The following is a 225,579-nucleotide window of genomic DNA, read 5'->3' as shown; positions in this document are numbered from 1 at the left end:
CTCAACCCAGTGGAATTTTGCAAGTGTACTCAACGGGTAGTGCTGTGCGTCGCGCTTTTGTGGGGCCCAAGGTTCCGAACGGGTAAAGATTGCGCGCAATACCGCTTTGGTCTGCTGGATCATCATCACGGGGGCATAGGCCACTGATAACAGCACCTCTGTGACAAAGGCCGTCAGAAAGGCACCATGCCCTCCAAAGATCCGCGTTGCCGCTGGGGTTGCGGCGATCATCGCGGCGGCGGTGAATTTCGGGGTCAGCAACATGGCATACATGATGAACAGAAAGACGGCTGAATCGATATGGCTCATGGCAGGGGGCCAATCGGGGAAGAACGGGTTTGCCTCGTTGAAATAGCGCACTACATTGGTTTCCGCATCCTTGCCCAACAAGGCCCAGATCACCAGCAGCAGGAACCACGCTGGCGACAGAAGATAGCTGACCGCGCCGTGAAACAGATGGAAACGAGATACGGGATGCAGCCCGCGCGTTGCCAGAAGGCGCAAGTGTTGCAGGTTGCCGCGACACCAGCGGCGGTCGCGCAGGGTATAGTCGATCAGGGTACCGGGGGTCTCTTCAAAGCTGCCGGTGACGCGGGGCAGTAAGCGCACGCGCCATCCCGCACGGCGCAGCAATCCGGCCTCGACAAAATCATGGCTCAGGATCAGATCATCGCGCCCGCCTGAGGTCAGATGCGGCAGCCCCGCGCTTTCGGCAAAGGCACGGGTGCGGATGATGGCGTTATGGCCCCAGTAGTTGCCCTCGGAACGTGACCAAAGCGCCAACCCTTCAGCCAGCAACCAGCCATAGGCGATATTGGAGAACTGCTGCAGGCGGGCGAACAGGGTCTCTGCACCGATCAACATGGGGAAGGTCTGGATCAGCCCGGTATCAGGTGCAATCGACAGCTCAGAGGCCAGCCGGTCAATGGCACGTCCGGTCATCAGGCTGTCAGCGTCAAGCACCAGCATCCCTTCGTAAGCCGCTCCCCAACCGGTGATCCAATCCACCAGATTGCCGACTTTCTTGTCGGTGTTACTGGCGCGGCGCCGGTAGTGCACAGGGTAGGGCGCGGTTTTGCGCAGCCGTTCAAACGCCTGTTGCTCCTGCGCGGCAATCATTTCGTCACGGGTGTCTGACAGGATAAACAAAGTGTAGCGATGTGCGGTTTTACGTGCTGCCAGATCGTCCAACATGGCGGCGGCATTGCCGAATACATCCCAGGGCACCTCGTTATAGACAGGCACCAGCAAGGCCACGTCAATCGGGGCGACATCGGTGGGCGCACGGGTATCAGCCGCCTCGCGGGCAAGGATGCCGGCAATCGCTACGCCGACAGTGCTGACTGATAGGGTGACCCATACAAAGGTTGCACCGATCATCATCAGCAGAGCCCATTCCAGCCCCGTCATACCCATGCCCGCCAGCCAGCTGTACATACCATACATCAGACAGGCCGTGGCAATCAGCGCAGGGATAAACACGGCAATGCGCCAGGGGGTGGCCCGTTTTTCGTGACAGTCACTGCGGCAGGCTGGCGCGGTGGCAAAGTCCTGTATCTGCATCTGAAGCGGTGCAGCGGGCGGCATTCCGGGATGGTCGGCAAGGGGGCGGGTCATGTTGCGGTCCACCGGTAAAGCCAGACCTCGCTGAGCGGTTCACTGTTCAGGCGCAACTGGGCGCGAAACTCGACCAGGCTTGCGTCCTGCGGGTGGAAGGTAAAGGCAAGCCGGGGCCCGCCGGTTTCCGGGTTTCGCTGAAGGATGCCGGGGGTCACAGTGCCTGTATTACTGCGCAGAATGATCTCGATCTCATCAAGGTTCTGTGGCACGCGGGCCGATCCGGCAAAGTCGATGGCGACGATCTGCCCGCCTTCCGGGCGTCCGCCGATGGCGGTGTTCAATACTTTGACCGGAATATCAGCGGTTGCCGGTACAGGGTCCGCGCCCCAGTGTAATGTGTAGCTCATGGCGTGTTCGCTGCCCGCCTTGATGGGTGTGGCAGGGCGCCAATAGCTGACAATATTATCATAGATTTCAAGGTCTGCCGGGATTTCCACAAGGGTCACCGCGCCTTGCCCCCAATCCTCGCCGGGTGTGATCCAGACGGCAGGTCGGTTGTGATAAAGCGCTTCCAGATCATTGAAATCGCTGAATTTCCGCTTGCGCTGGCAAAGACCAAAACCGCGTGGATTATTGTCGCTAAAGGCGCTGACCTGAAGGCTGGTCGGGTTGGAAAGCGGGCGCCACAGGACCTCGCCGCCGCCATTGTGGATCAGTAAGCCGTCACTGTCGTGCACGGCGGGTCGAAAATCCGAGAACCGCTGGCGCATTGTGTCATCAAACAGGAACATTGAAGTCAGCGGCGCGATGCCGATATGTTCCAGTTCGGTGCGGGCGAAAACCGTTGCGGTGATCTTCATCTCCAGAACCGTGCCATGGGTGATGTCAAACCGGTAGGCCCCGGTGCATGAGGGGCTGTCGAGCAAGGCGTGCAGGGTGATCATGTCACTGCCGGCCGCTGGGCGCTCCATCCAGAAGGCGGTGAAATCGGGAAACTCCTCGCCCATGGGATCGCCGGTTTTCAGCGCCAGCCCGCGCGCCGACAGACCGTAGATTTCACCGGTTCCGATGCCACGGAAATAGCTGGCCCCCTGAAACACGGCATATTCCTGAAAGATGCCGGATTTCTCCAGCTCTGCCCGCAGGCGCAGGCCAGAATAGCCAAGTGTGTCGTCAATTTCGACATCGGGAAAGCTGTCGGTGGTGTCAAAGACATCCAAGTCAAAGCCAAGCGGGCGGCTGGTGCCATCTTCGACGAGGTTCAGTGCGACTGCCTGAGGGAAGTAGAGACCGGGGGGGAATACATCGACCCTTTGCGGGGCGTCGGTGTTTTCCCACAGGGCATTGCGCGCATCGAACCAGATTTTGCGGTAGTCATCATATGAAAGGTTGCGCCAGCTTTCCGGGATTTGCGGGCGGGGTGTGTAGGGGTGGGCGGCCATGGCTCGTGCTCGTCTGGTGACGGTTTGCGCGTCAAACGGTGTGGCCTCTGCCCCAAGGCGCAGCCCCGGTTCCTCAGCCCATGCAGAGGCTGGCACAACGGTGAGGGCCGCCAGAGACTTCAAGACATCGCGGCGGATCATGCGCTTGCCTTCACGCGCCAGGGTTGGGATTTGAACCATCCGGCACCATAGGCCACACCGATCAGCACGGCGAAGCCAAACAGATTGACCAGCAAGGTTACGGTGACGCTGCGCCCCGCAACATCCATCATAAAGCCCATCAGACGGGCGGTGAACATGCTGGTGATAAAGACTGCAAGGCTTTGTTGCCCAACCTTGAGGATGACTTTCAGCGCGATGTCCCAGATACGGGCAAGGGCGCTGCTGCCCGACGCCAAGAGGTTACCGCCCTTATCCCCGGCCAGAACCCAGAAGAGATAGGCGAGAGACAGGAAATGCACATAGCGCAGAATACCGAAATCGCTTTTGTCAAACAGGGCACCATAGGTGCTGCGCCATGTGCGGGCCCAATCCAGATCAAATTCACGTACACCGATGTTGGACAGGGGTACATTGGCGATTACCAGAACGGCCGCAAGCGCGAGCAAAGCGGGTGTGACTGGTGGCTTGGGTAACCAGCCGCGCATGAAGGCAAAACCGGTGAAGAAAATCAATTGCCACCCGAAGGGATTGAAGAACCAAGCGCGATCGCTCCAGGGTTCTGCGGGGAATTCAAGGTGATACGCGCCAAGGTTAAGGCTTTGCATAAGGGCGGTTTGCGCCATCAGCCAGACCCCGATGACAAAGACGGCGACCAATCTCAGGTCGATGCGTGACAGGGCCATGACCAGCGGCATCATCAACAGAACAATCATATACATCGGCAGGATGTCGAAATAATTCGGCACATAGCGCAGGGTCATAAAGCTGAGCAGGATATTCGGGTTTTCCCATTTGTCGCTTTCGACAAAGATCATCCAGAGGTTCAACTGGCCCCAATAGTTGCGCCCGGTTATGTCCAGATCGGTCAGGTAAACCGTCAGCGCCAGCGTGGCAAAGAACAGGCAGACATGGGCCCAATAGACCTGCCAGACGCGGAACAACACGCGGGCAGTGCCCAGCACCCAGCCGGCGCGGTCAAACCCGCCACCAAAGGCGATGGCGCTTGCCATGCCGGAACAGAACACGAAGATCTCTGTAGCATCGGAAAAACCCCAGCGCGCGGGAATCCATGAGGTCAGGAAATTGCCGGGGGTATGGGCGATCAGGATGATGAACATCGCCAGACCGCGAAAGAAATCCAGCCGTAAATCGCGCACCCGCGGCGTAGATTTTGCCACCGCAGCAGCGGCAGGTGAAGGGATAGAAGTGACGTCAGCGAGGGTCATCTGGCAGCGATATCCGAACCTATTGCGCGGGAATGCGCCGCGCATGTGAAAGTTGATCAAAGCGGGTAGCGGCAAACCGGTCTTCATGGCCTGCGCGCAGAGCAAGCCGTTCTTGCAACACCTGCTCTGCTGCGTCGAAATGACCCGCCCGCAGACCTGCGTCAATGGTCATTCGCTCGAAGACATCGCGTTGCGCATGACTTCCGCCGATGGTCTGCATTTTTCGGCGGGCATCTGCCAATTGGGTAAAGGCATCGCTGTATCGCCCTTCGGCAAAGGCGTTGAGACCAGCCAATGCGGCCAGTCCCGGGTCCGCCACCCGCTGTGCCATATCGCCGTTTTTACGGGCGTCACGGGCAAAGCGGGCAGTCATCGCCGCCGCAGCCTCGCCTTTGGCGGCACCGGCAAGCGCCAATTGATAATGTAAATCAGCAAAGACCAGGCAACCGTCGTCGATGCGATTTTCAGCAAAGACGGCAAGTTCGTCCCAGCGGTTACCGGTATCGACACCCTCCAGCTCCAACCGCAGCAGCAACGATGTGGCGTTGGAGATGTCGCGGTAATCGTCGGTTTTATCGGCACGGATCTGGCTGTCATAAAGACCAAGGGCGACATCAAGCTCCCCTCTGTCCATGTGCAACAATGCCTTGTGCCACCAGACGTGATAGCGGAAATTGTTGGATCCGTCCCATGCGGATTTGTGGTTTTCGATCAGGGTGATACCTGCATTTGCCTCGGCACGCATGTCATGCACATGGGCCACCGCATGCAGCCCCCATGCATCATCCGGCGCATAGGTCAGCCCCGCACGTCCAGCCAGTTCCGCCGCTGCATATGCGCCGGTTTCCTCGAGCGTGAATGCATGACACCCCATCAGATAGCCGCCCAAAGGATGATCCGGTCCATGGGCCGGCAGAACCCGCTCAACAGAGCGGCGCATGCCCTTAGCATCCCCAAGGATAAAACGGATGGCATGGCTGGCCTTGGCCGTCAGCGTGTCTTGGGGAAGGTCGTCAAGTATCCGCTCAAGGGCGGCGATTGCGCCCGTGGGGCTGTCTGCCAGCCATTGGTCCAGCGCTGAAAGCCAGCCTGCCTCGCGGCTGCTCAACGCTGTCTCGGCGCGGGCGGCATGGGCTGCGGTGCGGGCGTCCTCGGCCACTTGCCACATTTCTGCCCGCCCCATCATCAGCGAAAACAACCCGCGCGCGGCATGGGCCATGGCGCATTGCGGTTCGGCCTCGATCACCGCACCAAGGTGCAAGGGCGTGGCAGGTTTGTGGGCCAGAAAGGCGCGGATCATGGCGTTCCAGCTGTCAAGGGCCGGTTGGGTTTGCAAGGTGACGGGTGCGTTGCAAATGTCATGGTTCATGGGCGCAGGCCTTTCAGGAACGATCAATGTCCGGCCAAATCTACGCGGGTTTGCACCCTCAAAGAATGGGAATGGTTGGAGTCACACGCCAACGTGAAGCGGGTTCCCGGTTTCGTGAGCGATTGTGTCAATACATGTCGAAACCACGGATAATCCGGCGAATTTCTGCGGAATATGCTCTGCTCAGCCTGTGTTAATCACAATTTCCCAGGCTGTCCGGTCCCCATGTTTCAAGAACCTCTGCGGTGTCTTGCCCAAATCGGGGTGGGGCGCGGTCGTAAGCCACGGGGGTTGCTGAAAGTTTCAACGGATTCCCCAGTAGGCGCAGCTGCCCCTTGTCGACATCCGGGCGTGGGAGGTGAACAACCGCACTGCGTGCCTGTGCCTGTTCTGATGTCAGGGCTTCGCCGATGGTGTTGATCGGCCCGCAGGGCACAGAAACGCTGCGCAAGCGGGTCAACAGATCCTGCTTGCTCAGCGCTTGCATGGCAGGGCGTATCGCGTCCATCAAGGCGGCGCGGTTTTCGATACGACCAAGGTTGGTGGTAAATCGTGGATCCGCAGCGGTGTCGGCCAGCCCCAATGCGTCACAATAACGTGCGAATTGTGCGTCATTGCCCACTGCCAGCAAGATATGCCCGTCACTGCATTCAAAGGCGTCATAGGGCACAATATTGGGGTGTGCATTGCCGCGCCGTTCCGGCAGTTGGCCAGAGGTCAGGAAATTGGTGCCCTCGTTGATCAGCCAAGCCATTGAGGAATCTACCAGCGACAGATCGATATGCTGGCCTTCACCGGTCTGATCGCGGTGGCGCAGGGCGGCCAGCACGCCAATGGTCGCATACATGCCGCACATCACATCCGAAATGCCCACGCCAACCTTCATTGGCGGACCTTCAGGATCGCCGGTGATCGACATGATGCCGCCAAACCCTTGGGCCATCAGATCATATCCCGGCTGGCTGCGGTTCGGGCCGGTCTGGCCATAACCGGAGATAGAGCAATACACGAGGGCAGGGTGGGTCTTGAGCAGGGTTTCATGATCCAGCCCATACTTCTTTAGCCCGTCGGGTTTGAAATTCTCGACGACGATATCGGCGCGGGCGGCAAGATGGCGCAGGATGCGTTGCCCCTCAGAGGTGGCGATATCAACCGCGACAGAGCGTTTGTTGCGGTTGGCGGCCATGAAATAGGCAGACAGATCAGAGGGGGTGCCGTCCGTATTGCGGGCGTAGTTCGGTCCCCAGCCACGGGTGTCATCACCACCGGTCTTTGGGTTTTCGACTTTGATCACCGTCGCGCCCAGATCACCCAGCATTTGCGTGCAGGTAGGACCGGCCAGAATCCGGCTGAGATCCAGAACAAACAGCCCATCCAAGGCCCCTTTAGATGCGGCCATCATAGGCTCCTTGGTCGATGATTGCGGCGATGACGGTGAACGTTTCGGCTGCCATCGCCGTGGTCAAAGCGGTTTTGAGCGCGTTGCGGCTGCGCACGGTGACACCGGCCCCACCAAAGGCCACGCCCATGGCGGCAAAGTTGTGCTGCGCGAAATCAACGCCGGTATTTTTCAGCTGGCGTTCACGTTGTTTCTTTTCGATCAAAGCAAGCGAGGCATCGACAAAGACGACAAAAATAGGGGCGATCTCCAGTTCTGCGGCTGTGGCCAATTCGCCCGCAACCATCAGAAAGCCCGCATCACCGGAAAAGGAGACGACCGGGCGGTCGGGCGTGGCAATCTTGGCCCCGATTGCCATCGGCACAGCACAGCCCATGGTGCAGAGTGCCGAGGATTGCATCAAGGCGCGCGGGGCATAACATTCCCACATTTGTGACAAGAGGATGCGATGCGCCCCACTGTCAACAGAGGCGATGGTATCGCGCGGCAAAACCTTGCGGCAGGTGTCGATCACGGCAGCGGGCCCCCAGTCGTCATCGCGGGGGAAGCTGGTATTCAACGCTTGTTTTAGTTTGTAAATTTCGCCTTCATCCCATGTCTTCTGTACATCAAGCCCGTCGCTAAGGGCCTGCAATGTGGCGGCGCAATCGGTGACAAAGTTCAGGGTTGCCTGATGCATGTAGTGGTGGTTGGGGACGGCGGAAATATCAATGACGTTCTGGCGGGTTGAATCCCAGACATCGCGCCAACCGGGACGCATTTCAATCGGGTCATAGCCGACACAAAGGATCAGATCGGCGGCCTGCACGAAGGGCAGAAGTTGCGTATCCGCCAGCGGCGACAGGCCGGCGCCCCCCAAAGACAGGGCGTGATCTTCGGGCAGGATCCCCTTGGCCTTATAGGTGGTGATCACGGGAATGCTGTGATCTTCGGCGAATTCGATGACAGCGGTCTGCGCCTGTTGGTTCAGAACATCCACACCGACAATCATCACCGGACGTTGCGCATTTTCCAGCCAGTCCCGTGCGGTAGCAAGATCGGCACCACTGGGTGCAGCGGGGGATGCTTTCGGGCGCGGCACCGGCGCGGTTTGCGGCACCGCAGCTTCTGCAACCGAGATCGGCACGTCGATATGTACCGGCCCCATCCGCCCCTCGGTGGCGATGGCAACGGCCTTATCTGCAATGGTATGGGCCGCACCGGCATTCAGGCGGAAGCTGGCCTTGGTCACGGGAGCGAAAACCGCCTGATGGTCGATCACCTGATGGGTGTAGCGCTGGGCCTCATCTGCATCCATGCAACCCGAAATCACAATCAGTGGCACCTGATCCTGCAGGGCATTGGCAACGGTGTTCACCCCGTTCAACGTGCCTGGCCCAATGGTGCCGACCAGAATCGCCGGGGCGTGGTCGCGGTGATGCACTGCCTCGGCCATGAAACCAGCAGCGTTTTCATGTTTGGCAAGGATAAACCGGATGCTCGCCGCCTGAAGCGCATCAATCACGGTCAAAACTTCACCGCCGGGCATGCCAAAGGCGGTGCGGCACCCCGCAGCATAAAGGCGGCGGGCAAGGGCGTCAGCGGCGCGGATGGTATCGGGCATGGTCAGGCCTTTTCAACTGGGTGCCCTTGGTGAACCACGCCTTGATATGTTGTGCAATTCAAACTGTCGTCGGAATTGTTGCAACAGGGGACAGCGGTATCACACTGCTCCCCCAACAAAGGCAGCTGTTACCGGCGACGGTCGCGCCGTGACGACATTGGCTGGAAAGCCACGCCGACATGGGCCTCGCAATAAGGTTTGCCCTGTTTCACAGGCAACCCGCAGAACCAGAAATCTTCAGTGGCCGGATCGCCGACGGGCCATTTGCAGGTCCGCTCGGTCAATTCCATCAGGCCGATTTTCTTGGCCTTTTTTTCAACTTCGTTGACCTTGGCCAATGCCTCTGGCGAGATTTCATTGGCAGATGGTTGTGGCGGCAGGGGCTGACCTGCCGGAATGATCTGTTTGCGCGCAGGCAGCGTCGATTTCGGCGGCGCGGCGGCTACCGTCTGCATGATCACCGGCTCTTTTGTTTCGGCTTTGGCCTTGGGCTTTGCCTCGGCTCTGGGGGCCGGTTTGGCCTTGGGTTTTGCGTCGGGCTTGGCCGCGGTGCCGGTTGTGGCGCGGTTGGACAGGCCCAAACGATGCACCTTGCCGATCACAGCATTGCGCGTCACGCCGCCAAGCTCCTTGGCGATCTGGCTTGCCGACTGGCCTTCGCCCCACATTTTCTTCAGCGTTTCAACGCGCTCATCGGTCCAGGACATTGCAAGTCTCTCTTATCAAAAAGCGGTCCCGCCAAGAGGACCGCCTAAGCAAATTCAAGTCCCTATACTAAACCTTCAGCGGGCACGTGCAAGGGACGATCCGTTATTGCTTTGCAGCTACCTTGGCAGCCTGGCGTTTCAACTGCGCCTCGCGCAGCAGCAGGACGACCGCCCCGGCGATGATAGTGGCAGCCCCCAGATATGTCACGCTGTCAGGTATCACATTGTAAAACAACACATCGTAAAGCGCGGCGAAGATCAATGTGCCATAGCTGAACGGCGCGACAAAGCTGGCTTCTGCGCGGGCCATGGCGTTTACGAAAAAGCTCTGCGCGGTGGCTATACAGAGGCCAAGGGTGATCAGCAGCCCCCATTGCGCAGCCGTTGGGGGCTGCCAGAATGCGAGGACTGCGATGCTGGCAATGCACAGGCCCAATCCGTTGTTGAACAGCAAAATTTGGAAAAGGTTTTCGCGCCCGGCGAGTTTTTTGATGAAAATCAGCTCAAGCCCCATGATCGCCGCCGCTGCCAGGGCCAGCAAAGCCGCAGGATCAAAACTGGCGGGCGTGGGGCGCAACAGGATCAAGGCCCCGGCAAATGCGAGGGCGGCAGCCGACCAACGGATGCGGCCCACGTTTTCCCCCAGCAAGGGGATTGCAAGGATCATCGCGAACACCGGGTTGAGAAAGGTAATCGCAGTGGCATCGGCCAGTGGAATATAGGCGACAGAGGCGAACATCAGCGTCACACCGGCCCAGCCACAGCTGGTCCGTGCCAGATGCAGACCCCAGTGCGGGCGGGCAAACTGCGGGCGCAGCAGCGTGGCGGCCATGCTCAACCCGATGAAAGCAAACAGAAATCGCCCGTGGCTGATCTGCAAGGCATGCAGTGGCGTGCCGAAACTGTCACTGCCGAGGGCCTTGGCAATCAACATTGTGGCGGCAATAAATGCCGTTGCGGTCGTGATCAGTGTGGCTGCGGTGGTATTGCTTTGAGCTTTGGCGAGATACATGGACAAGCTATGCGCCCATAAGAAAGACACGGCAAGAGTGTAAAAAGGGGCTATGCAAAAACACGGGCGCACAGTATCAACCCGCCATGATCACACGCAAACACATATTGCTTCGACGACGCCAAGGCTAATCCCCCTGTCTGACGTGGCCTGCATGCCGCAGGTCTGATCCCGGTGCCTTGCACCATCCTCAAACCCACTTGACCCGACACGCCGCCCATGGCCTTTTGCCCCTTTATGGCAAAGCGTTAAAGCGGCCTCTTATAAGGATGATCCAGATGATCTCTTCCGTTCTGCCGACCTATTCCCGTGCCCCGCTGAGCTTTGTCTCCGGCGCAGGCACATGGCTTGTGGAAGCGGACGGGCGACGTTTTCTGGACCTTGGGGCCGGTATCGCGGTGAATGCACTGGGGCATGCTCATCCGGCGCTGGTCGAGGCCCTGACCACGCAGGCAGGGCAACTTTGGCATACGTCGAACCTGTACCAGATCCCGCAGCAACAGGCGCTGGCCGACCGGCTGGTCGAACATACTTTTGCCGACACGGTATTCTTCACCAATTCCGGTACCGAAGCCTGCGAACTGGCGGTGAAGATGGCGCGCAAGTATTTCTACGACAAGGACCAGCCCGAACGGGTTGAGATCATCACCTTCGACGGATCTTTCCATGGCCGTTCGGCCGCAGGCATCGCAGCGGCGGGGTCCGAGAAGATGACCAAAGGTTTTGGACCGCTGTTGGGTGGCTTCACGCATCTGTCTTTTGGCGATCATGATGCGTTAACCGCAGCCATCACGGATAAAACCTGTGCGATTATGGTCGAACCAGTGCAAGGCGAGGGCGGCATCCGCCCATTGTCTGACGCTTGCCTGAAAGGCATGCGCGACCTTTGCGATGAACATGGCATCCTGCTGATCCTTGATGAGGTGCAATGTGGCGTGGGCCGTACCGGCAAGCTGTTTGCCCATGAATGGGCCGGTGTGACGCCGGATATCATGATGGTTGCCAAAGGTATCGGTGGCGGCTTCCCTCTTGGAGCAGTGCTGGCGACGGAAAATGCCGCCTCCGGCATGACCGCGGGCACCCATGGGTCCACCTATGGCGGCAACCCCCTGGGCTGTGCCGTTGGCTGTGCGGTGATGGATATCGTAAGCGATCCGGCCTTTCTGGCAGAGGTGAACCGCAAGGCCAGCCTGATGCGCCAGAAACTCGAAGGGCTGGTCGCTGGCCACCCCGATATCTTCGAAGGCGTTCGTGGCTCCGGCCTGATGCTGGGCCTGAAATGTAAGGTGGCACCGGGCGATGTGGTCACCGCAGGCTATGCTCATGAGGTGATCACCGTTCCTGCCGCTGATAATGTGGTGCGCTTGCTGCCACCGCTGACCATCACGGATGAAGAAATCACTGAGGCCGTCACCCGTCTGGATGCCGCCGCAGCAAAGCTCGCTTCTTCCTGACTCTTTTTGGCCCTAAATCCAGTCCGCACTCTCCACCGGGTGCCACATTCCAATTGAAAAGCACGTAATGACCCATTTTCTTGACATTCACACGACCCCCGAAACCGACCTGCGCGGGATCATCGACTCCGCCATCACCATAAAGAACGCGCGCCATGGCCGCCCCAAGGGCGCACCGGACGATGATCAGCCGCTAAAAGACCATATGGTCGCACTGATCTTTGAAAAACCTTCCACCCGTACCCGTGTCAGCTTTGACGTGGGGGTGCGCCAGATGGGGGGGCAGACCATGGTGCTGTCAGGGGCAGACATGCAACTTGGCCATGGGGAAACCATCGCGGATACCGCCCGCGTGTTGTCGCGCTATGTCGATCTGATCATGATCCGCACCTTTGAGGAACAGACTTTGCTGGATATGGCCGAATATGCCAGCGTGCCGGTGATCAACGGGCTGACCAACCGCAGCCACCCGTGCCAGATCATGGCGGATATCATGACCTTTGAGGAACATAACGGCCCGATCAAAGGCAAGAAGGTGGTCTGGTCCGGTGACGGCAACAATGTTTTTGCCAGCTTTGCTCATGCGGCCAAACAATTCGATTTCGAACTGGTCTTTACCGGCCCGACACCGCTGGACCCTGAACCTGCGTTGCAGGGGCTTTATACAACCGAGCGTAACCCCGACATCGCGGTGCAGGGCGCTGATCTGGTGGTCACTGACACATGGGTGTCGATGCATGATCCGCAATCGGCCCGCGAGCGGCGCCACAACCAGCTGCGCGGTTATCAGGTAAACGAGGCGCTGATGGCCAAAGCCAAGCCGGACGCGCTGTTCATGCATTGCCTGCCTGCCCATCGCGAGGACGAGGCAACAAGCGCAGTGATGGATGGCCCCAATTCGGTAATCTTTGACGAGGCCGAAAACCGTCTTCATGCGCAAAAAGCCGTTATGCGCTACTGCCTTGGAAAATAGCGATCCGCATATCGTTGTTGCGGGTGCGGGCTCTATCGGATGTTTTGTCGGCGGGCTGTTGGCTGCGGCGGGGCGCAATGTCACGCTGTTGGCGCGCCCGCGCATTGCGGCAGAAGTGCGTGCGCATGGGTTGACGTTGACCGATCTGGACGGGATGGCGGTTCAGGTCAACGCGGATGCAATTGGCATCAGTACGGATGCAGCCATTCTGGCCCGCGCAGACCTTGTGCTGGTGAGCGTGAAATCACGTGATACCGATGCCATGGGCAGTTTGATCAACACCCATACAGCGCGTGGCGCGCCGGTGATCAGCTTGCAAAACGGCGTGTTCAACGGGGCGGACCTTCGCCGCCTGTTGCCTGCACGGGATGTGCGGGCGGGCATGGTGCCGTTTAATGTCGTGCCCATGGGGCAGGGCTGTTACCACCGCGCTGTAGAGGGGGATATCGTGATCGAAGCGGGGGCGGGTGATCTGGCCAGTGTTCTGACTGTGCCCCATCTTGCCTGCCTTGAAAGCCGCGAAATTGAGAACGTGCAATGGGGCAAGTTCTTGATGAACCTCAACAATGCCCTGAACGCGCTGAGCGGCCTGCCGATTAAAGTGCAGTTGAAAGACCGCAACTGGCGCAGACTGATGGCGGATCAATGGGCCGAGGCCTTACGCGTGATCCAGCGCCATGGCATCCGGCCTGCCTCCTCCACGCCGGTCTCTGTCTCGTTGATCCCTTGGGTGTTGCGCCTGCCGACGGGGCTGTTTACCCGTGTGGCAGCGGCGATGCTGAAGATTGACCCGCAGGCCCGGACGTCGATGTCCTATGATCTGATGGAGGGGCGACCCACAGAGATTGACGCACTTCAGGGAGTGGTGGTCGAGATGGGACAGGCGCTGGGTATAGCGACACCAATCAATGCCATGGTGATGGATGTGATGCGCACGGCGGAACTGGCAGGCGAAGGTCTGCCCAATCTGTCAGCGCGGGCCTTGCGGCGTGAGTTGCAGGCCGGTGGGGCGGCCGCGCAGCCGTCAAATGGCGCGTAAAATTGCTTTTAAATCAGGCTCATCGACCAGTTCCGCGGCTTCAGCCGGGCTGAACCATTCCCGCGTCCGCTGATCCACTTCGGGATAGGTTTTTTGCAAGTCCCGCACGCGGGTCAGATAAACCTGCGCCTCGACAGGCACGGTATCGCCCGAAGATAACCCTTTGGCATATTCGAAAAAACCCATCGGTTCTTCTTCGATGTCCGCCTTGCTGACGCCCGCTTCTTCCCAGGCTTCGATCAAGGCGGCCTCGTGATCGTCCTTGCCTTTCATCGGCCACCCCTTGGGCACGATCCAGCGACCGGTGTCACGGCTCGTGATCAACAAAACCTGCCGACCAACCTTGGTTTCTTTGTAGCACAGCGCAGCCACCTGCAATCGCTTCGCACGCTGCGGTTTTCTCTTGGTGGGCTTGGTTTGCCTGTGCTTCGGGACGCCGCTCATCTGACCTCTGGTGATCACTTATTTATTTTTATCAGTTGCTTATATAGCTGTTCTTGATTCGTTTTTCAAGGAGAGGGCAAAAGGCAGCTTTCCGCCCTTGTACTGCCCGCGCTCTGGAAGCAGTTTAAAGACCAACGGCCAAAGCCACAGGAGCGGGTAATTCATGACAAGATCAACAGGCGGCGCGGACATTGGTGTCTATGGGTTGGGGACCATGGGATCGGCTCTGGCGATGAACCTTGCAGACAAGGGGTTTCGGGTTGCTGTCTCGAACCGCGAGGCGGATTGGATCGCGGATTTCCTGACCGAAGCCGAGCCGTTGGCCGAACAGATGGTGGGTGAAGCTGATCTGGCGGCTTTTGTCAGCGCCATCGCCCGCCCGCGCAGTATCCTGTTTATGATCCCCTCTGGCGCACCAATGGATTCGATGATTGCCGCGATCACACCTTTTCTGGAGGAAGGGGATACGTTGATCGACGGCGGCAACGCCGATTTCAACGATACGCGTCGACGTTCCCAAGCCTTTGAGGGCACAGGGTTTCACTTTGTCGGTATGGGCGTCTCTGGCGGGGAAGAGGGCGCGCGGCACGGCCCGTCGATGATGGTGGGTGGCACGGCCCATTCATGGACCGCCTTGCGCCCGATGGTCGAGGCGATTGCCGCCAGATTTCAGGGGGAACCCTGCGTTGATCACCTTGGGCCGGATGGCGCGGGGCATTTTGTAAAAACCGTGCATAACGGTATCGAATACGCAGATATGCAAATGATCGCAGAGGTTTACGGGTTGCTGCGCGATGCGGGCGAGCAAGAGGCGGGCGCAATCGGGGCGCTGTTTGAAAGCTGGCAGGCAGGGCCGCTTAGTTCCTATCTGATCGAGGTGTCTGCGGCAGCCCTACAGACGGTTGATGCGCAAACGGGTCAGCCCATTGTCGATGTTATTCTGGATCAGGCAGGACAAAAGGGCACCGGCCGCTGGACCTTGATCGAGGCGCTTAAGATGGGGCAATCGGCCAGCACCATCGAGGCGGCGGTAGGCGCGCGGGGCTGGTCATCGGAAAAGCCACTGCGGGTTGCGGCGGAGCCATTGTTGCCGTCAGGAACGGTCGGGACTGATTTGCCAAGCGCGGATGATCTGGAGCGGGCATTGCTTGCGGGGCGTATCCTTGGTCATGCGCAGGGGTTCCGCATCTTGTCTGCCGCATCGGAGGAGTTTGCATGGTCTCTGGATCTGGCAAGAATATCAGAGATTTGGCGGGCGGGTTGCATCATCCGCTCCAGCCTGCTGGATGATCTGGCAGAGGCGTTTCGGGGTGATCTGCCGATGGGGCAGCTGATCCTTGCGCCCAGGATTATTGCCCTGCTGGAAACCTGCATTCCCAGCCTGCGCCGAGTTGTGGCGGTGGGGGCATCCACGGGCGTGGCATTGCCGGCCCTGTCAGCGGCATTAGCGTGGTATGACAGCATCCGGCGCGGGCGCGGATCCGCAAATATGATTCAGGCGCAGCGGGATTTCTTTGGTGCACATGGATTTGCGCGGGTTGATGCGGAGGGCAAGCATCACGGCGATTGGCCAGCCCTCACGTAAACGGGTCATGCTCATAGGTGACATGCGCGAGATACAGACCGTGCGGCGGGCTGACCGGGCCACAGGCGGCGCGGTCTTTGGCCTCTAGCGCCTTCTTCAGATCCTGCGGTGTCCAGGTCCCCGCGCCAACCCGTTCAAGTGAGCCGACAAAACTGCGCACCTGATTGTGCAGGAAGGAGCGCGCGCGCACGTCGAAATGATATTCGGTGCCCCATGGCGTTTCGACCCGCTCAATATCCAACCGGTCCAGCGTTTTCACAGGGGTTTTTGCCTGACAGATGGTGGAGCGGAAGGTGGTAAAGTCATGCTGCCCCAACAGAAGCCCGGCAGCTTCCTGCATCGCGTCAAGGTTCAGCGGGCCCTTGACCTGCCAGACCAGCCCGGCCTGTAGGGTTGCGGGGGGACGGCGGGACAGGATGCGAAAGTGATAGCGCCGCTCAAGCGCCGAGAATCTGGCGTGAAAAGCTTCTGTTACCGGCACACAATCAACAATCGCAACCGGGTGGGGTTTGCAATGGTAATTCAGCGCCTCCCACAGGCGGAAGGGTTCCCATTCCTGCTCCAGATCACAATGCGCCACTTGCCCCATGGCATGCACCCCCTTGTCGGTGCGCCCTGCGGCGGTAATTGTATGTTCGCCTTTTTGCAGTTTGGACAGGGCGGCCTCGATCACACCCTGAACGGAGGCATGATCCTTCTGGCGTTGCCACCCGACAAAAGGCGCGCCGTTGTATTCGATTTTCAGGGCATAACGGTGCATGATCCGCGCTCTACCCTGCGCCATGGCTTCTGGCAATCCCTCGGGTGCGCCCCTATGTTACCCGTTGAGACAACAGAAGGCGGAAACGGGTTTGGTCATTACACGCATTGCCGATGGCATCTGGCGTCAGATTGAAGCGGTGCAGGACGCGGTGTCGGAAACGCTGTTCGAACCGGTGATCCGCTTGGGTGTGACGGGGCTGGCGCGCTCTGGCAAGACGGTTTTTATCACGTCACTGGTGGCCAACCTTCTGGATCGCGGGCGGATGCCGGGGCTGTTGGCCGCCGCTGAGGGGCGGGTCGAGGCGGCGTTTTTGCAGCCACAACCCAATGATACGTTGCCGCGGTTTGAATATGAGAAACATCTGGCGGTGCTGACCGGACAAACCCCGCATTGGCCTGACAGCACCCGCGCTATTTCCGAGCTGCGCCTGTCGTTGAAGGTACGGCCCAACGGATTGCTTTCGGGGCTGCAGGGGCCGCGGACGGTGCATCTGGATATTGTGGATTATCCCGGCGAATGGCTGCTGGATCTGGGGCTGATGGAGCTGTCTTTCGAGGAGTGGTCCAAGGCCACATTGGCGCGCATCAAGACCCGCGATTCCGCCCGTGACTTCATGGCCTTGGCAGGGGGTGTTGATCCAACGCTTAAACATGACGAAACCCTTGCCCAAGACCTTGCACAGCGTTTTGCCGCGTATTTGAGTGCGGCGCGGCTAGCTGGCTATTCCGATTGTACACCGGGGCGGTTTCTGCTGCCCGGTGATCTGGCCGGATCACCGGTGCTGACCTTTGCCCCGATCCCAACAGATGGCGCGTCAAAACGGGGCAGTTTGCACCGCGAAATGGGGCGGCGTTTTGAGGCCTATAAGTCCCGCGTGGTGCAGCCGTTCTTTCGCGACCACTTTGCCCGGATCGACCGGCAGGTGGTTTTGGTTGATGCGCTGGGTGCCATCCATCAGGGGCCGCAAGCGGTCGAGGATCTGCGCCATGCCATGGGCGAAACCCTGAGTGCTTTCCGTCCCGGAAAAAACGGGTTCCTGTTTAATCTGCTGGGGGGCAAACGGGTTGAAAAGATCCTGTTTGCAGCGACCAAGGCAGATCATTTGCACCACACGCAACACGCCAAATTAAGCGCAATTATGGAGGCGCTGACCCGCGAGGCGCGTGATCGCGCCCAATATGCCGGTGCGGGCACCGCGGCAATGGCGATCGCTTCCCTGCGGGCCACAACTGAGGCGGTGATGGAACATGATGGCACCCCGTTGAATTTGGTGCGCGGCACCTTGCTGGACACTGGCAAGGAGGCGGCTTTTTATCCCGGTGATCTGCCGGCGGACCCTGCGCATTTGCTGAACCCGGCGCGGGCAGGGGCGCAGAAATGGCTGGATCAGGATTATCAGGTGATGCGCTTTGCGCCCGCACCGCTGACGCTGAAACCGGGGGACGGGCCGCCGCATATCCGGCTGGACCGCGCCGCAGAGTTTTTGATTGGGGACCGGTTGTGACGGCACTGCGAGCGGCACGTTCAACAGATGCGGGCAAGGTCGGCGCGATCCTGACGGAATTTGTGGCGACAACCGACTGGATGCCGCAGTTGCACTCCGGGGCAGAAGACATTGCACACGCCGGTCAGTTGATCACCCGAGGTTGGGTGACCGTGGCAGAGGTTGAGGGTGATGTTATCGGGTTTGCGGCTTGCGATGGCGAAGATCTGGATGCGCTTTATGTGGCACGCTCACAGCGCGGACAGGGGGTAGGCACAGCCTTGCTGCATCACCTGCAGAAAGAGCGGGCGGTGCTGAAGCTCTGGACGTTTCAGGCAAATCTCGCAGCGCAGAATTTTTATTTGAAACACGGCTTTGTTGAACAAGAGCGCACGGATGGGGCCAGCACTGACGAAGGCCTGCCGGATATCCGGTTTCAATGGCATAAAGGGAGCCTGTAATGGCAAAAGGTCCGGTACTTTTTGATCTTGAGGAAGATACGGCCCCGCGCCCGCAAGTGGCGGTGGCCCCCCCTGTGCCCGATCTGGTGACTGCCGTTCCACAGGGGCAGGCGATGCAGATGGCGGCCAGCCTGGCGGTGCGCAAACCCTCGCTGCTGGTGCGTCTGTTCTGGTGGCTGGCCAGCATTCTGATCGGGGCCATGGTATCGATTGCGGCCTGGACATTTGTTGTCGATCTGATGGCGCGGTATCCGCTGTTGGGGCTGGTGATGTCGGTGTTGCTGGGGGCCTTTGTTCTGGTGTTAACGCTGCTGGGGGTGCGCGAAATGGCCGCGTTTGGTCGGTTGTCGCGGCTGGATGGGCTGCGCCACGATGCGGCAGAGGCGCTGGCACAGGTGGATTTGACCGCGGCCCGCAAGGTCACAGACAGGCTTGTCACCCTATATAAAGGGCGCGAGGAGACACGTTGGGGGCGGGACAGGCTGGCAGGGTTGTGCGGCGATCAGATGGATGCAGAGGGGCTTCTTGCCTTGGTGGAGGCGGAGCTGCTGGTGCCACTGGACAAGGCGGCCAGTCGCGAGGTGGAGGCAGCGGCGCGGCAGGTGGCGACAGTGACGGCGCTGGTGCCTTTGGCGCTGGCGGATGTGGCGGCGGCATTGACCGCGAACCTGCGGATGATCCGGCGGGTGGCCGAGGTTTATGGCGGGCGCTCGGGCTTTTTTGGGTCCTGGCGGCTGACCCGTGCGGTGTTGAGCCATATGGTGGCAACAGGTGCGGTGGCCGTGGGGGATGATTTGCTGGAGCCAGTGTTGGGGGGGACGATTCTGGGCAAGCTGTCGCGCCGCTTTGGGGAAGGGCTGGTGAATGGTGCCCTGACCGCGCGGGTCGGCGTGGCCGCGATGGAAGTTTGCCGCCCTCTACCATTCGGGGAAGGTAAACGACCAAAGGTGCGCGGCATCGTGAAAAACGCATTAAGCGGTTTGTTCAGCAAAGGGTGACCCAAAGGTGCAGGCAAGCCTGCATTCTATTTTTGAGGGGCTCCGCCCCATCGGCCAAAGGCCGATTCCCCGCAGCATTTACGGCCAAAAAGAGGAGGGCTTGTCGGGCTGTTGGTGGCTGCGTATAAGCGGCGCATGGCTTGGCATTTGTTGACCCACATTCGAATTATATCCCCGGCGCTCTGAGTTGATGAGACGCCGGGTAAAGGTGCTTGAGTTGATCGCATCGCCCTTATTTCAGGTTTTGACCTGACCCTTTTCACTATTATCCGAAGGACGCCTGACATGTGCGCCGATACGCCTGAAAACCTTGACTATAAATCCACGCTGAACCTGCCCAAGACTGATTTCCCGATGCGGGCAGGGCTGCCGAAACGCGAACCAGATTGGCTGGCACGTTGGGAAAAGATCGGGGTTTATGACCGTCTGCGCGAGAAACAGAACCGTGCGCCCTTTACACTTCATGACGGGCCTCCTTACGCCAACGGGCATCTGCACATTGGTCATGCGCTGAACAAGACGATCAAGGACATGATTGTGCGCAGCCATCAGATGATGGGGCGTGATGCGCGCTATATCCCGGGTTGGGATTGCCATGGTTTGCCGATTGAATGGAAGATCGAAGAGCAATACCGCAAGAAGGGCCGCGACAAGGACGAGGTGCCGATCAACGAATTCCGCGCGGAGTGCCGTGCCTTTGCCGCTGGCTGGGTCGATGTGCAGCGCGAGGAATTCAAACGGCTGGGCGTGCAGGGCAACTGGGCTGATCCGTATCTGACGATGGATTTCCATGCGGAGCGGGTGATTGCCGAGGAGTTCATGAAATTCCTGATGAACGGGACTTTGTATCAGGGATCCAAGCCCGTGATGTGGTCACCGGTAGAGCAGACGGCGCTGGCCGAGGCTGAGGTGGAGTATCACGACAAGGAGAGTTTCACGATCTGGGTGAAGTTTGATGTTGTTGGTGGCGGGGACCTTGAGAGCGCGCAGGTTGTCATCTGGACCACGACACCTTGGACCATTCCGTCAAACAAGGCCGTGGTTCACGGGGCCGGGATTTCCTACGGGTTATATGAGGTGACGGGGACGCCCGAGGAATGTTGGGCTTCCGTTGGGGATAAATTCCTGCTGGCGGACAACCTGGCTGCGGATGTTCTGGGCCGTGCCCGTCTTGAGGACGGCATGTGGACGCGGGTCCGCGATGTGACGGCGGATGAATTGGTCGGTCTGTCGCTCAAGCATCCTTTGGCAGGCACCGAAGGCAGCAATGGCGAGTGGGACGACCTGCGTGACTTCCGCGCGGCTGAGTTTGTTACCGACACCGAGGGCACGGGGTTTGTCCATTGTGCGCCAAGCCATGGTTTGGAGGAATATGACCTTTACCGTGATCTGGGCATGCTGGAACAGATGATCACCTATAACGTGAACCCTGATGGGCGTTACCGCGACGATTTGCCGTTCTTTGGTGGCAAGGCGATCCTCAAGCCGAACGGCAAGGAGGGCAATGCGAACGCCGCCGTGATCGACAAGCTGGTCGAGGTCGGTGGCCTGCTGACCCGCGGCAAGATCAAGCATAGCTATCCGCATTCCTGGCGCTCCAAGGCACCTGTGATCTATCGCAACACACCACAGTGGTTTGCGGCGATCGACAAGACTGTGGGTGACGGGCAGGATATGCATGGCACCACGATCCGCGCGCGTGCGCTGACCGAGATCGACAATGTAAACTGGACGCCGAAATCAGGGCGCAACCGATTGCACGCCATGATGGAGGCGCGACCCGACTGGGTGTTGAGCCGCCAGCGCGCATGGGGTGTGCCGCTGACCTGTTTCACGCGCAAAGGCGTGTTGCCGACGGATGAAGGGTTCCTGCTGCGCAATGCGGAAGTGAACGCCCGTATCGTCGAGGCATTTGAGGCCGAAGGTGCGGATGTCTGGTATGAGGAGGGCGCGAAAGAGCGGTTCCTGAGCGGTATCGTTGATCCGGCGGAATACGAGCAGGTCATGGATATTCTCGATGTCTGGTTTGATTCCGGTTCAACCCATGCGTTTACCCTGCGCGACCGCGAGGACGGCACCGAGGACGGTATCGCAGATGTCTATATGGAAGGCACTGACCAGCATCGCGGCTGGTTCCATTCGTCGCTGTTGCAATCGGTTGGCACCACCGGCCGTGCGCCTTACCGCAATGTGGTGACGCATGGGTTTACGCTGGATGCGAAGGGCATGAAGATGTCCAAATCCATCGGCAATACCATCGTGCCCGAGAAGATCATCCAGCAATATGGCGCGGATATCCTGCGGCTCTGGGTGGCGCAGACCGATTATACGCAGGATCAGCGGATTGGTGATGAGATCCTGAAAGGGGTGGCGGACAGCTATCGCCGCTTGCGCAATACCATGCGGTATATGCTGGGCTCGCTGAGTGATTTCACTGAGGCGGATCGGGTTGATCCAAAAGACATGCCGGAGCTGGAACGGCTGGTGCTGCACCGTTTGGCCGAGCTGGATAAGGTTGTGCGCGACGGTTATGCCAAGTTCGACTTTCAGGGTGTGTTTCAGGCGGTGTTTACCTTTGCCACCGTTGATCTGTCGGCCTTCTATTTCGATATTCGCAAGGATGCGCTGTATTGTGATGGCGATACAGAACGCCGGCGCGCGGCGCGCACTGTGCTGGACATCCTGTTCCACCGCCTGACAACTTGGCTGGCCCCTGTGCTGGTGTTTACCATGGAGGAAGTCTGGCTGGAGCGGTTCCCGGGTGAGGACAGCTCTGTCCATCTGACGGATATTCCCGAAACACCTAGTGATTGGTTGAACCCTGAGCTGGCGGCGAAATGGGCCAAGGTCCGTGCGGCGCGGCGGGTCGTGACCGCCGCACTTGAGGTACAGCGAGTCAACAAAGTGATTGGTGCGTCATTGGAAGCGGCCCCAACCGTTTATGTGACGGATGCGGATCAGCGTGCGGCATTGGAAAGCGTGTCCTTTGAGGATGTCAGCATTACCTCTGATGTGACGATCAGTGGGGATGCGGCACCGGCCGACGCTTTTGTGATGCCCGAGGTTGAAGGGGTCGCGGTGGTCTTTGCCAAGGCGGAAGGCGGCAAATGTGCGCGCTGCTGGAAAGTGTTGCCAGATGTGGGCAGCCACAGCCATGCAGGTGTCTGCGGGCGCTGTGATGCGGCGGTGTCTGCATAAATCCATGGCGGGGTGAACCCCGCCAACGGGATACGCAAGTTTCGGATTGTGACCCTGCGCTGAGAGGTGCAGGGTCTTTTTATGTTGAAACGTACTGTAGAAACGCCCTTTGGCGACCTTACCCTTGTCGAGGAAGAGGGGGCCATTACTGCACTGGAATGGACCCGGGTGGCGCATCTTGACCGCTCTGATCTGTTGGATGAGGGGGCGAGACAGCTTGCTGCCTATGCCAGTGGAACGCGCGAGGTGTTTGATTTGCCATTGCGCGTGCATGGATCACAGCTTCAGCAAGAGGTCTGTCGCGTGATGGCGGACATTCCCTTTGGCTATACCCGTACTTACGGCGAAATTGCCAAGGAACTTGGTGTGCCCGCGCAATCGGTTGGGCAGGCCTGTGGCGGCAATCCGATTCCGGTGATCATCCCCTGCCACCGTGTGATGGGGGCCAAGGGGCTGACCGGGTTTTCTGGACGTGGCGGGGTGGAAACCAAGGTGGCCTTACTGCGCCATGAAGGGGCGGCGGGGTTGCTTATCTAGTCTTTCGGCTCTGTCAGCTGTTGGACCGCGCCCGCAACGCAAAGGTAGATCGAGGTCAAGACCAGCCCGAAATGCGCCCAGCTTTCAGGGTGGAAATCGACCCATGCGGCCCAGCCAGCGAAAAACACCCAAGCCAGCGCCATTGGCAGGGTGACGATGCGCCAGCGTTCTGTGCGAACGGGGTGCACAAATTTAACCGGCAGAAACATGGTGACGGAGAGGATCGTCACGATGATCAAACAAACCCACCAAGGTGGCGAGAGGGCAAACAGCACCAGCACCAGCATGTTAAAGCATCCCGGAAAGCCCCAGAATGAATTATCTTTTGTTTTCATGCGTGTATCGCAAAAGTACATGGCCGAGGCAAAAGTGACGATAATGATCATCACCCAGCCACTCCACCCGTCCATCAGGCCGGATTTGAACAGGGCGAAGGCGGGGATGAATACATAGGTCAGATAGTCGATGATCAGATCCAATAACACACCGTCAAATTGCGGCGCATTGGTTTTGACGTCATATCTGCGAGCCAGCGGGCCATCGATACCATCCACGAAAAAGGCCACCACCAGCCAAAGGAACATCATGTCCCATTTGCCATCAACAGCTGCCAACATGGCCAGCATGGCAAAAACCGCGCCTGTAGCTGTGAAAAGATGGACGAGAAGGGCGCGTGTCTGGATGCTCATGATGCGAACTTCGCAAATCTGGAAGGGGGATGGAAGAGGGAATGGGCAGGCGGAACGGCAAAGCGGGTTTACCTTCTGGTCCGGCGGCAGATTGACGGACTTTAGGGAAGAAGCTACCATTTTAGGTATTAAGTCGGACCTTTTTTAACCATTTCTTGCCTTAACTACCTGATTTTTTATATTTTTGGGAGATTTTTATGCCCCTACCCGTCGCTGCCGTTGCCGCTATTGGTGCAATTGGACTGGTTGCAGATGTCTTGTCCATTTACTCGTTTTTTGGTTCATCCGAGGATGATGATGCGCGAGAGGCGGATCTCAATCAGTTGAAATCGGATCTGTCGAACCTGCAAAACCTGCCGGGGATCGTCATCAATGTCAGTATTGCCGAGTCATTAGGGCAGGCCGATACTGCCTTGGACAACCTCGCACTTTACCGGACGACCGAGGACGCCACCGCGCGGAGTGTTTTGGCGAATAATGCCATCCTGTCGGCGCAGGGTGCGCTGAACGACATCAAATCCCAGGTCGGGGTAACCTATGAAGCCGCACCGATGGAATCTTTGTCATATGCTTTCGGTGCGCTGCATTATGCCATCGCGGTGCGTATGATGGTGGCCAATGCCGTGCAGGATGGCCCGCTGGGTGGAACCGGCCTGCATCTGTCTGTCAAGGAAGCCGCGGAATTTCTGCATAGCGTTTTCGACCCCGGCAACGATATCATCGGCGAAATGGCCCTGAGGATCGGTTCTTCTATTTCGGCCGAATACGATCAAAGTTTCTTTGGGGGCAGCGTTGATGTTGTTGTTTCAAGTTCGCTGACCGGAGACCGTGACACATTCACCATCGAACGTGACAGCGGCTTTCGGGATACATTCCCTTTCCTGCCGTACCGCGAGTCGGACGCAAGTTTCGCCGCCCGCGTGAATGAGGCCGCGCAGGAGGCCTATGATGACATGTATAACGATATCTACGCAGATCTGGGGCTTCAGGATTATCTGAATACTGCCGGTGATGTGAATGCATGGCTTGCGCAGAATGAAGCCAATGTTTCCGATATTTACGAACAGGTCGGCAGCAACGCCGAAAATGACATCGGCAGCGGTACAAGCAAGGCGGATTATTTCACCGGTCTGGGGGGCGACGATGAATTCTTTGGTGCCAATGGGCCAGATGCGTTAAGCGGCGGTTCCGGTAATGACATTCTGCGGGGCGGGGCGTTACAGGATATGCTGCGTGGCGGCATGGGCAATGACATGCTGTTCGGTAACGAAGCTTACGGGGATCCAGTGGATGGCGACACCGCCCGTTTTTCAGGTCTTTCGACCGAATATACTGTCACGGGCGGGCAGACCTATGCGGTAGTGTCCGGGCCTGACGGGGCCAAGGACAAGCTGTTCAATATTGAATTCCTGCGCTTTGACGACGCAGTTATTGCTTTGGGTGAGGGTTCTGCCCTTGATGCTGCGGGGGATCCAGGGGATTTCGATATCTCTGAACGTGTGGCACTCCTGTATGAGGCGGCATTGGACCGCAACGGGCAGATTGATCTGCCAGGGCTGAATTTCTATATTGATGTGACAGCGCGCGACGGGTTGAGCGACGAATTTCTTGCGGCCGACCTGATGAGAAGCCCTGAATTTTCCGAAAAGTTCGGGGATGTGGATACCCTGAGCAATGATGAATTTCTGGAGCGCATCTATCTCAACGTTCTGGACCGCGAAAGTGATGTGGCAGGGCGTCAGTTCTATCTGGATCTGCTGGATGACGGGACCATCACGCGGGCATTGGCGCTGGCGGATATTGCGATCAGCCCAGAGAACACCAGCGGATCAACGCAGGTCCTGCAAAGCCTGTTCGAAAGTTCGGGTGGTGACTGGCGTTTCTATGATGACAGTTTGGCGATCGTTTAAGAATCCTGACCCGCTACGGCTTGACCCCTCTGGCGATTCCCACTAAAGCCCAGAAACAAGTTTCAGGGTCGCCCCGCGGCCCCTTTTATGTGTTGCGTCCAAAAAGGGTGCCACACCACTAAAACAAAAGGATGAACCCATGTCGCGCGTTTGCGAATTGACCGGAAAAGGCCCGATGACGGGCAACAACGTAAGCCACGCGAACAACAAGACGCGTCGCCGCTTTTTGCCGAACCTGAACCAGACAACCTTGCAGTCCGAAGCACTGGGTCGTTCGTTCAAGCTGCGTATCTCGGCACATGCCCTGCGTTCTGTTGATCACCGTGGCGGTCTGGACAAGTTCCTGGCCAAGGCAAAAGACACAGATCTGTCCGCCAACGCGTTGAAGATCAAGAAAGCGATCGGCAAGTCCTCCGCAGAGGCAGACGCGCTGACCTAAGCTGCGCCTGACATGCCAAGTTATTTGCAACCCCGGACATTTGATGTCCGGGGTTGCGTCGTTTTGTCTATCGTATCTTTGCGGGCCATTGGGTAAATCGGGCATATGACTCGTGTGATCCTTTCTTTCCTGCTGGCCTTCCTGCTGGCCCTGACGTCCCAGTCGATGGCGGCGGCACGTGGGGCTGCTGCTGCAACAGGGCAGATGGTGATCTGTACCGGTTCTGGCACGATGACAGTCTATACCGATGCCGGGGGAGAGCCGACAACGGCCCCGCATCTCTGCCCTGATTGTATGGCAGGGGTCGTATTTGCCCCCTTGCGCGTGGTTGTCAAAGCGCCAACGCGCTATGTTCCCGTTGAATTGCCGACATTGGCCGCCATGCAGGTCTTGGCCGCAGATGCGCGGCTTGGGCCCCCCGTGCGCGCGCCTCCTTTGAGTGTCTGAACTTCTCTTCCAAATTCAGATAATCAAGGACAATCAGATGAAATTCTCGACAGTTTTCGCGGCTGGCATTGCCGCCTCTATCCTCAGCGCCACGGCTCTTTTTGCGGGTGATATCACCATTGAAGACGCCTATGCGCGCAGCTCTACTCCGACATCCAAAACCGGCGCAGCATTTTTGATGCTGAAGAATGCTGGCGATGCTGACGACCGATTGGTCGCAGCTTCCAGTGATGTGGCCAAACGGGTGGAGCTGCATACCCACAAAGACGCCGGCAACGGTGTGATGCAAATGGTCGAGATCGAGGGCGGCATTGTTGTCCCGGCGGGCGGCATGCACATGCTCAAACGTGGTGGTGATCATATCATGTTTATGGGACTGACAGGACCATTGGAGCAGGATCAGGAAGTTGCGGTGACCCTGACATTTGAAAAGGCAGGCGAGGTCGAGGTTCTGATCCCAGTGGATCATGAACGCAAGGCAGATCACGGTGCGATGAAGCACGATCACAGCAACTAATACATTTCGACGAAAACCTGAGACACAGAGCATCGCTCAGCGCGTTGAAATCTCTGAGTTCAGGCAGCTTTAGGTGACTAAAGTTCTTCGCGAAATGCTATTAGATCAAAGAGGGTGGGCGTTTCGCCCGCCCTCACTTTGCAAGGATTTCCGCGACCCATTCTGTGACGGTTTGCGAGGCCGGGCCGATGCGGTGTTCGGCAAACTGATTGCCCACCGCAGAAGGTTCCAGATTGAATTCAATGGTATGGGCACCGGCATGGCGGGCCTCGGCCACAAATCCGGCGGCGGGATAGACATTGCCCGATGTGCCTATGGCGACAAAGATATCTGCCTGCGCGATGTGACCCACCAGTACATCCATGTCATAGGGCATTTCCCCAAACCAAACGATATCAGGCCGCGCAGCAGGGGCGTTGCAGGAGGGGCAGGCGTCACCGGCGGCCATGACCATCGGCGCAGGCCAGCGGTGATCACATGACGCACAAAGCGCGCCCTTGAGGTGTCCATGCATGTGATAAAGGGTCTGTGTCCCGCCACGCTCGTGCAGGTCATCGACGTTCTGCGTGATCACTACAACCTCGCCGTCATGTTCTGCCTCAAGCTGGGCAAGCGCGCGATGGGCGGCGTTTGGGGTAACCTCTGCGGCCTGTGCCCGGCGGGCGTTGTAGAAATTTACCACCAGTTCGGGATCGCGCATGAACCCTTCGGGCGTGGCCACGTCCTCGACCCGGTGTTGCGCCCACAAACCGTCTTCGGCGCGAAAGGTTTCGATACCGCTTTCGGCGGAAATGCCTGCGCCGGTCAGGATCACGATTTTGCGCATAACTGGGGTCCTTTGATTGGATCGCGGTGAGGCCGTCTGATCTGTGTGAAACGAACCACAGCGCGGGTCAAGGCGGCTTGCGATTGTCGTAAAACCCCCGCAGTGTCGCGCCATTGCAGGAGAGCCGAATATGAAGATCGCAACCGCCGCCTATCCGCTTGATATACTCACGTCTTGGGCCCAATACGAAGACAAGCTGGCCAAATGGGTCGGACAGGCCGCAGGGCAGGGGGCAGAGCTGCTGGTGTTCCCCGAATATGGTGCGATGGAGCTTGCGACCTTGGACGGCATGGATGTGGCGGGTGATTTGGAAAAATCGATGTTTGCCGTATCGGACAGGCTGGCGGATGCAGATGCTGTGCATGTAAGGCTGGCGGCGGAATACGACGTGCATATCGTCGCGGCCTCCGCACCTGCTGCCACAGAAACACGCCCGGTCAACCGCGCACGGCTGATCACCCCCACGGGGCAGATTGGTGTGCAGGACAAACAGATTATGACCCGGTTTGAGGAAGAAGTCTGGGATGTGGTGCCGGGCAACCCGTTACAGATGTTTGATACCACTCTGGGCAAGATAGGCATCCTGATCTGTTATGACAGCGAGTTTCCGCTATTGGGCCGGGCGCTGACCGATTGTGATGTGATCTGTGTGCCCAGTGTCACCGAAACCCTGGCCGGTTATTGGCGGGTGCGCATCGGGTCCATGGCGCGGGCTTTGGAGAACCAGTGCATCACTGCGATGTCATCTGTCGTTGGGGCGGCGGATTGGTCAGAGGCGCTTGGCAATTCCTTTGGGGCCGGGGGGATCTATTGCCCGCCGGATCGCGGATTTCCAGATACTGGTGTGCTTGCGGCGGGCGTGTTGAACGATCCAGTCTGGACCTTTGCTGAAGTTGATCTGGCACAGGTGGCTGAGGTGCGCCGCGATGGCATCGTGTTGAACCGCAAACACTGGGACCACCAAATCGGACGGGAGGCGCCAGCAGCAGGGGTCAGGCTGCGCTAAACGCATCAAATTTACGCAAAGCGGATGAAACAAAACTGCTTAATGCGTTGAAATACTTGATTTCAGGCCAGTTTAAGTGATTCAAACCCTTTCAAAGGCGCTAAACCCCTTGAAAAACGGTGCAGAAGCGCTCATTTAGTCGCGTGGCCCCGACATTGGGGTGAATCATTTAGGAGAGACCATGGCCAAGGAAGATACGCTCGAATTTCCCGGTGTTGTGAAGGAACTCTTGCCTAACGCGACGTTTCGGGTCGAGCTGGAAAACGGCCATGAGATCATCGCGCATACGGCAGGTAAGATGCGCAAGAACCGCATCCGTGTTCTGGCTGGCGATAAAGTACAGGTCGAAATGACCCCATACGATCTGACCAAAGGCCGGATCAACTACCGCTTTAAGTAACCTTATAGGGCTGCGCGGGCTTTGCGCATCGTGTGCAACCATGCAGTTCATTTTGGGATCAGGCTCCCCGCGCCGTTTGGAACTCCTCGCCCAGATGGGCGTGGTGCCGGATGCTGTGCGCGCACCCGACATTGACGAAGACCCTTTAAAAGCAGAGCTGCCGCGCCCTTATTGCGGGCGTATGGCGCGCGAAAAGGTGGCAGCGGTTGCGGCGGATGCGGATGACATCGTGCTCTGTGCAGATACTACGGTGGCCGTGGGCCGTCGCATTCTGGGCAAACCCGCGGATGCGGCTGAAGCCGAAGCCTTCCTGCGCCTGATGTCCGGGCGACGTCACAAGGTGATCACGGCGGTTGCGGTCAAACGCGGGCCAAAGATCTGGGAACGGGACGTGCAATCTGTCGTCAAGATGAAATCCCTTTCTGACGCTGAAATCAAATCCTATCTCGCGACCGGTGACTGGCAGGGCAAGGCCGGCGGCTATGGTATTCAAGGACCTGCGGGGGCGTTGATTCCATGGATCAGCGGGTCTTTTACTGCCATCGTTGGATTGCCGCTTGCGGAAACTGCAAACCTGCTGATTGCAGCGGGATACCCCCTAACTGGAGGCACCTGAATGAAGGGTCGCACGATTATTCTGGATCATCTGGGCGAGGTAGAAGTCGCCGCTTTGATGGTGGATGGTAAACTTGACGACCTGCTGGTCGACAGCGATGCGCCACGCCCCGGCACCGTTTACCGCGCGATTGCGGACCGGCCGGTCAAAGGGCAGGGTGGGATGTTCCTGAAAACCCCTGACGGATCTGCGTTCCTGCGCCAGATTAAGGGCTTGGCACCGGGTCAGCCGATTCTCGTGCAGGTCACGGGTTTTGCCGAGCCGGGCAAGGCGATTCCGGTTACCGCCAAAGTGCTTTTCAAAAGCCGCTATGCCATTGTCACGCCGGATGCGCCGGGGCTGAACATTTCGCGCAGCATCAAGGACGAAGAGGAACGTGACCGCCTGTTGGAAATCGCCCATGACGCGATGGAGGGCACGGCCGATGGTTTGATCCTGCGTTCATCTTGCGTGGGTGCAGAGGCGGAAGAGATCGCAGACGACATCACTGCCATGCTGACGCTCGCCGCGACCGTTGTTGAAGATGCAGCGACCGAAATGGACGTGCTGATTGAAGGGGATGGCCCACATGTGCTGGCCTGGCGCGAATGGACTGCCCCTGCCGAAGTTGTAACCGAAACCGGCGGATTTGAAAGCCGGGGTGTATTGGACGCCTTGGAGGATGCGCGGGGTGCTTTGGTTGGTCTTGGCGGTGGCGCCTCTATGTATGTCGAACCGACCCGTGCCCTGATTGCGGTGGATGTGAATACCGGCAATGATGCCTCTCTTGCTGCTGGGATCAAAGCCAACATGGCCTGTGCCCGTTTGCTGGCACGTGCCCTGCGGGTGCGGGGGCTTGGCGGGCAGATTACCCTTGATCTGGCTCCGATGCCCAAGAAGGACCGTCGCGCCTTTGAACATGCTCTGAGGGCGGCGTTTCGCGGGGATGATGTTGAAACCGCGCTGGTTGGCTGGACCCCGCTTGGCCATTATGAATTGCAACGCAAAAGGGCGCGTGTTCCCTTGAGCGAGGCGCTGGCATGAGCTGCCCGATGTGCAAGGCTGCGACGGATCCAAAATACCGTCCCTTCTGTTCGGGGCGGTGCGCGGACCTTGATCTTGCCAAGTGGTTTAACGGATCCTACGCCACTCCTTCGCGTGCCCCGGAGGATGTGGAAGCCGCAATTGATGCAGCAGAAGCGGCGATGAATGCGGTTCAGAAGCCGCATTGAGAAGGTGGGTAAAATTAGAGGGCGAATAAGGCGAAAAGACGCTGGACACCCCGCGCGCAACGCCCTAGAACGCCCACACCCCACCAAAGATTTGGTGTCCCGTGCCTGGGTAGCTCAGGGGTAGAGCAGTGGATTGAAAATCCTCGTGTCGGTGGTTCGATTCCGCCCCCGGGCACCATTTAAATCAAGTAAAAACAGTAACTTGCTGGATTTCTGCATTGCAGCGAAAATCGCTGAAAACCCCAATATACCCTATCACAGTGTTAGCACAGTGCGAAAATCATCTGTTAGCACAGTACGTTGTGAGCGCCGCGCCGTGCACCTAGCACAGTTCTAGCACAGCGCGGTAGCAACGCTCCTTGCCGTGCTTATGGTGCTTTGGGAGTGATGATGCTTGGGTAAGTTGTTGGGATTGTTGGTGAAATTAATGGCTTTCTCGGGACTTCGACTTGGGGACGATTTATTTGTCAAAATGAACCAGCTTGGGTGCCAGTGTTTCGTCAATAAAGGCAACCTGCGTCTTTGGTTTGGTGCTGAAGCTTTCTATATCTTGCGGACACAACGGAAAATGGTGCACGGATGACAAGTAAGAAAACCCCTCCAATATCTGAAAATCCTTCAGCCAAAGAACTGTCTGATATGCTTCCCTTGGTGAAGGCAGCGAAAGGCATCACTGGCTTTCTTCAGAAAATCGGTTTGGACACTGAGGCGGTTGGTGGAGTTAATGATGCGGCAGAAGCAGCGTTAACTCAGTCTGATATACTGGACCTTCCTGATCGGTTTAACTCTGCGTTCGGCAGGCTTGGCTGGGTTGCTACCAATTCGATGTCCGTTGACGTCATGCGCGAAGCGATAGCACAGTTTGAAGCGGGAGATGTGCAAGGAGCTGAACAGACAGTCATGGACTGGTTTTCGGCTGACAATATTCGACTGTTTGGAATTAATCGCAGCAAAAGCTTCAACAAGGCTACCAACAGGTGGCATCAACTGAACGAGGCTTGGCAACTCACTGAAGAAGAAAGGTACTATTCCGCCGTCCCTTTGATCCTGATAATCTGTGATGGTTTCGCATCCGACGTTTTGGGAAGCAGCCCATTCGAGAAGGACGCTGATCTAACGCTGTTCGACTCAATAGTTGGACACGAAACGGCTCTTCCCTCTTTGATAGGACAGACGACGAAAGGCGTTCGGAAGTCTTCTGATGACGAAGTAGATTATCCGCTTCGCCACGGAATCCTTCATGGTCGCACTTTGGGATATGCAAACCGGAAAGTTTGCTTGAAGGCATGGATGCTTTTCATCTCATTGGTAGATTGGGCAATCGACAAACGGGAAGAGGAAGCAAGAAGAGCCAAACATGAGGGCAAAGAGGCAGACACCTGGTCCGCGTTCTTCGAGAGGCAACGAAAGCACCAAGCAGATAAAGCAGCTATGGAAACATTTCAGCCAACTGAATGGTTGAATCCTTCTGTTGACGACTTTGAAAAAGACAGCCCGGTGTTCAGTTTTTTCGAGTTCCTGCAAGCATGGCAGTCGAAAAACTATGGTCGCATGGCATCACGAGCGGTGAACCTTACTGGAATGAAGCACGGCTATTTAGCGGGACGATTGAGGAACGACGGTGAACTGATCGAATTGCTAGAATTTGATATTCAGTCTGTGAAACAAACAAGTGTGGCTCGGGCGGACGCCATCGTTGTGATGAAGGGATCGTCTTTGAAAGGTCCGGTCCAAGGAACCTATGGGATTGCTGCATTTCGCAATACCGAGACTGGCGATGTAGCTATGCCAACTGACATCGGAGATTGGCAAGTTCAACAAGGTTGCATGTTCAATTTGCTGCACCAACGCGAGATCAATTAGAAAGGGCAGGTTTAGTGGGTAACTCAGCTGTTACGGACTATGAAAAGCGATGCGCTGTGAGCAAGATAATCCAGGAAGCTTTTTTGAAACATGGTTTACCTTTGCATGATATTCGAAATGAAATCCATGTATCGGACAAAGTTGTAGTCGAACATACGTCGCAAACAGCGGGCATTTCAGAGGCTATTTTCAATCACCTTTTCCCCAAAGAACCCACTCCGGCTAGACTGTATCACTATACCGATTTGGACAGCCTCGAAGGAATTGCCTCTTCTAGCGAGTTGCGCCTCTACCCCATCAACAAAAGGCTAGACGAAGGTGGTGAACTAAGTGCTTTCGCTAAGGCTCACAATCTTTCGGGTTACCTTAATGATGATGACGGCGAAGCCTTGTACAAGGACATGTCTAAAGACCTATTTTATATCTCTCTGACTCGCCAAATTGCTAAGGACCCCAGACTTATGTGGGGCTATTTTGCTTCTGGCACAGGAGTGCGCCTCGAGCTCACTATAGACCCTAAGTGGGCCGACCTTCGCCCCATGAATTATGAGAGCGGGAACGACAAGACCTTACTGGCGACAATAAATAAAGCTCTTGTGGCCCAAGGTTACCCCCAGCTCACCCCTTGGGGGATTTCAAGGTTGGGTGCATTTTACCTTTCTTCGACTGTAAGTTTGGAAGATGAAGTACGTCTTTTGGTGAAGAGATTCGAGGGTGGCCCTGATTTGACACACTATGATGGGAGGTTTGACTACTGGCCCATTCCTATCGGTACGCCAAACAATTATTGTACCATTGATGTCACCGCGATCCATGTTGCTCCGAACGGCAAGAACGAAGAGGTAAGAAAAAGGATAGCGAACACAAATTTGGCGTCGGTTCCAGTGACTGGGCCGTAGGCCAAAGCAGGTTTGACGCTTGCCGTCGCTGTTCCGTTGTCCCGGAAAAAGTCAAACAGCACAAAAAGCCACTCTTCGGTCGCTCTCCGAACCACATCGCCATAACTGAGTTGGGCCCAACGATATGAGGTCCATATGGTGTCACTAACAGTCCAGCGCATCGCCGAGTTGAACGACAAGTTCCGACGATGTGATCCCAGCGTACCAGGGATGCGGTTCTTCACCGCTGGTATCATCGAGGTGCTCAAACGGAACAAAGTGGATGGCGATGAGATCGTTCGGATTGTCAGTGAGTTCAATGTGTTCACAGAGGACAACGACCCGCATCGGGAGCACGACTTTGGCACCTTCGAATATTTGGGCGAAACCTGCTTTTGGAAAATTGACGCCTATGACAACGACTATTCCATGGGCTCGGATGATCCAACGGACCTAAGCAAGACCCGCCGTGTGCTTACCGTTATGCTGGCAGAGGAATGGTGATGGTGGAGCCGGATCAGATGCCAAAGCCACGCTGCACTTCGTGTGGTTCCGCGGATGTCCTGCGGGATGCATATGCGTGTTGGGACGAAAATGCACAGGAATGGACGCTTCACAGCTGCTACGATGATTTCCGCTGCGAGAACTGTAATGTGCAATCCAAACGCGTAGATTTCTTGATTTGATCAAGTTCTTGCGGCCCATCATTGCTGGAAAAACTCACAGAAACTTTCGTAACGAAAATTCTGACAAGTACTTTTCCGGGAGATTTTGGCTTGCTGCCTGTGGAAGGCTTCATCGCCATTGACACACTTGGGCAGTAAAGCTTGGATGCCCTAATGCTTGAGTTTTGCGAAATCCAAGGTGACGATCCCGTTTTGGTTACATCACCGGTGGTTCGGGCTTTGGATTTTTTGGCTGAAAAGTTTGACGCGCATCCCAAAGGTATCCCGCTGACCAAATCCTTGGCTTTCAAGCGGGACTTGGTTGCTGAGGCCATAGTTGAAATCCAGTGGCCCGATTGGACTGAAGCTGAGATTTACAACGGGTACATGCCGATCAAGGTCGCAGATGAGCAGCATTTTTTGCCGTTTTGTGATCTGCATGAGCATCTCGTGAACTTGAAGCTGGTGCGACGCTTCAAAGGCCACCTGCTGCTGAGCAAAACCGGCAAAACCCTCTTCGCGGATCGCTTCCAACGGTTTCATCGGCTTGCCCAATACGTTCTGTTCGAGGATCCACATCGTTTGATGATGCGAGAACATCATGGTGTGTTTGGGAATTGGGATGTCTGGCTCAACGTGTTGGACATCGAAACCACCCACGGTGCCAGCGGCAAACACCTCACGGAAACCTTCTATGGCGTGGAAGACGAGCCCCATGATTTTGACCCACGCACCAGTAGGTTTCACACCCATGTTTTGGAGCCGCTGATCTACTGTGGTCTGCTTGATGAAAACCGTGAAAACGGGCGGAAACTCACTGAACGCGTCTACATGAAAACCAAGCTTTGGCAGAGCTACCTTCGATTGGACGACACACCGCCAATCCTGCGGGTCGTGCATTGAAGATGGGCTGGTGGAAAACTTGATTAAATCAAGTTTTTGGAACCCGCTAGACGTCCTCTTGAAGTACCTTACCCAGCTTTAACAGCAAGTTCAGCTGTCGATCATCCATCTGCGCGATCATTGAATTCACCTGCATCAGCAAGCGTTGCCGTGCATCGGTTAGGTCTTCCTCATCCACATCGAAGAACTCCCGCATGGGCAGACCCAGCACATTGGCGATGTCATAGAGCGTGGAAAAGTTGGGCGCAGTTTTGCCGCGCTCGATATTGGAAATGGTCTCGAACGCTTTGTCTATAGCTTCCGCCAGTTGAGCCTGTGTGAGCCCCTGTTGGGTACGTGCAGCTTTCACGCGCAACCCGATGTTTTGTTTCAACTGCTTACTCATATGATGATCTATAAAGCCGTGTAAAGCACTTGCCCATGTAATGTGGTTTCGTTACTTGTGAGAAATAACGGATTTACGAGCCGATTCACTGCGTGAAACATGATGTTTTGCGCCCAATGGAGCTCACCCTATTGTTGGAGATACTTATGAAACTGATCGCTTTGGTTGCACTGTTTGGGTTGTTTGGTGCTGCTGCGATGGCAGACACTGCCGAGGCAACAGTTTGTGAGGAAATCAAAAGCCCAGACCCTGCTGTGAGCCCAGATGGGTTTGGCCAAGCCGTTGGCGAACGTGGTGAGACCAATGGGGAAACCCAAGAAGGTGACGCCTATACCGGTGATCCCGCCTATGGGGATTGTGACGGTCGCTGATGCACAGATGTGTTTGTTGGGCTGTTTTACCTCTCTGTGACACGGGCCCCAGCAGGCATTCAACTGAGGGCTTGGACACCAGTTCGAGCCCTCTTTTTTCGGTGGCGGTTTTCCAATGCTGCTGGTGATCGCTCTCATCTTCGCTTTACTTGCCCTGTTGGCGTGGCACTTACTCAGCAAGGAACCCATCAAGCTGAGATACTTGGTTGGTTTGGGTGTTTTCGTCGTGGCGATCTATTGGGCCGCGCTTTGAGGCTCAGCGTGTAAGAACTCAGAGAAACTTTCGTGAGGAAAGTTTTGGTTCGTTTTTTCCTGAAGACACCCGCCATTTCAGGTTCAGCAGTGTTGGGTGCTAGCAGGAGTGGCAAGGGCCACAACGCATTGATTTCATTGATATCCAGACGCAGTTTTCTTGATCTAATCAAGTTCTTCGGTGCAACTGCCGTCATGCCAGCTGCAACTGGGCGCAATGAAGTCGCCAGTTCCATTGGGTTCTTTGATCTTCATGTGTTGGGCTTGACCTGTTGGAGCGAAGCTCATCCCAAAAGATGAAGAGGTGAAACGAAAAATCCATGCAGCTACTGCCGATGGCATGTGCCAGAGGCAAAGGGCTGCTGTGGATTTGGTAGACAGCTGCCCACGGCAGGTGTCGCCCGATAGGGCTGACCCATTGGCGTTGATGATCAAGGAGACATCTGCGCTGACGCCACAGATGTGATCCAAACCTACGCTGTTTGCTGCAGTCATCGCTGACGCTCTTCTGCCAAACAGCTGGGTTTGGCTTTGGAGCTCTTGCTTCGCGTGTTTGGCTTGGATTTCCACCGAGTAGGTGCAACAAGAATATACCTTATAATATAGCAGAAAGATGTTGCGCCTTTGGCGAAAACCCTTCCAGCATGACGGCCTGTTGCACCTGATCCGCACAGTGATCATCAGAAATTCACGCAGAAGCGTTCGTCCAAACGCATAAATAGAAGTGAGCCCAAAAGCTCGTTCCGGTGTTTTCAAATTGTCCGGTTTTCAAGTGTCATTGGGGCAATCCAGCTGGATTGCCCCATTTTTTCGCCCACAAGTTAAATGTCTCGATCCTCGCAGAGGTGTCTCCATAAATAGCTTTGACACTTAAAATGGACGTAACCCATGGGAACAAAACCTCATTTTTACACCGTTAATGCCTTCGCAGGCAGCGGCAAAACATATCAAGCACTGCGATGGGCGCTCATCGAAGCTGCCATTGATCGACGCAAAACGGTGATTGTCTTCAAATCCAAAGAATTGATCCAGCAGGCCTATGAGGATGCGCGTGCTCATGCAGAACAATTGAACCTGCAGGTGCCCATCACAGTCATTCATTCCAGCGCCAAGTTTCGGGTTCACCAGCCCATATCGGTGAACCGTCAAATCCACACTCATCTTTCAAACGCATCGCCCCAACAAGGTGAGATATTGATGATCACCGAAGCCGCTTTCTTGAACCTGCAGCATTGGCCCAAGCGGTATCAATGGACCATCATCTGCGATGAAATCCCAGATATAACCCCTTCGATGCAAGTGAACCTGCCGGAAAATCACCACCTGCTGACCCAGCATATTCATCTTCAGCAAAGCAGCGACAGATATTCGGAAATCGGGTTCAACGGGGCTGGAAAAGCCGCACTGACAGACATCGCTGAAAACCCCAGCCGAGATGACGTCAACAAAGTGCTGGCCCCATTGGCCCGACGGCTGGTGCATCCACAGTATCGTTGTTTTGTGCTCACCAAGCAGTACGAGGCGCTGATCAACCAAGAAGGGGATGCCAAACGCAGGCAGCTCGAAGTGTTTGCCCTGTTGCAGCCCAGTATCTTTGGAACCGGTTCAATCAGAAGCGCCGCTGGAGACCCAACTGTCGGCGACATCCAAGACAGTTTCAAAGATGTTATCATCATCGGCGCAGGCTTTGACATCTCTTTGATGGCCAACATTTGGCCAGGGTTGGATGTACAGTTTGAGCCCCACGCTGAACTTGGGCAGAAGCTGCGATATACCCAACACAGCTGCGGGCATCGGCTATTGATCCGCTACGTGTTTGAGCAGGATTGGTCCAAATATTTTGCGGGCTCTGTCAGTGAATTCGATAGCAGTGAGGTCGAAAATTTCGAGATTTTGCAGCAGGTATGTCAACGGCAGTTCGGTGATGAACCCTTTGCATATCTTTGTAACAATGATCGGGAGGCGGATCTAAAAACGGCATTTTCGTCGAAAGCCCTACAGTTGCCAAACGCGCCATGGGGCCTCAACGATTATCAAGGTATTCACAATGTGGGTATTTTGTCCGCGTTGAATCCCACACCTGCACATCTGGGTTTTTTGAACTTCCTGTGTCGAGATGCCGATGATGTCCGTGATGCCTTGTTCCATAGTCATGTGTACCAAGCCGTGATGCGTTGCAGTCTGCGGGATTTAAAGTCCAACGTGCCGGTGAAGGTTTTGGTGCCCGATGCAAAATCAGCGCAAGCTTTAGCCACCTATTTTCCAGGATGTCGGGTTGAGCCGCTGCAAATCCAGATCAGCAGAACTGCTCCAAAGAAAGGTGGCAGACCAAAGCTGGAAGACCCCAAACCAACCAAGCAGGTTTTGCAGGAAACGCGCAAACGGCAGCGGGCCTTGAGCAAAGAGATCAAGCGTATGGAGGCTGGTGGCGCTGTCGATCTGGCGTTGATGGAAAAATTCCAACAGGAATGCCGTTCCAACAATACCCGTTGGATGCGCCTGCAGCAGTTGGTCGCTCAAATGGAAAGCAAGCGAGGGCCTGCTGCTGGATAAATATCAGCAGCAAAAGGACAAACCCATGAGATACAACGAATATGCTGGTGATCACATCCTACGGGATGCGTTTCACCTTTACCGCCGCAACAACATCACCAAATCCCAAACCGCGTTTTCCAGACGCATCTTGGGGATGAAACCCTCCTATTACTCCTGCATGATCACGCGGAACCGACAGCCATCACGGCGCGTGTTGGAAACACTGCTCAGTGTGACCAAGACCATCATGGGCACGTTTGTTGGGAACCCCCATTTTCGCCAGCCTTATGCCGCCAATCTGAACCGCGCGTATGATCAGCTTGAGAAGCTGATTGAGCGCATTAACGTGGAGCTGAACTTTGTGGACGTGATGCAAGAGCTGGAAACAGACGCCGAAATTGCGGCTTGAACCAAATCACAAACCATTCGCTCTCTGATCCAGGTGGCGTTAACTGGTCCTGGCATGTTCCACATAAGAAGGCCCATGCCATGCAACATCTGTCCAAACTATCCCTCACAGTCACTTCTCAAAAACAGCCGGTTTCGCCGGTGGCAAAGAAGCGGCTGAACCTACTGCGCAAACTTGAGCTGCAAATCCAAGCTGCTGAAGCTGAACTTCGCGATGAAGAGTTCCTCGAGGAAATTCGCAAATGGGTGCGCGGGGAAGACGGCGAGCGGGAGCAGGTGACGGAAAAACGGCCCATTAGGAAATGGTGGTGGCAACACCATACGGGCGCTTGGATGCTTACGCTGAAGGATGGTGCGAAACCTCTGCCGCTGTTGGAGGACAAAAACAGCATCGAAATCGGTGAGATCACCAACTTGGTTGAGGTTCTGCAGACGGTTCGGTCTGCGGTTCTGGCTGGTGAACTTGATGATGCGCTGGAGCAGATGGTGAAACCCAAAGGTAAGCCAAAGACGCCCGCAGACAAACCAAAGTCCTAACTGCACATAAACACGCATGAAAGCCGCTGGTTCGCGCTAGCGGCTTTCTTATTGGGTCTATGACAGTGTGCCAACCAAGTTGGGAAGTCTGTTCTTTTCCTATTTGTTTCAATCATATGGATCACGGAAAAAGCTCTTCTTGAACTCGTCCCATTGGTGGGTTGGCTTTATGCCAAAGGCGACATCAACTACAGGCAGATCAAAATGGACCCAGTTTCAGAAGGTTACACGCTCTATCAACGCCCACCAAGTGGGCGTTACTACGTGCAGTACTCAATCAAGGGCCAGGGGCAGCAGCGGCTGTCTTTGGGCACCTCAGACCCCATTGAGGCGGAACGCCGCGCACAATCCAAATGGATCAAAGCATGTGCGCTTGCTGAGGTGGGGTTGTCCGTGAACAAAAAGCACTTTGAGAAAATCGCCGAGGAGTTCATCGCGGGCATCGAACTGGCTGTCCAACGCGGGGAGAAAGCGGAATATCACGCCAAACAGTATCCGATGATTGTCCGCCGCTACTTTGTGGAGCACTTCAAAGGCAAGCTGATGAGTGCGCTGAAAGCCGATGACATCGACGAGTACTGGGATTTCCGTAAGGAATACTGGATCACCGGCCCCGGTTCGAAGAACCCACTGATCGAATACACCCGCATCATCAAAGGAGAGAAAACGCGGGTTTTCCGGCCCGTTAAGGAAGGCTATCCATCGAAATCGACCCTGCACAAGGAAAGCCTACTGCTGCGCCAGCTGTTCGAGTTTGGTCAACGCCGTGGCTACGTCATTGAAATCCCTGAGATCCATGCGCCCAAAGACAAACGACGCAAAGACAGCAGCAGGCCTGGGTTCACTTGGGAGGAGTTCATGCATCTGAAATCCGTCTCCGAAAATCGCGTGCGTGAGTATGAATTCTCCCAAGACGATCCAACGGGCAAGAACCAGAAAACGTATCAAGATCGGCTGCGCTTGCATTGCTTCTGCATGATTGCGGCGTTCACTGGAATGCGGCCCACCGAACTGTTCAATCTCAGCTGGGGCGACATCGAAGCGAGGAAAATCCACGCGGAAAACGGCGAACTCTGCGACGTCACCGTGATGCAGGTGCGGGGTAAGGGAAAAGAACGTGAGATGGCAGCCATGCCGGAAACGCTGACATTCATAAACCTGCTCAAGTCGCTGTTCTATGTGGCCACAGGTCGGATGCCTGAGGACAGTGATCCCGTATTCTTCAACCACGAGGGCAAGCGCATTCGCAGTTTCAAAATCGGTTTGGCAAAGCTTCTGATCGCCGCTGATCTACGCGAGGCCCGCAACGGCAAACTCAGGGACAGTTTCAGTTTCCGCCATTTCTACATTACCCAGCAAATCCGCGAGGGTGTTGGGCACCATCTGTTGGGTCGCAACGTTGGGACATCAAGCAAGATGATCGACGCCTACTACAGCAAAATCAGACCAACAGATGAGATCGCGCAGCTGATCCCGGACTGGTCGAAGAAGCGGCTGTTGCAGTATCGCCGGAAGTGACGCTCTGGAAGGGAGGGCGGAAAGTCGACATTCGCTGCAAGTGCGTGGCGAATGAAGTGGCACTGCAAAAGCGGACGTGTCTCGTCCCTGACGAACCCTTTTTCTTGTTGTTCTTCCGATAGATATCGGCCGTGAGATCCAAGAGCGATCCGGTTTTCATGCAGAAATGACTGATGACCCCGGGCTGTAGGCTTGAAGGTTCCTGCCCCGTCCAAGCGTTTTTAGTGGCGAAAGCAAAATAGGTGCCGGTTTGTCGAAATAGTCGTTGCCACCAAACTAATGCTGCGTGATGTTGTGTGGAGCTAATCTACCCTAAGGGGATTGAATTTTCGTGAAGCCAATATTTACGAGGCATTTCTGTGCCTGAATTGAATTCAAACGTTGAAAACACAGACAACTCGCAATCACTTTGCGAGCTAGAGTTGTGGAAGCCACCACAGGGAACCATCGCTGAAGCAATTCCGCTGTCAATCGACTTGGATTTCGATTCCGAGATTGTTCATTTTCCCACAACTTCATTCAGTGTACGCGCAAGAAGAGCTACAATCCAGTTGCGAGTTACGGATGCGGACATAGTCCGTGGATCGAGGCTTGGTGAACATGCGCTGGATACGCAAATGACGGCCGAGGTTACTCAGAGCGTTAGACATGCTATCGAAACCGAAGTAGGTGCCGAGGGACATATTGAAGTCAATGTGAAACCCAACGTTCTTGGCCGCTTGATGGCCACAGTGTTTTGGAAGAAGCGACGCTCAAAAAAGGCAGAGCACGATCACATCATCAAATCATCATTAAGAGTGTCCCGGATCATACCTCGAACCAAGGGGAAGTGGGCTGTCGTCGAACCAGTTGAACCTCACTTACTGTCTGGCCGATTTATCGGAAGTGACGGAGACAAAGAAATTGGCCCGCTTTGTTTGCTGACAATGCATGGGATTAGCTGCCTATGCCAAATTACGGTCACGGTGACCCGGCAGGACTTAGACATTAAGGCAGCCGCCGGAGGACTGCCGGCCTCTAGAAACAAAGTTGCGGTAATTGAGGCGATGGCCAGAAGAGGCATTTCCGCAAACCAAGTCACGAATTTCGCGTTGCCCGCCAATATCGGCGATGACGATATCGTCCTCGCTCGTTCAGTCATGGGGGTCTCAATTGATGAAGACGAATGACTCGCATAGCACCGCCTTCTCTGACGTCATTGAAGCTGAAAGTGATGTTTTCTCCGAATTGGTCGAATTGTCTGGGCTGCGTCCCCAAAGTGACTTTCAGCATTCAAGACTTACAGGTGTTGATTTCGCGGGGTCAAATCTTTCGCAGTTCAACTTTGACTATGCAGACCTTCGGGGTGCTAAATGGGATAACCGAGCTTCGGACCCTCTAAGCTTGCGCTATTCCATGCGCGGCAAAGGAACCGACGAAGTTCGCGGCGACGACTTCAACGATCTTTCGGCCAAAGTTCTGTCAAAGTCACTATGGGCTGAAAGATTTTTTGCGTTTCGCTTACTGGTCGATAATTGGGGAGAAAATCCCGACACGGGTGACGTTTTGTCAAAATTACTGGCAACGAATAGTGGTACTTACCTTCCACTTTGTTCTTTGGTTTATTTTACCGCCTCGTACCTGAATGATGATGAAGCTAAGGCCTTTTGCAATGACATGGCGAATGCAGGGAGGTCGCAGGTGAACATTTTCCGGCTGAGAAAGCTGCGGCAAACTGTCAGAAACAATTTGAAGTATTTTGAAAGCGTTACTTTGAGGCAGAGGTACCCAAACGACCTTTCAGAAAAAGAGGTTAAGTCAATCAGACGTGGATTGTATGCTCTGCTAGAAGCCACGGTTCCAAATCAACTGCATGATACATGAGCGTGGTAGTTGGGCTGCTTCCCAATTTTCGCGATTTTCCCGATGACTGCGAGATAATATGACTTCCCTAAAACCAAATTTGGTTAAACGCATCCAACGGCTGCCTAAACCAACCAACGTTGCAGGTGCGATGCAGCCACTATTTGAAGCAATCAGCAATGCGATCCACTCCACCCAAGGGAAGTATCGCGAAGATGTTTCGTCAAAAGGGCGCATTTTTGTAACCGTTAATACGAACCGAAAAAAGGACGGTATTTGGGCTACGGTAGAAGACAATGGCAGAGGGTTAGACGACGACAACTGGGAAGCATTTACGACAACAGATACCGACAACAAGATAGAGATCGGTGGCAAAGGAGTCGGGCGCTTGATGTGGTTAGACTGTTTCGAAGAAATTTCTGTAAATTCGGTATTTCTGAACGAGGAAGAGCAACTCCAACGTCGTTCGTTCTGTTTTCGCCTAGCGCTTGACGATCAAATCAAAGATCACAAAGTCGAGAATGTTTTGGACGGACAAGACACGTCCTTTTATGTGAAATTCTCCGGCGTCCGAGACAATGGGTATCTCAAACGTTTTCCGGGTAGAGGAGATTACGTTTTCCAACACCTAACGTCGCATTTTTTGCCCACGTTCATTGGTGGTCGATGCCCACAAATCACAGTCGCTGTCGGAGACGACACGCGGCATTATCCTGATGCAATCTCAGAGATCGTTTACAGGAAACAGACTGAAACACCCAGTCCGACCGAAGAATATGGAGATTTGTCACTGACACTAATGGAATGTGACAAAGTTGCGAGCGCTGATCTCAAAGGCAAGCACTTCGTTCACTTCATTGCTCATGATCGTACCGTTCATTCCCAGAAAATCGATGGGAAGCTTGGGTTGGATTACTTTGGAGAGGAATCAGATCGAGTTTTTCATGCAATTGTTACTGGTCCGTTTTTGGACGAAAACGTAAACCAAGAACGCACCGCTTTTGTATTTGAGGATGCAATTATTGATCGCATCATCAATGAATTTTGTGTTCCTTACATCGATGAATTTCTTTTCGAACCGCTAGCCGAACTCAGTTCGGAACAACGTGGCAAAATCGAGCAGATCACTCGGACTTACCCTTCCGTTTCCTTCGGCGATACAGATGAACTGCAAGGGCGTGTTCCATCCGGCGAGCTCAAAGAGGACGCAATCTATGGTCACTTAGCGCGCGAACGTTTCCGAAGAGACGAGCGTCAAGCGGAAAAAATCCGAAGTGTGTTAGAGCGTCTCAAAGGTGACGACGTTGACGTTGAGACTTTTGCGGATACGATTCAAGAGGCAAGCAGGGCGATCGAGGATGCTGAACAACGGAGCTTGGCTGAATACATTGTACGCAGAAAAGTCGTTCTGGACTTCATAGATCTACTTCTGGAAAAGGTCAGAGACGATACCAAAGACAGCTCGTTCCAGCGCGAAGACGTTCTGCATTCCTTTATTTGCCCGCTTCGCGTCCAGACAATTGGTGACACTGGAAGCAAAGTCGAAGCGGCTGCTTCACATGACCTGTGGATAGTTGATGAACGGCTTACATTCGCCCAATACTTCAGCTCTGACGTAGAATTTAGTAAGCTTTCGGAGGCATTCGAAAGTGATGAGCGCCCTGATGTTCTCGTTTTTGACTACGTACATGGGCTTCGCCAAAAGGAAGACCCGTCAAAGGTTCTGTTGGTTGAGTTTAAGCGGCCGGGACGGACTAACTACCCAGAAAACGAAAATCCGCAATTCCAAGTCCAGCGGTATATTCAGCAACTACAATCGGGAAAACTGTCAGATGTTCGCGGTAGGCCGATAACGTTGAATGAGCAAACGATATTTTACTGCTTTGTCATTGCAGACAACGTCGGGAAGATGGTCGACTGGACTTATCATTGGCAAAGAACTGCTGACGGGAGAGGTCGAATTCTCAGGCCAGACGATGGGTTTAGAGGTTCGATAGAACTCATTACCTGGGACGCCTTGATCGACGACGCTAGGGCGCGAAACCAAGCATTTTTTGACAAGGCCGGGATAATCGGAAAAAGTTTCTTCGAAACATAGCGAATGAGTTCATCGACATACCATAGTTCTGTCGGAGTAATTCGACTAGCGTGATGAGCTCAATCCAAATATTTCGCGAATGGCAAAAAAGTCCACGAACTGTAAGTTCACAAGGCATCATTTTTCGCGGTTGCAGCGAATGTCCGGTCTGACGGGCCGCACCGCAACATCGGTTAAGGTTGGTCAATGTCCGTTAAGGGCCGTCACTTCCGTTCAGTCATAAACATCACGGCAAATTTGGTTCTGTTCACTGCCCCCGCCTTCTTCAAAAGAGCCCGCACATGGTTTTCCACTGTTTTTGGCGATAGTTCCATCCGTGCGGCGATCTCTTTGTCAGTGAGCCCTTCGGCAACCAAGTTGGCCACCTGGGTTTCCGTTTGAGTCAGCGATCCCCAACGATCCTCAAGCTGTTTGAGCTCGGCCAGCACTTCCTTCGGTATGAACCGACCACCAGCTGCCATCATCCGCAACGCGTGTAGCAGTGGTTCCTCGGACATCGCTTTGGGAAGCCAGCCGATGGCTCCACCATCAATCGCGGATTTCACCAGATGTGCATCGGTGCGGCCCGATAGCATACCAACGGTTTGGCCTGGAAACTGCTGTTGGATCAGCTGAAGACCTTGCAAGCCATTGGTTCTTGGCATGTCATAATCCAGCAGTACCAAATCAAACGGACCATCCGTTTCCATCTGTTCCAAGGTTTGATCTACCGAACCCACAGCCACAACGCGCACGTTCGGATCAAGCTGGCTCAGCATGTAGGCCATGGCATTGCCAAACATCAGATGGTCGTCTGCGATTAAAAGGCTTTTCATCACGCAATTTTCTTTTGTTGATCTATCCCAGCAGCTTGGCGCATTTCAGTAGCATGAGAAAGACGTTTGAATTTACCAGCCGTGATGCGGTGATTTTTGCAGGTTTGGCCCTGTTTTGGTTGGCTGCCTACAAATCCNCAGTATCCTAATTAAAGGTACAATGCCACAAATAGAGGTACAAGCAGCCATTGAAAAGTCAGGGAAAAATTAGCCTCTATTCTCTTTAATTAGGGCACAACGACACGAATTGTGGAAAAGGCGTTGATGTTACTCAAATTTGAACTTGACACCCATAAAATTAGACCTCTACGTTTATGGTGGAACGGCAGGAACAGAGGAGGCTCCCGTCATCCATGAACACAATCTGGAGGAACACCATGTCACGAATTTCATATCCGACCGACCTGCGCACGCAGGCCAGAACTTGGGCGCTCTGCCTAGCCCTGGTGGCTGGCCTTGCCGCCCCCGCCATGGCGCAGGACAAGACGTCGTTCAGAGAGCACAGCGGTGTATTGCCCGATGGTACGTCCTGGCTTATCCGTGTCCCCGCAAACTGGAACGGACGGCTGCTACGCGACCTTGATTTCGCTAGCTTCATCCATGTTCCTGGCTTCGCCCCGCGTTACGACGATCTGTTGGCGCGCGGCTATGCCTTCGCCGGTCTGGCCCGCCATCCACTGCGGCTCTGGCAGTACGATCCGCAGCGCGAGATCCTGAACCTCGAAACCGTGCAAGACACGTTCACCAAACTCGAGCGCGAGCCGGACATGGTCCTTCAGTACGGATGTTCCGGCGGCGGTCTCGACAGTCTCGCCTCTGCGGAAGTCTACCCCGACAAGATCGACGGTTCTGTCGTGCTTGCTGCGCATACCCCGGTCTGGATCATGAACAGCTTTCTTGACGGCTGGTTCGCGATGAAGACCCTGCTTGGGGCTGACTTCGAAGCACAGGGGCTGGGGCAGGCCTCAGAACTGACAGTGGTCGGGCTGCCCAATGCCGGTGCGGGCGGCGACCGCAACCTCGACGCCATCCGCGCGGCATGGAAAAGCGCGATCGAGAACGCGGGCAAGACATCCGAAGGCCGTGCCCGGCTGGCACTGGCCTTTGCACTCGGCCAGTGGTCGCCGTGGTTGGTCGAAGGCACCGACCTGCCCGACACGGCCGACACGGCAGCGATGGCCGACATGGTCCTGAAATCGGCGATGCGCATTGCCAGCAACGTTGGCGGTACCTCGCGGCTGTTGTTCGAAAACGCGGCCTCTGGCCAACAGTTGTCGAGTAACGAGAGCGTCGACTATGCCGCGTTCTACGCCAATGCAGCGCCCGCTATGAAACAGTTGGTTGAGGCGCTTTATGATGAGGCCGGGCTGGACCTTCAGGCGGACATTGCGACCATCAATGCGGAACCAAGGATCGCGGCGTCCGATTATGCGCTCGACTTTTGGGCTGCGGATGGCCGCACCACGACCGGAGAGCTCGAAGTTCCCGCCATCCGCATCCACATGTTAGGCGATTGGGCGATCCCCTACTCTCTGATGCAGGGCTACGAGGAACTTGTCGAACAGGCCGGGACCACCGACCTCTATCGTCAGGCGCTTGTTCAGGGCACCGGTCACTGCGAGTTTATGGCGGCGGAAAGCAGCGTGATCGTCGAAATCCTAGCCGATCGGGTGACGACTGGCATCTGGCCAGAGACCACCTCTGGGGCGCTGAACACAGCCGCCACCGCGCTTGAAACAGGGTCCGTTCCCCGATTCATCGACCATGGCGACTGGCGCGTCGACGCCTACAACCGCCCGTGGACGCCAGCCCAGTGACACATCGCGGGGCCGGCTTCACGGTTGGCCCCGTCCCTACCGCGTCAGGCATGGCACGGACGAGATGAGCGTCTTGGGATAGTCGTCCTTCGGTTCGTCAAGCACATTGGCCGTCGCTCCGCGCTCGACCACCTTGCCGCCGTACATGTTAATCACAGTGTCGCAGAGGTAGGGTTCCTGAAAAACCAGCTGGATGTCGCGCCGTACCGGCGGCAGACCCCGACATGCCCTCACCGAAAAGCTTCGTCGCGCCAGGAACCTCCAGCACGACGAGGACGCGGGCCAGCGTGGACTTGCTGGAGCCGATTTCAACTACACCACGACAATCCGCGCGGTTGGAAACAAAAGCTGACGCCCTGCAACGCGCGTGTCTCGGACGGTCTGGAGAACCAGCCGCAAACATTGTGGTCCTTTCAATGGAAATAATCGGTGCCACTGATGTTGGGATGGGTGATGGCTGTACCCGAAAGATGGGGATTTTTGCGACAGCACTTTTGGGGATTTTTTGATCCAGCATTTACAAAGTGGCAAGTAAGAGCGGGCGTTTATCTCGAGCGCGCGGCGGCAGGCAGCACCAAGGTGGGCAGCACCAAACTTGTCGGACAGCCGGATGACACTCAGACAGCTCCGGTCGCCCTGTTCGGGGTGCTTACGATTACGCATGATAGCCTCTGTGAAGTTGGCGACATTCGGCCCGATACTATCCGTCTTCGCATGTCGGTCGACGACACGACATTCCAAATGGAGGCTGCGATGACGACCTGATCGCAACCCGTTCCCTGCCTGATGACAGGCTCTTTAGGTTCGGCAGGGACGTGGTGTTCCGATAATGCTGTGCTCCGAACTGTTGCCGATCAAGATCGAGCACGCCTATGAGATGGGCACATCGGAATTGCATTTGAAACAGCATCATGTTGGCAGCCAATCGCGCTGACGACGGACCGAAGCATGCACCCGGGGTGATCTCAGACGAAGGCAGCGAAGATAGCAGAACGGCATAGAAAAGAAACTGTGATCAAATCCGCGGCTAGGCGGTCGGATGCCTATGTCGAAAAGCGCTTGACTGAGACGTCCCCGTTACCGAAGTCCAGAGCCTAGCCTGCGATCTTCACGGCGACTTCGTCTAAATCCCATACTTCGCCGGGGAGTGACTACCGTCGCCACAAAACGTGGCCGATCAGGGACCCGGCCTTGACGGTCCAGAGCCGTTTGGTCTCGTACGAAACGTCCACGCCCCATGCCAGCATCATTTCCTCGACCTCGCGCAGGTTCAAGTTGAACCGGGCGTGGAGCCAGACAACACAAGAATTGATCTTGGGCGGAAACCGGTGACGCTTATAACTGATGTTCTGAGTTTGCATCAGCACCAGCTACGCCGACATTGCTACACCGGCAGCCCATGGCCGATGAATGTGACAATACCCGCGACGCGCGTACAGCATAGAGAACGTCTTGTGGTGACGCCTCGGGCTGCTTGCAGGTGTGAGACCGGCCCCCCAAGCTCAGAACATTACACTTGGGAGCCAGAGCGCAATCTGAGGAAAAATCATCAGCAGCACGATCCCCAGAAGCATCGGCAAGACAAAGATGAGTGCCCCGCGTGCCGTATCCGAAAGCGACAGGTCAGGAACGACAGTGCGCAGCACGAAGAGGTTTAGACCGACCGGCGGGGTAATCGCCGCAATCTCGATCTGGATGGTGACGATAACGCCAAACCAGATCGGATCATATCCAAGGCCCACCACGGTTTCGAGGAAGATCGGCACCACGATAACCAGAATGCTCAGCGGATCGAGGAACATCCCCATGATCAAAAGAAGGATGTTGATCATCACGATGATGACCCATGGTTCGACATCCAGCCCGGTCAGGTAATTTGATACGTCCTGTGGCACGCCCAGCCGGGTCAGGACGAAGGAACTGAAAAGACCGCCGACCAGCAAGAGCATGAACATTCCTGTGGTGCGGACGGTTTTTTGTAATGCCTTCTGCATGACTCCTCCGCGCAAACGGCCCATGACAAGGGCAACCAGAACCGCCGCCGCGGCACCGAAGGCCCCGGTTTCAGAGGGTGTCGCAATGCCGACATAAAGCGAGACGATGATCATCACGGCAATCAGGATCGTTGGAATGGCTTGGGCACTTGTACTGACGCGCTCAGCAAAGCTAACCCTCTGGGTGATGCGCGGTGCGATCTCGGGTTTCATGAGGACCTGGATGATCACGGTCGCGGAAAGGAGTGCCGCCATCATCAGTCCGGGCAGAATGCCCCCCATGATGTCAACGGCAGAGCAAAATTGGACCAAAGGGCAGCGCAAAATGTTGCCACTTTGAAGGTGGCGTGATGAGTGTGCGGTCACGCGCTAGCATCCGGGCAACCGCGCTTGTCATTTAGCTGGAGGTTGCCCGGATGCTTTGGCCCGTCAGGGCCAATTGGTGCTGATTGTGGTTTAGGTTTCGCGGGCGGCCTGCCGCGCCTTGCTTTGTCCAAGGCGGTAACTTTCGCCATTCATCTCAAGGATGTTGACGTGGTGGGTCAGGCGGTCGAGCAGTGCGCCGGTCAAGCGTTCTGATCCAAAGGTCTCAGTCCATTCATCGAATGGTAGATTGCTAGTAATCAGCGTGGAGCCGCGCTCGTAACGTTGGGAGATCAGCTCGAACAACAGCTCAGCCCCGGTTTTGCTCAGCGGCACAAAGCCCAGTTCGTCGATGATCAGCAGCCTGTAACCCACCATCTGCTTTTGAAGCCGCAGGAGCCTGCGTTCATCACGCGCTTCCATCAGTTCATGGACCAGCGCTGCGGCGGTGACAAAACCAACAGCCAAGCCTTTCTGGCATGCCGACAGACCAAGGCCCAAGGCGACATGAGTCTTGCCAGTGCCTGAGGGGCCGAGTGCGATAACATTCTCACGCCGGTCAATCCATTCGCAACGCGCCAGCTCCAGCACCTGCATCTTGTTCAAAGCCGGGATCGCCTTGAACTCGAAGCTGTCCAGGCTTTTGACGGCCGGGAACTTGGCCGCCTTGATGCGTCGTTCGATCATCCGCCTTTCACGGTCGATCATTTCCAATTCGACCAAACGTGCGAGGAACTGAACATGGTCATGTCCCTCTGTGGCGCATTGGCGGGCCAGCTTGCCATATTCCCGCAGCACCGTTGGCAAGCGGAGAGATTTGAGCCGATGGTCCAGTAGAATTTGCGGCGCTTGTGTCATGCCGCTTTCCCCCGCTTCATCAGCGACATGTAGCTGGCCGCTGACGTCGTGCCAACATTGGCCTTTGGCAGATACGGATAGACATCCAGATCCAGTTTGGGTGGCCGTTTCTCGACCTGGCACAAGACAAGATGCTTGATGGCGTCAAACCCAATCGTCCCCATACGCAGCGCATTTTTGACGGCGACATTCAGGTCGGCCATCTCGAACGTTTCCAGCAACCGCAAGACCTGCACATACTCGCGCCGACCGGCCTTGATCATCCGGGCTTCCATCAGGCGGCGCAGGGTCGCAAATTCCTCTGGCAGTTCCCATGCCACCAATGGGGCAGCCTGATCCAGAGCCCCTGTCTTTTGCTCCAGCAGCGGCAGATAGTGGACAGGATCAAAGACCATGTCTTCGCGGTCCCAGCACCGGGGGTGGCGCGCAATCACATCACCACCACAGCCGATGACAACCTGATCGACATAGCCCCGGATCCAGACGTCACGGTGGCCATAGGCAACCGGCACCGAGTAATCATTGGTTTTGTAGCGCACCAGGGATTGTGCGTTCACCTGGCCGCTGGCCTGGTCACAAGCATCAAATGGAGACGCTGGCAGGTCCATCATTGCATCAAGATCGCGGGCCAGACGTTGCCCGATGTTGTCGCTATGCCCGCGCAAGACATCCGCTTGGCGCTTGCGGCATTTATCTTCCAGCCAAAGATTGAACGCCTCCCATGTCGCAAACTGAGGGATGGGCACCATGAAGTTGCGCCGTGCATATCCGACAAGACCCTCGACGGCGCCTTTATCGTTGCCCTTGCCGGGACGGCCATAACGATCATGGATGAAGTAATGTGACAGCAGCCCGCTAAACAGTTTGGTCCGCTTGCGCGATCCGTCCGGCAGGATCTTCGCAACAAGGCATCGGTCGTTGTCGTAGAGAACCGACAGCGGGACACGGCCAAAGAAGGCAAAGGCGTGGACATGGCCATCGACCCAGGCCTCGGAGACTGCTGCTGGATAGGCCCGCACAAAGCAGGCATCACTGAATGGTAGATCCAGCGCAAAGAAATGCGCCTTTTGCTCCACCCCGCCGATCACAACCATAGCTTCGCCGAAATCCGCCTGGGCGTTGCCAGGGGCGTGTGCCAACGGCACAAACATCTCCCGACTGCGCCGCCCATGTTCGCGGACATAGTTCTTTACCGTCGTGTAACCGCCTTGAAACTGGTGCTCGTCGCGCAGCCGTTCAAAGATGCGCTTGGCGGTGTGGCGCTGTTTGCGGGGACGCTTCAGATCGTCTTGCAGCCATTGATCAATGAAGCCCGTGAAACCATCGAGCTTGGGCCGCTTGATATCCGCCGTGCGCTGGTAGCCGGGCGGGACCGAGAACATCATCATCTTCTTCACGCTCGCACGCGATATCCCGAAATGGCTCGCTGCCGCACGTTCACTCATGCCCCCACGACGCGCGAGGCGCACCTTCCTGTAAAGTTCCACGCTGAAAATACCCCCGCCCTCCCTGAAAACAGAAAGGGCCAAAGTGGCAAAGTTTTACTCTGCCCGCAGCAAGACTATCCCGCCACTTCCGTGGCTCACTTTTGCACTGACGTTCTCATCTGGGTGAGACGTTGAACAAGACCGATGCAAACGATGCTGAGGGATTGGCCAAACTTGCCGAAACCGGCTTCTATAAGGCTGTTAGGGTCAAGTCGTTCGAAGCGATGCTGATCCGGTCATTGGTTGCAGCCCGCACGCAACTCCTGGCCATCACGACACAATTGACCAATCAGATCCGTGGTTTGATGAAGACTTTCGGTCTTGTCGTGCCCAAGAGCAAAGGCCGGGTGTTCATAGAAAAGGTTAACGATCTACTGGACGGACATATCGAGTTGAAAGGGATCATCTATCCGCTGCTCGAAGCTTGGCAAGCTGTCAGGGAGCGGGCGTCTACGCTCAGCCGCCAGCTCTTGTTGGCGGCGCGACAGTGCCAAAGCACGCGTTTGCTCATGACGATACCAGGCATCGGGGCGATCACAGCAGTTTCCTATGTGGCCGCTATCGAAGACCCGAGGAACTTTCCGAAGTCCCGATCTGTCGGCGCATGGCTTGGCCTCACCACACGCCGATACCAATCGGGAGAGATGGATTTTAACGGCCACATCTCTCGAAGGGGGGATCAACGATTGCGTGGGCTCCTCTACGAGGCTGCGACCTCGTTGCTTACGAGGACTCGAGCCGAAACGGTCAGTGATCTAAAAACCTGGGGGCTTCAATTGCGCGACCGCCTTGGCTTCAAGCGGGCGGCGGTCGCCGTTGCTCGCAAACTCGCCGTCATCATGCATTCCATGCTGAAGCATAAGCAGCCAGCTCGCAAGTTTAAGGCTCGGGATGACAGGTATTGATCGAGATTCCGTCGTAAAAATTGAATGTGGCCGACATCACTGTTGAGACTTGATCCTTAATCTTACAGATGCCTTCGGCCACCTGAGGCCGGTTACAGGGTAACCATGTTTTGACCAAAAGGGTACAGATCACGTCCGCAGACGAGGACGAAGCCGCGCATAGAGCTGAACACCAATTTGGTGTTCAAGTTCAACCACGATAGCAAACCTTTGGCGCAGCTCATCTGTTGCCCAGCCCCCCATACACCTGACGACAAGGTGATATTCATTGCCATAGTCCAAGGTGTCTTTGGTGAAGGTGATTGAGCCAGTTTGCAGCGTGTTGCCACCACGTTGCGTCTTGCTAGGCTTCAGATCACAATCGTATCTTGGCGGCATGTCAGGATGCGTACTTTCCTGTCCGGCATGGCTGCGGAAGAAATTTGAGATGTGATCAACAGGGCAACCGCGGATGAGTCGAAAATCCATCTTTGTGCCCAGATAGTCAGCGCGTGTTCTGCGCACCGGGGGATCATAGGCCAAAGAGATGCGGATGGTCCGCTTGCCACCGGTCTGAAATTCCACAGGAATAGGAATGCGGTAGATTGCGAACTTATCGATATCGAGTTGATCTTCGGCAAAGTAGATAACGCGATGATCATCCGAATAGACCGCTTTGACAGGATCGACCAAGCCGTTACCTACGACAGAAGCCGTTTCCAAGGCGTCCATCGCCTGAAGCCGCGTAGTCATTTCATCTGGAAAGGAAGCGGCACCTGCTAAGAGCGCGCGAACGAGATTGGCTGACGCTTCCGGGAAACGCTGCAGCAACAAGGCCGCCTTGCGTGCAAGAAGAGGGGTCGCAATCGAGGTCCCACTTGCGGACGTAAAGAGCTGCCGAACGAAGTCATGGTTGAGCGTGGTAATACCAGCTTCCGGCACAATGGGAGCCGATTGGAGCGACCGTGTGACCGCGCTAAACAGCATCGTACCGCCTAAATCAGAAAAATCGGGCTTCGTAATGCCCCCAGCTCCGGGACCGGCCCGGGTAAAGGGGGACGGCTCATTTGGGCCCGCCGTGATCGCACGCACATGTGCATCATCCCTGTGCTGTGCAGCAAGTCCGCTCCCATGAGAAAGCGAACCGACAGTCACTACGTTTGCGGCTCCTGAAGGCTCGAAAATGCGGTTGGCTTCTTCGAGAAGGTACTGAGGGTACTGAGTGACACCTTGCTCAACTACATTGCCACCACGGGGAGACCGGTTACCTGCTGACACAAACACCAGAACATCAAGCTCACGTGCAAGTTCGTCCAGTGTCATAGCCCAAGGTCCGACCCGTCCGCGCTCAAACCAAGATTTCTTGTCCCCAAGCGACAAGACAAAGATCCTGCAACCATACCGTTCGTTGAGACCCCGGAAGACCGTCCGCATTAGATTTGGCAGTGTTCGCCGGTCATAGAACTGCCCGTCGTCTGTGATAATTTTTGCGGAAACCAACCGCACTGACTTCCGAAGCTGCCCGCTTGCTATTTGGTCTCTCAGATCGCCAAAGACTGCCGCCCCACCGACTTTGGTCCCGTGACCCCAGATATCTGCTGCTGAAAGGCCTGTATCGAAAGTTTCAGATGCAATGAGGACATCTTCCAGCAGTGGATGCGCATTGATACCGCTGTCAAGCACAGCAACGATTGGCGCATCGGGTGACACTGGTTCAGCAGCGGGAAGGTCTTCAAGCGCCATTTCAACGACAGGCTGCGCCTCAAGATCTGGCTCGGGGGGGTGGTCGATTAGTGCGACCTCAGGCACAGACAATACCGGTCGCAGGGCTTGTCCTGGCGCTTGGACCCGCATGATGGTCAGGGACGGCCCCACGTAGGTGTCGAAAACCTCTCCGTTGCGGGCCTCAACAAAGGCCCCGATTTCTTCGGCCTTGCGGCGACGAGCCGGTGCACCTGCAAAGTCCCAAAGCTCAATGTCCACAAGATAGATTTCGTTGTCCTGAAAATCTGTAGCGCCGGTGAAGCCGCGCTCGAGCAGGCGGATGCCAAGCCGATCCCTTGGCTCAAGCGTGGATACGCTTTCGATCCGGTCAATAAACCCCGCAAAACTGCGGTCTTTTTGACCAGCGGGTTTTGGGCCCGCGTAAGCTGCAAGCTTTCTGCGGAATTCTGTCAGTTCCTCGGTTGAGGAAAACAGCACCAAGGTGTTATCATCGTCGCTTGAGAGCAAGCGAAGCCCAACACCTTCCCAGTCGTCCTCCATCGACATCCCATTCATCTCAACCTTGAGGATCAGGGACGGATCTACGAATTCTACCGGTCTTTGCAAGCGCTGCGTCTGGATCGCGTCGTCGACCTCAGCGCTTACCCCTGTCCCATGTCCTTGCGTTCTGCCCGGCTTGGGCGGAGGGCGACCGGTTTTGCGTCGATCAAGATTTTCTGGCAACCGAACAAGCGGCAAATGATCATACTGGGGCAAGGGTACTTACCGAGATTTAGGTGCCGAGCCGTTCAGTACGCTTTGCGCGACGTTTGGCATCATCAACGGCAATGTTGAAATGACGAAGAGACACAGTCTTAGCGCGTCCCAAAATTGAGAGCTTAATGGATTGGGTGCAAATCTTATCGAGTTCAGCGTAGGAATAGCCTTTGACCGTAGAGGCCTGTTCTGCCGGAACGAAGTCAGCTTTGACGTTTTTGAAAGCGTTGGTCAGAAACTTCCTTGTCATTCTCTCATCAGGTGCGTCAAACCAAACGACCTCATCAAACCGACGCCAGACAGCCGGGTCGAGAGATTGATCAAGGTTGGTCGCAGCCAACAAGAAACCGCTTGGTTGTATCTGATCAATGAAGAGAAGAAGACTATTCACAACGCGGCGCAACTCGCTGTGTTCCCCACCGTCGTCGCGTGACCGCGCAATCGCATCAAATTCGTCGAGAAACAGGACGCAGGGTTGACGGCGGGCAAACTCAAAAATCTTGCGAATGTTTGTGGCAGTCTCGCCAAGATAGGATGACATCAGACGATCAAGTTGCACAACAAAGAGAGGTAACCCCAGCTCATGTGCGAAGACCTCAGCACAAAGTGTCTTGCCGCAGCCAGGCGGTCCACAAAACAGAAGCTTTGAGCGCACAGGTAAACCATGCTGTTTGATCTGGTCGGATTTCCGGAATTCACGCAAAAGCCCAGTAAAAAGCCGTACGTTCTCTGTCGACATTAAGATGTCTTGCGCAGTCCGGTTTGGCTCAATGCGCTGAATAAACTCACTGGCTTCATCGGGAAAGGGGATGAGAGGGGCAAGCCCTTTGGCCGGAACGCTGTGCCCAAGATTCTCGAGCGTCTTTCTCAAGGTCCGTGCCAGGACGTTGTTTTTCTTCTTTTCTTCCTCACCGATGATCTGTTCGGCGACTGCACGAAACGCATCCTCTTGGCCATAACTGGCCAGAAGTTTTTTCATGAGTTCGCCGCGTGCCACCTGATTTTCTCCTCGTTTATGGGAAAATCTTAGCCCACACAGATACAAATGACCATAAAAACCTGACGGAATAGCTCTTACAAATGAGCCAGAATTGCGGCTGCATCAATGGCCGGATTATGCCCAAAGGTTTCAGCGTTTTCCATTGACTAAGTTTACCTTGATCTATCTGGCCCTGGATCAAATTAAACTTACTGCTCACCATTGTCTGCAACAGCCAAATCCAACTCTGGTAAGTCCCGCAGTGTCTCCAAATCGAACGTCACCAGAAACGTCTCAGTCGTGACAAATGTATGTGGCGCGCCCGCGCGTGGAGCCCTTGGTCCACTGGCAATCAGCTCCTTGAAGCGGAGCCGCGCGAGCAGATCGCGGCTCACGTCTTTGCCAAAGATGTCCTTCAGCCCTGCCCGATCAATCGGCTGATGATAGGCGATCGCGCAGAGCACGCCCATCTCCATCTCAGTGAAGGCCATCGACTGGTCGCCAAGGTCTGCCGCCGCCTTGATCACATCTGCAAACTGCGTCTTGGTCCGGAACATCCATCCTCCAGCAACCTGCGCCAGTTCATAAGGCCGACCAATCAACTCCGTCTTAATATCCTCAATCAGCATCTCAACCGAGGCCCCCTGCCCCACCACGCGTGCCAAGTCGTCATGGCCAACCGGCGTGCCACTGGCAAACAGAACCGCCTCGATCCGCCCCATCCATTCGCGCCAGCGCAGCTCTTGCGGCAGATCTTCAAGCTCACGGTCAAAGACGCCTTCGCGTCCGGCCTCCTTCGGTCTTGTGTGCTTTTGTTTGGCTTCGGAGGTTATGGCGGTGCGGGTCATCGCACAATCCCATACAGCCGGAACGTAGCCCGTCCAGTGAGCTCACGCGCGACGCCCAGTTCGACGAGCCGATCACAAAACCGGCGCGCAGCGCGATCGGTCATCGGAATGGTGCTGCCCTGGATTGTTGGTGACAGCATCATTGAAGGCCCAATCGCATCTTCAGTAAGGAACAACGCGACGGCCGCATCAGATCCTTTGGCGCGCAGCTTCGGAGCCGCGGCCTGCAGCAAAGTCGCCCGCGCTGCCAGATCGCGCGCCAAGCGGATCGTATCTTCGATAGACATCAACAGGCGCGCCTGAACTTTCAGATCCGCCCCCTGCCCTTCTTCAATCAGGTCGCGCAACATCTTTTTCGTAAGGTCTTGTGCCGTGACAGGCAGCAGTGACATCCAGTTCAATGCCCGCGCAAGGACAATATCCGAGAGCAGACAGGCGATCTGCTCCGCCCGATCATCCATTTCCAGAACCGCGCGCATCACGGCAATACATCCCGCCAACGGTCCATGGGATTTTGCGCAATCGGCACCAACCCCTATCACCCTCAAGACGTCATCGGCAAACGCCGCGCCAACCAAGCTTTGCACACCGTCGTGCCAGTCCCGCCCCGTCAATTTGAGACGCGCCGCATCTCGCCAAAACGCCAAGATATCACCATCGGGGCCGCGTGCCTCTCCGGGCGGTGCCAAGTGGTAAGCGTCGCGGATATCAGCCTCTCGGGCAAGACGGCCTTCGAGTTTAGACGTCGCCGTGGCCGCTCGTAGTGCAAGCTGGTTGGCCAGCAGTTTAAGAGGCACGCCTTGGGACGGATCGCTGACCAGTTGATTTAATACCGTGAGCGCTGCTCCAGACCGAAATGCCACAGTTTCAAGGGTTTCGGCACGTCCAGAGGTGACCCAGCCCGGCAGCTTGGGTAGAGTGTTCACGTCGTCAGAGACAGTTGCGGGCTGATAGGTCATGCCGAGACACTAACTCGCCACGGCGCTTAATTCCAGTAAATACCACTCAAACCGCCCCACCTTACAGCTCTTTGATATGTCCAATAAGTTTGCATTATCGGACTTATAAAGATACTCTCAGCAAGAGTCANCCCGCCCTCCCTGAAAACAGAAAGGGCCAAAGTGGCAAAGTTTTACTCTGCCCGCAGCAAGACTATCCCGCCACTTCCGTGGCTCACTTTTGCACTGACGTTCTCACTCATCTCTTCGCGAACTTCAGGATTGTCCGGCGGATGATCACGCCGAACAGTCTTTGGACCGACACCACCAGCCTGCACGCACGACGCTGCGAGATATCATGATTCCGCATTGCCTTGCGTGCTACAGCCCGTCGCAAATTCAGTGTCGTCAGCTCTTTCCCAGCAAATCCTTCAGCACAACGTTGTCGAGCATCGGGTCCGCCAGAAGACGCTTCAGCTTTGCGTTCTCATCCTCCAGGAATTTAAGGCGGTGAGTGTCAGACACCTCCATGCCACCATACTTAGCCTTGAACTTGTAGAACGGCGCGGGGCTCAGGCCATGCCTGCGGCACACCTCAGTCGTCGGCATCCCAGCTTCTTGCTCTTTGATCATCCCAATAATTTGGGCCTCAGTAAAGCGACTCTGTCGCATTTGCTTTCTCCCCCATAGATTGAGCAAGCTCTACATTAAAGTGAGGGAAGTTTCGGGGAGCAGGGGGGCTTGATGGTGCCTAGCTACCCCTTTGGATCGACGGATTTTCCAGGTTTTCGATACAGCAATAAAGGGCCATAGGTCACTGCAAACCCGGCAAAGGCAACAAGCCAGAGGATGCCGGAGAGGTAACTCATATGAGGCCATACAGACGCCCATAAACGGGCAAAGGCGGACCCAAATACACAAAGGTAAATCACCACAGTTGCGCGGTCTGCCAAAAGCGGCTGCCCGGTGTGCCCAAGTGTGGCGCGGGTCATGACAGCCAAAGTCATGGCAGCGATGGCCCCGGCCATCCACAGGTGCTGTGCGCCAGCTGACCCCGGATTGCCGGCCAACTGATCAAGCCCCAATGCAAAGGCACCGATGGGGATAAAGGCATAAGAGGCATGCAATACCCAGACCAGCGGCTCGCTCAACGTGTGATGGCCCTGCCAGCGCACCAGCCGTACCAGATGCAAGAGGCTGAAGAGGATAAGGGCGATTCCGGTTTGCAATGCGAAGGGTTTGAGGACCCAAAGGACCAGTATTAGCAGGCTCGACAGGAGAACCACCTTGTCAAAGCGCTGCATCGGTGGTGAGGGGCGGGCCGGGTTTTCGATGCGTGCAAGCCAGTTGCGGGTGAAAGACGGAATGATCCGCCCGCCGATCACCGAAATCATCATCACAGCCGTTGCAAGGCCAAGCCTCAGACCGATGCCTTTCGCGGCATATTCGCCTTGCAGGGCTTCCCCGTGAAATAGTCCATTGGCCAAGGCAAAGACCGCCAGCATCCCCAGTACGATCAGATTGTTCCAGTTCTTGCCTACCACGATCTCTCGCAGGATCACGCCACCCAGTACCAGCGGGAAAGCCAGGTCAACAACCGGCGTAACCAGCACGGGCAGATGAGCAGCGAAAAACACGGCAACCCGCCCAATGAACCAGAGCGCAAACAGCCCCGCCAAAGGCCATCCGACAATTGGCAATCGCCCAGTCCAGTTCGGCACGGCGGTCAGCAGAAAACCTGCCAGAACCGCCCCGAGATAGCCAAACAGAAACTCATGGGCATGCCAAGAGACAGGATCAAAACGGGTTGGCAGGTCAACCACACCGCCCAAGGCCGCCAGCCAGATCAACATCGCCAACACCAGCCAGATCGCCCCAAACAGAAAGAAGGGGCGAAACCCATAGCTGAACAGGGCAGGGCCCCGCCATGCGCGCATCTGCTGTGCGGATGTCTGTGCCACTAGCGGCCTCCGGTATCTGTGCGCAGGGTCTTAAGGACCGTTCCATCCTCAGAACAGGTGAGACGCACCTTCTGGGTCTTGTAAAAGAAGGTCAGACGCACGCGGCCCGCATCTTCGCCTTCTCCGGTTTCAAAGCGGGTTGTGATTTCCTTGGTCCGCATTTTTGACTGAACCTCGGTCGGATCCAATCCCAGCAACGGGGCAAGGTCGCGTGCGTCAACGATAGGCTGGCCGGCGTTCATCTCTATCTTCATGTCTGTGGCTTTCTGTCAGCCACATCCATCAAATGCCGGATATGGCGTGCGAAATACCATGTGGCAGGCAGTCCGATCAGACACCCAAGGCCGATGGACCATGCGGACGAGGCCACAGGGCCGCCGATCCAGCTGAAAATCAGTGACGCAAAGAAAACGTTCACTGCCGCAGCCCCAGCGCCGAAAGGATAAAGCGCGAGCGCGATACGGCCAGTCGACCATCCGGCGGGTTTCATCGTCGGGCAACCAGTTGTTGAACGGCAATCATTGCCGCAACCAAGGCAATGCAGGCCATTGCGTACCAAAACTCTGCCGTTGCGGATTGTGCCTGCGGGATCGGCCGCTCATAGGTGCTGGCAAATGTGGGTGTGGCCAAGATGACGGTCATGATGGATGCAATGATACGCATGTCAGGTCTCCTGTGTCAGAGTGCGATAGATTTCCGGCAAAGCCCGTAGCAGGCGTTCCGGGTGAGGCAGTAATGTAAACCCGCCGCGGCCAAAGATACGGGCAAACCAATCCTGCCCGTCTTCGTCGATGATAATGCCATGCAGGCTTTGTCCGGCGTTGCGGGCTTCGCGCACGGCCTTGTGGCTGTCTTCGATACCATGCTGACCCTCATAGTGGTCCAGATCATTAGGCTTGCCATCCGTCAGCACAATCAAAAGCTTGCGGGTCGACGGCTCCTTTGTCAATTGCGCACTGACATGGCGAATGGCGGCCCCCAGTCGGGTATAATGCCCCGGTTTCAGCGCGCCGATATTGGCGGTCACAGAAGGGGACATCGGCGTGTCAAAGTCCTTGCAGCGAGTCAGAAAAACCCGATCCCGCCGGAGTGACGAGAAACCCCAGATGCCCAGCCTGTCACCGGCGGCATCAATCCCGACTGCGAGGGCTGCCATGGTATCGCGCGCCACATCGATGACCGATGTATCGCCAATAGCGGCCTCGGTTGAACGGGAGGTGTCGATCAGGAAGGCAACAGAGACATCGCGATCCGTCTGTCGGGCAGCTTGCCAGATACGGTCGGACCCGCGCCCGGTTGCAACCATGTCAGCGCGCGCGCTTAGCAGCGCATCCAGATCAAATTCCTGCCCGTCAATCTGGCGCGGTTGCAGGATGCGTCGCGGGCGCAGCGCTTCGAACTGGCGACGCACCTCGCGGACGTATCTGTCATTCGGGGTGAAGCTTGATCCTTCTGGCTGGGCAGGGGCGTCAAGCACCCGACAGTGATCTGCCATATAGCTGGCGCTGCGGTGGTTCCATTCAGGATAGGTATGGGTGCCAGCCAGCGCTTCGTGATCGGCATCCGCCGGTGAGAGGTCGAGGTGCAGCCGCAGGCGGGTAGCGACCTTGCGATCCTGCTTAGACAGGGTGATCCGGTCCTGATCGTCGGCGGCCTTCTGTGCGTTCTCCTCATCGTCATCATCAACGCTGCGATTTATGTTCATCGATTCCACCCAAGACAGGATCGATTCAAACCGGTGAATGATAAAACTGTCTTTGCGGTTGTGCTGATCCTGATCCTTGCGGTCCCCCAGTTTGCGATTGCTTTGGGTTGCGGTTGGCGGTGGCGGTGCGCCCTCTGCGGCGTCTTCTTCTGTCGCGATGCCGCCTTGACCGGGGGATTCAAATCGAATCCAGATCGGCACTGGTGCGCAGGGCAGATAGCCTTTTGCAGGCACCATGTTCAGTGGAAACTCTGCTGGGCTGCCGCCAAGCTGATCACGGATGGCCTGTTCTAACACAGCCTCCTGAGGGGTGCGGCGCAGGTTTGGTCTGATGCGCGCGCAATAGGCCGCCATGGCCAGATAGCTGTCGCGCAGGCCGGGGCAGGATTGATACGCGGCATCACAGGCCGCTGCGTTTGCGCGGATATATGCACAATCGCCTGCAGGCCCCGCGTGCGGCAGATCAAGGTCTGCCACGGCGCTATGTGCGGCCAAAGCCGTCAACCAGAAATAGGCCGCACGGTTCAGCTCTGCCTTGGGAAAGACATCAATCACCGGGGGCAGCATCAGCTTTTCACCGTCAAAACGCGTTACCCATTCGCGGTCCGCGGCCGCGCCCAGCTTGCGTTTAAGAACCTGCCGGTGCGCAACCAGCGTTTCGGCCACCTCGCCCAGCTCGACTCCGGCCGCACCGCCAAGCGCCCGGAACAGTACCGAAAGGCTGGGCCTGAGTGAGGCAAGCGAAACACCTGCCTCGGGAAAGGTGACACCAGCACCGATGTCGCTGGCCATTTCGTGCCAGATGTTGCCAACGGTCTCTTCCGGCTCCATCAGGTCAAGCAGTTTCATGGCCTTACCCGTAGATTGTGCTGACAAGGTCGCGCAGCGATTGCTGCACATCGGCCTCATCACTGAGCGGCTCGATAATCGCGGCCTCAAGGGCTTGATCGACGCCCATGCCGCCGGTCATCAATGTTGCGGCATAGATCAAAAGGCGGGTGGAGACGCCTTCCTCCAGGTCCATGCCGGAAAGTTTGCGAATATGGCCCGCCAGCCGGACAAGGGGCGCAACCCGCCCCGGTTCAAGGCGGCTTTCCCTTGCTACCACGGCAATCTCTGTTTCGGCATCGGGAAAATCGAATGAGATCGACAGGAACCGCTGCCGCGTTGAGGGCTTCAGACGTTTCAGCACGTTCTGATAGCCGGGGTTATAACTGGCGACCAGCATGAATTCCTTGGGTGCGACCAGCTCTTCGCCGGTGCGGTCAATCATCAATGTGCGTCTTGTGTCGGTAAGGGGGTGCAGGACAACGGTCACATCCTTGCGCGCCTCCACCACCTCATCAAGATAGCAGATGCCGCCTTCACGCACAGCGCGGGTCAGCGGGCCATCGACCCAGACGGTCTCGCCCCCTTTAAGCAGATAGCGCCCGATCAGATCCGCGGCAGACAGATCGTCATGACAGGCTACGGTATAAAGAGGTTTGTCCAGCCGGGCCGCCATATGTTCGACAAACCGGGTTTTGCCGCAGCCGGTCGGCCCCTTCAGAAGAAGGGGCAAACCATTGTTATAAGCCGTTTCGAACAGATCACATTCGCGCCCTGTTGGATGGTAAAACGGCAGGGCAGGCGTGTTTTGCATGTTCATGGCCTATTCTCCGGGCTGTGCGGTGGCCGCGCCGGGCGCAATGATCTCGTCCTTACGGACCACCAATATGGAATAGATGAACAACAGCGCACCAATCACCACCGCTGCCCCCGCGCCAAAGCGCATCAGGTAGAAGATCGACAGGCTTTCCTGAACGTCCATGTAATAGTCACCGACGACCCGTTGCATATGGGTCTGGATGGTGCCGGCAAAGGTCAGCACGAAGGTCATAAAGGCCATGCCGCCAGTCATCAGCCAAAAGGAGGCCATGTTCAGCACCTGATTATACGGCGCACGTTGCTTCAGCATCGGCATTGCATAGGTGAAGATGGCCAGATTCAACGCCACATAGGCACCATAGAAGGAAAGGTGGCCATGTGCCGCGGTGATCTGTGTGCCGTGGCTGTAAAAGTTCACCCCATGCAAGGTGTGCAGAAACCCCCAGACGCCGGCGCCGAAAAAGGCGACAGTGCTGGACCCAAGCGACCATAGAAGCGCCGCCTTGTTGGGGTGGTTCTTGCGGCCTTTCCAGACCATGACGAAGGCAAAACTCATCATCAGGAAGAAGGGGATCACCTCGAATGTCGAGAAGATAGAACCAACCCACTGCCAATATCCGGGCAGGCCGATCCAGTAGAAATGGTGACCGGTGCCAAGGATGCCGCTGAAAAGCGCGGTGGCGACGATGACATAAAGCCATTTTTCCACCACTTCGCGGTCAACGCCGGTAAGCTTGAGCAACAGGAAGGCAAGGATCGCGGCCATCACCAATTCCCATGTCGCCTCTACCCACAGGTGGACGACAAACCACCAGTACATTTTATCAAGGGACAGGTTATCGGGGTTGATGAAGGCAAAGATCCACAGCAGGGAAAGCAGCCACAGGCCCAGCAAAAGCACATTGGTAATCGCGGTTTTCTTACCTGCCAATACGGTCATCGACACGTTCAGCAAGAAGATGAGTGCGGCAACCAGGATGCCGAATTTGACCCAAAGTGGTTGCTCCAGAAATTCGCGCCCGCCGTGAATGCCAACAAGGTAGGATCCAACAGCCCCCAGCGTGCCGATCAAGAGGATGATCAGCTGTAGGTAGGCCAGTTTTGGTGACCAGATCTCGCGTTCGGATTCTTCGGGGATCAGAAAATAGGCGGCGCCGAAGAAACCCAGCAACAGCCAGACGATCAGCGCATTTGTATGGATCATACGGATCACATTGAACGGCAGAATTTCTGAAAGAAAGTTGGGCGAAACATATATCCAGCCGGCAAGCAAACCGCCGGCCACCTGAATGCCGAACAGCGCCATTGCCGCGAGGAAGTACCAGTAGGCCACTTTTTGTGATTGATATTTCATGATTTTATCCTTTTTTGCCGCGCAACCAATCCCAAAGCCGATGTACAGCTTTGGTGTGCGCAATGCGGCTTAACCAGCGTCGTTTGGCGGCCAGCCCTGCGTATCGGTTTGGTCCGCCCAGCGAAGAAACTCTGCCAATCCGCGAATATCTTCGTCGGTAAGTTCGTAACGGGGCATCTGGCGGCGGCCTTCGATCCCACTTGGCTGGGATTCGATCCAGCCTTTGAGGATTTCAAAGGCATCCTCGGGGCTGTCCTGCACCCCCCAGCGGGTCATCACATTGCCAACTTCGGGTGCGAAATAGGCACCTTCACCATGCAAGCTGTGGCAATTGATGCAGGAGTTTTCCTCCCAGATATGCTTGCCATGAATGACCGCATCGCTCAATTCCATCCCCGCAGTAGAGGTCTCGACGACATATTTATGTGAATGGACGGTCATCGCCACAAAGACCACGACAAAAAAGATCGAGCCTCCGTAGAAGATGTTTCGCGCCCGCGATTTGGTCAGAAATTCCGCCATAGGTCGGCCTCCTTGAGTTCGGGATGCTCGACTTCTAACCACAGCACAGTCATCAAAGTTTGCGCCAGCGCAACGTTTGTATGGAATTCTGGACTAGGCTCGTCAGTTCAGGAGTTACCCATGCGACACCCCAAATTGGATGACCCCGATTTGCCGTTGGCGGATCTGATGACCCATTGGCCCAACACGGTATCGGTGTTCTTACGTCACAAAATGCTTTGCGTGGGCTGTTTGGTCAGCCCCTTTCATACAATTGTGGATGCCTGCGCAGAGTATGATCTGAACGAAAATGACTTCTTGGCAGAGCTGAGGGCCGCTGCGGGAATTTGACCGGTTTAGGCTTGGCTGATTAACACCAATGAATGTGGATCGGTCACTGTGATACGTCTGCGTTTGCTTTGAACCAATCCGCGCTTTTCCCAGGCGCTGAGCAGACGGCTGATCGTGTGCAGCGTTGTACCGGTCAGCTCTGACAGGTCTTGTCGGGTGATCGGAAAGTCGATCTCGATACCGTCAGAAGTCCTCCGCCCGGTCTGATTGATCAGGCGCAACAGCGCGTTCGCCACACGTTGTTCAACATGCTGGGTCGCCATTTCGACGATCCGGTTGTTCAACTCGCCCAGACGGGTGCCGACGGTCTTGTAGGTTTCTGTCGTGAAACTCTCGTAATCGGTGGAAAACGTCGCCCATAGACGGGTCGGCCAGCTAAGGACAATGGACTCGGTCGCGGTCATCGCTGTTGCCGGGTAGGTATCGCGACCAAGGGCACTTGCGATACCCAAAAGCTGCCCTGCAGGAATATGAAGTGCGGTCACCTGATCCCCTGTCGGGGTGATGCGGACAACCCGGACATACCCATCCAGCAACATGAAAAAGTGATCCGCGGGTGCGCCTTCCTCAAAAATCGCAACACCCTTCTCATAACGGCGCGCCGTTGCCTGATCGAGGATCATGCGAATGTCGCGCCGTTCCAGTCTGGAGAACGGCGGCAGATGGGTCAGCAGGCTTTCATCAAGCCGCGGCAGTGTTTTGCGGGGTGATACCTCATTCATAACTACGCTTGTGCCACGGTATCCGGGGCAAAGGCCACTGATTCTCATTTTTTCATCGCTAAAGAAGAACCGCGAAACAGTTTGTCCCAGCACAAAGTTTAGGGGTGTCGATGCGCTAGACAGCAGCCAACAAACAACACGATCTGAAAGGAAAAGGACGATGTTTCGCACTGTTGTAACTGGTTTCGCGCTCGCGGCTCTTATGGGCGGCGCAGCTTTTGCCGAAACTTTTGAGGTTAAAATGCTGAACAAAGGCTCTGATGGGGAGCGCATGGTTTTTGAACCGGCTTTCGTTCAGGCCGCGCCGGGCGACACCATCAAGTTTCTGGCCTCCGACAAGGGCCATAATGCCGAGGTAAACAAAGGCATGATTCCTGAGGGTGCCGAGGCTTTCAAAGGCAAGATCAACGAAGAATTCGAGGTCACCTTGGATGTCGAAGGTGTTTATGGCGTCATCTGCAAACCGCATTTCGCCATGGGCATGGTGATGACCATCGCAGTTGGGGACGTCGAAGTTCCTGCGAATTTCTTTGAAGGCCGTGTGCCGAAAAAAGCCAAACAACGTTTCGAGGCCCAATTGGGCAATCTCTAGCTCTGCCCGGCAGGCAGGGCGGACCCCCGCCTGCCGCCAGTACACCCGAAGGAGGGGAAAATGACCAAGATTATGAAGCCAGGTTCTATGAATACAAGCCGTCGTAATGTCTTGCGGGGTAGCATGCTTGCCGGTGCTGCGGCCATGACAGGTGCCGCAGCCATGGCCGCCCCGCGCGCGCCAAAGATGAACGCGATTAATGCGGCATCTTCAAAAATTTATCGGGCAAGCGATCAGAAAGCGGCGGCAAGTGATGCCACGCCGGTAGATCTGTCCGGCTATACCCGCGTCAAGCAAGAGCTTGTGGCACCTCCCTTTGCGCCCAAGCATGAGCAGGTTGCCACAGGTGGTCCGAAAATCATCGAGGTCACTCTTGAGACAACCGAAAAGCTGATGGTTGTTGATGAGGATAATGGGGCAGAGATCTGGGCCCTGACCTATAACGGCTCGGTTCCGGGACCGCTGATCATCTGTCACGAGGGGGATATGGTTGAAGTAACCATTCGCAACCCGGCAAGCAGCATGATGGAACACAACGTCGATTTCCATGCTTCAACCGGTGCCTTGGGTGGTGGTGGGCTGACCCATGTCTACCCTGGTGAGGAGGCTGTGCTGCGCTGGAAGGCGACCAAGCCCGGCTGCTTTACCTATCACTGTGCCCCCGGCGGTGACATGATCCCTTATCATGTATGCCACGGTATGAACGGTGCGGTGATGGTGCTGCCGCGCGACGGTCTGAAGGACCGCGACGGCAATGCGCTGACCTATGACTCCATCGCCTATATCGGCGAACAGGACTATTACCTGCCGCGTGACGAGAACGGTGATTATAAAACCTATGCAGTCGCGGGTGACGATTATGCCGACAGCCTTGAGGCAATGCGCGGTCTGGTTCCGACCCATCAGGTGTTCAACGGGGCAGTTGGTGCCCTTACCGGCGAAAACGCCCTGAAGGCCAAGGTCGGTGAAACAGTTCTGATGGTTCACAACTCCTGCAATGTTGACAGCCGTCCACACCTGATTGGCGGGCATGGCAACTATGTCTGGGAAACCTCCTTCACTGATCCCGCTCTTACCGGTGTAGAAACTTGGTTCGTGCGCGGCGGTTGTGCGGTGGCCGCGATGTACACCTTTGAGCAGCCGGGTGTTTACGCCTATGTGAACCACAATCTGATCATCGGTGTCATGCTGGGGGCCACTGCGCATTTCGTTGTTGAAGGCGAATGGGACAACGAACTGATGGAACAGGTTGTTGCCCCACGCAGCTTTGAAACCTGAATCAGGAGGATAGACAAATGCCTGCCGCCACATCGCGTAAAATGCCGATACTTATTGGTGTCTTGGCAAGTGTGGCGGCAGTTGTTGCCGGGATCACGTTGTTTCAGCGTGGTCCCGATGCCGCTTTTCTGCCTGAGATGGCCGCCGCTGCCGTGGTGATGCCGGATGGGCGCGCCGTCTACGTGCAGCGCCATGAGGTCACGATTGCCGAGTGGAACCGCTGCGCCGCTGATGGTGCCTGCGCCTTGACCCTGCGCGCGCGCCCCGATCAAGAGGCAGCACGGACGCCAGCCACCGGATTAAACTACGTTGATGTGCAACAATATGTTGGGTGGATCAGCAAAAAATCCCGCCATAACTTCCGTCTGCCCACCGCAGAAGAGTGGCAGGCGATGGCAGCCCCTGTGCTGAAAGAGGCACCTGATCCGCTATTCACGGATCCTTCCCTGACCTGGGCCTCCAGTTACCTCACCGAAGGGCTGACACCGCGTGCGCTTAAACCGCAAGGCAGCTTTCTGACCTCGCCCGAGGGGGTCGTCGATCTGGATGGCAGCGTGTGGGAATGGACGATGGAATGTTATGATGGCACGGCCAATGCGGCGGAGCTTGACCGCTGCCCGGCTTTCTTTGTTGGTGGCGAACATGTTGCCGCGATGTCCTATCTGATACGCGATCCTGCGCGGGGAGGCTGTGCCGTGGGCACGCCGCCGGCACATCTGGGCATGCGATTGGTGTCCGACAAGCCGGTGTAGAGGGCTGTAGTCGTTTGGGATGACAGTTTGAATGCAGCTTGGTTTTACCGGTTACATCCCAATGCAAGGTAGAAGGGTCGAAGCAGAGGCGGCATTGGGTAAGCACAATGCCATAGACGCGCGTCAGACAGTTTGGCTGGGCTTGCGACCTCCACAATCGCGCCGGGTTTCGCTGGGGGTCTCGCCAAAGCGCTGACGGTAGGCGATGGAAAACCGACCTAGGTGCATAAACCCCAGACCAAAGGCAATTTCCGCGATTTTCTGGTCAGGCTTTGCGCTTTGCAGTTCATAGCGAACAAGATCGAGGCGCAATTGCCTCAGATACTGTAACGGGCCGCAGCCAAAGTGTTTTTTGAACGACAATTGCAGGCTGCGCACGGATACACCTACGGCCTTGGCCACATCCGCAACTGTTACAGGTTCACTTGCGCTATCATGCAAGAAGTTCTGTGCCCGGCGCAGATGCCCCGGTGTCATTTCGGGTGTCGGTTTGTCAAAGAAGTGCCGCACATTGCTCGGCTGGGCCTGAACAAAGCCGGTTATCAACTCTTCCTCGATCAACATTTGCGAGACGCGATTGTTCTGACCAAACAATCCCCCCGCAGAAGCGGCGTTGACGCAGGTTGTCAGATTACGCCGCCAGTGTTGCAGGCCGGGTGTTTCGAAGGAGACCAGACTGTCAAATACGATTGGCTGTGACAGGGTAAGATCGAGGTGGCGCTCAACCATGCTATGTAAAGTGATCCGGTCAATCTGAAGCATGATTTTTTCGCATTCTTCGGTCATGCGCATCCAGGTTGGACGGGTTGGGTTCAGCATGCTTGCTGTGCCCGGTTCTGTCACCGCGCGGTCGGGGCCGTTCACAACCTCTGATTTTCCACGGATGGGCACCTGTAGCAGATAAAATGTATCGAGATGACCGGGTTCTATTTCGACATCACCCCCGTAGCGCAGATAGCCCAATCCCAGCGCACCACCCTGAACGTGGTTGAACCGGGCATCGAAACCGCCACGCGCTGACCTGCGGGCAAGGCGGTGGTCGCAAAACCGTTTGCCAACGGTTTCACGCACCTCATCTACATCGGTGCTGTTGCACAGACTGAAACCGGCCAAAGGCTCCGAAGCGGTATGGCAAAGGGGCGCATTCATCTATTTATCATGCATGATTCGCGTCAGATGACAAAACGCGCGTCATTGATCCTCATCCTTCAGGCTTAAAAGGTTTCGTTTTTCGGATAGGGCGTTTCTGCCGGTGTCGTAGCGTTAACCCATTGTAACACGCATGGGAGACATCAAATGACGCAGAAACTGGCACCAATTAACGAAGAAGCGGGCCTTAACGATGTGGTCTGGAATGTGGTTGGACAGACCTACCGGCCGCAAATCCTGACAGAGAATGTCTTCTATTGGCGCGGTGTGGCACCAGCAGATACTTTTGTGCCGCCACATATTCATCCGACACAGGATGAATGGCTGACGGTGCTTGATGGCGAACTGGAGGTCGAGTTTCCTGAAAGCGAAACCCATGTTGTGCTGAAAAAGGGCGATACGGTCTTTATGCCAAAAGGCATCGCACATGGTATTTTCAACCGTTCGGGGAAAGAGGCCAATGTTTACTTTGGCGTTGCGCCTGCCCGGAAGCTTTATGATTTGTTTGTGCAACTGGACGGGCTGACTGATCCAGAGGAACTGGTGCGCATTTCCGCCGAACATGAAGTCGATTTCCTGCCAGCGCCGCCCAATGCGTGAGACAGGAGAAACACCAATGGTAAATCGCAAGACGGTTGCTGTGATCGGGGGCGGCGTGAGCGGATTGGCCGCTGCGCGCGCCTTTGATGAACAAGGCCACAGGGTTCTGGGATATGAGCGGACCCATGACATCGGCGGTGTATGGGAGCCTTCACGCTCTTATCCCGGTGTCAGAACCCAATCGCCCAAAGATTTCTACCGCTATACGGATATGGCCATGCCCGACGATTACCCCGAATGGCCAAGCGGGCAGCAGGTCCATGCGTATTTGCATCGCTTTGCCGATAAACATGATCTGCACCGTCTTTTCTCGCTGAATACCGGGGTCAGATCTGTGGATCGCCGTGCAGATGGCGCGCCGGGCTGGCGGCTCACGCTTGAAAGTGCAGGCCGGAGTGTGGTGCAGGAGGTTGATTTTGTTGCCGTCTGTACTGGCCAGTTTTCTGACAAGAACATCATCACGCACCCCGGTCAGGATGCATTTCTGGCGCAGGGTGGGCAGGTGATCCACTCCTCCGAATATATCGACCCGACAACGGTTCAGGGCAAGCGGCTGGTTGTTCTTGGCGGGTCGAAGTCTGCCACTGATATCGCTGTAAATGCCGTGGAAAACGGGGCGAAACAGGTGACGATGGTATACCGCCATAATGTTTGGCGCATTCCCTATCACATTGGCGGGATCAACTTTAAGTGGTTGCTTTATCCACGTTTTCAGGAAGTGCAGTTTAATGGCTGGGGCCGGTCGCCGTTGCAAAAAGCCGTTGCTGCCATCGCCAAACCGTTTGTCTGGGCCAACCTCAAAGGGCTGGAAACGATGATTTCGGTGCAGGAGGGCCTGAAGAAGCACAACATGAAACCAACGGTTCCAATTGACGCGGAGGTGGGCTGTACCATTCCGCTGATGACCGAGGGGCTAATGAAATACGTGCGTGCGGGGAAAATCAAACCGGTCATCGGCACCTATGATCGCTATGAGGGGGACGAAATCGTCCTTTCCAATGGTGAACGTGTCGGGTGTGACCTGTCGGTCTTGGCTGTGGGGTGGCAGTTGGGCTTTCCATTTCTCAATCAGGACAGTCTGGACAAGCTGATTGATCGGGATGGGCTCTATAAGCTGTATCGGTTTTGCGTTAACCCGGATTTGCCTGATTTGGGTTTTGTCGGGATCGCCTCCAGCTTTGCCACCGTTTTGAATGCGGATATGATGGCGAAATGGCTGGTTCGTTTCGCGGATGGGCAATTGGCACGCCAACCCAGCGATGCGGAAATGCGTGACAACATTGAAATGATGCTGAACTGGAAACGCCACGAACGTCCGGCAGCCCAGCCCTATGGCGGGCTCTGTACGGCACCTTTCCATCTGAAGTATTTCGAGGAACTTCTGGAAGATATCGGCGCAAAGAAATGCCGTCCGGTCTATCCGCGGGCAGAGGTATATCACCAAAGCCTGCGTGCCGCCCCGGACTACCGCGCCGGCTGATCGCGGCCCCGGCCACAGGGCCGGGGCCAAAGCGAAGAGGCATATGGCAGATGTGATCAACAAGCGGGTTAAGTGCACGTGCCAACAACGCCAGAATAGCGGCAGGTTCATTGCCTAGGGTTACGATGACCGGGTGTTGCGAAGCACCTTGTAAGCCATTGTATTTATATAACTATAACCCGCGATTGGAACTTCTTCGCGTCAGGTTTGCCAAAGTGCCACCGTCGCGGCTCTGCATTTCGAAGCTGTGTTTTCACTTGTTGAAAACTTTGTTCGATATTTCTGACAAAAATACTTGGTTATTCTGTTCGAACCCGCTATCAGGCACTTACACTGACCAACACAATGGAGACCGCCATGTCGATTCCGACACCATCGCGCGGCTTCCTTGGTGCTGTTACAGCCAGCGTAATCATGATTGCGCAAGCCAGTGGAGCTCAAGCAGAAGCCCTGACTGTAACAGACATTGCCGGACGGCAAGTCACATTCGAAACACTTCCCGAAAGGATTGTTCTGGGCGAGGGGCGCATGATGTATGCCATCGCGCCGCTGGTTGATGGCAACCCATTCGAAAAGATTGTCGGCTGGAAAGACGACCTGATCAAATACGACCCTGACGCTTTCCGTAAATTCGAAAGCGTCTACCCGCAAGACACCGCACGCCAGATCAACTTTGGCAATCCTTACGCGGGTGATTTCAGCATCGAAGCGGTCCTAGAGGCCGAGACCGATCTTGTGCTGCTGGACGTTGGCAACCTGTTCAAAGCGGAAGAAACAGGTTTGATGGAGAAACTGGGGGATGCGGGGGTGAATGTCGCCTTTATTGATTTCCGCCGGAACTCAACGGAAAACACTGTGCCATCCTTGCTGCTCATGGGGCGCATTCTGGGTGAAGAGAAACGTGCCGCAGAATTCATCGACTTTTATATCGCGCAAATGCGCAAGGTGACAAATGTCGTTGATGCGATCCCGGCAGATGAACGTCCGCTGGTGGTACTGGAAAATGCTGCAGGTTGGCAAACCGACTTTTGCTGCTGGTCCTTTGGCCCCTATAACTATGGCCGGTTTGTCGAACTTGCGGGTGGGGTAAACTATGCTTCTACGCTGGCAAATGCCTATTCGGTGGATATCTCGTTGGAGGGCATTCTGGAGGCTGACCCGAAGCATATCATCGGCACCGGGGCGAACTGGGCCGAGGCGCGTCCAGAGGTGTCTTCGACATTGCTGGGATATGAAGGTGACCCAGAGGTGAACGCCCAAAAACTTCAGGCATTGGCCGATCGTCCCGGATTTGCTGATTTGCCGGCGGTAAAGAATGGTAACCTGCATTCGATCTACCACCAGTTCTACAACTCTCCCTATCATTTCATCGCGGTGCAACAGATCGCCAAATGGCTGCACCCGGATGATTTTGAGGATTTGGACGTCGAGGCAAACTTCAAAGAACTGCATGAGCGGTTCCTGCCGTTTGAAGCCTCTGGTCAATTCTGGACCAGCCTGAACTAGGCCCGTCAGGCCCGCGATCTGCCGCCCTTCGCGGGCCTGACCCCAATCTGGACTTCGAAATGACTGATCAAATGATGCAACCGGACACCGGTGCTGCAGCCCTCGTGACCGCTTACAAAAGACGCGGTTTGCGACGTGTCGCTCTGGTTGTAGCGGCTGCTGTTGCCCTGTGCAGCCTCGTAGTGCTGGACGTCATCACCGGCCCCGCCAACCTAAGTTTCCTGCGTACCGCGCAGGTAATTATCGATCCCTCTGTGGCATCCCCCAAAGAGCATGTAATCATCTGGCAATTGCGCCTGCCCATCGCGCTGATGGCGGTGGCTGTTGGTGCGATGCTTGGCGTTGCAGGGGCCGAGATGCAGACGATCCTGAACAACCCGCTTGCAGATCCTTTCACACTAGGCCTGTCGTCAGCGGCCAGCTTCGGTGCTGCGCTGGCGATTGTCCTTGGCTGGTCGATTGTACCCGGTGTAGGTGGGCTGCTTGTGACGATGAACTCCTTCGTGTTGGCGATGCTGACATCATGTTTCCTGTTCCTGTTCACCCGCTTGCGTGGGGTCAGCCCAGAGGCGATGATCCTTGTCGGTATCGCAATGTTGTTTACATTCAATGCCTTGCTCGCTTTTCTACAATATGGCGCGTCCGAAACGCAGCTGGCACAGCTGATTTTCTGGCAATTGGGCTCACTTGCCCGGGCATCCTGGATGAAAGTGGGTGTTTGCGTGGTCTGCCTGCTTGTTGTGCTGCCCTATTTCATGAGCCGCTCCTGGGCGCTTACTGCGTTACGCATGGGCGAGGAAAAGGCGGCAGCGCTGGGGGTGAATGTCTCCTTGCTGCGGATATCCGTATTGGCAGGGGTTTCGTTGCTGTCTGCGGTTGCTGTGTCCTTTGTGGGTGCCATCGCCTTTGTCGGGCTGGTCGGCCCGCATATCGCCCGGATGATTGTTGGTGAGGATCAGCGCGGCTTCCTGCCGCTGTCGGCATTATGTGGTGCGTTGATCATGTCCGGGACATCTATCGCGTCCAAGGCAATCACCCCCGGAGTTGTCTATCCGATCGGTATGATCACCTCTCTGATCGGGATCCCATTCTTTATTCTGCTGATCCTCAGCCAACGCAAAAGGCACTGGAAATGATCACATTATCCGCAAATGATCTGGGGTTCGCCTATGGCACCCATCCTGTTCTGGACGGCGCGGGGTTTGACCCTTTGCAGGCGGGAAAACTCACCGCACTGATTGGGCCAAACGCCGCTGGTAAATCCACCTTGTTCCGCCTGATTGCGGGGCTGGCAAAGCCGGGCTCTGGCACCATCATTTTGGATGGGACCGACCTTGCAATCTTATCAACACGGGAGCGTCTGAAACGTATTTGCTTTATGCCGCAGTTCTTTGCCGCAAATGCGGCGCTGACGGTGTTTGACGTGGTGATGATGGCCCACAAGCAATTGAAAGGGTGGCGGGTCTCTGAAAGCGATATGCAGGCGGTCAGTGAGGTTCTGCACCATTCTGGCATCGGGCATTTGGCCGAAGCCTATGTAAGCGATCTGTCCGGGGGGCAGTCGCAGATGGTGTCGGTGGCACAGGCGCTGATCCGCAAATCAGATGTCTATCTGTTTGATGAACCAACCTCTGCCTTGGATCTGCATCACCAGCTGGATGTGCTTTCGCGCATCAAACAGGCAATGATCACACGCCAGAGCATCGGCATCATGGCGCTACACGATCTCAACCTTGCAGCCCGCTTTGCAGATCACCTGATCTTGCTGGGGCAGGGGCGCATCCTGGCACAGGGGACACCGCAAGAGGTGCTGCGTTCGCGTGCTATTTCTGAGACATATGGGGTCGAGATCGAGATCGCGACCGGCCCGAGAGAGGATTTGATTGTCCATGCATACGCGTCGTAATTTTATTTTGTCGATGACCGCTTTGGGAACCGCTTCCGCTGCATGGGCATGTCCTGTGGTGCCGATGTCGGAAGGGAGTGTTCACAGCATCCTGATGTTGAATGCAGGCTGCGGTGACAGCAATACACCCAATGTATTCGAACCTGCGATCCTGCGGATCAGCCCCGGCGATAGCGTCACCTTTGTGCCAACGGACGCCGGACATAACGCGGCATCCAAACGTGGGATGATCCCGGAAGGGGCCAAAGCCTGGAATGGCGCGGTGGACGAGGAACTCACAGTCGAATTCACAGTGCCGGGGGTCTATGGCTACCTTTGCTTGCCGCATTATGAAATGGGGATGGTCGGTCTGATTGTCGTGGGTGACGATCTGTCAAACCTGCCTGCCGCCAAAAAGGTTCGCCACCCCGGATCTGCCCGCAAGGCGTTTCGCGCATTGTTGAAAGAGCTGGAGGTATAGGTGGAAAGCCCCGCTTGCCCGACCGAGCTGGCAGTGAGGGGCAACGCCTAGGTCTTCATTGATCAACCTTTGCTTTCCGCTTTTTCTGGCTTGGAGAGATGTGTCTGGCGGAGGAGGGGCTTCCCAGTTTCCGCCACGCCGCTTTCGCTATGAAGCGATTTGCAACCGACCTGCCCCAAAAATGGCCTCTACCTCGTGACAGGGCAGGACGCGGGCGGCGCGCTTCCCATAGGCCTGCTCAACCGATTTGCGGTTAAGCATCGGCAGGACTGAAAGCAGCCCCTTTAGGTTTTCAGGGTCCAGCACCGCAGCGGCCGCCGGACCGGGGTAAAAGCTCTCGCAGGGCAGGCCATTGGCAAGGATTGTCGCATGACGATCCAACAGCAGATGATAGTAACACAGTTGTTTTTGGCCCCGTGCATAAGAGGCGATATCGGTTTTTTCCGCTAGGTGCCCGGCTTTTGCATAGACGCTTGTGCCGTTGAGGTCGCTGAGCAGTACGCAATGTTGCTTTGACAGGAACAAGGCACGGGTGTTGCCAAGCGGTCCGGGCTTTATCCGAACCGGAACCAGTTTCTCGTTTGTGAGAAGCTCCATTGCGGTGATATTTCTATGCGCCATCCACCGCACCGTCAGCGGCCCATATTCTAGGGTGTTGACCTGATCGCCAACCTGCAATGTCTCGATGGCGCGTTCCCCGCCTGGCGTCTCGATCTGCGTGCCATCGGCGAAACACAAAACAAATGCGTCAGCTTCCCGACTGGTGTTGAGCCCGTCGAAATCACTATAGGCGACGGAGTGGAAGGTGATCGATTGAATGGCCTGTGTGCCATTATCATCAAGGAAATCGTTGTCCGCGTTCGTCGCACCGCTGAGCGGCAGCAAGAAAGCCTGACCATTGGTTGCCTGCACAACCGTGGCTGTGCCTGATCCAATGCTGCCATCCATGTAGGTGACAAAGATATTATGGTGCGTCGCACTGTCGAGCGCGTAAGTTGTGCTCCCAACGGTGAATGTTTCGCCACCCCCAAGATCATCCTCCCAAATGACCCCGTCGCCGTTACTGTCGTTCAAGGTCATTTCAACAAGCGAGTCACGGGCCGGGTTGGATGTGGACCCGAAGCTTAGCCCATCGAGGGCGCTTGCATTTTCTGCATCAGTATCGCCTTCAGTGATATCCAGGCTGACCATGGATCCGCCGCCGTCAAAACCACCGGTTTGAACAAGACCTAGGGCAATTGCTTCAATAGGCATTGGTGGCATTCTCCCGAAATACAGTGCCTTCCCTATCGGGGAGGTCTTAATTTCTGGGAAATTTTCGGTTGCTTTTTCTGGTGCATCCGGGATGTGCCCGCGCTTGACAAAGAAGATTGCAATTGGTTCTTGATTGGGCAAGGCAGGCAGATCTATTCCGCTGAACATTCTTTGAACCTTTAAGAAGGCACCAAATGAACGATCCTTCAGCCGCGCCTTTGATTTCGGCCTTACCTTTCCCGACCCTGGTTATTGGGGCAGATCAAAAGATCACCTTTGCCAACTCGTCCGCGGTTGAATTGTTGGGCGGGCAGGTCGTGAACCAGAATTTTGTCCTGGTGCTGCGACAGCCGGGCCTGATCGCGGCAATCGAAGATACTGCCGCCTCGCTGGAAAAGCGGGTTGGGCAGTTTGCGACCACCGCGGGGCGCAGTGAGGTGCGCTATGATGTGCATATCGCGCCGGCGGATGGGAATTTGGTGCTGACCTTTGAAGACACATCGGATGCTAAGGATCTTGTTTCATTCCGCCGCGACTTTGTCGCCAACGTCAGTCACGAGCTGCGCACCCCCTTGGCCTCTGTGGTCGGGTTCATCGAAACCCTGCGCGGGGCGGCAAAAGATGACCCGGCTGCGCGTGACAGGTTTCTCGACATCATGGAAGGTGAAGCGCATCGGATGGCCCATCTGGTGGATGATCTTCTGTCGCTCAGCCGGGTGGAGGAAAGCGAACGCAAACGCCCGACCACGGTGGTTGATATTGCGGTGCTGGCCAATAGCACGCTCAAACAACTTGACCCGCAGATTGCCGCAGCAAAGGCCACTGTATCTTTTGAGGATCAGGCGCAGGGCACAATGGTACTCGCGGATGAGGGCCAGCTGCGGCAGGTCATCAGCAATCTGGTTGAGAACGCCCTGCGTTATGGGGCCAAGCAGGGCAACATCACAGTTGGGGTTTACGGGCCTGCCTATGAAAGACGCTTGCGCCAGAACTGCATCCGCTTGGCGGTGCGTGATGAGGGCGAAGGCATCGCGGCGCATCACCTGCCGCGCCTTGCTGAACGATTCTACCGCGTTGATTCTCATCGCTCGCGTGAGGTTGGGGGCACGGGACTGGGTCTTGCCATCGTAAAACACATTGTCCACCGCCATCGCGGGCACCTTTTAATCGAGAGTGTCGAAGGAAAAGGCAGCACATTTACAGTTATTTTGCCAGTTTCCGATCAAAATCCACAGCTGTCATAAAACTCTTACAAAACTGTCACAAAAGCTTGTTCGAACACCGGCAAAAGCCGCAGCAGAGGCCACGTGATGCGCACGAGGTCTATGACTGGCAGACAGGAGCTTTTAGATGTCCTTCATGAAAACGACCGCCACTACATTGGCGCTGACCTTGGTTTCGACCGCGGCTTTTGCCCGTGACAACGTGCAAGTGGCGGGGTCTTCTACCGTACTGCCCTATGCGGCGATTGTTGCCGAAGCCTTTGGCGAAAACTTTGAATTCCCGACACCAGTGGTTGAATCCGGTGGCTCTTCCGCAGGCCTGAAGCGCTTCTGCGAAGGTGTTGGCGAGAACACAATTGATATCGCCAACGCGTCACGCAAAATCAAAAGCAAAGAAGTGAAAGCCTGCGCCGAAGCCGGTGTGACAAACATCATCGAAGTGCGCATCGGGTATGACGGCATTGTTTTTGCTTCCGACATCAACGGCAACAGCTTTGAATTCACACCAGCCGACTGGTATCGTGCCCTTGCTGCTGAAACACCAAAAGACGGCGCAATGGTTGCCAACACAACCGAAAGCTGGTCTGCGGTAAATCCCAACTTCCCGGATCAGCCCATTCAGGCCTTCATTCCCGGCACCAAGCACGGGACACGCGAAGTGTTTGAAGAAAAAGTGATCCTTGCCGGTTGTGAAGAATCCGGTGCGATGGCCCAGATCATGGAAATCAACGGCGGTGACGAAGACGCAGCCGAAGGCACCTGCATGGCGATCCGCACTGATGGCCGTTCGGTTGATATCGATGGCGATTATACAGAAACGCTTGCCCGCATTCAGGCGGATGACAACGGCATCGGCGTCTTTGGTCTGGCGTTTTACGAAAACAACACTGACAAATTGCAGGTCGCAACCATGTCCGGCGTTGAGCCTACAACCGAAAGCATCGCTTCCGGTGACTATCCTGTATCGCGTCCGCTGTACTTCTACATCAAGGCCGATCACATCGGTGTTGTGCCCGGCGTTAAGGAATTTGCGGAGTTCTTCGTATCTGACGACATGGCAGGCCCGGATGGTCCACTGGCAGAATATGGTCTGGTGTCCGATCCTGCGCTGGCAGATGTGCAAAATGCCGTCATGAACGAAGTGTTCATGGGTAACTGACCCACTTTGCTGAAATACCAAGCGAGGGGCCCGATGCGGCCCCTCGTTTTTTGACTTAGAAAAGGCCCAATAGCGATGTCGCTTTCACTGTCCGTGCTGCTTGCAATCGCGCTAAGTGCCACCGCATTTCTCATGGCCCCACGCCATGCTTTAAGGTTGGTCTCGGGTGACCGCCGCCAGCTTGCCTCGCTTCCCAAACAATATGGATTAAGCGCCGGATTGACGGTGTTCCTACCAGCCATGTTGATTGCATTGATCGGCGGGTTTGGCGGTTTTCCGACAGCCCCTTTACCCTATATCGTAACCGCAGTTGCGGTCTTTGGGTTGGTGGTTTCAATCTGGCAAAGCCGCCCCGATTTCATCGCCCGCAACCGCGCGGAACGGCTTATCACCCTTGTGTTGATCGCCGCCTCGGGTGTCGCGATCCTGACGACCGTCGGCATTGTCATGTCGATGCTGTTCGAAACCACAAACTTCTTCCGCGACTATGATTGGAAAGATTTCTTCTTTTCCACGGAATGGTCTCCCAATTTTCGCGGCGACAGTGCGCTGGGCATCTTGCCGCTGCTTTGGGGGACGCTTTACATCAGTTTGATTGCCTTGCTCTTCGCGGTGCCTATCGGTCTGTTTGCTGCGATTTACCTTTCTGAATACGCCAGCCCGCGCATGCGCTCCATTGCCAAACCGGCGATCGAGATCCTCGCGGGTATTCCCACCATCGTTTATGGCCTTTTTGCGCTGGTCACTGTGGGTCCGTTTCTGCGGGATTATTTCGCGGCCCCCATGGGGTTTGGTCAAAGCGCGTCTTCGGTGCTGACCGCCGGGCTGGTGATGGGGGTGATGTTGATCCCCTTTGTAAGCTCCTTGTCGGATGACATCTTTAACGCGGTACCGCAGACCATGCGCGATGGATCACTTGGGCTTGGTGCAACCAAATCCGAAACCATCCGCCAGGTGGTGATGCCTGCCGCACTTCCCGGCATCGTCGGCGCGGTGCTGCTGGCTGCGTCGCGTGCGATTGGCGAAACCATGATTGTGGTGCTGGGGGCAGGGGCCGCCGCGCGCCTGTCACTGAACCCGTTCGAGGCGATGACAACGGTGACCGTTAAAATCGTCAGCCAACTCACCGGTGATACCGATTTTGCTTCACCAGAAACCCTTGTCGCCTTTGCCCTTGGGCTGACACTGTTTGTCATCACCCTGGGGCTGAATGTCTTTGCGCTTTATATCGTGCGCAAGTATCGGGAGCAGTACGAATGAGCCATGCAACCAATTCGCTGTTGACGGTTGACGCCCGCACCCGCAAACGCAACGCCGCCGAAGCCCGCTTCAAGCTCTACGGGATCAGCGCAATTGTGATCGCCATGCTGGCGCTTGCGGTGCTGCTGACCTCGGTTCTGGGCAATGGCCTCAGCGCCTTTCGCCAGACCTATCTAACGATCAACGTGGAGCTGCCTGAGGCCAAGCTGGACAAATCCGGCGTGCGCGATCCGGCGGTCATGCGCAAGGTGACCACCATCGGCTATGCTTCGCTGCTGCGTGACGGGCTGCTGGCAACAATGCAAGAGGCGGGCATCACCACCGAAATGTCCAAAAAGGACGTGGCCAAGCTGATCTCCAAAGAGGCACCCGCCACCGTGCGCAACCATGTCCTGGCCAACCCTGATGTGATCGGCACCACCATGACGTTCGACCTATTGGCCGAAGGGCGGATTGACGGTTTTTTCAAAGGCCGCGTGACGATGGAAAGTGCAGCCCTTGACGGTAATACATCCCCCGAAGCCCTGATGCTGGCGCAAGAATTGAAAGAAGCCGGCCTGCTGGAAACCCGCCTGAACTGGGATTTCCTGATTGCGCCGGATGCCTCTGATCAGCGCCCTGAAGCGGCAGGGCTTGGTGTTGCGATCTTGGGTTCGCTTTACATGATGATTGTGGTGCTGGTGCTGGCGCTGCCCATCGGGGTTGCCTCCTCCATCTACCTTGAGGAGTTTGCACCGAAAAACCGCTGGACTGATCTGATCGAGGTGAACATCTCCAACCTCGCGGCGGTGCCATCGATTGTCTACGGCATCCTTGGCTTGGCGATTTTCATCAACTTTATGGAACTGAACCAATCCTCGCCACTGGTGGGCGGTCTGGTGCTGACGCTGATGACCCTGCCGACCATCATCATCTCGACCCGTGCCTCGCTCAAATCCGTGCCACCCTCGATCCGCGACGCTGCACTTGGCGTCGGGGCCTCGAAGATGCAGGCGGTGTTTCACCATGTTCTGCCCTTGGCTGCACCCGGTATCCTGACCGGGACAATCATCGGCCTTGCGCAGGCGCTGGGCGAAACCGCGCCACTTTTGCTGATCGGGATGGTCGCCTTTGTGCGCGAATACCCGGCAGCCTATACACCTGATGCCGGATTGTTCGGCGAAGCCTCTACCGCGCTGCCAGTCCAGATCTACAACTGGACCCAGCGTGCCGACCCGGGGTTTGTGGAACGTGCGTCAGGGGCGATCATCACCTTGCTGGTATTCCTTCTGGCAATGAACATTGTCGCAATCATGTTGCGCCGCAAATTCGAACGTCGTTGGTAGGAGATCGGACATGTTGGATCACAATCGAATGGACTTTAAAATGCATACCGAAACCACCACCAAGATCAGCGCCAAAAATGTGCAGGTCCATTATGGTGACACCCATGCCATCAAGGATGTGAACGTAGAGATACAGGACAATGCCGTCACCGCCTTTATCGGCCCTTCGGGGTGTGGCAAGTCGACGTTTCTGCGCTGTATCAACCGGATGAATGACACCATTGATATCTGCCGCGTTGCCGGTGACATCAAGATTGACGGCGAGGACATCTATGACCGCCGCGTTGATCCGGTGCAGCTGCGCGCCAAGGTGGGGATGGTGTTTCAGAAACCCAACCCGTTTCCAAAGTCGATCTATGACAATGTCGCTTATGGTCCGCGCATTCACGGCCTTGCTAACAATAAATCCGAAATGGATGATATCGTTGAACGTGCTCTGCGCCGCGGTGCCATCTGGGACGAGGTGAAAGACCGGCTGCATGCACCGGGCACGGGCCTGTCAGGCGGCCAGCAACAGCGGCTATGTATCGCCCGCGCGGTGGCCACTGAACCACAGGTTCTATTGATGGATGAACCCTGTTCGGCACTGGATCCGATTGCAACCGCACAGGTTGAAGAGCTGATCGACGATTTGAGCCAGAATTTCTGCGTGGTCATCGTCACCCATTCGATGCAACAGGCCGCGCGGGTCAGCCAGAAGACAGCCTTCTTCCACCTCGGGCATCTGGTTGAATATGGTGATACCGATAAAATATTTACCAACCCCGAAGACCCGCGCACGGAAAGCTATATTTCCGGTCGGATCGGTTAAGGAGCAACCGTCATGAAAGAACATATTTCATCCGCCTATGACCGTGATCTTGAAGGTCTGGTAATGCTGATCATGAAGATGGGCGGTCTGGTCGAGGAGGCCATCCTTGATGCCGCCAAGTCGCTGGAAACGCAAGATATTGAATTGGCCGAAACCGTGCGTCTCAAGGACAAGTCCATTGACGCGCTGGAGCTCGAAGTCAATGATGTGGCGGCAACGGTCATTGCGTTGCGGGCACCGGTGTCCAAGGATTTGCGCGTCATCCTGACCGTGCTTCGCCTTGCGGCCAGTCTTGAGCGGATCGGCGATTATGCCAAGAATATTGCAAAACGTACCTCTGCGCTGATCGACATGCCCAATTCAGCCAGCTCGAATTCTTCGCTGCGCCGGATGTCGCGCGAGGTGCAGGTGATGCTGAAAGATGTACTGGATGCCTTTGTCCGCAAAGACGCGGAAATCGCCGAGGACGTGCGCCAGCGGGATCAGGAGGTGGATCAGATGTATAACGCGCTGTTCCGCGAATTCCTGACTTTCATGATGGAAGACCCGCGCCAGATTACCGCCTGTATGCATCTGCACTTCATGGCCAAGAACATCGAACGGATGGGGGATCTGACCACTAATATGGCCGAACAGGTGATTTATCTTGTGACCGGCGAGATGCCTGAAGAAGACCGGCCAAAGTCTGACAGCACCGCCTATCTCAGCACGTTGGATTAAGGGGGCAGGCCATGCAACCACATGTTTTGATTGTCGAGGATGAACCTGCACAACGCGAAGTCCTGCGGTATAATATCGAGGCTGAAGGCTGTCGCGTGACACAGGCTGCTGATGGGGAAGAGGGGCTGATCTGCGTCAAGGAGGATCTGCCGGATGTGATTGTGCTGGATTGGATGATGCCACGGCTGTCGGGCATCGAGGTCTGCCGCCGTCTTAAGGCAAGCCCGGCCACACGTGGCATTCCGGTGATCATGTTGTCGGCTAAATCCGAAGATATCGACAAGGTGCGTGGGCTTGAGACCGGTGCCGACGACTATGTGATCAAACCCTATTCCGTTGCCGAGTTAATGGCGCGTATTCGTGGCCAGCTGCGCCGTGTACGTCCAACAACGGTTGGGGAAACCCTGTCATTTGAGGATATTGTTCTGGACGCGGAAACCCACCGGGTGACCCGTGCAGGTGATGATGTGAAACTTGGCCCGACCGAGTTTCGCCTGCTTAGCACCCTGATTGAAAAACCCGGACGTGTCTGGACGCGCGAACAATTGCTGGACCGTGTTTGGGGGCTGGATAACTACGTTGATACGCGCACGGTTGACGTGCATGTGGGGCGGCTGCGCAAGGCGCTGAGCGGAGGCAAGGGCGGTGATCTGATCCGTACCGTGCGGGGCACTGGCTATGCGTTGGGGTAGAAAGCCTGCAAGCCCCGCAACAGATGCCGGGGCTTGCATTCAACTGAACGTGCCTGCTTAGGAACCGAGGACGGTTTTCACCGCCCGTGCGGTGGCCGCGACGATGGTATCTACTTCGTCACGGGTCAGGCAGAAGGGTGGGGCAAAACCCAGCATATCCGCTTGCGGCATGGCGCGCGCGATGACCTTGTCCTGTGCCAACAAGGTGGCAGAGACCTGTGGCCCGATCTTATCTGCCGGGTCAAAGAATGTGCGACTGTCCTTGTCTTTCACAAACTCCACCGCACAAAGCAGACCCTCGCCACGCACATCCCCCACATGTGGATGATCCGCCAACGCCTCTTTCATGCTGCTGTTCAGATAGGCCCCCACGGTGCCGGCGTTGGACACCAGATCAAGCTCGTCAATCAGTTTGAGGTTGGCCACACCCGCTGCCGCGCCAATCGGATGGGCGGAATAGGTCCAGCCATGGCCGATGGGACCGTTTTCATCCGTGCCCTGTTCTAGCACCTTCCACATCCGGTCACTGATGATCGACCCGGACAGGGGCGCATAGGCAGAGGTCAGCCCCTTTGCAATGGTGATGATATCCGCCTCCAGCCCGTATTTGTCAGACCCGAACATGGTGCCCAGACGGCCAAAGCCGGTGACAACTTCATCCACGATCAGCAGGATGTCGTGCTTTTTCAGCACGGCCTGAATCGCGGGCCAGTATCCTTTGGGCGGCGGCACGATACCGCCGGTGCCCAGCACGGGTTCACCGATGAAACCGGCGATGGTGTCGGCCCCTTCACGCGCGATCAGCTCTTCCAGATCGGCAACACAGGCTGCAGTAAACTGTTCTTCAGTCTGGGACAGGTCATCGCGGCGGAAGAAATCGGGTGCCAACGTGTGTTTAACCTGATCAATCGGCAGATCGAATTTCTTGTGAAACAGCTCCAGTCCGGTCAGGGAGCCCGTCACAAGCCCCGAGCCGTGATAGCCACGCCAGCGCGAGATGATTTTTTTCTTTTCGGGGCGGCCAAGGATGTTGTTGTAATACCAGACCAATTTGATGTTGGTTTCATTGGCATCAGATCCACCAAGCCCGAAATAGACCTTGGACATATTTGCGGGGGCACGGTCCAGAATCATTTTGGAGAGGGTGATCGATGCCTCTGTGCCATGGCCCACATAGGAATGATAATAGGCCAGCTCCTGCGCTTGGGCGGCAATCGCATCGGCGATCTCCTTGCGACCATAGCCGACGTTCACACAGTAAAGCCCGGCAAAGGCGTCCAGCAATTTGTTGCCGTCGCGGTCCTCGATATGGACACCGCTGGCGGTCTTGATCACACGGGAAGGGCTTTCGCCGCGGGCGTGCTGTGCCAGATGTGTCGAAGGGTGGAAAAAGTTATCGCGGTCCCATTGATCCAGCTGGTCATTCTTTAGCATGTCTACTCCTTTGGCCCTCAGGGCGTGTTAATCTTTGTCGACGCGGTGGCCAATCACAGCCATGCAGTCACCGGATTTGATCACCCCCGGGAAGTGGCGGCTGATCAGCAGGCCGGTTGTTGTGGCTTTGTATTCCAGCGGTGGCACACCTGTGCGATCCATCGGCCAAACCCGCGCAATTACGTCACCTTTGGTCACGTCTTCGCCCAGATCGACCATCGGTTCGAACAATCCATCGTGCTGTGCAAAGACAAAGCAATCCCCGTCGGGCATGTCAATGTTGATGGTCGGATCTATCTGCATTTCGCCTTGCAAAATCCCGGCATGGATCAGCACATTGCGCAGTCCCTTTTTGGCAATCGCAATGGATTTTGCGGTGGCAGATCCACCCCCGCCCAACTCAGTTGAGACAAAGGTTTTGCCCATATCTTCAACGGCGGTGTCATACATGCCGACATTATCAATCTCCAACAGCATCACAGAATATGGGGCGTTGAAGGCTTGCATGGCCTCATAACAGGCGGCCTGCTGCACCGTATTCTCCATCACATGGGCAGCGGCAAAGGGAATGAAATCAAGCGTCTGGCCACCGGAGTGAAAATCCAGAACGATATCGGTTTGCGGCAGCAGAACCCGCTGAAAATAATCGGCAATCTTCTGTGTGACCGTCCCGTCTGGCGCGCCGGGGAATGATCGGTTCAGGTTGCCTTTGTCGATGGGAGAGGTCCGCGTGCCGGCGCGAAAGGCCGGATAATTGAAGGCAGGTACGATAATCACGCGGCCAGTGATGTCGCTGGGCTGCAAGGTCACGGTGAGTTCCTGCAGGGCCACTGGTCCCTCATATTCGTCCCCGTGATTAGCTCCTGTCAGCAATGCCGTTGGCCCCTCGCCATTTTTCACCACAGTGATCGGGATCATGATTGACCCCCAGGCACTGTCATCGCGGCTGTAGGGCAGGCGCAGAAAGCCGTGGTGGACGCCATCCGCATCCAGCGGGATTGTCGGTTCAATCGGGGAGGGTTTCATCGCTTAATCCTTTACCACCATCTTGCGCGGCACATTGGCCAAACACTCCGGCCCGTTGGTCCCGATGCGAATGCTCTCGGTGATCTCGAACCCCCAATCCTCCATCCACAGGCCGGTCATGAAATGAAAGGTCATGTTCTCTTGCAAAACGGTCTTGTCACCGGGCCGCAGCGACATGGTGCGTTCGCCCCAGTCCGGTGGGTAGCTGACGCCGATGGGGTAGCCGGTGCGGTTGTCCTTGGTGATGCCGTGTTTCTTCAGCACCTTGAAAAAGGCCAGCGCCACATCCTCGCAGGTATTGCCCGCGCGCGCCTTGTCCAGCCCGGCCTCCATGCCCTCAAGCACGGCTTTTTCCGCATCGATAAAGGTCTGCGTGGGCTTGCCCAGAAACACAGTGCGGGACAGTGGGCAGTGATAGCGTTTCACCACACCTGCGATCTCGAAAAACGTGCCCATGCCGGATTGCATCGGCCGATCATCCCAGGTCAGATGCGGGGCAGAGGCGTCAGCCCCTGATGGCAGCAGCGGCACCAGCGCCGGATAATCGCCGCCTGCGCCGATGTCGGGATCATAGCGCAGTGCAGCGTCATAGATATCTGCCACCAGATCACATTTGCGCATGCCCACTTCGACCTTTTCGACAATGCGCTCATGCATCCGGCCTACGATCTTGCCCGCTTGGCGCATCAGCGCCAGCTCTGCCTCGGATTTCACCGCGCGTTGCCAATTGACCAGGGCGGTGGCGTCCTGAAAAGTCGCATTTGGCAGATGGGTTTGTAAGGCGGCGTAGGCCGCAGCTGAAAACCAGTAATTGTCCAACTCGACGCCGGTTACACCCTTGGCCAGTCCGCGATCCGTCAGCTGGGCGGACAGGTAATCCATCGGATGCCGCTCGGTGGATTGTACATAGTGGTCAGGATAGCCGATGATATTGGCGGGCTGCATGAAACAGGTGCGCAATGCGCCGTTGGCATCCTGCCCGCGCCCAAACCAAATCGGTTCCCCCTCCAGCGGTAGAACCACACATTGATGCACATAAAACGACCACCCGTCATAACCGGTCAGCCAGTTCATATTTGACGGATCTGTCACGATCAAAAGATCGATTCCACGTTGTTGCATCTGGTGCCGTGTCCTGACGATGCGTGCGTCAAATTCGGTGCGCGAAAAATTGAGTTTGGGCGTAGGCATGAACGGCTCCGCTGGCGTCAGCGGCAAGATTCTTGCGCGCTTGATGTAACAACTGGGAATGGGTGTGTGACGGGTTTAGCGGCGCTGATGGGGGGACATCTTTTCTGTCTACGACATCTGGATGTCGTAGGTTGGTACTGGCCTTTGGAAAACGGAAGGAGTGCCTATTGGTTGCGCTGACGGGCGCGCCACCACCCAAGGATGGAATAACGTAAGGGAAGGTGTCAAATGCTCGCGTAAGTCACGATCATGCTGTAGCTCACGCGCATGCGCTTAACGGATATTGACACGATAGAGCAGCAGTTAGCTGCATTGGTCATCGAGAAGGGTGTGCCAATGGAACGTGCCCTTGGGGAGATATCAAGGGGCGATGCAAACCTGTCTGTCGACGTCGTGCTGCTTGCGGCGATATCCGTGGTCATCCATCTGGATAGTTTCACCGGCTATACAGCAGAAAATACGGTGGAAGCGTCGTTGCAACGGCATCGGGTGATTTCTGCTTTCGCGGCAGATGTTGCGTTGCTCTCGGGCAAGCCGCGGACCTGTCGTTCGTTGCAAGAGGTGTGGCGGGAAACCGGTGACCGGATGTTTATGGTCGACCGATCAGAACACTAACCTGAAACCGACAGCCTGAACTGCCGGTTTCAGGATAGAAGGGGCTGTCCTATAGGCAGGCCAGCAACAGTTTGGTGGTGTTTTCGGGGGTCATTTCAACCGGGTTGCCACCGGTGCTGGGATCCTTCAGCGCCCCGGTGACGATCCGCTCTACATCGGGGTTTTCAACCCCCAGACCTGCCAGCGTTTTGGGGATGCCAAGTGAGTCATTCAGGTTGTCCACATAATCGCAGAACCCGTCAAAGCCGCCTGCAATCCCCAGATAACTGGCGGCCTGATCCATACGTTCGATGATCGCAGGTTTATTGAATTGCAGGACGGCGGGCATGCAGACCGCATTGGTGGAACCGTGATGCGTATGATAGATCGCACCGATGGGATGGGACAAAGCATGGATCGCGCCCAGCCCCTTTTGGAATGCTGTTGCCCCCATCGCTGCCGCCGACATCATATGCGCACGCGCTTCGATGTCCGTGCCATTGGCATAGGCGCGGGGCAGGTAGTCCTTGACCAGACGCATGCCTTCCAGCGCCATGCCTTGCGACATGGGATGATAATGGGGTGAGCAGAATGCCTCGACACAATGGGCGAAGGCGTCCAGCCCGGTGCCTGCGGTAATGAAAGGCGGCATGCCAACGGTCAGTTCCGGGTCACAGATCACCACTGTGGGCAGGAATTTCGGGTGGAAGATGATCTTTTTCTCTTCGGTTTCCGAATTGGTGATGACGCTGGCGCGGCCCACCTCAGATCCGGTGCCGGCGGTTGTCGGCACGGCGACAATCGGTGCAATCGCATCGGCATCCGCACGGGTCCACCAGTCACCGATATCCTCAAAATCCCACAAGGGGCGCGTCTGACCAGCAAGGAATGCCACCAGCTTGCCCAGATCAAGGCCAGAACCACCGCCAAAGGCGATCACACCGTCATGGCCGCCTTCTTTATAGGCTTTCACACCGGCCTCGGCGTTTCTCTCGTTCGGATTCGGGTCCACATCGGCAAAGATGGCACGGCCCAGTCCTGCTGCTTCCAGCAGGTCCAGCGTGCGGGTGGTGATCTCCATAGTGGCAAGACCGCGATCGGTGATCAGCAGGGGTTTCTTGATGCCGGCAGCGGCACAGGCATCAGCGATTTCTGAAATGCGGCCAGCGCCAAAACGGATGGCGGTGGGGTAGGACCAGTTTGCAGTGATGCTCATGGGATCAGGCTTTCTTGAGGTGGTATGATTTGGGGCGTGTCAGGTTGTGATAGCCGATGACGGACAGGCCGCCACCGCGGCCGGTGTCCTTGCAGCCGGTCCAGCACAGTGCGGGGTCAAGGTAATCGGCGCGGTTCTGAAATACCGTGCCGGTCTCAATCTGATCCGCAATCGCCTCGGCGCGCGCGGTGTCGCGGGTCCAGACGGATGCGGTCAGGCCAAAGTCGCTGTCGTTCATCAGCTTGACCGCCTCGGCATCGTCTTTCACCGGCATGATTCCAACAACGGGGCCAAAGCTCTCCTCGCGCATCACACGCATGTCATGGGTCACGCCTGTCAGGATTTGCGGCATCAGATAGGCCCCGCCGTCCTGCGGGAAATTGGCCGGGTCAATATGGGCTGTGGCTCCTGCCGCGACCGCTTCGGCGGTCTGTGCCCGGACCTCATCGGCAAACCGCGCCTGCGCCATCGGGCCAAGGGTGGTTTCCGGGTCCAATGGATTGCCCAGCTTGTAGCCGTTTACTATCGCCACGGCCTTGGCGACAAATGCGTCAAAGTGTTGTTCCGCCACATAAATACGTTCAATCCCGCAGCAGCATTGCCCAGCGTTGAACATCGCACCATCAATCAGCGTATCCACCGCCGCATCGATGTCCGCATCATCACAGACATAGCCAGGGTCCTTGCCACCCAGCTCCAGTCCGATGCCGGTGAAGGTGCCCGCCGCTGCCTGTTCGATGGCCTTGCCTCCGCCGACAGAGCCGGTGAAGTTCACAAAGCCAAAGGATTTTGCGGCAATCAGATCAGAGGTCGTCTGGTGATCCAGGAATACGTTCTGAAATACATCTTCGGGAACGCCTGCCGCGTGAAAGGCCTGCGCCAGACGTTCGCCGACCAGCGGTGTTTGCGAGGCATGTTTCAACATCACCGCATTGCCCGCAATCAGGGCGGGAGCAACGGTGTTGATGGCCGTCATATAGGGGTAGTTCCAGGGCGCGATCACCAAGACAACACCATGCGGCACACGTTTGATCAGGCGGCGGAAATTGGCACTGTCCTCAATCTCGATATCGGCCAAGGCATCCTTGGCAATTTCGGCCATATAGCTGGCCCGTTCGTTGAAACCGCCAAACTCACCACCATAGCGGATCGGGCGGCCCATCTGATGCGCGATCTCTGGCACGATTTCATCGTTCATTTCGCCGATTTTGGCGACACCATCCATCACGCGGGCGATGCGTTCGTCCAGCGGCAGGGCGGCCCAGGCGCTTTGGGCGTGTTTGGCGGAGGCCACGGCGGCGCGGGCCGCGTCAGCGCTCAGGGTTTCGCGGGTCGCATAGACGGAACCGTCGATGGGGGAGGTACAGGTGATCATGGCTCAGGCCCTTTCAAAGCCGCGCGCGATTTCCCAATCGGTCACGGTGCGGTCAAATTCTTCTTGTTCCCATTCTGCATTGCGCACGTAGTGGGTCACGACATCATCGCCAAAGGCCTCTCGCAGGAATGCGGAATTACGCAGGGTCTCGGTGGCGGCGCGCAGGGTTTGTGGAATATCGGCAGCCTTGGCATCGGCATAAACGTCGCCGGTGGTGGGGGCGGCCAGTTCCATCTTGTCCTCAATACCCTTGATGCCGGCGGCCAGCATGGCAGCTTGTGCAAGATAGGGATTCAAATCCGACCCCCCGATGCGACATTCCACCCGCACGCCCTTGCTGTCGGCCCCGCAGAGGCGGAAACCGGCGGTGCGGTTGTCCACCGACCAAACAGTCTTGGTTGGTGCAAAAGTGCCTTTGGCAAAGCGTTTGTAGCTGTTCACATAGGGGGCCAGAAAGAAGGTATAATCAGGCGCATGGGCGATCAGCCCGGCCATATAGTGATCCATCAGTTCGGATTTCCCCAGATCGGCCTTCTTATCAAAGAACATCGGCTGGCCGTCCTTCCACAGTGACTGATGCACGTGGGATGAACTGCCCACACGGTCCTTGTGCCACTTGGGCAAAAAGGACGCGGCGTGGCCCTGCTGCCATGCAATTTCCTTGATGGCGTGTTTCGCGATGGAGTGGTTGTCGGCGCAATCAAGGGCGGCAGCATAGCGGATGTTCAGCTCTTCCTGACCGGCCTCGGCCTCGCCTTTGGTGTTCTCGATGGGCAGACCTGCGGCAAACAGATGATTGCGGATCGGCCGCATCACGTGCTCCTCTTTGGTGGTCTGCAAAATGTGGTAGTCTTCGTTATAACCAGAGATCGGCGTCAGGTCCTGAAAGTTGCCTTTGCGGATTTCCTCAAAACTCTTTTCGAACAGGAAGAACTCCAGCTCGGTGGCCATCATCGCGTCAAAGCCCAGCTTTTTCAGGCGTGCGATTTGTTTTTTCAACATGGCACGCGGATCATGCGGAACCGGTGCATGGGTGTGGTGGTCCAATACATCACAGAGCACCATTGCGGTGCCTTCCAGCCACGGGGTCAGCCGGATCGTGCTCAGGTCAGGGGCCATGATATAATCGCCATAGCCGCTTTCCCATGAGGTCGATGCATAGCCGTCAGGTGTTGCCATCTCCAGATCGGTGGCCAGCAGATAATTGCAGCAGTGGGTTTCCTTAAACGAGGTTTCGACAAAGTTGACCGCATGAAACCGCTTGCCGGTCAGGCGGCCTTGCATATCCACGAAACAGGCCAGCACGGTGTCGATTGACCCGTCAGCGACGCGTGATTTCAGATCGTCAAAGGACAGTTTGCCAGTCATAGGAAATACTCACATTTGGGAAAGGCGGGTAGAAAAGGTTGGGGGCGGCCTGCACCGCCCCCGGTGTTGAATTTAGCCGTAGCGGTAAGGGCGGCCCGCTTTGACCATGTCTTCGTTGTACTTTTTGAAAATGTCCACCACCCGACGTTTGACATCGGATTCAGAGGCAATTTCTTCCCAGAAATCCTGTGCCGCGGCTTCGACGGTGGCCCATTCTTCATCCGGGATCGTTGTCAGTTTCAGCTTGTCACCCTGTGTGCGCAGCTTTGCTTCACCGCCCCAATACCACCACTGACGATAGTAGTGCGACTGATCGCAGCAGACCCGGAACAGGGTTTGCAGGTCTTCCGGCAGCTCGTTCCAGCGCTCCATATTGGCAAAGAACGATCCCGCCCAGGCACCTGAAATATTGTTTGTCAGGAAGTAGTTGGTCACATCAGCCCAACCCACTGTGTAGTCTTCAGTGATGCCGGACCAAGCGATCCCGTCGAGTTCGCCAGTCTGCATGGCAACTTCGATATCTTCCCACGGCAGGTTCACAGGAACCACGCCGAACTGCGTCAGGAAGCGACCCGCGGTCGGGAAGGTGAAGATGCGCTTGCCCTTGAGGTCGGCGAGTGAGTTGATCGGATCTTTGGTGGCGAAGTGGCAGGGATCCCATGCACCGGCTGAGATATGTTTGACGCCAACCTTGGAATATTCTTCGTCCCAGATTTCGTTCAGACCATATTGATTGAACAGGACAGGCACATCCAGAGAATAGCGCGAGCCGAAGGGGAAGTAGCCGCCAAAAACCGTGACTTCTGTGGGCGAGGCCATGGAGTCATCATCGGACTGCACGGCGTCGATGGTGCCGCGCTGCATCGCTTGGAACAACTCTCCGGTTGGAACCAGCTGGTCGGCATAAAACAGTTCGATCTGCATCCGATCGCCGGCGATCTGGTTGAACATCTTGATGGCGGGTTCGATGACCTCGGCGGCCAAAGACGCGCCCGCATAGGTCTGCATGCGCCATTTGATGGTGTTTTGTGCAAGGGCTGGTGCGGCCAATGCGGCAGCGGGGGCGGCCACGGCGGCCCCTTGGATAAACTTACGTCTGGTTGTCATGTCGTATCTCCTTGTTATGAAATCGCGCCGGTTGTTCCGGCTTTCTTGGGGTTAGTTTCCGTAAACATATTCCGGCAGCCACAGGGCCAATCCCGGGAAGATCATCACGAGGCTTAGCGCGAGGATCATCACCAGCACAAAAGGGGTTACCGATCCGTAGATGTCGCGCAGGCTGATTTCCGGCGGTGCCATCGCACGCATCAGAAACAGGTTATAGCCGAAGGGCGGCGTCATATAGGCAATCTGCGTGGTGATCGTATAGAGGATACCATACCAGATCAGATCAAACCCCAGCGCGCCCACCAGCGGCACATAAAGCGGGGCCACGATGACCAGCATCGCCGTGTCATCAAGGAAGGTGCCCATGATGATAAAGCTGAGCTGCATCAGGATCAGGATCATCCATGGGGACAGGTTCAATTGCTCGGTGAACAGGGATTCAATCGCCTTTACTGCGCCCAGACCGTCAAACACCGCGCCAAAGGCAAGCGCGGCAAGGATGATCCACATAAACATACAGGTGATGCCAAGCGTGTTGCGCACCGAATTTTCAAAGACTTCGCGGGTCATACGTCCCTTAAAGACCGCTGCAAGGAAGGCGGCGATGGCCCCGATGGCAGAGCTTTCGACCAGCGAGGTCCAGCCATTCACAAAGGGCACCATCATCACCGCAAAGATGCCCAGCGGCAGCAGCCCCGCTTGCAACAGGCGCAGCTTTTCGGCCCGTGGGATGTCGCGCTCCTCAAAGGGCAGGGCGGGACCAAGTGCGGGATTTATCCGGCAGCGGATCACGATATAGATGATGAACATCGCCGCCATCATCAGTCCGGGGATGATCCCCGCCAGCCAGAGCTGCCCAACCGGCTGGCGCGCAATCATCGCATAGAGAACCAGCACCACAGAGGGTGGCACCAGAATGCCAAGGCTGGACCCCGCCTGAATAACGCCGGTGACCATGCGCTTGTCATAACCGCGCTTTAACAACTCGGGCAGGGCAATCGTGGCACCGATTGCCATACCGGCAACGGACAATCCGTTCATGGCCGAAATCAAAACCATCAGGCCGATTGTCCCAATCGCCAGCCCGCCGCGCAAGCCCCCCATCCAGACGTGGAACATCTTGTAAAGGTCATCCGCGATTTTGGATTCCGACAGCACATAGCCCATAAAAATAAACATCGGCAGGGTCAGCAGCGGATACCATTTCATCAACTTCATCGCCGCGGAGAACCCGATATCAAACCCGCCCTTGTCGCCCCAAAGCAGCAAGGCGGCGACAACCGCGATAAATCCGATGGCTCCGAACACCCGCTGGCCGGTCAGCAGCATCAGCATCATTGAGGAAAACATCAAGGTGGCGATCATCTCGTATGGCATTAGATTTCTTCGCCTTTTAAACGCAGTACGTCTTTGCAAAATTCGGACAGGCATTGCAGCAACATCAGAAAGAAGCCGACAATCATCACAACCTTGATTGGCCACATATAGGGGCGCCATGCAGAGGAAGATCGTTCAAGCCGGCCGATTTCCTCGCTGCCGGTGATGACGCCAAGGAGATAGGAAAACGGTTCGGTTTTCCAATATCCCAACCCATAGGCGGTTGAGCTGACCGCGCCATACAGCAGGACGCAGAGGTAGAAAATCAGGAAGCACACGGTCAGCAGGTCAAACCACGCCTTGCGTTGGATTGACCAGTCTCCATAAAGCAGGTCCATCCGCACATTTGATCCCATCTGGATCGAATAGGGGCCGCCAAGGATGTAATAGCCCACCATCACAAACTGCGCCATTTCAAGCGTCCAGAGGCTGGGCAGGAAAAAGGTCTTGCTGATGGAGGACCACAGTAGAATGCCCATCAGCACAAAGATGCCATACATTGCGATGCGGCCAATGCGGTGGTTCACAGCGTCCACGCCGCGGATGAAACTGCGCATCACGCTCGTCATGCTGTGGCCTTCGCGAGGGTTGCGCAGGCGTCCGTGATCCATGTTGTCAGCTGTGTGGCCATGGCGTGCTGGCTTTCGGGCGTCTCGATCAGATCGTTGCGTATTTCGATCATTACATTCGGATGGCTGCGTGAAACACCGTGTTCCAGCAAGGTATGGGTGACGCCATCCTGTGGGCCATAGGGTTCATTGCGTCGGGTGATATAGGGGCTGTGCGCCGCGCCGGTTTTTAACATGGCATCGGCCAAACGGCTGTCGCTGTCATGCAGGACGCCAATTTCAACCGTGCGCTTGGCACCGTGATAAACCGGCGTAAAACTGTGGATCGTGACCAAAACGGGGTTTGCCTTGGCCGCGACCACCTCTGCCAGCGCTGTGCGGAACGGGGTGTAATACTGTGCTGTGCGCGTTGCACGCTCTGCCTTTGACAGATTGGCATTGCCTGGAATGTCAAAGATTTCGCTTTTCGCCGGCATCGCCCCATCAGCATCAGGCGGGCGGTTGCAATCATAAACCAGTCTGGAGATACGCGAGGCGACCAATACAGCATCCATCGCCTGCGCCATGCCCTGCGCCACGGCCATTGCGCCGGGGTCCCATGCGGCATGGCTGGTCAGAGGTGCGCCAGTGAGGCCCAGATTGTCGAACTGTTCAGGAATGGTATGGCTGGCATGTTCGCAAACCAATACAATTGGTGATGCACCATCAGCATTAACCACTTCGAACACGGGTTCCGGCTTGCTTTTTAACGTCTGATTCATGCAGCCTCCTCAGGACGAAACTCTTGCCAACGAAAGATTCTGTCAACACATTTGTGAAAAATATATCACATGTTGATGCGGAATGATAAATTTATATGCAAAAAGAGGTGCCCATGTCGGAGGACATGCTGACAATTTCAGACCGGATCCAACACAAGCTGGATGATCTGACACGCGCAGAACGCCAGCTTGCCCTGTCGATACTGGAGAATTATCCCGCGTCTGGCCTGGGGACCTTATCGGCCTTGGCGAAAGATGCAGATGTGTCGGTGCCGACCGTGGCGCGGATGGTGCAGAAGCTGGGGTATAAAGGTTATCCCGAGTTTCAGGCAGAGCTGCGCGAGGAACTGCGGGCCAAAGCCAAAAGCCCGATCGCCAAACATGACACATGGGCAGAGGCCGCCCCGTCGGGCCATATGCTGAACCGGTTTACCGAGGCAGTGATTGACAACATCCGTCATACGCTGGGCCAGATTGATCCGGTGTCCTTTGATGCGGCCTGTGCGCTGGCGGGGGATGCCTCGCGCCATCTTTATATTGTCGGCGGACGGATCACCCATACGCTTGCAGAATATCTTTTCCTGCACATGCAGGTGATCCGCCCCAATCTGACCCATGTGCAATCCACCTCCAATTCATGGCCGCATTACCTGTTGAATGCGTCAGAGGGAGATGTGTTCATCATCTTCGACGTGCGTCGCTATGAGAACAACACGTTGAAATTGGCCGAGATGGCCCATGCGCGCGGTGCCAAGATTATCCTATTCACCGATCAATGGCGCAGCCCGGTGCATCAGCTGGCCGAACATAGTTTTTCAAACCGGATTGTAGTGCCTTCGGCCTGGGACTCGGCGGCGACAACCATGTTGCTGGTTGAGACCATGGTTGCGTCTGTGCAGAACCTGCATTGGGAAGGCACAAAGGAACGTATGGAAGAACTGGAAGATATGTTCGACCGTACGCGGCTGTTTCGGAAGTTTACTTGAGGTGGTTTTGTTTCAATGGCTGGTGTGAGCCCTGAATAACATGCTTGAACCAATCAATCTTCACCAAAAAGCCGTCAACTTCGCCATATGCCAATAGAACGTTTCGAGGGCGTCGTTAGGCAAAGTGGCACCATTATCAATCATGACCGAAGTCCTGATCAGCTCGGGACCAGAATTCCCAGCAAAATAAAGATTGCGGTAAAAGAAAACCATTTCTACAGATCGTTGATTTGAGGTTTCGTGGGTTGATTCAAACCCACGCAAAAGGCCAGCGCGGTAGCCAATAGAGCGTGTTTCGACACATCGTCCATTGCCTTGTATTACCAAATGCGCGCAAAAAAGCTTGCGTTCGGCAAGGTATCTCTGGGCAATAGATGTATATTTTTCAGGTGCATAAGGAGCAATGACCTCGATCATTGCATCCACATTCCCATCACACTTGAGACACTTGTACTTAATGCCTGAACTCAGAATTTCAATTTCCCAAACTCTCGCGGTTTCCATCCGTTCTAAAATCCCTGAACCGATGAGTGGACTAAAACGCCCATCGTCAGCAGATGTGGATTGCGCCAAGATAATCAGCATACAAATTGAAGTGATTTCACGAAGTCTCATCGAAGCTACTTTATGATACACCTTTGACAGAAGCCAAGGTTCTAAGACATGCTGATCCCGCGTTCACTCTACTGAGTGAACGTCACTTTGTCCGCACAGCCGACATTGAGGTTTCAAGAACGCTAATCCATCCTGACTAAAATTATCGGATGACCGCTCCGAGCCCACAACGACTGCGGTTTTGTCGTCTGACAGAGGCTACCCTGCTCGAAATACATATTCCTGATCTGTTACAGATACAGCTGGCGGGACATAGCCTTGTTCGAAAAAGTCATAGCCAACCTTAAGATTTTCCCAATACTCAAACCAAGCGGCTTCTCGTTCTTTATAAAGACGTTCTGACGTCATCTTAAAAGGAAAAGCGTGCACTGGTACATGAGCCTGTCCGGCGTTTAACGCGGCTTCAGTAATGAGATAGATTTCTTCAATTCCCTCGTTGGTCATTGCGTAACACCCGACTGAAACGCAGTCGCCATGGATCATAAGAAAGCTGCCAGTCCGGGAGTGAGCTTGATCATAGGCGTTCGGAAAGCCGAGATTGAATGACAAGTGATAGCTGCTATTCGGATTTAATGCGGCCTTATCAACCTTGTAAAATCCTTCTGGTGACTGCCGGTCACCTTCCTTGATCTTTGGCCCAAGATCACCAGAGTAGTTGCAAATCTGATAGGTCTTGAACAACTGGTAACTGCTATTCCCTTGGAGCCAAATCTCTAACAGTCGCTCTTCCTTAAAGACACGAATGAAAGCTGGTGACCCTATCTCGAGACCTGCATCAATAAGAGAAGCGCTAAGGTTTGGAAGCACGCGCTGACGCACTTCAGCAATGTCGGCAGACGATCCAACAAGTTGCGGTAGGAAGGTTTTCACCTTCGGATAGACAAAGTAGGCAGCGGCCAAAACGCATAGAGAAAAGAGAAAAACTGTCCTTTTGCGCATTATCTTTGGCCTGTTGATTTAGCTTCAAAAACCTAACGTGGAGGACATCGGATAGCAATCTGCAAGGTCCATCGTCATTTGTAACTAAGTCCGCTCTCCGGATACTCGTCAAACCGTGCTCTTTCGTTCCTTATTCCGCGTCGACATCGCCCGCGTCACCATTTGCCGCCGTACAAACGCGGCAATAAACATTGCCGTCAGGATCAGAATGATCGTCGGGGCAGGGGCGCTGTCCAGGAAAAAACTGAGATAGCTGCCCAAAAGCATCGATGCCATGCAGACCAATACCGACACCCAAAGCATGCGACCAAAGGTGCGCACCAGCAAGAATGCAATCGCCCCCGGTGCGATCAGCAGGCCAATGGCAAGGATCAGACCCACCGCAGAAAGTGTCGCCACAATTGTCAGCGAAAGCGCGGCCAACATACCGTAGTGCAGCCAATTCACCCGCAAGCCAGAGGCCTGTGCCTGCGCGGGATCAAAACTGTGCAACAACCAATCGCGCCATTTCAACACCAGCATGAGGCCAACACCCAGCGAGATGATGCCAGCGGTCCAAAGCTCGCCCGTATCCACCCCCAGCATATTGCCAAACAGGATGTGATCCAGATGTGCGTTTGTTTCAATTGCGACATACATCACGATGCCAAGGCCGAACATGCCGGAAAACACCACCCCCATCACCGTGTCCTGTTTGACCCGGCTGTTATTGGACAGATACCCCGTCGCAACGGCACAGGTCATCCCGGCGGCAAAGGCCCCGATGATCAGGGGCAGCCCAAGGATATAGGCCAGCACAATACCGGGTAGCACCGCATGGCTGACCGCATCCCCCATCAGTGCCCAGCCTTTGACCACCAGAAAACACGACAGCAAGGCCGTGGGCACCGAGACAATGATCGAAATCAGGAAAGCGTTCTGCATAAAGCCGAACCGTAACGGCAAGGTGAGTGTCTCGATATCCATCATGCCGCCTCTTGCTTTGCAGGCCTGTCCCGCAGGACCATCGCGGCCTTGCGTCTCGCCGCCAGCAGCCCATGTTTGGGGGCAAAGACAAAAGCCACAAGAAAGATCAGGGTTTGCAAGCAAACGATGACACCACCAGTGGCCCCATCAAGAAAATAACTGACATAGGCCCCGACAAAACTTGTGATGGAGCCAATGGCGACAGACAGGGCGATCAGCCGAGGGAACCGGTCACACAAGAGATAGGCCGTGGCCCCCGGTGTGACGACCAACGCGATGACCAGAAAGGCACCAACCGTTTGCATCGCGGCGACCACACAGGCCGACAGCAGCACAAAGAACACCGCTTTCAGCAGGCCGGTGCGCAGACCGATGGTGCGGGCGTGGGTTTCGTCAAAAAACGTGACCATCAGATCTTTCCATTTGGCCAGCAGAATGGCCAGCGAAACAAAGCCGATGATCGCCAGTTGCAGCGTGTCTTCCGGGGTGATGGCAAGGATGTTGCCCATGGTGATGGTCTGGATCGACACTGCCATCGGGTTTATCGAGACGATAAACAGGCCCAGCCCGAAGAAAGAGGTGAAAATTAATCCGATGATCACATCAACCTTGAGGCCAGACCGCTCGGACAGGAACAACATCGCCCCGGCGGCTAGGCCCCCCGCGATAAACGCCCCCAAGGCGAATGGCAGGCCCAGCAAATAGGCCCCCGCCACGCCCGGCACCACCGAATGGGACAGGGCATCACCGATCAGCGACCAGCCTTTCAGCATCAGATAAGCCGATAGAAACGCACAGACCCCGCCAACCAGCGCGGAAACCCACATGGCATTGACCATATAGCCATAGCTGAAGGGTTGCAGCAGGGTATCCATCATGATCCCTGATCCGAACGATGGGTCTTGTCGTCATATTGCACAAAGGGACGTTCATCATCGGTAAAGATGGTGACAGCGCGGGCATCTTCATCGTCGTGCAACGTGTCACCGCCAAGGGTGATCTGGCGCAGCACACCGCCAAAGGTCTGTTCAAGATTGTCGCGGGTAAAGGTGGTTTCGGTCAGCCCATGGGCCAGCACCGTGCCTTTGACCAGAATGGTACGGTCACAAAATTCGGGCACAGATCCAAGGTTATGCGTCGAGACCAGCATCACCCGCCCCTCATCGCGCAATTCGCGCAGTAGGGCGACAATCTGCTCTTCGGTTTTGACGTCCACCCCGGTGAAAGGCTCGTCCAGCAGGATGACCTGTCCGTCTTGCGCCAAAGCGCGGGCAAGGAAAACCCGTTTGCGTTGACCGCCGGACAACTCGCCAATCTGACGGTGGCGGAAGTCTTGCATGTTGACGCGCCTGAGCGCCTGATCAACCGCATCATGATCCGCCTGTTTGGCACGCCGGAAAAACCCCATGTGACCATAGCGGCCCATCATCACGACATCCTCGACCAGCACCGGAAAGTCCCAATCAACCTCTTCGGCCTGCGGAACATAGGCCACCAGATTTCGGGAGAGGGCGGTTTTCACATCCATGCCCAGAATGCTGATCTCGCCCTTGGCGGCAGGTACAAACCCCATGATCGTCTTGAACAAAGTTGATTTACCGGCCCCATTGATCCCCACCAACGCGGTCACCGTGCCACGTGGAATGTCAAAACTGGCGTCCCACAGGGCGGTGTGGCCGTTGCGATAGGTCACTGTGACGTCCTGTGCCCGCAGCCCCGCAGTTGCCTGCGCGGATGGTTCTGAGGGGATTTCGGTCTTTTGCAACATGGGGTTTCCTTGCAGGTCTATTTCAATGCCGCGCTCAACCCGTCGGTGACGGTTGTGCTCGTCACACGCAGCAGATCAAGATAGGTCGGCACCGGCCCGTCGGGCCCGGAAAGACTGTCCACATAAAGCGCACCACCATAGGCCGCGCCGGTTTCTCGCGCCACCTGTTCAGCGGGGGCTGTGTTGACGGTGCTTTCGCAGAACACCACCGGAATATCATTATCGCGCACCCCGTCGATCACCTTGCGTACCTGTTGCGGTGTGCCGGTCTGGTCCGCGTTCATCGGCCAGAGATAAAGCTCCTGCAGGCCCATATCACGTGCGAGATAGCTGAACGCCCCTTCGCAAGTGACCAGCCAGCGCTGATCCTGCGGGATGTCCGCAATTGCGGCCTTTAGCGGCTCCAGCGTGTCGCGCAGTTCCTGTTTGTACTGCGTGGCGTTTGCCTCATAGGTCGCGGCGTTCTCCGGGTCATTCTCTGACATGGCTTTGGCGATATTGTCTACATAGATCAGTGCGTTATCCAAGCCCATCCAGGCGTGTGGATTGGGCAGACCCTGATAGCTGCCAGACGCAATCGAGATCGGAGCAATGCCGTCCGTCAGGGTGGCGGCGGGCACGTCGGACATGTTGGAGAGAAACTGCTCAAACCACAGTTCAAGGTTCATGCCGTTCCACAGGATCAGATCGGCATCATAGGCGCGCACAATGTCTTGCGGTGTGGGTTGATAGCCGTGGATTTCGGCACCCGGTTTGGTCACAGACACAACCTCTGCTGCGTCACCCGCGACATTTGCGGCCATATCCGCCAGCACGGTAAAGGTGGTCACTACCTTCATCTTATCCTGTGCTGCGACAGCGGTTGAAAACAGCGTTGCCATCAGGCCCGTCGCAACAAAAGCAGCGCATCGGTTCTTCATTCCAGACTCCCGTCAAAACGCGTTATTGCGCCTACATGCAAATCATTCGCAACAAATGTCAAGCCTGTTGCGAATTATTCTCATTTAGCCTGTCGCCAGTTTTACAACGGGGATCTGGGAGAGGCGTATCGGGCTGTTGTTCATCCTTCAGAGGCTTGCGGTCTAGTCGGGCAGATCGGACAACCGGCCCCAGCTGATACGCTGCCAGATGCGTTCATGCAGAACATAGGTAAGTATGCCCGTGACGCAGGCAATAAATGCCATGCCTCCGGCTGCATTCAACGACCCTGTGGTGACATACCCGATGGCGACCATCATGAAAAACCCAATGACCTGCCAGGTCAAGGCTTTGACAATTGTGCGCTTTTTCAAATCCATAATGGCCTCCTTCGTTGCTCCCGCTATATCGGCAGGCGTAGGGAAGGAACCATTCAGAGAATTGTCACAATTTAACGCATATGGTGATAATATGAAACATCAGTTATTAAATCACTCGATGCTGATTTCCCAATTCCCGCCATGACAAAGGACAGTGTACCGCCCGTTCTTGACATCGGGCTTTGGCATAGGCCACCTGAGACAAACCCATTGGAGGAGATCACAATGATGAAGACCCGCGCCGCTGTCGCCGTTGCCGCTGGCAAACCGCTTGAGATCATGGAGGTCAACCTTGAGGGGCCGAAACGTGGCGAGGTTCTGGTGGAAATCAAGGCCACTGGCCTATGCCACACTGATGAATTTACCCGCTCGGGCGATGACCCGGAGGGCATCTTCCCGGCCATTCTGGGCCATGAGGGGGCAGGTGTCGTGATGGAAGTGGGCGAGGGTGTGACCACGCTGGAAGTGGGCGATCACGTGATCCCGCTTTACACGCCGGAATGCCGTGAATGCGAATATTGTCTGTCGGGCAAAACCAACCTGTGTCAGGCGATCCGCGTCACACAGGGGCGGGGCCAACTGCCTGATGGGACAACACGTTTCTCAATGCTCGATGGCACGCCAATTCATCACTACATGGGGTGTTCCACCTTTGCCAACCACACGGTTGTGCCGGAAATTGCACTGGCCAAAGTGCGTAAGGACGCGCCCTTTGACAAGATTTGCTATATCGGCTGTGGCGTTACCACAGGCATTGGCGCGGTGATCAACACAGCCAAGGTCGAGATCGGCGCGCGCTGCGTGGTCTTTGGTTTGGGCGGCATCGGGTTGAATGTGATCCAAGGGCTGCGTCTTGCCGGTGCGGATCAGGTGGTCGGCGTGGATCTGAATGACGACAAGGAAGAAACCGGCCGCTATTTTGGCATGACCGATTTTGTGAACCCCTCCAAGGTTGAGGGTGATCTGGTTGCCCATCTGGTCGAACTGACCAAAGGCGGGGCAGATTACACCTTTGACGCCACCGGCAACACACAGGTCATGCGTACTGCGCTGGAGGCGGCGCATAAGGGCTGGGGCGAAAGCATCATCATTGGTGTGGCCCCCGCAGGTGCAGAGATTTCAACCCGTCCTTTCCAGCTGGTTACTGGCCGTGTCTGGCGTGGTACCGCCTTTGGCGGGGCCAAGGGGCGCACAGATGTACCCAAGATTGTCGATTGGTATATGGACGGCAAGATCGAGATTGATCCGATGATCACCCACAAGCTGACCTTGGATGAAATCAACCACGGGTTTGACCTGATGCATCAGGGCAAATCGATCCGGGCGGTGGTGGAATTCTGATCCTGCCGACACTCTGTTTGACGTCATGACGTAATGTAGCACTTGCCCGACACTGGCGCGGCTCTAAATTGAACTGAACAGTTCAGACAGGAGCCGCGCCATGAAGCTGACCGTAAACGGAAATGAACATGAGGTGGATGTCGAGGACGACATGCCGCTTTTGTGGGTCCTGCGCGACGAATTGGGAATCACGGGGCCGAAATACGGCTGCGGCATTGCCCAATGCGGGGCCTGTACCGTGCATATGGACGGGGTCGCCGTGCGGTCCTGTCAGGTGGCGGCGGCTGATGTGGATGGCGATATCACCACCATCGAAGGGCTGGGCACACCAACGGCCCTGCACGCTGTTCAAAAAGCATGGGTCGACCATCAGGTCGCGCAATGCGGTTACTGCCAGTCCGGCCAGATCATGCAGGCGGCCTCGTTTCTGGATTTGAATCCGGAGCCTTCAGACGATCAGATTGATGCAGCGATGAGCGCAAACCTGTGCCGCTGTGGCACCTACCCACGCATCCGCGCTGCGGTCAAAACCGCGGCCAGCCGCTTGCAGGGGGCCTGAACCATGGGACGTATAAAAACCATTGCGCGGCGCAGCTTTCTGGTCGGATCTGCGGCTATCTTGGGTGGGGTGGCCTTTGGCACCTATATGTACAAACGCGAGGTCGAGAACCCGCTCGAGGCGGGGCTGGCTGATGGTGAAGTGACCTTTAATCCCTTTGTAAAGATTGACGCAAAGGGGGTGACCTTGATCACGCCACGCGCGGATGTTGGGCAGGGGGCCTATTCGGTTCAGGCGCATTTGATCGCTGCAGAGCTGGACGTTGATCTGGATCAGGTGCGGATTGATCCGGGCCCGCCTTCCGCCGCCTATTACAACGGGGTGGTGGCGGTTGAGGGTATGCCGATTGCGGCAACCTCTGAAACATTTTTGGCCCGTGCCGGGCGCGGGGCCTCTGATGTGGTGGGCAAGCTGATGGGGCTGCAACTGACGGGCGGCTCCAGCACAGTGCCTGATATGTATGACCGGTTGCGTATGGCAGGGGCGGTGGCGCGCGAGACACTGATTTCGGCGGCAGCAACCCAAACCGGGCTTGCCGTGGACCAGTTGCGGACCGAAAAGGGCGCTGTTGTGCTGCCCGATGGCACGCGGCTGGACTATGTTGATCTGGCGGCAGTGGCGGTAGAAACACCTGTGGTCGAGGATGTTGTGTTGCGGGATCCGGCTACATGGCAGAGCCTGGGGAAACCGCATCAGCGCACCGATATTCTGGCGAAGTCCACCGGTACGCAGGAATACGGTATTGATCTAAAGATGGACGCTATGGTGCATGCCACCACCCGTACGAATCCGGCCATTGGTGGCGGCATCTTGGGATTTGATGCGACAGAGGCCAAAACCATGCGCGGTGTGCAGGCGGTATTGATGATCACCGGCGGCATCGCGGTGGTTGCCGACAACACTTGGCGGGCGTTTCAGGCGGCAGATGCGGTGGCATGTGAATGGGGGCCGTCGCCCTATGTGGGGGACACAGAACAGCAGTTTGCCGCGGTGGCAGAGTCCTTCATTGAAGAGCGGCAGGACAGCCGGTTCAAGGATGAGGGCGATGTCACCGCGGCGCTGGAAACCGCCGAGACAGTGTTGGAAGCGGAATACCGCATTCCCTATCTTGCCCATGCCCCGCTTGAGCCGATGAGCGTTGTGGTCAAATTGAGTGCGGACCGGCTGGACATCTGGACCGGCACGCAAATCCCGCGCTTTGTGCAGGATGGTGCCGCTGCCCTCTCGGGGTTGGACAGCGAACAGGTGCATCTTCATGTGTTGATGTCAGGTGGCAGTTTCGGACGGCGGTTGGAAGATGATTATGTCCGGCAAGCGGTTGAGATTGCGATGCAATTGCCGGACACGCCGATCAAGATGGTCTGGACCCGTGAAGAGGACATGACTCATGATTTTCCACGCCCCCTTGCGATGTCGCGCGCACGTGGTGCAGTGGCGGATGGTGCGGTGCAGGGTTTTGACCTGTCGATTGCCGCACCTTCGGTGACGGAATCCTCGCTGGGCCGGTTGGGTCAGCCGGCGATGGGACCGGATGTGGCGATTGTGGCAGGGGCATGGGATCAACCCTTTGCCATCCCGCATTACCGTGTAACCGGGTATCGGGTGCCTGCGATGGTGCCGGTCAGCTCCTGGCGGTCGGTCGGGGCGTCCGGCAATGGTTTCCTGCACGAAAGTTTCATGGATGAGCTGTGCCATGCTGCAGGTGTTGACCCGCTGGCAGAACGGTTGCGCCTGTGCAGTGACGACCTGTCCCGTGCGGTACTGGAGGAAGTTGGCAAAATGTCCGACTGGGGCCGCGACCTTGGCCCCAAGCGCGGGCGCGGTCTGGCATTTACCCTGGCCTTTGGGGTGCCTACAGCACAGGTCGTCGAAGTGAGCGACACGCCAGACGGCATCCGCATTGATAAGGTTTTTGTAGTAGCGGAAGTGGGCCGTGTGCTGGACCCGGTGAATTTCGAGGCGCAGCTTTCCGGTGGTGTGATCTGGGGGCTGGGTCATGCGATGAATTGTGAGCTGACCTATGAGGGGGGGGTGGCGCAGCAGGATAACTTTCACGCCTTTGAGGCGATGCGTCTTTATCAGACGCCACAAATCGAGGTGCGGGGATTGGAAAACGGCGAGAAAATCAGAGGGATCGGCGAACCCGGTGTGCCACCGGCGGCACCGGCGCTTGGCAATGCGATTTTCGCGGCGACTGGCCAGAGGATCAGGGAACTGCCGTTTTCAAAATCGGTGGATTTCGCATGAGGGGGCTGCTTTTCGCGCTGCTCATCGCAGGGACTGGCGCTTCTGCGCAGACCGTGACGCGGGAAGAGGGGCTGGCGGCCTGGGACCGGATCTATGAAGTGGCCTCGCATCCGCGGTGTACCAATTGTCATGTTGGTGCGCAGGAGGCACCGATGTGGCAGGGGTTGACCTATGGTGACAGCGCGAAACACGGGATGGGTGTGAAAGCCGATGAAAGCCGGATCGGGGCCGAAAGCATGCCCTGCCGGACCTGTCATGTGACTGCCGTGGGGCGGGATATTGGCTCTCCCTCGGCACCGCAGATTGAGGAGGCCTGGCGCTTGCCGCCGGTCGAGCTGGATTGGCTGGAGGAAAGCAGTGCCAGCCTTTGTGCCCAGCTGCGCGACCCCGCGTTGAACGATGGTCACGATATTGCGCAGCTGGCGGAGCATTTGCGCAGCTCGCCTTTTGTGGCCTGGGGATTCGAGCCCGGTGCGGGGCGTTCAAAACCAGTGGGAAGTGTTGAGGAGATGGCGCGTGATGTGGAGATTTGGGGGGCGGCGGGGAGCCCTTGCCAATGAGGGGCGCTATGTGGTGAGTGCGGACAGTATATAGGGCCAAAAAGAGGGGGGTGTTGGCCCTTTGCAAGGTGTTGGCCCTTTGCAAGATAGGTTCCTTGCGGTGTTGACCGGCCTAGATTGTTACCTTGCCGCAAGCCGAGCGCGGCGGATTTGATGGAACATGCCCTTTTTGTCTTGTCCCATCAGTGTCACCGCATCGATTTCAAGTAGCGGTGGCAGGGCAGGAGTGATCATCTTTTGCGCTTGGGAAAGCACAGCCGCCTTTGACACCTGCCGCAGCGGCCCTGTCAGGGTCATGTGAAAGTGAAAATCCTCAAAGATGTAAGGGTAGCCCCAGTCCAGCATTTGCTGGTCCTGTCGCGGGCTGAGACGGGATTTGCGTCGGCGCGTGATTTCCTCGGGGGTGAGCGGGGCGCGTAGATGATCCAGTTTTCTGACCAGAGCGGAAGCCAGATTCCGCAGCGCCACAGGGTTGGCTACAGGGCGCAGGGCAAGGAAGCCATGGTCCGTGCTGAATTCCAATCGGCCAACTGTGACGGGGGTATGGTTTTGTGCAATGGCGTCAACCGCATCGAGTAAAGTTTGAAAATCCGCGGCTTCGGCCAGATGAAACGGGGCTTTCAGCGTGGCGTGAAACCCGTATTTACGCGGCCGCATGGTAAGTTTTGCCAGATCCAGGCCCGGCAGATGTGGTTGCGCCGCAGCCTGTCCGAGGGCAGAGTCCCAGCCCAGCCATGCCGCTGTCAGATCTGCAAAGGTGCCGGCGGGGGGCGTGTAGAAGATAGCGTATCTTTCAAATCTGTTTTCTTCCATGCGCCCGGTGCCCTTTACCTTTTGCTATGGGCATCAGATGCCACAAGAGCTTGCTCTTGCAAACGCCTGTCAGCGGTGCAGCGCCGGGAAGAGTACGGCCAGCGCGGGACTGACGGGGATACCGCTGCGTGACGCCTTAATCCGGTCCGGGACAGATGCAGAGCCTCTGGCAGTCTGGCCCTTGGGCGGCATTTACCCTCATCGCTTGAAAAACAAGCAGGTAGCGGGGGAACTGCTTGTTCTGTAACCTTGGGATTCCCTTTCGGACGAGAGATGCATCAGGGGCGAGAATTTCATTTGCACCGCCGCAGAATTTGATCATAATCTTCTCAAAAGCGACGGTCATTGACTGATCCATGTAGGTGACACGTCGGGGGGATATAAATTGACGACAGCGATAAGCCTGCGCGATCTGCGCAAAACCTATGCCGGAAATCCGCCTGTGAATGCCTTGGCTGGCGCGGATCTGGATATTTTCGACAACGAGTTTTTCACGCTGCTGGGGCCATCGGGGTGCGGTAAAACCACGCTGTTGCGGCTGATTGCGGGGTTTGAACACCCGACCTCGGGCAGTCTGGACATGTTTGGCAAGAGCATTCTGGACCTGCCGCCCTACAAACGCCCGATCAACACGGTGTTTCAAAGCTATGCCCTGTTTCCGCATCTGACAGTGGCACAGAATATTGCCTTCGGGCTTGAAATGTTGGGCAAACCTAAGGCCGAGATCAAGGCGACCGTTGCCGAAATGGTTGATCTGGTGCAGATGACCGAACTGGCCGACCGCCAGACCAGCCAGATTTCAGGCGGGCAGCAACAGCGGGTCGCATTGGCGCGCGCGCTGGCCCCGAAGCCACGGGTGTTGCTGCTGGATGAGCCGCTGAGCGCGCTGGACTTTAAGCTGCGTAAGGAAATGCAGCTTGAGCTGAAGCGGTTGCAGACCGAAACCGGTATTACCTTTATTTTCGTCACCCATGATCAGGAAGAGGCGCTGACCATGTCAGACCGGATTGCGGTGATGAATGCCGGCTCCATCCGCCAGATTGGAGCACCGCGTGATATTTATGATCATCCTGCCGAAAGATTTGTTGCGGATTTCATTGGGGATACCAATTTCTTGCCTGCCGAAGTGAGCAGCGTTCAGGACCAGACGGCGGTTGTGCGCCTTGCCTCGGGGCAAACCACAACTGCGCTATTGCCAGAGGGTGGCGCGCGCGCGGGGCAGGTGACCTTGGCGCTGCGTCCTGAACATGCCAGGCTGGTAGCGCCGGAAGAGGGGCTCTTGACCGGGGCCGTCGACAATATCGTCTACTTCGGCACCGACACGCATATTCACGTCAAACTGCAAGACGGCACCAGTTTTGTGCTGCGTCAGCAAAACAGTCCCGATGCGCAATTGCGTTTTGACACAGGGGATACTGCGGGCATCCGGTTTTCGCCGGATGTGGCGCAGGTGTTGAAAGACTGACGGATGGTGGACAGTTCCCTCAGCGCCGAAAAACGCGCCGCGCGCACCCGCTGGATGTTGTTGGCACCGGCACTGATTATTCTGGTCTTTGCCGCCAGCGGTCCTTTGTTGATCACAGTGATCTATTCCTTTTTGACAGCGGGGGATTACGGCGGGGTTGAATGGCAATTCTCGACTGAAGCTTGGTTTAATGTCTTTGCGCAGCGTGACATTTTTGAGGACACATTGGGCTGGTCGGATGCGCATCTCAGCATTTTCTGGCGGTCGGTGAAACTGTCGCTGATCACCACGCTGGCCTGTCTGTTTTTTGGCGTGCCGACGGCTTATTTCATTGCGACCCGCCCAAAGAAGCAACGCGATCTTTGGATGTTGTTGATCATCATCCCCTTCTGGACAAACCTGTTGATCCGCACCTTTGCCATTCTGGAATTGATCCGCAACGAGGGCACAATCAACACGATCCTGCTTTGGACCGGGGTGATCGATGCGCCGATCCAGATGCTCTACACCGAGTTTTCGATCATCCTTGGCATGGTTTACGTCTATCTGCCGCTGATGGTGTTGCCGGTTTATGCCTCGATGGAGCGGCTGGATTTCAGCCTGATCGAAGCGGGCTATGACCTTTATGCGACGCGATTCAAGGTGCTGCGCCGTGTCATCCTGCCGTTGGTCAAACCGGGGATCATTGCCGGCTCCATTCTGGTGTTCGTGCCGTCACTCGGGGCCTATGTTACCCCAAGGGTCATGGGTGGCGGCAACCAGCTGATGATTGGGAACCTCATCGAGTTACAGTTTGGACAGGGGCGCAACTGGCCCCTTGGTGCAGCGCTTTCGATGACCTTGCTGGCGATCGTGATGGTGGCGTTGATTTTTTATGTGCGCGCCGCAGGCAATGAGGAGACCCGCCATGGCTGAGCGTGGGTTCAACATTCGCAAGCAAACCGGCTTTACCCAGATTGCGATTGCCTGTTTCGTGATGCTGTATATGCCGATCATTCTGCTGGTGATCTATTCCTTCAATGCGGGAACCTCGATTGCCATCTGGGAAGGGTTTTCATGGCAGTGGTATGTTTCTGCCTGGGCCAATGAACAGGTGCAGGAAGCGACAGTGCGCTCCTTGATCGTCGCGGTTTGGGCTTCTGCCATTGCCACAACGGTGGCCGTGCTGGCGGCCCTTGCCACCACACGCACGCCAAAGTTCAAAGGCCAGACTGCGGTTTTCACCATGATCAACCAGCCGCTGATGGTGCCGGAAATCGTCACCGCTGTGGCACTGTTGATCTTCTTTGCGATGATCAAGGTGGCCACCGGATATACCGGCCTGCTGTATCTGATCATTGCCCATGCGGCCTTTTGCATTCCCTTCGCCTATCTGCCGATCCGCGCAAGGTTGCAGGGCATGGATCTCAGCCTGGAACAGGCGGCTGCGGATCTTTATGCCTCGCCCTTCCAGGTGTTCCGCCGCATCACCCTGCCACAGCTCTGGCCGGGGATTGTCGCGGGGGCGATGCTGGCCTTTGTGATCTCTCTGGATGATGTGGTGATCACCGAGTTTGTGAAATCTGCCGGTCAGGATACGCTGCCCACCTATATGCTGGGTCAGTTGCGCCGTGTGATGACGCCGGAAATCAACGCCATTTCGACTGTGCTGCTGGCCATTTCGGTCACCATGGTCATTGCCTTTACGCTGCTGACGAAAATACGAAAATAATAAACCTGGGAGACGACAATGAAAAAGACACTTACCGCTTTAACGCTGGTCCTCGCCGGCCCTGCCTTTGCCGAAGGCGAGCTGAACATCTATAACTGGGGCAATTATACCTCGCCCGAGATGATCACAAAATTCGAGGAAGAGACCGGTATCAAAGTCACCATCACCGATTATGACAGCAACGACACGGCTCTGGCCAAGATCAAGGCTGGCGGTCACGGCTTTGATATCGTTGTGCCCTCTGGCACCTATGTGCCAGTGTTTGTCGGCGAAGGGTTGTTGATGGAAAGCAACCCCAACCAGATGGAGAACTTTAAACACATGGACCCGCAATGGGTTGATGTGGAGTTTGATCCGGGCCGTAAATACACGGTGCCATGGCAGTGGGGGACGGTGGGTGTCACGGTCAACACCTCGGTCTATAGCGGCGATATCAACACCGCGGCGGTGATTTTTGATCCGCCGGAGGAGTTGAAAGGCAAGATCAACGTTGTGCCGGAAATGAACGATGTGATGGGCATGGCGATCCACTATGTCGGTGGTGATCAGTGCACGGATGATCTTGAGGTGCTGAAAAAGGTGCGTGACACCCTGACAGCGGCCAAGCCGAACTGGCTGTCGATGGACTATGGCAATATCGAAAAATACGCCAAGAATGACCTTTCCGCCGGTGTGAACTGGAACGGCGCATCTTTCCGCGCGCGCAACCAGAACCCCGACATCGCTTTCGGCTATCCGCAGGAAGGTTTCCCCGTCTGGATGGACAATGCCGCCATCCTGAGCGACGCGCAGAATGTGGAAGAGGCCAAGACGTTTCTCAACTTTGTGATGGACCCAGAGAATGCGGCGATGCTGTCGGAATTCGCGCGTTATGCGAACGGCATCAAAGGGTCAGAAGCCTTTATGCCAGAAGACATGAAAACCGCGCCTGAAGTTGTGGTGCCTGACGAGTTGAAGGGTGCGGCCTATGTGGCCAAGACCTGTCCGCCCTCTGCAACCAAGCTTTATACCGCGATCTGGACTGAACTTCAGAAGTAAACATCTGACGGCCCCTTGGGAAACCGGGGGCCGTCTTTCCGTTTGGAGAACCGCCATGGCATCTGCCCCCGATATCATCATTCACAACGGTGCATTGATCACTTTTGATCCGGATATGCCCAAGGCAGAGGCATTGGCGATCGCCGGTGGCACGATAACAGCTGTTGGCACGGATGCGGAGGTCACCGCGCTGGCCGGGCCGGATACACAGGTGATCGACGCCATGGGCGGCACGGTCATGTCCGGTTTCATCGACAGCCATGTGCATCTGTTTGGCGGTTCGGTTGAGCTGACCTGTCTGGATCTTTACGGGGTTGTCGGCCTTGAAGAAATGAGCCGCCGCATCCGTCCCTATGCAGAGGCAAATCCAGATGATGATCTGGTGTTCTGTGTGATGGCGGATTACGGCATTCTGGGCACCGGCAAAACGCCCACGCGCCACGACCTTGATCAAATTATCGCCGACCGCCCCTTGGCGCTGTTTGCACCGGATCACCATACCATCTGGGCCAATACCGCAGCTTTGGAAGCCACCGGGCTGATCGACGCGCCCGAGGTGGATGCAGGATCGATCATCGTAAAAGGCGCAGATGGCAAGGCCAATGGTGAGCTGCTGGAGCCGGGTGCCTATGGTCCGATCCTCGAGATGACCCGCCACAAGGGCCGCGAGATGTTGGGGCTGGTTACAGGGCGCGATCCTGAGCCCGCTGCAACACCGGCAGAGCGTGAGATGGACAAGGATGTGATCGAAGCTGGGCTGCGCCACTGCGCGGCACAGGGCATCACCGGGCTGCATCTGATGGATGGCAACCTCTATCAACTTGAACTGCTGAGCGAGCTTGAGGCCGAAGGCCGCCTGCATTGCCGTACCATGGTGCCTTTCCATTTCAAAGGCACTGATGAAATTGCCCGCATTGCTGCCGAAGGGGTTGCCATGCGCGACCGCTTTCAAGGGGATAAGGTCTGGTGCGGCCATATGAAAATGTTCATTGATGGGGTGATCGAAAGCGGCACCGCGCTGATGTTGCAGCCTTATCCCGGTGAGATGGGGGCCAATGACAACACTGGCGATGAGGTCTTTACCCAAGAGCATTTTGTTGCTGCCGCTGTGGAGGCTGACCGTCATGGTTTTCAAATCGCTGTGCATGCCATTGGCGATGCCGGTGTGCGGCGCACCATTGATGCCTATGAGGCCGCGCAACAGGCCAATGGCAAACGCGACGCCCGCCATCGGATCGAACACCTTGAGGTGATGCACCCAAATGACATTCCGCGATTGGCTGCTTTGGATATTGTGGCGTCAATCCAGCCGGGGCATGCACCCATCGGGCATATTTTTCCGCCTGATGGCGTTGGCAAATATCTGCACCCGCATCAGATTGCTGGGGCCTATGCCTGGCAGAACATCCGCGCCTCCGGCGCAAGGGTAATTTTCTCAACCGATTGGCCGGTGATCCCTGTGGACGTCATGCCGAATGTAAAAGCCGCCATTGCGCCGCTTGATCTGGGGCCGGAATGGACGGATCAGACGCAAAGCCTGACGGACACGCTGGCCAGCTACACGCGCGACAATGCATGGGTGGAGTTCAAAGAGGACGTCAAAGGTATGTTGAAAGCCGGTATGCAGGCAGATGTTGTGGTGATGAGCCATGATCTGCACGCGCTGGCACCCAAGGACATCACCAAGGCCCATGCGGTCAAGACGATCTGTGACGGCGTGGTCAGCCATTCCGCGGCGTGAACCGCTGGCGTTTTTCGACCTGTCGCCCTAAGTACGGACCGGCAAGAGCAATCAACCGGAGAGAATGATGGCACGTGGTGCAGGTGGAAATGACGGCGGCACGATGAGCTTTGTCCTCGGCTTGGCCATGATGATTGGCGGGGGGTATCTTTTGCTGAACGGTATTGTGGTGCGCCCCAATTTCGGGATGGGCGCGCGGGTGTTTGGCATCGGCGGTGTGGCGATTACGTCCGGGATGGTGCTTATTCCGTTCATGTTTGGCGTGGGTATGGTGTTTTACAATGCCCACAACTGGTTTGGCTGGATCTTGGCACTGGGGTCGCTACTTGCGCTGATCTTTGGCGTGATTGTAAATATGACGATCCAGATGGCCCGGATGAGCGGTTTTGATCTGATCGTTATTCTTGTGCTGCTGGTGGGGGGGATCGGATTGTTCCTGCGCTCGCTGCGCGATTTCAGTAGATAGGCTGTATTTGTAAGGATCCGCACCTTGCTGTTGCGGCTTGCGCAATAGATCGGGCCGAAAACGAAAAAGCCTCCTGTCAGGAGGCTTGATCGCAGTTGGTTGCCCGCCCTGCTGCTATGGTAACAACCGGGGCAGGCGTAATCGCATGGCTTAGGATTCATTCATCCATGAATCGACTTCCGCCTTGGCCTCTTCTTTGGTCTTGCCATAGCGCTTCTGGATCAAGCCTTCGAGCTGTTCACGCTCGCCTGCGGCTTCGTCCAGTTCGTCATCGGTAAGTTCACCCCATTTGCTGCGGGCTTTACCCTTCATGATTTTCCATTCGCCTTTAATCTGGTCCCAGTTCATAGTGCTTCTCCTCAGCAGGGTACAATTTTTGTCGTCTGGATAAACAACCAAGGCAGAAGGAAAGCGTTCCAAAAACTTCGCATGGAACCAAAACCCCACCTGTTGGTTGAGACCTTTTGATCAGGAGAAAAACATGTCATTTAAACGCGCTCTTATCGCCACCTGCCTTTCGTTGTTGCCCGTGGCGGCGACGGCCGAGCAGGTCGGCAGTGTCGATGTGGACTGGCTGGGCAATGACATCCTGATCGAGGCCTTTGCAGATCCTGAAGTGGCAGGAGTGACCTGTCATGTTGCCTATTTTGATAGAGGGGTGATTGACCGGCTGCAAAAGGGGAACTGGTTTGAAGATCCTTCCAATGCATCCGTTTCCTGTCGCCAGACGGGGCCGATTACCATTGGTGACATTGAGCGTGACGATGAAGGCGAGCGGGTGTTTTCCGAACGCCGCTCTATCGTTTTGAAATCCCTGCGTGTCACCCGGATCTTTGACGAGGCCAATCAAACGCTGATCTATATCGCCCATGCCAATGAGCTGCAAAACGGCTCTGCCAAAATGTCTATTTCTACCGTCCCTTTATTTGACCCCACCGCGGCGGCGCAAAACTAACGCCGCGGGCAGGGAACGAAGTCTGTCGCTGCCAGTTGGGGGATAGAAAGGAGACATAAGATGACAAATGCTTTGAAACCTACCCCCGAGGTCGTGAAGATCGAAACTGGCGTGAGCAACGCCAAGGCCGTCGCCAAGGAGCTGGCGAAGGTGCTTTCCGATACCTACAATCTGACCATCAAGACCCACGCGGTGCATTGGAACGTTGAAGGGCCGATGTTCTTTGCCGTGCACAACCTGACAGAGGCGCAATATGGTGATCTGTTCGACGCGGCTGATGTGATCGCAGAGCGTATTCGCGCGCTGGGTCATCTGACGGCGATGTCGCCCTCTGACCTGCTGAAAGGGTCGGTTGTGACCGACATCGAAGATGCCGCAGATGCGATCACATTGTGCAACAGTCTGGCTGAGGATCACAGCAAGGTCGCCAAACGTTTGCATGATGTGATTGAAAAGGCTGGCGAAGCCGGTGATCCGGTGACAGAGGATCTTGCGACCGCACGTGCGGCCTTCCATGAAAAAGCCGCCTGGATGCTGCGCGCCCTTGCGACCACATAACAGGTAATGCGCCCTATGTCGTTCAGTGCACGGATCAAGAAGTATAATGATGACATAAGGGCAAGTTACTGGTTTGTACCAACGGTACTTGTACTGTCCGCGATCGCGCTCTCTGCTTTAACGCTGATCGTGGACAGTCACCCGGAAATTTCCAAATTCCGACCCGACTGGATGAAAATCAACGAAAGCCCTGACGGCGCGCGCGCGATTGTATCTGTGATTGCGCAATCGGTGATCGGCGTGGCGGGTGTGATGTTTTCTATCACCATGTTGGCCGTGTCTTTTGCATCAGGGCAATTCGGGCCGCGGCTGGTCGGCAATTTCATGCGGGACCGGGGCAATCAATTTACACTCGGCATTTTGATTTCGACCTTCACCTTTGCGCTATTTGTCCTGCGCGCGATAGGGGATGAGCAGGGTGAGGTGGCCGCCTTCGTACCGCAATTTTCAATCCTGGTCACGATGGCGCTGGCCCTCGTGTCAGTTTTTATGATGATTTTTCATGTGCACCACGTGCCCGAAACGATCAGCGCTTCAAACATTGTGGCCGGTTTGGGTCAGCGATTTTCCCGTGACATCCAAAACCTGCTGAATGAGGAACCGGTGGCCGTGACCGTCTATACCTCTGAGCATCTGGACATCCATCTTCATGCCTCTGGATATATCCACAATATTGCCCAAGACAAATTGGGGAGCATCGCACAGGAAAACGGTTGGGTGATCGAGATACTGGCCGCGCCGGGTGAGTTCATGCATCCGCACCGCAGCGCCCTGCGGATCTGGGGCACAAACGTACCTGTCGGCGCAGAGATGACCAGACGCCTGTGCGAAACAGTTGCACTTGGCTTGGCGAAAACGGAAAAGCAGAACCTGATCTTTATAGCGGAACAGCTGGTGGAAATCGTTGCACGGGCAATGTCGCCCTCGGTGAATGATCCCTTTACCGCAATCAACTGTATGCAATGGATGGAAGCGGGCTTGTCTTCGATGGCGCAAGAGGACCGACAGCTGCATATATTCCGCTGTGACGCCGTGCTTGCGCAGCCCATTGGCTTTGACACGCTGTTGGCGGCGTCACTTGGCGCATGTTTGCCCTATATCAAGGATGATCCTTTGACGCGCGAAACGATGCTGGATGCCTTGGCGCGACTGTCGGCGCTGGCCACCAGCGCACACCAGGCTCCTATCGACAAGTTGGCAAAGCAGGTCAGATCAGCGGTCTGATCGGTTCCCTCTCGGGATCAAGCGCGGCAATCGTTGCCAGTTTTTCAAGGCTTGGCACAGTGAGCTGCGAATCCTTCCAGACGGCCAGACCCTTGCTGCGAAAGCTGCTGAGGATCTTGTTGGTATGCACCAGTGACAAGCCCAATGCATCTGCCAGATCCTGCTGCCGATAGGGCAGGGGGATTGAATCACCTTTGCGCAAATCAAGGGCAGAGAGATGGATATAAAGCCGGACCAAGGCCCATGCGACCCGTTCTGTGCCGGTGCGCTGGCCAAGCGAAGCAACGGTTTCACCGAGAAAATGTTCCTCGACGGCAGCGACCCATGTCAGGTCAAAGGCGCGTTGCGGTTCATGTTTGAACAGATCCCATAGTGCAGAGCGGTCAAAGACGCAGAGAACCATATCGGTGGTCGCCTCGACCGAGTGCTGCATTTCTCCCATAACTGCGGCCTGTAGCCCGATGAAATCACCGGGCATGATAAAGCTGATCACCTGCCGCTCGCCGGTTTCCAGCGTTTTATAGCGCAGCCCCATGCCGCTGAGTGCAGTAAAGACCTGAGGTGTGCTTGAGCCTTCGGACAGCAGGGGGGTGCCTGAGTCGACGGAAAGCTCACCGATCTTGAAACGCTTCATGAACGTGAGGGTTTCGGCGGAGAAATCTTTAAAAATACGTTTTGGGCGCAGCGGACATGCATCGCATGAAACGCCGTTTTTGGTGCGACCGGATTTTCGTTGAAACAATTTGGTCACCTGAAAGCTATGGGTAATTTTTAACTGGAACGGTCTTTTTGCCGTCCCTGCTCAAATCCGCGCACGAAGGACAATACCACCAGTTGAAGGGGTGAAAGGTCTTCGGCGCTGGGATTTTGGCTTGCTGTTGGGGGTGGCGGTGATGGCTTTTTCATGCCCAAGGCGGCAGCAATTGCCGCAGCTCCCAGATAGACCGCACCGATGACCGTTGCGGCAAATATCTCCGAGCGCATTTCAGAAAGTACCATCCACGCGGCGGCGGTTAAAAATGCCACGCCGATGCACCCCAGCAACGCCGCCCCGGAAAAGGCCGCGCCTTTGCGCGCAGCCCTCCCCACTTTTTGCTCAATGCCGAACATTAGCGGCGTGCCGAGATCATGCCGATTAGAAACCCAACACCTGCCGCGATCCCGATGGCGGCACCGGGGTTTGCGCGTACCGCATCTTCAGCGTCGGAGTAGGATTTGGTTGCCTTTACCTTCAGCGCGTCGGCCGCTGCGGCACCGCTCTCTGCCACTTCTTGGGCCTTGGTGGTTGCTGCGGACTTCATGATATCGCCCTGGGCTTTGCCATATTCGGCAACTGTCGCTGTCAGGGCGGCAATGTCATCGCGCAGAACGGCCATCTGCTTTGATACGTCTGTGTTCAATTCTGCAATATTATTCTTTGTTGACTGTGCCATGGTGGGCTCCTCTTCCTATGTTCAACAAAGAAACCATCCCCTGACGGAATGGTTCCAATATTTTAGTTAGTGCCCCTCGATAATCTCTGAGGAGGAAAAGAACATCGCTTGGCTGACCGCTGATCTGACCTGATCTTCGGTATAGGGTTTCGAGATCAGGAAGGCAGGTTCCGGTCGCTCCCCGGTCAGCAGCCTTTCAGGGAAGGCGGTGATAAAGATGACGGGAATGTCGCCCGCATCCGCGAGAATTTCATTCACAGCCTCGACGCCGGAAGAGCCGTCAGCAAGCTGAATGTCGGACAGGATCAGGTCGGGCCGCTTGGTCGCGGCAAGTTTTACCGCTTCTTTATGCTTGCGCGCCACACCAGTGACCTTGTGACCCAGCTCGGTCACGATTTTTTTGATATGCAGTGCGATGATCGCCTCATCTTCAATGACAAGAATATTCCCGCAGACAGATTTTTCGATTTCCTGTTCTGCAATCCGCAACAATTCCGTTGCCTCGCTCACCTCGATCTCCATGATCTCAGCGACTTCCGCGACAGAGAAATCTTCGATGGTGTTCAGCAAAAGCGCTTCACGTGTGTTTTCGGTCAGCCGTGACAGGTGCATCTGCGCCTGTGCGGTCAGCCCGGTTTCACCGTCTTGGACAGGTGCGCCCAAGCTGGACCAGATGCGGTGGAAAGCGCCGAACAGCGCAACCTTGTGGCTGGAGGCCGTCTCAAAAATAGAACGGTCTGTCAGAAAAGCCTCTAGTGTTGTAGCAGCATACCGATCACCGGTTTGCTGTGAACCCGTCAGAGCCCGCGCATAACGGCGCAGAAATGGCAGCAAATCGGCGACAATGCGAGAGAGAGGCTTGTCTGATGCGGTCTGTGTCATTCGGAGTTTCCTTGTTTTCTTCATTTTCTTTGGAACCAAACTGGACATGGTCAGTTTGGTTCCATCTAATGTGAATAATTTCTGTTTCGCGGGGTTCAGAAAGTCTATGGAGATCGGCCGGGCTATGAGCAATGATAATCAACAAGAGAACCAGCGTACAGCGTTGATAAAGGAACAGCTGCGGCGGTCTTTCGAGGAGAAGGAAAAGGAAGAGCTGCCTTCGGAGCTGATGTCCTTGATTGATAAACTGCGCGAGCAGGATGAATCTAATGGAAAATGAAATCGTCGCGGATATTGATCCGAGGGACGAGCTGGTTACGCATTTGGGCGCTTTGCGGGCCTTCGCCCTGAGCCTGTGTCGTAACGGAACTCTTGCGGATGATCTGGTGCAGGAAACTGTAATGAAAGCCTGGAAATCCATTGGCAAGTTCGAGGTAGGCACCAATATGCGTGCCTGGTTATTCACCATCCTGCGCAATACCTACTACACGACCTACACAAAGTCGCGCCGCGAGGTTGCGGATGTTGATGGCGTGTTGAGCGGTAATCTGGCGGTGAAACCCGAGCATGACGGGAAGCTTGCCTATACTGATTTTCTGGAGGCGTTTGAACAATTGCCCGACGACCAGCGCGAGGCGCTTACCTTGGTTGGTGCCTCCGGTTTCGCTTATCACGAGGCTGCCGAAATGTGTGGCGTTGCAACCGGAACGATGAAAAGCCGGGTGAACCGCGCGCGGCAAAAGCTGGTCGAATTGCTAGACCTCTCGCCCGATGACTCATTGGAATTGACGGATAGCGGCACCATGGCAGTTGTTGTCGCGGGGCAAAGTGTCCGTAAGGGCTGATCGCGTGCAGGGGGATGTGCCAGAAAAGAACCAGTTTGAAATCCTGATAACCGCTCAGGAGGCGTACCCCCGGCTGGAGGCCTTGTTTCTGGACGCAAAGGAACGGATCGACATGGGGTTTCGCCTGTTTGATCCTTCCACAAGGCTGCTGTCCGAAAGGGCGCGGGCGGTTGGGGATACCTGGACGGATCTCTTTCTGCACACCCTCAAGCGGGGGGTTTCGATTGACCTGAGCCTGTCCGATTTCGACCCCGTCATGGCCGTTGAATTGCATCGGCAGTCGTGGCGGTCGATTGCTCATTTAACCGCAATGAACGAGCTTTCCGGCACTGATGCGGGCCTGATATCGGTGCGGTGCATCTTGCATCCGGCGGAAGGTGGTATTGTTCCGCGGGTGATGTTTGCCGCCCAGACACGCAAGAAACTGAAACAGATCGCGGCGGATTTGAATGCTTCCGCTGATCCTCTGGTTGGGCTACGTTTTGCACCGGGGCTGCATAGCTACCTGGAGGTTGAAAACGGAAAGGTTTCTTTGCGGCGTGGGGCTTTGCCACGGCTTCACCCTGTTTCATTGCATCATAAGATGGCGGTGTTTGACAGCAGCATCACCTATATCGGTGGGCTTGATCTGAATGAACGCAGGGTGGATGACAGAGGGCACGACCAACCGGCCCAGGATACCTGGCATGATACGCAGGTGGTATCTAACGACCCTGCGCTTGCTCAGGACGCCGCTGATTTCCTTGCGGCACTTCCAGAGGTAATCGACCGCAAAAAAGCCTTGCGCAAAACATCCTCAGCGTTCCGCATGACCTTGTCACGGCGATGGGAGCGCTCAACGTTCAAGCTTGCCCCAGAAAATGTTTGCGACAGCCTGTTGCAGGAACACCTAAGGCAGATCGCTGCGGCAAAAGAGTTGATCTATCTGGAGACCCAGTATTTTCGGGATCGCCGTATTGTCGCGGCGCTTGTCGCTGCGGGGCGGCGTAACCCGGCACTGCGGGTGCTGGCATTGATCCCGGCGGCACCGGAAGAGGTTGCTTTTTCAGATCACGCAAGTCTGGATGCGCGCTTTGGTGAATATCTGCAAGCCCGTGGCCTTCACAAACTTCGCAAGCAGTTTGGTGACCGGTTTTTAGTGGTCAGCCCGGCGCAACCGCGTAAGCCGGATCAGCGCGATTCATCGTCCGAAAGGGCGACACTTGCAGGCGCGCCGATTGTCTATGTGCATTCCAAAGTGTCAATCTTTGATGGCAAAGTTGCAATTGTATCTTCGGCAAACCTGAACGGGCGCAGCATGAGATGGGATGCAGAGGCGGGCGTGCTACTGAGCGATCATGCACAGGTGCGCGAGCTGAGGGAAAAGGTGTTTTTCCATTGGCTGGGCGAGGTGCCGAACACGGCAGCCGACCGTGCATTTGAACAATGGAAACAGCGTGCTTTGACAAATGAATCACTGTCGCCAGAGCAACGCAAAGGGTTTGTTGTTCCTTATGCGCTTGAGCCAAACAGACAGGTGGGCACCGCTCTTCCCGGGGCACCTGAAGAGATGGTCTGAGCCGGGTTGCAACAAAACTCGGAACCAATTTTGGACGCGATGGTTCTGTTTTCAGAAACCGAAACATCAAAATCATATTGGAGACAAACCATGCTAGGTTGGGCTTTAACATTTCTCGTCGTTGCACTGATCGCCGGTGCTTTAGGCTTTGGTGGTATTGCGGGGGCGTCCGCAGGGATGGCGCAAATCATCTTTGTGCTGTTCCTGATCCTGTTCGCAATTGCAATGGTCGCTCGGGCAGTACGGGGCAAACCGCCGCTGTAAACACAACACGACGACACAGTGCAAAAAGACCTCGCGGTGCCGTGGGGTCTTTTTTTTGTGGGCAGTGGTCAAGCCCGGCATGAATGCGGTGAGGGGTCAGTCCATGGCTGAAAGGGCAGAATGCGCGCTTTCAGGTTCGGGCTATTTGTTCTCACCACTGAGGAAAGAAGTGACTATTTTCGTCACTCGCTGATGGATGCCCTCGCGTCTTTCCTTTGAGGGGCCGCAGATTGAGGCATCGCCATCTTCCTCCAGAATACTTGGCCCGGCATCCGTGCATGCTGCGAAAGCATCGACTGCCGAACTATCGGCGACCTCGACGCTTGAGATATTGCTTGCCGTGTTGGGGATTTCGTCACCGTTTCCAAGCGAAACCAGCAGGTGTTTTGTATCCGAGAGGGCGATATCCAGTACTGCCAAATACTCGGGCTCGATTGCCACAGCAGAGGTAATGCGCGGATCATGTCGCAACCCTGCCAGACCGTCCTGATTGGTTTGCGTCAGCGTAACACGCTGAGAGGCATACCAGCCACAGTCGGGCCCTGCAAAGGGGGCTTCGATATCGCATGACCGCATGTAGTGATCGACGTCGAGCTTGGCACCGGCCACGGAAAGAGCCGCGGTTGCACCCAGCGCAAAGCCGACCGCAGAAATGCTATCCTGATCGATCAGTTTGCCCCAGTTAGCATCGGACAGTATCCGATCAACCGCACGGCTGATATCCTGCGGCCGCCGCCAAACTTCGTTCACTGCGATAGATGCGCTTTCCGGGCGAGGCGCGTTGATCTCGGCGACGATAAAACCCGCCTTGGCAATGGATGAACTCAGCCAGGCACCGGAGTCAGCGGCCGACCGCAAGCCGCCATGTGACACCACAATCAGGGGAAGTGGCTCTGTTGGCAGGGGAGCTGCTGGAACAGCGGGTTCTCCCAGAAAGACGGCATTGCCGCCAATGGCCGTGGTCGCGTGCCCCTCGGACGGGTACCAGATCGACAGGGCCAGAGGGCGTTCTGCCTCAGAGAGGTCGGTAAGATCAGCAAAGCCGGCAGAAGTTTCCGCGAAGCAGGGGAAACTGCCAAGGCAAAAAGCGATAAATAGGCCGATTCTCACATCATGCCTCCATATTAGACTACAGGTTGAGGCCGGTTAGCATGGCTTCGCAGCAATGCCCGCTCGCCTTGCGCTGCCGACCTTTCTTGCGCCAAATAATACCAGCTGCGATGCCTTTGCAATCAATGCGTTTGGTGCGGGTCAGAACTGTGACCCTAGCGGCGTAAACCCTGTGAAGAATGTGGTGCGACGCCCGCTTGTTGATCCCCAAGAGGGGCCTGCAAGCCGCGAGATTTGGCACAGGATTTAATCCCTATGAAGCCACTGGTGCCCTATTGCTGACGCCAACCTGTTTTCAGTCCTCTGCATCCAGAGGGTCGATGGGGAACGATAGTTTGACCTTGAATTCCTGCCCTTCGATACCTGTATCAAGGTCACCAGACAGCTGCATCGCAAAGGCTTCCATCAGTTCAGAACCCAGACCTGTCGATTTTTCAGGGTCGGGCACCTCGGCCTGAGGGGGGATCGAGTTGGTGATCACAACTTCGGCAATATCATCTTCCAGCACCTGAAGGCTTACACAAAGGTTCTTGTTCTTGCCCTGGGCGGCACCGATGTATTTCAAGGCGTTGGTCATCGCCTCTGTCACGAACAGCGACAGTGGCACAGCTTGATCCGGCACAAGCCTGATTTCGTCGAAGTCGGTTTCCAGCTTGATCGATGCATCCCGTGCGGCGGCCATTTTGATCACCTGATTGACGATGGCATCCAGATGTTCGTCCATGCTGATGTCAGCCTGACCCGAGGTCTGATAGAGGTTCCTGTGGATCGTGGCGAGGCTGTTGACCCGGTCATGCAGGCTTTGCATGATCTGCTTCACCTCTTTTGATCGTGTCTGTCGCATTTGCATGCTCATGATCGAAGCGATGAGTTGCAGGTTGTTTTTCACCCGGTGGTGAACCTCGCGCAGCAAGACATCCTTTTGGCGCAGGGCGTCTTCGATTTTGGCCTCGTCGCGCAGAACCATATCGGTCATGCTCATATAGGTATCGGCAACATCGCGCAGTTCACGGGGCGCTGACCGAAATTCCTGATCGGTTGTGGTGTGGCGGGTTTTGGCGAATTCACGCATGGTCCGGCGCAACCTCACAACATGGCGTGTGACAAACAACGAGGTGGCGAACCATGCCACCGCAAGGCTGGCAAGCCACATCAGAGCAGGAAACAAAGCCGGGTTCTTGAGGTAGAAACTGCCACTGACATCATGATCGACGGGCCAGGTAGACAAGGCGTAGAGTTCGCCATTTACAACGGGTGCCAGCGCATAAAGTCGTTCCGTCCCATCCGCACCAAGCGCGCGGAAACTCTTGGGTTGCTCGGAAATAAACTCGCTTGGATGCAGTTGTGGCATGACAGCCTTGGCCTCTGCCAGCGAGTCGGGGGCTGTCAGCACTGTGCCAAGCGCGTTCAAGGTCAAGAAAACAGCATTGGTGGGGACGGAGGCGGATTTTTTCAGTTTTTGATGTGGGATCGACACGGCGGTGAAGCCCAGTAGGTCCCCGGTTTTATCAAAAACCGGATGTGATGCGTAAATCACCGATGTGCCGGAGATTGGCGCGTCTTGATTCACCAGAACAATCGGCTTGGGATCGGCAATCTGACCCTGTAGCTCCGGGGTGACCCCCAAATTGAACGGGGCTAGGGCGCTTGAACAAGAGACATAGCCGGTGGTGTCATAGAAACCCGCAAATGAGAACTCGGTGTTTTCCAGCGTATCACGCATCAGCTGGTTACACTCGTCAGGTTTGCCGTCGGTCATCGGTAACCATTGGCTCAGGGACTGGGCCACTGCCTTTGCCCCTTCGATGCTGATGATTTCATCCTGAACCGCGTTTAACGTCACCCCGGTCAGGGCTGCCCGTGAGCGTGCAACCGCTTCGTTCACCACGCTTTGGGATCTGACGATGGACACGATCATCAGCGGCAGCAGGGCCACCGCCAAAACGATGGCCAAGCGAATGCCCAAGCGGTCAACTCCCGCCCATAGGCTTTTCAGGGTTTGCTTCATCTATTCGGGATCCTTCGGCTACAGCCCTGTCTTTACGACATATAGGCTGCGCTCCGATCAGGGAAACCGAAAATTCATGGTTTGTATCCAAGAAGCCGCAATATATCTGCGCCTGAGAAAGGGCGCATCAAAACCGGAAAGGGGCTATTTGCCGCCGCTTCCTCTGCCGCATCCCCCAGTAAAATCACCTTGGTCTTGAGCTTGGCAAAAAGCGCAGCCAGTTCACTGGCAGCAAAATCTTCCGGGCCGAGGCTCAAGAAGGCAAATTTCCAGCCGTCGGATTGCTGTGCAACCTCGATTGCCTCGACCTCACTTCCAACTGTGACCGGCGAAATGGTGGGGAATTGTTCTTTGACCGCGCCGATCAGATCACATCGCACCAAACCGGCAACCCCCATTACCAGGAATCGGCTGTCATCAGTCGTCATTAGATCGCCCCAGATAGCCATTGAAAGGCTACACTTATCCCCTCGTGTTTGGTCTGTCTTTAATATTTGACATAGCAGGGGAACCAAATCCGCGCCGGTTGGTTAAGAATGGGCATGCAGCGTCCGGTGCGCTTGTATCTATTGGGGTGACGGTCTTGGACGATCTACGAAAAATCAAAAATCTGCTCACTCTTGTTGTGATTATTATGGGTTTTGCCGCGGTTTATGTGGCCAGGGATATGTTTTTCCCGATCATGATTGGTTTGCTGGTCGCGCTGACGTTCAGCCCGGTGGTGCGCAGCTGTGCTCGGGTCGGCATTCCCACGTCTGTGGCGGCTGTTGCGATCATATTTGGCGCGGGTATGGCCTTGAGTTTGGGTTTTTACCTGCTAAGTGGCCCGGTTTCCGAGATCGTGGCGGATGTGCCCGCCATGGGGGCAGAGTTGCGTGAAAAGCTTCGGGGGGTGCTGGCTTCGATCGAAGATGTCAAAGACGCGAGCGAGAAGGTCGAAGAACTTGCCAGTGGCAGCGACGGCGCGGCTGTGGTGACGGTCAAACAACCCGGTTTGCTGGCTTTCGCCGCAGGTAGTATTGCGAATTTTATGGGGCTCACCGCCCTTGGTTTGATCTTTGCCCTGTTTATTCTGGCCTCGGGAGACCTGTTTTATGACAAGTTGGTTGATGCCTTTCGGACGTCTTCCGACAAGCGCCGGGCAAAAAACACAGCCCGCGATATTGAGCGGCAGATTTCACGCTATTTCCTGACCATCACAATAATCAACGCAGGTCTTGGCCTATGTGTCGGATTGGCGATGTATCTTATTGGACTGCCCAATCCTATGCTCTGGGGCGGGCTGGCTTTTGCGCTGAATTTCCTGCCGTTTGTCGGCAGCCTGTTTGGTGCCGTGCTGGTTGCTGCCTTTGGTGTGCTTAGTTTCGATACGCTTGGGATGGGGCTGCTGCCGGCAGTGGTTTATGCGCTTTTGACATCAATCGAGGCGCAGTTCGTTACCCCGACGATCCTTGGCAAGCGGTTGAATATGAACACGGTTTCGGTTTTCCTGACGGTGATCATCTGGAGCTGGCTATGGAGTGTTCCGGGCGCGCTGATGGCGGTGCCGTTTCTGGTGATGCTGAAAGTCATCTGTGACAATGTGCCCAGCATGGCGGTGCTTGGCAATTTTCTGGGTGCCAAAGCCGTACCCGAAAACAACGCCTAGCGGCGCATATCCCGCTGATCCGCTGAGCGGATAAATTTTACCTGCTCTGCATCTGCTCAGTTGACGCTCATGGCGCGATCACATAGAGAAGGCATCGCTGAGCGGGCGTTGTGTAATGGTTAAGACCTCAGTTTTCCAAACTGAAGATGAGGGTTCGATTCCCTCCGCCCGCTCCAGATCTTCCTGCATGTGACATCCTCGACGCTTGACCCTGACGGCCAGCCGCGCCATCAGGCGTGCACGCAATAGAGGAAGTCCCATGGCAGTTGCGCCGTCCCCCGTGCCCAATAGCAATAAAGAGCGTGAAAAGTCGCGCCGTTTCGGTTCATTGCGGGCCTTGTTGCCGTTTCTGATGCCCTATCGATGGTTGATGCTGGCCGCTGGCGTTGCATTGGTGACAACGGCCATGGTGTCGCTGGCGATGCCGCTGGCGGTGCGCCGTGTGGTGGATAATTTCGACACTGCGGATGTGCAGCTGCTGGATCAGTATTTCATGGCCGCCCTTGCGGTTGCTGCGCTTTTAGCACTGGGCACGGCCTTGCGTTTCGCGCTGGTGACGCGGCTGGGTGAACGGGTTGTCGCGGATATTCGTATGGCGGTGTTTGACCGTGTCATCGGGATGAGCCCAGCCTTCTACGAACGCATCCTGACCGGCGAGGTGTTAAGCCGGATCACCACGGATACCACATTGATCCAATCGGTGATCGGCTCCTCCATCTCGATTGCCCTGCGCAACTTCCTGATTTTTATCGGGGGGCTGGTACTGATGTTGCTGACTTCGGCCAAGCTGGCGGGGCTGGTGTTGTTGATCGTGCCCGCGGTGGTTGTTCCGATTCTGACACTGGGACGGCGGATGCGCAAGCTAAGCCGGGAAACCCAGGACTGGATTGCGGCCTCCTCTGGCAATGCCTCTGAAAGCCTGACCGCGGTGCAGACGGTGCAAGCATTTACCCATGAGAACGCCAGCCGCGCGCAGTTCTCCAGCATCACAGAAGCCTCTTTTGACAAGGCCAAGGAACGTATCAAGATCCGCGCCTTCATGACGGTTATCGTGATCTTTCTGGTGTTTTCCGGTGTGGTTGGCGTGTTGTGGATCGGGGCGCGCGACGTGCGCGGCGGCGATATGACCGCCGGTTCACTGGTGCAGTTTGTGATCTATGCAGTGATGGTTTCGGGCGCGGTTGCGGCCCTGTCTGAAATCTGGAGCGAGCTGCAACGCGCTGCCGGGGCCACTGAACGATTGATCGAACTGTTACAGACCGATGATACCGTGCTGGACCCCGAAGCCGGCCAAAGGTTGCCCCGGCCGGTGCGCGGCGAAATTGCCTTTGAGGCGGTGGAATTCACCTATCCGGCGCGGCCGGATACGATTGCCTTGGAGGGGGTCACCCTTGATATCAAGCCGGGAGAAACCGTTGCTTTTGTTGGCCCGTCAGGTGCCGGTAAAACCACGATTATTCAGTTGCTTCTGCGGTTTTATGACCCTCAATCGGGGCGGATCACATTGGATGGTGTCGATCTGCGGGATCTTACACGGTCGGATTTTCGCGCCGCTGTTGCACTGGTCCCGCAAGATCCGGTTATCTTTGCCGCCAGCGCGGCGGAGAACATCCGTTTTGGTCGTCCCGACGCCACCGATGCGGAGGTAGAGGGCGCTGCAAAAGCGGCGGCTGCACATGAGTTCATCGCGGGGCTGCCGGATGGCTATGACAGTTATCTGGGCGAGCGCGGTGTAATGCTGTCGGGCGGGCAGAAACAGCGTATCGCGATTGCCCGCGCCATTCTGCGGGATGCGCCGGTGCTGCTGCTGGATGAAGCCACCAGCGCGCTGGACGCTGAAAGCGAACGCGCGGTGCAAGAGGCGGTGAACCTTCTGAGCCAGAATCGCACCACCCTGATTGTCGCGCACCGTCTGGCGACCGTGAAGAAGGCGGACCGGATTGTCGTGCTGGACAAGGGGCAGGTGGTGGCGACGGGTACCCATGATGAGCTGGTGGCCAAAGGCGGGCTTTACTCACGCTTGGCCAAGCTGCAATTCACCGATGGCATGCCAACCCCGTAATTCCCCCTTTTACCTGTGCCGCAAAACGGGTCATACTCCGGGCGAACACATATAAGGGGAGAACCAGAATGGGTTTGTGGAGTTTTGTTAAAGGTGCCGGCAAGAAAGTCTTTGGTGGCGATGATGATGCGGAAGTTTCCGGCGCGGCGCTGCAGGACGAGCTGAAAGACCTTGGTCTGGACGCGGAAGGTCTGGACATCACTGTAGAGGGTGATCAGGTCAAGGTCAGCGGCACAGCTGTCAGTCAGGAAATGAAGGAAAAGGTCATTCTGGCCGTGGGCAACGTTGAAGGTGTGTCCGCTGTGGATGACCAGATCAGCGGCGGCGAAGGCGAGCCGACATTCCACACTGTCGAAAAGGGTGACACCCTGTCGGCGATTGCGCAAAAAACTCTGGGCAAGGCGTCTCGTTACCCCGAGATTTTCGAGGCCAACAAGCCGATGCTGAGCCACCCGGACAAGATTTACCCCGGTCAGGTTCTGCGCATTCCAACGGCCTAGGCACCTGCCGGTGTGATGCCGGTATCGGAAAGATAAAACAGGGCGGTGGCACAGAAAGGTGCCGCCGCCCTTTTTGGTGATTAATTGAGAAATTACGCCGCGTTTTGCATCAGGCGATACTTGCGGAAAATTCGATTACGCCGCATCCTTTCCTTCATAAATAACAAAGGCCGAAAAACTGGCCGCTAAGGGAGGATAGGCGATGCCATACGCCGGGATGAAAGACCGCAATGCGATTGTCGATGAAATGCCATGGGCAGATCGTGACGTGCCCGTGACACTTTACGGACAACTCAGCGAAACCACACAAAAGTTTCCCAACCACAAAGCGATTTCCTATCAGATCCTGTCGGGTCCAAAGGACAAGGCCGAAACGTTCACATGGACGCAGCTGCATGCCAAAGTGTCCCAGACCGCGAATATGCTGCGCGGCATGGGCATCGGCCCAAAGGATGTGGTTGCCTATGTCCTGCCCAATTGTAACGAGGCGGTGCTGACCCTGTTGGGCGGGGCGGTTGCCGGGATTGCGCAGCCCATCAACCCGCTGCTTGATCCTGAACAGATCGGTTCAATCCTGCGCGAAACCGGGGCCTCTATCGTGGTGACCCTGCGGCCGTTCCCGAAGACCGATGTGGCCGAGAAAACCGCAGAGGCGGTCAAGCTGGCCCCCGGCGTACATACGGTGCTTGAGGTTGATCTGCTGCGCTACCTGACCCCGCCGAAATCGTGGATTGTGCCGTTGATCCGTCCTAAAGGCAGGGTTGAAAATCAGGCGAAGTATCTGAACTTTAACGCTGAAATGAACAAGCAACCGACCAGTCTGTCGTTTGAGGATATTCAGGAAGACCGGGTTGCCTTTTATTTCCACACCGGTGGCACAACCGGCATGCCCAAGGTGGCGCAGCACCTTTATTCTGGTGCGATCTACAATGGCTGGGTCGGGGCCAAAACCTTGCTCAGCGCGGATGACGTGATGCTTTGTCCACTGCCGCTGTTTCACGTCATGGCCTGTCAGGTGATGCTGATGGGGGCCGTGGCATCCGGCGCGCATGTGGTCTTTCCGACGCCGCAGGGCTATCGCGGGGAAGGGGTGTTCGCCAATATCTGGAAGCTGGTGGAGCGCTATAAGGTGACCTTTGTGGTGTCGGTGCCCACGGCGCTGGCGGCAACCATGCAGGTGCCGATTGATGCGGATATTTCCAGCGTAAAGACCGCCTTTTCCGGTTCGGCCCCCTTACCGCTGGAGCTGTTTCGCCGGTTTGAAAAGACCACGGGCATGACCATTGTCGAAGGCTACGGCATGACCGAAGCCACCTGTCTGGTGTCTGGTAACCCGGTGGATGGTCAAAAGAAAATCGGCTCAATCGGCATTCCGTTTCCCTATACGGACATCAAGATCGTCAAAGGCAGTGCAGAGGGCGACATCGAAGCCCGGATGGATGAGGTGGGCGAAATTTGTGTTTCGAATCCGGGCGTTTACGTTGGTAACACCTATACAGAGGCAGAGAAAAACAAGGATCTGTATTACGATGGCACCTATCTGCGCACTGGTGATTTGGGGCGTGTGGATGCGGATGGCTATCTGTGGATCACTGGCCGTTCGAAAGACCTGATCATCCGGGGGGGGCATAATATTGACCCTGCCGAAATCGAAGAGGCGCTGCTGGGTCATGACGCGGTGGCCTTTGCCGGGGCGATTGGGCAGCCGGATGTGCATTCGGGCGAATTGCCCTGCGCCTTTGTCGAACTGGTCGAGGGGGCGACGGTGACGCCGGAGGAATTGATCGCCTATTGCAAAGAGCATGTGAAAGAGCGCGCGGCACAGCCCAAGCACATCAAGATCATGGATGAGCTGCCCAAGACTGCGGTGGGTAAAATCTTTAAACCCGACCTGCGAAAGGACGCGATTACAAGGGTTTATGACCGGGCCCTTGAAGCTGCTGGCAGCGCTGCGCGGGTGGATCACGTGGTTGATGACAAGAAGCGTGGTCTGGTGGCCATGCTCGCGATGAACGGCGCCTCTGATGCGGATGTAGAGAGCGCTCTGGGCGGCTTTACCCGTCCGTGGGATCCGGTTTGAGCGGGCCCGACTATACCGCCCTGATAGACGCGGAGACCTGGGCTTATATTGCCCGGTTGGACGCAACCTATCCGCCGGATGCGGTGCAGATGAGTATTGCCGAACAACGCGCGGCATATGACGACATGTGCCGCGTCTTCCGTGTGCCACGCCCGGTTGGGGTGACGGTGGTGGATCTTCCCTTTGGCGGGGTTCCCTGCCGACACTACACATCGGGCAGCAGCGATATCACGGTGATCTATTATCACGGTGGTGGGTTTGTTGTGGGCGGGTTGGAGAGCCATGATGACATCTGTGCAGAGCTATGTGATCGCACCGGTTTTGATGTGATATCAGTGGATTACGCCCTTGCCCCGGAAGCGGTGTTTCCCCGTTGTTTCAATGATGCATGGGCGGCTTTTGAGGCCATCGCACAAGAGCGTAGTGGCGACATCCTGCTGTGCGGGGACAGCGCGGGGGGCAACCTGGCGGCAGCGGTGGCGCATCATGCGCGCGGGCGTGTGGACGGACGGATCATCGGGCAGGTGTTGATCTATCCCGGCCTTGGTGGTGACCAAAGCAAGGGGTCTTATGTCACTCACGCCAATGCGCCGCAGCTGACCATGGCAGATCTGGAATTTTACAAGACAGTGCGCACCGGCGGGGCGGATCTGCCAGAAAACGATCCGAGGCTGGCACCGCTACATGACAATGATTTCAGGGGGTTACCTCCCACAGTTGTCGTCAGCGCCGAATGTGATCCATTGGCCAGTGATGGGGAAACCTATCGCGATGCGGTGCTTGGCGCAGGGGGCAAAGCGGTGTGGTTTAATGAGCCGGGCATGGTGCATGCCTGCCTGCGCGCCCGCAATATGAGTGCGCGGGCGGCCGTGTTTTTTGACCGGGTGGTCGAGGGTGTCGCGGCCCTTGGGCGGCGCGACTGGCCCTATTGAGTTAGCTTAGAAAACTCTTGCCTTTCATGGTGTTAGCGGCTTGTGCCCCAAGCCGGTGCAGGATCGTCGGGGCCAGTTGCACTTGGTCAATTACGGTATCCGCAGGCGGGCCTTCGGCGGGGCCGAAGTAATACAGGGCGGTTTCCTGCTGCAGCGCCCCGCGCCCGCCGTGATGGCCGCGTTCGTCCTGCCCGTGATCGGCGGTGACAATGATCTCGTACCCGGCCGCCAGCCACTGCGGGATGAAGGGGGCCAGCATCTCGTCCATGACGTGACAGGCGTGGTCCATCTCCTGACTTTCGTGGAAGAACCGGTGGCCCATGCTGTCCAGAGTACAGGTGTGCAACATGCCGTAGTTCAGCCCGTGGCGCAGGCAGAGGTTGGTCAGGGTGGCAAAGAGATCAACGTCTGAGGGGGTCATCTGATTGATCAGCCCGTAACCGGTCATGGTATGGAAACGGCCATGGTTGATAGTATCGCTGTCGGGTTCATCATATTCGATATCCCTAACGTAGTCAAAGGGATGGCGGTTGAAAAATTCGGACCAGAAGGAATGGGCAACGGCCCCTGTCACGCCGCCGGCGGCGCGGGTCTGTGCAAAAACATCCTTGTGTTTCAGGCGGAAGACATTGCCGTTGCCGGTGCAGCCGTGTTCCTGCGGGGTGACGCCGGTGTGAATGGTGGCGTAGCAGGAGGCCGAGGTGGAGGGCAGGGCGGCGCGGTGTTTCCAGACACGGGCATCGCCACTGTCGACCCAGCCTTCGAGGTTGCCGAACAGGCGGCGGAAATTGCGGTAGGGCACGCCATCAAGGATGATCAGCAGTAGTTTCTTATCCATGGTGAAGCTCCGTTTTGGATGGTCTCATGTTGGCGGCGCGGGGGGGCGGGTGCAATGGTTAACGCTGGGGGACCAAAACGCCGCGAACCGGGGGTTAAAGCCTTTGTTTTATGGGGAAACACCGTGTCACCCTCTGTGCACCCCCGGTACACCTCTGATGCACCCCCCGGTGTATGTTTTTGCGGGGTTAATAGCGCGAGCGGGTTAGGGCGGCAGGGGCAATTTTTGCCCCGCCGCAGATCAGTTGCCAGCGCTTTCCATTTTGCGATGCGCAAGCACCTCTTCCAGCCAGCCGAGTTTCATCTCGGGGACAGATGACAGCAACAGGTCAGTATAGTCGTCAAAGGGGGGCGACAGTACCTGTGACTTGGGACCATAGCGCACCACCTTGCCCTGAAACATCACCGCGATGCTGTCAGAGATGGCTTTGACCGTGGCCAGATCGTGGGTGATGAACAGATATGAGACATCTTCGATCTTTTGCAGTTTGAGCAGCAGTTTCAGGATGCCATCCGCGACCAGTGGATCAAGCGCCGAGGTGACCTCGTCACAGATGATCAGCTTGGGTTTGGCAGCCAGCGCACGGGCGATGCAGACACGTTGTTTCTGCCCGCCGGAGAGTTCCGCAGGATAGCGGTCCTGAAACCCTTCGCCCAGTTCGATTTCATCCAGCAGTTCCTGAATGCGGGTCTGTTTGGCCTTGCCCCTGAGGCCGAAATAGAATTCCAGCGGGCGGCCGATGATAGTGCCCACGGTCTGGCGCGGGTTCATGGCGGTATCGGCCATCTGATAGATCATCTGCAACTCGCGCAGGTCTTCAAGGTTGCGGGTGGGCAGGTCCGGTGACAGGGTGCGCCCATCAAAGGTGATGCTGCCCTGTGAAGGGGGCAGAAGCCCGGTGATGACGCGGGCGAGGGTGGATTTACCCGAGCCGGACTCGCCGACGATGGCCAGTGTCTGGCCGGGGTGCAGATCGACATTCACATCCTTGAGCACGTCAAAGTCCGTACCGCGATAGCGGGCGGTGATGTTCTCAACGCGCAGCAGCGGATTGTCGGTTGGCGTCTTTTCCTCATGGGTGATCGACCGCACAGAGACCAGCGCCTGTGTGTATTCCTCTTGCGGGTTGTTGATGATCTGGTCGGTGGTGCCATATTCAACCATCGCGCCCTGTTGCAGGACCATGATGTGATCAGACACCTGCGCCACAACGGCCAAGTCATGGGTGATGTAAAGCGCGGCCACACCGGTGTCGCGGATCGCTTCCTTGATCGCGGCCAGCACGTCGATTTGTGTGGTCACGTCCAGCGCTGTGGTGGGTTCGTCAAAGACCACCAGATCGGGTTCGGGACAGAGCGCCAGTGCGGTCATGCAGCGTTGCAGCTGCCCGCCGGACACCTGATGCGGGTAGCGTTCGCCGATGTTTTCGGGATCGGGCAGACCCAGTTTTTCAAACAGGGTGACTGCGCGGGCCTCTGCCTCTGCCTTGGTGAATTTCTTTTGGAAGATTGCCGCTTCGGTCACCTGCTCCATGATCTTTTTGGCAGGGTTGAAGGAGGCGGCGGCGGATTGGCTGACATAGGTGACTTCCCCACCGCGCAGGCGGCGCACATCGCGGATGCCTGATTTCAGGATGTCGCGGCCATTGACGTGGACCTCGCCGCCGGTGATTTCCACACCACCACGCCCATAGGCCATGGCAGCCAGCCCGATGGTGGATTTACCCGCACCGGATTCCCCGATCAGGCCAAGAACCTTGCCGCCTTCGAGGTCGAAGTCGACACCATGCACGATTTCAATCGGGCGGGGGCGTTCGCCGGGGGGATAGACGGTGGCCCCGATTTTAAGGCCACGCACCTTGAGGAGGGGTTGGTTGGATGATGGGTCTGACATTAGCCGCGCCCTCCCTTAAGCGAGGTGGTGCGGTTCAGGATCCAGTCCGCCACAAGGTTGATCGAGATGCAGAGGATGGCGATGGCATAGGCGGGATAGAGTGCGGCCTGAATGCCATAGTTGATGCCTTCCTTGTTCTCTTTCACGATGCCGCCCCAATCCGCCAGCGGCGGCTGTACGCCAAGGCCGAGGAAAGACAGGGTCGAGATGAAAAGCACCGCAAAGATGAAGCGCAGGCCCATTTCGGCGACCAGCGGCGACAGTGCGTTTGGCAGGGTTTCGCGAAAGATGATCCAGCCGATTTTCTCGCCCCGCAGGCGGGCGGCTTCGACGTAGTCCATGACGGTGATGTCGACCGCGACCGCGCGGGCCAGCCGGTAGACGCGGGTGCTGTCCAGCAGCCCCATCAGCAGGATCAGGATGAAAGTCGTGGTCGGCATGACCGACAGAACCACCAGCGCAAAGATCAGCGAGGGGATCGACATGATCAGGTCGATGAAGCGGCTAATGACCTGATCCACCCAGCCCCCCGAGACAGCCGCGAAGAAACCAAGCACAGAGCCGAGTGTGAAGCTGAGGATGGTCGCCATGGTGGCGATAAAGATCGTGGTGCGCCCGCCATAGATCAGGCGGGTCAGCAGATCACGTCCGATGTTGTCGGTGCCCAGCAGGAACTCGCTTGAGGACGGCTCCCAGACATCGCCGACCACTTCGGCCATGCCATAGGGGGCGATGAGGGGGGCGAAGAGAGCCATCAGGAAGAACAGGCCGGTGAAGAACAGGCCAATCAGTGCGGAGAGGGGAATGTTCTTCATGACGCTTTCCAGAATGGTGGTGTGATCAGGTGCTTAAACGCAACCGAGTGTCTCCCGGCGCTTTTGCAGGGCAAAAACGCGGGGTCGCACGCGGCGCATTTTTTCGGGGAAAAATACGCCGTCTTCATTTTGGATGCCTCAACCTTGGGTTTGCCAGAATGGAAACGATGTCGGCAATCAGGTTCAGCCCGATATAGACTGCAGCAAAGATCAAACCGCAGGCCTGTACCACAGGCACATCGCGTTTGGCGACATGGTCCACAAGGTATTGCCCCATGCCGGGGTAGGCAAAGACCACTTCGACGACAACCACACCAACCACCAGATAGGCGAGGTTGATCATCACCACATTGACGATGGGGGCGATGGCATTGGGGAAGGCGTGTTTGGCAATGATACGCAGCATGCCCATGCCTTTGAGTTCAGCCGTTTCGATATAGGCCGATTGCATGACGTTCAGGATCGCCGCACGGGTCATGCGCATCATATGGGCCAGCACCACAAGGGTCAGCACCATGACAGGGATGGCGATGGCGTTCAGCTTCTGGCCCAGTGACATGCTGTCATTGATGATGGCGACGGAAGAGAACCAGCCAAGGCGGATCGAGATCCAGTAGATCAGCACGTAGCCAATCATGAATTCGGGGATCGAAATCGTGGTGAGGGTCACCGCCGAGATCAGTTTATCAGGAATGCGGTCTTTGTAACGCACGGCCAGCAGACCAAGAAAGATGGCCAGTGGCACCGAGATGACGGCCGCCCAGAAGGCCAGGAAAAGCGTGTTGCCAAGGCGGGAGCCCAGACTTTCGGCGATGTCGCGCCCGTTGGTCAAAGCGGTGCCAAGATCGCCTTGCAGGAAGCCTCCGAGCCATTGGAAATAGCGCGTCACGGGCGGGTCATTCAGGCCCAGTTCGGCACGCATGTTGGCGAGGCTTTCGGGGGTCGCAGACTGGCCAAGGATTTGCTGGGCCACGTCGCCGGGCAGCAACATTGTGCCGCCGAAAATAAGGATGGATGCTGCGAAGAGGAGCATCAGGCCCAGCGCAATGCGCTGGGCTATCAGTTTTACAATGGGGTGCATGATCCGGCCGCCCTTAAGCGTCCTTCAACCAGCATTTGAAATGTGACATGTTGTTCATCACAGGGCCGTTTGGATCGTCTGCCCAACCACCGATGTCGCTAGATACACCGGCAACGAAGTCGTTGAACATTGGCAGGATCAGACCACCTTCTTCGTTCAACATGCGGCCCATCTTGGAATAGATTTCCTTGCGCTTGGCGTTGTCCAGCTCGGCCTTGGCCGCGTTGAGCATCGCGTCAAACTCTGGACGTTTCCAGCGGGTGTCGTTCCAGTCTGCGGTCGACAGATAGGCAGTCGAATACATCTGGTCCTGTACCGGACGGCCACCCCAATAGGAGGCGCAGAAGGGCTGTACGTTCCAGACCTCGGACCAGTAGCCGTCGTTTGGTTCACGCTTGATTTCCAGCGGGATACCCGCCGCTTGGGCGGACTGCTGGAACAGGGCGGCGGCATCCACCGCACCGGGGAAGGCACCATCGGCAACACGCAGAACGATCGGCGAGCCGTCGTGGCCGGATTTTGCGTAATGCTCTTTGGCCTTCTCGATGGAATGTTCGCGCTGAGGGATGGTTTCGTCAAACAACGGGTAGGCGGCATTGATTGGCATGTCGTTGCCTTTGGTGCCATAGCCGCGCAGGATTTTGTCGACCATTTCGTCGCGGTTGATCGCATATTTCAACGCCAGCATCACGTCGTTATTGTCGAAAGGTGCGGTGTCCTTATGTGCGATGAAAACATAGTGGCCACGGCCAGCAACGGATTCAACACGCAGGTTGGGGGCGCGGTCCAGCAGGGCGGCAACCTTTGGGTCAACGCGGTTGATGATGTGGACCTGACCGGACTGCAGCGCGGCGGTACGGGCGGTGGCATCGTTCAGCACCAGCTGTTCGATTTCATCCGCAAAGCCACGGTTCTCCGCGTCCCAGTAATCATCGCGGCGTTTAAAGGCGTGGCGCACACCGGGCTCGTCGATTTCGAGGGTATAGGCACCTGTACCGATTGCGGCACCCGGATCATCCATGCCGCCACCGGGCTGGATCATCAGGTGATAGTCGGACATCAGATATGGCAAATCGGCGTTTGGCGCTTCAAGATTGACGATGAAGTTGTCGCCATCGACCTTCATCTCGGCGATGCCCTTCATGATGCCCAGGGCACCCGACTTGGAATCCTCATTGGAGTGGCGCTGCATGGTTTTCAGCACGTCGTCCGGTGTCATATCCTTGCCGTTGGAGAATGGAATGCCTTTGCGGATCTTGAAGACCCACTGTTTGGCATCGGCAGAAGCTTCGACGCTTTCGGCCATGCGGTAATCGAGTTCACCTTTGGCGTCGACTTCGACCAGCAATTCACCCCATGAGCGGATGTTGTTCAAAGGCGCTTCGGAAGCGACCAGTGCGGGATCCTGGGTGTTGGTGGATTCACCACCCGAGGAGCCGATTTTCATCATGCCACCGCGGACGGGCTTGGCATGGCCATCTGCCGCGGCAGAGTTTGCAAGCATGGTATTGGCAACAGCGGCGGTGACGCCGAGTGCTGCGGCACGGCCGACAAATTCGCGGCGCGTCATCAGACCCGAGGCCACTTTGCCCGTCAGATGTTTCAGTTCGTTGTTCATTGGTTATCTCCCGTGAGGTGTCTGCGCTTGGGCACAAGTTTTTGTTGATTGATGAATCAACGTTAATCATTTCAGCCCATCTCGCAAGGGTTATTCCGGGGATGATTATCGCATTCCCGCTAGAGGTGATCCCTTTGGATGGTTTCGGTGATGTCGTGACTGTAGACGCAGGTGTCGTTTTCGAATGCTTCGATGCGGGCGGTCAAGTGGAAATGCGTGGCGTCCGAGGTCATTTCGCACCGCGCTTCAGTGCGCAGGGCAATCTCGTCACGGGTCAGGCAGTCTGTCCAGTGGCAAGTTCCCTTGGCAGAGAGGGGATCATCGGGGTGGATCGACCAATGTTCACGGGCGACAGAGCCAGAGATCAGCCCGTGATCCAAATCGCGTACCGCGCCGAAATCATCTTCGATGATCAGGCTGACCACCCCGGTGACCGTATCGGTTTCTTGCCGGCGGATATGGTTGTCAGGACGCAGGGTTTCGACCTCCCATGGTTCTGCTGCGGTGGGAGGTTCAAACAGATGTTCATCCCCGCCCTTGGTCGGACGCTGGGGCAGGGTGATGTGACCGGCGCTGAGGTGAAGGCAGGTTGGCATGGGCGAGGGCCAGAGCAGCGGCCAATAGGCATCCGAGATCGACACGCGCAGCCGGTGCCCCTTGGGCAGGCGGTAGGCGATGTGATCAAGGGTAAAGCTTACCTCTTGCGCCGTGCCCGGTGTCATCGGAGAGGGATCTGACGCGCTGTTGCGGTGCGACAGGTTCAGCACGCCATAGGTGATACGGGTTGCAGCACCGTCCGGGTGGATGTGGTTCAGGCGCACGGCAATCTGCGCCTGTGGTTGATCGCTGGTCAGGGTGAGGGTGATCCTTGGGGCACCGACGATGTCCATGTCCTGCGCCAGCGGGGCGCTGTCAAAACTTGTGGAGAGCGCATCGTCGCTGCGTTGATCACCGGGGGTTTCCGGGCCAAGCCAGATGGCACAGTACTCGCCCGCCTCTGCGCCACAATGGGCCGGGGAGGAGACAGTTTGATCCAGTGGGGATTTTTCGGGCTGAAGCCCGGTATCAGTGAGGTGCAGCAGGTCGCTGTCCAGATGCGAGGTGGCACCTTTTACCTCGGCAATCCAGCGGCCCGGTCGGTCAGCATACCAACGTGCCGGGCGCACACCGTCCATCAGATAGGCGCGGTAGTCGGGATCATCCTCGACTCCGGTATCGGCATCCTTGAGCCAGCGGTCCCACCAGCGCAGCGCCTCTTGCAGGAAACCGATGCGCGGTTCGGGGACGGCGAAATGCGGATATTTATGCACCCATGGGCCGATGATCCCTTTGGCACCGGGCAGGGCTTCGACCAGTTGCGGTACTGCGTTTTTATAGGCATCGCCCCAGCCGCCGACGGCCAGCACCTTGGCCTTGATGGCGCTGTAATCCTCGATCACAGAGCCATGACGCCAATAGGCATCGCGGCGCTGGTGGCGCAGCCAGATGGCAGGCAGGAAGGGTTCGGCCTTGAGCCGCTCCAGCCAGATTTCCCGCCAGTCGGGGCGCAAGGCAGGGTCCGGGGCACGGGCGGAATAGGACCACATGGTCGCGCCCCAGCCGAGGTTTTCATTCAGCAGGCAGCCGCCTTTGTAGTGGATATCATCGGCAAAGCGGTCGACCGTTGAACAGAGGGTGATCACCGCCTTCAGTGGTTCCGGCGCGAGGGCAGCAACCTGCAATCCGTTGAACCCGCCCCAGCTGATCCCCATCATCCCGACACGGCCATTGCACCACGGCTGAGCGGCCAGAAAATTGATCACTTCGACGGCGTCAGCCTGTTCCTGCGGGGCGTATTCATCTTCCATCACACCGTGGCTGTCACCATTGCCGCGCATGTCGACCCGTACACAGGCATATCCGTGTTCAGCAAACCATGGATGGGTCAGGGCATCACGTGCGCAGGTACCGTCGCGTTTGCGGTAGGGCAGGTATTCAAGGATCACCGGAACCGGGTCGTCACCGGCATCTTCGGGCATCCAGACACGCGCCGAAAGGCGGCATCCATCGGACAGGGTGATCCCGAAATCGGGGTCTTCGGTGAGCGCGCGCAGAGCGTTTGGGGAGGTGTTCATGACGCTAACCGTCAAGGGGCAAGGTTTTTTTGTCAACTGTTGCTTTGCTGCACTGGACGCCCCGCTCAGGCAGTGTTTTTCGCAGGACGGGGGATTCGGCGTGACGATTTTGAAGGCGATAAATGGGCAAAATTTTCCCGCCTGGATAGAATTAACGAATCGTTAAGAAAAAGCCACTAGTCAAAAAGCCAATTTCCCGGTACCAAATTAGGTAAGAATAACAGTAGGCACGGGACGCTCGAACGGACCGGCTTGAAAACAAAAACGATAGGCTCCGCGTAGAACGGGTGCTTTGAGGTAGAGTGGTGAAGTTATGAAGGCGATTGATTTCGTCGTCCGCGATAGTGCGGGCGGTTTGCAGCGTGGCACGGTGCCGGATGGTGCCAAAACACACGCTATTCAGGCTGGCGCAGGTCAGGAAATTTCTCTCAATCTGAGACAGGTCGATCTGGCAAGCCAGGTGCGTGAGGGCAGTGATCTGGTGATCACCCTGACCGACGGGCGTCAAATCACGATTGACAATTATTTCAACGGATCGGGCACCCCGAACCGCTTGTTCATCTCGGCAGATGGGTACCTCAACGAGGTGGCATTTGTGGATACGGGCTCGGGTGAGCTTTATGCCCAGTTTGGTCCAACCGAGCAGTGGGGCAAGTGGTCTCCCTCGGATGATCTGATTTATCTGGGCCGTACCGAGCTGGCAGCAGCCGGGTATGCGGATGATGAAGTCTCGATGTTCCCTGCGCCCCTGTTGGGGGCCGGTCTTTTTGGCGGCGGTTCTGCTGCGGCGGCAGCTGCGGTTGTTGGCGGCGCTGCGGTCATTGGTGCCAGCGGTGGTGGCGGTGAAGGTGAAGGCAGCGACGGCGGCGGCGAAGGCGGCGACGGTGGTGGCAATGTCGGTGGGCCCGACAACGACCGCGATCTGGTTCAGGACCCCTATGTCAACGATCCCGACAGCGTCGGCGAAATCGGTGGCGATGATGCTGAACAGTCGATCACCATCACAGGTGGCGGTGCGCCGGGCGACAAGGTTCTGGTGACTTTGGGGGATGTGCAGGCTGAAACTGTCATCAACGAAGAAGGTTTCTTTACCTGTGGTTTCATGCCGCCGAACTTCCCGCCGGATGGTACCTATGAGGCGGTTGTTACGGTTGTGACCGAAGGTGGTGAAGTCGTATTGGACGGTCCGGGCTATGTGATCGATCTGACGCCGCCGCTGGTGGATGTGGCAACCGGGACGGACTCCGTTGGCGATTTCTTCAACGCGGTCAGCTTTAGCAACGGTGTGACCCTGACGGGGACCGGTGAGCCGGGTGCCTCTATTCTGGTGACCATTGCCGGGATCGAGCAGACCACAACCGTTTCCGAAGCGGGCACATGGTCGGTCAACTGGGCCGCAGGTACGCTTGACAGCGGTGAATATTCCACCGGTGTCACGATTGTCAGCGCGGATGCCTTTGGCAATACCACAACAATCACGGACACTGTTGTCATCGATACGGTTTCAAATGTGACCATCGACACGGCAAATGTTGAAACAGACGGCATCGTTAACGCGGTGGAGCAGCTGGACGGCGTGACCCTGACCGGTACCGCGCAGGCGGGATCGACAGTGGTTGTCAGCTTTGGCACCGGGTCACACAATGCAACAGTTGACGCCAATGGTAATTGGTCCGCTGATTTCGCGATGAGCGAAGTGCCAACCGGCGAATTGCAGGCGACTGTAACCGCTGTGGCGACTGATGCGCTGGGCAACTCCAGCACGGCCACCGGGCTGGTGGACATTGACACGCTGGTGCGTGACTTTGCCTTTACCGGCACCACTGGTGGTGCAGACGGTGTGATCAACAACGAAGAAGCGGCGCAAGGCCTTGTGATGACAGGGACAACGGAACCGGGTTCCAGCGTCATGGTCTCCTTTGGCGGGTCCAATCAGGCCGCAACTGTGGCCGCAGACGGCAGCTGGACCGTCACTTTTGCGTCCAGCACCATTCCGGCGGGCGAACAGACCGCTGTGATGACAGCCGTTGCAACAGATATTGCCGGCAACGTTGATACCATCACCCGTAATGTTGAGATCGACCGTGACGGTGGCATTCTGACCATCAGCCCGGCTCCGGTTGAAGGCGACGACATCGTCAACGAAGCCGAGGCTTCTGATGGTGTGGTGCTGACCGGGACATCTAACGCAAATGCGATGGTCACTGTGACCATGGGCGGCGTCAGCAAGACGGTCAGCGCCGATAGCGCGGGCAACTGGACGGCCTATTATTCCAGCACGGATGTGACACCGGGTGTCTATACCGCACAGATCGCGGCAACGACGACAGATGCGGCGGGCAACACGCTGAACGCTTCTGACAGTGTTCAAGTGGATACGCGGGTAGACAACCTTGGCGTTGCGGCCGACCTTGTTGAGGGTGACGGCACCATCAACGGTGCGGAACGTCTTGCCGGTGGTGGTGTTCAGGTCACGGGTACAACTGAGGTTGGTTCAACCGCTGTTGTGGTCACGCTGAACGGCGTGGCGGTGAATGCGGTTGTCGCGGCCAACGGGACCTGGGTGGCCAACTATGCCTCCAGCCAAGTGTCCGAGGGCACCTATACTGCAACTGTATCGGTTCAGGCGACGGATCGCGCGGGCAATACCGCAACCGTCTCTGACGTTGTGAATGTGGACACGGAAGTTGTGCCATTGAACATGGACGACGGGGCAGGCGGGAATGACAACACGGTCAACATCGCCGAAGCGGCCACAGGCATTGATCTGGGCGGTGAAGTCGAAGTGGGCAGCACCGTTTCCGTGACCTTTGACGGTACGCCCTATGTGGCGAATGTGGACAATGCGGGCAACTGGAGCCTGACCATCCCACCTTCCGCGATCCGCTCTGGCGAATACAATGCCGCCATCGTGGTCACGGCCACGGATGCGGTTGGTAACGTCGACACGATCAACGACACGCTGGCGATTGATACCTCGGCCCCAACCGGCCCGGCGATTGAAAGCCTGAACGAAGGGCGTGTCGGGTTCCGCGGCATCTCTACCGATCAGACCGATGATGATCTGGCGGTCTATCAGGTGCAGGACAATGGCACGATTACGGAAGTGGCATCGCAGAGCAGCGACAGCACGACCCGCAATGAGACCAACATTGACTTCAACTCTGATGTGCCGGACGGGTCGCATCTGGTCATCACTGCGACCGATGATGCGCAGAACACCACCGGGACCTATGTGGTATTGGATGATGGGGCACCAAATTCAACGATTGCGATCAACAATCCGACTTTGGGCAACTACAACATCGAAACTGTGGACATGACCTTTGCCGAAGAGGGCAACTTGACCATCGATGAAGCCGCACTTCTGGCATTGTCGAGCAACTCCAACGAGTTGCTGGTCATGGGCGGTGCAGATGACACGGTAACGATCCTGGGTGCGACACGTGGGCCAAGCAGTGGCGGCTACACGAATTACTCACTGGGTACCGAAGGCACGATCATCGTCGACGACCAGATCGATGTGATCACCTAAGCGAAAAGACCAAGGAGAGGCGCGGGCGTCAAATGACCCGCGCCCCCGACAATATCGGTCATAGAACCGGGGCTTTGAGGGCAGGATATGGGGCAAGGTGTAAAAAGGGCAGTCGGAGTGTGTGCGGTTGCGTTTACCCTGACAGGATGTTTGTCGGATGCGGGCGGCAATGCGGGTGATTTTGTTGCGCGGCTGAAGTCCCCGGATGCAAATTCCGTTGCACGTCCCAGCCATGCGGAAAAAGTAAACTCCGAAAGCACTATCATTCAGGGTCTGTCGGCACGCAGTTCCGCATTGCCGTCAGGCAGCAGCTATTCGCGGGTGGCGACGTCGGTGCTGGCGGCCAATTCGCGGGCAGCGGAATCTGATTTACGGGCAGCGCGGTTGCGTTCGGAAGCGGCATCAAAGAACTGGTTGCCCAAGATCGGGCCAGACATCAGCCTGACATCGCTGGGGTCCTTGGTGGCCAATCTGGTGGTGGATCAGGTGTTGTTCGACAATGGCCGGCGCAAGGGTGAGCGCGAATTTGCGATTGCCGACGTGGAAGTTGCTGCGGTGAACCTCGCCAAGGATACCAACGACCGGGTGCATACCGCCCTTGCACTTTATGTTACCGCCGCCGAGGCGCGCGAGAAAGCAACCCTGTCTGAAGCATCGCTGCGCGACATGGGGCAGTTTGAATACATCATGTCAGAGCGCGTCAAAGGGGGCGTGTCGGACAGTTCCGATTTGAACATCCTGCGCCAAAAGCTGTCTGAAATCCGTGCGGATCGTGCGGCCAATGTCGAAGCGGCCAATACTGCGATTGCAGAATTGAACGCCATGTCCATCGAACCGCTGAGCGGTTTGCATGGTGTGCCTGCCTTGCGGGTATCCTCGCAGGCGGCACAGCCCTTGGATGTGGTTCTGGCCGAGGCCGAAAAGACCCGCGCCATTGCGGCGGCCAAGATCGACCGGGCGGATCAACTGCCCGGATTGTCGGCAGGCGGGACCATTGGCGAGAATTCCGATCTGGGGCTGCGTGTCAGTTCCGACACGCTGCTGGGTTTTGGCACCGGTGCCACCCTGCGTGCCATCGAGGAAGCCAAAGAGGCGGCAAGCCGTCAGGTGTCGCAGGCCAATGAAGATGCCAACCGCAAGCTGCGCAAACTGGAGGGGCAGATCGCCGCCAAGTCGCGTCAGGCGCAAGAGGCCAGTAATCTGACGGCGCAGGCACAGCGCAATCTGGATGTGTTTCAGGAACAATATGACGCAGGCCAACGTCAGGTCATGGATATAGTGAGTGTATACGAGACTTTTGCCCGCCAGCAGCAGGCTGAGGTCACGTTAAAGTATGAGGCTGCACAGTTGCAGATCGATCTGGCACGCCTGTTGGGCGTGCTGGCCGATGGGGATGAGATTTGAGCCAGAAACGCGCCTTTACTCTAAAGATCAGTAATGGAAATCAGGGACGTCTTGCGGCGGCCAATGGGGATGGACGCCCGTCCGAGGCCCCGAAGCCATCCAGTTTTGAGGAACGCATCAATGTGCGTGCGCAGCTGGCTGCGACCTATGCCGGTCTGCTGGGGGTCGAGGCAGTGCGCCGGGATCTGTTCGAAGCGATTGGCGGTGCGACCCGCGAGGGTGCCAAGGATAAGGATGAAGCATCCGCAATTGCGCATGGGCTGCGCTCGCTTGGGTTGCTGGCGCAGGTCACCAAAGCCGGTCCGCTGAGCGCGGATCTTTGGCCGGCGCTGGCCTATATGACATCCGGTCAGGTGCTTTTGGTGATGGGCCAGTCGCGCGGCGATCTGATCATTTTCGACACCAGCTGTCCTGACAACCGCGCCTTTGTGCCGGTCAGTGATTTCAAACCCTTCTTTGCTGGGTTACTGGTCCGCGCGGAAGCGCCGCTGGCCAAGGTGGCCGAGACCCATAAGACCGAAAGCGCCGCACCACATTGGTTCTGGGGCCAGTTTGGCCGTTTCAAACGCCAGATGGGTGAGGTTGCGATGGGGTCGTTTGTGGCGAACCTGTTGGCAGTGGCCGTGGCGCTGTTTTCCTTGCAGGTCTATGACCGGGTGATCCCGCATCAATCCGAAGCCACCCTGTGGGTCCTGGCGATTGGTGCCGGGCTGGCCTTGCTGATGGAAGCCTTTATCAAGATCGCCCGTGCGCGTCTGATGGATGGGGCGGGCCGGCAGATTGAAATTTCCGTGCTGCAAATCCTGATGGAGCGGATTTTGGGCATGAAATCGGATGCCAAGGGGCAGGCCCCCAATCAGGTGTTTTCGGCGATGCGTGAATTCGGGTCAGTGCGCGAGTTCTTTACCGCCTCGACCATTGGCACAATTGCGGATGTGCCGTTCATCTTTGTGTTTCTGTTTCTGGTCGCAAGCATTGCGGGCAACGTGGTCTGGGTTCTGGTACTCGGCGGTATCCTGATGGTGATCCCGGGGTTCTTTTTGCAGCGCAAGATGATCCGCCTGACGCAGGAGACCCAAGGCGCGTCGGCCAAATCCTCGCGGTTGTTGCATGAGACGATTTTCGAACTCGACACCTTGAAGACCCAGCGCGGTGAAGACCGTGTGGCGCGTCTGTGGCAAGAGTTGAACACGGTGCAGGCGGTGAAGTCATCCGAGCAGCGCAAGCTGGCCTCGACCCTGACGTTCTGGTCGCAGGGCGTGCAGCAGGGCACCTATGTTGCAGCAGTGATCACCGGTACATATCTGGTGTTTGCGGGACAGTTCACAGTGGGGTCGATCATCGCGGTGGGTATTCTGACCGGACGAACCCTGTCGCCGCTGACGCAGCTGGCGGGCACCATGGCGCGCTGGGGCAATGTGAAATCCGCACTGGACGGGTTGGAGATGATCGCCAGCGCCGAACAGGACGCTGATGAAAGCCGCAGCTACCTGCGCCGCGAAAGCCTAAAGGGGCATTTCGAGCTGCGCGATGTGACGTTTCGCTATGAAGAGGACGGTGCGCCAACGCTGAACATCAAAGGCATGGCGATCCTGCCGGGGCAGAAAGTTGCGGTGTTGGGGGCCAACGGGTCGGGCAAGTCGTCACTTTTGAAACTGCTGAGTGGTCTTTATTCACCGGAAACCGGACGGGTGATGATTGATGGCACAGAAATGAGCCAGATTGAGCCGCGCGATCTGCGCCGGTTGATCGGCTATCTGGGTCAGGATGTGCGTCTGTTTGCCGGTACGCTGCGCGACAACCTGAACCTGACGATGTTGGAGCGGGACGATAAACGCTTGCAGGAGGCACTGGATTTTGCCGGGTTGGGGCCGTTTGTGAAAGAGCACCACAAAGGGCTGGATCTGGAGATCAAGGACAATGGGGCGGGGTTGAGCATTGGCCAGCGCCAGTCGATCGGCTGGGCCCGGTTGTGGTTGCAGGACCCCAAGGTATGCCTGCTGGATGAGCCGACGGCGGCGCTGGATCAGACGCTGGAACGCACCCTGGTCAGCCGGTTGGAAACATGGATGGAGGGGCGCACCGCGATCATCGCCACCCATCGCGCGCCTATTCTGGCGTTGACTGACCGGACCTTGGTTTTGCAGGGCGGGCAGATGACGATTGATGGACCCAAGGACAAGGTGCTGAGCCATCTTGCCAGCACCAAAGGGCAGGCGGCATGACACTTGTGAACCCCACCACCATGGATGCGCAGATGACGCGTCAGATGCGCGGCCCTTCAGCGGTGATCTGGCTGTGTGGCGGGGCGGTACTGGTGTTTCTGATCTGGGCGGCCTTTGCCTGGGTTGATGAGATTGTACGCGCGGAAGGTGAGATGATTTCATCCTCACGCCCGCAGATCATCCAGAACCTTGAGGGTGGTATTCTGGCCGAGCTGGCCGTGGGTGAGGGGGATATCGTGGAACGCGGTGACGTGTTGGCACGGTTGCATGGCACGCAGTTTCAATCCTCGGTGGATGACCTGCGGGATCAAATATCGGCATTCGAGATCCGCCGGTTGCGTCTGGAGGCGGAACTGGCCGGGCAGTTTGATTTTACGGTGCCGGATGAATGGGCAGGCCGCACCCCGAATATCGTGGAATCGGAACGGACCCTGTTGCGGGCACGGCAGTCGGATTTTGTGTCCCGCTCGGATGGGGCCAAACGGGTGTTGGTTGAAGCTGAACGCGAAGCCAACCTGATGAATGATCTGCTGGAGCGCAACATCGTCTCCCTGATCGAGGCGACACGCGCGCGTAAATCCTATGCGGATGCGCAGATCCGTTATGATGAGGTGACCACCCAGACAGAGCTGGAGCGGGCACAGGAATATTCGGATGTGTTGAAAGAGCTGGCGACATTGCGCCAGAACCTGAAGGCCAGCACCGATCAGTTGAACCGTACGGTTCTGGTAAGCCCGATGCGTGGGATTGTGAACAACCTGTCGGTGACCACCATTGGCGGCGTTGTGCGCCCCGGTGAAGAGATTTTACAGATTATCCCGCTGGGTGAAGAGCTGTTTGTCGAGGCGCGGGTCAAGCCGGAGGATATCGCCGGTGTGCGTCCGGGTCAGGATGCGACGGTGAAGCTCTCGGCATATGATTACACGATTTTTGGCACCTTGAAGGGCAAGGTCACGTTGATCTCTGCGGATACTTTCAAGGATGAACGGGCGCGTGAGGCGGATGGCAACCCGCATTACAAGGTGACCTTGCAGGTGGATACGGAGCATCTGACTGAGCGGCAGGCCTCCTTGCGAATCCGGCCGGGGATGCAGGCAAGCGTGGAGCTGCATACAGGCTCAAAGACGGTTTTGCAGTATTTGCTGAAGCCTTTGTACAAGAGCAAAGAGGCGTTTCGCGAGCCTTAGGGGCAGGAAGAGGCTGCGGGCCCACCAAAACCAATGGGTTTCAAAGCCGCCCTTGATTGATCCCTGCCTGACAAAAGCCGCGCCGCTTCCCAAGGAAAATCAACGTATCCCCAAAGGGGCCCCGCGTGGATTTACCTTGGCAACCGTCCCGCCTTATGTCCGCCTGTTCTCAAGCAAGGGCGGCTCCGAAACCAATCGGATTAAGTATCGGTATCGAGCCAGATGGTGACCGGGCCGTCATTGGTGAGGGCCACGGACATGTCGGCACCGAAGCGGCCGCGCTGAGTGGGGATGCCGAGGGCGGCGATGTCATCGGCAAACCCTTCGTAGAGGGATTTTGCAAGTTCGGGTTTGGCGGCATAGGAAAAGCCGGGGCGGGTGCCGCGTCGGGTGTCAGCGGCCAGGGTGAATTGGCTGACCACCAGCGCCGCGCCGTCGGTCTGGGACAGGCTGAGGTTCATTTTGCCATCGGCGTCTTTGAACAGGCGCAGTTTGGCGATTTTGGCGGCGAGGGCCTTGGCGGTTGCCGGGGTGTCGTCGGGCATGGCGCAGACGAAGATCAGCAGGCCATGGGGGATTTCGGAGATTGTTGTGCCATCCACGGTGACGGAGGCGGCGGTGACACGTTGCAGGAGCGCGCGCATTTAGAAAGTTCCCGATGCAGGAGAGGGGGCAGGGTCACGTGTTGCCAGGGAAATCGGGAACATTTCATTCTTTCCAGTCGATGATGTCAGCAGAGGTGGCCCGGGAGGTGCGGAATCCATTGGCGGGGTGGTCAGTGTCAGCATAACCGAAGGATATCGCGCAGAGCACCAGCCGGTCGTCCGCGATGCCGAGGTGGTCCCGTACCTGCGGTGCATAGGCGGCGATGGCGGCTTGGGGGATGGTGGCAATGCCAAGTGCCGTGGCAGCCAGGGTGAAGGCGGTGACAAAGCCGCCGCTGTCCATGGCACCGTAGGGGCCAAGTTCGGAAGGAGAATGGATGATCGCCACATGCGGCGCGTCAAACAGCGCGTAATTGCGCATCATTTGGGCCGCGCGCCCTGCGCGGTCGGATTTTGCGATGCCGACGGCATCATAGAGTTGGAAACCGCAGCTGCGGCGGCGGTCAGCGTATGCGCCGCTGTAGCCGGCGGGCCAGGCGAGATCGGGGGCGGGCGGGGTGCCGGCGGCGGCCAGATCACTGATCATGCTGCGAAAGGAGGCGGTTGCAGCACCTTTGGTGATTGTCACCTGCCAGGGCTGGGCATTGCACCATGAGGGGACGTGTCGGGCGGCCTTGACGATATCGGTGATGGTGGCATCCGGCACCGGATCAGGGCGGAAGGCGCGGCAGGAGTACCGTGATTTCAACGTGTCGTGCAGAGTGTCATATGCGGTCATTGTTGTGCTGCCAGATAGCCGATGATCCCGGCCGCGATGGCACCAAGGATCACCGCAAAGGTGATTTTTATGGCCGAGAAGGGGCGTTCGCCCTGTACCCGACCGGTACGCCCGTTGACGACAAAACGATAGGTTTTGCCACGGTATTTATAGGCCGCCAGCCAGACCGGCAGCAGCACATGTTTGAACGTCAGGTTCGACAGATCCGTGTCGATGCTATGCACCCGCTGGCGGTCGCCGCCGATGTCGAATTTCACGTCCCGTTCGATGACGCGGTCCATATGGGCGCGGGCCTCGGCAAAGCCGTCTTGCAGCGGGACGGCATAGGCTTCGGCGCGGAAACCGGCGAGGTATTCAGGCGCATAGGGTTCAAGGGCTGAGAGGTCCCAGGGTTCAAGGGCATCGGTGTATTTCTTCGGCAGGGATTTGGAGGCCAGCACCAGCACATCGTCAAAGAACCGCGAGACCCGGCCGGAGGCGGCGCGCCAGCGCACTTTGGGCACTTGCCGCGTCACCCGTTTGCCATCACGCATCACGGTTTCGCTGACGTAATAGACGGTGCCGCGCTGGCCGGTATAGCTGCTGCGGGTATTGGCGTCATAGGTCCAATAGGGGACATAGATCCCCTGCATCCGGCGCCCTTTGCGGGCATATTCCTGTAATCCGTTGGGCGCGAACCACAAACCGCCCAGCCAGTCGTTCATCGCATCGCGCGCGACCTCCTGGGTCAGGGCAAAGGGCAGAACAGCGCGGGGTTTGATGTGGCGGTTGGTACCGGTGTCGACCACCACAGGGGTGGCGCAGAACGGGCATTCGGTGGCGTGTTTGCCGGTGTCGAATTCCACCTGTGCGGCGCAATTGGGGCAGGTGGTGACGCGGGTTTCTTCCATCTGCTCGGGGGGGAGATCGGCGTTCAGCCCTGCGCGCAGGTCCAGTTCGGCAATGGCCTGTACGTTAAAACCGCTGCCTTCGATGGTTTCGGTATTGCCGCAATGGTCACAGACCAGCCGCCCTGCATCCGGGGCATAGCGCAGGTCACTGCCGCAGGTGTCACAGGGAAAGCGGTGTTCTGACAGGGGCGCATCGGGAAGGGGTGTATCGTCCATGGGTCAGACATAGCGCCCTACGGGCCGCTCTTCCAGCGGGGTTGATCACAAAAACCGGTGCAGCGCCTTGGGGGTCATGATCCGCAGGGCATTGTCGCGCAGATGAACCTGCCGCCAGATGTGGAACAGCGCATGGATGACGGCGATCAGGGCAACAAGGTAGAATTCAAAGATATGGATCTGGCCGATGATTTCATTGGCCTGTTTCATATCCAATGGCGGCGCAATGGGCAGGATGCCACCGGCCTTGAGCAGCACAGCAGAGGTCAACCCCAGCAGGAAGCCGGTGAGCGCGATGCCGAACAGCCCCCAGATCAGGCTTTTGTGCAGCAGCTGGTGGGTGATGCGCGCCCAGGGCGGCAGTTTTGGCCCAGGGCGGCTGGCCAGACCCCGGCGCAGGTAATCGGCGGTCCAGAGCAGACAGAGGGTGACAAAGAACAAGGCAAGCAGCGAATGGGCCTGAAAGGCTTTGGGGCCGAAGGGCAGTACATCGTCAGGGGTGACCAGCAGGAACCAGATCAGCAGGGGCACCATGGCCCAATGCACCGCCTTGAGCGTCGCACGGCGCGAGGGCAGAGGGGGCAGCAATGAGGACAGGCGGGACATGTTCCAGATACGACACAGGCGGCCCGAAAGTTTCAGGCCGCCTGATGCGGGAATATTGTGATCGCCTGACGTGGACTTAACCTGCAGGTGGGGGCGGTGGCATCACGGTGAACAGCTGCGCCAGCTCGGTGACGTCCTCGGCCCGCTGCCAGCCGTCCTGACCGGGGGTCCAGACATAGGTGTCGCGGGTCAGGCTGCCTTCGGTCGCTTTACGTCCCATGGCGGCCTTGGAAAACGGGCCGGTGGTCTCGCCAGCGACAGCAATGTGCCAGACATGTTCGACGGGTGGTGGGGGCGGTGCCATCGGGGCTTGGGTCGCGGCAGGTCTGGCACCCCATGGACCGGCACTGGCTGCGGTAGCCTGACCAATCTGCATGCCAAGGCCCGCGCCCAGACCTGCCTGAATGGCACCGGCCCCTGCGCCTTCACGCCCCAGCGCCTCTGCGGCCTGAAACTGCATGTATTCGTTGAGGTTGCCGATAACCCCCATGGAGGAGCGTTTGTCCATCACCTCTTCCACAGCGGGGGGCAGAGAGATGTTTTCAATGTAGAGCTCGGGCAGGGTCAGCCCGTATTCGGCCAGTTGTGCGGCGATTTCGGTCCCGACCAGCTTGCTCAGCTCGCGGGTATTGGCGGCCATGTCCAGCACCGGAATCTGGGCGCGGGCGATGGTGCGGGAAAACTCCTGAACGATGATATTGCGGATCTGATAGCTGATCTCGTCCATGGTGAATTCGCCGTCGGTGCCGACGATTTCGGTCAGGAACTTGGCCGGATCGCTGACCCGCACGGAATAGGTGCCATAAGCGCGCAGGCGCACCGGGCCAAATTCGGGGTCGCGCACGATGATCGGGTTCTTGGTACCCCATTTCAGATCGTTGAAACGGGTGGTGTTGACGAAGTAAATTTCCGATTTGAACGGGCTTTTGAAGCCGTGGTCCCAATGTTGCAGCGTGGTCAGGATCGGCATGTTGTTGGTTTCCAGCATATACATGCCGGGGGTGAAGACATCGGCCAGCTGGCCCTCATGGACAAACACCGCCGCCTGTCCTTCGCGCACGGTCAGCTTGGCCCCGTATTTGATTTCATGCGCTTCACGTTCGAAACGCCAGACCATTGTGTCACGGGTGTCGTCGACCCAGTGGATGACGTCGATGAATTCGCCGGAGAGGAAATCGAAAATGCCCATGTTTTAAGTCCTTTACGTCAGTTTCTTGGCGGAGAACGTCCGGTGTGGTTACAGCGGCCCACCGGTCAGTTCACGTGCGATGATGCGGGTCAGGGGCGCGGCGTCCTTGGCGTGCATGCCGGGGCGTAGGCGGGGATCATAGAGCATTTTGAGCAGCAGCTCATCATGGTTGGTCAACAGCGCAAATTCATCGTCATCGTTAAAGATAGAGGGCCGCGCGGCGGGGCTGTCATTGGCCAGCCCCAGCCCCTGGGCCAGTTCCTCGTGGATGCAGGACAGCCGCAAGAGATCCGGGTTTTCGGCGCGAATCACCGCGACAGCCCCGGTATAGGTGCTGCGGTCGGGACCGGCGGCAAAGGCGGCAACGGCGCAATAGGTGTCGCGGCGCATGTTACGAAAGGCGACCAGCGACGATGTGGAGATGCCCGGCACACGCGCCGCTGCCTGTTCCAGCGTTTCCGCGCGGTCGTCTTCGGAGGCAATGATCACGATGAAATTGGGCGCGCCATTTGTCGAGACCGGATGACCTGTGACCCGGGCCAGTCGGCGGGCATAGCTGTTGACGGCATCCTGATCCTTTTTGCGCTGCGAGGGGGGAACCCCATCGCCAAAGATCACCTGCATGCGCACAGGGTCGGCCCAGCGGCGCAGCGGGCTGGCCCCGCCACGACCGGAGAAATTCCCGTCATATTCGTTGAAAAAGGCGATCTGTTCAAAGTTGCGTGCCAGCATATCCGCAGTAAACGGCGTGTCTTCGCCACCGCCATCCTCGCGCAGCAGGCCCTGACTGCGCTGCGCCCGTTCCACCTGATTGAAATATTGCCGCAACATCGCGCTTTTCTGTGAGGTGGGTTTGGCGACAACCGGGGGCGGGGCCGCAACAACGGGCCGCGCCTTGGGTTTTGCAACGGGCGTCACAACAGGTTCGACCGTACAAGAGGTAAGGGCGGCGGCAAAAGCCAAAACGCTAAAAGGTCTGATCATCTTGTGAACCCGCCCCGACATCTTTCGGTCAGCCCGTGACAGAACCGGCAGCGGTATCGCCCAAGCCGGTCTTTTTCGCTTTGGCGGCGGCCAGTGTATCGCGCAGCTTGGCTTCCATTTCCTTCAGCTCCACTTCGGCAGCGGCACGTTTGGCCTTGCCTTCATCAGCGATTTGCAGCGATTCCTCGATGGTGCCGATCAGGTCGGCATTGGCCTGTTTCACGGCCTCAATGTCAAAGACGCCACGTTCCATTTCCTGACGGATGATCTTGTTGCTGTCACGCAGGTTCTTGGCGTTTGAGGTCAGCAATTCATTGGTCAGGTCATTGGCTTCACGCACAGCAACGGCCGCTTCGGCGGAACGCTGGATGGTCACCGCCTGTGCCAGCTGGGTTTCCCACAGGGGGACGGTGTTCACGAGGGTCGAATTGATTTTAGTGACCAGTGATTTGTCGTTTTCCTGCACCAAACGGATCGAGGGCAGGGATTGCATGGTCACCTGACGGGTCAGTTTCAGATCATGCACACGGCGTTCCAGGTCGTCACGGGCGGCGCGGATGTCGCGCAACTCCTGTGCCACCATCACGGCGTCATTCTCTGCGGCGGCCTCAACCTCTTTTTCCTTGGCGGGAATGGTAGTGGCGTCCAGTTCGGCCAGCTTGGCCTCGCCCGCTGCGATGTAAAGCGCCAGCTCGTCATAGAACTGCAACGTTTTTTCATAGAGGACATCCAGTGATTTGATGTCTTTCAGCAGTGTGTGTTCATGGCTCAGCAGATTGTCGGTGATGCGGTCGATCTGGCTTTGCACTTCTTCAAACTTGGCGGTGAATTTTGCAAAAGGCGCGGCGCGGCCCAGCAGTTTTTCCCACCAGCTGCGGTCGCGGCGCACATCCAGTTCCGACACGGAAAATCCGCGAATGGTGGTGACGATGCTGCGCAGGGAATCACCGGCGGGGCCGACATCCTTGTTGCGCACATCCGCCAGCATCGACTGGCTGATTTCCTGCAATTCGGCCTGCGCGGCAGAGCCGAAGGAAACGATGGATTGGGTGTCGTCCATATCGATCTCGGCCATGCGGCGTTTGATCTCGTCACCCATGGGTTTGTCGGCTTTCTCCAGCGGGACAATTGCATTTGCCTCTGTGGGTTCGGGCAGGACGACGGCGGTTACCTCTTCGACCATGGCCAAAGATTGAGTGGCTTTTTCACGTACTGTGTCAGACATTTAATTCACTTCCTTAAAGTGTTGGATGAGAGCTGCATCATGGGTCAAGACGCACCCCTTCGCGGGAAAGCCGCTCGCGCAGCACGTCGATTTCAATGGTCAGATCACTGCGGTCATCCAGCAGGGATTTTTGGGTGCGGGCGGCGAAATTCTGTTCCAGATCCTCCAGCAGCGCGATGTAATCGGCGCGCGCCTCTGGATCCTGTGTCCGGCTGTAGATGTCTGCAAATTTGATCGAGGCATCGCGCGCGCCTTGCAGGTAGACGCCAAGAAACTTGCGGGCGGCGGTCAGGTCACGCGGATCTTCCTCAACTGTGCGGATCAGGGTGCGGGCGGCGTCCTGAAAATCTGCCAGTTTGGCGCTGGCCTGACGGTCGCCAGCGCGAGTCAGGGCATCTGTCATGGCGCTGAGGTGTTTTTCAGCCTCGTCCACCACACGGGCAACGCGGTCTTGCTGGAAGGTGTCGATGCCTTCCATGCCTTTGGATTTCAGAGGATCAATACCGAAAGCGGCCAGATGCAGCGCCCCGGTGCAGATGCCAAACAGCAGCGGCGACAAGATGTCGGCGGTGTTTTGATGCGCAATCACGGCCAGCGCGCTGCCTAGACCCATGCCGACAGCAGCCAGAATTTTGCGTGGCAGAGCGGGGCGGCGGGCGACCTTGCGTTCGTCAAAGGCGGCTTGAGCGATCAACCCCTCGCGCAGCAGCCATGCGGACAGGGTCCACATCCCCGCACCGGCAAGGCCGAAGGTCATCGGAATTGCCCCATCGCCCAGCGTGGTGGCGATCAGCGGAATCGCGGGGATGAACATGATGTTGCTGCGCCCGCCTGCCGGGCTGACCTGCACGCGCCGCTGTTGTTTCGCCGGGGTGCTGCTGTCGCCATCAGGGCTGTATTTGCCGCCATACCGCTGCGCCATGGTTAAAGCCCCCCGAGCCAGCCGGAGGCGGTGCCGAAAAGCACAACGATCAACGCAATATAGGCGGCTTTCTGGATGCCGGATGGTGCCATGTCTTGTCCCTTGGTTATCCCGTTTGCAGGGTTCATGCCGCGTTTACCCGCCTGAGTGATACGGGTCCAGAGTGCGTGTAATATGACAGCAAAGGCAACACCGGCTGCGACAAGGATCAATATTAACAACAAACGGGCCATGTTACCTCTTTAACGCTAATCTAGGCGTTCCGGTGAATGGGCGCTAGTGACGTGCCCCGGTGCGGCGTTCCGCGTTAAGCTTGCGGGTGTAGCCGGATTGAATGACCTCGACCGCGACCAGCACCACCACAGAGAAGTAGAAAGTGGTTTTGGACATCGGGATCACCTCATAGCCGAAGAACCGCAGCGCCAGATCAGGATCATGCATGGCATGGGCGGCGGCTTGTCCGGCTTCGCCAAGCAGGACGATGCCGACGATCAGCAGGATGAACAGGCCGAGGACCTCATACATGCGGTTGGCTTCCAGAAAGCGGGTGACGCTGTCGGCAAGCACCAGCATGGCGATGCCCGAGAGGATGATCGCAATGGCGAGAACGACAAAGACATCGGTGATGGCAAGGGCAGAAAGCACTGAATCAAATGAGAAAATCAAGTTCATCATTACAATCAGCATCACCACCTGCGCGGCAGATTTGCCTGATTTGGCCTCTACGTCCGTATCCAGATGTTCAATCGTCAGCATATGGCCGATTTCCTTAACTGCCGTATACATGATGAAGACACCACCGATGATGAATACCAATGTGGCAAAGTTGACGCCGCCGGTGAGCACGCCTTCCCAATTGAGGACAAAGAAGGGTTCGGACATCGCGTCGAGCAGGCGGATGATGACGAACAGCAGAACAATGCGCAGGGCGACGGCGATGATGATGCCCCAGCGGCGCACAGCCGCCTGTTGGGCAACGGGGGCACGTTGGCTTTCGATCGAGATGTAAAGCAGGTTGTCAAAGCCAAGTACCGCTTGCAGGAAGCAAAGCACCAAGAGGTTGCCAAGGTTTTCGAGTGTGAGAAGGTCGGTCATATGGTCCCCGCTTGTGGCTTTTGCCCAGATCTTTCTAAAGGTCTAAGCGGTTCTGCCTTCAATGTGAATTGGCTGTAACGGGGAAAATTCGGGCAAGAACGGCGGTGCGGCGGGATTCTTGAAAAACCCGTGCCGTTGTTTCGCAGGAAATCGCACCCCTAGCGGCGCGGTTTGCCGGGCCGCTTGCGTGAGCCATGCTGCACGGCTTTGGGCTTCTTCGCTGCTGTGCCTGTATTGTCTTCTAACACCAGCCCAAGCTGGTCGCGCACGACCTTGCGGCGCAGTTCCTCAACCTCGCCCTGTTTCAACTCGCCCAGTTGAAATGGACCATAGCTGATGCGGATCAGGCGGTTCACGGAAAGGTTGATCGCCTCCATCGCGCGGCGGATCTCGCGGTTCTTGCCTTCGCGCAGGCCGATTGTCAGCCATGCGTTGGCCCCTTGCTGACGGTCCAGTGTCACGCTCATGGGCAAAAACCGCTCGCCCTCAATGGTGATTCCCTTGCGCAGGGGTTCCAGTGCCTCCTCGGAAGGGCGGCCATTCACCCGCACGCGGTAACGGCGCAGCCAGCCGGTGCTGGGCAGTTCCAACTGGCGTTTGATGCCGCCGTCATTGGTGAGCAACAGCAAGCCTTCGGAGTTGAGGTCAAGCCGTCCGACGCTCATCACCCGTGGCATATCAGCGGGCAGATCATCATAGATTGTGCCGCGCCCTTTTTCGTCGCGGGTGGTGGTCACAAGGCCCGTAGGCTTGTGGTAAAGCCACATGCGCGGCGGTTCCGGTTCGGCCAGAGGTTTGCCATCGACGCTGATCCGATCTGTATCGGTCACGTTCAGCGCGGGCGAGGTGATCTGTTCGCCATTCACGCTGACGCGGCCAGCTTCGATCATACGTTCGGCTTCACGGCGCGAGGCAACGCCTGCGCGGGCCAGAACCTTGGCGATACGGTCGCCTTTGGGCGTGTCGGTCTTGGATGTGTTATTCATATGCCTGCCTTAGCGCCTTTGACGGGCTTGCGAAAGGGCGTGGTTTGCGCTCCTTTGGGGCATGGTATTTCGATCTTTCATGGATGTGGCTCTGCGCGAGGCAGAGGCGGCGGGTGCGCGCGGCGAGGTGCCGGTGGGTGCCGTTGTGGTCAATGCGGCGGGCGATGTGGTCGCGCAGGCGGGCAACCGGACCCGCGAATTGCATGATCCGACCGCCCATGCCGAAGTGCTGGCGATCCGCGCGGCCTGTGCGGCGCTTGGGTCGGAGCGCCTGATCGGGCATGACCTCTATGTGACGCTGGAACCCTGCGCGATGTGTGCCGCCGCGATTGCGGCCAGCCGGATCGGGCGGCTGTATTACGGGGCGGGTGATCCCAAATCCGGCGGCGTGGCGCAGGGGGCACGGGTGTTTGCCCATGCCCAATGCCATCACGCGCCCGAGGTCTATGACGGGATAGATGCTGCCGCCTCTGAGGCGATGCTAAAGGCGTTTTTTGCGGGAAAAAGAGGCGGTTAAATCTCGATTGCCTGCAAGACCTCCGGTTCTACGACATCGACACCGGGCAGCCCATCAGCCAGAACCTTTGCAGATTGTTCCAGCACCGGCATGGTGCGGTAGTGGCAGGGGATCACCGTTTTGAAGTTGAAATAGCGTTTCGCGGCATAGGCGGCCTCGGGCATGCCCATGGTGAAATGCCCTCCCGCAGACAGGATGCCGATGTCGGGTTTGTAGAAATCCCCGATCCAGTCCATATCGGCCATGATGCCGGTATCGCCCGAGATATAGACCGTATGCCCTTCACCGCGCAGGATAAAACCGCTCTCATTGCCCATATAGCGGCGGGAGTTCGCGACATCCGCAGATGAAGAATGCGAGGCGGGCACCATGCTGGCCGATACTTTGTCGCCAATCGCAATGGTGCCGCCCATGTTGAACGCCTGTCCTTCGACAGCGCCCTCTGCAGCAAGGAATTGCGCCAGTTCATACATCCCCGATACCGGTGCGCCGGTTTGTTTGGAAATCGCGACGACATCCGTAATGTGGTCGAAATGCGCGTGGGTCACCAGAATATGTGTGGCCCCGGTGATGGCTGCGGCATGTTGGTCCTCTGTCATCATGGGATTGCCGTTGAGCCAAGGATCAAGCAGCACAATCTGATCCTCAATTTCAAAGCGGAACGAGCCGTGGCCAAGCCAGATGATATTCATGTGAACCTCCCTAAGATTTGGCCTGATCTTAACGTCTTTGCTTTCAAGCACCAGCCTCCCCTTGCGAGGGGGCGCTTGGGGCGGTATTGGCAAGGAAAATGAGAACGCTGCAAGGGAACCCCCATGTCCATTGATGAAAACACCGCCGCGCGTGTGGCAAAACTGGCCCGGATCAAGGTAGAGCCGGATGCGCTTCCGGCTTTGGCGCAGGAATTCAACGGGATTTTGGGGTTCATTGAGCAGCTGAGCGAAGTGGATGTGGAAGGTGTTGAGCCGATGACATCTGTGACCCCGCAGCGGTTGAAACGCCGCGTGGATGAGGTGACGGACGGGGATCAACAGGAGAAGATCCTGAAGAATGCGCCCGATGCGCGTGAAGGTTTCTTTGCTGTACCGAAGGTAGTTGAATAATGAGTGATCTGAACAAACTGGGCCTTGCCGAAGCCCGCGACGCGCTGCGTGCCGGTGACACAACATCCAAAGAGTTGACCGAAGCCTGCCTGAAAGCCATTGACGGGGCAGGGGCGTTGAACGCTTTTGTCCACCACACGCCAGAGATAGCATTGGAGCAGGCGGCCAAGGCCGATGCACGGTTGAAAGAGGGGGACGCCCCCGCCATGTGTGGTCTGCCGATCGGTATGAAGGATTTGTTCTGTACCAAAGGTGTGCCGTCGCAGGCTGGTTCGCGTATTTTGCAAGGTTTTCTGCCGGAATATGAATCCACCGTCAGCCAGAATCTGTTTGACGCAGGTGCGGTGATGCTGGGCAAGCTGAACATGGATGAATTCGCCATGGGCTCGTCCAATGAAACATCTGTTTATGGCAATGCGGTGAACCCTTGGCGGCGCGGCAATGATGATGCGGCTCTGACGCCGGGTGGTTCGTCCGGTGGGTCAGCGGCGGCAGTGGCGGCGGACCTGTGCCTTGCGGCGACCGGTACAGATACCGGTGGATCCATCCGCCAGCCTGCGGCCTTTACGGGCATTACCGGGATCAAGCCTACCTATGGCCGATGCTCGCGCTGGGGTGTTGTGGCCTTTGCCTCTTCCCTCGATCAGGCCGGCCCGATGACCAAAAACGTGCGTGATGCGGCGATCATGCTGGAAGCCATGTGCAGCTATGACGCCAAGGATTCGACCTCGGCGGATATTCCGGTGCCGGATTTTGAAGCGGCATTGACCGGCGACATGCGCGGCAAGAAAATCGGTATCCCCAAGGAATACCGGATGGAAGGCATGCCCGAGGAGATCGAAGCGTTGTGGCAGGACGGCATCGCAATGATGAAGGATGCAGGGGCCGAGATCGTCGACATTTCCCTGCCGCATACCAAATACGCGCTGCCGGCTTATTATGTGATTGCGCCTGCCGAGGCCTCCAGCAACCTCGCGCGCTATGACGGGGTGCGCTATGGCCACCGCGCGACGCTGGATCAGGGTGACGGCATCACCGAGATGTACGAGAAAACCCGCGCCGAAGGGTTTGGCCCCGAGGTGCAGCGCCGCGTGATGGTTGGCACCTATGTGCTGTCGGCAGGTTTCTATGACGCCTATTACAACCGTGCCCGCAAGGTGCGCACCCTGATCAAGCGCGACTTTGAAAACGTCTTTGCTCAGGGCATCGACAGCATCCTGACACCTGCCACACCCTCTGCCGCCTTTGGTCTGGGGGAAATGGCGGATGCAGATCCGGTGCAGATGTATTTGAACGATGTGTTTACCGTGACCGTGAACCTTGCGGGTCTGCCGGGTATTGCGGTGCCCACGGGGACCGACCGTCAAGGCCTGCCGCTGGCATTGCAACTGATTGGACGGCCATGGGAAGAGGCCGATTTGCTGTCCTCCGCCTATGCGCTGGAACGGGCGGCAGGTTTTGTAGCCAAGCCAGAGAAATGGTGGTAAACCCGCTGCAATAAAACCGTCAAAAAGACAAAGCAGGACCCATGATTGCACGTAGTTTCCTTGTTCTCGCCACTGGCGCAGTGCTGGCCGCCTGTCAGCCAACCATCCCTGAATCCGGGCGCGGTGTCGGCTTTGACAATCAGTTCAACAACGAACGTGCCCGGCGCGATGCCGCGTTGAGCGGCGTGCCGGCCCCGGCTTCTGTATCGGCGGCACCACTGGGGGCAGCGCCTGCCAGCGGCTCTGCCGAGGCGACGGCGGCGGAAACCACACGCATCCTTGATGCCACACGTCCGGGCGGTGGTGCGGTCAGCAACTCCGGGGCAGCCCCGCTGCAGGCCAGCCCGTCCAATCCGCCCCCCGTGTTGAATTCGGCAGGCATCTCGAATGAGAACAACTTCGACGCGGTAGCAGGTCAGCGCAGCATTGATGCGGATGCGGCCCGCCTTGCCGCCAACCGATCACAATATCAGGTGATCCAACCCGAAGCTTTACCCAGCCGCGAAGGGTCGGGGCCCAATGTGGTGGCCTATGCGCTGCAAACCTCGCATCCGCGTGGCACGGCACGCTATCGCCGGTCTGGGTTCAACAAACAGGCGAAATTCGAACGGGCCTGCGCCGAATTCGCCACCGCAGACGAGGCCCAGCTGGAGTTTCTGACCCGCGGTGGCCCTGAAAAAGACCGCAAAGGCATGGATCCTGACGGTGACGGTTATGCCTGTCGTTGGGATCCCGCGCCTTACCGGCGGGCAGCGCAGCAGGGCTAGGGCTTGGCACCGCTTGAGATTGCCTCGCACCCCTCGCCAAATTGCGGGGCGCGCCGCGATGGGCTGGCTCCGGCGCTGGTGGTGCTCCATTATACCGCGATGCAGAATGCAGAGGCCGCGATTGCGCGGCTTTGTGACCCGGATGCCGAAGTTTCGGCGCATTACCTGATTTCGGTCACCGGTGGGGTCACCCAAATGGTGTCTGAAGATAAACGCGCCTGGCACGCGGGAGCGGGGGCATGGCACGGGCAGGATGACATAAATTCACGCTCGATTGGCATCGAACTGGACAACAGCGGCACCCATCCCTTTCCAGAGCCGCAAATGGCTGCATTGGAAACACTGCTGGCCGGCATCATGGCGCGCTGGAACATCCCCGCCAATGGCGTAATCGGCCATTCGGATATGGCACCGGGCCGCAAGATCGATCCGGGGCCGCATTTCGACTGGGCGCGTCTGGCGCGCCAAGGGTTTGCGGCGAGGCCATCGGCACAGAGCCCTGAAACCATTGATGAACACAGCTTCACGGCCTGCGCCCATGCGGCGGGTTATCCGCAAGATACCCCGTTTGAGACCTTGCTTGCCACCACCCGCCTGCGCACAGCACCTTGGCGGCGGGGCCCCTTGACGCTTGCGGATTACACACTGCCCTCGAACTGAGCCTCTCCTCTTTTTGGCCTTATATACTGTAGCGCGCCATTTGCTGCATTGACGACAGATATGTTCACGCGCTACGCCCGCCCCACACGCGGAAGGCTGGATGATCGCGGTGACAGCAATGTTGTCGAGGAAAGTCCGGACTCCAAAAAGCAACGGTGCCGGGTAACGCCCGGGCGGGGTAACCCGACGGACAGCGCCACAGAAAACAGACCGCCACTGAACAGGTCGGGCAACCGAAACCATTCAAGGTAAGGGTGAAACGGTGGGGTAAGAGCCCACCACGTCTCTGGCAACAAAGACGGTGACGGCAAGCCCCACCAGGAGCAATGCCAAATAGGAACCGCGCGTCGGCTGGCCTTCGGGTCGCGACAGGGCCGCTTTTGCCCCAGCAGGTTCGGGTTGGCAGCTATAGCCATCGTGGCAACACGATGGTCAGAGGAATGATCATCCACCTTCGGGCTTTGGCTCGGGGGGGACAAAATCCGGCTTACAGGTCTTCCGCGTGTGATTATCGGGGGCGTTTTCTTTTGAAGAAAACGATCCGGAAATTTCAAAAATTTCCGTTCCCCGCCGAGAGGGTGTAAAGCTTCACCCAAGCCGGGCTTTTGCTGTTGACTCGGGGTTGCATCCGGTTAAAAGCCAAAGCTCAGAATTCACGCATCCCCCAAAGTGTGGCGGTGCAGCAGGAGAGACTATCATGGCGAAGCCAACCACGATCAAAATCCGTCTGAACTCGTCCGCGGGCACAGGCCACTTCTACGTCACCAAGAAAAACGCACGCACCATGACCGAGAAAATGGTCATTCGTAAATACGACCCCGTTGCGCGCAAGCACGTCGAGTATAAAGAAGGCAAGATCAAGTAAGATCTGACTTTCGTTTTATGCAGGGCCGCGCAGTTTGCGCGGCTTTTTGCGTTTTAGGGACAAAGGCAGGGGATGTGATGACACCTGAAATCTCAGTGGATCCTGTGCGGTCCATGAAACGCATTATGATCGTTGGCGGGCCGGGTTCCGGCAAATCCACCTTGGCGCGTTTGCTGGGGCCGCGATTGGGCTTGCCGGTTTTTCACATGGATCAGATTCATTGGCAGGAAAACTGGGTTGAGCGTCCGATGGCCGAGAAACTTCCCATGGCGCAAGCCGTGGAAGAACAGGACAGCTGGGTGTTTGAGGGCGGTATGTCCGTGACCTATGGCAACCGGATGGAACGGGCGGATCTGCTGATCTGGCTGGATTTGCCGGTGGGGCTGCGTCTGTGGCGGGTGACCAAACGTCTGTTCCGCTATCTGGGCAAGGCGCGGCCGGATCTGCCGCAGGGCTGTGTGGAAAGGCTGCACCCGGAAACGCTGACGTTTTACAAATTTATCTGGCAGTCACGGCATACTGCGCGGGCGAAGGTTGCCAAGCTGGTTGCAGAGGCACGGGACGAACTGGTTGTGGTCCATCTGCGCCGCCCGCGTGAGGTACAGGTCTGGCTGGCGGGGTTGTCCTGACGCCGCCGCGTTAACGTTGCTCTGGCGGTATGTCCTTGGTCGCGGTAACCAGTGCTTTGATATTATCAATATCGTGTTTCAACCTGCGGCGCTTGTCGCCTGGTGATTGATGCAGGCGGCTGGTGCCGGGGCGGCGGGCGCTTGCCGGTCGGATCGGGCGCGGGACAAAGCCGCCTGCGCAATTGGGGCAGACGTTATGCAACACGGTGTCCACACAGGAAGCGCAAAAGGTGCATTCATAGCTACAGATGCGGGCATTTGTGGCCTCTGGCGGCAGGTCGCAGTCGCACATCTCGCAGTTGGGGCGCAGTTCAAGCATCAGATTTCTCCCAAGATAGATTTGGCTCCTGAAAAGAAAAAGGCCGATCCATGGGACCGGCCTTTCGAAACGTTCTGGCGAAAGCCGCTTATTCGCGGTTGCCGAAGAGCTGCAGCAGCATCATGAACATGTTGATAAAGTTCAGATAGAGGCTCAACGCGCCCATGATGGCGGCCTTGCCCAGCCACTCCGTGTCGCCGTGATGCGCATGGGAGATATAGTCGGTTTTGATCCGCTGTGTGTCATAGGCTGTCAGACCGGCAAAGATCAGCACGCCGATGGCAGAGATGGCGAACATCAGGGCACCGGATTGCAGGAAGATATTGACGATAGACGCCACGATCAGACCAATCACCCCCATGATCAGGAAGCTGCCCCAACCGGAGATGTCCTTTTTCGTGGTGTAGCCATAGAGCGACAGACCGGCAAAGGCGATTGATGTGACCAAGAAGACCTGTGCAATCGAATTATTGGTGTAGATCAGGAAGATAGAGCTGATCGAAACACCCATAACAGCGGCAAACAGGTAGAATACCGTCTGTGCTGTGGCAGCGGACATTTTGTTAATCGCAGCCCCGAAACCGAAAACAAAGGCCAATGGCGCAAACATCACAACCCATTTCAGCGGTGAAGCGTACAAGGCATAGCCAAGGCCGGTCAGATATTGGTCAGGTCCCAACTGTGCAGAAGCGGCAGAGGGATCAGATGTTACCGCAAGCCCGGCAAGGGCCCATGCGGCAGCAAATGTGATCAGCATGCCGATCGACATTGTGCTGTAGACTTTGTTCATGTGGGCACGCAGCCCCGCGTCGATATCGGCGGCGCGGGCTCCGGCTGTGCTCCGGATTGTATTCACGTCAGCCATGAAAGACCTCCAAATGGCAAAAGGGTTGGTTCCCACGCGAGCAGCGGGGAGTATTGCACCAAATATCGGAATTTGCGGCCCACATTACAAGGTATAACCCGCGTTAAAGCGGCTAGATTTCACATTATTTGACCCAATGGGCCGGGACATCCCAGATCGCGCGGTTTGCTTCGGTTTGGGCGGCCTCAGGGCTGATGCCCAGATCATCCAGACGGTCCTGATCCAGCTCTGCAAGCTGCCTGCGGCTGCGCAAAACTGCAAGCGCGCCCAAGATCCGTGCAGCCAGACCTGGCTTTGAGGGGCAGCAATCAACGGGGCGGCGGATGGCGGGAGATGAGGAAAGCATGGTAGGACCTTTCATTAACTGTGATGTATTATCCGTTTTCATATCGATGCTTGATGTATCCGCTAAAATGACCAATAATGAAAACGAATGTTTGTTATCGTGTCCATCACAAGGGGTGATATATGAGAAATCTCGACATCACGACGCTACGCTCTTTTGTTGCGGTTGCTGACTCTGGCGGTGTCACGCGGGCCGCCGGTTTTTTGCATCTGACGCAATCTGCGGTTTCGATGCAGCTGAAACGGCTGGAGGAAATGCTTGACCTGTCGTTGCTTGACCGCAGCGGGCGGACCATCGCCCTGACCGCATCGGGTGAGCAGCTGTTGACCTATGCCCGCAGGATGGTGGCCTTGAACGATGAGGTGATTGGTCGCTTGACCCATCAGGCTTTTGAGGGCGAGATCAAACTCGGGGTGCCGCATGACGTGGTCTATCCGGCGGTGCCGCAGGTGTTGAAGCAGTTTCATGCGGTTTTCCCAAGGGTCAAGGTGCAGCTTGAAGCCTCCTATACGCGAACGCTGAAGGATCAGTTTGCCAAAGGGGATTGCGATGTGGTCGTCACAACGGAAACCGGGGTGGATCAGGGGGGTGAGGTGCTGGCGCGCAAGCCTCTGGTCTGGGTCGGCGCACCGGGGGGGACCGCATGGCGGGCCCGTGCCTTGCCGTTGGCATTTTGCCGTCATTGTGTTTTCCGTGCGCAGGTGAGTGCGGCACTCGACGAAGCGGGGATCGCCTGGGAAATGACGGTAGATACGGAAAGCGACCGCACCATTGAAGCCGCCACCAGTGCCGACCTCGCGATTTGCGCTATGATCGAAGGGACGCAACCGCCCTACCTTGAAGTGGTGGATCACGGAGGCGCTTTGCCGGCGCTGCCCGTCCAGCAAATCAATCTTTATGGCGGGATAGAGGGCCGCAGCGAGGTGCAGGACACGCTTGTAGACCTGTTGCGGCAGGCATTTTCAGGTGTCTCATCCCACCGGTTGCGGGCAGTGTAATTTACCAACATCACTTTTTGGGGCTGTATCGGCGGGATATGGCCGATATAATCACCCAGCGATCCAGTGCCAGGTGCGGTTGGTTGTGATGGTGAGGTGGAATTCCCGCAAAATGGGAGGATCTACCTATGAGTGTATAAAATCTCCTAAAAACAATGCCTAGGAGATTGCTGTACAATAATTTTCTGTGCGAATTTGCACAGGGGGTCTCACCTGACGCAGAATAAACTTGGCCGCGATTTAACGTTAGGGCTCTGCACAGGCATGGGCAACTTGCCCGTTGTCTAAACGGCTAGGAAATAAATTGCACGCTCGACGTCGCGTAGTACACTGCGCATAGACGGCAAGATAGAGCATGTGTTGAAGTAACGACTGCTCTAACTCATGAAATCGTGAGCGAGAGTGAAGATTGAGAAGGTTGAACTGAATGCCCCATAAAGTCGATGTACATGTCGGTCAGAAAATTAGACAGCGCCGGTGGCTTACCGGAATGACCCAACAACGGCTTGCAGAACTGGTTGGTATCAAATTTCAACAAATCCAGAAGTACGAGACCGGTGCCAACAGGGTCAGCGCATCGCGGCTTTGGGACATTGCTGACGCGCTTGAAGTTGATGTGTCGTTTTTCTTTGAGGGTATTAAATCCGAACAAGAGCAGGCGCAGGAAGTGGATGAAAATGTTCCCTCCGATTTGCTGGGCGATAAGGAAGCGATGGATTTGATCCGTTCCTATTATTCCATCCCCGAGGACCAGCGCCGCCGCTTGTTTGAACTGGCCCGTGTGTTAAGCGACGTGGCTTAGCCCAAGGCTGACCTGGACGAAATTACCTGATGTCACACCCTTCCTTTGACGCCGATGTGCGGCGTGTCGCCCATTTGATGGCCGATGCAGCCCGCGCTGTAATCCTGCCCTATTTCCGTGGTGCGGATCTGGGTACGCAAAGCAAACTTGCCGAAGGCTATGACCCTGTAACCCTTGCAGACCGGGCGGCCGAAGAGGCCATGCGCGAGATACTGGCGCAGCAGCGGCCAGATGACGCGATATTGGGCGAGGAATTTGGCCATAAGCCCGGCAGCTCTGGTCTGACCTGGGTGCTGGATCCGATTGACGGCACCCGTGGTTTTGTCAGTGGCACCCCGACATGGGGTGTTCTGATTGCGCTGTCAGATGCGAATGGGCCGTTTTATGGCATCATTGACCAGCCCTATATCGGGGAACGGTTTGAAGGGGCACCTGATGGGGCGGTCATGACCGGACCGTTGGGGCAGCGCGCGCTGCGCAGCTGTGCCCCCCGCGATTTGAGCGCAGCCATTGTGTTGACCACTTTTCCAGAGGTGGGGGCGCCGGAAGATCACGCCGGGTTTCATGCAGTTGCTGCAAAGGCGCAGCTGACGCGCTACGGGATGGATTGCTACGCATATGCCCTGCTGGCGGCGGGGCAGGTGGATCTGGTGATCGAGGCGGGGTTGCAGTCTTATGATATTCAGGCACCGATTGCGGTGATCCAGGCTGCGGGCGGCATTGTCACGGATTGGCGCGGCGGGCCGGTGCATGAAGGGGGGCGCGCATTGGCGGCTGCAAATCCTGATATCCACGCGCAAGCCCTAGAGATCCTGCGAAAACATTGACCCGGACAAACAACTTGTACTAGAATATTTTTGCACAGTCTCTTTCCCGTTTTCCGTCTGTGCGCTTCGGTTAATTGAGATGGGCCATCGATTTCAAAGGTGCCTCCTCATGTCTGAAACTCTTATCCGAAATGCCGATTTTGTCATCACGATGGACGATGCCCGCCGAGAGTTGAAGGCTGCGGATCTGCGGCTGGAGGGGGGTGTCATCACCGAAATCGGGCAGGGGTTGCACAGTGATGGCGAAGTCGTCGATGCCAGTGGCTGTATCCTGACGCCCGGTTTGGTCAACACGCACCACCATCTCTACCAAAGCATGACCCGCGCGGTGCCAGCAGGGCAGGATGCGCTTCTGTTTGGTTGGCTGAAAACGCTCTACCCGATCTGGGCGCAGATGACGCCGGAGCATTTTCACGTCTCGGCGCAGGTCGGTTTGGCGGAACTGGCGCTGTCCGGGTGCACCCTCAGTACCGATCATCTGTACCTTTATCCAAACGGAACGCGGCTGGAAGACACCATCCATGCGGCGGCGGAACTGGGGATGCGGTTTCACCCGACACGCGGCTCAATGAGCATTGGGGAAAGCGGCGGTGGCCTGCCGCCGGATGCCCTTGTCGAAAAGGAGGCCGCCATCCTTGAGGATTGCATCCGACTTGTCGACGCCTTTCATGACGGCGCGGAGGGATCGATGTGCCGCGTCGGGCTGGCCCCCTGTTCGCCATTTTCGGTCAGCCGTGATCTGATGCGTGAAACCGCTGTGCTGGCGCGGGACAAAGGGGTGATGCTGCACACCCATCTGGCGGAAAACGAAGAGGATATCGCCTATTCGCTATCCGCCTTCGGTTGTCGTCCCGGACAATATGCCGAAAGCCTTGGGTGGGTCGGGCCGGATGTCTGGCACGCCCATTGTGTCAAATTGGACGCGGAAGAAATTGCATTGTTTGCCCAGACCAGTACCGGCGTGGCCCATTGCCCCTGTTCCAATTGCCGCCTTGGGTCCGGGATTGCCCCGGTCCGTGCGCTGCGGGACGCGGGGGTGCCGGTGGGGCTGGGGGTGGACGGATCGGCCAGCAATGACGCCGGCAATCTGGTGGCAGAGGCGCGTATGGCGATGTTGTTGCAGCGGGTTGCAAATGGCGCAGATGCGATGAGTGCGCGCGAGGCCCTGTTGATTGCCACACGCGGGGGGGCGGATATGCTGGGACGCCCCGATTGCGGGCGGCTGGCGGTTGGCAAACGTGCTGACATTGCGGTTTGGGATGTCAGCGGGATTGAAGCGGCGGGATCGTGGGACCCGGCGGCGCTGCTGCTGGCGGGGCCGACAACGGTGCGCGACCTGTTTGTCGAGGGACGTCAGATCGTGCGCGACGGGCAGGTGACCACATTGGATCTGGGCGTGGTGATAGCGCGGCAGAATACGCTGGCACGCGGGTTGATGGAGGCCGCCTAGGTCTGGCGTGCCCCTGCGATCCAGACATCAGCGATGGCACGGTCGTCGCCCATCATGATTGTCGCAAACAGGCTTTCCCAATGGTCCTTGGCCTGTGCGTGGCGCTGCGCAATGGCGGGGGTGGAGGAGAGGTTGAGAACCGTCAGGTCCGCCTCGTGCCCTTTTGATATCGAACCAACTTTATCGCCCAGATGCAGGCTGTTGGCAGAGCCTGCTGTCGCCAGCCAGATCAGCTGTGCGGCGTGCAGCGGGGTGCCGCGCAGCTGGCCGATTTCATAGGCCGCAGCCATGGTGCGGAGCATCGAAAAGGACGATCCGCCGCCGGTATCCGTGGCCAGACCCACAGGGATATGACGGGCGCTAAGACCGGCCATGTCAAACAGGCCGGAGCCGATAAAGGTGTTCGATGTCGGGCAATGCACCAGTGCGGCGCCGGCCTCGGCTATCCGGTCCACCTCGCGCGGTTCCAGATAGATGGCATGGCCATAGACTGCACGTTCACCGAGCAACCCATGTGCTTCGTAGGTGTCCAGATAATCCCGCGCCTGCGGGAAGAGATCGCGCACCCATGCAACCTCATCAGTTTGTTCACTCAGATGTGTCTGCATCAGGCAATCGGGATGTTCGCCCCATAAGGCCCCAAGTGCAGCCAGCTGCTCAGGTGTTGAGGTTGGTGAGAACCGTGGCGTGATGGCATAGGTGGCGCGGCCCTTGCCATGCCAGCGTTCGATCAATGCCTTGCTGGCATCATAGCCCGATTGTGGCGTGTCGCGCAGCCCGTCAGGCGCATTGCGGTCCATACAGGTTTTACCCGCAACAATGCGTTGGTCGCGGGATGCCGCAGCGGTGAACAGGGCGTCCACCGAATGTGGATGGATCGTGCAATAGCTGGCCACGGTGGTGGTGCCATGGGCGCGGGTCAGGTTCAGATAGCGGGTGGCGACCTCTTGCGCATAGTCCGCATCGGACAGGCGCATTTCTTCGGGGAACGTATAATCGTTCAGCCAGTCAATCAGCCGCTTGCCCCATGAGGCGATGATGCCGGTCTGTGGATAATGCACATGGGCGTCGACAAATCCGGGGCAGATCAGGTGATCGCCGTCATAGCGCTGCTCTGCCGCCTGCGGATGGGCCTGACGCAGCTCTGCGGCCTTGCCAACCGCCGCGATCCGGCTGTCTGCAAGCAATACGGCACCATCGGTCTCAATACGCACCGCGTCTTGCCATGGCCCGGCCAGTGGGTTTGCGTCAAAGCACAGGGTGGGGCCAGTCAAAAGGGTCATTTTTGTCATCCGGTGATCTTACGGAGCTGTGCGGGGGGCTACAATGGGCTGCACCGTCTTTGTGGCCCTGTCGTTGTGGCATTGTCTCTGTGAGGGGGCTTGCCTATGGTCGCCAAAACACTCGGAGGGATATGCGATGTTGGATCAGGTAGAAGAAACCGCAAACACCCCGGAAGAGGAAGATTCCCAGAATTATCAGCTTGGGCCAAAGACGGTCGCTTCTGTACTCTATGCTGTGGAGATTGACGACCGTGCGCGGCTGATCGAGTTGATGGAGCCGATGCATGCGGCTGATATCGCTGACCTTTTGGAACAAATCAGCGCCTTTGACCGCAGCCGGCTGATCCGCCTCTATGACATGGAGTTCGACGGCGAGATCCTATCGGAACTGGATGACGCAATCCGCGAGGATGTGATTGCAATCCTGACGCCGCAGGTCCTGTCGCAAGCGGTGCGCGAGCTGGACAGCGACGATGTTGTTGATCTGATCGAAGACCTTGAGGATGCGCAGCAAGAAGCCATCCTTGATGTTTTGGAATCCGCCGACCGCGAGGCGGTGGAAAAGGCACTGTCATGGCCTGATTATTCTGCCGGTCGTTTGATGCAGCGCGAGGTGGTGATGGCACCACAGCATTGGACTGTGGGGCAGGCCATCGACAATCTGCGCAACACGCCGGAGGACGATCTGCCGGATCAGTTCTATCACATCGTGATGGTCGATCCGCGCCTGCATCCTGTAGGGCAGGTGACGCTGGGCAAGCTGATGCGTTCGAAACGCACAACGGCTTTGCGCGATTTGCTGGAAGAGACGTTTCAGATTATCCCCGCCATGCAGGACGAAGGGGATGTGGCCTATGCTTTCAACCAGTATCACCTGATTTCCGCCCCGGTGGTCGATGACGAGGGTCGGCTGATCGGGATGATCACCATTGATGACGCCATGGCGGTGCTGGATGAAGAGCACGAGGAAGATATTCTGCGTCTCGCCGGTGTGGGGGAAAGCTCCCTGTCGGACCGGGTGATTGAAACGACGAAACAGCGGTTGCCCTGGCTTGCGGTCAATCTGGTGACGGCGATTGCGGCCTCCATGGTGATTTCGCAGTTCGAAGCGGCGATTGCCCAGATTGTGGCGCTGGCGGTGCTGATGCCGATTGTCGCCTCCATGGGCGGCAATGCAGGCACCCAGAGCCTGACCGTGGCGGTGCGTGCGATTGCAACCAAAGACCTTACCGGATCGAACGTCTGGCGGGTGATCCGGCGGGAATGTCTGGTGGGGCTGATCAACGGTGCGATTTTCGCGGTGACGATGGGAATTGTCGGGGTGATCTGGTTTGGCTCGCCCGCGCTGGGCCTCGTGATTGCGGCGGCGATGGTGATCAACCTGGTGGTGGCGGGGTTTGCCGGCACCGGCATTCCGATCCTGCTGGAAAAGGTGGGCGTGGACCCGGCGCTGGCCTCGGGGGCCTTTGTGACCACGGTGACGGATGTGGTGGGCTTTTTCGCCTTTCTCGGACTGGCTGCTGCGGTGTTGTTGTGATCGGTCTGGCAGAGATCAAAGCGGCAGCGCGCAAGGCAGCCTTTGCACGGCGCAAGCCCCTTTTCGAAAGTGCAAATGCCGCTCAGGCCGGGTATTTGAGTGAAGTTTTGGCGGGGTATCGCGGCGTGCCGCTCTCGGGTTTCATGCCGATCCGCACAGAGATTGATCCGACCCCTGCCATGACAGAAGCAACCGCGCATGGTGAGGTGGGCGTGCCGGTGATCCAAGCCGCTGCACAGCCGCTGAAATTTGCCAGATGGGTGCCGGATATGGCGATGGTCAAAGGCGCGTTTGGCGCGGCGATCCCGCAAGATCCGGTGTTCTTTGAGCCTGAAATTCTGATTGTGCCGCTGTTGGCCTTCAACCGTAGCGGCGGACGGCTGGGGTATGGTGGGGGGTTTTATGACCGCACGCTGGAAATGCTTCGGGCGAAACGACCAACACTTGCCATCGGTTTTGCCTTTGCGGGTCAGGAAGTTGATGATTTGCCATTGGAAGAGACCGATCAACCTCTGGATCTGATCGTGACAGAACTGGGTGTGATTGAGGTAGGGTAACCCCGCCCATGATTGACGGACGGGGTTTGCGGTTTAGTGGTGCGCGTGGCCAGCTTCGGTCAAGGCTAGGCCGGGGGCTGGATCGTCGATGTCATGCGGATCCTGTCCGTCCAGCGGGATGTTGACCCATTCCGCCGTGCCATCTGCGCAGGTCTGGACTGTCGGGAAATAGATGGTTTCCCCCGCCGACAGCTTGTTGGAAAGTTTGGCGCGGAAGGTGAATTCATCGTAATGCGCATCAGACAATTCGCCGCTCCAGATGATTTCGCGTACCCCTTCGCTCAGTGATTTACCGTAATAGTCATGTGGTTCACTATAGGCCCCGGTGCTGGTTTCCAGCGCCCAGCCTGCCTTTGGCATCGGCTTGACCGCGATCACCCCTTCAGGGATTTTAATTGAAACCTTCAGAGTTGCCTGACCGTCACAGCCATGGCCGATGCGCATCACCCCTTTGTAGGTGCTGCCAACGGCGGCGGATTGGGCCTCGAGCGTGGCATGGGCCGTGGCAGCGGTGGCACCCGCAAGGGTGAGGATCAGGGCGGAAGTCATTGATTTCATGTTCATGTCATTTTCCTTTGAACAAATTATACTCATGCGCCATGTCACTGCCGCCTGTCAGTACAGGGGGCAGAGTGGTGCAGATTTTGGGTAGAGTGTCCGGGTTCAAAGGGCCGGCGGGGCGCGGCATGGGGGGCGCAGCATGATGCGCTGCGCGGTCAGGGTTGTCTGTGTTTCAAGCAGCGTGGCAGCGTCGATCTGGCGGGCCAGCCGATGCCAGTCTGGCAGGGAGGCGGGCTGAACCAAAGTGGCATAGGCCAAGAGACAGGGGGCGGTCGTTTGCTCCGTTTCATGTACCGGGTCACCATTGGCATCCAATGTGACGGTGCTGATCCCCTCCGGTGTACAGATTGTGATGGTTTGCCCATAGGTTGGCAGCACCAAGGCAAGCGCCGCTGTGGCCTTGGGCAGGACAATGCCCAATACCACCAGCAAAGCCATCAGCATGTTCATCGCAGGTTTCATCAATGACTTTCTTGCCCATCGGACGGGGGGCTGCAAGGGCAGAAGCGGGCTGCGACAATTGGCGACAATTCACTTGATGTGAGGGGGGCAAAGCCCTAGGTCTGGCGGTCATGAAAATACTATTCCTAGGCGATGTCATGGGGCGCGCGGGCCGGCGTGCAATTAGCGAAAATCTGGCGCGCCTGCGCACGGAGTGGAAGCTGGATTTCGTCGTTGTGAACGGCGAGAACGCGACCGGCGGTATGGGGCTTTCCGGGGCCCATGCGAAAACCCTGCTGGACGCAGGGGCAGATTGTCTGACGCTAGGCGATCATGCGTTCGATCAGAAAGACATGCTAAGCTTTATCGAGCAGGAGCCGCGCATTGTGCGCCCGCTGAATTTTTCCAAGAATGCACCGGGCAAGGGTGCGCGGCTGTTTACGGCCAAGAACGGGCGCAAGGTGCTGGTCACGCAAGCAATGGGGCAGGTGTTTATGAAACGCCCGTTTGATGATCCGTTTTCCGCGCTTGATGGCGTGTTGAAAACCCATCCGCTGGGCGGCATGGCCTCGGCGATCATTGTTGACATGCATTGCGAGGCAACATCAGAGAAAATGGCAACCGGCCATTGGTGTGACGGTCGGGCCTCGCTGGTTGTGGGCACCCATACCCATGTACCCACATCCGATGCGATGATCCTGCCGCGCGGCACCGCTTATCTGTCCGATGCGGGCATGTGTGGTGATTATCATTCAGTGATCGGGATGGAGAAAACCGAACCAATGCGCCGTTTTATCACCGGCATGCCAAAAGACCGGTTTACCCCCGCAAATGGCGAGGCAACCCTGTCGGGTGTCTATATCGAGACCGATGACAAGACCGGCAAGGCCACCCGCATCGTCCCTGTCCGCAGCGGCGGGGCATTGCAGCCCAGCACCCCGTGACAGTAAAATGACATCCCGCGAGATTGCGTTTTTCACCTGCTGTCTGGTGATCATGGGCGCAGGTTGGGGCGCGACCCAGCCGATGACCAAGCTGGCGGTCAGTACCGGCTATGGCCCTTTTTGGCTGTTGTTCTGGCAAACCGCAATTGGTGCTGCGTTGATGGGGATGGTTTGTACCGTGCGCCGGAGGCCCTTGCCGCTGAGCGGCTCGGCACTGCGGCTTTATGTGATCCTGGCGCTGATCGGAGCACTGCTGCCCAATGCCATCAGCTACCGTGCGGCGGTGCATCTGCCGGCGGGCATCATGTCGCTGTTGCTGAGTGTGGTGCCGATGTTTGCCTTTGTCATCGCGCTGGCGCTTGGCAGTGAGCGGTTTCGCTGGCGGCGTTTGATTGGTCTGTGTTTCGGGCTGTTGGGGGTGTTGATCATTGTGGCCCCTGCGGTCGAGATTGGGCAGGCGGTGCCCACGGGCTGGGCCTTGATCTACTTGCTGACCGCGCTGTTTTACGCGTTTGAGGGAAATTTCATCGCCAAATGGGGCACGATGGGGCTGGATGCGTTTCAGGTGATGCTGGGGGCTTCGCTTATGGGGCTGATCATGGTCACACCAGTGATGCTGTTCACCGGGCAAATGATCTGGCCGCAACTGCCCTTGCCACTGCCGCAGCTGGCGCTGGTTGGCTCCTGTGTGATCCATGCATTTGTCTATACGGCCTATGTCTGGTTGGCAGGGCGAGCGGGGGCAGTGTTTACGGTGCAGGTCAGCTATCTGGTGACCGGGTTCGGCTTGATCTGGGCCTGGCTGATGCTGGGCGAGGCCTATGCCGCGACCATCTGGCTGGCGCTGGGGGCGATGTTCGTTGGTATGTATCTGGTGCAACCGCGCCCCAAGCTTGCAGAGCCTTCTGCAATCGGCGAAAGTTGAATGGCGGTATGTCCGCGTTGAGGAAACATTGATGGATTTCTTTCCCCTTTCTCAAACCGGCAGCGCGGTTCTATCGCTGACGGTGGTCGCAATCATGTTTATCATGTTCCTGCGCGAGTCCTTTCCCACTGAAGTGGTTGCCCTTGGCGGTGCGGCGCTTTTACTGGCCAGCGGTGTGTTGCCCTATGAGGATGCGCGTATGGTGCTGTCCAATTCGGCACCTTGGACCATTGCCGCGATGTTCATAGTGATGGGGGCCTTGGTGCGCACCGGGGCGCTGGACGTGTTGACACAACTGGCGGAACGTTATGCCCGGACCCATCCGAAATCGGCGGTGATCGGGGTGATCCTGTCGGTGATGGGGGCCAGCGCGATCATGAACAACACGCCGGTGGTTGTGGTGATGATCCCGGTGGTGGTGCAGCTGAGCAAGACACTGGGCACCAAAGCTTCCAAACTGCTGATCCCGCTCAGCTATGCGGCGATCATGGGCGGCTCGCTGACCTTGATCGGGACCTCAACAAACCTGTTGGTGGACGGGGTGGCGCGCAGCCAGGGCATGGCCCCTTTCGGGATTTTCGAAATCCTGCCGATTGGTTTGGTGGTCTGTGCCTGGGGGCTGACCTATATGGCGCTGTTCGGGCGCAAACTATTGCCGGATCGTGACAGCATGGCGGCGATGTTGTCGAACCGGTCCAAGATGAAGTTTTTCACCGAAGCGGTGATCCCGCCTGAGTCCAACCTGATCGGGCGCGAGGTGCTGGATGTGAAGCTGTTCAAACGTGAAGGTGTGCGGCTGGTCGACGTGGTTCGCGGGGACCAGTCCTTGCGCCGCAACCTCAAGGATGTGGCGTTACAGATTGGCGATCGGGTGGTGCTGCGCACCGAGATGACCGAGTTGCTGAGTCTTCAGGCCACCAAAGAACTGAAACGTGTGGATCAACTGTCCGCGGTGGAGACCAGCACCGTCGAGGTCCTGATCACGCCGGGCTGCCGGATGGTCGGGCGCACGCTGGGGTCGATGCGGTTGCGGCGGCGCTATGGTGTCTATCCGCTGGCGGTGCACCGGCGCAACCAGAACATCGGGCTGCAACTGGATGAATTGATTGTGAAAGTTGGCGACACTTTGTTGCTGGAAGGGGCAGCAGAGGATATCGCGCGGCTGGCGGCGGATATGGATCTGGTGGATGTCAGCCACCCCTCCGCCCGGGCCTATCGCCGCGGTCATGCGCCGATTGCGATTGCTGCACTTGTGGGGATTGTGGTTCTGGCGGCGCTGAATGTTGCGCCGATCCTGATGCTGGCGGTGATTGCGGTTGCCTTGGTCTTGGTCACCGGTTGCATCGATGCGGAAGAAGCTTTTTCCTTTGTCGATGGGCGGTTGCTGGCGTTGATCTTTTCGATGCTGGCCGTGGGGGCCGCGCTGCAGAATTCGGGGGCGATCACCATGCTGGTGGATGCCATCGCGCCAACCCTGGCGACATTGCCGCTGACGGTGGTGATATTCTGTGTTTTCCTGTTGACCACAATATTGACCGAGATCGTGTCAAACAACGCGGTGGCGGTGATTATGACCCCCATTGCCATCAGTTTGGCGGCAGCCCTTGGCATTGATGCGCGCCCGCTGGTGGTGGCGGTGATGATTGCGGCCTCCTGTGCCTTTGCTACACCCATTGGTTATCAGACCAATACGCTGGTCTATGGGCCCGGTGGGTATAAATTCACCGATTTCATGCGCATTGGTGTGCCGCTGAACCTGAGCATGTCCTTACTGGCAAGTGCGGTTATTCCGATGATTTGGTAGCGGATCGCGGGTCTTACCCACATTACGGCGTGCCGTCGCAGGCGGGGGGCGCGGGCCGGGAGTGCGGACAGTATATAAGGCCAAAAAGAGGAGGGTGTTCCGGCCTGTCAGAGAGGCCAGAATACCAGGATGGCGGGGATCGAGACCGCGACGACGATGATTTCGAGCGGCAGTCCCATGCGCCAGTAATCGCCAAAGCCATAGCCGCCGGGGCCGAGGATCAGCGTGTTGTTCTTATGTCCAATCGGGGTCAGGAAGGCACTGGAGGCGGCGACGGCAACCGCCATCAGGAAAGGATCGGGCGAGACACCAAGGGTCTGCGCCATCTGGATGCCGACAGGGGCGGCGACGATTGTGGTGGCGGTGTTGTTCAGCACATCCGACAGGGTCATGGTGACCACCATCAGCACGGTCAGCACAATCCAGGGGGCCATGCCCGCAGTCAGGTTGATCAGCGCGCCAGCGATCAATTCCGTGCCGCCGGAGGTTTCAAGAGCCGCCCCCAGCGGGATCATCGAGCCCAGCAGCACCACCACCGGCCATTCGATATGGGTATAGAGTTCCGACAGGGGCACGATTTTGGCCAGCACATAGGCGATGACCACAAGACCCAGGGCAACCGGCAGGTAAATCCAGCCAAGGCTTGCAGCGATCACCGCCACGCCGAAAAGGCCGATGGCCAGCCAGACCTTGGTGTTTTCAGTCACGGCCAGACCACGATCCGCAAGCGGCAGCACGTCGAGCCATTCGGTCACATCGGCCGCGGTGTCACGCGGCACCAGCAACAGCAGAATATCGCCTGCTTTCAGCTCTGTACTGCGCAAACGTGAGGTGATCTTGCGGCCCTGTCGCGAGATGCCCATCAGGATGGTGCGTCGCCGCCATGCCAGCCCCACCGCCTGTGCGGTGCGCCCGTTCAGCCGGGAGGTTTCCGGCACAACAACTTCAATGATTTCTACGCCTTCGCCGCCGGCTTTCAGGCGTTCTTCGCGGTCGGTATCAGCCAGCGCCAGATCCAATGTGCTGCGAAATTCATCCAGCGCGTCGGGGGTCGCCTCAAGCACCAGCGCATCGCCGGCCTGAAGTGCGACAGAGCGGGATTGCCCGTAGCGGCGTTTGCCATCACGGATCAGGCCAAGGATGGCAACATCTGCACCCTCGGCCACCGGGACCAGTTCCAACAGCCGTTTGCCAATGTGTTTGCTGCCCTCGGGCACCACCAGTTCGGCAATATATTGTGACAGGTCTTCGGTGCTGATCAGCGCATCCTCGCGCGCAGGGATCAGGCGCCAGCCGATCAGTGCGACAAAGGTCAGCCCGGCGATGGCGGCAATCCCGCCGACGGGGGCAAAATCAAACATGCGAAAGGGTTCGCCCAGCGATTCCTGCCGGATCGAGGCGATGATGATATTTGGTGGGGTGCCGATCAATGTGACCATACCGCCAAGGATGGTGGCAAAGCTGAGCGGCATCAGGCTGAGGCCGGGGGCACGGCCTGCCTTGCGGGCGGTCTGGATGTCGACGGGCATCAACAGGGCAAGGGCGGCGACGTTGTTCATGAAGGCGGACAGGATGCCGCCAATCGCGCCCATCAGCGTGATATGGGCACCCAGCGAACGTGAGGCATCGACCATCGTCCGGGTGATCAGCAAGACCGCGCCTGAACGCACCAGCCCTGCCGAAACCACCAGCACCAGTGCAACCACCAATGTGGCAGGGTGTCCGAAACCGCTGAAGGCGTCCTTGGAGGGCACTACGCCCAGAACAACCCCGATCATCAGGGCGGTAAAGGCAACGATATCATAGCGGAATTTACCCCACAGCAGCATGCCAAAGACAGCGCCGAAGAGAGAGAAGAGGATGATTTGATCTGTACTCATAGCCGCACCATCCGTGCTATCGCCAGTCAGAGCAAGGGGATATGTGCCAGCGGCTTGTCGCGCAAGCAGCGCTGGCCTATAGAGGCGCAAAGCGTAAACTCAGACGAGGTATCTCATGGCCGGCCACTCCAAATGGGCAAACATCCAGCACCGCAAGGGGCGTCAGGACAAGATCCGCGCCAAGCTGTTTTCCAAGTTCAGCAAGGAAATCACTGTAGCGGCCAAAATGGGCGACCCCGACCCAGATAAAAACCCGCGCCTGCGTCTGGCGGTGAAGGAAGCCAAATCGGCCTCCATGCCCAAGGATAACATCGACCGCGCGATCAAAAAATCGGTTGCGGGCGAGGGTGAGGATTACAAGGAAATCCGCTATGAGGGCTATGGCCCGAATGGTGTGGCGGTGATTGTCGAGACGATGACGGACAATTTGAACCGGACCGCCTCTACCGTGCGTTCGACTTTTTCCAAGAATGGCGGCAATCTGGGCGAAACCGGTAGCGTTGGCTTTATGTTCGACCGCAAAGGGGCTGTGACCTATCCGGCCGATGTGGGCGACAATGATACGGTGATGATGGCCGCCATCGAGGCCGGTGCCGAAGATGTGGAAAGCGGCGAGGATGGTCATGTGATCTGGTGCGCCGATACTGACCTGAACGATGTGGCTACCGCACTTGAGGCGGAACTGGGCGAGTCGGAATCAACCAAGCTGGTGTGGAAACCGACCACCACAAGCGAGCTGGATCTGGAAGGGCTGCAAAAGCTGATGCGCTTGGTTGATGCTTTGGAAGATGACGATGACGTGCAGCGCGTGACAACGAACTTTGAGGCATCAGATGAGGTGATGCAGCAATTCGAAGAGTCTGACGGGTAAACCCAAGCGGTTTAGAAAACATCAGAAATGACAAATGCCGCCCGGTTGGGGCGGCATTTTTTGTTTGTGCGGTTCCTGGCTTGCAACCGGATCTAGCCAGAGATGCGCGACAGGCCACACCAGGGAAACCCCATGCGGCCAGCCGGTTTCTGGGCAACCGGCTTTTGCTGCGCAAGACGGGCCAGTACCTGTTTGACCTCATTCAGCTGCGAGATGGCTTGCGCATCGCCAGCACCGGCCTGAACGTTCAAGATTTTCGACTGTGTGTGAAGCGCTGCTTCCATGACGGCAATCTCATGTGCGCTGACTTCCAGCGTCTGTTGTTTGTCGAACATCTTGTATTTCCTCTAATTCCAGGTGGCATGTAGGGGCGATGCCGTGTGTTTACCAGAGCGGAAATTCAGGATCACCGTGATGTGTGCTGGATGACATCATTTGTCGCAGGATGGGCGCAACTGGGTTTTTGCAGCCCGCAGGATGGAGGTTGTCAGCGGTGCCAGGGCGGGGGCCATCACCCGGGTGGTTTGCCAATATAGCGGCACATCCATTGGCAAGGTCGGATCAAGCGCAATCAACCGCCCATCGTCCAGATGTCCACGCACCAATGTTTCAGGGTTCATCCCCCAGGCCAAGCCTTCCAGAGCCGCATCAACAAAGGCATGGGTCGAGGGCATCTGATGTGATGGCGGATGCAGGGTTCTGCCGGTCTTTGCGGTGATCCAGCGGGCTTGCAGCTGGTCCTTGGGCGTGAAGGTCAGCATGGGCGCACGGGCCAGATTTTCAGCGCTCACGCCTGTGGCAAAATAACGCTGCATAAATGCCGGGCTTGCCGTGGCGATGTAGCGCAGCGCGCCCAGGGGGTGCAGATCACAACCGGTCACCGCGCGATTGTGGCCGGTTACGGCGGCACTGACAGCGCCGCGTTTCAGCCAGTCATCCGCTGTGTCCTGATCATCGACCCGCAGATCAAACAGCATGTCGGGCAGGGCGGCGAGGGCTGGCAGCAGCCATGTGGCGATACTGTCGGCGGGTACCGCAAGGGTCAGCCGGGCGGGCAGGGCACCACCGCGGTGGATGTCACCAAGGGCTGCCGCCTCCAGCAGGGCCACGTCTTCGGCATGTTTGGCCAACCGCGCACCCAGCGGGGTGGGGGTACAAGGCTGGCTGCGATTGACCAAGGCCGCCCCGACCTGTTCCTCCAGCGCCTTGAGCCGTTGCGAAATGGCGGAAGGGGTGACATTGAGGCTGCTCGCCGCAGCGTCAAAGCTGCCAAGACGCAGGATGGCCGAAAGGGCGGCAAGCTGGGTAGGGTCAAGGTTCATGAAGCAATTCTAATCTAGGGTAATCAAGTTTAATTTGAGTAATGTAGTGCGCTTGGCGTAGTCAAGTCCAAGCCACCATTGGAGCCACGCCATGCTTTCCTCTTTTTTACCCGGTTTCGCGCTCAGCCTGACGCTGATCCTTGCCATCGGGGCGCAAAACGCCTTTGTCCTGCGCCAAGGCTTGCGCCGCGAACATGTATTCTGGGTTTGCCTGACCTGCGGGGTGTCTGACGCTGTTCTGATTGCCGGGGGCGTGGCAGGCTTTGGGGCATTGGCCACGGCGGTCCCGTGGTTCGAAACCGCGATGCGCTATGGCGGGGCGGGGTTCCTGATCTGGTACGGGGCGCAAAACGCGCTTTCTGCGTGGCGCGGTGGTGCCGCATTGCAGGCGGAGGGTGGGGCAACCCAAAGCCTGCGGCAGACCATCCTTACCCTGCTGGCGCTGACCTTCCTCAATCCACATGTCTATCTTGATACGGTGGTTCTGATCGGCTCTATCTCTGCACAATATCCCGACAGACTGGCCTTTGGTGCGGGTGCAATTCTGGCCAGCCTGACATTTTTCTTTGCTCTGGGGTATGGGGCGCGCCTGCTTAGCCCCTTGTTTGCAAGGCCGGCGAGCTGGCAAGTGCTGGATGGGATCATCGCACTCACAATGTGTGCCATTGCCGCAAAACTTTTGTTCGGATGATCTTGCCCTTTGCCGCAGACAAGATCAGTCTGCGCCTATGACAACGGCTCTTCCTCATCGCCCGCTGACGGGCATATTCTGGATGCTGGTGACGGGGGTGTTTTTCATCATGGTCACAGCTTTGGTGAAATACATGGGTCCGCGCCTGCCTGCGGCAGAGGCAGCGTTTCTGCGCTATGCCATGGGGCTGGTTTTCCTGCTTCCTGTCCTTGGCACCCTGCGTGGGGCCGGTTTGACGGGACGTCAGTGGTCGCTTTTCGGGTTGCGCGGGTTTTGCCATGCCTTTGGCGTGATGATGTGGTTCTACGCCATGACCCGCATCCCGATTGCTGAAGTCACTGCAATGAACTATCTCGCGCCGATTTACGTGACCATCGGGGCGGCGATTTTTCTGGGAGAAAAGCTGGCGATGCGCCGGATCATTGCGGTGGTCATGGGGTTGGCAGGGGCGGCCATCATCCTGCGCCCCGGCTTTCGCGAGGTCAGCGCCGGTCATATCGCGATGCTGGTGGCGGCCGTGGTTTTCGCAGGCTCTTACCTGATTGCCAAATTGCTGGCCGATGAGGTGCGACCGGCTGTGGTTGTGGCCATGCTGTCTGTCTTTGTAACATTGGGTCTGGCCCCGTTTGCCATTCCGGTCTGGATTGCCCCCACAGCAAGTGAATTGCTGATTCTGGCGGCTGTCGCCTGTTTCGCTACAGCGGGTCATTATACCATGACGCTGGCCTTTGCGGCGGCCCCCGTAACGGTCACGCAACCGGTCACCTTTTTACAACTTGTCTGGGCCACGGCGCTGGGGGCTTTGGCTTTTGCCGAACCGGTGGACATTTGGGTGGTGCTGGGCGGCTTTGTTATTTTGGGCTCTGTCACCTTTATCACATGGCGCGAGGCCATGCTGAACCGGCAGATCACGCCCAATGCCAATGCGACGAAGATGTAAAACGACGTTATTGATTGACGAGTCAATAAAGTACGATCTACTTTGAGGGGGTAACCTTCAAGGACTCGAATCCCACATGCCCAAAGTCGGAATGGAACCGATCCGCCGCTCCGCACTGGTGCAGGCGACAATTGCCGAAATCGGCGCGGCCCACTCGTTGGATGTCACGGTGGGGCAAATTGCCAAACGTGCTGGCATGTCGACGGCCTTGGCGCATCATTATTTCGGCGGTAAAGATCAGATCTTTCTGGCCGCGATGCGTCATATTCTGGCCGAATACGGGGAGGAGGTCCGCGCCCGCCTTGCCGAAGCCCGCAGCCCGCGTGACCGCGCTGCCGCGATTGTCATCGCCAGCTTTGACGAAACCTGTTTTGACCCGGCAACGGTAAACGCATGGATGACCCTTTACGCGGCGGCACCAACCAACGCCGGCACCCGCCGCCTGCTGCGTCTTTATCAGCGTCGGTTGCGCTCGAACCTCAGACATGCCCTGCGCCCGCTCAGCATAAATGCGGAAGCGGATGCTGAAACCATGGCCGCGCTGATTGATGGGCTTTATCTGCGGGCGGCCCTGTCGGAAAGCGGCACCGCCTCTGCGGCGCGGGCCAGCGCCCTTTCTACCCTGCACCTTCTGCTGGACGCATCCAGATGAGCAAACCAAACATACTGATCCTGATGGTGGACCAGCTAAACGGCACCCTGTTTCCGGACGGGCCAGCGGATTGGCTGCATGCGCCGCACCTGAAAAAACTGGCGGCGCGCGCCACGCGTTTCGCCAATTGCTACACCGCATCCCCCCTTTGCGCACCGGGACGGGCGGCTTTTATGTCGGGTCAATTGCCCTCTGCCACCGGCGTCTATGACAATGCGGCGGAATTTGCCTCATCGATCCCCACCTACGCGCATCATCTGCGTCGTGCGGGGTATCAGACCTGTCTGTCTGGCAAGATGCATTTTGTCGGCCCCGACCAGATGCACGGGTTTGAGGAACGGCTGACCACGGATATCTACCCCGCTGACTTCGGCTGGACGCCGGATTATCGCAAGCCGGGCGAGCGTATCGACTGGTGGTATCACAATATGGGGTCCGTCACCGGGGCTGGAGTTGCCGAAACCAGCAACCAGATGGAATATGACGATGACGTGGCCTATAACGCCACCCGCAAGCTTTATGACCTGTCGCGGGGCGCTGATCCGCGCCCTTGGTGTCTGACGGTCAGCTTCACGCATCCGCATGACCCCTATGTCGCACGCAAGAAGTACTGGGATCTCTACGAGGATTGTGACCACCTGCTGCCCACGGTCCCGATGATGGATTATGGCGATCACGATCCGCATTCCCAGCGTATTCTCGACGCCAATGACCGCGACAACTTTGACATCACAGAGGAAGATATCAAACGCTCCCGCCGCGCCTATTTTGCCAACGTCAGCTACCTTGACGACAAGATTGGTGAAATCCTGCAAACGCTTGAAGACACGAGACAAGAGGCAATCATCGTCTTTGTTTCGGATCACGGGGACATGCTGGGCGAACGCGGTCTGTGGTTCAAAATGTCTTTCTTTGAGGGCTCTTCCCGCGTGCCGATGATGATCAGTGCGCCGCAGATGCAGCCGGGCCTGCAGAGCACACCGGTCAGTAACATTGATGTTTGTCCGACACTTTGCGAGCTGGCGGGGGTGTCCATGGAAGAGGTCATGCCGTGGACCACAGGCCAATCTGTGGTGCCGATGGGGCAGGGGGTGGAACGCTCCGAGCCTGTTGCAATGGAATATGCCGCTGAAGGCTCTTATGCGCCGATGGTGTCGCTGCGCTATGGCAAGTGGAAATACAACCGCTGTGCATTGGACCCGGATCAGCTGTTCGATCTTGACGCAGACCCGCATGAACTGCGCAATCTTGCGGATCACCCGGATCATCAGGGCACAGTGACCAGCCTGCGCGCCAAATCCGAGGCGCGCTGGGATCTTGCCGCTTATGATGCACAGGTGCGCACCTCGCAGGCACGCCGCTGGGTGGTTTACGAAGCCTTGCGCGAAGGCGGCTATTACCCCTGGGACTACCAGCCGCTGCGCAAGGCGTCAGAGCAATATATGCGCAATCACATGGACCTGAACGTGCTGGAAGAAAACAAGCGCTTCCCGCGCGGTGAATAACCCCTTCATCTTGCCCTTAAACCTCCCGCCGGAGGCATGAAAGTTCTTAACCGATGCCCTATGATACACAGCCCAAGGCCAGCCATTTCATCAATGGTGAATATGTTGAAGATACCGCAGGCACTGCGATTGACGTGATCTATCCCGCGACCGGCGAGAAAATCGCCACGGTTCATGCTGCTACACCGGCGATTGTCGAACAGGCGATTTCCGCTGCGAAAAATGCCCAAGCAGCCTGGGCCGCGATGAGCGGGACAGAGCGGGGCCGGATTTTGCGCAAAGCCTCTGAGATCATGCGCGAACGTAACCATGATCTGTCTGTGCTGGAAACCTATGACACGGGCAAACCCTATCAGGAAACCAGTGTTGTCGATGCAACCTCTGGCGCGGATGCATTGGAATATTTCGGCGGTATGGCGGCAACCCTGACGGGCGAGCATATCCAGCTGGGTGAAAACTGGGTCTATACCCGCCGCGAGGCGCTGGGCCTTTGTGTTGGTATCGGGGCATGGAATTACCCCACGCAGATTGCCTGTTGGAAAGGCGCACCGGCACTGGCCTGCGGCAATGCGATGATATTCAAACCTTCCGAGACGACCCCGCTGTGTGCCTTGAAGGTTGCAGAAATCCTGATGGAAGCAGGGCTGCCGGCAGGGATTTACAACGTTGTGCAGGGCATGGGCGAGGTTGGCGCGTCTTTGGTCACTGACCCGCGCGTCGACAAGGTGTCGCTGACCGGATCGGTTCCCACCGGGCGCAAGGTCTATGCGGCGGCCGCGGAAGGGATCAAACATGTCACCATGGAGCTTGGCGGTAAATCCCCGATGATCGTGTTTGAGGATGCCGACATCGAAAACGCGGTAAGCGGCGCGATCCTCGGCAATTTCTACAGCTCCGGTCAGGTCTGCTCCAATGGCACAAGGGTGTTTGTGCATAAGGCGATTAAGGAACAATTCCTGAAACGGCTGACCGAACGTCTGGGCAATGCAGTGATTGGCGATCCGATGGATCCTGAGACCAGCTTTGGCCCGATGGTCTCGGAGCGGCAGATGAACATCGTGCTGGGCTATATCGATCAGGGACAGGCTGAAGGGGCGCGTCTGGTGACCGGTGGCAAGAAGCTGGCGCGGGAAGGTTTCTATCTGGAGCCGACAGTCTTTGCTGATGTGACGGACGACATGGCCATCGCCCGTGAAGAGATTTTCGGCCCCGTGATGGCGGTGCTGGATTTTGAGGATGAAGACGATGTGATGACCCGCGCCAATGACACCGAGTTTGGCCTGGCAGCGGGAGTTTTTACCAAAGATCTGACCCGTGCGCACCGCGTTGCGGCGCGGTTCGAGGCGGGCACCTGCTTTATCAATACCTATAACGACGCGCCGGTCGAGGCACCTTTTGGTGGCTCGAAAAACTCCGGTGTGGGGCGGGAGAACTCCAAAGCCGCGATCGCGCACTACAGCCAGTTGAAATCGGTGTTTGTGCGGATGGACGATGTCGAAGCGCCGTTTTGACAGGGTGATCCAAAGCTGCGCTGACGCAGATGGCGTTCTTGGTGCATGTGACGATGTGAGGACCCGAATTTCGATGGAGTCGGGTGGGTTTAAGGCAGCAAGTTAAAGCTGCTGAGAGGTGCTTGAGGCCACAATCTGTGGCTCAAGACATCTGTTCAATTTTGATGGTGCGATTCCCCGCAGCCTCAAGGACAAGCCGGGCAAAGCCCGGTCGCGATGCGATCCTTGACCCTGCGTGGAATCACGGGAGTGGTGTGATGAAGGCTGAATTTGTGATTGTGGGGGCAGGCTCTGCCGGGTGTGCGATGGCCTATCGTCTGGCCATGGCGGGGCGGCGTGTGATTGTCATCGAACATGGTGGCACCGATGCCGGGCCGTTTATTCAGATGCCGGCGGCCTTGAGCTATCCGATGAACATGAAGCGCTATGACTGGGGCTATAAATCCGAGCCGGAGCCGCATTTGGGCGGGCGCGAATTGGTCTGTCCGCGCGGCAAGGTGATTGGCGGTTCATCCTCGATCAACGGGATGGTTTATGTGCGCGGCCATGCGCAGGATTATGATCATTGGGATGAGGCCGGCGCACAGGGCTGGGCCTATGCGGATGTCTTGCCCTATTTCAAGCGGATGGAGAACTGGCATTCCGGCGGTCATGGCGGCGATCCGGCCTGGCGGGGGACGGATGGCCCGTTGCACGTCAGCCGGGGCAGCCGCAAGAATCCGTTGTTTGAGGCCTTTGTCCGCGCGGGGGAGCAGGCGGGATATCAGGTCACGGATGATTACAACGGCAGGCAACAAGAGGGCTTTGGCCCAATGGAGCAAACCGTGTGGAAGGGGCGGCGCTGGTCTGCGGCCAATGCCTATTTGCGGCCTGCACAAAAGACCGGCAATGTTGAGCTGGTTCAGGCGCTTGCCCAGCGGGTTGTGATTTCTGACGGGCGGGCCACCGGGGTCGAAGTCTTGCGCGCTGGCAAGCGCGAGGTGATCGAAGCAGAGCGCGAGGTGGTGCTTGCGGCCTCATCGATCAATTCGCCGAAATTGTTGATGCTGTCGGGGATTGGACCGGCAGCGCATCTGGCCGCGCACGGGATTGAGGTGCTGGCCGACCGGCCCGGTGTCGGGGCGAACCTGCAGGATCATCTGGAGATGTATATCCAGATGGCTGCCTCGCAGCCGATCACGCTCTATAAACATTGGAATATCCTTTCAAAGGCAGTGATCGGGGCGCAATGGTTGTTCACCAAGACAGGCATGGGGGCGTCGAACCAATTTGAAAGCGCAGGATTCATCCGCTCCAAAGCCGGGGTGCCTTATCCTGATATCCAGTTCCATTTCCTGCCGATTGCGGTGCGCTATGACGGGCAGGCGGCGGCAGAGGGGCATGGGTTTCAGGCCCATACCGGCCCGATGCGGTCCCGCTCGCGGGGGAGTGTCACATTGCGCTCTGCCGATCCAGCGGATGATCCGAAAATCCGCTTTAACTATATGTCCCACCCCGAGGATTGGGAGGAGTTTCGTACCTGCATTCGCCTGACCCGTGAAATTTTTGCGCAGGAGGCGTTCAAACCCTTTGTGAAACACGAGATCCAGCCGGGCGCGGCCTATCAGACAGATGCAGAATTGGACGCGGTGATCCGCGAGCATGCCGAAAGCGCCTATCACCCCTGTGGCACCTGCCGGATGGGGCAATCCGATGACCCGGATGCCGTGGTGGATCCGCAGGCGCGGGTGATCGGAGTTGAGGGGCTGCGCGTGGCAGACAGTTCGATTTTTCCACGCATCACCAATGGTAACCTGAACGCGCCTTCGATCATGGTGGGGGAAAAAGTGTCGGATATGTTGCTTGGACTTGATCCGCTGGCGCGGTCGAATGATGAACCCTGGAACCATCCAGAGTGGAAAACGGCGCAGAGATAGTGGTTGGGTAAGGAGGCACTAACCACATCTGGGGATTGCGGTTGATTGTTAAGGCGTGCTGTTTCACATTAACGGCATGTTAAGGTTTTGGTTCAGTCTGGTGTTGATGTTGACCTGTGCTGCGGTAGCGCAGGCAGCAGATATTCGGGGCAAGGTTCGTGTCATCGACGGTGATACGCTGGATGTGGGGGATGTGCGGGTGCGTTTGCACGGCATCGACGCGCCAGAACGCAACCAGCCCTGCACCACGCTGACCGGCCAGAACTGGGGCTGTGGCGACTGGGTGACGCGACAGGTGCGTGACCGCTATCAAGGTGCCGAAGCCCGCTGTGAGGCGACGGATTGGGACGGGACATATAAACGTGTTGTTGCGCGCTGTTTCGTGGATGGCACCGAGATCAACCGGGCGATGGTGGCAGAGGGGCTGGCCTTTGCCTATCGCAAATATTCCCTTGATTATGATCTGGAGGAAAAGGCGGCTTTCGTGGCGGATCTGGGTATTCACGGCTTTGTCATGGAGGCACCCGCCCGGTACCGGCTGACGCGGATCAAAGGACGCACCGCGCAGGATGCAAAATGCCGGATCAAGGGCAATATCAATGCCAAAGGCGTGCGGATCTATCATGTGCCCGGGCAGAAATATTACGAAAGGACAGGGATTCAGGCAGCACAGGGCGAACAGTGGTTCTGTTCTGAAGCGCAGGCGCGGGCATCGGGGTGGCGGCGCTCAAAACTATAATCTATTCAACACGGTAGGGTAGGACGTCGCGTAGGTTTTGATCCACCACCAGATGTCGCTCCAGCGGCGGTACGGCCCGTTGATGACAGGATTTGCGTTCACAGATCCGGCAGGAAATACCGATGGGCTCAAAGGCCGAGGCGCGGGTCATATCCAGACCATCGGCATAGACCAATTGGTCTGCATGGCGCATCTCACAACCCAAAGCGATGGCGAAACGGCGCACCGGTGCCCCGAACCGCCCTGCCGGTTTCGAGATGTCGCGCGCCAGCGAGATATAGCGTGCGCCATCCGGTGTTTCCGCCAATTGGCGCAGGAAACGGCCCGGTGTTTCAAAGGCGCGATGCACATTCCACAGGGGGCAGGCTCCGCCAAACCGGGCAAATTGCAGCCGGGTGGCGGAATGGCGTTTGGTGATGGTGCCCGCCTGATCGACCCGCACAAAAAAGAACGGCACGCCCTTACTGCCGGGACGCTGCAATGTGGACAGCCGATGGGCAACCTGTTCGATTGACGCGCCAAATTTTCCCGAAAGCAATTCCAGATCATGGCGGCATTCCTGCGCTGCGGCGTGGAATTGCGCATAGGGCATCAATGCGGCACCTGCGAAGTAATTGGCCAGACCGATCTTGGCGATATCGCGGGCGGCTGTTGTGGTGAACCGTGCAAGATCCAGTGTTGCCTCCAGCAGGGTGTCTTGCTGTGTGAGGGCGACCTGTAACAACAGTTGAAAGCTTTGAGTTTCAGGGGCTGCCCGTGCCGAAATCTGAAGCTGTTGGGCCTTGGCATCAAAATGGCGCAGCACGTCCGTATCCTCGAATGAAACCGTGATGCCTGCATTGCCAAGTGCGGAAACCGCCGCAACCCGCATGTTGCGATGTCCGCCTTTGCGCCCTGCAAAATACTCGGCTGCATGGTCCACGGAGTCGATATAATTGTCGCAATAATGGAAGAAGTCGCGCACCTCTTCCCATGGGGAAGGGGCTCCGCGCGCGTCTTCGCGCCCCAAAGCTTCGTCCAGCGATGCGAGACGCTCATGGGTTTGCCGGTAGCTTTGATGCAGGTCCAGAAAGGCACGTGCCAATCCGGGAGCGTTTGATGCGGTCAGCCGGATATCGGCAAGCGGTGGCATTTTTCCTTGAAACACCGGATCCGCCAGCGCCTCACGCATGTCGCTGACCAGACGTTCGCTGTCGCCAGCGCTTAACTCGGTTACATCAAGGCCAAACTCAGAGGCCAGTGCGAGGACAACCGTGGTGGAAATTGGCCGGTTGTTGTTTTCCATCTGGTTGAGATAGGGCAGGGAAACACCAAGCCGTGCGGCGAAGTCCTTTTGGGTCAGGCCCAGCTTGGTGCGGACCTCGCGCAGCTTGGCACCGGCGTAGAGTTTTTGAATGGCCATCAGGCTGCCCTTTGCAACTTTGCAGGTAGGGGCAGCCTAGCTTTGCAAAATCAAGATCGCAATGCGAGTGTTTGAGCGCGCTTGATCACAAAGAGGATCGAGAAGACACCAAAGAGGGAGGTGACCAGCATGATCAGGATCAGGGGGTAGGCCCCAGATGCCGGGGTCAGCAGCTGTCCGGCCAATACGGCCAGAGCAGATCCGCCGCCAATCATGATCGCCCCACCCAACCCGGATGCTGTGCCCGCCAGATGGGGGCGGACCGACAGCATGCCGGCGGTGGCATTTGGTATACACAACCCGTTGCCCAGACCAATCAGGGTCATCATGCCAAAGAAGGTAAGGGCGGTGCCGTGACCGGATAGAAAGACAAGCAGCGTCAGGGCGGACCCCACCGTTGTGGCAATACAGCCGGCGAGCACCATGGCGTTCACGCCAAAACGGGTCGAGAACAGGCCGGTAATCCAATTGCCGCAGAAATAGCCGATGGCGGGGGCGCCAAAGTAAATGCCCAGCCAAAACGGATCGAGGCCGAACACTATTGAACCGACAAAAGGCGCGCCGCCAAGATAGGCAAAAAACGCCCCCGAGCTGAAGGCCGCAGCCAATGCGTAGCCCCAGAAACGCGGCGCCCGCAGCAATTCGGGATATTCCTGAAATTGTTTCAGGATCGAGATGCTGGAGGGTTTCGCTGTTTCCCCCATATCCCAGATCACCAACGCCAGAATGCCAGTGGCGATCACAAACATCAGCCAGAAGGTAACGCGCCAGTCTGCGACCTGTTCAATGGCACCGCCGACAGCGGGGGCCACCATCGGCACCAGCGCCATGCCCATTGTGACGTAGCCGATTTTGGAGGCGGCCTGATCCTGCGTGTAAAGGTCGCGCAGCACCGCGCGGCTAAGCACCATGGCCGTGGCGATAACGGCCTGAGCAATGCGAAACACCAGAAACATAGTGGTGTTGGGTGCAAGGATACAGCCCAGCGTGGCCAGCATGAAAAGCAGAAGGCCCGCGATCATAACCGGGCGACGGCCGAGGTTATCCGAAATTGGCCCTACGAAAAGCTGCATCACCGCGCTGCACAGCAGGTAAAGTGGCACAGTCAGCTGCATGGTCGCATAGGATGTGCCGAAATACTCGGCCATCTGCGGCAGGCTGGGCAGGAAAATATTCATCGCCAGCGCACCAAGGCCCGCAAGCAAGATCAATGTGAAAACGGTGGGCGGCGTGCCGCGATCCATAAAACGGACTTTGGGCATCGGGGGGGAGGCCTTGTTCATGCAAATGCATCTATGCCTGTGTTTCAGGCTTGTCCACGGTGTCTGGTGATATTTGCAAGATTGCAATTTGCATATGGGTCGCTGCATAAGATTTGCAAATATTCACAAACGCCCTTTCCTCGGGGGGGTACCCTTCGGTATTGTCGCGGAAATATTTAGCAGGGGTTAGCGATGAAAGACATTCTTGAACAGCTGGAAGAGCGCCGTGAAACCGCACGTCTGGGTGGTGGCCAAAAGCGGATTGATGCGCAGCACGGGCGCGGCAAGCTGACGGCGCGGGAACGGGTTGATCTGCTGCTGGACGAGGGATCTTTTGAAGAATTCGACATGTTCGTCAGCCACCGCTGCACTGATTTTGGTATGGAAAATCAAAAGCCTGCGGGTGACGGTGTGGTCACCGGCTGGGGCACCATCAATGGGCGTTTGGTGTATTTCTATTCACAGGATTTTACCGTGTTGGGCGGCTCCGTGTCTGAAACCCACGCCAAGAAAATCTGCAAGATCATGGATATGGCGATGCAAAACGGCGCGCCAGTGATCGGATTGAACGATTCAGGTGGTGCGCGGATTCAGGAAGGTGTGGATTCGCTGGCTGGATACGCCGAAATCTTCCAACGCAACATTATGGCCTCTGGCGTCATTCCACAGATCAGCGTGATCATGGGACCTTGTGCGGGGGGCGCGGTCTATTCGCCCGCGATGACCGACTTTATCTTCATGGTCAAAGACAGCTCTTACATGTTTGTGACTGGCCCCGAGGTTGTGAAAACCGTCACAAACGAAGTTGTCACCGCAGAGGAATTGGGCGGGGCGGGGACCCATACCAAGAAATCATCTGTCGCGGATGCTGCGTTCGAAAATGACGTGGAAGCCTTGGCCGAGGTGCGCCGTCTGGTTGACCTGCTGCCCGCCAACAACCGCGAAGGGGCCCCTGTGCGACCCTTCTTTGATGAGCCTGACCGCATAGAGCCGTCCCTTGACACATTGGTCCCTGCCAATGCCAACACGCCCTACGACATGAAGGAATTGATCCTGAAACTGGGGGATGAGGGTGATTTTTATGAAATTCAGGAAAATTTTGCCAAGAACATCATCACCGGCTTCATTCGCATTGAGGGCCGCACCGTGGGTGTTGTCGCCAACCAGCCGATGGTGCTGGCTGGTGTTCTGGACATCGACAGTTCGCGCAAGGCCGCGCGGTTTGTGCGCTTCTGCGATTGTTTCGAAATTCCGATCCTGACGCTGGTCGACGTCCCCGGCTTCTTGCCCGGCACCTCGCAGGAATACGGCGGCGTGATCAAACATGGCGCGAAACTGCTTTATGCTTACGGCGAGGCGACAGTGCCGATGGTCACGCTGATCACGCGCAAAGCCTACGGCGGCGCCTACGACGTGATGGCGTCCAAACATCTGCAATCTGATTTCAATTATGCGTGGCCCACGGCAGAGGTCGCCGTGATGGGGGCCAAAGGCGCGTCCGAGATTATCCACCGCGCGGACAAGGACGACCCCGAGAAACTGGCGCAGCATACGGCGGATTACGAGGCCCGGTTTGCCAATCCCTTTGTAGCGGCAGAGCGCGGATTCATCGACGAGGTGATCCAGCCGCGTACCACGCGCAAACGGATCGCGCGGGCCTTTGCGTCACTTCGGAACAAGAAGAAGGAGATGCCTTGGAAGAAGCACGGAAATATTCCGTTGTGAGGGGGCTGAGATGTTTCAAATATCTTCCAGTGATCAGATTCAACTGCTCATTCTCTGCGCTATTTTAGTTCAAGGGATCATTGCCTTGGTCTCTTTCAGAAATCAAAGAAAGCTAGAAAACTGTAGAGCAACTTTTTCGGCGTTGCATCAACTTACTGAGAACGTAAGTGAGGCAGGTGGAAAGGTTTACGCGCACTATGCAGAAGGCGGGTATTCGTTCGAGCATTCTTCAAAAGAGCAAGAGCTAAACCTTTTGAGATATTTAGATTATCTCGAGGACATAGCTGTGGGCGTCAATATGGGCGTGTATGATATTGACATCGTCAATCGGGTAATGGGTACGCAGATAATTATGGCATCTGTGCGGTTTGACTATTTCATTGAGGGGATTCGTAGAAAGCAAGGGTCAGACAACTTCTACAAAGATATGCGCTTGCTACGGCAAAAAATCCTCTGGCTACGTGAGGTGGACCCTATTGTTGGCAAAATCGAAAGTGAAAAAAGGAACTTTCTGGAACGACATATCCGGAGAAGCGGCTTTTGGGTTGCCCCCAAATGACCTCCCCCTTCAAAAACCAATCCTTCACCATTGCGCATGCGGATTCTGGCACCTTCAAAGGCGCGGGCCTGCGTCCTTTCTTTGAATACCGCGACCTTGGGATCAAGGATGCAACCAATGGCACCCACGGTGCCCATGTGATCCGTGCCGTGCCCGGTATGGAATCTCCCGGCACGTGGCATTCCCACACCCTTGATTTCCAAATGGTCTATGTCACCAGAGGTTGGGTTGTGTTCGAATATGAGGGCGAGGGGGAGCACCTGCTGCGTGAGGGATCCTGCGTCCTTCAGCCCCCCGGTATCAAACACCGGGAGGTGCGTCATTCCGATGATATGGAACTGATCGAGATTATCTCTCCCGCGGATTTTCCGACCCATGATGAGGTGGCCCCGTGAAACCTCTCCTCGCTGCCTTTCTCCTTGCTGCCAGCTCCGCGTGGGCCACCGATGTCCCGTCAGGGCAGACGGTGGATCTGCATGAGGTTCTGGTGGACGCGGTGGACAGCGAAACATGGCTGAGGTTTCGTTTTATCGCACCGGATATCGCGCGTGCGGATGGGGGTGTGGACTATGATTTGGCCGCGGATGACATGATGCACTTGTGCACCGCACTGGCCTTGCCCTACAGCGAGGAATATGCGCTGGCGGGGGATATCATCGTGATCTCTCTGGCGGATCGTGTGACGGAATTCGGCGTGCCCGATCCCGAAGCGACACAGATTTTCGAAGCTTTTCGTCCTGTGGATAACACCTGTATCTGGGAGGGTTTGTAATGCAACCACAATATCTTGCGGTTCGCTTCTCATGTGGACGGAATACTGAGGCTTTACCGTCACAGAGCCGCCGATTGCGCCGGGCTGGATATGTTTTCGGATCGGACTACCTTATGGTGCCTGCGAGGAATACCCAAGTATCCCTTACCTCAGAAACGGAACGTGCGAGGCAGTTTAACAATGCGCGTTCCACTCACATAGACAGGAGACAGAGATGTCAAAGAGCATCAAATTCCTGGCAGCCATTGGTTTCATCGCCACTGTTGCTGCCTGTACATCCGGCCAGACCGAAGAAGAATATGTTGTTGTCGAGCCCGAGCCCATCTCGGTTGAGCCAACATACACAGGTAAGTACAAGTAAACTTGCCCCGGGACAGGCGCAGGCGCCTGTCCCGACCTCTTTCCTGACAATCCGCCAAACACGGCCCCAAAATCGGAGGGCCGTCTGATGCCAGCCTATATGCTGAAACATCGTGGATTTCCGGGCCGTTTGCCCAGTACCGATTTTCAATTCACCATCCGTCGACCCAATCCCAAAGGGGTGACACCGCTGTCCCGGCGTGAGCGCCGCTCGGACCGGCGTCCGGCGGATAAACGTGCCGATGCCGCTTTCATGAAGGCGCTGTGGGAACATTTCGGCGCACATCCGTTTGAGCGGGGCAATCTGGACGCAGGCCGGCTGTCCTGGCTGTTTGGCCGCGAGGTGTTGCCGGCCACTGATCCGTTTGACCCGGCGCATTACGAAAGCTTGCTGGTGATCGATGAGGCCGCTGCGCGCGCCGCCTATCCCGAAGCCTTTGAGGATTGATCGGCATGAACCTGCCCGCAGCGCCCTTGCATCAGCGACTGACAGCCGAAACAGGACCGTCCTGCGCCGCGGGCTTGGGGTTCATGCGGCTTTGTTCCAACGTCGGTATTGCTGATGGCGGTGTCCCTCAAGGGCCGCTGTCAGGATATCTAAACCATACCCCTTCCCCCTTGGGACAGCAGGGCGCTTGCGTCGCGCTGCTGCCCCTTTTTTTCGGGGGTCTCCCTCCCCTTGCTGGGACGGCCTTGGGTGAAAAGACAAAACCGTCTGCACCCGGCGCGGAACCCCATGCGATGTTCCGGGTTGTCGGTGCAGGCACGCGCAGACAAGGAACAGAAAAATGTCCATCAAACCCACTATTGCAGCAACCCTCTTATGTGCAGGTCTTGCCGCCTGTGGCGACACGCTTGTCGAACAGGGACTCGTTGGCACGGCTGTCGGGGCAGGGGCCGCTGCGGTCACCAGCGGCAGCCTGTTGCAGGGCGCGGCCATCGGTGCGGCCGGCAATATCGCCTACTGCCAGCTTAACCCGGGCAAATGCAGATCCGTCAACTAGCCTGAACTTTGCGGCGCGCCCTCTGCGCCGCACCCGATTTAATCCCCCTGCACAGCTTGCGCTGTCGCGGGACTTTCGCGTTTCTCTCAAGACCCAGAAGGACACCCCATGTTCAAGAAAATCCTGATCGCCAACCGTGGCGAGATTGCCTGCCGCGTTATCAAAACCGCCAAGAAAATGGGGCTGACCTCTGTTGCGATCTATTCTGACGCGGACGCGCAGGCCCTGCATGTGCAGATGGCGGATGAGGCGATCCATATTGGCCCGCCGCCCGCGAACCAGTCCTATATCGTCATCGACAAAGTGATGGAGGCGATCAAGCAAAGCGGGGCAGAGGCGGTGCATCCCGGCTATGGTTTCCTCTCCGAGAACTCCAAATTTGCCGAGGCCCTTGAAGCCGCCGGCGTGGCCTTTGTCGGCCCGCCAGTAGGGGCCATCGAAAAGATGGGGGACAAGATCACCTCCAAGAAAATTGCGCAGGAGGCCGGGGTTTCCACGGTTCCCGGCTATATGGGCCTGATCGAAGACGCGGATGAGGCGGTGAAGATCTCAAACGAAATCGGCTATCCGGTGATGCTCAAGGCCTCTGCGGGCGGCGGCGGTAAGGGGATGCGGATTGCCTGGAACGACGAAGAGGCCCGCGAGGGCTTTCAATCCTCCAAGAACGAAGCGGCCAACAGCTTTGGCGATGACCGGATTTTCATCGAGAAATTCGTGACCCAGCCGCGCCACATTGAAATTCAGGTGCTTTGTGACAGCCACGGCAACGGCATCTATCTGGGCGAGCGTGAATGTTCGATCCAGCGCCGCAATCAGAAAGTGGTTGAAGAGGCCCCAAGTCCGTTTCTGGATGAAGCGACCCGTAAAGCGATGGGCGAACAGGCCGTCGCGCTGGCCCTGGCGGTGGATTATGCAAGCGCCGGTACGGTTGAATTCATCGTGGATGGCGACAAGAATTTCTACTTCCTTGAAATGAACACACGTCTGCAGGTGGAGCATCCGGTCACCGAACTGATCACCGGTGTTGATCTGGTGGAACAGATGATCCGCGTCGCCAATGGTGAAAAGCTGACGATTAAGCAGTCGGATGTGAAACTGAACGGCTGGTCGATCGAGAACCGGCTGTATGCCGAAGATCCCTATCGCGGTTTCCTGCCATCCATTGGCCGTCTGACCCGCTATCGCCCGCCACAAGAAGTGGCTGCCGGTCCGCTGTCGGACAATGGCAAATGGGCCGATGATGCGCCTACCGGTACTTTTGCGGTGCGCAATGACACCGGCGTCTATGAGGGCGGCGAAATCTCGATGTATTACGATCCGATGATCGCCAAGCTGTGTACATGGGCACCGACCCGCGGCGAAGCGATTGAGCAGATGCGTGTGGCGCTCGACAGTTTCGAGGTCGAGGGCATCGGCCACAATCTGCCGTTCCTCTCTGCGGTGATGGACCATCCGATCTTTATTGAGGGCAGCATGACAACTGCCTTTATCGAAGAGCAATATCCAGATGGGTTTGAAGGTGTTGAGCTGGCCGAGGCTGAGTTGCGCCGCATTGCTGCGGCATGTGCCGCCATGCACCGCGTTGCAGAGATCCGCCGCGCGCGTGTGTCGGGGCGGATGGACAATCACGAACGTAAGGTGGGCAGTGATTGGAATGTGGCGGTGCAGGGCCATTCCTTTGATCTGGTGATCAATGCGGATAAGGACGGGGCCACTGTCCGTTTTGAAGATGACAGCGAATTGCGCGTCAAAGGTGACTGGACACCGGGTGACAAACTGGCGTCGATGACGATCAACGGCGCACCTTTGGTGATGAAAGTCGGCAAGATTTCGGGTGGTTTCCGCATCCGTACCCGTGGCGCGGATGCCAAAGTGCATGTGCGCACCCCCCGTCAGGCCGAACTGGCACGTTTGATGCCGGAAAAGGTCGCCCCCGATACGTCCAAAATGCTGCTTTGCCCGATGCCGGGTCTGATTGTGAAGCTGGATGTGGCTGTAGGCGACGAGGTGCAGGAAGGTCAGGCGCTGTGTACCATCGAAGCGATGAAGATGGAAAACATCCTGCGTGCCGAGAAGAAAGGCGTGGTCAGCAAGGTCAATGCGGATGCAGGTGACAGTCTGGCGGTAGATGATGTGATCATGGAGTTCGAGTGACCTCGAACCCCGTCATATCATGGATCTGGGCCGTTGATGCACGTATCTGGCAGGCGGTGATTGCCGGTGCCTTTGTATCCGCGGGCTGGGTCTTTAATGGCTGGCAAAACCGGCGCGATGCGGCACGGCTGCGGGCAGAGCGGCTGCGTGATGTCCATCGGGCGCTTTATGCCGAGATTGGCAGCACGATGGCCAATCTGGGCAGTCCGTCGGCATTGAAACAGGAAGCAGAGGGGATCATGCGGCGGATGAGCGATGACGCCGGATTTGTGCCCTTCATTCCTCATGAACCGGGTGATCACCTTTATGATGCGGTGGTGGCGGAAATACATATCCTGCCACGCTGCACCATTGATCCGGTGGTGGCGTTTTATAGCCAGATCAAGGCGATATCCGCGCTGATCGAAGACATGCGCGGCAATAGTTTCAAGGCAATGGGCCAGACGCGGCGCATGGGCATGTACCGCGATTACATCGCGATGAAGCAGCAGCTGTTTGAATACGGGCTTTTTGCGACCTCAATGATCAAGGCTTATGCCGAGGGCGGCACAGACGCAGCTGACGCGCTGGCGCGCAAGATCAATAGCCGGGCCGTGGCCCCGTCCGCCCCGTCACCGGAATCGGAGTAAAGGGCGGGATGTCATCATATTTGTCCATATCCGTCTCCTTTGCCTTTTCCTCCTTTAATATAGGTGCATCAGGTGTTCCACGCAAGGCTCACCTCTCGCGGGCCGCTTCCTTCTCCTCGCGGATTTCACGTTGTCGCATCGGCATTTTGTCAATGCTGCGGGTGATTTCGCGCACGCTCCAGGGAAAAGGTTTGCGCAGCTTGTTGCCGCCGTCCTTGCCCACCAGTACCAGCATGAAACCCCGTGGCCGCATCTGTAGCCGCAGGGGAGAGCGCGCCTCTGGGTCCGTGTCGGTCAGGACAATCACATCACGCTCGCGCAATTCCTCCTCGCGGGAATGCAGCAATTCCATCTGTTCGATAAATGCAGGGTCATCCGCGCTGTCTGCAAAGACCAGCACCGGGCGTTTTTTCCAGCGGAATTCGCTTAAATCAGCCATATCAGCCGGGGCAAACAGCCTTGTGTCCTCCGCACTCGCGGCCTCCTGCGCGAGGGGGGCGGTGGCAATAAGTCCTGCAATAACAACAGCTGTAAGGCGTTTCATAGTCTCTCCTGTTATCCATGATATAAGCCGGATTTTTGCAAATGCGATGGCTAATCCACAAACGGCGGGCATTAACGCCACTTCAAGGGGTTATGCGCCATGACGGGGGCCATCCCCGCTGAATGGCCGTACGGGGCGGCATTCTGGCAAAGGCTGGGTCGTTCCATCATGGATGTCATTCTGCACATGGGTGCGCACCGCACGGCGACGACCACGTTCCAGCATTATATGCGGGATCATGTGGATGGGCTGTCAACGCAGAAGCTCGCCTATTGGGGGCCGGAACGGGCGCGCGGCACTGTTTTTCCCGGCTTGTTTCGCAATTCCATTGCACCAAAAGGGCGCAATCTTGCCAAACGTGCCGAGGGGCGTATCCGCCTGTTTGCCGCGCAGGCCAAGGTGCAGGGTGTTGAACAATTGCTGGTCAGTGATGAAAATCTGCTGGGCAATTGCAAACAGAACATCCGTGCAGAGCGGCTTTACCCCGCCGCAGGTGAACGTACCGCGCGTATTTCCGCAGCCTTTGCCGGGCGGGTGCGGCGTATTGTGTTGTCGATCCGGTCACAGGATCTTTGGTGGGCGTCAGCCTGTGCATTGACCGTGTCGCGAGGGCATCCGGTGCCATCAGTCCGGCGGCTTGCGAATATTGCACAAAGCCGCCGCAGCTGGCGTGATGTCATCACCGATATGGCCTGTGCCGCGCCGGGTGCGCAGATTGACGTGCTGACCTTTGAGGCGGTGACCGGACAGCCCGAACGGGTGTTGCGCACGGCACTTGAACGGGAGGTTCCAACCGACACCCGCCACCGCTGGCTGAACCGTTCGCCCGATGTGCAGGCCCTGCGGACAGGGCTGGCGGATCAGGGCAGTGATCCAGATTTGCTGCCGGACGAACTGGGCCGCTGGCAGCCCTTTACCCCCGAACAAACCGCAATAATGCGGGAAAATTACGCAGATGATCTGCATTGGCTGTTGGCCGGTGCGGATGGTCTGGCCCGACTGACAGAGGATACATGCCCCAACAGAGCAGAGCGATATCTGCCATCCGGCACATTCAAAAAAGGACAAAGACATGACCAAGGACCAATCGAAGGACACGTGGCGCAGCACCGCTGAGGCAGAGTTGCGCGGGCGCAGTGTTGATGACCTGACGTGGAAAACGCTTGAAGGCATTGATGTGCAGCCGGTCTATACCGCTGCGGATCTGGAGGGCGTGGCGCATCTGGGGTCCATGCCGGGCGAGGGGCCGTTTACCCGTGGTGTGAAGGCGACGATGTATGCCGGGCGCCCCTGGACGATCCGCCAATACGCCGGCTTTTCAACGGCTGAGGAATCCAACGCTTTCTACCGCCGCAATCTGGCTGCGGGTCAGCAAGGGGTTTCGGTGGCCTTTGATCTGGCGACCCACCGGGGCTATGACAGTGACCATCCGCGGGTTGAGGGTGACGTGGGCAAGGCTGGCGTGGCGATCGACTCTGTTGAAGATATGAAAATTCTGTTTGACGGCATCCCGTTGGATAAGGTCAGCGTTTCCATGACGATGAACGGTGCGGTGATTCCGATTCTGGCCAGTTTCATTGTTGCAGGGGAAGAGCAGGGGCATGATAAATCCGTGCTGGCCGGGACCATTCAGAATGACATTCTGAAGGAATTTATGGTGCGCAACACCTATATCTATCCACCGGAACCTTCGATGCGGATCATTGGCGATATCATCGAATATACCTCTGATAACATGCCGAAATTCAACTCGATCTCGATCTCGGGCTATCACATGCAAGAGGCCGGCGCGAACCTCGTGCAGGAGCTTGCCTTTACCCTTGCGGATGGTCGTGAATATGTGCGCACGGCTATTGCCGCAGGCATGGATGTGGACCGTTTCGCGCCGCGCCTGAGCTTCTTCTTTGCCATCGGCATGAACTTTTTCATGGAAGCCGCCAAACTGCGCGCCGCCCGTCTGCTCTGGCACCGGATTATGTCGGAATTTGAGCCGAAGAACGTCAAGTCCTCGATGCTGCGTACCCATTGCCAGACCTCGGGTGTGTCACTGGCTGAACAGGACCCTTACAACAACGTTGTGCGCACAGCGTTCGAGGCGATGTCGGCGGTTCTGGGCGGCACGCAAAGCCTGCACACCAATTCGCTGGATGAAGCGATCGGCCTGCCAACGGAACATTCCGCCCGCATCGCCCGCAACACCCAGTTGATTTTGCAGGAAGAAACCGGCGTGACCAATGTGGTCGATCCATTGGCGGGGTCTTACTATGTTGAGAAACTGACCCATGATCTGGCCGAAGCGGCGTGGAAGATGATCGAAGAGGTCGAGGAAATGGGCGGCATGACCAAGGCGGTTGCAACCGGCATGCCCAAGCTGCGGATCGAAGAGGCCGCGGCAAGGCGTCAGGCCAATATCGACCGGGGCACCGAGGTGATTGTCGGCGTGAACAAATACCGCCGCGATAAGGAGGAGCCGATTGATATTCTGGACGTGGACAACGTGGCTGTGCGTGAAAGCCAGATCGCGCGTCTGAAAGACATCCGCGCCAGCCGCGACGAGGCCGCCTGTACCGCAGCGCTTGCAGAGCTGACACGCCGCGCAGGCGAGGGCGGCAATCTGTTGGAAGCTGCGGTGGAAGCTGCACGGGCACGGGCCACTGTGGGAGAGATCAGCATGGCGATGGAAGAGAAATTTGGCCGCCACCGCGCGGAAGTGAAGACCCTGGCCGGCGTTTACGGTGCCGCCTATGAAGGGGACACGGGTTTCGCCAACATTCAGAAATCGGTTGAACAATTTGCCGAAGATGAAGGCCGCCGCCCACGTATGCTGGTGGTGAAGATGGGGCAGGACGGTCATGATCGCGGGGCCAAGGTCATTGCCACCGCCTTTGCCGATATCGGCTTTGACGTGGATGTGGGGCCGTTGTTCCAGACCCCTGCGGAGGCGGCGCAGGATGCGGTGGACAACGACGTGCATGTCATCGGCATTTCCTCGCAGGCCGCCGGGCATAAAACGCTGGCCCCGCAACTGGTCAAGGCACTGAAGGAAGCCGGGGCGGAGGATATTCTGGTGATCTGTGGCGGGGTTATTCCACAGCAGGATTATGAATTTCTCTATGATGCCGGGGTGAAGGCGATCTTTGGACCGGGGACCAATATTCCTGCGGCAGCGGAGGATATCCTGAAACTGATCCGTGCGGCGCGGGGATGAGAGTGCGGACAGTATATAAGGCCAAAAAGAGGGAAATATGGGCGTGATGGAGTTCGACCATATCGCCGTTGCAGGTGACACGCTGGCGGCGGCAACGCAGCATGCGGAACTGACGTTGGGGCTGCCGCTGCAACAGGGTGGGGAACATGCGGTGTTTCACACCCATAACACGCTGTTGGGGTTGGAGGACGGGTTGTACCTTGAGGCAATTGCCATCAACCCTGATGCACCTGCGCCCGACCGGCCGAGGTGGTTTGATCTGGACCGTTTTTCCGGTGCGCCGCGTTTGACCAATTGGATTTGCCGGTGCGATGATCTGGATGCGACTTTGGCGTCATTGCCTGAGGGTTTTGGCCAGCCGGTTTCCCTGCAACGGGGGGATTTGCGGTGGCGTATGGCAGTGCCTGCTGATGGGGTGCTGCCGTTTGACAATTGTGCCCCGGCCTTGATCGAGTGGGAGGGAGAGGCACATCCGGCGGCACGCTTGGGCAGTTCCGGGGCGAGGCTGACCTGCCTCACTGTGTCCCATCCGCAGGCTGATGCCCTGGCCACTTTGCTGGCGGTGCATTTGCATGATGAACGCATTCGCTTCGAAACCGGACCGCGCCGTCTTGAGGCGGAATTTGATGTTGCAGGGAATGCCCGCAAGCTAACCTGATTTTGATGGAGAAACCGTCGCATTCGCCCTGACATCTTTTCCCGCAGGGGTTAGGGTCACCTCATGTCGATTTGGCTCCGTATATCCGAAGCGCTCTCCGCGCTGACCTCCGGCGAAGGCTTGGGCGCGGTTTTTGACCGGCTGCGCAGCCCGCCGGAACGTTCTGTTGCCTTTACCATCGCTGTGATTGCCCTTGGTGCCAAGATGGCCAAAGCCGATGGGCTGGTGACCCGCGATGAAGTCATGGCCTTTCGTGAGGTTTTTCAGGTTGCCGATGGCGATGCCGAAGGGGCGGCGCGGGTATTTAACCTTGCACGTCAGGACGTTGCGGGATTTGATGAATATGCTCGCCGGATCGCCAGCATGTTTCAGGATCAGCCTGAAATGCTGTGTGATGTGATGGAGGGGCTGTTTCATATCGCCATGGCGGATGGCACCTATCATCCAAACGAAGATGCATTTCTGGAAGATGTCGGGCGGATTTTCGGCATGTCGGAGGCACGTTTTGCCGCGCTTAAGGCGCGGTTTGTGCCCGATACTTCGCCATTGCCGCATAGTGTCCTGGGGATCGCCCCGAATGCCAGCCATGAAGAAGCGCGGGCCGCCTGGCGGCAACTGGTGCGCGACAATCACCCGGATGCGCTGGTGGCGCGGGGCCTGCCGGAAGAAGCCGTGCGGATGGCCGAAAAACGCATGATCGACATTAACCGCGCATGGGCCACCCTGTCGGGCAAGACCGCTTGATGCGGATCGCAACTTATAATGTGGAATGGTTTTCGTCGTTGTTTGATGATGCAAACCGGCTGCTTGAAGATGACGGATGGTCGGCCCGTTTCAACGTGACCCGCGCCCAACAAACCGCAGCTTTGGGTGTGGTGTTTCAGGCATTGGATGCGGATGCGATCATGGTGATTGAAGCACCGGATCAGGGCAGCAAAAGATCGACGGTGGCGGCGCTGACGGCTTTTGCGGCGCGGTTTGATCTGCGGGCCCGCGCGGCGGTGATCGGGTTTTCCAACGACACTCAGCAGGAAATCGCCCTGATGTATGACCCCGACGTGATGCGGGTGCGTCATGATCCGCGCGGAGAGGTTTCAGGACCGAAAGGGGCAACGGGCGCACCGCGATTTGATGGGGCCATGCGGATCGATCTGGATGTGGATGATCAGGAGGATCTGGTGGTGTTTTCCAAACCACCGCTGGAATTGGCGGTAGAGACGCTGAAAGGGTTTCAGTTCCGCATGATCGGTGCACATCTGAAATCCAAAGCACCGCATGGGGCACGCAACCCAGAAGAGGCGATTAGCATCAACATCGCCAACCGGCGCAAACAATTGGCGCAGGCGATTTGGTTGCGGGGGCGGATTGAGGAACATCTGTCCGAAGCCACGCCGCTGATGGTCTTGGGCGATCTGAACGACGGGGTGGGGTTGGACAGTTTTGAAAACCTGTTTGGCCGTTCTTCGGTTGAGATTGTGATGGGCCATGGGCAGGAACAGCCGTTGTTTGACCCGCATGCACGTCAGGCACTCTCGCGCAAATTGGGGGCAATGCCGACCTCTGCGCGATTCTGGATTCGGCAGGAGAAACGGTTTTTGCAGGCCTTGCTGGATTACATCATGGTCACCAATGATATCCGCGCCAAGGCGGCGCAATGGCGCATCTGGCATCCACTGGATGATCCGGCGTGCTGGAACACGCCGACCTTGCGGGATGCTTTGGTCATGGCATCTGATCACTTCCCGGTGACGATCGATCTGGACGAAACTTTGTAATTTGGGGTGGATTGCCCTATATTCAAAGTATGAAACAGCTTGCCGTCTTTGCCCTTACTGTCACGCTTGCTTCTGCGGCCCAAGCAGAAGAGGACCCTCCCGGTCTGTCCCTGATGGAACGGGGCGCGCAGATGTTTCTGGAAGGGATCCTGAAAGAGATGGAACCCGCGATGGAGGATCTGCAGGGGTTGGCGGATGATATGGGACCGGCGTTGCAGCAATTTGCCGATGAAATGGGCCCGAAACTATCCGAACTGATGAGCGAGATTGAGGACTGGAGCGTCTATCAGCCGCCAGAGGTGCTGCCGAATGGCGATATCATCATCCGTCGCAAACCCGAACATCCGATGACCCCGCCGGAAACCCCCACAGAACCTGCGCCACAGATTGAACTGTGATGGCGTCGCCCTTTGATGCGATAAAGGCGGTGGATTACACCGTGGTCATTACCCGCGATATGGCGGCGATGCGGGCGTTTTACGAAGATGTGCTTGGGTTTGTGCTGGATCGTGCCCTGTCTGATGGGTGGTTTGAATACCGCGTCGGGGGCACCGTGCTTGCGCTTTCGGCACCGGGGTTTACCGCCGCTGACCTTCCGGTGCCGCAGGGGAGCGCCGCGCTGCAACTGGCGTTTCGGGTGCCGGTTCCTATCGTCGATGCCTGCGCAGAGGAATTGCGCGTCAAAGGGATCGCGATTCTGTCACCCCCAACCGATAGGGAATTCGGCCATCGTACCCTGTTCTTCCGCGACCCCGACGGTAATCTGATAGAGATTTATGCCGAGATTTGAGGGCTTTTGCGTTCTCGCACGGTTTTGATTTCAACCTCTGCGCCCAGTGAGGCAGCAAGCGAATTCAGCCGAGCTTCGGCCACTTCACCAAACAGCGGCAACATATCCGGCGTCAGCCGCAGTTGAAGCTGCTTTTTCTTGGAAAACCAACGGATTTCGCCGCGATCCTCATCCGGGTTCATCCATAACATTGCCCCAAACCGCATGGCTTTGCCCAGAACTTCCGCCTCGGCGCGTTGGGTTTCGTTCAACATTTCATAGAGATCATTAAACCGTGAGTTTTCGCGTTTATTGGAATAGCGATGCAGCAGCGCCAGCCCCAGAAAAACCCGTTCCACATGTTTCAACCCACCCAGATTGGCGCGGGTTGCATTGTCAAAACAAACCTCGGCGCGATAATCGGGATGCGCCCGCCAGCTGACGTCATGCAACAGGCACGCCGCCTTGATCAGCCGTTTGCGCGGGGCCGGGGCGGATTTATAGAGCGGCAGGATCAGGTTATACAAGGTCTTGCCAAACCCCGGCATCCGCGCATCCTTGGCTTCGGCAAAGCGGCAGGCCTCAATCAGCGGGTCGCGGTCGCGCAGCCGCTGTGGCATCTGCTCATACAGCATGCCCTCGCGGATTCCGTAGCTGGAAATCGCAATATCTTTGGGTCGGAAGGTCTTGACCAGTCGTGACAAGACTTCAGCGGCAAAAGGCACCAGTGCCATCCGGCTGGCTGATACACCGGCAATCGCCCGCAGCTCTTCGGGGTCGGTCTGTTTGATGTATCTCACGGTGGCCGAGACGGCCCTCGGGGTCATGCGGTATTCGTGCAGCACCTGTAGCGGATAGCCACGGCGCAGCATGTCGATCCGCGCGATCGCCCGCCAGGATCCGCCGACCAGAAACAGGCGGTCGCGTTGCGCCCCCATGGTGTCTTTCAGCTTGTCCATGACTTCGGAAATATGCGCCTTGCGCGCTTTGGCACCGCCCTTGATGTCGCGCAGTTTCAGTGGCCCCAGTTGCGAGGTCATGCGTTTGCCCACACGCCCGCCGGAAATCTCTGCCAGCTCCATTGAGGAGCCGCCGATGTCACAGACCAACCCATAGGCACCGGGCCAGCCCAGCAGAACCCCCTGCGCCGAAAGCCGGGCCTCTTCCTCGCCATCAATGACCCAGATGCGCAAGCCTGTCTCGCGCAGGACCTCGTCGCAGAAATCGCGCCCGTCGCTGGCATCACGCACCGCCGCCGTTGCCACCACGGAGAGTTCCGACAATCCCATCCCATCGGCCAGCTTTTTGAACCGCCGCATGGCGGAGAGGGCACGTACCCGGCCTTCTGGGGATAAATGCCCGCTTTCGGCCATGCCCGCCCCCAAGGCGCACATGATCTTTTCGTTATAGAAATAAGCGGGTGAGCGCGCCGCACCGTCAAACACCACCAAACGGACAGAGTTGGACCCGACATCCACCACACCAACCCGCGCAAGGGCCCGCGCAGAGGGATCTTCAAACAGGGGTTTGCCAAACAGCCCAAGCTCTGCAATGCCGGTTTCGGGCACCGCTGACGGGGGCCTTTCGGTCTGATCTGACATGCGCACTCCTTGGGCTGTCGTTGCGGCGCAAGATGGGTCAGCGCCGCCCTTGGGTCAATCCTTTACGCGCGGTAAATATGCACGCGGGCTCAGTCTTCGGTGTGGGTCAGTTTCGGCACATCCGACGCACCGGCTGATCCACGGCCCGACAGGGATGGGTTTTCCATAAAGAAGCGGTGGCAGTTGAAGGTAAATTGCCCTTCCTGAAAGGCCGGGCGGGTGAAACTGCCATCAGGGGCCATGATCCAGCTTTGTGCCACATCAGCCAGGTTGGCAGCCATGATCTGGCTGACGATCTGGGCCTTTACGGTCTGGTTGTCGATCTCGACCAGTGTTTCCACCCGCCGGTTCAGGTTGCGCCCCATCCAATCCGCAGAGGAGATGAACACACGGGCCTTCTTGTGCGGCAGCCCCGCACCATTGCCGAAACAGACAATCCGCGAATGTTCCAGAAACCGCCCGACAATGGATTTCACACGAATGTTCTCGGACAGGCCCTTGATGCCGGGCCGCAATCCACAGATGCCACGGATCACAAGGCTGATCTGCACCCCGGCCTGAGAGGCGGCATAAAGCGCGTCAATCACCTCGTCATCGATCAGCGAATTCATCTTGGCCCAGATCACGGCAGGTTGCCCGGCTTTGGCATGGGCAGCTTCTGCGGCGATCATTTCCAGCAGGCGCGGCTTGAGTGTGGTGGGCGAAATGGCAAGGTTATCAAGGCTGTCGGGCTGCGCATAACCAGACAGGTAATTGAAAACCTTGGTGGCATCGCGCCCCAGTTTCTGATCGCAAGTGAACAGCGACAGATCCGTGTAGATCCGTGCGGTAATCGGGTGGTAATTACCGGTGCCGTAGTGGGTATAGGTCACCAGCTGGTTGCCCTCGCGACGCACCACGGTGGAAATCTTTGCGTGGGTTTTCAGGTCGATAAACCCATAGACCACATGCGCCCCCGCCCGTTCCAGCCTGCGTGACTGGCGGATATTGGCGGCCTCGTCGAAACGCGCCTTCAACTCGACCAGCGCGGTGACCGATTTACCGTCCTCCGCCGCCTCGCACAGGGCCTCGACAATCGGGCTGTCCCGCGAGGTGCGGTACAGCGTCTGTTTGATCGCTACCACATCGGGATCGCGGGCCGCTTGGGCAAGGAAACGCACAACCATATCAAAGGTTTCGTAAGGATGATGCAGCAGCATATCCTTTTGGCGGATCGCCTCGAACATGTCGCCATCGTGGTCCTGAACCCGCTCGGGTACCCTTGGGCTGAACTGAGGCCAGAGCAGATCAGGCCGCGCGTCGGTGACCAGTTCAGACAGGTCATCGACACCGATCATCCCGTCGATTTCGATCACATCTCGGTCATGCACCCCCAGTTCGGCCATGATTACGGTCTTCAGCTTTTCCGGCGCACCGGCGGAATGGGTCAGCCGCACAACCTCGCCGCGGCGGCGCCGTTTCAACGCAACTTCGAATTCGCGCACAAGATCTTCGGCCTCGTCCTCCACTTCCAGATCACTGTCGCGCAGGACGCGGAATTCAAAGTGGGATTTGAGTTTATAGCCGGGAAACAGGTCGGGGATATGGATCACCAACAGGTCCTCAAGCGGGAGGTAACGCAAGGTGTCTTCGGCGGCGGGCAGGGACACAAAACGATCAATCTGTGCCGGGATGGGCAGCAGCGCCTGCAACGGGCGTTTGTCGCTTGTGCGTTCCAATTGCAGCGCCAGCGCATATCCGGTGTTCGGGATGAACGGGAACGGGTGTGCTGGGTCGATGGCCAACGGTGACAGAACCGCAAATACCTGATTTAAAAAGACATCCTTGAGGTATTTCAGATCGTCTTTGGTCAGGTCGGCGATATGCTCCAGATAGATGTTCTGCGCGTCCATTTCGGCCATCAGATCAACCAGTACCCGCTGCTGGGCTTGCATCAGATTGCGCGCATCCTCGTTGATCAGCACCAGCTGTTCTGCCGGTGTCAGCCCGTCATAGGCCGGGGTGGTATTGCCCGCATGGGCCAATTCCCGCAGGCCTGCCACCCGCACGGTGTAAAATTCATCAAGATTGTCGGCGGAAATCGACAGGAACCGCAGCCGCTCCAGCAAAGGCACACGCGGGTTCTCTGCCTCTTCCAGCACCCTCCAGTTGAAGCCCAGCCAGCTGAGTTCGCGATTGAAGAAACGTCCCGGCCCGGAAAGGTCAAGTTCGGGCATGTCGACGCAGGACGGGAAAGCGCCCGTCAGAAAATCGGTTTGGGTCATGGCAGCCTTATCCGGTAGATATGTAATGGAATTATGACGGCAGTTAGCCAAGTATCACGCGTCTGGGGTGCCCTTGTCCAGCACTGCGGCAGCAAGTTTGACAGTGATCGGTTTCTTGCGGGCAAGGCTGGCCGCATCCAGTCGTGTGACCAGATCAATGGCTGCCGCAAAAGACCGGTCCATCCGGCCCAGCAGATAGCTGATTAGCGCCGGTTTAGGGGTCAGCTGACGGTCGGCCAGCAATTTGACCAGCACAGCGGCAAGCAGGGCATCATCGGGTGGCTCGACCGCGGCAGCTGTGGTGCCTTGCAGGCGGCTCATCAGATCGGGCAGATGCAAGCCCCAGCGCGCCACCGGCGGGGCACCGGTCAGCAACAGGGTATGACCTTCAGCCAGGGTCAGGTTGTGCAAATGAAACAAGGCGGTTTCGGCCTTGCTGTCACCGGCGATTGCAGGGACGTCCTCGACGGCGATATGGCCTTGCGCAAGGCGGGGAATATCCGCGTCACCCAAATCACTGGCGGCGACAATTGTTGCGCCCGCGACTGCTGCCCAAACATGCGCCAGATGGGTTTTGCCCGCTCCTACGGGACCTGTCAGCACCAGTTTGCCGCCCGCCCAGGCCGGCCATGTGTCAATCAGTGCCAAAGCCATCGCATTTGAGGGGGCGACGAAAAATGCATCACGTCCCAATGCGGTTCGGCTGGGCAAATCCAGTCCCAGTTGCTCTGCCATATCAGTGCTGGGCGGTATCGGTGTGCGAGGGCTCTTCCGTGCCCTGATAAAGCAGGCTGTGGCGGTATTGCGAAACCGCAAACCGCGCGATCACCCCGATTGAGGCGGCCAGAGGCACCGCAATCAACATGCCGACAAAGCCGAACAATGTCCCGAAGACAGAGAGCGACAGGATCAGCCAGACCGGGTGCAGCCCAACGGAATCACCCACAAGTTTCGGCGTCAGGAAATTGCCCTCAATCACCTGACCCAGCACAAAGACTCCGGCAACCATCCCGATGGACAGCCAGTCGCCCCAGAATTGGAACAGGGCAAGCCCGATGGCCAAAGCACCGCCAAGAAGTGCGCCGAGATAGGGAATAAAGGTCACCAGACCGGCGATGAACCCGACAACAAGGCCAAATTGCAGACCCACCATCATCAGGGCAATGGCGTAATAGGTGCCAAGGATCAGACAGACGGTGCCCATCCCGCGGATGAAAGAAGCCAGCGTCTGGTCAATCTCGCCTGCCAGCTTGCGTACTGTGGCGACATGATCGCGGGGCACCAGCCGGTCGATGGCGGCGATCATCCGGTCCCAATCCAGCAACAGGTAGACCGCGACAACCGGAACAATGACAAACAGGATCACAATGTTCAAAAGCGAGGCAAAAGAAGCCACCGCCGTCTGAAGCAGTTCACCGCCGCGTTCCTGAATGGTTTCCCCGATCGAGGCCAAGGAGGTGCTGAGGGTTGATGTCTCATCCAGCAATGCCGGGAAGCGTGTGGTCAGGAATGTGGTAAAATCCTGAAACAACTGCGGGGCGGTCTGGACAAGGCTGACCGCCTGTTTGATCAGCGTTGGCATCACCAGCAGGGCCATGGCGACAAAGATCAGCAGGCCGACAACGGTGATCAGCGCCGTTGCCAGAGCGCGGGTTAGCCCCATCCGCTCCAGCCGGTCCGCAACAGGATCAAGGAAATAGGCAATTGCCCCCCCCAGCAGGAAGGGCATCAAAACATCGCCGATAAACCACAGGACGGCCAGAAACACGGCTGTCGCAATGCCCCAGTATTTCAGTTGCTCTCTGATCGGCAAGGCCATGTTCGCTCTCCGCTTGGTGTTCACCTGACATTGCGCGAAAGGGCGCGTGTTTCAAGGGTGGGGGCGTTGAAACATGGCTGTTTCGGTGGAAACTCTGTCCGTGAGCCGCGCTTCGGCGGTGGTTTTGGTCAAGAGCCCGCCTTGACACCCCGGGCGGAAGACCACCAGATCACGCCAAAGGAGACCCGGATGACACGTAGCGAATTTGACAGTGAACTTGAGGCGCGCCTGCTGCGCTATGCCGCCATCGACAGCCAAAGCGATGCAACCTCCCCCAGCCAACCGAGCACTGAGATACAGCTGGATATGTCGCGCCTGCTGGTGGCAGAGCTGAGCGAGATGGGTGCGCAGGATGTGCAGCTGACCGAGTATGGTGTGGTTCTGGCAACCATCCCCGCCACAGCCGAAGGGCCGGTGATGGGCTGGTGCGCCCATGTGGACACGGCACCGCAGTTTAATGCCAATGGGGTGAAACCGGTGGTGCATCGTGGCTACAACGGCGGGGATATCACCTTTGCCGATGCGCCGGATCTGAAACTCTCGCCTGAGAATTCGCCCTATCTGGGGGAGAAACAGGGCGAGGATATCATCACCGCCAGCGGGTTGACCCTGCTGGGCGGGGACGACAAGGCCGGCGTGGCGATTGCCATGACCGCCGCGCGGCATCTGTTGCAGAACCCGGAGATCAAACATGGGAAGATCCGGCTGGCCTTTACCCCGGATGAGGAAATAGGACGCGGGGTGGATCCCCGTTTGCCCGAAGATTTCGGTGTTGATTTTGCCTATACTTTCGACGGTGGCAAACCCGGAGAGATCGAGTTTGAGACCTTTTCGGCAGATGGGGCCGTGGTGCGGGTGACAGGCGTGTCGGCGCATCCGGGGTTCGCCAAGGACAAGATGGTGAATGCGCTGCATCTGGCAAGTAAGATAGTGATGACCCTGCCGCATGTCACTATGACGCCGGACACCACCGACGGCAAAGATGGGTTTATCCATGTTTCCGAGATCAACGGTGGATCCACAGAAGCGGAAATTGTGTTGATCATCCGTGATTTCGAGCTCGACGGTCTGGCAGCCAAGGGGGATCTGCTGCGCCAGGTCTGCGGGGCGGTGGCGGCAGGGGAGCCACGGGCGCAAATCACCTGCGAGATCACGCCGCAATACCGCAACATGCGCTATTGGCTGGAAAAGGATATGACGCCGGTGGAGCTGATACGGGCAGCGGTGGCGGATGTTGGGCTTGATCCGGTTTCTGTACCCATTCGCGGTGGCACGGATGGGTCGCGCCTGACAGAGATGGGCGTGCCTTGCCCGAATGTGTTTACCGGTATGCAGGAAATTCACGGCCCCCTTGAGTGGATATCGGTGCAGGATATGGCCCTGGCGAGCAAGGTGGCGATTGCGCTGGCACAGCGGGCGGTGAGCTGAAGGAGCGGGCAAGCCCGCATTCGATTTTATGAATTTTCCTGAAGGGAAAATTTGTTGAGGGCTCTGCCCTCAAACTCCCGCAGGATTTACGGCCAAAAAGAGAAGGGCAATTGTGTTGGCCGCTGCGTTCTATTAGGCAGCGGGGAAGTATATTGCCTTTTCGAGGAGCGACCCCATGCGTCTGAGCCGTTATTTTCTGCCTGTGCTGAAGGAAAACCCCAGCGAGGCGCAGATTGTCAGCCATCGGTTGATGCTGCGCGCCGGGTTGATCAAACAGTCTGCGGCGGGGATTTATTCGTGGTTGCCGATGGGGTTCAAGATCCTGCGCAAGCTTGAAAATATCGTGCATGAGGAACAGGCGCGGGCCGGGCATCTGGCGATGTTGATGCCGACAATCCAATCGGCGGATCTCTGGCATGAAAGCGGGCGCTATGATGCCTTTGGTGATGAGATGCTGCGGATCAAGGACCGGGGCGGGCGCGAGATGTTGTTTACGCCCACCGCAGAGGAATTGATCACCGATATCTTCCGCGCCCATGTCAGCAGCTACAAGGATCTGCCGCTGACCATGTATCAGATTCAGTGGAAATTCCGCGACGAGGTGCGGCCACGTTTCGGCGTGATGCGCGGGCGCGAATTCCTGATGAAGGACGGCTATAACTTTGATCTGACAAAAGAAGATGCGCTGCATGCCTATAATCGCCATTTGGTGACCTACCTGCGCACCTATGAGCGGATGGGCTTGCAGGCGATCCCGATGCGGGCGGATTCCGGTGCCATGGGCGGGGATGATACCCATGAGTTTCTGGTGCTGGCCGAAACCGGCGAGTCGGAAGTGTTTTATGACAGCGCGGTGACCGATCTGAGCTTTGGTGATCGCGAGATCGACTATAGCAGTGTTGAAGATTGCGCCGCTGTGATGGAAGAATTCACCACAAAATACGCCCGCACGGATGAAACCCATGATGAGGCGCTGTTTAACGAGGTTCCTGAGGAACGTCGTCGCACCGCACGGGGCATTGAGGTTGGGCAGATTTTCTACTTCGGCACCAAATATTCCGAGGCTTTGGGTGCGACTGTGCAAGGGCCGGATGGCAAGAACCAGCCAGTGCATATGGGCAGCCATGGGATTGGCGTCAGCCGCCTGTTAGGGGCGATCATCGAGGCCAGCCATGATGACAAGGGCATCGTCTGGCCCGAGGGTGTGACGCCGTTCCATGCGGGGATTGTGAACCTTAAGCAGGGCGACGCCGAAGCGGATGCCGCCTGCGAGGCGCTCTATTCCGCGCTGACGCTGATGGGGCTGGAGCCGCTTTATGACGATCGCAACGAACGGGCGGGGGGCAAATTTGCCTCTATGGATCTGATTGGTCTGCCGTGGCGGATTACGGTTGGGCCACGCGGCTTGAAAAACGGTGTGGTTGAACTGACCTCGCGGCGGACTGGCGAAAGCGAGGAAATGCCACCCGAAGCTGCTGTGCAGAAACTCGGCCAGATCTATGCCGGGATTGCCTGAGGGCGCATGATCCAAAAGGGAGGGGCCGCATGGTGATCCTGCGTAGTCTAACTTTGGCGGGGGGGATTGCGGGGGCGGCGGCGACCTCGCAATTCCCTGAGTACTCCCAGCAATATACCCAAAGGTTGGGCGGTGCGGTGGATGCACTGGCCGAGGTGGTTGCCGATTTTGATGCCTCCGCTGCGGCTGTGGGGCTGGATCGCTCTGCGGCACTTGAACAGATGCAGGGAAGTGCATTTCTGGAACGTCGTCAGGCAGATATGACGCAGACCTTTGCGCGGTTTGAGCGGTTGAGCGCTGATCTGGCGGCACTTGAAGGGCAGGGGCCGTTTATGCGCGCCTATAACCTGCCACGCCTGCGGGATGCACAGATTGCGCGGGCTGCCTGGGCTGCCTATCAGCCTGCCGTGCCGCTGAACTTTGCCGGGATCAGCTTTGCCCTTCTGGGGTTTGTGCTGGGCAGTGCCGCGTTGGCTTTGTTGTTTAAGCTGCTGCTCTGGCCGTTTCGCCGGCGTTCAAAGCCCGCTTGACCGCACCGCGCCAACCCGCCACCTTGCGCGAAAAAATCAGGAGCCCGCCCGCATGGCGCAGACACCCCCCTTTGCCCCTTTTGAATGGATGATCGCCTGGCGTTACCTGCGTGCGCGGCGCGCCGAGGGCGGCGTCAGTGTGATGACATGGATCAGCCTGATCGGCATTACGCTGGCAGTATTTGCCCTGATCGCAACATTGTCGGTCCGCTCTGGGTTTCGGGCGGAATTTGTGGATACGATCCTTGGTGCGAACGCCCATGTGACGATCTATCAGTTTGGTGAGGTGGCTGCGAATGGCCAGATCGACCGGACCATAACAAACTATGAAACACTGGCAGAGCAGATCCGCGCCGTCCCTGGGGTGACCCGCGTGGCCCCTTTGGTGCGCCAGCAGGTGATGGCGAATAAGGGGCAATCCAATTCAGGGGTAGAGGTTTTTGGCATTGCGGCAGAGGATCTGAAAACCATTCCACGCATCGCCAGTTCCGAACTGGCACTGGGGGACATCAACCAGTTTGATCAGGGCATTGCCATCGGCAGCGGTGTGGCCCGCACCCTAGGGGTGACGGTGGGTGACCGGATCAAACTGATTTCGCCAAATGGGGTGAAAACCGCCTTTGGCACCAGCCCGCGGGTGAATGCCTATGAGGTGGTATATATCTTTTCCGCCGGGCGCTATGACATCGATCGAACACGCGCCTATCTGCCACTTCTCGAAGCGCAATCCTTCTTTAATCGCGAAGGGGTGGCGGATGAACTTGAAGTGATGGTTGAAGATCCCGAACAGGTGGATGAAATGGCCTTGCCACTTTTGCAGGCGGCGGGCGAGCGTGGGCAGATCTGGACCTGGCGCGATGCCTCCGGGTCATTCCTGAGCGCGCTTGATATCGAGGATCGGGTGATGTTCGTGATCCTGTCGGTGCTTGTATTAATTGCGGCGATGAACATTGTGTCGGGCTTGATCATGCTGGTGAAAAACAAGGGGCGTGACATTGGCATCCTGCGCACCATGGGGCTGACCCAAGGGTCGATCATGCGGGTGTTTTTCATTTGCGGATCATTCACTGGCATTATTGGCACGGCAATGGGAGTGATCCTTGGTTGTCTGTTTGCGCTTTATGTCGATCAGATATTTGCCTTTGTGAATTACCTGTCGGGCGGCACCGCCTGGGATGCATCCGTGCGGGGCATCTATTTCCTGCCAGCCAAGTTGCAGCTGGGCGATGTACTGTCGGCGGTGGCCTTGTCGCTGGGGCTGTCCTTTATCGTGACCATTTTTCCGGCCCGCCGCGCGGCGGCGATGAACCCTGTCGAGGCGCTGCGCTATGAGTGATCCGGTCCTTCAGCTGTCAGGCATCACCAAAGCCTATAATGCGAGCAAGCCCAATGTGGTGGAGGTTCTGCAAGGCATTGATCTGACCCTTGCAGCGGGTGAGGTTGTTGCGCTGGTTGCGCCCTCGGGGGCGGGGAAATCAACTTTGCTGCATATTGCGGGGCTGCTGGATACACCCGATACGGGCAGGGTAGAGATCGCGGGCGAGGATATGACAGGTCAGCCGGACCGCCGCCGCACCCGCATGCGCCGCGCCGATGTGGGGTTTATCTATCAGTTCCATCACCTGCTGCCAGAGTTTACGGCGTTGGAAAACATTATCCTGCCGCAGCTTGCCAATGGGGTGACGCGGGTAGCTGCCGAAGGACGGGCGCGTGAATTGTTGGAAAAGGTTGGCATTTCTCCCCGCGCCGATCACCGACCGGCGGCCCTGTCGGGGGGGGAACAACAAAGGGTGGCATTTTGCCGTGCATTGGCCAATGCGCCCAAACTGTTGTTGGCCGATGAACCCACAGGAAACCTTGACCCTGCAACCTCGGATCAGGTGTTTGCGGCCCTTTTGGAACTGGTGCGTGCAACCGGGCTTTCGGCGCTGATTGCCACGCATAACCTTGAACTGGCCGCCAAAATGGACCGCCAGATCCGGCTAGAGGCGGGGCGATTGGTGCCGCTTTGACACGCTTCCTAGCTTGACGCAGTCAGACCTGTTGCCCAAAGTTGTTTAAGGCCCATCGGGCCAGTGCTGGACAAGGAATAAAGATGGCGCAAGTTTCACTGGAGCAGATCCAACGTACCGTGCAAGGGGCCTTGCTCGCCCATGGGGCAGAGGCCTTTGCCGCAGCCGAAGTCGCCCGCGCTGTGGCCGCTGCCGAAGCAGTGGGTAACAAGATTTGCGGGTTGTACTATGTTGAAAGCTATTGCCTCCAGCTGAAATCGGGCCGTGTCAAAGGCGGGGTAACCCCCACCGTCTCCACTCCGCGCAGTGGCTCCGTGCATGTGGATGCGCATTTCGGATTTGCTCAACCGGCTTTTGCCTATGGGTTGCCGGTGGCGCTGGATGCCGCGCGTCAGGCGGGGATTGCCTCCTTGGCGGTGGGTCATGCCCATACCTGCACCTCGCTGGGCTATTTCACCGAACAGATCGCCCGGGCCGGGTTCATCGGAGTCGGTTTCACCAATGCCTCGCCCATTGTCGCGGCACCGGGCGGCAAGACGCGGGTGATCGGGACCAATCCGATTGCCTTTTCCGTGCCTGATGGGGCGGGGGGTATCGCGATGCAGTTTGACCAATCCACCACCACGGTTGCCTTGGGCAAGATCACAATGGCCAAGGCTGCCGGCGAAACCATTCCCGAAGGCTGGGCCGTGGATGCAGAGGGCAACCCCACAACCGACCCAGCACAGGCGATTGCCGGATCACTGGTCTCAATGGGGGGCTACAAGGGCTGGGGCTTTGGCCTGATGGCCGAGATTCTGGCGGCGGGTCTGACCGGCGGTGTTCTGTCGCGTGAGGTCAAACCGCTGAAGGCCCCCGAGGGTGCGCCGCATGATCTGGGGCAGTATTACATCGTGATTGACCCCTCTACCGCGCCCGATTTCGCGGAGAAGATGGAGACGCTGAGTGCGGCGGCCACTGCGGATGAAGGCGCAAGGATGCCGGGGCAGAACAAAGCGCGGATGGATCCGGTTGAAGTGGCGGATGCGGTCTGGGCACAAATGCTGGCGCTGGCTACACCTGCTGGGTAAGCCAGACCCCCGCCGCCATCAGGGCAATCCCGCCCGCGCGGGTCAATCCCAAGGGCGAGACCTGTGCGCCGAACAGGCCGAAATGATCAATCGCCGCCGCTGAAATCAACTGTCCCAGCAGTACAAAGAATACTGCATTGCCGATCCCGAAATGTGGCGCGATGAAGGTGATGGTCAGCACGTAAAACGCAATCAGCGACCCGGCCAGAAACAGATGTTTGGGGGCTGTGGCAAAGCGGGCCAGCGCATGTGGCCCGGTGAGGATCATCACCACCAGCGAGCTGAGAAATGCCACGATAAACAACACGGTAGCCGCCGCAGCTGGTGACCCCACATGCCGCCCAAGGGCCGCATTCATCGCCGCCAGCACCGGAATGCCAACGCCTGCGATCAACATGATCAATGCATATTGGGCCATTTCAAACCTTTCCGGGTGTTTTGGGCGATAGAGTTGATCTGGATCATGGTGAGAAGCCGCAGAGCTGGCAAGCTGCGAGACAAATATTAAAACAGGAGCGCGCCTTGCACATCACATATCTATCTCTGGCAGCCGGAGCAGCAGTTGCCGTTCTGGCCGCCTGTGCCCCTGTTTCCATGCCCGAACCGGCAGAGGGGCGGGCGTTTTTTGCACAAAACTGCACCTCTTGTCACGGGACCAGCGGCCGTGGGGACGGGCCGCTCAGCGGGGACCTGAAACCGAAACCAACGGATCTGACCCTGCTGGCGCGCAGCAATGGCGGCACATTTCCGACGGCCTCTGCGCTCAGCTATATCTGGGGTGATCCGCTCGACAACCACCTGATCCGCGTGATGCCGGAATTTGGCCCCGCCATGGCGGATGATCTGGTCCCGGTGGAAGTGGACGGCGTATTGACCCCGACGCCGCGCGCCTTGGCCGGGTTGTTGGGCTATCTTGAAAGCATCCAGCGCTAACCGCAAATTCCACGGACTTCCACCCCGTCCCAGGGCAGGCGCACATTCCATTCGCGTGACTGGGGCAGGGGTTTCACCGGCATCACCTGTGCGATCAGCCCGTGCAGGCGTTTGGTGCGCGGACCAGTGGGCGCGAGGGCGCGGCAACAGACATATTCCTCGACAATGGAGCCTTGCTGTTCAAAGCCAAAGTCGCCGAATTTGCGCGCCTTGTCGATTTCGAACAGATAGGGATCCGCCCCGCCACCATGTTCAGAGGCGGCCCGCAGCGGCGAATAGCCGGTGGTGGCGCGGTTTTGCCATTGCCAGACATGGGTCAGCTCATGGGCAAACAGCATCGCGGCGATCAACCCGATGGTATCGGGATAATCGGGCAGGTAATCCTCAATATACCAATCCTTGTCGAACAACACACGGTTGTACAGCGCCACAGCGGCGGGTTTGCTGGTGACGATTTCCTCTGTAGGCGGGGGCAGGATCAGCTCGCGACAGGTGGTGCGCGGACGCGGTTTGCGCCGGAAGGTCACCGCACGGGTGGGTGCCCCATCATGCAGGCGCACACGGTCATAGTTCAGCGTATCACCGTGGATCGTGTCCAGAAACGCGCGTTCATTCTCGGTCAGCGGGCGGCCACAGGCGGCAAGCAACAGGCAGAGGATCAGGGCGCGGATCATTTTCGGCCCGATCATCTGGCGAAAGTGGCGGTCGCCATGGCCACAGGTTTGCCCGAGGGTTCGGCGATCAGGGTGCAGCGGGTAAAGAGCATTGATTTACCGGCGCGGGTCACCTCCGCCTCACAGCGGATGCTGTCGCCATTGGCCGGGCGCAGGAATTGCGTGTCCAGCGTCACGGTGCCCACAGGTTCGGGCGCGTCCAGATGGCCGAAACAGGCAAAGACCATAGCAGTATCGGCCAGCGCGGTGAGGGCCTGACCACAGACGATGTCGCCAATGCGTTTGATGTCGGGCGTGATCGGGATGGTCATGACGGTCTTGGTCGCGGAAATTTCGCTGATCACGGGGGACAGGGCCTTGATCCAAGGGGCAAAGCCCTGATCAAGGATGGTCTGAGCGGTTTCGGGTGTCATGTCTGCGGGTTCCGTTGTGCGTGGGGTGCGCCCACCCTAGGGCGTGATCTGGCAGGTGCAACCCACGCGCGCCCTTGGTCGGAGTTCCCCTCAGCCGCAGATGTTATGCCCAACCCTGTGCCAAGCGTAACCGTTGTTAAATGCCCGTTGCGCAGCCTCACTTAGGCTGCGTTGAAGCCCCTTCCCCATGGGGGGAAGGGAAGGGGCTATGCGCCATAGGCGCATTGGGATGCGGTTTCGGGTGTTGGTATCATTCCCAAATTAGTTAAGTGTGAGCTAAAATGAGGCGCGTTCCATCAAAGTTCTTAGGAGCACTACATTGAACTCAGTTAAAACCGACAAAGAAGTTCGTCAACAATACATCTCAAAGCTTGGTGAAGTAGGAGGTAATCTCTATTGGCTGATTTACAAAGACTTTGTCGTTCTTAAATACGAATGGCGAATTTTCTCAGAGCTGTTTAGAGCATATCCTGAGAGAATAGAGGTGATGAACAGCGTATCCGGGAATACGGCATCGATAATCCAGAATGCGCTTCGCGAACGCACGATTATTAAAGTTTGTCGACTTCTCGACCGAGCTGGAGACGCTAGAAATCGCAATGCGACCCTTCTCTCTCTATTGGAGGAAGTTCCAGTATCTTGCAGCGCAATGGAATTGCTAAGAGACGCAATCGAGTGCTCAAAACCGTTGAAGGTTCTGAGGAATAAGTCATTAGCTCACCGAGATATTTTACATGCGACATCAGATACTAAGATAGGTGGTGTGAGTTATAATGAGATTGATTCGTCTGTTCAGAAAATTGGACAGTTAATTCAACGGTTCTCGGAAGAAAAACTTAACACAACAGTTATCACAAACATGACCACAGGTTATGAGGATGATGAGGTCCATTTCGTCCGCGTATTGATGCTAGGACAAAAAGCGTTGGAGGAGCAGAGAGCAAAAAGAAGAGAGTTCCTTGAGGACCGAAACTATAAAGAACTAGAAGCTTTAGAGAAGCTACCCAAGTGGTTACTTGATCGAAGATTCGATATTTTCGGCTAATCAAACATCCAGCTCCTCCATATCGGCAAACTTCGCGTTCTCCTGAATATACTGGAACCGCAACTCCGGCTTTTTCCCCATCAACCGCTCGACCAGATCGCTGGTCTCACCCGGCACGTCCTCCTGCACCGACACGCGGATCAGCTTGCGTGTTGCAGGGTCCATCGTGGTCTCTTTAAGGTCCTTCGCGTCCATCTCGCCTAGGCCCTTGAAGCGTTGCAAATCAATCTTGCCCTTGCCGCCAAGGCCCTTTTCCAGCCAGTAATCCTTCTCTGCGTCATCCGCCACATAGAGCCGCTTGGCCCCCTGTGTCAGGCGGAACAGCGGCGGGCAGGCCAGATACAGGTGGCCGCCATCAATCAGGGGCCGCATCTGGGTGTAGAAAAACGTCATCAGCAGCGCGGCAATATGCGCCCCGTCGACATCCGCATCGGTCATGATGATGATCTTGTCATAGCGCAGGTCATCAAGGTTGAATTTGGTGCCCATGCCACAGCCCAGCGCCTCGCAAAGGTCGCTGATCTCCGCGTTTGTCGACAGTTTGGACGAGGCCGCCCCCAACACGTTCAGGATCTTCCCCTTCAGCGGCAGCAGCGCCTGCGTCTTGCGGTCCCGCGCGCCTTTGCCAGAGCCGCCAGCCGAATCCCCCTCGACGATGAAAAGCTCCGTGCCCGCGCGGTCCTTATTGGTGCAATCGGTCAGCTTGCCCGGCAAACGCAGCTTCTTGGTCGCGGATTTACGCGCGGTTTCCTTTTCCTGACGGCGGCGCAGGCGCTCTTCGGCCCGCAGCACCAGAAAATCAAGGATCGCACCGGCGGATTTCGTATCCGCTGCCAGCCAATTGTCAAAGTGGTCGCGCACTGCCCCTTCGGTCATTTTCTGGGCCGATTCCGTGGACAACCGGTCCTTGGTCTGGCCCACAAATGCCGGATCGGCGATGAAACAGGAGACCAGGGCACAACCGCCCGAAATCAGGTCCTCGCGGGTGATCTGGGCGGCCTTCTTGTTGTTGGACAATTCGCCATAGGCTTTGATGCCCTTGAGGATCGCGGCCCAGAACCCGGCGACATGGGTGCCGCCTTCGGGGGTGGGGACCGTGTTACAATAGGACTGGATGAAACCGTCCTTGGTCGGGGTCCAGTTGATCGCCCATTCCACCTTGCCCGGCGCGCCGAATTTTTCCTGAAAATCCACAGTGCCGGCAAAAGGCGCATCGGCATAGGTCATCGCCCCGCCCAGTGTTTCCTTCAGGTAATCCGACAGGCCGCCGGGGAAATGAAAGGTTGCCTCCTGCGGGGTGTCACCATCCGCAATTTCCGATTTCCAGCGGATTTCTACAC

224 protein-coding genes, 2 tRNA genes, 1 other RNA gene and 4 pseudogenes (2 of these 231 only partly in view) are annotated in these 225,579 nt (G+C 57.2%); 132 read left to right on the top strand and 99 right to left on the bottom strand.

Annotation, left to right across the window (positions count from 1 at the left end; translation table 11 throughout):
• The 8 genes from mdoH to QQL78_RS11310 all read right to left on the bottom strand — a co-directional run.
• Window positions 1-1,617 carry the 5' portion of a glucans biosynthesis glucosyltransferase MdoH gene (gene mdoH, locus QQL78_RS11345; RefSeq protein ID WP_284373489.1) on the bottom strand. The gene continues 255 nt to the left of window position 1, outside the view, so 1,617 of the gene's 1,872 nt are visible here — the first part of the coding sequence; the start codon lies at window positions 1,615-1,617; its stop codon lies beyond the left edge, outside the window.
• Entirely contained in the window at window positions 1,614-3,143 is a 1,530-nt protein-coding gene (locus QQL78_RS11340; RefSeq protein ID WP_284375565.1) for an OpgD/OpgG family glucan biosynthesis protein, read from the bottom strand. Before QQL78_RS11340 ends, mdoH begins: the two co-directional genes overlap by 4 nt.
• Complete coding sequence (locus QQL78_RS11335) at window positions 3,140-4,390, bottom strand: OpgC family protein (RefSeq protein WP_284373487.1); 1,251 nt, start codon at window positions 4,388-4,390, stop codon at window positions 3,140-3,142. Before QQL78_RS11335 ends, QQL78_RS11340 begins: the two co-directional genes overlap by 4 nt.
• A gap of 19 nt (window positions 4,391-4,409) precedes the next feature.
• Entirely contained in the window at window positions 4,410-5,759 is a 1,350-nt protein-coding gene (locus tag QQL78_RS11330) for a tetratricopeptide repeat protein (protein WP_284373486.1), read from the bottom strand.
• A gap of 193 nt (window positions 5,760-5,952) precedes the next feature.
• Window positions 5,953-7,158 carry a CaiB/BaiF CoA transferase family protein gene (locus tag QQL78_RS11325; protein WP_284373485.1) on the bottom strand — a complete coding sequence of 402 codons (1,206 nt, stop codon included), beginning with the start codon at window positions 7,156-7,158 and terminating at the stop codon, window positions 5,953-5,955.
• Complete coding sequence (locus tag QQL78_RS11320; RefSeq protein ID WP_284373483.1) at window positions 7,145-8,761, bottom strand: thiamine pyrophosphate-binding protein; 1,617 nt, start codon at window positions 8,759-8,761, stop codon at window positions 7,145-7,147. Before QQL78_RS11320 ends, QQL78_RS11325 begins: the two co-directional genes overlap by 14 nt.
• A gap of 128 nt (window positions 8,762-8,889) precedes the next feature.
• Window positions 8,890-9,468 (bottom strand): GcrA family cell cycle regulator, encoded by a 579-nt coding sequence (locus tag QQL78_RS11315; protein WP_284373481.1) that lies wholly within the window; start codon window positions 9,466-9,468, stop codon window positions 8,890-8,892.
• Window positions 9,469-9,571: 103 nt separating this feature from the next.
• The gene (locus tag QQL78_RS11310; RefSeq protein WP_284375563.1) at window positions 9,572-10,480 is read right to left on the bottom strand and encodes a DMT family transporter; all 909 of its coding nucleotides are present in this window, start codon (window positions 10,478-10,480) and stop codon (window positions 9,572-9,574) included.
• 278 nt (window positions 10,481-10,758) lie between these two features.
• Between QQL78_RS11310 and QQL78_RS11305 the strand changes: the two genes are divergently transcribed.
• The 3 genes from QQL78_RS11305 (at window position 10,759) to QQL78_RS11295 (ending at window position 13,946) form a co-directional block, all read left to right on the top strand.
• Entirely contained in the window at window positions 10,759-11,934 is a 1,176-nt protein-coding gene (locus QQL78_RS11305; protein WP_284373479.1) for an aspartate aminotransferase family protein, read from the top strand.
• 67 nt (window positions 11,935-12,001) lie between these two features.
• Window positions 12,002-12,907 (top strand): ornithine carbamoyltransferase, encoded by a 906-nt coding sequence (gene argF / locus QQL78_RS11300; RefSeq protein WP_284373477.1) that lies wholly within the window; start codon window positions 12,002-12,004, stop codon window positions 12,905-12,907.
• A complete protein-coding gene (locus QQL78_RS11295) occupies window positions 12,897-13,946 on the top strand; it encodes a 2-dehydropantoate 2-reductase (RefSeq protein ID WP_284373475.1) in 1,050 nt (349 codons plus the stop codon). Before argF ends, QQL78_RS11295 begins: the two co-directional genes overlap by 11 nt.
• Here QQL78_RS11295 and QQL78_RS11290 read toward each other — a convergent pair.
• On the bottom strand, window positions 13,932-14,390 hold the full coding sequence (locus QQL78_RS11290; RefSeq protein WP_284373473.1) for an NUDIX hydrolase: 459 nt from the start codon (window positions 14,388-14,390) through the stop codon (window positions 13,932-13,934). The genes QQL78_RS11295 and QQL78_RS11290 overlap by 15 nt on opposite strands.
• Window positions 14,391-14,553: 163 nt before the next feature.
• Between QQL78_RS11290 and gndA the strand changes: the two genes are divergently transcribed.
• Window positions 14,554-15,975: an NADP-dependent phosphogluconate dehydrogenase gene (gndA, locus tag QQL78_RS11285; protein WP_284373471.1), complete on the top strand. Its 1,422-nt coding sequence runs from the start codon at window positions 14,554-14,556 to the stop codon at window positions 15,973-15,975.
• Here gndA and truA read toward each other — a convergent pair.
• A complete protein-coding gene (truA, locus tag QQL78_RS11280; protein ID WP_284375562.1) occupies window positions 15,968-16,735 on the bottom strand; it encodes a tRNA pseudouridine(38-40) synthase TruA in 768 nt (255 codons plus the stop codon). The genes gndA and truA overlap by 8 nt on opposite strands.
• Before the next feature lie 91 nt (window positions 16,736-16,826).
• Here truA and QQL78_RS11275 point away from each other — a divergent pair, with 91 nt between their 5' ends.
• The 5 genes from QQL78_RS11275 to QQL78_RS11255 all read left to right on the top strand — a co-directional run bounded on the left by QQL78_RS11275 (window position 16,827) and on the right by QQL78_RS11255 (window position 23,415).
• Window positions 16,827-18,242, top strand: a complete 1,416-nt coding sequence (locus tag QQL78_RS11275) for a YcjX family GTP-binding protein (RefSeq protein WP_284373469.1) — start codon at window positions 16,827-16,829, stop codon at window positions 18,240-18,242.
• Window positions 18,239-18,682 carry a GNAT family N-acetyltransferase gene (locus QQL78_RS11270; RefSeq protein WP_284373466.1) on the top strand — a complete coding sequence of 148 codons (444 nt, stop codon included), beginning with the start codon at window positions 18,239-18,241 and terminating at the stop codon, window positions 18,680-18,682. The genes QQL78_RS11275 and QQL78_RS11270 overlap by 4 nt, the downstream gene beginning before the upstream one ends.
• On the top strand, window positions 18,682-19,680 hold the full coding sequence (locus QQL78_RS11265) for a YcjF family protein (protein ID WP_284373464.1): 999 nt from the start codon (window positions 18,682-18,684) through the stop codon (window positions 19,678-19,680). The genes QQL78_RS11270 and QQL78_RS11265 overlap by 1 nt, the downstream gene beginning before the upstream one ends.
• 285 nt (window positions 19,681-19,965) lie before the next feature.
• Entirely contained in the window at window positions 19,966-22,878 is a 2,913-nt protein-coding gene (gene ileS, locus QQL78_RS11260; RefSeq protein WP_284373463.1) for an isoleucine--tRNA ligase, read from the top strand.
• 81 nt (window positions 22,879-22,959) lie between these two features.
• Complete coding sequence (locus QQL78_RS11255; RefSeq protein ID WP_284373461.1) at window positions 22,960-23,415, top strand: methylated-DNA--[protein]-cysteine S-methyltransferase; 456 nt, start codon at window positions 22,960-22,962, stop codon at window positions 23,413-23,415.
• On the opposite strand, the gene QQL78_RS11250 is transcribed toward QQL78_RS11255, so the two are convergent.
• Window positions 23,412-24,104, bottom strand: coding sequence for a CDP-alcohol phosphatidyltransferase family protein (locus QQL78_RS11250; protein ID WP_284373459.1), 693 nt, complete (start codon window positions 24,102-24,104; stop codon window positions 23,412-23,414). The genes QQL78_RS11255 and QQL78_RS11250 overlap by 4 nt on opposite strands.
• Window positions 24,105-24,301: 197 nt before the next feature.
• Between QQL78_RS11250 and QQL78_RS11245 the strand changes: the two genes are divergently transcribed.
• From QQL78_RS11245 to QQL78_RS11230, 4 genes are all read left to right on the top strand, one after another.
• Window positions 24,302-26,014: a DUF4214 domain-containing protein gene (locus tag QQL78_RS11245; protein WP_284373457.1), complete on the top strand. Its 1,713-nt coding sequence runs from the start codon at window positions 24,302-24,304 to the stop codon at window positions 26,012-26,014.
• 139 nt (window positions 26,015-26,153) lie between these two features.
• Window positions 26,154-26,453 (top strand): 50S ribosomal protein L28, encoded by a 300-nt coding sequence (gene rpmB / locus QQL78_RS11240; RefSeq protein ID WP_284373455.1) that lies wholly within the window; start codon window positions 26,154-26,156, stop codon window positions 26,451-26,453.
• A gap of 105 nt (window positions 26,454-26,558) precedes the next feature.
• Window positions 26,559-26,900: a DUF2946 family protein gene (locus QQL78_RS11235; protein WP_284373453.1), complete on the top strand. Its 342-nt coding sequence runs from the start codon at window positions 26,559-26,561 to the stop codon at window positions 26,898-26,900.
• 37 nt (window positions 26,901-26,937) lie between these two features.
• The gene (locus tag QQL78_RS11230) at window positions 26,938-27,417 is read left to right on the top strand and encodes a copper chaperone PCu(A)C (protein WP_284373452.1); all 480 of its coding nucleotides are present in this window, start codon (window positions 26,938-26,940) and stop codon (window positions 27,415-27,417) included.
• Window positions 27,418-27,550: 133 nt separating this feature from the next.
• Here the strand turns inward: QQL78_RS11230 and QQL78_RS11225 are convergent, their stop codons facing one another.
• The gene (locus QQL78_RS11225) at window positions 27,551-28,243 is read right to left on the bottom strand and encodes an NAD-dependent deacylase (protein WP_284373450.1); all 693 of its coding nucleotides are present in this window, start codon (window positions 28,241-28,243) and stop codon (window positions 27,551-27,553) included.
• A 130-nt stretch (window positions 28,244-28,373) separates the two neighbouring features.
• Here QQL78_RS11225 and QQL78_RS11220 point away from each other — a divergent pair, with 130 nt between their 5' ends.
• From QQL78_RS11220 to QQL78_RS11170, 11 genes and pseudogenes are all read left to right on the top strand, one after another.
• A complete protein-coding gene (locus tag QQL78_RS11220; RefSeq protein ID WP_284373448.1) occupies window positions 28,374-29,249 on the top strand; it encodes a carbon-nitrogen hydrolase family protein in 876 nt (291 codons plus the stop codon).
• A gap of 181 nt (window positions 29,250-29,430) precedes the next feature.
• Complete coding sequence (gene infA, locus QQL78_RS11215; protein WP_005978431.1) at window positions 29,431-29,649, top strand: translation initiation factor IF-1; 219 nt, start codon at window positions 29,431-29,433, stop codon at window positions 29,647-29,649.
• Between the two features lie 40 nt (window positions 29,650-29,689).
• The gene (locus QQL78_RS11210; RefSeq protein WP_284373445.1) at window positions 29,690-30,265 is read left to right on the top strand and encodes a Maf family protein; all 576 of its coding nucleotides are present in this window, start codon (window positions 29,690-29,692) and stop codon (window positions 30,263-30,265) included.
• Window positions 30,266-31,288, top strand: coding sequence for a ribonuclease E/G (locus QQL78_RS11205; protein ID WP_284373443.1), 1,023 nt, complete (start codon window positions 30,266-30,268; stop codon window positions 31,286-31,288).
• A complete protein-coding gene (locus QQL78_RS11200; protein ID WP_284373442.1) occupies window positions 31,285-31,476 on the top strand; it encodes a DNA gyrase inhibitor YacG in 192 nt (63 codons plus the stop codon). Before QQL78_RS11205 ends, QQL78_RS11200 begins: the two co-directional genes overlap by 4 nt.
• A 103-nt stretch (window positions 31,477-31,579) precedes the next feature.
• A tRNA-Phe gene (locus QQL78_RS11195) sits at window positions 31,580-31,654 on the top strand.
• A gap of 401 nt (window positions 31,655-32,055) precedes the next feature.
• Window positions 32,056-33,339 carry a hypothetical protein gene (locus QQL78_RS11190; RefSeq protein ID WP_284373440.1) on the top strand — a complete coding sequence of 428 codons (1,284 nt, stop codon included), beginning with the start codon at window positions 32,056-32,058 and terminating at the stop codon, window positions 33,337-33,339.
• 56 nt (window positions 33,340-33,395) lie between these two features.
• Window positions 33,396-34,238, top strand: coding sequence for a hypothetical protein (locus QQL78_RS11185; protein WP_284373438.1), 843 nt, complete (start codon window positions 33,396-33,398; stop codon window positions 34,236-34,238).
• A gap of 135 nt (window positions 34,239-34,373) precedes the next feature.
• Window positions 34,374-34,721, top strand: coding sequence for a DUF3768 domain-containing protein (locus QQL78_RS11180; protein ID WP_284373436.1), 348 nt, complete (start codon window positions 34,374-34,376; stop codon window positions 34,719-34,721).
• 335 nt (window positions 34,722-35,056) lie between these two features.
• Window positions 35,057-35,350: pseudogene (locus QQL78_RS21735) on the top strand (hypothetical protein); the annotation flags it as partial.
• 117 nt (window positions 35,351-35,467) lie between these two features.
• On the top strand, window positions 35,468-35,785 hold the full coding sequence (locus tag QQL78_RS11170; protein WP_284373432.1) for a hypothetical protein: 318 nt from the start codon (window positions 35,468-35,470) through the stop codon (window positions 35,783-35,785).
• Window positions 35,786-35,831: 46 nt separating this feature from the next.
• Here QQL78_RS11170 and QQL78_RS11165 read toward each other — a convergent pair whose 3' ends face one another.
• On the bottom strand, window positions 35,832-36,170 hold the full coding sequence (locus tag QQL78_RS11165; protein WP_284373430.1) for a helix-turn-helix domain-containing protein: 339 nt from the start codon (window positions 36,168-36,170) through the stop codon (window positions 35,832-35,834).
• Window positions 36,171-36,316: 146 nt separating this feature from the next.
• Between QQL78_RS11165 and QQL78_RS11160 the strand changes: the two genes are divergently transcribed.
• Both QQL78_RS11160 and QQL78_RS11155 read left to right on the top strand, forming a co-directional pair.
• Window positions 36,317-36,541 (top strand): hypothetical protein, encoded by a 225-nt coding sequence (locus QQL78_RS11160; protein WP_284373428.1) that lies wholly within the window; start codon window positions 36,317-36,319, stop codon window positions 36,539-36,541.
• A 115-nt stretch (window positions 36,542-36,656) separates the two neighbouring features.
• The gene (locus QQL78_RS11155; protein ID WP_284373426.1) at window positions 36,657-36,794 is read left to right on the top strand and encodes a hypothetical protein; all 138 of its coding nucleotides are present in this window, start codon (window positions 36,657-36,659) and stop codon (window positions 36,792-36,794) included.
• A gap of 164 nt (window positions 36,795-36,958) precedes the next feature.
• Here QQL78_RS11155 and QQL78_RS11150 read toward each other — a convergent pair whose 3' ends face one another.
• Window positions 36,959-37,288 carry a hypothetical protein gene (locus QQL78_RS11150; protein WP_284373425.1) on the bottom strand — a complete coding sequence of 110 codons (330 nt, stop codon included), beginning with the start codon at window positions 37,286-37,288 and terminating at the stop codon, window positions 36,959-36,961.
• A 393-nt stretch (window positions 37,289-37,681) separates the two neighbouring features.
• Between QQL78_RS11150 and QQL78_RS11145 the strand changes: the two genes are divergently transcribed.
• From QQL78_RS11145 to QQL78_RS11115, 7 genes are all read left to right on the top strand, one after another.
• A complete protein-coding gene (locus QQL78_RS11145) occupies window positions 37,682-39,346 on the top strand; it encodes a DEAD/DEAH box helicase family protein (protein WP_284373423.1) in 1,665 nt (554 codons plus the stop codon).
• Between the two features lie 25 nt (window positions 39,347-39,371).
• Window positions 39,372-39,737, top strand: coding sequence for a DUF6626 family protein (locus QQL78_RS11140; RefSeq protein WP_284373422.1), 366 nt, complete (start codon window positions 39,372-39,374; stop codon window positions 39,735-39,737).
• An 80-nt stretch (window positions 39,738-39,817) separates the two neighbouring features.
• Window positions 39,818-40,273 carry a DUF6641 family protein gene (locus QQL78_RS11135; RefSeq protein ID WP_284373420.1) on the top strand — a complete coding sequence of 152 codons (456 nt, stop codon included), beginning with the start codon at window positions 39,818-39,820 and terminating at the stop codon, window positions 40,271-40,273.
• A 204-nt stretch (window positions 40,274-40,477) separates the two neighbouring features.
• Window positions 40,478-41,791, top strand: coding sequence for a tyrosine-type recombinase/integrase (locus tag QQL78_RS11130; RefSeq protein WP_284373418.1), 1,314 nt, complete (start codon window positions 40,478-40,480; stop codon window positions 41,789-41,791).
• A 359-nt stretch (window positions 41,792-42,150) separates the two neighbouring features.
• The gene (locus QQL78_RS11125) at window positions 42,151-42,960 is read left to right on the top strand and encodes a hypothetical protein (RefSeq protein ID WP_284373415.1); all 810 of its coding nucleotides are present in this window, start codon (window positions 42,151-42,153) and stop codon (window positions 42,958-42,960) included.
• Window positions 42,947-43,654, top strand: coding sequence for a pentapeptide repeat-containing protein (locus QQL78_RS11120; RefSeq protein WP_284373413.1), 708 nt, complete (start codon window positions 42,947-42,949; stop codon window positions 43,652-43,654). Before QQL78_RS11125 ends, QQL78_RS11120 begins: the two co-directional genes overlap by 14 nt.
• Before the next feature lie 58 nt (window positions 43,655-43,712).
• Window positions 43,713-45,731, top strand: a complete 2,019-nt coding sequence (locus QQL78_RS11115; protein WP_284373410.1) for an ATP-binding protein — start codon at window positions 43,713-43,715, stop codon at window positions 45,729-45,731.
• A 203-nt stretch (window positions 45,732-45,934) separates the two neighbouring features.
• On the opposite strand, the gene QQL78_RS11110 is transcribed toward QQL78_RS11115, so the two are convergent.
• Window positions 45,935-46,546 carry a response regulator transcription factor gene (locus QQL78_RS11110; protein ID WP_284375559.1) on the bottom strand — a complete coding sequence of 204 codons (612 nt, stop codon included), beginning with the start codon at window positions 46,544-46,546 and terminating at the stop codon, window positions 45,935-45,937.
• 377 nt (window positions 46,547-46,923) lie between these two features.
• Here QQL78_RS11110 and QQL78_RS11105 point away from each other — a divergent pair, with 377 nt between their 5' ends.
• Window positions 46,924-48,363: a hypothetical protein gene (locus tag QQL78_RS11105; protein ID WP_274836526.1), complete on the top strand. Its 1,440-nt coding sequence runs from the start codon at window positions 46,924-46,926 to the stop codon at window positions 48,361-48,363.
• A gap of 453 nt (window positions 48,364-48,816) precedes the next feature.
• Entirely contained in the window at window positions 48,817-49,128 is a 312-nt protein-coding gene (locus tag QQL78_RS11100) for a hypothetical protein (RefSeq protein WP_128910920.1), read from the top strand.
• Between the two features lie 389 nt (window positions 49,129-49,517).
• Here the strand turns inward: QQL78_RS11100 and QQL78_RS11095 are convergent.
• The 4 genes and pseudogenes from QQL78_RS11095 to istA form a co-directional block, all read right to left on the bottom strand.
• A pseudogene (locus QQL78_RS11095) lies at window positions 49,518-49,724 on the bottom strand (IS6 family transposase); the annotation flags it as partial.
• Between the two features lie 141 nt (window positions 49,725-49,865).
• Entirely contained in the window at window positions 49,866-50,639 is a 774-nt protein-coding gene (locus QQL78_RS11090) for a TRAP transporter large permease subunit (RefSeq protein WP_082899426.1), read from the bottom strand.
• 174 nt (window positions 50,640-50,813) lie between these two features.
• Window positions 50,814-51,578 (bottom strand): IS21-like element helper ATPase IstB, encoded by a 765-nt coding sequence (gene istB / locus QQL78_RS11085; protein WP_064224188.1) that lies wholly within the window; start codon window positions 51,576-51,578, stop codon window positions 50,814-50,816.
• The gene (gene istA / locus QQL78_RS11080) at window positions 51,575-53,065 is read right to left on the bottom strand and encodes an IS21 family transposase (protein WP_064224202.1); all 1,491 of its coding nucleotides are present in this window, start codon (window positions 53,063-53,065) and stop codon (window positions 51,575-51,577) included. Before istA ends, istB begins: the two co-directional genes overlap by 4 nt.
• Window positions 53,066-53,175: 110 nt before the next feature.
• On the opposite strand from istA, the pseudogene QQL78_RS11075 reads away from it, so the two are divergent.
• Window positions 53,176-53,970 (top strand): annotated as a pseudogene (locus QQL78_RS11075) (IS110 family RNA-guided transposase); the annotation flags it as partial.
• Between the two features lie 129 nt (window positions 53,971-54,099).
• Here the strand turns inward: QQL78_RS11075 and QQL78_RS11070 are convergent.
• The 13 genes and pseudogenes from QQL78_RS11070 to QQL78_RS11010 all read right to left on the bottom strand — a co-directional run bounded on the left by QQL78_RS11070 (window position 54,100) and on the right by QQL78_RS11010 (window position 66,384).
• Window positions 54,100-56,430, bottom strand: coding sequence for a S8 family peptidase (locus QQL78_RS11070; protein WP_235602401.1), 2,331 nt, complete (start codon window positions 56,428-56,430; stop codon window positions 54,100-54,102).
• 16 nt (window positions 56,431-56,446) lie between these two features.
• Entirely contained in the window at window positions 56,447-57,427 is a 981-nt protein-coding gene (locus QQL78_RS11065) for an AAA family ATPase (RefSeq protein WP_064224187.1), read from the bottom strand.
• A gap of 191 nt (window positions 57,428-57,618) precedes the next feature.
• Window positions 57,619-58,131, bottom strand: coding sequence for an SMC-Scp complex subunit ScpB (gene scpB, locus QQL78_RS11060; protein ID WP_235602403.1), 513 nt, complete (start codon window positions 58,129-58,131; stop codon window positions 57,619-57,621).
• A 122-nt stretch (window positions 58,132-58,253) separates the two neighbouring features.
• Entirely contained in the window at window positions 58,254-59,216 is a 963-nt protein-coding gene (locus QQL78_RS11055; RefSeq protein WP_064224186.1) for a DUF1403 family protein, read from the bottom strand.
• Window positions 59,217-59,449: 233 nt separating this feature from the next.
• A pseudogene (locus tag QQL78_RS11050) lies at window positions 59,450-59,867 on the bottom strand (transposase); the annotation flags it as partial.
• An 83-nt stretch (window positions 59,868-59,950) separates the two neighbouring features.
• A complete protein-coding gene (locus QQL78_RS11045) occupies window positions 59,951-61,156 on the bottom strand; it encodes an NnrS family protein (RefSeq protein WP_284373392.1) in 1,206 nt (401 codons plus the stop codon).
• Window positions 61,156-61,410: a DUF6522 family protein gene (locus QQL78_RS11040; RefSeq protein ID WP_284373390.1), complete on the bottom strand. Its 255-nt coding sequence runs from the start codon at window positions 61,408-61,410 to the stop codon at window positions 61,156-61,158. The genes QQL78_RS11045 and QQL78_RS11040 overlap by 1 nt, the downstream gene beginning before the upstream one ends.
• Window positions 61,407-61,646, bottom strand: a complete 240-nt coding sequence (locus tag QQL78_RS11035) for an NnrT protein (RefSeq protein WP_284373388.1) — start codon at window positions 61,644-61,646, stop codon at window positions 61,407-61,409. The genes QQL78_RS11040 and QQL78_RS11035 overlap by 4 nt, the downstream gene beginning before the upstream one ends.
• On the bottom strand, window positions 61,643-61,819 hold the full coding sequence (locus QQL78_RS11030; protein ID WP_284373386.1) for a protein NnrT: 177 nt from the start codon (window positions 61,817-61,819) through the stop codon (window positions 61,643-61,645). The genes QQL78_RS11035 and QQL78_RS11030 overlap by 4 nt, the downstream gene beginning before the upstream one ends.
• 1 nt (window position 61,820) lies before the next feature.
• On the bottom strand, window positions 61,821-63,710 hold the full coding sequence (locus tag QQL78_RS11025) for a nitric oxide reductase activation protein NorD (RefSeq protein ID WP_284373384.1): 1,890 nt from the start codon (window positions 63,708-63,710) through the stop codon (window positions 61,821-61,823).
• A gap of 4 nt (window positions 63,711-63,714) precedes the next feature.
• A complete protein-coding gene (locus QQL78_RS11020) occupies window positions 63,715-64,509 on the bottom strand; it encodes a CbbQ/NirQ/NorQ/GpvN family protein (RefSeq protein ID WP_284373382.1) in 795 nt (264 codons plus the stop codon).
• A gap of 3 nt (window positions 64,510-64,512) precedes the next feature.
• Window positions 64,513-65,862: a cbb3-type cytochrome c oxidase subunit I gene (locus QQL78_RS11015; protein WP_284373380.1), complete on the bottom strand. Its 1,350-nt coding sequence runs from the start codon at window positions 65,860-65,862 to the stop codon at window positions 64,513-64,515.
• Window positions 65,863-65,931: 69 nt separating this feature from the next.
• Window positions 65,932-66,384, bottom strand: coding sequence for a c-type cytochrome (locus tag QQL78_RS11010; RefSeq protein ID WP_284373378.1), 453 nt, complete (start codon window positions 66,382-66,384; stop codon window positions 65,932-65,934).
• A 120-nt stretch (window positions 66,385-66,504) separates the two neighbouring features.
• Between QQL78_RS11010 and QQL78_RS11005 the strand changes: the two genes are divergently transcribed.
• A complete protein-coding gene (locus QQL78_RS11005; protein WP_284373376.1) occupies window positions 66,505-66,714 on the top strand; it encodes a DUF1858 domain-containing protein in 210 nt (69 codons plus the stop codon).
• Window positions 66,715-66,719: 5 nt separating this feature from the next.
• Here the strand turns inward: QQL78_RS11005 and QQL78_RS11000 are convergent, their stop codons facing one another.
• A complete protein-coding gene (locus tag QQL78_RS11000) occupies window positions 66,720-67,436 on the bottom strand; it encodes a Crp/Fnr family transcriptional regulator (RefSeq protein WP_284373374.1) in 717 nt (238 codons plus the stop codon).
• A gap of 160 nt (window positions 67,437-67,596) precedes the next feature.
• Here QQL78_RS11000 and QQL78_RS10995 point away from each other — a divergent pair, with 160 nt between their 5' ends.
• The 3 genes from QQL78_RS10995 to QQL78_RS10985 are packed head-to-tail and all read left to right on the top strand — an operon-like array spanning window position 67,597 to window position 70,058.
• The gene (locus QQL78_RS10995) at window positions 67,597-68,028 is read left to right on the top strand and encodes a pseudoazurin (RefSeq protein ID WP_284373372.1); all 432 of its coding nucleotides are present in this window, start codon (window positions 67,597-67,599) and stop codon (window positions 68,026-68,028) included.
• Window positions 68,029-68,088: 60 nt separating this feature from the next.
• Complete coding sequence (gene nirK, locus QQL78_RS10990) at window positions 68,089-69,306, top strand: copper-containing nitrite reductase (RefSeq protein ID WP_284373370.1); 1,218 nt, start codon at window positions 68,089-68,091, stop codon at window positions 69,304-69,306.
• Between the two features lie 17 nt (window positions 69,307-69,323).
• The gene (locus QQL78_RS10985) at window positions 69,324-70,058 is read left to right on the top strand and encodes a formylglycine-generating enzyme family protein (RefSeq protein WP_284373368.1); all 735 of its coding nucleotides are present in this window, start codon (window positions 69,324-69,326) and stop codon (window positions 70,056-70,058) included.
• Window positions 70,059-70,181: 123 nt separating this feature from the next.
• Here the strand turns inward: QQL78_RS10985 and QQL78_RS10980 are convergent, their stop codons facing one another.
• Window positions 70,182-71,207, bottom strand: coding sequence for an AraC family transcriptional regulator (locus QQL78_RS10980; RefSeq protein WP_284373366.1), 1,026 nt, complete (start codon window positions 71,205-71,207; stop codon window positions 70,182-70,184).
• 147 nt (window positions 71,208-71,354) lie between these two features.
• Here QQL78_RS10980 and QQL78_RS10975 point away from each other — a divergent pair, with 147 nt between their 5' ends.
• From QQL78_RS10975 to QQL78_RS10950, 6 genes are all read left to right on the top strand, one after another.
• On the top strand, window positions 71,355-71,807 hold the full coding sequence (locus QQL78_RS10975; RefSeq protein ID WP_284373364.1) for a cupin domain-containing protein: 453 nt from the start codon (window positions 71,355-71,357) through the stop codon (window positions 71,805-71,807).
• A gap of 16 nt (window positions 71,808-71,823) precedes the next feature.
• Window positions 71,824-73,287 (top strand): flavin-containing monooxygenase, encoded by a 1,464-nt coding sequence (locus tag QQL78_RS10970; protein ID WP_284373362.1) that lies wholly within the window; start codon window positions 71,824-71,826, stop codon window positions 73,285-73,287.
• 357 nt (window positions 73,288-73,644) lie between these two features.
• Window positions 73,645-74,793, top strand: a complete 1,149-nt coding sequence (locus QQL78_RS10965) for an ABC transporter substrate-binding protein (RefSeq protein WP_284373361.1) — start codon at window positions 73,645-73,647, stop codon at window positions 74,791-74,793.
• Between the two features lie 59 nt (window positions 74,794-74,852).
• Window positions 74,853-75,929 (top strand): FecCD family ABC transporter permease, encoded by a 1,077-nt coding sequence (locus tag QQL78_RS10960; protein WP_284373359.1) that lies wholly within the window; start codon window positions 74,853-74,855, stop codon window positions 75,927-75,929.
• Window positions 75,926-76,699, top strand: coding sequence for an ABC transporter ATP-binding protein (locus QQL78_RS10955; protein ID WP_284373357.1), 774 nt, complete (start codon window positions 75,926-75,928; stop codon window positions 76,697-76,699). Before QQL78_RS10960 ends, QQL78_RS10955 begins: the two co-directional genes overlap by 4 nt.
• Window positions 76,683-77,159, top strand: coding sequence for a pseudoazurin (locus QQL78_RS10950; protein ID WP_284373355.1), 477 nt, complete (start codon window positions 76,683-76,685; stop codon window positions 77,157-77,159). Before QQL78_RS10955 ends, QQL78_RS10950 begins: the two co-directional genes overlap by 17 nt.
• A gap of 147 nt (window positions 77,160-77,306) precedes the next feature.
• Here the strand turns inward: QQL78_RS10950 and QQL78_RS10945 are convergent, their stop codons facing one another.
• On the bottom strand, window positions 77,307-78,413 hold the full coding sequence (locus QQL78_RS10945; RefSeq protein ID WP_284373353.1) for a Hint domain-containing protein: 1,107 nt from the start codon (window positions 78,411-78,413) through the stop codon (window positions 77,307-77,309).
• Window positions 78,414-78,607: 194 nt separating this feature from the next.
• Here QQL78_RS10945 and QQL78_RS10940 point away from each other — a divergent pair, with 194 nt between their 5' ends.
• The 7 genes from QQL78_RS10940 to phoB all read left to right on the top strand — a co-directional run bounded on the left by QQL78_RS10940 (window position 78,608) and on the right by phoB (window position 85,603).
• Complete coding sequence (locus QQL78_RS10940) at window positions 78,608-79,657, top strand: ATP-binding protein (RefSeq protein ID WP_284373351.1); 1,050 nt, start codon at window positions 78,608-78,610, stop codon at window positions 79,655-79,657.
• Window positions 79,658-79,763: 106 nt separating this feature from the next.
• Entirely contained in the window at window positions 79,764-80,795 is a 1,032-nt protein-coding gene (locus QQL78_RS10935; RefSeq protein ID WP_284373350.1) for a substrate-binding domain-containing protein, read from the top strand.
• A gap of 75 nt (window positions 80,796-80,870) precedes the next feature.
• Entirely contained in the window at window positions 80,871-82,055 is a 1,185-nt protein-coding gene (gene pstC / locus QQL78_RS10930) for a phosphate ABC transporter permease subunit PstC (protein WP_284373347.1), read from the top strand.
• On the top strand, window positions 82,052-83,380 hold the full coding sequence (gene pstA, locus QQL78_RS10925) for a phosphate ABC transporter permease PstA (protein ID WP_284373344.1): 1,329 nt from the start codon (window positions 82,052-82,054) through the stop codon (window positions 83,378-83,380). The genes pstC and pstA overlap by 4 nt, the downstream gene beginning before the upstream one ends.
• A 40-nt stretch (window positions 83,381-83,420) precedes the next feature.
• Window positions 83,421-84,191: a phosphate ABC transporter ATP-binding protein PstB gene (gene pstB, locus QQL78_RS10920; RefSeq protein ID WP_284373342.1), complete on the top strand. Its 771-nt coding sequence runs from the start codon at window positions 83,421-83,423 to the stop codon at window positions 84,189-84,191.
• A 12-nt stretch (window positions 84,192-84,203) separates the two neighbouring features.
• Window positions 84,204-84,911, top strand: coding sequence for a phosphate signaling complex protein PhoU (phoU, locus tag QQL78_RS10915; RefSeq protein ID WP_284373340.1), 708 nt, complete (start codon window positions 84,204-84,206; stop codon window positions 84,909-84,911).
• 11 nt (window positions 84,912-84,922) lie between these two features.
• Window positions 84,923-85,603, top strand: a complete 681-nt coding sequence (gene phoB / locus QQL78_RS10910) for a phosphate regulon transcriptional regulator PhoB (protein WP_284373339.1) — start codon at window positions 84,923-84,925, stop codon at window positions 85,601-85,603.
• Between the two features lie 57 nt (window positions 85,604-85,660).
• Here phoB and QQL78_RS10905 read toward each other — a convergent pair whose 3' ends face one another.
• Genes QQL78_RS10905 through doeA form a run of 3 tightly spaced genes read right to left on the bottom strand, consistent with a single transcriptional unit; the run spans window position 85,661 to window position 89,254 of the window.
• Window positions 85,661-87,037 carry an aspartate aminotransferase family protein gene (locus QQL78_RS10905; protein ID WP_284373337.1) on the bottom strand — a complete coding sequence of 459 codons (1,377 nt, stop codon included), beginning with the start codon at window positions 87,035-87,037 and terminating at the stop codon, window positions 85,661-85,663.
• A 27-nt stretch (window positions 87,038-87,064) separates the two neighbouring features.
• On the bottom strand, window positions 87,065-88,063 hold the full coding sequence (doeB, locus tag QQL78_RS10900; RefSeq protein WP_284373335.1) for a N(2)-acetyl-L-2,4-diaminobutanoate deacetylase DoeB: 999 nt from the start codon (window positions 88,061-88,063) through the stop codon (window positions 87,065-87,067).
• Window positions 88,064-88,066: 3 nt separating this feature from the next.
• Window positions 88,067-89,254, bottom strand: coding sequence for an ectoine hydrolase DoeA (gene doeA, locus QQL78_RS10895; RefSeq protein ID WP_284373333.1), 1,188 nt, complete (start codon window positions 89,252-89,254; stop codon window positions 88,067-88,069).
• Between the two features lie 267 nt (window positions 89,255-89,521).
• Here doeA and QQL78_RS10890 point away from each other — a divergent pair, with 267 nt between their 5' ends.
• Window positions 89,522-89,869: a hypothetical protein gene (locus QQL78_RS10890; RefSeq protein ID WP_284373332.1), complete on the top strand. Its 348-nt coding sequence runs from the start codon at window positions 89,522-89,524 to the stop codon at window positions 89,867-89,869.
• A 49-nt stretch (window positions 89,870-89,918) separates the two neighbouring features.
• Here QQL78_RS10890 and QQL78_RS10885 read toward each other — a convergent pair whose 3' ends face one another.
• From QQL78_RS10885 to QQL78_RS10855, 7 genes are all read right to left on the bottom strand, one after another.
• Window positions 89,919-91,064, bottom strand: a complete 1,146-nt coding sequence (locus QQL78_RS10885; protein WP_284373330.1) for an iron-containing alcohol dehydrogenase — start codon at window positions 91,062-91,064, stop codon at window positions 89,919-89,921.
• Window positions 91,065-91,068: 4 nt separating this feature from the next.
• A complete protein-coding gene (locus tag QQL78_RS10880) occupies window positions 91,069-92,439 on the bottom strand; it encodes an aldehyde dehydrogenase family protein (RefSeq protein WP_284373328.1) in 1,371 nt (456 codons plus the stop codon).
• Window positions 92,440-92,442: 3 nt separating this feature from the next.
• The gene (locus QQL78_RS10875; protein WP_284373326.1) at window positions 92,443-93,807 is read right to left on the bottom strand and encodes a glutamine synthetase family protein; all 1,365 of its coding nucleotides are present in this window, start codon (window positions 93,805-93,807) and stop codon (window positions 92,443-92,445) included.
• A gap of 72 nt (window positions 93,808-93,879) precedes the next feature.
• Window positions 93,880-94,914 (bottom strand): TRAP transporter substrate-binding protein, encoded by a 1,035-nt coding sequence (locus tag QQL78_RS10870; RefSeq protein ID WP_284373324.1) that lies wholly within the window; start codon window positions 94,912-94,914, stop codon window positions 93,880-93,882.
• Between the two features lie 51 nt (window positions 94,915-94,965).
• Entirely contained in the window at window positions 94,966-96,291 is a 1,326-nt protein-coding gene (locus QQL78_RS10865) for a TRAP transporter large permease (protein ID WP_284373323.1), read from the bottom strand.
• Complete coding sequence (locus QQL78_RS10860) at window positions 96,291-96,860, bottom strand: TRAP transporter small permease subunit (protein ID WP_284373321.1); 570 nt, start codon at window positions 96,858-96,860, stop codon at window positions 96,291-96,293. The genes QQL78_RS10865 and QQL78_RS10860 overlap by 1 nt, the downstream gene beginning before the upstream one ends.
• Window positions 96,857-97,621, bottom strand: a complete 765-nt coding sequence (locus tag QQL78_RS10855; RefSeq protein WP_284373319.1) for an N-formylglutamate amidohydrolase — start codon at window positions 97,619-97,621, stop codon at window positions 96,857-96,859. The genes QQL78_RS10860 and QQL78_RS10855 overlap by 4 nt, the downstream gene beginning before the upstream one ends.
• 113 nt (window positions 97,622-97,734) lie before the next feature.
• Here QQL78_RS10855 and QQL78_RS10850 point away from each other — a divergent pair, with 113 nt between their 5' ends.
• Window positions 97,735-98,607, top strand: a complete 873-nt coding sequence (locus tag QQL78_RS10850; protein ID WP_284373318.1) for a MurR/RpiR family transcriptional regulator — start codon at window positions 97,735-97,737, stop codon at window positions 98,605-98,607.
• A gap of 60 nt (window positions 98,608-98,667) precedes the next feature.
• Here the strand turns inward: QQL78_RS10850 and QQL78_RS10845 are convergent, their stop codons facing one another.
• From QQL78_RS10845 to QQL78_RS10815, 7 genes are all read right to left on the bottom strand, one after another.
• Entirely contained in the window at window positions 98,668-99,222 is a 555-nt protein-coding gene (locus tag QQL78_RS10845; protein ID WP_284373316.1) for a hypothetical protein, read from the bottom strand.
• Window positions 99,223-99,420: 198 nt separating this feature from the next.
• Window positions 99,421-100,161, bottom strand: coding sequence for a L,D-transpeptidase family protein (locus QQL78_RS10840; protein ID WP_284373314.1), 741 nt, complete (start codon window positions 100,159-100,161; stop codon window positions 99,421-99,423).
• 108 nt (window positions 100,162-100,269) lie between these two features.
• Complete coding sequence (locus QQL78_RS10835) at window positions 100,270-101,130, bottom strand: metal ABC transporter permease (RefSeq protein ID WP_284373312.1); 861 nt, start codon at window positions 101,128-101,130, stop codon at window positions 100,270-100,272.
• Window positions 101,127-102,002, bottom strand: coding sequence for a metal ABC transporter permease (locus QQL78_RS10830; RefSeq protein ID WP_284375556.1), 876 nt, complete (start codon window positions 102,000-102,002; stop codon window positions 101,127-101,129). The genes QQL78_RS10835 and QQL78_RS10830 overlap by 4 nt, the downstream gene beginning before the upstream one ends.
• Complete coding sequence (locus QQL78_RS10825) at window positions 102,002-102,895, bottom strand: manganese/iron ABC transporter ATP-binding protein (protein WP_284373310.1); 894 nt, start codon at window positions 102,893-102,895, stop codon at window positions 102,002-102,004. Before QQL78_RS10825 ends, QQL78_RS10830 begins: the two co-directional genes overlap by 1 nt.
• 17 nt (window positions 102,896-102,912) lie before the next feature.
• On the bottom strand, window positions 102,913-103,776 hold the full coding sequence (locus tag QQL78_RS10820) for a metal ABC transporter substrate-binding protein (RefSeq protein ID WP_284375554.1): 864 nt from the start codon (window positions 103,774-103,776) through the stop codon (window positions 102,913-102,915).
• Between the two features lie 201 nt (window positions 103,777-103,977).
• Window positions 103,978-104,193 carry a DUF2061 domain-containing protein gene (locus QQL78_RS10815; protein WP_284373308.1) on the bottom strand — a complete coding sequence of 72 codons (216 nt, stop codon included), beginning with the start codon at window positions 104,191-104,193 and terminating at the stop codon, window positions 103,978-103,980.
• A gap of 228 nt (window positions 104,194-104,421) precedes the next feature.
• Between QQL78_RS10815 and QQL78_RS10810 the strand changes: the two genes are divergently transcribed.
• The 4 genes from QQL78_RS10810 to QQL78_RS10795 all read left to right on the top strand — a co-directional run bounded on the left by QQL78_RS10810 (window position 104,422) and on the right by QQL78_RS10795 (window position 108,900).
• Window positions 104,422-105,534, top strand: a complete 1,113-nt coding sequence (locus QQL78_RS10810; RefSeq protein ID WP_284375552.1) for an S-(hydroxymethyl)glutathione dehydrogenase/class III alcohol dehydrogenase — start codon at window positions 104,422-104,424, stop codon at window positions 105,532-105,534.
• 100 nt (window positions 105,535-105,634) lie between these two features.
• Complete coding sequence (locus tag QQL78_RS10805; RefSeq protein ID WP_284373306.1) at window positions 105,635-106,093, top strand: (2Fe-2S)-binding protein; 459 nt, start codon at window positions 105,635-105,637, stop codon at window positions 106,091-106,093.
• A 3-nt stretch (window positions 106,094-106,096) separates the two neighbouring features.
• Window positions 106,097-108,340 carry a xanthine dehydrogenase family protein molybdopterin-binding subunit gene (locus QQL78_RS10800; protein ID WP_284373305.1) on the top strand — a complete coding sequence of 748 codons (2,244 nt, stop codon included), beginning with the start codon at window positions 106,097-106,099 and terminating at the stop codon, window positions 108,338-108,340.
• Window positions 108,337-108,900: a hypothetical protein gene (locus tag QQL78_RS10795; RefSeq protein ID WP_284373303.1), complete on the top strand. Its 564-nt coding sequence runs from the start codon at window positions 108,337-108,339 to the stop codon at window positions 108,898-108,900. Before QQL78_RS10800 ends, QQL78_RS10795 begins: the two co-directional genes overlap by 4 nt.
• Window positions 108,901-109,020: 120 nt before the next feature.
• Here the strand turns inward: QQL78_RS10795 and QQL78_RS10790 are convergent, their stop codons facing one another.
• On the bottom strand, window positions 109,021-109,713 hold the full coding sequence (locus QQL78_RS10790; protein WP_284373301.1) for a DUF1045 domain-containing protein: 693 nt from the start codon (window positions 109,711-109,713) through the stop codon (window positions 109,021-109,023).
• A 385-nt stretch (window positions 109,714-110,098) separates the two neighbouring features.
• Between QQL78_RS10790 and QQL78_RS10785 the strand changes: the two genes are divergently transcribed.
• From QQL78_RS10785 to QQL78_RS10760, 6 genes are all read left to right on the top strand, one after another.
• Complete coding sequence (locus tag QQL78_RS10785) at window positions 110,099-111,178, top strand: ABC transporter ATP-binding protein (protein ID WP_386258062.1); 1,080 nt, start codon at window positions 110,099-110,101, stop codon at window positions 111,176-111,178.
• A 3-nt stretch (window positions 111,179-111,181) separates the two neighbouring features.
• A complete protein-coding gene (locus QQL78_RS10780; RefSeq protein ID WP_284373299.1) occupies window positions 111,182-112,093 on the top strand; it encodes an ABC transporter permease in 912 nt (303 codons plus the stop codon).
• Window positions 112,086-112,889 (top strand): ABC transporter permease, encoded by an 804-nt coding sequence (locus QQL78_RS10775; protein ID WP_284373297.1) that lies wholly within the window; start codon window positions 112,086-112,088, stop codon window positions 112,887-112,889. The genes QQL78_RS10780 and QQL78_RS10775 overlap by 8 nt, the downstream gene beginning before the upstream one ends.
• Window positions 112,890-112,907: 18 nt before the next feature.
• Window positions 112,908-113,927 (top strand): ABC transporter substrate-binding protein, encoded by a 1,020-nt coding sequence (locus QQL78_RS10770; protein ID WP_284373295.1) that lies wholly within the window; start codon window positions 112,908-112,910, stop codon window positions 113,925-113,927.
• A 55-nt stretch (window positions 113,928-113,982) separates the two neighbouring features.
• Window positions 113,983-115,668, top strand: a complete 1,686-nt coding sequence (locus QQL78_RS10765) for an amidohydrolase (protein WP_284373293.1) — start codon at window positions 113,983-113,985, stop codon at window positions 115,666-115,668.
• 67 nt (window positions 115,669-115,735) lie between these two features.
• Window positions 115,736-116,134, top strand: coding sequence for a hypothetical protein (locus tag QQL78_RS10760; protein ID WP_284373292.1), 399 nt, complete (start codon window positions 115,736-115,738; stop codon window positions 116,132-116,134).
• A 150-nt stretch (window positions 116,135-116,284) separates the two neighbouring features.
• Here the strand turns inward: QQL78_RS10760 and QQL78_RS10755 are convergent, their stop codons facing one another.
• Window positions 116,285-116,482: a CsbD family protein gene (locus tag QQL78_RS10755; protein ID WP_284373290.1), complete on the bottom strand. Its 198-nt coding sequence runs from the start codon at window positions 116,480-116,482 to the stop codon at window positions 116,285-116,287.
• A gap of 133 nt (window positions 116,483-116,615) precedes the next feature.
• Here QQL78_RS10755 and QQL78_RS10750 point away from each other — a divergent pair, with 133 nt between their 5' ends.
• The 3 genes from QQL78_RS10750 to QQL78_RS10740 are packed head-to-tail and all read left to right on the top strand — an operon-like array spanning window position 116,616 to window position 118,871.
• On the top strand, window positions 116,616-117,089 hold the full coding sequence (locus QQL78_RS10750; protein WP_284373288.1) for a CreA family protein: 474 nt from the start codon (window positions 116,616-116,618) through the stop codon (window positions 117,087-117,089).
• Window positions 117,090-117,149: 60 nt separating this feature from the next.
• A complete protein-coding gene (locus tag QQL78_RS10745) occupies window positions 117,150-117,647 on the top strand; it encodes a Dps family protein (RefSeq protein ID WP_284373286.1) in 498 nt (165 codons plus the stop codon).
• Window positions 117,648-117,662: 15 nt separating this feature from the next.
• Window positions 117,663-118,871 carry a DUF2254 domain-containing protein gene (locus QQL78_RS10740; RefSeq protein ID WP_284373284.1) on the top strand — a complete coding sequence of 403 codons (1,209 nt, stop codon included), beginning with the start codon at window positions 117,663-117,665 and terminating at the stop codon, window positions 118,869-118,871.
• Here the strand turns inward: QQL78_RS10740 and QQL78_RS10735 are convergent.
• The 4 genes from QQL78_RS10735 to QQL78_RS10720 form a co-directional block, all read right to left on the bottom strand.
• The gene (locus tag QQL78_RS10735) at window positions 118,855-119,505 is read right to left on the bottom strand and encodes a Crp/Fnr family transcriptional regulator (protein ID WP_284373282.1); all 651 of its coding nucleotides are present in this window, start codon (window positions 119,503-119,505) and stop codon (window positions 118,855-118,857) included. The two genes, QQL78_RS10740 and QQL78_RS10735, sit on opposite strands and share 17 nt — an antisense overlap.
• Before the next feature lie 137 nt (window positions 119,506-119,642).
• Window positions 119,643-119,960: a phage holin family protein gene (locus QQL78_RS10730; protein WP_284373280.1), complete on the bottom strand. Its 318-nt coding sequence runs from the start codon at window positions 119,958-119,960 to the stop codon at window positions 119,643-119,645.
• Window positions 119,961-119,980: 20 nt separating this feature from the next.
• Window positions 119,981-120,304 (bottom strand): ElaB/YgaM/YqjD family protein, encoded by a 324-nt coding sequence (locus tag QQL78_RS10725; RefSeq protein WP_284373278.1) that lies wholly within the window; start codon window positions 120,302-120,304, stop codon window positions 119,981-119,983.
• A gap of 66 nt (window positions 120,305-120,370) precedes the next feature.
• Complete coding sequence (locus QQL78_RS10720; RefSeq protein WP_284373276.1) at window positions 120,371-121,186, bottom strand: response regulator; 816 nt, start codon at window positions 121,184-121,186, stop codon at window positions 120,371-120,373.
• Window positions 121,187-121,310: 124 nt separating this feature from the next.
• Between QQL78_RS10720 and QQL78_RS10715 the strand changes: the two genes are divergently transcribed.
• The 4 genes from QQL78_RS10715 to QQL78_RS10700 all read left to right on the top strand — a co-directional run bounded on the left by QQL78_RS10715 (window position 121,311) and on the right by QQL78_RS10700 (window position 123,853).
• On the top strand, window positions 121,311-121,466 hold the full coding sequence (locus QQL78_RS10715) for a NepR family anti-sigma factor (protein WP_284373274.1): 156 nt from the start codon (window positions 121,311-121,313) through the stop codon (window positions 121,464-121,466).
• Window positions 121,456-122,031 (top strand): RNA polymerase sigma factor, encoded by a 576-nt coding sequence (locus tag QQL78_RS10710; protein ID WP_284373273.1) that lies wholly within the window; start codon window positions 121,456-121,458, stop codon window positions 122,029-122,031. Before QQL78_RS10715 ends, QQL78_RS10710 begins: the two co-directional genes overlap by 11 nt.
• A gap of 4 nt (window positions 122,032-122,035) precedes the next feature.
• The gene (locus QQL78_RS10705; protein WP_284373271.1) at window positions 122,036-123,589 is read left to right on the top strand and encodes a phospholipase D family protein; all 1,554 of its coding nucleotides are present in this window, start codon (window positions 122,036-122,038) and stop codon (window positions 123,587-123,589) included.
• 90 nt (window positions 123,590-123,679) lie between these two features.
• Complete coding sequence (locus QQL78_RS10700) at window positions 123,680-123,853, top strand: DUF1328 domain-containing protein (RefSeq protein ID WP_284375548.1); 174 nt, start codon at window positions 123,680-123,682, stop codon at window positions 123,851-123,853.
• Window positions 123,854-123,994: 141 nt separating this feature from the next.
• On the opposite strand, the gene QQL78_RS10695 is transcribed toward QQL78_RS10700, so the two are convergent.
• From QQL78_RS10695 to QQL78_RS10685, 3 genes are all read right to left on the bottom strand, one after another.
• Entirely contained in the window at window positions 123,995-124,963 is a 969-nt protein-coding gene (locus tag QQL78_RS10695) for an alpha/beta hydrolase family protein (protein ID WP_284373269.1), read from the bottom strand.
• Window positions 124,964-125,258: 295 nt separating this feature from the next.
• A complete protein-coding gene (locus QQL78_RS10690; RefSeq protein WP_284373268.1) occupies window positions 125,259-126,971 on the bottom strand; it encodes a histidine kinase dimerization/phosphoacceptor domain -containing protein in 1,713 nt (570 codons plus the stop codon).
• Window positions 126,972-127,045: 74 nt separating this feature from the next.
• Complete coding sequence (locus QQL78_RS10685; protein ID WP_284373266.1) at window positions 127,046-127,399, bottom strand: hypothetical protein; 354 nt, start codon at window positions 127,397-127,399, stop codon at window positions 127,046-127,048.
• Window positions 127,400-127,443: 44 nt separating this feature from the next.
• Here QQL78_RS10685 and QQL78_RS10680 point away from each other — a divergent pair, with 44 nt between their 5' ends.
• From QQL78_RS10680 to QQL78_RS10655, 6 genes are all read left to right on the top strand, one after another.
• Window positions 127,444-128,619, top strand: a complete 1,176-nt coding sequence (locus QQL78_RS10680; RefSeq protein ID WP_348540760.1) for an AI-2E family transporter — start codon at window positions 127,444-127,446, stop codon at window positions 128,617-128,619.
• Window positions 128,620-128,720: 101 nt separating this feature from the next.
• Window positions 128,721-128,795: transfer RNA gene (locus QQL78_RS10675), tRNA-Gly, on the top strand.
• Between the two features lie 83 nt (window positions 128,796-128,878).
• The gene (locus tag QQL78_RS10670; protein ID WP_284373264.1) at window positions 128,879-130,681 is read left to right on the top strand and encodes an ABC transporter transmembrane domain-containing protein; all 1,803 of its coding nucleotides are present in this window, start codon (window positions 128,879-128,881) and stop codon (window positions 130,679-130,681) included.
• Between the two features lie 68 nt (window positions 130,682-130,749).
• Window positions 130,750-131,181, top strand: coding sequence for a peptidoglycan-binding protein LysM (gene lysM / locus QQL78_RS10665; protein ID WP_284373262.1), 432 nt, complete (start codon window positions 130,750-130,752; stop codon window positions 131,179-131,181).
• 202 nt (window positions 131,182-131,383) lie between these two features.
• On the top strand, window positions 131,384-133,261 hold the full coding sequence (locus tag QQL78_RS10660; RefSeq protein WP_284373260.1) for an acyl-CoA synthetase: 1,878 nt from the start codon (window positions 131,384-131,386) through the stop codon (window positions 133,259-133,261).
• On the top strand, window positions 133,258-134,193 hold the full coding sequence (locus QQL78_RS10655) for an alpha/beta hydrolase (protein ID WP_284373258.1): 936 nt from the start codon (window positions 133,258-133,260) through the stop codon (window positions 134,191-134,193). Before QQL78_RS10660 ends, QQL78_RS10655 begins: the two co-directional genes overlap by 4 nt.
• Before the next feature lies 1 nt (window position 134,194).
• Here the strand turns inward: QQL78_RS10655 and QQL78_RS10650 are convergent, their stop codons facing one another.
• The 6 genes from QQL78_RS10650 to QQL78_RS10625 all read right to left on the bottom strand — a co-directional run bounded on the left by QQL78_RS10650 (window position 134,195) and on the right by QQL78_RS10625 (window position 142,552).
• Complete coding sequence (locus tag QQL78_RS10650) at window positions 134,195-135,031, bottom strand: alkaline phosphatase family protein (protein ID WP_284373256.1); 837 nt, start codon at window positions 135,029-135,031, stop codon at window positions 134,195-134,197.
• A 240-nt stretch (window positions 135,032-135,271) separates the two neighbouring features.
• Window positions 135,272-136,924, bottom strand: coding sequence for an ABC transporter ATP-binding protein (locus QQL78_RS10645; RefSeq protein ID WP_284373251.1), 1,653 nt, complete (start codon window positions 136,922-136,924; stop codon window positions 135,272-135,274).
• Complete coding sequence (locus tag QQL78_RS10640) at window positions 136,924-137,739, bottom strand: ABC transporter permease (protein ID WP_284373248.1); 816 nt, start codon at window positions 137,737-137,739, stop codon at window positions 136,924-136,926. The genes QQL78_RS10645 and QQL78_RS10640 overlap by 1 nt, the downstream gene beginning before the upstream one ends.
• A 124-nt stretch (window positions 137,740-137,863) precedes the next feature.
• Window positions 137,864-138,820: an ABC transporter permease gene (locus QQL78_RS10635; protein ID WP_284373246.1), complete on the bottom strand. Its 957-nt coding sequence runs from the start codon at window positions 138,818-138,820 to the stop codon at window positions 137,864-137,866.
• A 13-nt stretch (window positions 138,821-138,833) separates the two neighbouring features.
• The gene (locus QQL78_RS10630) at window positions 138,834-140,438 is read right to left on the bottom strand and encodes an ABC transporter substrate-binding protein (RefSeq protein ID WP_284373243.1); all 1,605 of its coding nucleotides are present in this window, start codon (window positions 140,436-140,438) and stop codon (window positions 138,834-138,836) included.
• Between the two features lie 119 nt (window positions 140,439-140,557).
• Window positions 140,558-142,552: a CocE/NonD family hydrolase gene (locus QQL78_RS10625; protein WP_284373241.1), complete on the bottom strand. Its 1,995-nt coding sequence runs from the start codon at window positions 142,550-142,552 to the stop codon at window positions 140,558-140,560.
• On the opposite strand from QQL78_RS10625, the gene QQL78_RS10620 reads away from it, so the two are divergent.
• The 5 genes from QQL78_RS10620 to QQL78_RS10600 all read left to right on the top strand — a co-directional run bounded on the left by QQL78_RS10620 (window position 142,551) and on the right by QQL78_RS10600 (window position 150,903).
• Window positions 142,551-142,718, top strand: coding sequence for a hypothetical protein (locus QQL78_RS10620; protein ID WP_284373239.1), 168 nt, complete (start codon window positions 142,551-142,553; stop codon window positions 142,716-142,718). The genes QQL78_RS10625 and QQL78_RS10620 overlap by 2 nt on opposite strands.
• A gap of 147 nt (window positions 142,719-142,865) precedes the next feature.
• Window positions 142,866-146,087, top strand: coding sequence for a BapA/Bap/LapF family prefix-like domain-containing protein (locus QQL78_RS10615; protein WP_284373237.1), 3,222 nt, complete (start codon window positions 142,866-142,868; stop codon window positions 146,085-146,087).
• A gap of 117 nt (window positions 146,088-146,204) precedes the next feature.
• On the top strand, window positions 146,205-147,491 hold the full coding sequence (locus tag QQL78_RS10610; protein WP_284373235.1) for a TolC family protein: 1,287 nt from the start codon (window positions 146,205-146,207) through the stop codon (window positions 147,489-147,491).
• Window positions 147,488-149,716: an ATP-binding cassette domain-containing protein gene (locus QQL78_RS10605; RefSeq protein WP_284373233.1), complete on the top strand. Its 2,229-nt coding sequence runs from the start codon at window positions 147,488-147,490 to the stop codon at window positions 149,714-149,716. The genes QQL78_RS10610 and QQL78_RS10605 overlap by 4 nt, the downstream gene beginning before the upstream one ends.
• The gene (locus QQL78_RS10600; RefSeq protein ID WP_284373231.1) at window positions 149,713-150,903 is read left to right on the top strand and encodes an HlyD family type I secretion periplasmic adaptor subunit; all 1,191 of its coding nucleotides are present in this window, start codon (window positions 149,713-149,715) and stop codon (window positions 150,901-150,903) included. The genes QQL78_RS10605 and QQL78_RS10600 overlap by 4 nt, the downstream gene beginning before the upstream one ends.
• Window positions 150,904-151,103: 200 nt before the next feature.
• On the opposite strand, the gene dtd is transcribed toward QQL78_RS10600, so the two are convergent.
• From dtd to QQL78_RS10545, 11 genes are all read right to left on the bottom strand, one after another.
• Window positions 151,104-151,547 (bottom strand): D-aminoacyl-tRNA deacylase, encoded by a 444-nt coding sequence (gene dtd, locus QQL78_RS10595; protein WP_284373229.1) that lies wholly within the window; start codon window positions 151,545-151,547, stop codon window positions 151,104-151,106.
• Window positions 151,548-151,611: 64 nt separating this feature from the next.
• Window positions 151,612-152,286: a nitroreductase gene (locus QQL78_RS10590; protein ID WP_284373227.1), complete on the bottom strand. Its 675-nt coding sequence runs from the start codon at window positions 152,284-152,286 to the stop codon at window positions 151,612-151,614.
• On the bottom strand, window positions 152,283-153,392 hold the full coding sequence (locus tag QQL78_RS10585; RefSeq protein WP_284373225.1) for a TFIIB-type zinc finger domain-containing protein: 1,110 nt from the start codon (window positions 153,390-153,392) through the stop codon (window positions 152,283-152,285). Before QQL78_RS10585 ends, QQL78_RS10590 begins: the two co-directional genes overlap by 4 nt.
• A gap of 45 nt (window positions 153,393-153,437) precedes the next feature.
• Complete coding sequence (locus QQL78_RS10580) at window positions 153,438-153,998, bottom strand: cytochrome b/b6 domain-containing protein (RefSeq protein ID WP_284373224.1); 561 nt, start codon at window positions 153,996-153,998, stop codon at window positions 153,438-153,440.
• Window positions 153,999-154,074: 76 nt separating this feature from the next.
• The gene (locus QQL78_RS10575; protein WP_284373222.1) at window positions 154,075-155,187 is read right to left on the bottom strand and encodes an SPFH domain-containing protein; all 1,113 of its coding nucleotides are present in this window, start codon (window positions 155,185-155,187) and stop codon (window positions 154,075-154,077) included.
• Between the two features lie 48 nt (window positions 155,188-155,235).
• Window positions 155,236-156,171 carry a DUF2927 domain-containing protein gene (locus QQL78_RS10570; RefSeq protein WP_284373221.1) on the bottom strand — a complete coding sequence of 312 codons (936 nt, stop codon included), beginning with the start codon at window positions 156,169-156,171 and terminating at the stop codon, window positions 155,236-155,238.
• Window positions 156,172-156,199: 28 nt separating this feature from the next.
• Entirely contained in the window at window positions 156,200-157,396 is a 1,197-nt protein-coding gene (locus QQL78_RS10565; RefSeq protein WP_284373220.1) for a toxic anion resistance protein, read from the bottom strand.
• Between the two features lie 37 nt (window positions 157,397-157,433).
• Window positions 157,434-158,318, bottom strand: coding sequence for a 5-bromo-4-chloroindolyl phosphate hydrolysis family protein (locus QQL78_RS10560; RefSeq protein WP_284373219.1), 885 nt, complete (start codon window positions 158,316-158,318; stop codon window positions 157,434-157,436).
• A 2-nt stretch (window positions 158,319-158,320) separates the two neighbouring features.
• Window positions 158,321-158,551 (bottom strand): hypothetical protein, encoded by a 231-nt coding sequence (locus QQL78_RS10555; protein ID WP_284373218.1) that lies wholly within the window; start codon window positions 158,549-158,551, stop codon window positions 158,321-158,323.
• Window positions 158,552-158,594: 43 nt separating this feature from the next.
• Window positions 158,595-159,413: a TerC family protein gene (locus QQL78_RS10550; RefSeq protein WP_284373217.1), complete on the bottom strand. Its 819-nt coding sequence runs from the start codon at window positions 159,411-159,413 to the stop codon at window positions 158,595-158,597.
• Between the two features lie 158 nt (window positions 159,414-159,571).
• Complete coding sequence (locus QQL78_RS10545; protein WP_284373215.1) at window positions 159,572-160,399, bottom strand: pseudouridine synthase; 828 nt, start codon at window positions 160,397-160,399, stop codon at window positions 159,572-159,574.
• Window positions 160,400-160,460: 61 nt separating this feature from the next.
• On the opposite strand from QQL78_RS10545, the gene QQL78_RS10540 reads away from it, so the two are divergent.
• Window positions 160,461-160,916 (top strand): nucleoside deaminase, encoded by a 456-nt coding sequence (locus QQL78_RS10540; RefSeq protein WP_284373213.1) that lies wholly within the window; start codon window positions 160,461-160,463, stop codon window positions 160,914-160,916.
• Here the strand turns inward: QQL78_RS10540 and QQL78_RS10535 are convergent.
• Window positions 160,913-161,608: a metal-dependent hydrolase gene (locus tag QQL78_RS10535; RefSeq protein WP_284373211.1), complete on the bottom strand. Its 696-nt coding sequence runs from the start codon at window positions 161,606-161,608 to the stop codon at window positions 160,913-160,915. The genes QQL78_RS10540 and QQL78_RS10535 overlap by 4 nt on opposite strands.
• Window positions 161,609-161,731: 123 nt before the next feature.
• On the opposite strand from QQL78_RS10535, the gene gatC reads away from it, so the two are divergent.
• The 7 genes from gatC to QQL78_RS10500 all read left to right on the top strand — a co-directional run bounded on the left by gatC (window position 161,732) and on the right by QQL78_RS10500 (window position 166,427).
• A complete protein-coding gene (gatC, locus tag QQL78_RS10530; protein ID WP_284373209.1) occupies window positions 161,732-162,019 on the top strand; it encodes an Asp-tRNA(Asn)/Glu-tRNA(Gln) amidotransferase subunit GatC in 288 nt (95 codons plus the stop codon).
• Entirely contained in the window at window positions 162,019-163,506 is a 1,488-nt protein-coding gene (gene gatA, locus QQL78_RS10525; protein WP_284373207.1) for an Asp-tRNA(Asn)/Glu-tRNA(Gln) amidotransferase subunit GatA, read from the top strand. Before gatC ends, gatA begins: the two co-directional genes overlap by 1 nt.
• A gap of 41 nt (window positions 163,507-163,547) precedes the next feature.
• Window positions 163,548-164,273 carry a hypothetical protein gene (locus tag QQL78_RS10520; protein ID WP_284373205.1) on the top strand — a complete coding sequence of 242 codons (726 nt, stop codon included), beginning with the start codon at window positions 163,548-163,550 and terminating at the stop codon, window positions 164,271-164,273.
• A 3-nt stretch (window positions 164,274-164,276) separates the two neighbouring features.
• Window positions 164,277-164,933 (top strand): N-acetylmuramoyl-L-alanine amidase, encoded by a 657-nt coding sequence (locus tag QQL78_RS10515; RefSeq protein ID WP_284373203.1) that lies wholly within the window; start codon window positions 164,277-164,279, stop codon window positions 164,931-164,933.
• A gap of 88 nt (window positions 164,934-165,021) precedes the next feature.
• Window positions 165,022-165,439, top strand: an RNA gene (gene rnpB / locus QQL78_RS10510) — RNase P RNA component class A.
• A gap of 191 nt (window positions 165,440-165,630) precedes the next feature.
• Window positions 165,631-165,798, top strand: a complete 168-nt coding sequence (rpmG, locus tag QQL78_RS10505; RefSeq protein WP_013961079.1) for a 50S ribosomal protein L33 — start codon at window positions 165,631-165,633, stop codon at window positions 165,796-165,798.
• A 77-nt stretch (window positions 165,799-165,875) separates the two neighbouring features.
• Window positions 165,876-166,427: a P-loop NTPase family protein gene (locus QQL78_RS10500; protein WP_284373194.1), complete on the top strand. Its 552-nt coding sequence runs from the start codon at window positions 165,876-165,878 to the stop codon at window positions 166,425-166,427.
• A gap of 10 nt (window positions 166,428-166,437) precedes the next feature.
• Here QQL78_RS10500 and QQL78_RS10495 read toward each other — a convergent pair whose 3' ends face one another.
• From QQL78_RS10495 to QQL78_RS10485, 3 genes are all read right to left on the bottom strand, one after another.
• Window positions 166,438-166,746, bottom strand: coding sequence for a DUF1272 domain-containing protein (locus QQL78_RS10495; protein WP_284373192.1), 309 nt, complete (start codon window positions 166,744-166,746; stop codon window positions 166,438-166,440).
• Between the two features lie 88 nt (window positions 166,747-166,834).
• Window positions 166,835-167,611, bottom strand: coding sequence for a Bax inhibitor-1/YccA family protein (locus QQL78_RS10490; protein ID WP_203240868.1), 777 nt, complete (start codon window positions 167,609-167,611; stop codon window positions 166,835-166,837).
• A 124-nt stretch (window positions 167,612-167,735) separates the two neighbouring features.
• A complete protein-coding gene (locus QQL78_RS10485) occupies window positions 167,736-167,957 on the bottom strand; it encodes a DUF1127 domain-containing protein (RefSeq protein ID WP_284373185.1) in 222 nt (73 codons plus the stop codon).
• A 122-nt stretch (window positions 167,958-168,079) separates the two neighbouring features.
• Here QQL78_RS10485 and QQL78_RS10480 point away from each other — a divergent pair, with 122 nt between their 5' ends.
• The 4 genes from QQL78_RS10480 (at window position 168,080) to QQL78_RS10465 (ending at window position 172,034) form a co-directional block, all read left to right on the top strand.
• Window positions 168,080-168,955, top strand: a complete 876-nt coding sequence (locus QQL78_RS10480) for a LysR family transcriptional regulator (protein ID WP_284373183.1) — start codon at window positions 168,080-168,082, stop codon at window positions 168,953-168,955.
• 427 nt (window positions 168,956-169,382) lie between these two features.
• Entirely contained in the window at window positions 169,383-169,757 is a 375-nt protein-coding gene (locus tag QQL78_RS10475) for a helix-turn-helix domain-containing protein (protein ID WP_284373181.1), read from the top strand.
• Window positions 169,758-169,786: 29 nt separating this feature from the next.
• The gene (gene hisN / locus QQL78_RS10470) at window positions 169,787-170,584 is read left to right on the top strand and encodes a histidinol-phosphatase (protein WP_284373179.1); all 798 of its coding nucleotides are present in this window, start codon (window positions 169,787-169,789) and stop codon (window positions 170,582-170,584) included.
• A 109-nt stretch (window positions 170,585-170,693) separates the two neighbouring features.
• Complete coding sequence (locus QQL78_RS10465) at window positions 170,694-172,034, top strand: 8-oxoguanine deaminase (protein ID WP_284373177.1); 1,341 nt, start codon at window positions 170,694-170,696, stop codon at window positions 172,032-172,034.
• Here QQL78_RS10465 and guaD read toward each other — a convergent pair.
• Window positions 172,031-173,326 carry a guanine deaminase gene (gene guaD / locus QQL78_RS10460; RefSeq protein WP_284373175.1) on the bottom strand — a complete coding sequence of 432 codons (1,296 nt, stop codon included), beginning with the start codon at window positions 173,324-173,326 and terminating at the stop codon, window positions 172,031-172,033. The two genes, QQL78_RS10465 and guaD, sit on opposite strands and share 4 nt — an antisense overlap.
• A gap of 127 nt (window positions 173,327-173,453) precedes the next feature.
• Here guaD and mgtE point away from each other — a divergent pair, with 127 nt between their 5' ends.
• Together mgtE and QQL78_RS10450 are read left to right on the top strand one after the other, a co-directional pair.
• On the top strand, window positions 173,454-174,854 hold the full coding sequence (gene mgtE, locus QQL78_RS10455) for a magnesium transporter (protein WP_284373173.1): 1,401 nt from the start codon (window positions 173,454-173,456) through the stop codon (window positions 174,852-174,854).
• The gene (locus QQL78_RS10450; RefSeq protein WP_284373172.1) at window positions 174,851-175,411 is read left to right on the top strand and encodes a 5-formyltetrahydrofolate cyclo-ligase; all 561 of its coding nucleotides are present in this window, start codon (window positions 174,851-174,853) and stop codon (window positions 175,409-175,411) included. The genes mgtE and QQL78_RS10450 overlap by 4 nt, the downstream gene beginning before the upstream one ends.
• A 33-nt stretch (window positions 175,412-175,444) precedes the next feature.
• Here QQL78_RS10450 and QQL78_RS10445 read toward each other — a convergent pair whose 3' ends face one another.
• Window positions 175,445-175,975, bottom strand: coding sequence for a YcnI family copper-binding membrane protein (locus QQL78_RS10445; protein ID WP_284373170.1), 531 nt, complete (start codon window positions 175,973-175,975; stop codon window positions 175,445-175,447).
• 99 nt (window positions 175,976-176,074) lie between these two features.
• Window positions 176,075-176,434 (bottom strand): hypothetical protein, encoded by a 360-nt coding sequence (locus QQL78_RS10440; RefSeq protein WP_284373168.1) that lies wholly within the window; start codon window positions 176,432-176,434, stop codon window positions 176,075-176,077.
• A 110-nt stretch (window positions 176,435-176,544) separates the two neighbouring features.
• Between QQL78_RS10440 and QQL78_RS10435 the strand changes: the two genes are divergently transcribed.
• The 3 genes from QQL78_RS10435 to QQL78_RS10425 are packed head-to-tail and all read left to right on the top strand — an operon-like array spanning window position 176,545 to window position 180,086.
• Window positions 176,545-177,357, top strand: a complete 813-nt coding sequence (locus QQL78_RS10435) for a TIGR00282 family metallophosphoesterase (RefSeq protein WP_284373166.1) — start codon at window positions 176,545-176,547, stop codon at window positions 177,355-177,357.
• 7 nt (window positions 177,358-177,364) lie between these two features.
• Window positions 177,365-178,282: a DMT family transporter gene (locus tag QQL78_RS10430; protein ID WP_284373164.1), complete on the top strand. Its 918-nt coding sequence runs from the start codon at window positions 177,365-177,367 to the stop codon at window positions 178,280-178,282.
• A gap of 31 nt (window positions 178,283-178,313) precedes the next feature.
• Entirely contained in the window at window positions 178,314-180,086 is a 1,773-nt protein-coding gene (locus QQL78_RS10425; RefSeq protein ID WP_284373162.1) for an SLC13 family permease, read from the top strand.
• A 107-nt stretch (window positions 180,087-180,193) separates the two neighbouring features.
• On the opposite strand, the gene QQL78_RS10420 is transcribed toward QQL78_RS10425, so the two are convergent.
• Window positions 180,194-181,966 (bottom strand): SLC13 family permease, encoded by a 1,773-nt coding sequence (locus QQL78_RS10420; protein ID WP_284373160.1) that lies wholly within the window; start codon window positions 181,964-181,966, stop codon window positions 180,194-180,196.
• A gap of 115 nt (window positions 181,967-182,081) precedes the next feature.
• Between QQL78_RS10420 and QQL78_RS10415 the strand changes: the two genes are divergently transcribed.
• Window positions 182,082-182,837 (top strand): YebC/PmpR family DNA-binding transcriptional regulator, encoded by a 756-nt coding sequence (locus tag QQL78_RS10415; RefSeq protein WP_284373159.1) that lies wholly within the window; start codon window positions 182,082-182,084, stop codon window positions 182,835-182,837.
• A 92-nt stretch (window positions 182,838-182,929) separates the two neighbouring features.
• Here QQL78_RS10415 and QQL78_RS10410 read toward each other — a convergent pair whose 3' ends face one another.
• The gene (locus QQL78_RS10410; protein WP_284373157.1) at window positions 182,930-183,172 is read right to left on the bottom strand and encodes a hypothetical protein; all 243 of its coding nucleotides are present in this window, start codon (window positions 183,170-183,172) and stop codon (window positions 182,930-182,932) included.
• 96 nt (window positions 183,173-183,268) lie between these two features.
• Window positions 183,269-184,159, bottom strand: coding sequence for a LysR family transcriptional regulator ArgP (locus QQL78_RS10405; RefSeq protein WP_284373156.1), 891 nt, complete (start codon window positions 184,157-184,159; stop codon window positions 183,269-183,271).
• A 91-nt stretch (window positions 184,160-184,250) separates the two neighbouring features.
• Between QQL78_RS10405 and QQL78_RS10400 the strand changes: the two genes are divergently transcribed.
• From QQL78_RS10400 to QQL78_RS10370, 7 genes are all read left to right on the top strand, one after another.
• Entirely contained in the window at window positions 184,251-184,850 is a 600-nt protein-coding gene (locus QQL78_RS10400) for a LysE/ArgO family amino acid transporter (protein WP_284373154.1), read from the top strand.
• Window positions 184,851-184,887: 37 nt separating this feature from the next.
• Window positions 184,888-185,790, top strand: a complete 903-nt coding sequence (locus tag QQL78_RS10395) for a DMT family transporter (RefSeq protein ID WP_284373152.1) — start codon at window positions 184,888-184,890, stop codon at window positions 185,788-185,790.
• Window positions 185,791-185,866: 76 nt separating this feature from the next.
• Entirely contained in the window at window positions 185,867-186,442 is a 576-nt protein-coding gene (gene betI / locus QQL78_RS10390) for a choline-binding transcriptional repressor BetI (RefSeq protein ID WP_284373150.1), read from the top strand.
• On the top strand, window positions 186,439-187,947 hold the full coding sequence (gene betC, locus QQL78_RS10385) for a choline-sulfatase (RefSeq protein WP_284373148.1): 1,509 nt from the start codon (window positions 186,439-186,441) through the stop codon (window positions 187,945-187,947). Before betI ends, betC begins: the two co-directional genes overlap by 4 nt.
• A gap of 53 nt (window positions 187,948-188,000) precedes the next feature.
• The gene (gene betB, locus QQL78_RS10380) at window positions 188,001-189,458 is read left to right on the top strand and encodes a betaine-aldehyde dehydrogenase (RefSeq protein WP_284373147.1); all 1,458 of its coding nucleotides are present in this window, start codon (window positions 188,001-188,003) and stop codon (window positions 189,456-189,458) included.
• A 257-nt stretch (window positions 189,459-189,715) separates the two neighbouring features.
• Window positions 189,716-191,374, top strand: a complete 1,659-nt coding sequence (gene betA / locus QQL78_RS10375) for a choline dehydrogenase (protein ID WP_284373145.1) — start codon at window positions 189,716-189,718, stop codon at window positions 191,372-191,374.
• 76 nt (window positions 191,375-191,450) lie between these two features.
• Complete coding sequence (locus tag QQL78_RS10370) at window positions 191,451-192,113, top strand: thermonuclease family protein (RefSeq protein WP_284373143.1); 663 nt, start codon at window positions 191,451-191,453, stop codon at window positions 192,111-192,113.
• A gap of 1 nt (window position 192,114) precedes the next feature.
• On the opposite strand, the gene QQL78_RS10365 is transcribed toward QQL78_RS10370, so the two are convergent.
• Window positions 192,115-193,515: a helix-turn-helix domain-containing protein gene (locus QQL78_RS10365; RefSeq protein ID WP_284373141.1), complete on the bottom strand. Its 1,401-nt coding sequence runs from the start codon at window positions 193,513-193,515 to the stop codon at window positions 192,115-192,117.
• Window positions 193,516-193,565: 50 nt separating this feature from the next.
• Complete coding sequence (locus QQL78_RS10360; protein WP_284373139.1) at window positions 193,566-194,798, bottom strand: multidrug effflux MFS transporter; 1,233 nt, start codon at window positions 194,796-194,798, stop codon at window positions 193,566-193,568.
• A 171-nt stretch (window positions 194,799-194,969) separates the two neighbouring features.
• Between QQL78_RS10360 and QQL78_RS10355 the strand changes: the two genes are divergently transcribed.
• The 9 genes from QQL78_RS10355 to QQL78_RS10315 all read left to right on the top strand — a co-directional run bounded on the left by QQL78_RS10355 (window position 194,970) and on the right by QQL78_RS10315 (window position 201,980).
• Window positions 194,970-196,502, top strand: a complete 1,533-nt coding sequence (locus tag QQL78_RS10355) for an acyl-CoA carboxylase subunit beta (protein ID WP_284373137.1) — start codon at window positions 194,970-194,972, stop codon at window positions 196,500-196,502.
• A gap of 10 nt (window positions 196,503-196,512) precedes the next feature.
• The gene (locus QQL78_RS10350) at window positions 196,513-197,061 is read left to right on the top strand and encodes a DUF4760 domain-containing protein (protein WP_284373135.1); all 549 of its coding nucleotides are present in this window, start codon (window positions 196,513-196,515) and stop codon (window positions 197,059-197,061) included.
• A complete protein-coding gene (locus QQL78_RS10345) occupies window positions 197,058-197,456 on the top strand; it encodes a cupin domain-containing protein (protein WP_284373133.1) in 399 nt (132 codons plus the stop codon). The genes QQL78_RS10350 and QQL78_RS10345 overlap by 4 nt, the downstream gene beginning before the upstream one ends.
• Window positions 197,453-197,833 (top strand): DUF6497 family protein, encoded by a 381-nt coding sequence (locus QQL78_RS10340; protein ID WP_284373131.1) that lies wholly within the window; start codon window positions 197,453-197,455, stop codon window positions 197,831-197,833. Before QQL78_RS10345 ends, QQL78_RS10340 begins: the two co-directional genes overlap by 4 nt.
• A 214-nt stretch (window positions 197,834-198,047) precedes the next feature.
• Window positions 198,048-198,194, top strand: coding sequence for a hypothetical protein (locus tag QQL78_RS10335; protein WP_169737475.1), 147 nt, complete (start codon window positions 198,048-198,050; stop codon window positions 198,192-198,194).
• Between the two features lie 99 nt (window positions 198,195-198,293).
• On the top strand, window positions 198,294-198,641 hold the full coding sequence (locus tag QQL78_RS10330; RefSeq protein WP_284375544.1) for a hypothetical protein: 348 nt from the start codon (window positions 198,294-198,296) through the stop codon (window positions 198,639-198,641).
• A 340-nt stretch (window positions 198,642-198,981) separates the two neighbouring features.
• A complete protein-coding gene (locus tag QQL78_RS10325) occupies window positions 198,982-199,197 on the top strand; it encodes a hypothetical protein (protein ID WP_284373127.1) in 216 nt (71 codons plus the stop codon).
• Between the two features lie 108 nt (window positions 199,198-199,305).
• Window positions 199,306-201,351 (top strand): acetyl-CoA carboxylase biotin carboxylase subunit, encoded by a 2,046-nt coding sequence (locus QQL78_RS10320; RefSeq protein ID WP_284373125.1) that lies wholly within the window; start codon window positions 199,306-199,308, stop codon window positions 201,349-201,351.
• Window positions 201,348-201,980 carry a hypothetical protein gene (locus QQL78_RS10315; RefSeq protein ID WP_284373123.1) on the top strand — a complete coding sequence of 211 codons (633 nt, stop codon included), beginning with the start codon at window positions 201,348-201,350 and terminating at the stop codon, window positions 201,978-201,980. Before QQL78_RS10320 ends, QQL78_RS10315 begins: the two co-directional genes overlap by 4 nt.
• An 88-nt stretch (window positions 201,981-202,068) precedes the next feature.
• Here the strand turns inward: QQL78_RS10315 and QQL78_RS10310 are convergent, their stop codons facing one another.
• Window positions 202,069-202,524, bottom strand: a complete 456-nt coding sequence (locus QQL78_RS10310; protein ID WP_284373120.1) for a DUF4174 domain-containing protein — start codon at window positions 202,522-202,524, stop codon at window positions 202,069-202,071.
• 99 nt (window positions 202,525-202,623) lie between these two features.
• On the opposite strand from QQL78_RS10310, the gene QQL78_RS10305 reads away from it, so the two are divergent.
• From QQL78_RS10305 to QQL78_RS10275, 7 genes are all read left to right on the top strand, one after another.
• Window positions 202,624-203,640: a hypothetical protein gene (locus tag QQL78_RS10305; RefSeq protein ID WP_284373118.1), complete on the top strand. Its 1,017-nt coding sequence runs from the start codon at window positions 202,624-202,626 to the stop codon at window positions 203,638-203,640.
• Window positions 203,597-205,732 carry a methylmalonyl-CoA mutase gene (scpA, locus tag QQL78_RS10300; RefSeq protein ID WP_284373116.1) on the top strand — a complete coding sequence of 712 codons (2,136 nt, stop codon included), beginning with the start codon at window positions 203,597-203,599 and terminating at the stop codon, window positions 205,730-205,732. Before QQL78_RS10305 ends, scpA begins: the two co-directional genes overlap by 44 nt.
• 43 nt (window positions 205,733-205,775) lie before the next feature.
• Complete coding sequence (locus QQL78_RS10295; protein ID WP_284375542.1) at window positions 205,776-206,390, top strand: VOC family protein; 615 nt, start codon at window positions 205,776-205,778, stop codon at window positions 206,388-206,390.
• A 63-nt stretch (window positions 206,391-206,453) separates the two neighbouring features.
• Window positions 206,454-207,134, top strand: a complete 681-nt coding sequence (locus tag QQL78_RS10290; RefSeq protein ID WP_284373114.1) for a molecular chaperone DjiA — start codon at window positions 206,454-206,456, stop codon at window positions 207,132-207,134.
• Window positions 207,134-208,165, top strand: a complete 1,032-nt coding sequence (locus QQL78_RS10285; RefSeq protein ID WP_284373113.1) for an endonuclease/exonuclease/phosphatase family protein — start codon at window positions 207,134-207,136, stop codon at window positions 208,163-208,165. The genes QQL78_RS10290 and QQL78_RS10285 overlap by 1 nt, the downstream gene beginning before the upstream one ends.
• Window positions 208,166-208,194: 29 nt before the next feature.
• A complete protein-coding gene (locus QQL78_RS10280) occupies window positions 208,195-208,563 on the top strand; it encodes a hypothetical protein (RefSeq protein WP_284373111.1) in 369 nt (122 codons plus the stop codon).
• Window positions 208,563-208,955: a VOC family protein gene (locus tag QQL78_RS10275; protein ID WP_284373110.1), complete on the top strand. Its 393-nt coding sequence runs from the start codon at window positions 208,563-208,565 to the stop codon at window positions 208,953-208,955. Before QQL78_RS10280 ends, QQL78_RS10275 begins: the two co-directional genes overlap by 1 nt.
• Here QQL78_RS10275 and QQL78_RS10270 read toward each other — a convergent pair.
• From QQL78_RS10270 to QQL78_RS10255, 4 genes are all read right to left on the bottom strand, one after another.
• On the bottom strand, window positions 208,940-210,535 hold the full coding sequence (locus tag QQL78_RS10270; RefSeq protein ID WP_284373108.1) for a Ppx/GppA family phosphatase: 1,596 nt from the start codon (window positions 210,533-210,535) through the stop codon (window positions 208,940-208,942). The genes QQL78_RS10275 and QQL78_RS10270 overlap by 16 nt on opposite strands.
• 89 nt (window positions 210,536-210,624) lie before the next feature.
• On the bottom strand, window positions 210,625-212,799 hold the full coding sequence (locus QQL78_RS10265) for an RNA degradosome polyphosphate kinase (protein WP_284373106.1): 2,175 nt from the start codon (window positions 212,797-212,799) through the stop codon (window positions 210,625-210,627).
• A 54-nt stretch (window positions 212,800-212,853) separates the two neighbouring features.
• On the bottom strand, window positions 212,854-213,534 hold the full coding sequence (locus QQL78_RS10260) for an HdaA/DnaA family protein (protein WP_284373105.1): 681 nt from the start codon (window positions 213,532-213,534) through the stop codon (window positions 212,854-212,856).
• Window position 213,535: 1 nt separating this feature from the next.
• Window positions 213,536-214,618, bottom strand: coding sequence for an AI-2E family transporter (locus QQL78_RS10255; protein WP_284373103.1), 1,083 nt, complete (start codon window positions 214,616-214,618; stop codon window positions 213,536-213,538).
• 189 nt (window positions 214,619-214,807) lie between these two features.
• Between QQL78_RS10255 and pepT the strand changes: the two genes are divergently transcribed.
• The 6 genes from pepT (at window position 214,808) to QQL78_RS10225 (ending at window position 221,174) form a co-directional block, all read left to right on the top strand.
• Window positions 214,808-216,046: a peptidase T gene (gene pepT, locus QQL78_RS10250; RefSeq protein WP_284373101.1), complete on the top strand. Its 1,239-nt coding sequence runs from the start codon at window positions 214,808-214,810 to the stop codon at window positions 216,044-216,046.
• Between the two features lie 175 nt (window positions 216,047-216,221).
• The gene (proS, locus tag QQL78_RS10245; protein WP_284373100.1) at window positions 216,222-217,562 is read left to right on the top strand and encodes a proline--tRNA ligase; all 1,341 of its coding nucleotides are present in this window, start codon (window positions 216,222-216,224) and stop codon (window positions 217,560-217,562) included.
• Window positions 217,563-217,594: 32 nt separating this feature from the next.
• Entirely contained in the window at window positions 217,595-218,092 is a 498-nt protein-coding gene (locus QQL78_RS10240; RefSeq protein WP_284375540.1) for a DUF2937 family protein, read from the top strand.
• Window positions 218,093-218,144: 52 nt separating this feature from the next.
• A complete protein-coding gene (locus QQL78_RS10235) occupies window positions 218,145-219,428 on the top strand; it encodes a lipoprotein-releasing ABC transporter permease subunit (protein WP_284373098.1) in 1,284 nt (427 codons plus the stop codon).
• Entirely contained in the window at window positions 219,421-220,104 is a 684-nt protein-coding gene (locus QQL78_RS10230; protein WP_284373096.1) for an ABC transporter ATP-binding protein, read from the top strand. Before QQL78_RS10235 ends, QQL78_RS10230 begins: the two co-directional genes overlap by 8 nt.
• 83 nt (window positions 220,105-220,187) lie before the next feature.
• Window positions 220,188-221,174, top strand: coding sequence for an Ldh family oxidoreductase (locus QQL78_RS10225; protein WP_284373094.1), 987 nt, complete (start codon window positions 220,188-220,190; stop codon window positions 221,172-221,174).
• On the opposite strand, the gene QQL78_RS10220 is transcribed toward QQL78_RS10225, so the two are convergent.
• Window positions 221,158-221,592: a DMT family transporter gene (locus QQL78_RS10220; RefSeq protein ID WP_284373092.1), complete on the bottom strand. Its 435-nt coding sequence runs from the start codon at window positions 221,590-221,592 to the stop codon at window positions 221,158-221,160. The genes QQL78_RS10225 and QQL78_RS10220 overlap by 17 nt on opposite strands.
• 104 nt (window positions 221,593-221,696) lie before the next feature.
• Between QQL78_RS10220 and QQL78_RS10215 the strand changes: the two genes are divergently transcribed.
• A complete protein-coding gene (locus QQL78_RS10215; protein WP_284373090.1) occupies window positions 221,697-222,107 on the top strand; it encodes a c-type cytochrome in 411 nt (136 codons plus the stop codon).
• On the opposite strand, the gene QQL78_RS10210 is transcribed toward QQL78_RS10215, so the two are convergent.
• Together QQL78_RS10210 and QQL78_RS10205 are read right to left on the bottom strand one after the other, a co-directional pair.
• Complete coding sequence (locus QQL78_RS10210; RefSeq protein WP_284373088.1) at window positions 222,104-222,781, bottom strand: hypothetical protein; 678 nt, start codon at window positions 222,779-222,781, stop codon at window positions 222,104-222,106. The genes QQL78_RS10215 and QQL78_RS10210 overlap by 4 nt on opposite strands.
• A gap of 11 nt (window positions 222,782-222,792) precedes the next feature.
• On the bottom strand, window positions 222,793-223,194 hold the full coding sequence (locus QQL78_RS10205; protein ID WP_284373087.1) for a PaaI family thioesterase: 402 nt from the start codon (window positions 223,192-223,194) through the stop codon (window positions 222,793-222,795).
• A gap of 319 nt (window positions 223,195-223,513) precedes the next feature.
• Here QQL78_RS10205 and QQL78_RS10200 point away from each other — a divergent pair, with 319 nt between their 5' ends.
• Window positions 223,514-224,239: an AbiU2 domain-containing protein gene (locus QQL78_RS10200; protein WP_284373085.1), complete on the top strand. Its 726-nt coding sequence runs from the start codon at window positions 223,514-223,516 to the stop codon at window positions 224,237-224,239.
• Here QQL78_RS10200 and parE read toward each other — a convergent pair whose 3' ends face one another.
• Window positions 224,240-225,579, bottom strand: the 3' portion of a protein-coding gene (parE, locus tag QQL78_RS10195; protein WP_284373083.1) for a DNA topoisomerase IV subunit B. Its footprint extends 622 nt past the window's final position; only the last 1,340 of its 1,962 coding nucleotides appear in the window; its start codon lies off the right edge, out of view; the stop codon is at window positions 224,240-224,242. It lies immediately after the preceding gene.

Source organism: Sulfitobacter pacificus (assembly GCF_030159975.1).
Taxonomy (GTDB): domain Bacteria; phylum Pseudomonadota; class Alphaproteobacteria; order Rhodobacterales; family Rhodobacteraceae; genus Sulfitobacter; species Sulfitobacter pacificus.
The sequence above is the reverse complement of the archived record's forward strand: the minus strand, read 5'-3'. Positions and strand labels throughout refer to the sequence as shown.

Excerpts from the sequence above, each read along its gene's own strand:
- QQL78_RS11340 (WP_284375565.1), bottom strand. The coding sequence starts at position 3,143 with ATGATCCGCCGCGATGTCTTGAAGTCTCTGGCGGCCCTCACCGTTGTG.
- QQL78_RS11335 (WP_284373487.1), bottom strand. The coding sequence starts at position 4,390 with ATGACCCTCGCTGACGTCACTTCTATCCCTTCACCTGCCGCTGCTGCG.
- QQL78_RS11330 (WP_284373486.1), bottom strand. The coding sequence starts at position 5,759 with ATGAACCATGACATTTGCAACGCACCCGTCACCTTGCAAACCCAACCG.
- QQL78_RS11325 (WP_284373485.1), bottom strand. The coding sequence starts at position 7,158 with ATGGCCGCATCTAAAGGGGCCTTGGATGGGCTGTTTGTTCTGGATCTC.
- QQL78_RS11320 (WP_284373483.1), bottom strand. The coding sequence starts at position 8,761 with ATGCCCGATACCATCCGCGCCGCTGACGCCCTTGCCCGCCGCCTTTAT.
- QQL78_RS11315 (WP_284373481.1), bottom strand. The coding sequence starts at position 9,468 with ATGTCCTGGACCGATGAGCGCGTTGAAACGCTGAAGAAAATGTGGGGC.
- QQL78_RS11310 (WP_284375563.1), bottom strand. The coding sequence starts at position 10,480 with ATGTATCTCGCCAAAGCTCAAAGCAATACCACCGCAGCCACACTGATC.
- QQL78_RS11305 (WP_284373479.1), top strand. The coding sequence starts at position 10,759 with ATGATCTCTTCCGTTCTGCCGACCTATTCCCGTGCCCCGCTGAGCTTT.
- argF (WP_284373477.1), top strand. The coding sequence starts at position 12,002 with ATGACCCATTTTCTTGACATTCACACGACCCCCGAAACCGACCTGCGC.
- QQL78_RS11290 (WP_284373473.1), bottom strand. The coding sequence starts at position 14,390 with ATGAGCGGCGTCCCGAAGCACAGGCAAACCAAGCCCACCAAGAGAAAA.
- gndA (WP_284373471.1), top strand. The coding sequence starts at position 14,554 with ATGACAAGATCAACAGGCGGCGCGGACATTGGTGTCTATGGGTTGGGG.
- truA (WP_284375562.1), bottom strand. The coding sequence starts at position 16,735 with ATGCACCGTTATGCCCTGAAAATCGAATACAACGGCGCGCCTTTTGTC.
- QQL78_RS11265 (WP_284373464.1), top strand. The coding sequence starts at position 18,682 with ATGGCAAAAGGTCCGGTACTTTTTGATCTTGAGGAAGATACGGCCCCG.
- ileS (WP_284373463.1), top strand. The coding sequence starts at position 19,966 with ATGTGCGCCGATACGCCTGAAAACCTTGACTATAAATCCACGCTGAAC.
- QQL78_RS11255 (WP_284373461.1), top strand. The coding sequence starts at position 22,960 with ATGTTGAAACGTACTGTAGAAACGCCCTTTGGCGACCTTACCCTTGTC.
- QQL78_RS11250 (WP_284373459.1), bottom strand. The coding sequence starts at position 24,104 with ATGAGCATCCAGACACGCGCCCTTCTCGTCCATCTTTTCACAGCTACA.
- QQL78_RS11245 (WP_284373457.1), top strand. The coding sequence starts at position 24,302 with ATGCCCCTACCCGTCGCTGCCGTTGCCGCTATTGGTGCAATTGGACTG.
- rpmB (WP_284373455.1), top strand. The coding sequence starts at position 26,154 with ATGTCGCGCGTTTGCGAATTGACCGGAAAAGGCCCGATGACGGGCAAC.
- QQL78_RS11235 (WP_284373453.1), top strand. The coding sequence starts at position 26,559 with ATGACTCGTGTGATCCTTTCTTTCCTGCTGGCCTTCCTGCTGGCCCTG.
- QQL78_RS11230 (WP_284373452.1), top strand. The coding sequence starts at position 26,938 with ATGAAATTCTCGACAGTTTTCGCGGCTGGCATTGCCGCCTCTATCCTC.
- QQL78_RS11225 (WP_284373450.1), bottom strand. The coding sequence starts at position 28,243 with ATGCGCAAAATCGTGATCCTGACCGGCGCAGGCATTTCCGCCGAAAGC.
- QQL78_RS11220 (WP_284373448.1), top strand. The coding sequence starts at position 28,374 with ATGAAGATCGCAACCGCCGCCTATCCGCTTGATATACTCACGTCTTGG.
- infA (WP_005978431.1), top strand. The coding sequence starts at position 29,431 with ATGGCCAAGGAAGATACGCTCGAATTTCCCGGTGTTGTGAAGGAACTC.
- QQL78_RS11210 (WP_284373445.1), top strand. The coding sequence starts at position 29,690 with ATGCAGTTCATTTTGGGATCAGGCTCCCCGCGCCGTTTGGAACTCCTC.
- QQL78_RS11205 (WP_284373443.1), top strand. The coding sequence starts at position 30,266 with ATGAAGGGTCGCACGATTATTCTGGATCATCTGGGCGAGGTAGAAGTC.
- QQL78_RS11200 (WP_284373442.1), top strand. The coding sequence starts at position 31,285 with ATGAGCTGCCCGATGTGCAAGGCTGCGACGGATCCAAAATACCGTCCC.
- QQL78_RS11190 (WP_284373440.1), top strand. The coding sequence starts at position 32,056 with ATGACAAGTAAGAAAACCCCTCCAATATCTGAAAATCCTTCAGCCAAA.
- QQL78_RS11180 (WP_284373436.1), top strand. The coding sequence starts at position 34,374 with ATGGTGTCACTAACAGTCCAGCGCATCGCCGAGTTGAACGACAAGTTC.
- QQL78_RS11170 (WP_284373432.1), top strand. The coding sequence starts at position 35,468 with ATGATGCGAGAACATCATGGTGTGTTTGGGAATTGGGATGTCTGGCTC.
- QQL78_RS11165 (WP_284373430.1), bottom strand. The coding sequence starts at position 36,170 with ATGAGTAAGCAGTTGAAACAAAACATCGGGTTGCGCGTGAAAGCTGCA.
- QQL78_RS11160 (WP_284373428.1), top strand. The coding sequence starts at position 36,317 with ATGAAACTGATCGCTTTGGTTGCACTGTTTGGGTTGTTTGGTGCTGCT.
- QQL78_RS11155 (WP_284373426.1), top strand. The coding sequence starts at position 36,657 with ATGCTGCTGGTGATCGCTCTCATCTTCGCTTTACTTGCCCTGTTGGCG.
- QQL78_RS11150 (WP_284373425.1), bottom strand. The coding sequence starts at position 37,288 with ATGACTGCAGCAAACAGCGTAGGTTTGGATCACATCTGTGGCGTCAGC.
- QQL78_RS11145 (WP_284373423.1), top strand. The coding sequence starts at position 37,682 with ATGGGAACAAAACCTCATTTTTACACCGTTAATGCCTTCGCAGGCAGC.
- QQL78_RS11140 (WP_284373422.1), top strand. The coding sequence starts at position 39,372 with ATGAGATACAACGAATATGCTGGTGATCACATCCTACGGGATGCGTTT.
- QQL78_RS11135 (WP_284373420.1), top strand. The coding sequence starts at position 39,818 with ATGCAACATCTGTCCAAACTATCCCTCACAGTCACTTCTCAAAAACAG.
- QQL78_RS11130 (WP_284373418.1), top strand. The coding sequence starts at position 40,478 with ATGGACCCAGTTTCAGAAGGTTACACGCTCTATCAACGCCCACCAAGT.
- QQL78_RS11120 (WP_284373413.1), top strand. The coding sequence starts at position 42,947 with ATGAAGACGAATGACTCGCATAGCACCGCCTTCTCTGACGTCATTGAA.
- QQL78_RS11115 (WP_284373410.1), top strand. The coding sequence starts at position 43,713 with ATGACTTCCCTAAAACCAAATTTGGTTAAACGCATCCAACGGCTGCCT.
- QQL78_RS11110 (WP_284375559.1), bottom strand. The coding sequence starts at position 46,546 with ATGAAAAGCCTTTTAATCGCAGACGACCATCTGATGTTTGGCAATGCC.
- QQL78_RS11105 (WP_274836526.1), top strand. The coding sequence starts at position 46,924 with ATGTCACGAATTTCATATCCGACCGACCTGCGCACGCAGGCCAGAACT.
- QQL78_RS11100 (WP_128910920.1), top strand. The coding sequence starts at position 48,817 with ATGGCTGTACCCGAAAGATGGGGATTTTTGCGACAGCACTTTTGGGGA.
- QQL78_RS11090 (WP_082899426.1), bottom strand. The coding sequence starts at position 50,639 with ATGGGGGGCATTCTGCCCGGACTGATGATGGCGGCACTCCTTTCCGCG.
- istB (WP_064224188.1), bottom strand. The coding sequence starts at position 51,578 with ATGACACAAGCGCCGCAAATTCTACTGGACCATCGGCTCAAATCTCTC.
- scpB (WP_235602403.1), bottom strand. The coding sequence starts at position 58,131 with ATGGGGCGGATCGAGGCGGTTCTGTTTGCCAGTGGCACGCCGGTTGGC.
- QQL78_RS11055 (WP_064224186.1), bottom strand. The coding sequence starts at position 59,216 with ATGACCTATCAGCCCGCAACTGTCTCTGACGACGTGAACACTCTACCC.
- QQL78_RS11040 (WP_284373390.1), bottom strand. The coding sequence starts at position 61,410 with ATGAAGATAGAGATGAACGCCGGCCAGCCTATCGTTGACGCACGCGAC.
- QQL78_RS11035 (WP_284373388.1), bottom strand. The coding sequence starts at position 61,646 with ATGAAACCCGCCGGATGGTCGACTGGCCGTATCGCGCTCGCGCTTTAT.
- QQL78_RS11030 (WP_284373386.1), bottom strand. The coding sequence starts at position 61,819 with ATGCGTATCATTGCATCCATCATGACCGTCATCTTGGCCACACCCACA.
- QQL78_RS11025 (WP_284373384.1), bottom strand. The coding sequence starts at position 63,710 with ATGAAACTGCTTGACCTGATGGAGCCGGAAGAGACCGTTGGCAACATC.
- QQL78_RS11020 (WP_284373382.1), bottom strand. The coding sequence starts at position 64,509 with ATGAACATGCAAAACACGCCTGCCCTGCCGTTTTACCATCCAACAGGG.
- QQL78_RS11015 (WP_284373380.1), bottom strand. The coding sequence starts at position 65,862 with ATGAAATATCAATCACAAAAAGTGGCCTACTGGTACTTCCTCGCGGCA.
- QQL78_RS11010 (WP_284373378.1), bottom strand. The coding sequence starts at position 66,384 with ATGGCGGAATTTCTGACCAAATCGCGGGCGCGAAACATCTTCTACGGA.
- QQL78_RS11005 (WP_284373376.1), top strand. The coding sequence starts at position 66,505 with ATGCGACACCCCAAATTGGATGACCCCGATTTGCCGTTGGCGGATCTG.
- QQL78_RS11000 (WP_284373374.1), bottom strand. The coding sequence starts at position 67,436 with ATGAATGAGGTATCACCCCGCAAAACACTGCCGCGGCTTGATGAAAGC.
- QQL78_RS10995 (WP_284373372.1), top strand. The coding sequence starts at position 67,597 with ATGTTTCGCACTGTTGTAACTGGTTTCGCGCTCGCGGCTCTTATGGGC.
- nirK (WP_284373370.1), top strand. The coding sequence starts at position 68,089 with ATGACCAAGATTATGAAGCCAGGTTCTATGAATACAAGCCGTCGTAAT.
- QQL78_RS10985 (WP_284373368.1), top strand. The coding sequence starts at position 69,324 with ATGCCTGCCGCCACATCGCGTAAAATGCCGATACTTATTGGTGTCTTG.
- QQL78_RS10980 (WP_284373366.1), bottom strand. The coding sequence starts at position 71,207 with ATGAATGCGCCCCTTTGCCATACCGCTTCGGAGCCTTTGGCCGGTTTC.
- QQL78_RS10975 (WP_284373364.1), top strand. The coding sequence starts at position 71,355 with ATGACGCAGAAACTGGCACCAATTAACGAAGAAGCGGGCCTTAACGAT.
- QQL78_RS10970 (WP_284373362.1), top strand. The coding sequence starts at position 71,824 with ATGGTAAATCGCAAGACGGTTGCTGTGATCGGGGGCGGCGTGAGCGGA.
- QQL78_RS10965 (WP_284373361.1), top strand. The coding sequence starts at position 73,645 with ATGTCGATTCCGACACCATCGCGCGGCTTCCTTGGTGCTGTTACAGCC.
- QQL78_RS10960 (WP_284373359.1), top strand. The coding sequence starts at position 74,853 with ATGACTGATCAAATGATGCAACCGGACACCGGTGCTGCAGCCCTCGTG.
- QQL78_RS10955 (WP_284373357.1), top strand. The coding sequence starts at position 75,926 with ATGATCACATTATCCGCAAATGATCTGGGGTTCGCCTATGGCACCCAT.
- QQL78_RS10950 (WP_284373355.1), top strand. The coding sequence starts at position 76,683 with ATGCATACGCGTCGTAATTTTATTTTGTCGATGACCGCTTTGGGAACC.
- QQL78_RS10945 (WP_284373353.1), bottom strand. The coding sequence starts at position 78,413 with ATGCCTATTGAAGCAATTGCCCTAGGTCTTGTTCAAACCGGTGGTTTT.
- QQL78_RS10940 (WP_284373351.1), top strand. The coding sequence starts at position 78,608 with ATGAACGATCCTTCAGCCGCGCCTTTGATTTCGGCCTTACCTTTCCCG.
- QQL78_RS10935 (WP_284373350.1), top strand. The coding sequence starts at position 79,764 with ATGTCCTTCATGAAAACGACCGCCACTACATTGGCGCTGACCTTGGTT.
- pstC (WP_284373347.1), top strand. The coding sequence starts at position 80,871 with ATGTCGCTTTCACTGTCCGTGCTGCTTGCAATCGCGCTAAGTGCCACC.
- pstA (WP_284373344.1), top strand. The coding sequence starts at position 82,052 with ATGAGCCATGCAACCAATTCGCTGTTGACGGTTGACGCCCGCACCCGC.
- pstB (WP_284373342.1), top strand. The coding sequence starts at position 83,421 with ATGCATACCGAAACCACCACCAAGATCAGCGCCAAAAATGTGCAGGTC.
- phoU (WP_284373340.1), top strand. The coding sequence starts at position 84,204 with ATGAAAGAACATATTTCATCCGCCTATGACCGTGATCTTGAAGGTCTG.
- phoB (WP_284373339.1), top strand. The coding sequence starts at position 84,923 with ATGCAACCACATGTTTTGATTGTCGAGGATGAACCTGCACAACGCGAA.
- QQL78_RS10905 (WP_284373337.1), bottom strand. The coding sequence starts at position 87,037 with ATGCTAAAGAATGACCAGCTGGATCAATGGGACCGCGATAACTTTTTC.
- doeB (WP_284373335.1), bottom strand. The coding sequence starts at position 88,063 with ATGAAACCCTCCCCGATTGAACCGACAATCCCGCTGGATGCGGATGGC.
- doeA (WP_284373333.1), bottom strand. The coding sequence starts at position 89,254 with ATGCCTACGCCCAAACTCAATTTTTCGCGCACCGAATTTGACGCACGC.
- QQL78_RS10890 (WP_284373332.1), top strand. The coding sequence starts at position 89,522 with ATGCGCTTAACGGATATTGACACGATAGAGCAGCAGTTAGCTGCATTG.
- QQL78_RS10885 (WP_284373330.1), bottom strand. The coding sequence starts at position 91,064 with ATGAGCATCACTGCAAACTGGTCCTACCCCACCGCCATCCGTTTTGGC.
- QQL78_RS10880 (WP_284373328.1), bottom strand. The coding sequence starts at position 92,439 with ATGATCACCTGTACCTCCCCCATCGACGGTTCCGTCTATGCGACCCGC.
- QQL78_RS10875 (WP_284373326.1), bottom strand. The coding sequence starts at position 93,807 with ATGACTGGCAAACTGTCCTTTGACGATCTGAAATCACGCGTCGCTGAC.
- QQL78_RS10870 (WP_284373324.1), bottom strand. The coding sequence starts at position 94,914 with ATGACAACCAGACGTAAGTTTATCCAAGGGGCCGCCGTGGCCGCCCCC.
- QQL78_RS10865 (WP_284373323.1), bottom strand. The coding sequence starts at position 96,291 with ATGCCATACGAGATGATCGCCACCTTGATGTTTTCCTCAATGATGCTG.
- QQL78_RS10860 (WP_284373321.1), bottom strand. The coding sequence starts at position 96,860 with ATGACGAGCGTGATGCGCAGTTTCATCCGCGGCGTGGACGCTGTGAAC.
- QQL78_RS10855 (WP_284373319.1), bottom strand. The coding sequence starts at position 97,621 with ATGAATCAGACGTTAAAAAGCAAGCCGGAACCCGTGTTCGAAGTGGTT.
- QQL78_RS10850 (WP_284373318.1), top strand. The coding sequence starts at position 97,735 with ATGTCGGAGGACATGCTGACAATTTCAGACCGGATCCAACACAAGCTG.
- QQL78_RS10845 (WP_284373316.1), bottom strand. The coding sequence starts at position 99,222 with ATGAGACTTCGTGAAATCACTTCAATTTGTATGCTGATTATCTTGGCG.
- QQL78_RS10840 (WP_284373314.1), bottom strand. The coding sequence starts at position 100,161 with ATGCGCAAAAGGACAGTTTTTCTCTTTTCTCTATGCGTTTTGGCCGCT.
- QQL78_RS10835 (WP_284373312.1), bottom strand. The coding sequence starts at position 101,130 with ATGATGGATATCGAGACACTCACCTTGCCGTTACGGTTCGGCTTTATG.
- QQL78_RS10830 (WP_284375556.1), bottom strand. The coding sequence starts at position 102,002 with ATGGATACCCTGCTGCAACCCTTCAGCTATGGCTATATGGTCAATGCC.
- QQL78_RS10825 (WP_284373310.1), bottom strand. The coding sequence starts at position 102,895 with ATGTTGCAAAAGACCGAAATCCCCTCAGAACCATCCGCGCAGGCAACT.
- QQL78_RS10820 (WP_284375554.1), bottom strand. The coding sequence starts at position 103,776 with ATGGCAACGCTGTTTTCAACCGCTGTCGCAGCACAGGATAAGATGAAG.
- QQL78_RS10815 (WP_284373308.1), bottom strand. The coding sequence starts at position 104,193 with ATGGATTTGAAAAAGCGCACAATTGTCAAAGCCTTGACCTGGCAGGTC.
- QQL78_RS10810 (WP_284375552.1), top strand. The coding sequence starts at position 104,422 with ATGAAGACCCGCGCCGCTGTCGCCGTTGCCGCTGGCAAACCGCTTGAG.
- QQL78_RS10805 (WP_284373306.1), top strand. The coding sequence starts at position 105,635 with ATGAAGCTGACCGTAAACGGAAATGAACATGAGGTGGATGTCGAGGAC.
- QQL78_RS10800 (WP_284373305.1), top strand. The coding sequence starts at position 106,097 with ATGGGACGTATAAAAACCATTGCGCGGCGCAGCTTTCTGGTCGGATCT.
- QQL78_RS10795 (WP_284373303.1), top strand. The coding sequence starts at position 108,337 with ATGAGGGGGCTGCTTTTCGCGCTGCTCATCGCAGGGACTGGCGCTTCT.
- QQL78_RS10790 (WP_284373301.1), bottom strand. The coding sequence starts at position 109,713 with ATGGAAGAAAACAGATTTGAAAGATACGCTATCTTCTACACGCCCCCC.
- QQL78_RS10780 (WP_284373299.1), top strand. The coding sequence starts at position 111,182 with ATGGTGGACAGTTCCCTCAGCGCCGAAAAACGCGCCGCGCGCACCCGC.
- QQL78_RS10775 (WP_284373297.1), top strand. The coding sequence starts at position 112,086 with ATGGCTGAGCGTGGGTTCAACATTCGCAAGCAAACCGGCTTTACCCAG.
- QQL78_RS10770 (WP_284373295.1), top strand. The coding sequence starts at position 112,908 with ATGAAAAAGACACTTACCGCTTTAACGCTGGTCCTCGCCGGCCCTGCC.
- QQL78_RS10765 (WP_284373293.1), top strand. The coding sequence starts at position 113,983 with ATGGCATCTGCCCCCGATATCATCATTCACAACGGTGCATTGATCACT.
- QQL78_RS10760 (WP_284373292.1), top strand. The coding sequence starts at position 115,736 with ATGGCACGTGGTGCAGGTGGAAATGACGGCGGCACGATGAGCTTTGTC.
- QQL78_RS10755 (WP_284373290.1), bottom strand. The coding sequence starts at position 116,482 with ATGAACTGGGACCAGATTAAAGGCGAATGGAAAATCATGAAGGGTAAA.
- QQL78_RS10750 (WP_284373288.1), top strand. The coding sequence starts at position 116,616 with ATGTCATTTAAACGCGCTCTTATCGCCACCTGCCTTTCGTTGTTGCCC.
- QQL78_RS10745 (WP_284373286.1), top strand. The coding sequence starts at position 117,150 with ATGACAAATGCTTTGAAACCTACCCCCGAGGTCGTGAAGATCGAAACT.
- QQL78_RS10740 (WP_284373284.1), top strand. The coding sequence starts at position 117,663 with ATGTCGTTCAGTGCACGGATCAAGAAGTATAATGATGACATAAGGGCA.
- QQL78_RS10735 (WP_284373282.1), bottom strand. The coding sequence starts at position 119,505 with ATGAAGCGTTTCAAGATCGGTGAGCTTTCCGTCGACTCAGGCACCCCC.
- QQL78_RS10725 (WP_284373278.1), bottom strand. The coding sequence starts at position 120,304 with ATGGCACAGTCAACAAAGAATAATATTGCAGAATTGAACACAGACGTA.
- QQL78_RS10720 (WP_284373276.1), bottom strand. The coding sequence starts at position 121,186 with ATGACACAGACCGCATCAGACAAGCCTCTCTCTCGCATTGTCGCCGAT.
- QQL78_RS10715 (WP_284373274.1), top strand. The coding sequence starts at position 121,311 with ATGAGCAATGATAATCAACAAGAGAACCAGCGTACAGCGTTGATAAAG.
- QQL78_RS10710 (WP_284373273.1), top strand. The coding sequence starts at position 121,456 with ATGGAAAATGAAATCGTCGCGGATATTGATCCGAGGGACGAGCTGGTT.
- QQL78_RS10700 (WP_284375548.1), top strand. The coding sequence starts at position 123,680 with ATGCTAGGTTGGGCTTTAACATTTCTCGTCGTTGCACTGATCGCCGGT.
- QQL78_RS10690 (WP_284373268.1), bottom strand. The coding sequence starts at position 126,971 with ATGAAGCAAACCCTGAAAAGCCTATGGGCGGGAGTTGACCGCTTGGGC.
- QQL78_RS10685 (WP_284373266.1), bottom strand. The coding sequence starts at position 127,399 with ATGACGACTGATGACAGCCGATTCCTGGTAATGGGGGTTGCCGGTTTG.
- QQL78_RS10670 (WP_284373264.1), top strand. The coding sequence starts at position 128,879 with ATGGCAGTTGCGCCGTCCCCCGTGCCCAATAGCAATAAAGAGCGTGAA.
- lysM (WP_284373262.1), top strand. The coding sequence starts at position 130,750 with ATGGGTTTGTGGAGTTTTGTTAAAGGTGCCGGCAAGAAAGTCTTTGGT.
- QQL78_RS10660 (WP_284373260.1), top strand. The coding sequence starts at position 131,384 with ATGCCATACGCCGGGATGAAAGACCGCAATGCGATTGTCGATGAAATG.
- QQL78_RS10650 (WP_284373256.1), bottom strand. The coding sequence starts at position 135,031 with ATGGATAAGAAACTACTGCTGATCATCCTTGATGGCGTGCCCTACCGC.
- QQL78_RS10645 (WP_284373251.1), bottom strand. The coding sequence starts at position 136,924 with ATGTCAGACCCATCATCCAACCAACCCCTCCTCAAGGTGCGTGGCCTT.
- QQL78_RS10640 (WP_284373248.1), bottom strand. The coding sequence starts at position 137,739 with ATGAAGAACATTCCCCTCTCCGCACTGATTGGCCTGTTCTTCACCGGC.
- QQL78_RS10635 (WP_284373246.1), bottom strand. The coding sequence starts at position 138,820 with ATGCACCCCATTGTAAAACTGATAGCCCAGCGCATTGCGCTGGGCCTG.
- QQL78_RS10630 (WP_284373243.1), bottom strand. The coding sequence starts at position 140,438 with ATGAACAACGAACTGAAACATCTGACGGGCAAAGTGGCCTCGGGTCTG.
- QQL78_RS10620 (WP_284373239.1), top strand. The coding sequence starts at position 142,551 with ATGACGCTAACCGTCAAGGGGCAAGGTTTTTTTGTCAACTGTTGCTTT.
- QQL78_RS10625 (WP_284373241.1), bottom strand. The coding sequence starts at position 142,552 with ATGAACACCTCCCCAAACGCTCTGCGCGCGCTCACCGAAGACCCCGAT.
- QQL78_RS10615 (WP_284373237.1), top strand. The coding sequence starts at position 142,866 with ATGAAGGCGATTGATTTCGTCGTCCGCGATAGTGCGGGCGGTTTGCAG.
- QQL78_RS10600 (WP_284373231.1), top strand. The coding sequence starts at position 149,713 with ATGACACTTGTGAACCCCACCACCATGGATGCGCAGATGACGCGTCAG.
- dtd (WP_284373229.1), bottom strand. The coding sequence starts at position 151,547 with ATGCGCGCGCTCCTGCAACGTGTCACCGCCGCCTCCGTCACCGTGGAT.
- QQL78_RS10590 (WP_284373227.1), bottom strand. The coding sequence starts at position 152,286 with ATGACCGCATATGACACTCTGCACGACACGTTGAAATCACGGTACTCC.
- QQL78_RS10585 (WP_284373225.1), bottom strand. The coding sequence starts at position 153,392 with ATGGACGATACACCCCTTCCCGATGCGCCCCTGTCAGAACACCGCTTT.
- QQL78_RS10580 (WP_284373224.1), bottom strand. The coding sequence starts at position 153,998 with ATGTCCCGCCTGTCCTCATTGCTGCCCCCTCTGCCCTCGCGCCGTGCG.
- QQL78_RS10575 (WP_284373222.1), bottom strand. The coding sequence starts at position 155,187 with ATGGGCATTTTCGATTTCCTCTCCGGCGAATTCATCGACGTCATCCAC.
- QQL78_RS10570 (WP_284373221.1), bottom strand. The coding sequence starts at position 156,171 with ATGATCAGACCTTTTAGCGTTTTGGCTTTTGCCGCCGCCCTTACCTCT.
- QQL78_RS10565 (WP_284373220.1), bottom strand. The coding sequence starts at position 157,396 with ATGTCTGACACAGTACGTGAAAAAGCCACTCAATCTTTGGCCATGGTC.
- QQL78_RS10560 (WP_284373219.1), bottom strand. The coding sequence starts at position 158,318 with ATGGCGCAGCGGTATGGCGGCAAATACAGCCCTGATGGCGACAGCAGC.
- QQL78_RS10555 (WP_284373218.1), bottom strand. The coding sequence starts at position 158,551 with ATGGCCCGTTTGTTGTTAATATTGATCCTTGTCGCAGCCGGTGTTGCC.
- QQL78_RS10550 (WP_284373217.1), bottom strand. The coding sequence starts at position 159,413 with ATGACCGACCTTCTCACACTCGAAAACCTTGGCAACCTCTTGGTGCTT.
- QQL78_RS10545 (WP_284373215.1), bottom strand. The coding sequence starts at position 160,399 with ATGAATAACACATCCAAGACCGACACGCCCAAAGGCGACCGTATCGCC.
- QQL78_RS10540 (WP_284373213.1), top strand. The coding sequence starts at position 160,461 with ATGGTATTTCGATCTTTCATGGATGTGGCTCTGCGCGAGGCAGAGGCG.
- QQL78_RS10535 (WP_284373211.1), bottom strand. The coding sequence starts at position 161,608 with ATGAATATCATCTGGCTTGGCCACGGCTCGTTCCGCTTTGAAATTGAG.
- gatC (WP_284373209.1), top strand. The coding sequence starts at position 161,732 with ATGTCCATTGATGAAAACACCGCCGCGCGTGTGGCAAAACTGGCCCGG.
- gatA (WP_284373207.1), top strand. The coding sequence starts at position 162,019 with ATGAGTGATCTGAACAAACTGGGCCTTGCCGAAGCCCGCGACGCGCTG.
- QQL78_RS10520 (WP_284373205.1), top strand. The coding sequence starts at position 163,548 with ATGATTGCACGTAGTTTCCTTGTTCTCGCCACTGGCGCAGTGCTGGCC.
- rpmG (WP_013961079.1), top strand. The coding sequence starts at position 165,631 with ATGGCGAAGCCAACCACGATCAAAATCCGTCTGAACTCGTCCGCGGGC.
- QQL78_RS10500 (WP_284373194.1), top strand. The coding sequence starts at position 165,876 with ATGACACCTGAAATCTCAGTGGATCCTGTGCGGTCCATGAAACGCATT.
- QQL78_RS10495 (WP_284373192.1), bottom strand. The coding sequence starts at position 166,746 with ATGCTTGAACTGCGCCCCAACTGCGAGATGTGCGACTGCGACCTGCCG.
- QQL78_RS10490 (WP_203240868.1), bottom strand. The coding sequence starts at position 167,611 with ATGGCTGACGTGAATACAATCCGGAGCACAGCCGGAGCCCGCGCCGCC.
- QQL78_RS10485 (WP_284373185.1), bottom strand. The coding sequence starts at position 167,957 with ATGCTTTCCTCATCTCCCGCCATCCGCCGCCCCGTTGATTGCTGCCCC.
- QQL78_RS10480 (WP_284373183.1), top strand. The coding sequence starts at position 168,080 with ATGAGAAATCTCGACATCACGACGCTACGCTCTTTTGTTGCGGTTGCT.
- QQL78_RS10475 (WP_284373181.1), top strand. The coding sequence starts at position 169,383 with ATGCCCCATAAAGTCGATGTACATGTCGGTCAGAAAATTAGACAGCGC.
- hisN (WP_284373179.1), top strand. The coding sequence starts at position 169,787 with ATGTCACACCCTTCCTTTGACGCCGATGTGCGGCGTGTCGCCCATTTG.
- QQL78_RS10465 (WP_284373177.1), top strand. The coding sequence starts at position 170,694 with ATGTCTGAAACTCTTATCCGAAATGCCGATTTTGTCATCACGATGGAC.
- guaD (WP_284373175.1), bottom strand. The coding sequence starts at position 173,326 with ATGACAAAAATGACCCTTTTGACTGGCCCCACCCTGTGCTTTGACGCA.
- mgtE (WP_284373173.1), top strand. The coding sequence starts at position 173,454 with ATGTTGGATCAGGTAGAAGAAACCGCAAACACCCCGGAAGAGGAAGAT.
- QQL78_RS10445 (WP_284373170.1), bottom strand. The coding sequence starts at position 175,975 with ATGAACATGAAATCAATGACTTCCGCCCTGATCCTCACCCTTGCGGGT.
- QQL78_RS10440 (WP_284373168.1), bottom strand. The coding sequence starts at position 176,434 with ATGAAACCTGCGATGAACATGCTGATGGCTTTGCTGGTGGTATTGGGC.
- QQL78_RS10435 (WP_284373166.1), top strand. The coding sequence starts at position 176,545 with ATGAAAATACTATTCCTAGGCGATGTCATGGGGCGCGCGGGCCGGCGT.
- QQL78_RS10430 (WP_284373164.1), top strand. The coding sequence starts at position 177,365 with ATGACATCCCGCGAGATTGCGTTTTTCACCTGCTGTCTGGTGATCATG.
- QQL78_RS10425 (WP_284373162.1), top strand. The coding sequence starts at position 178,314 with ATGGATTTCTTTCCCCTTTCTCAAACCGGCAGCGCGGTTCTATCGCTG.
- QQL78_RS10420 (WP_284373160.1), bottom strand. The coding sequence starts at position 181,966 with ATGAGTACAGATCAAATCATCCTCTTCTCTCTCTTCGGCGCTGTCTTT.
- QQL78_RS10415 (WP_284373159.1), top strand. The coding sequence starts at position 182,082 with ATGGCCGGCCACTCCAAATGGGCAAACATCCAGCACCGCAAGGGGCGT.
- QQL78_RS10410 (WP_284373157.1), bottom strand. The coding sequence starts at position 183,172 with ATGTTCGACAAACAACAGACGCTGGAAGTCAGCGCACATGAGATTGCC.
- QQL78_RS10405 (WP_284373156.1), bottom strand. The coding sequence starts at position 184,159 with ATGAACCTTGACCCTACCCAGCTTGCCGCCCTTTCGGCCATCCTGCGT.
- QQL78_RS10400 (WP_284373154.1), top strand. The coding sequence starts at position 184,251 with ATGCTTTCCTCTTTTTTACCCGGTTTCGCGCTCAGCCTGACGCTGATC.
- QQL78_RS10395 (WP_284373152.1), top strand. The coding sequence starts at position 184,888 with ATGACAACGGCTCTTCCTCATCGCCCGCTGACGGGCATATTCTGGATG.
- betI (WP_284373150.1), top strand. The coding sequence starts at position 185,867 with ATGCCCAAAGTCGGAATGGAACCGATCCGCCGCTCCGCACTGGTGCAG.
- betC (WP_284373148.1), top strand. The coding sequence starts at position 186,439 with ATGAGCAAACCAAACATACTGATCCTGATGGTGGACCAGCTAAACGGC.
- betB (WP_284373147.1), top strand. The coding sequence starts at position 188,001 with ATGCCCTATGATACACAGCCCAAGGCCAGCCATTTCATCAATGGTGAA.
- betA (WP_284373145.1), top strand. The coding sequence starts at position 189,716 with ATGAAGGCTGAATTTGTGATTGTGGGGGCAGGCTCTGCCGGGTGTGCG.
- QQL78_RS10370 (WP_284373143.1), top strand. The coding sequence starts at position 191,451 with ATGTTAAGGTTTTGGTTCAGTCTGGTGTTGATGTTGACCTGTGCTGCG.
- QQL78_RS10365 (WP_284373141.1), bottom strand. The coding sequence starts at position 193,515 with ATGGCCATTCAAAAACTCTACGCCGGTGCCAAGCTGCGCGAGGTCCGC.
- QQL78_RS10360 (WP_284373139.1), bottom strand. The coding sequence starts at position 194,798 with ATGAACAAGGCCTCCCCCCCGATGCCCAAAGTCCGTTTTATGGATCGC.
- QQL78_RS10355 (WP_284373137.1), top strand. The coding sequence starts at position 194,970 with ATGAAAGACATTCTTGAACAGCTGGAAGAGCGCCGTGAAACCGCACGT.
- QQL78_RS10350 (WP_284373135.1), top strand. The coding sequence starts at position 196,513 with ATGTTTCAAATATCTTCCAGTGATCAGATTCAACTGCTCATTCTCTGC.
- QQL78_RS10345 (WP_284373133.1), top strand. The coding sequence starts at position 197,058 with ATGACCTCCCCCTTCAAAAACCAATCCTTCACCATTGCGCATGCGGAT.
- QQL78_RS10335 (WP_169737475.1), top strand. The coding sequence starts at position 198,048 with ATGTCAAAGAGCATCAAATTCCTGGCAGCCATTGGTTTCATCGCCACT.
- QQL78_RS10330 (WP_284375544.1), top strand. The coding sequence starts at position 198,294 with ATGCTGAAACATCGTGGATTTCCGGGCCGTTTGCCCAGTACCGATTTT.
- QQL78_RS10325 (WP_284373127.1), top strand. The coding sequence starts at position 198,982 with ATGTCCATCAAACCCACTATTGCAGCAACCCTCTTATGTGCAGGTCTT.
- QQL78_RS10320 (WP_284373125.1), top strand. The coding sequence starts at position 199,306 with ATGTTCAAGAAAATCCTGATCGCCAACCGTGGCGAGATTGCCTGCCGC.
- QQL78_RS10310 (WP_284373120.1), bottom strand. The coding sequence starts at position 202,524 with ATGAAACGCCTTACAGCTGTTGTTATTGCAGGACTTATTGCCACCGCC.
- QQL78_RS10305 (WP_284373118.1), top strand. The coding sequence starts at position 202,624 with ATGACGGGGGCCATCCCCGCTGAATGGCCGTACGGGGCGGCATTCTGG.
- scpA (WP_284373116.1), top strand. The coding sequence starts at position 203,597 with ATGACCAAGGACCAATCGAAGGACACGTGGCGCAGCACCGCTGAGGCA.
- QQL78_RS10290 (WP_284373114.1), top strand. The coding sequence starts at position 206,454 with ATGTCGATTTGGCTCCGTATATCCGAAGCGCTCTCCGCGCTGACCTCC.
- QQL78_RS10285 (WP_284373113.1), top strand. The coding sequence starts at position 207,134 with ATGCGGATCGCAACTTATAATGTGGAATGGTTTTCGTCGTTGTTTGAT.
- QQL78_RS10280 (WP_284373111.1), top strand. The coding sequence starts at position 208,195 with ATGAAACAGCTTGCCGTCTTTGCCCTTACTGTCACGCTTGCTTCTGCG.
- QQL78_RS10275 (WP_284373110.1), top strand. The coding sequence starts at position 208,563 with ATGGCGTCGCCCTTTGATGCGATAAAGGCGGTGGATTACACCGTGGTC.
- QQL78_RS10270 (WP_284373108.1), bottom strand. The coding sequence starts at position 210,535 with ATGTCAGATCAGACCGAAAGGCCCCCGTCAGCGGTGCCCGAAACCGGC.
- QQL78_RS10265 (WP_284373106.1), bottom strand. The coding sequence starts at position 212,799 with ATGACCCAAACCGATTTTCTGACGGGCGCTTTCCCGTCCTGCGTCGAC.
- QQL78_RS10260 (WP_284373105.1), bottom strand. The coding sequence starts at position 213,534 with ATGGCAGAGCAACTGGGACTGGATTTGCCCAGCCGAACCGCATTGGGA.
- QQL78_RS10255 (WP_284373103.1), bottom strand. The coding sequence starts at position 214,618 with ATGGCCTTGCCGATCAGAGAGCAACTGAAATACTGGGGCATTGCGACA.
- pepT (WP_284373101.1), top strand. The coding sequence starts at position 214,808 with ATGACACGTAGCGAATTTGACAGTGAACTTGAGGCGCGCCTGCTGCGC.
- proS (WP_284373100.1), top strand. The coding sequence starts at position 216,222 with ATGCGTCTGAGCCGTTATTTTCTGCCTGTGCTGAAGGAAAACCCCAGC.
- QQL78_RS10235 (WP_284373098.1), top strand. The coding sequence starts at position 218,145 with ATGGCGCAGACACCCCCCTTTGCCCCTTTTGAATGGATGATCGCCTGG.
- QQL78_RS10230 (WP_284373096.1), top strand. The coding sequence starts at position 219,421 with ATGAGTGATCCGGTCCTTCAGCTGTCAGGCATCACCAAAGCCTATAAT.
- QQL78_RS10225 (WP_284373094.1), top strand. The coding sequence starts at position 220,188 with ATGGCGCAAGTTTCACTGGAGCAGATCCAACGTACCGTGCAAGGGGCC.
- QQL78_RS10220 (WP_284373092.1), bottom strand. The coding sequence starts at position 221,592 with ATGGCCCAATATGCATTGATCATGTTGATCGCAGGCGTTGGCATTCCG.
- QQL78_RS10210 (WP_284373088.1), bottom strand. The coding sequence starts at position 222,781 with ATGATCCGCGCCCTGATCCTCTGCCTGTTGCTTGCCGCCTGTGGCCGC.
- QQL78_RS10205 (WP_284373087.1), bottom strand. The coding sequence starts at position 223,194 with ATGACACCCGAAACCGCTCAGACCATCCTTGATCAGGGCTTTGCCCCT.